This is a genomic window from Echinicola vietnamensis DSM 17526 (assembly GCF_000325705.1).
Classification (GTDB): Bacteria; Bacteroidota; Bacteroidia; order Cytophagales; family Cyclobacteriaceae; genus Echinicola; species Echinicola vietnamensis.
In genome coordinates this window covers 4,069,094-4,299,779 of record NC_019904.1, presented here as the reverse complement: position 1 = coordinate 4,299,779, position 230,686 = coordinate 4,069,094, and the positions used below count along the sequence as shown (strand labels likewise).

Annotated in this window: 173 protein-coding genes, 2 tRNA genes and 1 riboswitch (2 of these 176 cut by a window edge); of the genes, 104 read left to right on the top strand and 71 right to left on the bottom strand. The window is 43.6% G+C overall.

Going from position 1 to position 230,686, the window contains the following annotated elements; translation table 11 throughout:
* From ECHVI_RS17620 to ECHVI_RS17600, 5 genes are all read left to right on the top strand, one after another.
* Positions 1-3,437: the 3' portion of a CusA/CzcA family heavy metal efflux RND transporter gene (locus ECHVI_RS17620; RefSeq protein WP_015267381.1), read on the top strand. The gene continues 919 nt to the left of window position 1, outside the view; 3,437 of the gene's 4,356 nt are visible here — the last part of the coding sequence; its start codon lies off the left edge, out of view; the stop codon is at positions 3,435-3,437.
* Positions 3,427-4,641 carry an efflux RND transporter periplasmic adaptor subunit gene (locus ECHVI_RS17615; RefSeq protein WP_245553361.1) on the top strand — a complete coding sequence of 405 codons (1,215 nt, stop codon included), beginning with the start codon at positions 3,427-3,429 and terminating at the stop codon, positions 4,639-4,641. Before ECHVI_RS17620 ends, ECHVI_RS17615 begins: the two co-directional genes overlap by 11 nt.
* A 92-nt stretch (positions 4,642-4,733) precedes the next feature.
* On the top strand, positions 4,734-6,308 hold the full coding sequence (locus ECHVI_RS17610; RefSeq protein WP_015267379.1) for a DUF4127 family protein: 1,575 nt from the start codon (positions 4,734-4,736) through the stop codon (positions 6,306-6,308).
* Positions 6,309-6,345: 37 nt separating this feature from the next.
* Positions 6,346-7,125: a 3-keto-disaccharide hydrolase gene (locus tag ECHVI_RS17605; RefSeq protein WP_015267378.1), complete on the top strand. Its 780-nt coding sequence runs from the start codon at positions 6,346-6,348 to the stop codon at positions 7,123-7,125.
* A 90-nt stretch (positions 7,126-7,215) separates the two neighbouring features.
* The gene (locus tag ECHVI_RS17600) at positions 7,216-8,373 is read left to right on the top strand and encodes a THUMP domain-containing class I SAM-dependent RNA methyltransferase (protein ID WP_015267377.1); all 1,158 of its coding nucleotides are present in this window, start codon (positions 7,216-7,218) and stop codon (positions 8,371-8,373) included.
* A gap of 371 nt (positions 8,374-8,744) precedes the next feature.
* On the opposite strand, the gene ECHVI_RS17595 is transcribed toward ECHVI_RS17600, so the two are convergent.
* From ECHVI_RS17595 to ECHVI_RS17580, 4 genes are all read right to left on the bottom strand, one after another.
* Positions 8,745-9,920, bottom strand: coding sequence for a C40 family peptidase (locus ECHVI_RS17595; protein ID WP_015267376.1), 1,176 nt, complete (start codon positions 9,918-9,920; stop codon positions 8,745-8,747).
* Between the two features lie 69 nt (positions 9,921-9,989).
* Positions 9,990-11,291: an amidohydrolase family protein gene (locus ECHVI_RS17590; RefSeq protein ID WP_015267375.1), complete on the bottom strand. Its 1,302-nt coding sequence runs from the start codon at positions 11,289-11,291 to the stop codon at positions 9,990-9,992.
* A 35-nt stretch (positions 11,292-11,326) separates the two neighbouring features.
* Complete coding sequence (locus ECHVI_RS17585) at positions 11,327-12,703, bottom strand: amidohydrolase family protein (protein ID WP_015267374.1); 1,377 nt, start codon at positions 12,701-12,703, stop codon at positions 11,327-11,329.
* Between the two features lie 12 nt (positions 12,704-12,715).
* Complete coding sequence (locus ECHVI_RS17580; protein ID WP_041738828.1) at positions 12,716-14,392, bottom strand: amidohydrolase family protein; 1,677 nt, start codon at positions 14,390-14,392, stop codon at positions 12,716-12,718.
* A 287-nt stretch (positions 14,393-14,679) separates the two neighbouring features.
* Between ECHVI_RS17580 and ECHVI_RS17575 the strand changes: the two genes are divergently transcribed.
* The 5 genes from ECHVI_RS17575 (at position 14,680) to ECHVI_RS17555 (ending at position 20,450) form a co-directional block, all read left to right on the top strand.
* Complete coding sequence (locus tag ECHVI_RS17575) at positions 14,680-15,039, top strand: response regulator transcription factor (protein WP_015267372.1); 360 nt, start codon at positions 14,680-14,682, stop codon at positions 15,037-15,039.
* Positions 15,040-15,194: 155 nt separating this feature from the next.
* On the top strand, positions 15,195-16,598 hold the full coding sequence (locus ECHVI_RS17570) for a hypothetical protein (RefSeq protein ID WP_157501497.1): 1,404 nt from the start codon (positions 15,195-15,197) through the stop codon (positions 16,596-16,598).
* Entirely contained in the window at positions 16,591-18,033 is a 1,443-nt protein-coding gene (locus ECHVI_RS17565) for a glycosyltransferase family 2 protein (RefSeq protein ID WP_015267370.1), read from the top strand. Before ECHVI_RS17570 ends, ECHVI_RS17565 begins: the two co-directional genes overlap by 8 nt.
* A 3-nt stretch (positions 18,034-18,036) precedes the next feature.
* Positions 18,037-19,269, top strand: a complete 1,233-nt coding sequence (locus ECHVI_RS17560) for a YaiO family outer membrane beta-barrel protein (protein ID WP_015267369.1) — start codon at positions 18,037-18,039, stop codon at positions 19,267-19,269.
* A complete protein-coding gene (locus tag ECHVI_RS17555) occupies positions 19,269-20,450 on the top strand; it encodes a hypothetical protein (protein ID WP_015267368.1) in 1,182 nt (393 codons plus the stop codon). Before ECHVI_RS17560 ends, ECHVI_RS17555 begins: the two co-directional genes overlap by 1 nt.
* A gap of 17 nt (positions 20,451-20,467) precedes the next feature.
* Here the strand turns inward: ECHVI_RS17555 and ECHVI_RS17550 are convergent, their stop codons facing one another.
* Positions 20,468-22,204: an LTA synthase family protein gene (locus ECHVI_RS17550; protein WP_169316423.1), complete on the bottom strand. Its 1,737-nt coding sequence runs from the start codon at positions 22,202-22,204 to the stop codon at positions 20,468-20,470.
* Positions 22,205-22,559: 355 nt separating this feature from the next.
* On the opposite strand from ECHVI_RS17550, the gene ECHVI_RS17545 reads away from it, so the two are divergent.
* The 26 genes from ECHVI_RS17545 (at position 22,560) to ECHVI_RS17425 (ending at position 58,537) form a co-directional block, all read left to right on the top strand.
* Positions 22,560-23,102, top strand: coding sequence for a class I SAM-dependent methyltransferase (locus tag ECHVI_RS17545; RefSeq protein WP_015267366.1), 543 nt, complete (start codon positions 22,560-22,562; stop codon positions 23,100-23,102).
* Positions 23,103-23,190: 88 nt separating this feature from the next.
* Positions 23,191-24,246: a PA0069 family radical SAM protein gene (locus tag ECHVI_RS17540; RefSeq protein WP_015267365.1), complete on the top strand. Its 1,056-nt coding sequence runs from the start codon at positions 23,191-23,193 to the stop codon at positions 24,244-24,246.
* A 12-nt stretch (positions 24,247-24,258) separates the two neighbouring features.
* Positions 24,259-24,462: a hypothetical protein gene (locus ECHVI_RS17535; RefSeq protein WP_015267364.1), complete on the top strand. Its 204-nt coding sequence runs from the start codon at positions 24,259-24,261 to the stop codon at positions 24,460-24,462.
* A 59-nt stretch (positions 24,463-24,521) separates the two neighbouring features.
* On the top strand, positions 24,522-25,100 hold the full coding sequence (gene msrA / locus ECHVI_RS17530; RefSeq protein ID WP_015267363.1) for a peptide-methionine (S)-S-oxide reductase MsrA: 579 nt from the start codon (positions 24,522-24,524) through the stop codon (positions 25,098-25,100).
* Positions 25,101-25,152: 52 nt separating this feature from the next.
* Positions 25,153-26,817 (top strand): DUF6909 family protein, encoded by a 1,665-nt coding sequence (locus ECHVI_RS17525; RefSeq protein WP_015267362.1) that lies wholly within the window; start codon positions 25,153-25,155, stop codon positions 26,815-26,817.
* A gap of 269 nt (positions 26,818-27,086) precedes the next feature.
* The gene (locus tag ECHVI_RS17520; protein ID WP_015267361.1) at positions 27,087-28,457 is read left to right on the top strand and encodes a DEAD/DEAH box helicase; all 1,371 of its coding nucleotides are present in this window, start codon (positions 27,087-27,089) and stop codon (positions 28,455-28,457) included.
* A gap of 528 nt (positions 28,458-28,985) precedes the next feature.
* Complete coding sequence (locus ECHVI_RS17515) at positions 28,986-29,579, top strand: Pvc16 family protein (protein WP_015267360.1); 594 nt, start codon at positions 28,986-28,988, stop codon at positions 29,577-29,579.
* Positions 29,576-30,436, top strand: a complete 861-nt coding sequence (locus ECHVI_RS17510) for a hypothetical protein (protein WP_015267359.1) — start codon at positions 29,576-29,578, stop codon at positions 30,434-30,436. Before ECHVI_RS17515 ends, ECHVI_RS17510 begins: the two co-directional genes overlap by 4 nt.
* Positions 30,437-30,448: 12 nt before the next feature.
* Entirely contained in the window at positions 30,449-32,530 is a 2,082-nt protein-coding gene (locus ECHVI_RS17505) for a phage tail sheath family protein (protein ID WP_015267358.1), read from the top strand.
* 111 nt (positions 32,531-32,641) lie between these two features.
* Positions 32,642-33,070, top strand: coding sequence for a phage tail protein (locus ECHVI_RS17500; RefSeq protein ID WP_015267357.1), 429 nt, complete (start codon positions 32,642-32,644; stop codon positions 33,068-33,070).
* A 5-nt stretch (positions 33,071-33,075) separates the two neighbouring features.
* Entirely contained in the window at positions 33,076-33,519 is a 444-nt protein-coding gene (locus tag ECHVI_RS17495) for a phage tail protein (protein WP_015267356.1), read from the top strand.
* Positions 33,519-33,674, top strand: a complete 156-nt coding sequence (locus tag ECHVI_RS23885) for a DUF5908 family protein (protein WP_015267355.1) — start codon at positions 33,519-33,521, stop codon at positions 33,672-33,674. The genes ECHVI_RS17495 and ECHVI_RS23885 overlap by 1 nt, the downstream gene beginning before the upstream one ends.
* A 3-nt stretch (positions 33,675-33,677) precedes the next feature.
* Entirely contained in the window at positions 33,678-34,367 is a 690-nt protein-coding gene (locus ECHVI_RS17490; protein ID WP_015267354.1) for a CIS tube protein, read from the top strand.
* Entirely contained in the window at positions 34,364-36,112 is a 1,749-nt protein-coding gene (gene vgrG, locus ECHVI_RS17485; RefSeq protein ID WP_015267353.1) for a type VI secretion system tip protein VgrG, read from the top strand. Before ECHVI_RS17490 ends, vgrG begins: the two co-directional genes overlap by 4 nt.
* A 149-nt stretch (positions 36,113-36,261) precedes the next feature.
* Positions 36,262-36,552 (top strand): PAAR domain-containing protein, encoded by a 291-nt coding sequence (locus ECHVI_RS17480; protein WP_041738823.1) that lies wholly within the window; start codon positions 36,262-36,264, stop codon positions 36,550-36,552.
* 5 nt (positions 36,553-36,557) lie between these two features.
* Positions 36,558-36,974, top strand: coding sequence for a GPW/gp25 family protein (locus ECHVI_RS17475; RefSeq protein ID WP_015267351.1), 417 nt, complete (start codon positions 36,558-36,560; stop codon positions 36,972-36,974).
* Between the two features lie 55 nt (positions 36,975-37,029).
* The gene (locus ECHVI_RS17470; RefSeq protein WP_015267350.1) at positions 37,030-40,332 is read left to right on the top strand and encodes a baseplate J/gp47 family protein; all 3,303 of its coding nucleotides are present in this window, start codon (positions 37,030-37,032) and stop codon (positions 40,330-40,332) included.
* Positions 40,320-43,175, top strand: coding sequence for a hypothetical protein (locus ECHVI_RS17465; protein WP_015267349.1), 2,856 nt, complete (start codon positions 40,320-40,322; stop codon positions 43,173-43,175). The genes ECHVI_RS17470 and ECHVI_RS17465 overlap by 13 nt, the downstream gene beginning before the upstream one ends.
* Positions 43,176-43,186: 11 nt before the next feature.
* Positions 43,187-47,485 (top strand): PKD domain-containing protein, encoded by a 4,299-nt coding sequence (locus ECHVI_RS17460; protein WP_015267348.1) that lies wholly within the window; start codon positions 43,187-43,189, stop codon positions 47,483-47,485.
* Positions 47,482-49,146 (top strand): contractile injection system tape measure protein, encoded by a 1,665-nt coding sequence (locus tag ECHVI_RS23065; RefSeq protein ID WP_015267347.1) that lies wholly within the window; start codon positions 47,482-47,484, stop codon positions 49,144-49,146. The genes ECHVI_RS17460 and ECHVI_RS23065 overlap by 4 nt, the downstream gene beginning before the upstream one ends.
* 192 nt (positions 49,147-49,338) lie before the next feature.
* Entirely contained in the window at positions 49,339-51,183 is a 1,845-nt protein-coding gene (locus ECHVI_RS23060) for an eCIS core domain-containing protein (protein ID WP_015267346.1), read from the top strand.
* Between the two features lie 66 nt (positions 51,184-51,249).
* Complete coding sequence (locus ECHVI_RS17445; protein WP_015267345.1) at positions 51,250-51,813, top strand: hypothetical protein; 564 nt, start codon at positions 51,250-51,252, stop codon at positions 51,811-51,813.
* Between the two features lie 37 nt (positions 51,814-51,850).
* Positions 51,851-55,489 (top strand): eCIS core domain-containing protein, encoded by a 3,639-nt coding sequence (locus ECHVI_RS17440; RefSeq protein ID WP_015267344.1) that lies wholly within the window; start codon positions 51,851-51,853, stop codon positions 55,487-55,489.
* A 9-nt stretch (positions 55,490-55,498) separates the two neighbouring features.
* Positions 55,499-56,368 carry a tetratricopeptide repeat protein gene (locus ECHVI_RS17435; protein WP_015267343.1) on the top strand — a complete coding sequence of 290 codons (870 nt, stop codon included), beginning with the start codon at positions 55,499-55,501 and terminating at the stop codon, positions 56,366-56,368.
* A gap of 3 nt (positions 56,369-56,371) precedes the next feature.
* On the top strand, positions 56,372-57,193 hold the full coding sequence (locus ECHVI_RS17430; RefSeq protein WP_015267342.1) for an N-acetylmuramidase domain-containing protein: 822 nt from the start codon (positions 56,372-56,374) through the stop codon (positions 57,191-57,193).
* Positions 57,194-57,229: 36 nt separating this feature from the next.
* The gene (locus ECHVI_RS17425) at positions 57,230-58,537 is read left to right on the top strand and encodes an ATP-binding protein (RefSeq protein WP_015267341.1); all 1,308 of its coding nucleotides are present in this window, start codon (positions 57,230-57,232) and stop codon (positions 58,535-58,537) included.
* A 52-nt stretch (positions 58,538-58,589) separates the two neighbouring features.
* On the opposite strand, the gene ECHVI_RS17420 is transcribed toward ECHVI_RS17425, so the two are convergent.
* The gene (locus ECHVI_RS17420) at positions 58,590-59,021 is read right to left on the bottom strand and encodes a DM13 domain-containing protein (RefSeq protein ID WP_015267340.1); all 432 of its coding nucleotides are present in this window, start codon (positions 59,019-59,021) and stop codon (positions 58,590-58,592) included.
* A gap of 178 nt (positions 59,022-59,199) precedes the next feature.
* Positions 59,200-59,826, bottom strand: a complete 627-nt coding sequence (gene trpF, locus ECHVI_RS17415) for a phosphoribosylanthranilate isomerase (RefSeq protein ID WP_015267339.1) — start codon at positions 59,824-59,826, stop codon at positions 59,200-59,202.
* Between the two features lie 254 nt (positions 59,827-60,080).
* Between trpF and ECHVI_RS17410 the strand changes: the two genes are divergently transcribed.
* The 15 genes from ECHVI_RS17410 (at position 60,081) to ECHVI_RS17335 (ending at position 78,271) form a co-directional block, all read left to right on the top strand.
* Positions 60,081-60,758 carry a hypothetical protein gene (locus ECHVI_RS17410; RefSeq protein WP_015267338.1) on the top strand — a complete coding sequence of 226 codons (678 nt, stop codon included), beginning with the start codon at positions 60,081-60,083 and terminating at the stop codon, positions 60,756-60,758.
* A complete protein-coding gene (locus tag ECHVI_RS17405; RefSeq protein WP_015267337.1) occupies positions 60,745-62,397 on the top strand; it encodes a S8 family serine peptidase in 1,653 nt (550 codons plus the stop codon). The genes ECHVI_RS17410 and ECHVI_RS17405 overlap by 14 nt, the downstream gene beginning before the upstream one ends.
* A 104-nt stretch (positions 62,398-62,501) precedes the next feature.
* Positions 62,502-63,152 (top strand): ribulose-phosphate 3-epimerase, encoded by a 651-nt coding sequence (gene rpe, locus ECHVI_RS17400; RefSeq protein ID WP_015267336.1) that lies wholly within the window; start codon positions 62,502-62,504, stop codon positions 63,150-63,152.
* Positions 63,153-63,310: 158 nt separating this feature from the next.
* Positions 63,311-63,817: a hypothetical protein gene (locus ECHVI_RS17395; protein ID WP_015267335.1), complete on the top strand. Its 507-nt coding sequence runs from the start codon at positions 63,311-63,313 to the stop codon at positions 63,815-63,817.
* A 591-nt stretch (positions 63,818-64,408) separates the two neighbouring features.
* Positions 64,409-65,368, top strand: coding sequence for a hypothetical protein (locus tag ECHVI_RS17390; RefSeq protein WP_015267334.1), 960 nt, complete (start codon positions 64,409-64,411; stop codon positions 65,366-65,368).
* A 94-nt stretch (positions 65,369-65,462) separates the two neighbouring features.
* Positions 65,463-67,991, top strand: coding sequence for a DNA gyrase subunit A (gyrA, locus tag ECHVI_RS17385; RefSeq protein ID WP_015267333.1), 2,529 nt, complete (start codon positions 65,463-65,465; stop codon positions 67,989-67,991).
* A 10-nt stretch (positions 67,992-68,001) separates the two neighbouring features.
* Positions 68,002-69,213: a tetratricopeptide repeat protein gene (locus tag ECHVI_RS17380; protein ID WP_015267332.1), complete on the top strand. Its 1,212-nt coding sequence runs from the start codon at positions 68,002-68,004 to the stop codon at positions 69,211-69,213.
* Between the two features lie 1,003 nt (positions 69,214-70,216).
* A complete protein-coding gene (locus ECHVI_RS17370; RefSeq protein WP_015267330.1) occupies positions 70,217-71,473 on the top strand; it encodes an alkaline phosphatase family protein in 1,257 nt (418 codons plus the stop codon).
* Positions 71,474-71,673: 200 nt separating this feature from the next.
* Positions 71,674-71,773, top strand: a riboswitch (TPP riboswitch).
* A 53-nt stretch (positions 71,774-71,826) separates the two neighbouring features.
* The gene (gene thiS / locus ECHVI_RS17365; protein ID WP_015267329.1) at positions 71,827-72,033 is read left to right on the top strand and encodes a sulfur carrier protein ThiS; all 207 of its coding nucleotides are present in this window, start codon (positions 71,827-71,829) and stop codon (positions 72,031-72,033) included.
* Between the two features lie 86 nt (positions 72,034-72,119).
* Positions 72,120-73,991: a phosphomethylpyrimidine synthase ThiC gene (gene thiC, locus ECHVI_RS17360; RefSeq protein ID WP_015267328.1), complete on the top strand. Its 1,872-nt coding sequence runs from the start codon at positions 72,120-72,122 to the stop codon at positions 73,989-73,991.
* Positions 73,991-74,584 (top strand): thiamine phosphate synthase, encoded by a 594-nt coding sequence (locus ECHVI_RS17355; protein WP_015267327.1) that lies wholly within the window; start codon positions 73,991-73,993, stop codon positions 74,582-74,584. Before thiC ends, ECHVI_RS17355 begins: the two co-directional genes overlap by 1 nt.
* Entirely contained in the window at positions 74,584-75,231 is a 648-nt protein-coding gene (locus tag ECHVI_RS17350) for a thiamine phosphate synthase (RefSeq protein ID WP_015267326.1), read from the top strand. Before ECHVI_RS17355 ends, ECHVI_RS17350 begins: the two co-directional genes overlap by 1 nt.
* Entirely contained in the window at positions 75,212-75,979 is a 768-nt protein-coding gene (locus ECHVI_RS17345; protein ID WP_015267325.1) for a thiazole synthase, read from the top strand. The genes ECHVI_RS17350 and ECHVI_RS17345 overlap by 20 nt, the downstream gene beginning before the upstream one ends.
* Positions 75,972-77,096, top strand: a complete 1,125-nt coding sequence (gene thiH, locus ECHVI_RS17340) for a 2-iminoacetate synthase ThiH (RefSeq protein ID WP_015267324.1) — start codon at positions 75,972-75,974, stop codon at positions 77,094-77,096. The genes ECHVI_RS17345 and thiH overlap by 8 nt, the downstream gene beginning before the upstream one ends.
* Before the next feature lie 215 nt (positions 77,097-77,311).
* Positions 77,312-78,271: an aldo/keto reductase gene (locus ECHVI_RS17335; RefSeq protein ID WP_015267323.1), complete on the top strand. Its 960-nt coding sequence runs from the start codon at positions 77,312-77,314 to the stop codon at positions 78,269-78,271.
* A 162-nt stretch (positions 78,272-78,433) separates the two neighbouring features.
* Here the strand turns inward: ECHVI_RS17335 and ECHVI_RS17330 are convergent, their stop codons facing one another.
* Positions 78,434-78,850, bottom strand: a complete 417-nt coding sequence (locus tag ECHVI_RS17330) for an OsmC family protein (protein WP_015267322.1) — start codon at positions 78,848-78,850, stop codon at positions 78,434-78,436.
* Between the two features lie 167 nt (positions 78,851-79,017).
* Here ECHVI_RS17330 and ECHVI_RS17325 point away from each other — a divergent pair, with 167 nt between their 5' ends.
* From ECHVI_RS17325 to ECHVI_RS17305, 5 genes are all read left to right on the top strand, one after another.
* Positions 79,018-79,413 (top strand): group III truncated hemoglobin, encoded by a 396-nt coding sequence (locus tag ECHVI_RS17325; RefSeq protein WP_015267321.1) that lies wholly within the window; start codon positions 79,018-79,020, stop codon positions 79,411-79,413.
* Positions 79,414-79,568: 155 nt separating this feature from the next.
* Positions 79,569-80,246 (top strand): response regulator transcription factor, encoded by a 678-nt coding sequence (locus ECHVI_RS17320; RefSeq protein ID WP_041738819.1) that lies wholly within the window; start codon positions 79,569-79,571, stop codon positions 80,244-80,246.
* Between the two features lie 120 nt (positions 80,247-80,366).
* Entirely contained in the window at positions 80,367-81,638 is a 1,272-nt protein-coding gene (locus ECHVI_RS17315) for a sensor histidine kinase (RefSeq protein WP_015267319.1), read from the top strand.
* Positions 81,639-81,885: 247 nt separating this feature from the next.
* On the top strand, positions 81,886-82,332 hold the full coding sequence (locus ECHVI_RS17310; RefSeq protein ID WP_015267318.1) for a PepSY-like domain-containing protein: 447 nt from the start codon (positions 81,886-81,888) through the stop codon (positions 82,330-82,332).
* A gap of 9 nt (positions 82,333-82,341) precedes the next feature.
* A complete protein-coding gene (locus ECHVI_RS17305) occupies positions 82,342-83,526 on the top strand; it encodes a porin (RefSeq protein WP_015267317.1) in 1,185 nt (394 codons plus the stop codon).
* Between the two features lie 214 nt (positions 83,527-83,740).
* Here ECHVI_RS17305 and ECHVI_RS17300 read toward each other — a convergent pair whose 3' ends face one another.
* Together ECHVI_RS17300 and ECHVI_RS17295 are read right to left on the bottom strand one after the other, a co-directional pair.
* A complete protein-coding gene (locus ECHVI_RS17300) occupies positions 83,741-85,198 on the bottom strand; it encodes an SLC13 family permease (RefSeq protein WP_015267316.1) in 1,458 nt (485 codons plus the stop codon).
* Positions 85,199-86,111: 913 nt separating this feature from the next.
* Positions 86,112-86,369, bottom strand: a complete 258-nt coding sequence (locus tag ECHVI_RS17295) for a hypothetical protein (RefSeq protein WP_015267315.1) — start codon at positions 86,367-86,369, stop codon at positions 86,112-86,114.
* Positions 86,370-86,681: 312 nt separating this feature from the next.
* On the opposite strand from ECHVI_RS17295, the gene ECHVI_RS23055 reads away from it, so the two are divergent.
* Positions 86,682-87,926 carry a phytanoyl-CoA dioxygenase family protein gene (locus ECHVI_RS23055; RefSeq protein ID WP_015267314.1) on the top strand — a complete coding sequence of 415 codons (1,245 nt, stop codon included), beginning with the start codon at positions 86,682-86,684 and terminating at the stop codon, positions 87,924-87,926.
* Positions 87,927-88,103: 177 nt separating this feature from the next.
* Here the strand turns inward: ECHVI_RS23055 and ECHVI_RS17280 are convergent, their stop codons facing one another.
* Together ECHVI_RS17280 and ECHVI_RS17275 are read right to left on the bottom strand one after the other, a co-directional pair.
* Entirely contained in the window at positions 88,104-88,703 is a 600-nt protein-coding gene (locus tag ECHVI_RS17280; protein WP_015267313.1) for a tetratricopeptide repeat protein, read from the bottom strand.
* An 87-nt stretch (positions 88,704-88,790) separates the two neighbouring features.
* Complete coding sequence (locus ECHVI_RS17275) at positions 88,791-89,606, bottom strand: 2,3,4,5-tetrahydropyridine-2,6-dicarboxylate N-succinyltransferase (protein WP_015267312.1); 816 nt, start codon at positions 89,604-89,606, stop codon at positions 88,791-88,793.
* A gap of 46 nt (positions 89,607-89,652) precedes the next feature.
* Between ECHVI_RS17275 and ECHVI_RS17270 the strand changes: the two genes are divergently transcribed.
* The 7 genes from ECHVI_RS17270 (at position 89,653) to ECHVI_RS17240 (ending at position 97,755) form a co-directional block, all read left to right on the top strand.
* On the top strand, positions 89,653-90,771 hold the full coding sequence (locus ECHVI_RS17270) for a glycosyltransferase (RefSeq protein ID WP_015267311.1): 1,119 nt from the start codon (positions 89,653-89,655) through the stop codon (positions 90,769-90,771).
* Positions 90,772-91,218: 447 nt separating this feature from the next.
* A complete protein-coding gene (locus tag ECHVI_RS17265) occupies positions 91,219-91,887 on the top strand; it encodes a metal-dependent transcriptional regulator (RefSeq protein WP_015267310.1) in 669 nt (222 codons plus the stop codon).
* Positions 91,884-92,828, top strand: a complete 945-nt coding sequence (locus ECHVI_RS17260) for a metal ABC transporter solute-binding protein, Zn/Mn family (RefSeq protein ID WP_015267309.1) — start codon at positions 91,884-91,886, stop codon at positions 92,826-92,828. Before ECHVI_RS17265 ends, ECHVI_RS17260 begins: the two co-directional genes overlap by 4 nt.
* Positions 92,797-93,585 carry a metal ABC transporter ATP-binding protein gene (locus tag ECHVI_RS17255; protein WP_015267308.1) on the top strand — a complete coding sequence of 263 codons (789 nt, stop codon included), beginning with the start codon at positions 92,797-92,799 and terminating at the stop codon, positions 93,583-93,585. Before ECHVI_RS17260 ends, ECHVI_RS17255 begins: the two co-directional genes overlap by 32 nt.
* 1 nt (position 93,586) lies before the next feature.
* Positions 93,587-94,879, top strand: coding sequence for a metal ABC transporter permease (locus tag ECHVI_RS17250; protein WP_015267307.1), 1,293 nt, complete (start codon positions 93,587-93,589; stop codon positions 94,877-94,879).
* Positions 94,876-95,781, top strand: a complete 906-nt coding sequence (locus ECHVI_RS17245; RefSeq protein WP_015267306.1) for a metal ABC transporter permease — start codon at positions 94,876-94,878, stop codon at positions 95,779-95,781. The genes ECHVI_RS17250 and ECHVI_RS17245 overlap by 4 nt, the downstream gene beginning before the upstream one ends.
* A 288-nt stretch (positions 95,782-96,069) precedes the next feature.
* Positions 96,070-97,755, top strand: coding sequence for a DUF885 family protein (locus ECHVI_RS17240; protein ID WP_015267304.1), 1,686 nt, complete (start codon positions 96,070-96,072; stop codon positions 97,753-97,755).
* A 109-nt stretch (positions 97,756-97,864) separates the two neighbouring features.
* On the opposite strand, the gene ECHVI_RS17235 is transcribed toward ECHVI_RS17240, so the two are convergent.
* The 3 genes from ECHVI_RS17235 to ECHVI_RS17225 all read right to left on the bottom strand — a co-directional run bounded on the left by ECHVI_RS17235 (position 97,865) and on the right by ECHVI_RS17225 (position 105,014).
* The gene (locus ECHVI_RS17235; RefSeq protein WP_015267303.1) at positions 97,865-100,111 is read right to left on the bottom strand and encodes a S9 family peptidase; all 2,247 of its coding nucleotides are present in this window, start codon (positions 100,109-100,111) and stop codon (positions 97,865-97,867) included.
* A 272-nt stretch (positions 100,112-100,383) separates the two neighbouring features.
* Positions 100,384-101,985, bottom strand: coding sequence for a RagB/SusD family nutrient uptake outer membrane protein (locus ECHVI_RS17230; protein WP_015267302.1), 1,602 nt, complete (start codon positions 101,983-101,985; stop codon positions 100,384-100,386).
* An 11-nt stretch (positions 101,986-101,996) separates the two neighbouring features.
* Positions 101,997-105,014, bottom strand: a complete 3,018-nt coding sequence (locus ECHVI_RS17225) for a SusC/RagA family TonB-linked outer membrane protein (protein ID WP_015267301.1) — start codon at positions 105,012-105,014, stop codon at positions 101,997-101,999.
* Positions 105,015-105,596: 582 nt separating this feature from the next.
* On the opposite strand from ECHVI_RS17225, the gene ECHVI_RS17220 reads away from it, so the two are divergent.
* A complete protein-coding gene (locus tag ECHVI_RS17220) occupies positions 105,597-106,481 on the top strand; it encodes an AraC family transcriptional regulator (RefSeq protein WP_015267300.1) in 885 nt (294 codons plus the stop codon).
* Positions 106,482-106,659: 178 nt separating this feature from the next.
* On the opposite strand, the gene ECHVI_RS17215 is transcribed toward ECHVI_RS17220, so the two are convergent.
* Complete coding sequence (locus tag ECHVI_RS17215; protein ID WP_015267299.1) at positions 106,660-107,100, bottom strand: hypothetical protein; 441 nt, start codon at positions 107,098-107,100, stop codon at positions 106,660-106,662.
* A 339-nt stretch (positions 107,101-107,439) separates the two neighbouring features.
* Between ECHVI_RS17215 and ECHVI_RS17210 the strand changes: the two genes are divergently transcribed.
* Positions 107,440-108,000, top strand: coding sequence for a type 1 glutamine amidotransferase domain-containing protein (locus ECHVI_RS17210; RefSeq protein ID WP_015267298.1), 561 nt, complete (start codon positions 107,440-107,442; stop codon positions 107,998-108,000).
* A gap of 134 nt (positions 108,001-108,134) precedes the next feature.
* On the opposite strand, the gene ECHVI_RS17205 is transcribed toward ECHVI_RS17210, so the two are convergent.
* Positions 108,135-109,214, bottom strand: a complete 1,080-nt coding sequence (locus tag ECHVI_RS17205) for an AI-2E family transporter (RefSeq protein ID WP_015267297.1) — start codon at positions 109,212-109,214, stop codon at positions 108,135-108,137.
* 304 nt (positions 109,215-109,518) lie between these two features.
* Here ECHVI_RS17205 and ECHVI_RS17200 point away from each other — a divergent pair, with 304 nt between their 5' ends.
* Positions 109,519-110,847: an ammonium transporter gene (locus ECHVI_RS17200; protein WP_015267296.1), complete on the top strand. Its 1,329-nt coding sequence runs from the start codon at positions 109,519-109,521 to the stop codon at positions 110,845-110,847.
* A 150-nt stretch (positions 110,848-110,997) separates the two neighbouring features.
* Here ECHVI_RS17200 and ECHVI_RS17195 read toward each other — a convergent pair whose 3' ends face one another.
* Complete coding sequence (locus ECHVI_RS17195; RefSeq protein WP_015267295.1) at positions 110,998-111,840, bottom strand: helix-turn-helix domain-containing protein; 843 nt, start codon at positions 111,838-111,840, stop codon at positions 110,998-111,000.
* A 205-nt stretch (positions 111,841-112,045) separates the two neighbouring features.
* Here ECHVI_RS17195 and hxlB point away from each other — a divergent pair, with 205 nt between their 5' ends.
* Positions 112,046-112,633, top strand: coding sequence for a 6-phospho-3-hexuloisomerase (hxlB, locus tag ECHVI_RS17190; RefSeq protein ID WP_015267294.1), 588 nt, complete (start codon positions 112,046-112,048; stop codon positions 112,631-112,633).
* 41 nt (positions 112,634-112,674) lie between these two features.
* Positions 112,675-113,307, top strand: a complete 633-nt coding sequence (gene hxlA, locus ECHVI_RS17185; protein WP_015267293.1) for a 3-hexulose-6-phosphate synthase — start codon at positions 112,675-112,677, stop codon at positions 113,305-113,307.
* A 163-nt stretch (positions 113,308-113,470) separates the two neighbouring features.
* Here hxlA and ECHVI_RS17180 read toward each other — a convergent pair whose 3' ends face one another.
* Both ECHVI_RS17180 and ECHVI_RS17175 read right to left on the bottom strand, forming a co-directional pair.
* On the bottom strand, positions 113,471-113,851 hold the full coding sequence (locus ECHVI_RS17180) for a PH domain-containing protein (protein WP_015267292.1): 381 nt from the start codon (positions 113,849-113,851) through the stop codon (positions 113,471-113,473).
* A 267-nt stretch (positions 113,852-114,118) separates the two neighbouring features.
* Positions 114,119-115,969 carry a TlpA family protein disulfide reductase gene (locus tag ECHVI_RS17175; RefSeq protein WP_041738816.1) on the bottom strand — a complete coding sequence of 617 codons (1,851 nt, stop codon included), beginning with the start codon at positions 115,967-115,969 and terminating at the stop codon, positions 114,119-114,121.
* Between the two features lie 256 nt (positions 115,970-116,225).
* On the opposite strand from ECHVI_RS17175, the gene ECHVI_RS17170 reads away from it, so the two are divergent.
* From ECHVI_RS17170 to ECHVI_RS17135, 8 genes are all read left to right on the top strand, one after another.
* Positions 116,226-116,924, top strand: a complete 699-nt coding sequence (locus tag ECHVI_RS17170) for a hypothetical protein (protein ID WP_015267290.1) — start codon at positions 116,226-116,228, stop codon at positions 116,922-116,924.
* A 261-nt stretch (positions 116,925-117,185) separates the two neighbouring features.
* Positions 117,186-118,442, top strand: coding sequence for an erythromycin esterase family protein (locus tag ECHVI_RS17165; protein ID WP_015267289.1), 1,257 nt, complete (start codon positions 117,186-117,188; stop codon positions 118,440-118,442).
* Positions 118,443-118,869: 427 nt separating this feature from the next.
* The gene (locus tag ECHVI_RS17160) at positions 118,870-119,448 is read left to right on the top strand and encodes an RNA polymerase sigma-70 factor (RefSeq protein WP_015267288.1); all 579 of its coding nucleotides are present in this window, start codon (positions 118,870-118,872) and stop codon (positions 119,446-119,448) included.
* A gap of 217 nt (positions 119,449-119,665) precedes the next feature.
* The gene (locus ECHVI_RS17155) at positions 119,666-120,820 is read left to right on the top strand and encodes a FecR family protein (protein WP_015267287.1); all 1,155 of its coding nucleotides are present in this window, start codon (positions 119,666-119,668) and stop codon (positions 120,818-120,820) included.
* A gap of 162 nt (positions 120,821-120,982) precedes the next feature.
* Positions 120,983-124,435 carry a TonB-dependent receptor gene (locus ECHVI_RS17150; RefSeq protein WP_217189900.1) on the top strand — a complete coding sequence of 1,151 codons (3,453 nt, stop codon included), beginning with the start codon at positions 120,983-120,985 and terminating at the stop codon, positions 124,433-124,435.
* 36 nt (positions 124,436-124,471) lie between these two features.
* A complete protein-coding gene (locus tag ECHVI_RS17145; RefSeq protein ID WP_015267285.1) occupies positions 124,472-126,199 on the top strand; it encodes a RagB/SusD family nutrient uptake outer membrane protein in 1,728 nt (575 codons plus the stop codon).
* A 117-nt stretch (positions 126,200-126,316) separates the two neighbouring features.
* The gene (locus ECHVI_RS17140; RefSeq protein WP_015267284.1) at positions 126,317-127,093 is read left to right on the top strand and encodes an endonuclease/exonuclease/phosphatase family protein; all 777 of its coding nucleotides are present in this window, start codon (positions 126,317-126,319) and stop codon (positions 127,091-127,093) included.
* Positions 127,094-127,167: 74 nt separating this feature from the next.
* A complete protein-coding gene (locus ECHVI_RS17135) occupies positions 127,168-127,941 on the top strand; it encodes an endonuclease/exonuclease/phosphatase family protein (protein ID WP_015267283.1) in 774 nt (257 codons plus the stop codon).
* Between the two features lie 961 nt (positions 127,942-128,902).
* Here ECHVI_RS17135 and ECHVI_RS17125 read toward each other — a convergent pair.
* Positions 128,903-129,835 (bottom strand): class I SAM-dependent methyltransferase, encoded by a 933-nt coding sequence (locus tag ECHVI_RS17125; RefSeq protein WP_015267282.1) that lies wholly within the window; start codon positions 129,833-129,835, stop codon positions 128,903-128,905.
* Positions 129,836-130,009: 174 nt separating this feature from the next.
* Positions 130,010-131,302 carry a M57 family metalloprotease gene (locus ECHVI_RS23050; RefSeq protein ID WP_015267281.1) on the bottom strand — a complete coding sequence of 431 codons (1,293 nt, stop codon included), beginning with the start codon at positions 131,300-131,302 and terminating at the stop codon, positions 130,010-130,012.
* Between the two features lie 336 nt (positions 131,303-131,638).
* On the opposite strand from ECHVI_RS23050, the gene ECHVI_RS17115 reads away from it, so the two are divergent.
* Positions 131,639-132,064, top strand: a complete 426-nt coding sequence (locus tag ECHVI_RS17115) for a helix-turn-helix domain-containing protein (protein WP_015267279.1) — start codon at positions 131,639-131,641, stop codon at positions 132,062-132,064.
* A 565-nt stretch (positions 132,065-132,629) separates the two neighbouring features.
* Positions 132,630-133,049 (top strand): hypothetical protein, encoded by a 420-nt coding sequence (locus ECHVI_RS17110; protein ID WP_015267278.1) that lies wholly within the window; start codon positions 132,630-132,632, stop codon positions 133,047-133,049.
* Positions 133,050-133,056: 7 nt separating this feature from the next.
* Here ECHVI_RS17110 and ECHVI_RS17105 read toward each other — a convergent pair whose 3' ends face one another.
* The 9 genes from ECHVI_RS17105 to ECHVI_RS17065 all read right to left on the bottom strand — a co-directional run bounded on the left by ECHVI_RS17105 (position 133,057) and on the right by ECHVI_RS17065 (position 141,651).
* On the bottom strand, positions 133,057-134,232 hold the full coding sequence (locus ECHVI_RS17105; protein WP_015267277.1) for a relaxase/mobilization nuclease domain-containing protein: 1,176 nt from the start codon (positions 134,230-134,232) through the stop codon (positions 133,057-133,059).
* A complete protein-coding gene (gene mobC / locus ECHVI_RS17100; protein WP_015267276.1) occupies positions 134,222-134,566 on the bottom strand; it encodes a plasmid mobilization relaxosome protein MobC in 345 nt (114 codons plus the stop codon). Before mobC ends, ECHVI_RS17105 begins: the two co-directional genes overlap by 11 nt.
* Before the next feature lie 101 nt (positions 134,567-134,667).
* Complete coding sequence (locus tag ECHVI_RS17095; protein ID WP_015267275.1) at positions 134,668-135,531, bottom strand: toprim domain-containing protein; 864 nt, start codon at positions 135,529-135,531, stop codon at positions 134,668-134,670.
* A 216-nt stretch (positions 135,532-135,747) separates the two neighbouring features.
* Complete coding sequence (locus ECHVI_RS17090; RefSeq protein ID WP_015267274.1) at positions 135,748-136,962, bottom strand: VapE domain-containing protein; 1,215 nt, start codon at positions 136,960-136,962, stop codon at positions 135,748-135,750.
* Between the two features lie 33 nt (positions 136,963-136,995).
* Positions 136,996-137,274 (bottom strand): helix-turn-helix transcriptional regulator, encoded by a 279-nt coding sequence (locus tag ECHVI_RS17085; protein ID WP_015267273.1) that lies wholly within the window; start codon positions 137,272-137,274, stop codon positions 136,996-136,998.
* A gap of 97 nt (positions 137,275-137,371) precedes the next feature.
* Positions 137,372-138,229, bottom strand: coding sequence for a hypothetical protein (locus tag ECHVI_RS17080; RefSeq protein ID WP_015267272.1), 858 nt, complete (start codon positions 138,227-138,229; stop codon positions 137,372-137,374).
* Positions 138,230-138,232: 3 nt separating this feature from the next.
* Positions 138,233-139,375, bottom strand: coding sequence for a tyrosine-type recombinase/integrase (locus tag ECHVI_RS17075; protein ID WP_015267271.1), 1,143 nt, complete (start codon positions 139,373-139,375; stop codon positions 138,233-138,235).
* Positions 139,376-139,542: 167 nt separating this feature from the next.
* Positions 139,543-140,925 carry a tRNA uridine-5-carboxymethylaminomethyl(34) synthesis GTPase MnmE gene (mnmE, locus tag ECHVI_RS17070; RefSeq protein ID WP_015267270.1) on the bottom strand — a complete coding sequence of 461 codons (1,383 nt, stop codon included), beginning with the start codon at positions 140,923-140,925 and terminating at the stop codon, positions 139,543-139,545.
* A 270-nt stretch (positions 140,926-141,195) separates the two neighbouring features.
* Complete coding sequence (locus ECHVI_RS17065) at positions 141,196-141,651, bottom strand: thioredoxin family protein (RefSeq protein ID WP_015267269.1); 456 nt, start codon at positions 141,649-141,651, stop codon at positions 141,196-141,198.
* A 696-nt stretch (positions 141,652-142,347) separates the two neighbouring features.
* Between ECHVI_RS17065 and ECHVI_RS17060 the strand changes: the two genes are divergently transcribed.
* Positions 142,348-143,472, top strand: coding sequence for an OmpA family protein (locus tag ECHVI_RS17060; RefSeq protein WP_041738811.1), 1,125 nt, complete (start codon positions 142,348-142,350; stop codon positions 143,470-143,472).
* A gap of 212 nt (positions 143,473-143,684) precedes the next feature.
* Here the strand turns inward: ECHVI_RS17060 and ECHVI_RS17055 are convergent, their stop codons facing one another.
* The 6 genes from ECHVI_RS17055 to ECHVI_RS17025 form a co-directional block, all read right to left on the bottom strand.
* The gene (locus tag ECHVI_RS17055) at positions 143,685-144,791 is read right to left on the bottom strand and encodes a TlpA family protein disulfide reductase (protein ID WP_015267265.1); all 1,107 of its coding nucleotides are present in this window, start codon (positions 144,789-144,791) and stop codon (positions 143,685-143,687) included.
* Positions 144,792-144,861: 70 nt separating this feature from the next.
* Complete coding sequence (locus ECHVI_RS17050; RefSeq protein ID WP_015267264.1) at positions 144,862-146,160, bottom strand: DUF4861 domain-containing protein; 1,299 nt, start codon at positions 146,158-146,160, stop codon at positions 144,862-144,864.
* Positions 146,157-147,938 carry a hypothetical protein gene (locus ECHVI_RS17045; RefSeq protein WP_041739961.1) on the bottom strand — a complete coding sequence of 594 codons (1,782 nt, stop codon included), beginning with the start codon at positions 147,936-147,938 and terminating at the stop codon, positions 146,157-146,159. The genes ECHVI_RS17050 and ECHVI_RS17045 overlap by 4 nt, the downstream gene beginning before the upstream one ends.
* Positions 147,939-148,244: 306 nt before the next feature.
* Positions 148,245-149,843, bottom strand: coding sequence for a RagB/SusD family nutrient uptake outer membrane protein (locus tag ECHVI_RS17040; protein ID WP_015267262.1), 1,599 nt, complete (start codon positions 149,841-149,843; stop codon positions 148,245-148,247).
* 12 nt (positions 149,844-149,855) lie between these two features.
* Positions 149,856-152,993 (bottom strand): SusC/RagA family TonB-linked outer membrane protein, encoded by a 3,138-nt coding sequence (locus ECHVI_RS17035; protein WP_015267261.1) that lies wholly within the window; start codon positions 152,991-152,993, stop codon positions 149,856-149,858.
* A gap of 507 nt (positions 152,994-153,500) precedes the next feature.
* The gene (locus tag ECHVI_RS17025) at positions 153,501-155,084 is read right to left on the bottom strand and encodes a solute:sodium symporter family transporter (RefSeq protein ID WP_015267258.1); all 1,584 of its coding nucleotides are present in this window, start codon (positions 155,082-155,084) and stop codon (positions 153,501-153,503) included.
* 456 nt (positions 155,085-155,540) lie between these two features.
* Between ECHVI_RS17025 and ECHVI_RS17020 the strand changes: the two genes are divergently transcribed.
* On the top strand, positions 155,541-157,391 hold the full coding sequence (locus tag ECHVI_RS17020) for a metallophosphoesterase family protein (protein WP_015267257.1): 1,851 nt from the start codon (positions 155,541-155,543) through the stop codon (positions 157,389-157,391).
* Positions 157,392-157,506: 115 nt separating this feature from the next.
* On the opposite strand, the gene ECHVI_RS17015 is transcribed toward ECHVI_RS17020, so the two are convergent.
* Complete coding sequence (locus ECHVI_RS17015) at positions 157,507-158,532, bottom strand: LacI family DNA-binding transcriptional regulator (protein ID WP_015267256.1); 1,026 nt, start codon at positions 158,530-158,532, stop codon at positions 157,507-157,509.
* Positions 158,533-158,800: 268 nt separating this feature from the next.
* On the opposite strand from ECHVI_RS17015, the gene ECHVI_RS17010 reads away from it, so the two are divergent.
* The gene (locus tag ECHVI_RS17010; protein ID WP_015267255.1) at positions 158,801-160,222 is read left to right on the top strand and encodes a fibrobacter succinogenes major paralogous domain-containing protein; all 1,422 of its coding nucleotides are present in this window, start codon (positions 158,801-158,803) and stop codon (positions 160,220-160,222) included.
* 28 nt (positions 160,223-160,250) lie between these two features.
* On the top strand, positions 160,251-161,669 hold the full coding sequence (locus ECHVI_RS17005) for a fibrobacter succinogenes major paralogous domain-containing protein (RefSeq protein ID WP_015267254.1): 1,419 nt from the start codon (positions 160,251-160,253) through the stop codon (positions 161,667-161,669).
* Here ECHVI_RS17005 and ECHVI_RS17000 read toward each other — a convergent pair whose 3' ends face one another.
* The 18 genes from ECHVI_RS17000 to holA all read right to left on the bottom strand — a co-directional run bounded on the left by ECHVI_RS17000 (position 161,670) and on the right by holA (position 185,973).
* Positions 161,670-162,692: an inorganic phosphate transporter gene (locus tag ECHVI_RS17000; protein WP_015267253.1), complete on the bottom strand. Its 1,023-nt coding sequence runs from the start codon at positions 162,690-162,692 to the stop codon at positions 161,670-161,672.
* Positions 162,693-163,137: 445 nt separating this feature from the next.
* Entirely contained in the window at positions 163,138-165,105 is a 1,968-nt protein-coding gene (locus ECHVI_RS23045) for a phosphodiester glycosidase family protein (RefSeq protein ID WP_015267252.1), read from the bottom strand.
* A 374-nt stretch (positions 165,106-165,479) separates the two neighbouring features.
* On the bottom strand, positions 165,480-166,820 hold the full coding sequence (locus ECHVI_RS16990) for an IPT/TIG domain-containing protein (RefSeq protein WP_245553359.1): 1,341 nt from the start codon (positions 166,818-166,820) through the stop codon (positions 165,480-165,482).
* 6 nt (positions 166,821-166,826) lie between these two features.
* The gene (locus ECHVI_RS16985; protein ID WP_015267250.1) at positions 166,827-167,750 is read right to left on the bottom strand and encodes a phosphodiester glycosidase family protein; all 924 of its coding nucleotides are present in this window, start codon (positions 167,748-167,750) and stop codon (positions 166,827-166,829) included.
* A 22-nt stretch (positions 167,751-167,772) separates the two neighbouring features.
* Positions 167,773-169,071, bottom strand: coding sequence for a RagB/SusD family nutrient uptake outer membrane protein (locus ECHVI_RS16980; protein WP_015267249.1), 1,299 nt, complete (start codon positions 169,069-169,071; stop codon positions 167,773-167,775).
* 21 nt (positions 169,072-169,092) lie between these two features.
* Positions 169,093-172,374 carry a TonB-dependent receptor gene (locus ECHVI_RS16975; RefSeq protein ID WP_245553357.1) on the bottom strand — a complete coding sequence of 1,094 codons (3,282 nt, stop codon included), beginning with the start codon at positions 172,372-172,374 and terminating at the stop codon, positions 169,093-169,095.
* A 165-nt stretch (positions 172,375-172,539) separates the two neighbouring features.
* Entirely contained in the window at positions 172,540-173,733 is a 1,194-nt protein-coding gene (locus ECHVI_RS16970) for a FecR family protein (protein WP_015267247.1), read from the bottom strand.
* Between the two features lie 101 nt (positions 173,734-173,834).
* The gene (locus ECHVI_RS16965) at positions 173,835-174,404 is read right to left on the bottom strand and encodes an RNA polymerase sigma factor (RefSeq protein ID WP_015267246.1); all 570 of its coding nucleotides are present in this window, start codon (positions 174,402-174,404) and stop codon (positions 173,835-173,837) included.
* A 182-nt stretch (positions 174,405-174,586) separates the two neighbouring features.
* Entirely contained in the window at positions 174,587-175,141 is a 555-nt protein-coding gene (locus ECHVI_RS16960; RefSeq protein ID WP_015267245.1) for a hypothetical protein, read from the bottom strand.
* A gap of 131 nt (positions 175,142-175,272) precedes the next feature.
* Complete coding sequence (gene trmB, locus ECHVI_RS16955; protein WP_015267244.1) at positions 175,273-175,932, bottom strand: tRNA (guanosine(46)-N7)-methyltransferase TrmB; 660 nt, start codon at positions 175,930-175,932, stop codon at positions 175,273-175,275.
* Position 175,933: 1 nt separating this feature from the next.
* Entirely contained in the window at positions 175,934-177,226 is a 1,293-nt protein-coding gene (locus ECHVI_RS16950) for a bifunctional folylpolyglutamate synthase/dihydrofolate synthase (protein ID WP_015267243.1), read from the bottom strand.
* A 7-nt stretch (positions 177,227-177,233) separates the two neighbouring features.
* Positions 177,234-178,184 (bottom strand): hypothetical protein, encoded by a 951-nt coding sequence (locus tag ECHVI_RS16945; protein WP_015267242.1) that lies wholly within the window; start codon positions 178,182-178,184, stop codon positions 177,234-177,236.
* 60 nt (positions 178,185-178,244) lie between these two features.
* Positions 178,245-178,637, bottom strand: coding sequence for an ExbD/TolR family protein (locus ECHVI_RS16940; RefSeq protein ID WP_015267241.1), 393 nt, complete (start codon positions 178,635-178,637; stop codon positions 178,245-178,247).
* A 52-nt stretch (positions 178,638-178,689) separates the two neighbouring features.
* Positions 178,690-179,385 (bottom strand): MotA/TolQ/ExbB proton channel family protein, encoded by a 696-nt coding sequence (locus ECHVI_RS16935; protein ID WP_015267240.1) that lies wholly within the window; start codon positions 179,383-179,385, stop codon positions 178,690-178,692.
* A 1-nt stretch (position 179,386) separates the two neighbouring features.
* On the bottom strand, positions 179,387-180,121 hold the full coding sequence (locus ECHVI_RS23040) for an SPOR domain-containing protein (protein ID WP_015267239.1): 735 nt from the start codon (positions 180,119-180,121) through the stop codon (positions 179,387-179,389).
* A gap of 106 nt (positions 180,122-180,227) precedes the next feature.
* Positions 180,228-181,886, bottom strand: coding sequence for a TonB-dependent receptor (locus ECHVI_RS16925; protein ID WP_245553355.1), 1,659 nt, complete (start codon positions 181,884-181,886; stop codon positions 180,228-180,230).
* A gap of 57 nt (positions 181,887-181,943) precedes the next feature.
* Positions 181,944-184,934 carry a tetratricopeptide repeat protein gene (locus tag ECHVI_RS16920; protein WP_015267237.1) on the bottom strand — a complete coding sequence of 997 codons (2,991 nt, stop codon included), beginning with the start codon at positions 184,932-184,934 and terminating at the stop codon, positions 181,944-181,946.
* Between the two features lie 16 nt (positions 184,935-184,950).
* Positions 184,951-185,973 (bottom strand): DNA polymerase III subunit delta, encoded by a 1,023-nt coding sequence (gene holA / locus ECHVI_RS16915; protein ID WP_015267236.1) that lies wholly within the window; start codon positions 185,971-185,973, stop codon positions 184,951-184,953.
* A gap of 185 nt (positions 185,974-186,158) precedes the next feature.
* Between holA and ECHVI_RS16910 the strand changes: the two genes are divergently transcribed.
* Together ECHVI_RS16910 and ECHVI_RS16905 are read left to right on the top strand one after the other, a co-directional pair.
* Complete coding sequence (locus ECHVI_RS16910; RefSeq protein ID WP_157501488.1) at positions 186,159-186,803, top strand: hypothetical protein; 645 nt, start codon at positions 186,159-186,161, stop codon at positions 186,801-186,803.
* Positions 186,804-187,115: 312 nt separating this feature from the next.
* A complete protein-coding gene (locus tag ECHVI_RS16905) occupies positions 187,116-187,838 on the top strand; it encodes a tetratricopeptide repeat protein (protein WP_015267234.1) in 723 nt (240 codons plus the stop codon).
* Positions 187,839-187,951: 113 nt separating this feature from the next.
* Here the strand turns inward: ECHVI_RS16905 and ECHVI_RS16900 are convergent, their stop codons facing one another.
* The 3 genes from ECHVI_RS16900 to ECHVI_RS16890 are packed head-to-tail and all read right to left on the bottom strand — an operon-like array spanning position 187,952 to position 190,338.
* On the bottom strand, positions 187,952-188,785 hold the full coding sequence (locus ECHVI_RS16900; RefSeq protein ID WP_015267233.1) for a universal stress protein: 834 nt from the start codon (positions 188,783-188,785) through the stop codon (positions 187,952-187,954).
* Positions 188,786-188,802: 17 nt separating this feature from the next.
* Positions 188,803-189,723: a 2-hydroxyacid dehydrogenase gene (locus ECHVI_RS16895; protein ID WP_015267232.1), complete on the bottom strand. Its 921-nt coding sequence runs from the start codon at positions 189,721-189,723 to the stop codon at positions 188,803-188,805.
* Positions 189,724-190,338, bottom strand: coding sequence for a DNA-3-methyladenine glycosylase (locus ECHVI_RS16890; protein ID WP_015267231.1), 615 nt, complete (start codon positions 190,336-190,338; stop codon positions 189,724-189,726).
* Positions 190,339-190,399: 61 nt separating this feature from the next.
* On the opposite strand from ECHVI_RS16890, the gene ECHVI_RS16885 reads away from it, so the two are divergent.
* Positions 190,400-191,251, top strand: a complete 852-nt coding sequence (locus tag ECHVI_RS16885) for a DUF2911 domain-containing protein (RefSeq protein WP_015267230.1) — start codon at positions 190,400-190,402, stop codon at positions 191,249-191,251.
* A 96-nt stretch (positions 191,252-191,347) separates the two neighbouring features.
* On the opposite strand, the gene ECHVI_RS16880 is transcribed toward ECHVI_RS16885, so the two are convergent.
* Together ECHVI_RS16880 and ECHVI_RS16875 are read right to left on the bottom strand one after the other, a co-directional pair.
* Positions 191,348-193,060: a sodium:solute symporter family protein gene (locus ECHVI_RS16880; RefSeq protein ID WP_015267229.1), complete on the bottom strand. Its 1,713-nt coding sequence runs from the start codon at positions 193,058-193,060 to the stop codon at positions 191,348-191,350.
* A gap of 93 nt (positions 193,061-193,153) precedes the next feature.
* Positions 193,154-195,631: a PIG-L family deacetylase gene (locus ECHVI_RS16875; RefSeq protein ID WP_015267227.1), complete on the bottom strand. Its 2,478-nt coding sequence runs from the start codon at positions 195,629-195,631 to the stop codon at positions 193,154-193,156.
* A 269-nt stretch (positions 195,632-195,900) separates the two neighbouring features.
* Here ECHVI_RS16875 and ECHVI_RS16870 point away from each other — a divergent pair, with 269 nt between their 5' ends.
* Genes ECHVI_RS16870 through ECHVI_RS16855 form a run of 4 tightly spaced genes read left to right on the top strand, consistent with a single transcriptional unit; the run spans position 195,901 to position 198,402 of the window.
* Positions 195,901-196,560 carry a DUF4136 domain-containing protein gene (locus tag ECHVI_RS16870; RefSeq protein ID WP_245553353.1) on the top strand — a complete coding sequence of 220 codons (660 nt, stop codon included), beginning with the start codon at positions 195,901-195,903 and terminating at the stop codon, positions 196,558-196,560.
* 2 nt (positions 196,561-196,562) lie between these two features.
* Positions 196,563-197,168 carry an OmpW family outer membrane protein gene (locus ECHVI_RS16865; protein WP_015267225.1) on the top strand — a complete coding sequence of 202 codons (606 nt, stop codon included), beginning with the start codon at positions 196,563-196,565 and terminating at the stop codon, positions 197,166-197,168.
* Between the two features lie 18 nt (positions 197,169-197,186).
* Positions 197,187-197,732, top strand: coding sequence for a DUF4136 domain-containing protein (locus tag ECHVI_RS16860; RefSeq protein WP_015267224.1), 546 nt, complete (start codon positions 197,187-197,189; stop codon positions 197,730-197,732).
* A 55-nt stretch (positions 197,733-197,787) separates the two neighbouring features.
* Positions 197,788-198,402, top strand: coding sequence for a hypothetical protein (locus ECHVI_RS16855; protein ID WP_015267223.1), 615 nt, complete (start codon positions 197,788-197,790; stop codon positions 198,400-198,402).
* 111 nt (positions 198,403-198,513) lie between these two features.
* Here the strand turns inward: ECHVI_RS16855 and ECHVI_RS16850 are convergent, their stop codons facing one another.
* Both ECHVI_RS16850 and ECHVI_RS16845 read right to left on the bottom strand, forming a co-directional pair.
* On the bottom strand, positions 198,514-202,875 hold the full coding sequence (locus ECHVI_RS16850) for a PDC sensor domain-containing protein (protein ID WP_015267222.1): 4,362 nt from the start codon (positions 202,873-202,875) through the stop codon (positions 198,514-198,516).
* A gap of 310 nt (positions 202,876-203,185) precedes the next feature.
* Entirely contained in the window at positions 203,186-203,677 is a 492-nt protein-coding gene (locus ECHVI_RS16845) for a hypothetical protein (RefSeq protein ID WP_015267221.1), read from the bottom strand.
* Positions 203,678-203,962: 285 nt separating this feature from the next.
* Here ECHVI_RS16845 and ECHVI_RS16840 point away from each other — a divergent pair, with 285 nt between their 5' ends.
* The 4 genes from ECHVI_RS16840 (at position 203,963) to ECHVI_RS16825 (ending at position 211,843) form a co-directional block, all read left to right on the top strand.
* Positions 203,963-210,565, top strand: a complete 6,603-nt coding sequence (locus ECHVI_RS16840; RefSeq protein ID WP_041739953.1) for an alpha-2-macroglobulin family protein — start codon at positions 203,963-203,965, stop codon at positions 210,563-210,565.
* Between the two features lie 105 nt (positions 210,566-210,670).
* A complete protein-coding gene (locus ECHVI_RS16835) occupies positions 210,671-211,069 on the top strand; it encodes a hypothetical protein (protein ID WP_015267219.1) in 399 nt (132 codons plus the stop codon).
* A 269-nt stretch (positions 211,070-211,338) separates the two neighbouring features.
* Positions 211,339-211,587: a DUF7218 family protein gene (locus ECHVI_RS16830; RefSeq protein ID WP_015267218.1), complete on the top strand. Its 249-nt coding sequence runs from the start codon at positions 211,339-211,341 to the stop codon at positions 211,585-211,587.
* Between the two features lie 52 nt (positions 211,588-211,639).
* Entirely contained in the window at positions 211,640-211,843 is a 204-nt protein-coding gene (locus ECHVI_RS16825; RefSeq protein WP_015267217.1) for a CsbD family protein, read from the top strand.
* Between the two features lie 68 nt (positions 211,844-211,911).
* Here ECHVI_RS16825 and ECHVI_RS16820 read toward each other — a convergent pair whose 3' ends face one another.
* Complete coding sequence (locus tag ECHVI_RS16820; RefSeq protein WP_015267216.1) at positions 211,912-213,735, bottom strand: hypothetical protein; 1,824 nt, start codon at positions 213,733-213,735, stop codon at positions 211,912-211,914.
* 297 nt (positions 213,736-214,032) lie between these two features.
* Between ECHVI_RS16820 and mnmA the strand changes: the two genes are divergently transcribed.
* From mnmA to ECHVI_RS16795, 5 genes are all read left to right on the top strand, one after another.
* A complete protein-coding gene (mnmA, locus tag ECHVI_RS16815; RefSeq protein WP_015267215.1) occupies positions 214,033-215,244 on the top strand; it encodes a tRNA 2-thiouridine(34) synthase MnmA in 1,212 nt (403 codons plus the stop codon).
* Between the two features lie 106 nt (positions 215,245-215,350).
* Entirely contained in the window at positions 215,351-215,869 is a 519-nt protein-coding gene (locus ECHVI_RS16810) for a DUF2911 domain-containing protein (protein ID WP_015267214.1), read from the top strand.
* Between the two features lie 409 nt (positions 215,870-216,278).
* Positions 216,279-218,759, top strand: a complete 2,481-nt coding sequence (gene hrpB / locus ECHVI_RS16805) for an ATP-dependent helicase HrpB (protein WP_041739951.1) — start codon at positions 216,279-216,281, stop codon at positions 218,757-218,759.
* A 207-nt stretch (positions 218,760-218,966) separates the two neighbouring features.
* Positions 218,967-219,200, top strand: coding sequence for a hypothetical protein (locus tag ECHVI_RS16800; RefSeq protein WP_015267212.1), 234 nt, complete (start codon positions 218,967-218,969; stop codon positions 219,198-219,200).
* Positions 219,201-219,350: 150 nt separating this feature from the next.
* Positions 219,351-220,118: an NIPSNAP family protein gene (locus tag ECHVI_RS16795; protein ID WP_015267211.1), complete on the top strand. Its 768-nt coding sequence runs from the start codon at positions 219,351-219,353 to the stop codon at positions 220,116-220,118.
* Positions 220,119-220,159: 41 nt separating this feature from the next.
* Here ECHVI_RS16795 and ECHVI_RS16790 read toward each other — a convergent pair whose 3' ends face one another.
* Positions 220,160-220,750, bottom strand: a complete 591-nt coding sequence (locus ECHVI_RS16790; protein ID WP_015267210.1) for a hypothetical protein — start codon at positions 220,748-220,750, stop codon at positions 220,160-220,162.
* A 98-nt stretch (positions 220,751-220,848) separates the two neighbouring features.
* Positions 220,849-221,373 (bottom strand): HEAT repeat domain-containing protein, encoded by a 525-nt coding sequence (locus ECHVI_RS16785; RefSeq protein ID WP_015267209.1) that lies wholly within the window; start codon positions 221,371-221,373, stop codon positions 220,849-220,851.
* A gap of 79 nt (positions 221,374-221,452) precedes the next feature.
* Between ECHVI_RS16785 and ECHVI_RS16780 the strand changes: the two genes are divergently transcribed.
* The 4 genes from ECHVI_RS16780 (at position 221,453) to ECHVI_RS16765 (ending at position 224,103) form a co-directional block, all read left to right on the top strand.
* Positions 221,453-222,151 (top strand): hypothetical protein, encoded by a 699-nt coding sequence (locus tag ECHVI_RS16780; protein ID WP_015267208.1) that lies wholly within the window; start codon positions 221,453-221,455, stop codon positions 222,149-222,151.
* A gap of 141 nt (positions 222,152-222,292) precedes the next feature.
* Positions 222,293-223,729, top strand: a complete 1,437-nt coding sequence (locus ECHVI_RS16775; protein WP_015267207.1) for an OmpP1/FadL family transporter — start codon at positions 222,293-222,295, stop codon at positions 223,727-223,729.
* 179 nt (positions 223,730-223,908) lie between these two features.
* Positions 223,909-223,981 (top strand) — tRNA-Thr (locus tag ECHVI_RS16770).
* Between the two features lie 49 nt (positions 223,982-224,030).
* Positions 224,031-224,103: transfer RNA gene (locus tag ECHVI_RS16765), tRNA-Thr, on the top strand.
* Between the two features lie 1,159 nt (positions 224,104-225,262).
* Here ECHVI_RS16765 and ECHVI_RS16755 read toward each other — a convergent pair.
* Both ECHVI_RS16755 and ECHVI_RS16750 read right to left on the bottom strand, forming a co-directional pair.
* A complete protein-coding gene (locus ECHVI_RS16755) occupies positions 225,263-227,140 on the bottom strand; it encodes a DUF349 domain-containing protein (protein ID WP_015267206.1) in 1,878 nt (625 codons plus the stop codon).
* A gap of 55 nt (positions 227,141-227,195) precedes the next feature.
* Positions 227,196-227,765, bottom strand: a complete 570-nt coding sequence (locus tag ECHVI_RS16750) for a YqgE/AlgH family protein (protein WP_015267205.1) — start codon at positions 227,763-227,765, stop codon at positions 227,196-227,198.
* Positions 227,766-227,861: 96 nt separating this feature from the next.
* Here ECHVI_RS16750 and pdxH point away from each other — a divergent pair, with 96 nt between their 5' ends.
* Positions 227,862-228,497 carry a pyridoxamine 5'-phosphate oxidase gene (gene pdxH / locus ECHVI_RS16745; protein WP_015267204.1) on the top strand — a complete coding sequence of 212 codons (636 nt, stop codon included), beginning with the start codon at positions 227,862-227,864 and terminating at the stop codon, positions 228,495-228,497.
* 169 nt (positions 228,498-228,666) lie between these two features.
* On the opposite strand, the gene bshB1 is transcribed toward pdxH, so the two are convergent.
* From bshB1 to trxB, 3 genes are all read right to left on the bottom strand, one after another.
* Positions 228,667-229,383: a bacillithiol biosynthesis deacetylase BshB1 gene (gene bshB1 / locus ECHVI_RS16740; RefSeq protein WP_015267203.1), complete on the bottom strand. Its 717-nt coding sequence runs from the start codon at positions 229,381-229,383 to the stop codon at positions 228,667-228,669.
* A 62-nt stretch (positions 229,384-229,445) separates the two neighbouring features.
* Positions 229,446-230,477, bottom strand: a complete 1,032-nt coding sequence (locus tag ECHVI_RS16735; RefSeq protein ID WP_015267202.1) for a M23 family metallopeptidase — start codon at positions 230,475-230,477, stop codon at positions 229,446-229,448.
* Positions 230,478-230,483: 6 nt separating this feature from the next.
* Positions 230,484-230,686: the final stretch of a thioredoxin-disulfide reductase gene (gene trxB, locus ECHVI_RS16730; RefSeq protein WP_015267201.1), read on the bottom strand. 742 nt of this gene lie beyond the right edge of the window; the window shows 203 of its 945 coding nt (coding positions 743-945); the start codon falls outside the window, past its right edge; the stop codon is at positions 230,484-230,486.

The following is a 230,686-nucleotide window of genomic DNA, read 5'->3' as shown; positions in this document are numbered from 1 at the left end:
TAAAGGAACGGATCAATCAAATCCAACAAAGTCTGCCTGAAGGAGTGCGGATCAAACCATTTTTGGATCGCAGCGACTTGGTCAAAGAAACCACTGCCACCGTCAGCACCAACTTATTGGAAGGAGGATTAATTGTGGTCTTTGTATTGGTTTTGCTGCTGGGAAATTGGAGAGGGGGATTGATTGTGGCTTCTACCATTCCACTGAGCTTGCTGTTTGCCTTTATCATGATGAATGCTTTCGGGGTATGGGCAAACCTTATGAGCCTTGGGGCGATAGATTTTGGGATAATCGTCGATGGTGCCGTCATCATTGTGGAAAGTTCCGTGTATTATTTGCACCAAAAAATACCCACAACGAAGTTGATGACTGCCAAAGACCGGGATAAGCAAGCGGCCTTAGCTTCCAAAAAGATGATGAATGCTGCTTTTTTTGGGCAGCTGATCATTCTCATCGTTTTCTTGCCCATTTTGGCCCTTGAAGGGGTGGAAGGAAAAATGTTCCGGCCCATGGCATTGACGTTTATTTTTGCCATGCTTGGCGCCATGATCCTTTGCCTTACCTATGTGCCCATGATGTCTGCTGCTTTTATTCGAGTGGCCAAGCCGACCCGAAAAAGCTGGGGTGACAAGGTCATCATGTGGCTGGAATCTAAGTACGTTCCACTTTTGGAGCAAGCGTTGAAGAAGGGGAAATGGATTGTGGGAATGGCCATTGTGCTGTTTGGGACAACTTGCTTTCTCTTTAAAAACATGGGAGGAGAATTTATCCCACAACTGGATGAAGGAGACATAGCTTTTCATATTATGCTCGCTCCCGGCAGCTCACTATCGGAGTCGGTAGCTACTTCCACGCGTGTCGAAAAGATCATCCTTGAAAACTTTCCGGAAGTAGAGCAGGTGATGAGCCGTTTCGGGGTGGCAGATGTGCCCACTGATCCCATGCCAATGGATATTGGAGATTGTTTTGTGATCCTAAAACCACAGGATGAATGGGTATCGGCCTCCTCTAAGGAAGAGCTGATCGAAAAGATCAAAGCTAAAATCAGCGTGATTCCCGGTGTCAATTACGAGTTTACACAACCCATAGAAATGCGGTTTAATGAGCTGCTTACAGGTGTGAGAGAAGACATCGCCATTAAGTTGTTTGGGGAAGATTTGGACATTTTAGCGGCCAAAGCCAATAGCATCGGGCAACTGATCCAAGGCATAGACGGGGTAGCAGATTTAAGGGTAGAAGCAACCACGGGCTTGCCACAAATGACTATTCGCTATGATCGGGAAAAGCTGGCGCAATATGATTTGGACGTTTCGGCACTCAATACCATTGTCCAGACGGCATTTGCCGGAAAAAGTGCTGGAGCGGTATTCGAAGGAGAAAAACGATTCGATTTGGTCATCAGGCAGGATGCTTCGAGTAGAAAGAGCATTGAAGACATCAAAAATCTGTATGTGAATATTTCAGAGGATTATCAGATTCCACTAAAGGAAGTGGCTGAAATCAGCTATAAACCTGGCCCTATGCAGATCAGCAGAGACAATACCAACCGTCGTACTTATGTGGGGATCAATGTACGCGGACGGGACGTTGCCTCACTGGTGAAAGAGATACAGGATACACTTGAGGATTCACTGGAACTTCCTCCGGGATATTACATTCGCTATGGAGGAGCCTTTGAGAATTTTGAGAGGGCGTCCAAGCGGCTTCAGTTAGTCGTTCCCGTGGCGTTGGCCAGCATCTTTATCTTGATATTTTTTGCCTTAAATTCCCTCAAACAGACACTGATGATTTATATGGCCATTCCACTGGCTGCCGTAGGAGGTATCGGTGCTTTGTGGCTTAGAGACATGCCTTTCAGCATCTCTGCCGGGGTCGGCTTTATCGTATTGTTTGGTGTGGCGGTCCTAAACGGCTTGGTCCTTATCAATGGCCTTAACGAACTCAAAGAAGCAGGTCACTTATCCCTTTTGGAGCGGATAAAAACGGGTACCAAAAGAAGGATAAGGCCCATTCTGCTGACCGCTGTAACGGATATTTTGGGCTTTTTGCCGATGGCCATTTCCCAATCCGCCGGAGCAGAAGTACAGCGGCCATTGGCCACGGTGGTGATTGGCGGTTTGCTAACAGCTACTTTGCTTACCCTTTTCCTTATCCCTATCCTTTATCAATGGTTAGAATCATCCCAAAACAATATGAAAGCACCAAAAGCAGGATTAATATTGATGGTTTTGTGGGGAGCGTTTTTACTGCCCACAAGAAGTGATGCCCAAAATATGGCCCAGAGCCAACCCATCACCTTGGACGAAGCCATCGCTCGAGCCCATGAGCGCTATCCATTATTGGAGCACGCCCAGCTTGAGATCGAAAAGCAGACGGTCCTAAAGAAGAAGGCCTGGGACTTTGGGAACACGCAGGTTTACACAGGAGGAGAGGAGGTGAAAGACGATTTGGGCGTTTATACCACCATCGGCATCCAACAGCAACAGATGGACATTTTCGGAATATCCGCCAAGAGTACTTACCAACAAGAGAAAGTCTCATGGGCAGAAGCTTCCAAAGAGTTGTCCGCGGCCGCCTTAACGCGGGAAGTAAGCATTGCGTTTGTAGAGGCTTACTTGGCCAAGCAGCAGTATGCCCTACTGGATAAAATGGATTCTTTGTATGGTCACTTTGAACGGGCGGCGCGTATCCGGTATGAGACCCAGACCACTAGTAAATTAGAATGGTTAAGTGCACAGAATAAGGCCAAACAAGTAGCCATTCAGAAGGAGCAAAGCCATAAAGATTACCTGATCAGCCTGAAAAAGTTTAACCTTTGGCTGGTTAGTGACACTCTTTTTACCGTCCAAGCGAATGATCCAAGTAACCTATTGACCCTTGGTCAAGACATAAATGATATGGTGGAGCATCCGCAAGTGTTATTGGCTAAGCGGGATCAAGCAGTAGCAGCACAAGGCGTAAAAGTGGCCAAAACGGGTTACTTGCCTAAATTATATGCCCAATATGGCCTACAGGAAATTCAGGGTATCTCGGGCTTTACCACCTTCCAGCTAGGCATCAGTATACCGTTGGCATTTCACCAAAACCAAGCAGATGTCCGCTCGGCAAAGTTGGAAGTAAAACAAGCGAACCAAAAATTACTGCAAACCAAAATGGAATTGAACGTGGCGATGGATGCGGCAAGGGAACAATTCCTGAAATGGAAAAGTGCTGTTGAGTTTTATGAGTCTGAAGCCCTTCCATTGGCGAAAGAACAAGAACGTGGAGCCTTGTTGGCCTATCAAGAGGGAGCGATCGATTACGTAACCTTTCTCCAAAACATCAATGATGCACTGACGATCGAACAACAAGCACAGGATTCGCTAAAAGCATACCTCCTGAGTAAAATCACCTTACAGTATTACACGCATTCAACCCCAAAACAAGATGAGTACTAAGCGCATAATTCATATAAACGACTACCTAAACAAAGGAAAATGGATTCGAGGGATGGTCTTTTTGGCCATGATGGCCCTGCTTCCCTTATCCGCCTGTAATGATAACAAAAAGGCTGCACCTCATGGGAACGAAGAAGATCCGCACGAAGCAGAAGTACACCTAACGGATCACCAAGTAACGGCATTGGAGCTCACCATGGATACCGTTCAGAAACGTAACATGACACAACTGGTGGAAGTAAACGGGGTCCTGGAAGTTCCCCCGCAAAATGAAGCAGCTGTGACGGCATATATTGGTGCCAATGTAATGGATATACGCATCATTGAAGGGGACAAGGTGCAAAAAGGTCAGGTCTTGGCTTACCTTTCTCACCCTGAATTGATCAAAATCCAATCGGAATATGCCCAAAGCTGGCATCAGGTGGAATACCTTCAAAAGGAATTTGAGCGTCAAAATACCCTTTATGAAGCCGAAGTGGGCGCCGGAAGGGACATGCAAAAAACGGCGACGGAACTTGCCACTTTACGTGCTTCGGTGAGTGGCCAGGAAAGTCAACTAAGGTTACTTGACCTGGATCCCGCCACCATCCGGGAGGGAAAGATCATTGATCGTATTCCGGTCAAAAGTCCCATTTCGGGATATATTAAGGAAGTTCATGTCAAAACGGGACAGTATGTAGGACCGGAATACGAGATGTTTGAGGTGGTCAATATCCATCATATTCATGCAGATCTAATGGTTTTTGAAAAAGATGTGAGCAAGGTAAAAGAAGGTCAAAAAGTGCGTTTTACAGTAGAAACCTTGCCAGATGAGGAGCTGATCGCCAAGGTTTATGCTGTCGGCAAATCCTTTGAATCCAAGCCAAAAGCGGTTCATATTCACGCTGAAATCGAAAATAAAAAGGGGCTTTTGATTCCGGGCATGTATGTAAGAGGCCAAGTAATTACCGATGAAACCAGCCAATATGCCGTTCCAGAGGAGGCTGTTGTAAGCGATAATGAGCGGAATTTTCTCTTTTCTGCCAAGAAACATCAAGATGCTTGGCAATTTGAAAAAACCGAAGTCATAGTTGTTAGTCAAGAAGATGGGTGGGTTTCGCTCAGGTTTATGAACAAAGAGGATTCCAAGAAAATCTTTGTCTTGAATAAAGCCTACTACCTGCAAGCCGAGATGCAAAAAGGGGAAGGTGGACACCACCATTGATTTCCTAAAGCAATTGTACACTTGGAAAAGCCACTGTTTTATAATTAGTGGCTTTTCTTTATTTTGGAGGAAAAACTGTTTCATCAGCCGATATGAAAATCATCCGTGTGTTTGCCTTGCTGTTTTCAGTGCTTATTAGTAATGTTTTGGAGCTTTCAGCCAAAGACAGGGTGCTGCTCATTCCCTTAGACAATCGCCCGCCCTGTTTACAATTTCCGGTGAGAATGGGCCAAATTGCGGACTTGGAGATCATCACGCCACCAGCATCAATGCTCGGCAATCTGGAAACCGCAGGAGATACGGATGCGATCATGGGCTGGATAAATGAACAACCTTTGAAAACCGTAGACGGGGTGATCATTGTGGCAGATATGCTGGCCTATGGAGGCTTGGTTGCGAGCCGAAAATACGCTGTAAGTCCTTCAAAAGCATTGGATCGATTGGCACTGGTGAAACAGTTTAAGGAAAATTACCCAGCCGTACCGGTGTTCATGCAAAGCGTGATTATGCGTTTGGCACCTACAGCAGATGGGACAAACGATGACTACCGGGAGAAACTGGCCGCGTGGGCAGCTACTCAACCTTCCCCTGAAAAGGAGGCGTTACAGCAACAAATACCTGAAAAGGCAATTCAAGATTATAAAGCTGCACGAAGTCGTAATCATTTGATAAACAGTACTATGATCGATTGGGTGAAAGCGGGATATATAGATTTCCTCGTTCTTTCCCAAGATGATGCAAAGCCAGCGGGCCTTCATGTATCAGAGAGGGAGTCCTTGGCCAGAAAAGTGGCTACGTCCGGCCTAAAGGATAAAATAGCCATCCAGGCAGGGACTGATGAAGTCGCTATGCTATTACTCAGTAGGTTGGTCAATAACAAACAGGGCTTAATACCTGTCGTCAGCATTCATTATTCCTCAAAAAAAGCCAAAAATCAAGTAATGCCCTTTGAGGACCAAGTGCTGAGTGAAACCATCCTCCAAATGATCACGTGTGCTGGCGGAACCTTTGTGGAAGAAAGTTCCCCTTTAACACTCGATTGGTTTGTGTACACTTCCAGAAACAATCCAAAAGAAACCGTCCGCTTTCTGCGCAAAATTAACCAAGCCCTTGAAAGGGGACAAAAGGTAATCATATCAGACATTGATCCAGTGGGAAACGTCCAAGGTGGAGCAAAAACTTTCACCGAAGGACTGATCGCACAGGGTCATTTATCCAAGCTCTATGGTTATGCGTCATGGAATACGGCTGGCAATACGCTGGGAACAGCATTGCCCCAAGGCATGCTATACCATGCACGTCAAGCCTCACTCTCCCGTAATGAAGGCTCCAATGGGACATATTTGCCACAGTATTGGTTTACCATTCATCGTGTCATAAATGATTATGTCTACAATAATACGGTGAGAGCCGACTATAAAACCTACTTCGGTGATGGACATACCAATGCAAGCCTATTGTCGGATGAAAAATTGGCCATAGCGAAAAATATGGCCTTGGACAGGTTACATCCCAGTGTGGAGAACATCATCCGGTGTAATTTTGCTGGTAAAGTTGAAGTGCATGATTTGAACATTGAATTGCCCTGGAGAAGGGCCTTTGAGGCGTTGATTGACTTTGATTTGAACAAAAAATCCAGCAAAACAGCAGTTTCCCAAGAATTATGAATACCTTATTCCTACTATCCACTAAAACCGTTTCCTGATGAACCATCGTACGATTTTATCTTTGTTTGTTTGTCTTATACTTCCTTTTTTGTGCCCATTGACTTACGGTCAATCGGTCGGAGTTGGAATAGAAAAACCCGTCGATGCCCAGTGGCTATTTGACGGGAGTAGGGAGATGTTAGACGAAAAATGGGAATATTGGGAGGGCCCAAGGTTATCGGCCGTTCCCCCAATCAAGTGGAAAATCGTTAAGGATCCTGTTTCGGACGGTACCGCGCTTAACACCAATGATTTAGCAGCAGCCAATGGAAAATATGGTGCAGCGGACATTGTCACCAAGGAGAAGTTTAAGGATTTTAGGCTGCACATTGAGTTTCTGATTGAACATGAAGGTGGAAACAGTGGTGTATACCTCCAAAACCGCTATGAAATCCAAGTGCTGGATGGAGACTCGACCAGCCATGGCATGGCGGCCATTATCAATGAAAAAGCAGCTCCGTACCAGCTCTATCAAGGCTTGGGCAAGTGGAATGCATATGATATTGTCTTTCGGGCAGCTCGGTTTAATGAATCTGGAGCACTTGTCGAAAAAGCCTTGATGACCATGTACTTTAACGGTGTAAAAGTACATGCCGATGAATTCATTCAGCAAGTTTGGGGTGGCCCAAATTCGGGTTTGGATGGTGGCAATGACGGTGGGAAGGGCATTACTGACCGGCCTGGCGGGATCAAACTTCAAGCCGAAGGCCATGATGTGCTGTATCGTAACATTTGGATTAAATCACTTGACATTCCTGATGCCTCCACTGACTTTTAATCTTTGGCTATGCCCATAACCCTTACGTGTGACAAGGTGATATCCGTAATTATTGGTTAAAAACTCCATCAAAAAAGTTACTTTTGTGCCATGAATAATTTTGACCAAAAGGGGAGGGTAATTGTTACCTGTAAGGATCGATTTGCACCATATCTAGAGCAAGAGTTGATCGAGCATGGATTTAAACCGGTAAAGGTGGATCGCACCAGTATTGAGGTAAATGCCAGCATGAATGAATGCATATACCTCAATATGCACCTGCGAGTGGCCAGTCATGTGCTTTTTGAAATCAAGTCTTTTTACCTGCACCATGCCCGAGACATCTATCGTCGGGTGAAGAATATCCCTTGGGAAGAATACATAGAAAATGACACTTATTTTTCGGTGGTCAGTCATGTAGAAAATGAAAGTGTCAACAATCCACTTTTCGTAAATGTAAAAGTCAAGGACGCCATAGTGGATCGTTTCCGGGAGCATACCGGCAAAAGACCAGATACCGGTGCGGATTTCAATGGAGCGGTCTTTCAGCTTTATTGGAGAGAAAAGCAGGCCTCCATGTTCATCAATACTTCTGGGGAAACCCTCTCTAAAAGGGGCTATCGGAAACTGCCTTGGATGGCGCCAATGGTAGAAAACCTGGCTGCAGCGACCATTTTGGCCAGTGAATGGGACCGAAAAGGGCCATTTGTCAATCCAATGTGTGGTGCCGGTACATTGGTAATTGAAGCCGCTTTGATGGCGACTAATCGCTTTCCGGGACTGTTTAGGGATCACTATTCCTTTATGCACATCAAAGGCTATCAAGAAGAAAATTATCTCTTGCTTAAGGAGCAATTAAAAGGCAAAATAAATGATAATATTTCAGTAGCATTTGTGGCCTCTGATATCAGTGAAAGGGCGATATATGCTGCCGAGGAAAATGCCAAAGTGGCCAATGTGTCGGATCACATCACCTTTGAAGTGGTGGATTTTGCAGAAACCACCGTTCCTGAACCCGAAAACGGTGTAGTTTTCTTTAACCCGGAGTACGGTGAAAGGCTAGGAGAGGAGGAAGAATTGGTCAACACCTATAAACGAATAGGTGATTTTATGAAGCAACAGTGTCCCGGCTACACGGGGTATATCTTTACCGGAAACCTTAAGCTTGGCAAAAGAATTGGCTTACGGCCCAGCAGAAAAATAGAATTCTTTAATGGAACCATCGATTGCCGCTTATTGAAATTTGAGCTTTACAGTGGCGGAAAGTAATTGAAATAGATAGGCTAGTGCGTAATGCGGGTTTATCCGTGATTTAACATTAAGCAAACTGGCTGTCTCCAACTTTTGGGTCAGTCCATATTAATAGGGCATTCACTCGCCTAGTCCGCATTTCAAATACGGACTAGGCGAGTGAATATCCGTATTATGGAAAGAAATGGTTAGCCATCTAAATGGGCTTGTTCTCAATTTTCCCCTTGACCCATAAAACGGTATTGCATAAAAAGCAAAAGCCCTCTCCCAAAAGATGGAAGAGGGCAAAGCTTATTCAACCTTTTAGTTAAATAAGATAAGCAACGATTTCTTTACCGACCGGTAATAATACTTTAACGTACCCAGCATTTATTTATTGCTAGCGTAACTTAATTCATCGCTTTGGATACTTCTATGATATGTTCACTGGGCACTTGTCGGATGCGTTTAGTTCTCAGGTACCGCCCCAACTCATATTCATCATAATTGGGGCTGTCAGGATCGAAACTACTGATGCGCACCCTTCCTCTGGAATGGATAAACGAATCATTTCCTATCCACATGCCAACATGAACAATCCGCTCTGGCCGATCTCCAGTGGCTTTTCTTCCGAAAAAGAGCAAATCACCCACTTCCAATTTATCCCAGTTTTTCTCCGTATCCACCAACTCACCTTCATGAACTTGCTGCGAAGCATCTCTTGGGATCACTTGGCCATTAAGAAAATAAACGGTCTTGGTAAATCCGCTACAATCCACCCCTTTGATGGATGTTCCTCCCCAGAGGTAAGGGACTCCCATCATATTCTTGGCAGTACTGATCAAGTTCTGGTCACTAAGGGAACGGCTGGTGATCCATTCGTCAAACGGCATGGCCAAATTCTTATCCAAAAAACCTTGTCGACCATCCGGCAAAGCCACTTGATAATGGTTTTGATCTTCTGCCACCTGTCGTAATAAGTTGCCAGCAGTCAAATCAGAAACCATCATGGATTTATCCTCACTTTCATAAACATATCCCAGAAGTCCCGTAAAAACCACCTTCGGACTGTTTTCCCATTGGTCAAATGCCTTTTTGTCCATCACTTCGATTCCTGCAGCATCCACCCAAGAGATATACTGGTCTGGTGTCTGTACCAGGTACCAACTGCCGTCTTTTTTCAGCACATTTAGGGGAGTGCCCATGGTAGCTTGAGTAGCCAATTCAGCAGAATGTTTGGGAGCACTTCTGATATTGGCTACCGAGATGGTTACCACACCGTAGGTCTTGCCTTCAAGTGAAGCTTCAGGAAGGAGTTGGACGGAATTGGTATAAGAAATACCGGCACTGTCCATCTTTTTGGTCAATTCATCCAACGCATCTGGCAAATTGGTTTGCCCTTTCAGGGTGTCTTGCTCATATTCAATATCAAACAGCGCAACGCGCTTGTCTGGTGCAAAACCTTCCTTGATTTGATTGATGAGTGGTGATACATCCGTCGTTTTATCTTCGCCAGGCTGGCAACCTACCATTAGACCGATAAGCAATAGAAACCCGGATATCCTCAATGTATTGATGTATTTCATCCTTGCTAAACGTTGTTGTTTCAATTACTAAATAAAACAAATCCCCGGAAAGTTCACCGGGGATTCTGTTTATTTTTCTAAGCCTGGGTTTCTTTCCAAAAATTCCTGATAAAGCCGTATATGCCTACTTGTCATTGGAATTTTGTATCCATCGATAAAGACATGCTTGATCTGGGTTTTGGTTTCGAAAGGATCTCCGTCCGCTACAAATACCGTCGCACTTTTTCCTTCTTCGATGCTTCCAAGGTGGTCATCTACTCCGAAAATTTCAGCTGGTACTATTGTAATGGCCTTTAAAGCTTCTTCCTTGCCCATGCCATAGGCTGCTGCAAAACCTGCATTGAAGGGCAGATTCCGTACATTTTCGGTGTCAGATGTCCTGATGGCTACTTTTACACCGGCTTTGTGCATTTTACCGGGGTTGCTGTAAGCTGCATCATAGCGGTCAGAAGACCGGGAAGGTAATGCCAATACCGGTCCTGTAATCACCGCGATTCCAGCATCAGCAATCTTTTCGGCCACTCTGAATCCTTCTGATACACCCGTCAACACTGCTTTTTTGACTTCTTTTTCTTTGATCCATTCAAGGGCTTTCAGGATATCTTCTGCTTTATTGACTTCAATCAATAACGGCAAATCTCCTCGCACCGCTTTGGCCAATTGTTCCATTTCTGGATAATAGGTCAAAGAAGCATCCGCATCTTCGAGTTTCATGTAAGTGGTGGCCCTTTCCCAAATCTCGTTGATGTTCTTCAGGGCTTCCCTGGCATCTTTTTCAATTTCTTCGTCGGATCGACGATCCCACCGTCCTCTTCTGGCAGAAGTAGGGAAATTCATCGGAATCCCTTTGAATCCAGTATACATTTGATCGGGCGTATAGCCATTTAGGTTGATCAAGGCGGCCGTCCCAGGAAACAGTCCACCGGAAGGTACAGAAAGGGCGGTGGTGACGCCACTTACCCGCGTAACAGGAATGGCTACTGAATTAGGATTGATGGCCGTTAAGGCTTGCATATTCGGAGTGACATTGCCAATTTCAGCATAATCTTGGGTTTCGGCCAAGGAACCTACTTCTACCAAGCCCAATCGTGTCCCGCTATCAATCATTCCTGGATACACATAGTGATCAGTGCAATCGATAACGGTGGCATCTCCCGCATCTATTCCCGTACCAATGGCTTTGATCTTTCCATCTTCCAGTAAAACACTGGTGTTTTCCATGATACCGTTCGTAACGGTGACCACAGTGCCGCCCTTAAGTAAAAATTTTCCGTTTTGCGGTTTTAATACTTCTCCCTCGATCTGTCCATAGCTGCACACAGGAAATAACAGCAGCAAAAGGAAATATATGGTTAAATTAAATTTCTTCATATGTTATTTAATTTTTTAATAATCAATGAACTATGTTAGTACGAGTGGTGCAAAACCGTCCCTTCGGTAAACAGCTCAACACCGTGCATACAGCTCTCTTCTTCTACCTGGAGGTATACGGGCTCTACCCTTTCAGTAGGGCTTACTTTTAGCCGCTGGTCATCTTTATCTTCATTGATGTCAAATTGCTTGATACCGTCCACAAAAGTCATTTGTGGAACAGCATAAACAGATAAGGGATGATGATCAAAAATCACCAAATCCCCTTGCTTTCCTTCCTCTATAGAGCCTACATATTCATCGATTCCCAGTTGCTTGGCAGGATTAATGGTAATCAGGGCCAATGCTTGCTCATCTGACAATCCCCCGTATCGCTGGGTTTTGGCTGCTTCATGGTACAAGTGCCGGATAAGTTCATCGGAGTCAGAATTTATGGAAGTGATTACCCCATTTTCCGTCAAGATGGCCGCATTGTAAGCTGTGGAATAATAAACTTCAAACTTATAAGCCCACCAATCACTGAAGACTGAAGCTCCCATGGTATATTTGGCGAGCTCAGGAGCTACTTTAAATCCTTCATTCACATGGGTAAAGACCAGCTTGTCCACGCCAAAATCCCTACATACGTTGATCAGCATGTAGATTTCATCGGCACGGTAGGAGTGACAGTGGATGATGATCTCTCCATTGAGAATGTCCGCCAAGGTTTGTAGGCGAAGATTGTACGCTGGAGGAACGGCTTTACTGTTCTTTTGTCCTTTTGCCTGGTTGTAGGCTTCCCATTTTTTCTCATACTGTAAGGCTTCATTGAAACCGTTACGGATAATGGCTTCCACGCCCATTCTGGTGCGTGGCTGGATGTTCTTGCCTTGCCCATGAACCCTTGTCGGATTTTCACCTAAAGCAAACTTGATGGTTCGTGGTGCTTCTTTCATGATCAGGTCAGACGGATTGCGGGTACCATAGCGGTACTTCATCGTGATGCTTTGACCGCCGATAGCATTGGCAGACCCATGAAGGCCGTGGGCAATGGTGGTTCCGCCAGCAAGTGCCCTGTAGATGCCCACATCAAATGGATTGATGACATCGGCGATGGCCACTTCTGCGGTAATCGGTGCGGTGGCTTCATTGACCACATCCAAGGCCAAGTGGGAGTGTGCATCGATAATGCCGGGCATCAAAAATTTACCGGTGGCATCGATGGTTTCTGCGTCTTTGGAAGCAGAGAGGTCTTGGCCCACTTTCTTGATGATGCCGTCTTGCACCCATACGTCTGTATTTTCCAATGTCCCTTGGGTCACCGTCAAGACTGTGGCATTTTTGATCAATACATTGCCCTTTGGTGTTTGGGCTCCCAAGTGCTGCGTCGCTATCAAGCATAGCGAACAAATGATATATGTTAATTTCCTCATTTTCTTCATCAATTAGAATTTGAAATCAGGTGTTTTTTTAGCCGTAAGCGAAAACTCGCCCATGTCTCGGATACTGATGGTTCCATTGAAGTCATCTCCTTCCACTTTCCCTTTGGACTGAACAGTGAGCTTTTGTCCCTGCACTTGGATCGAAAACGTGAAGCTCAGCTTTTTGCCATCAAAACTGATGTTTTCCAAGGGCCTTGTTACGGTACCGCCTCCGTTGGGGTCATCGACATCAATTTCCCCGGCTAGGTTACCTGAACTTTCCTTAAACCTAATTTCACCAGCAGAAGTACCCCCTGGAGTTTCAGCTGTATATTTCCATTCCCCCACCAAATCAGTTGGGTCACCAGCGACTTTATTGGATTTGGAAATATCATATTCATATAAATATCCGTCGGCCATGACGTAATTGATTTTGCTTTCCTCCGAAAAGAGGCTATCGGTAGTCAACACCAAGTTGGCCAACTTCCCTTGCTCAATCGTACCGGCAAAACTGCTAATTCCTAGGATAGCAGCAGGATGGGTGGTCAGCGCCGCCAAGGCACCTTCTTCTGAAAGGCCATTATCGATCATGAGACGAAGGTTCTTTAACACTTCATCCTTTTTCACCTGATTGGTGGAAATGCCAAATTTTACGCCCGCTTCTTCAAATTTTCCGGCCTGGGACAAGGCCACATCGTACTCTTCCACTACACGCTTATGAGCTTCTTTAGCTTCTTCGGTGGCCTCCTCTAAGTCAGCTTCTTTGGCTTTGTCGTCAGGAAGGGACAGGGAAAGCGCCACGTGAGCATTTGCTGCCAACAATTCCGAACTTAGGTTGGAGCCTTCTTCAAGGTCCATCAAGACCAAATCAAAACCTAGTTCTTCCTGTAACTTAAGCACCCTTCGAATTTCCAGTTCCTCATTGGCTTCAAAGACCACAGGAACCTGTTTGTTGATTACCGGATAAAAGGCTTCCAGGCTTTTGTCTTTTTCTGGTCTGCTAATGCCATTACCGTTGCTGGTGAACAATTTGGCATGTTGGTTTTTCAGTTCAGCATTTTTATATAATTCCCTGTACTTGGCCATGAGTCCGAGTGTGGTACCGGGGTAGACACCTCTAACGGTCTCAAATTGGGCAAATAGGCCTGTGGATTCCTGCAATACATTGGTAGATTTTGTATCGCCAAATACCACCAAAGCGGTTTTTCCAGGCAGCATTTCACCTTTTGGAAGCAGTTGGGCAATGGTAAAACCCGCCTTCCGCCATTCAGCAATGCTACCATCAGACACATCCCAATAGTCCAAAACGGAACGTTCAGGAGTAATCCCCGCGACCTCGTTGGGGGGATTTGACGGATCATAGTGTTCTGGCTTTTCGGCTTCTTCTGGTCTTTTTACTCCAGCTTCACTTCCTAAGTCAATAAACCCGGCATAAACAAACAACGAGTCTCCTGAGATGGTCTTCGCCTCAACGGGAATAGTGACATTTTGGCCAATGTCAGTGATCAGACCATCTTTGATCACAATACTGGTTGATGTGAGCCATTTTCCTGGCTGGGTGATTACGGTGGCATTCGTGATGACATAGGTGCCGGTCACTCTTCTTTGTCCTGTCTGGTCGCTCTGGCCAATGGCCAATGGAGTATCCAGAAAACAAATCATCACCACCAATAACATTAAAGTGGTCAATCTTTTAATCATACACATTTGGGATATACGAGTTTGAGTAAAATTTTTACAAGCCGTTAAACTAACAAAAGATTCAAAAAACTGAACGGTTTATTTTTTAAAAGGTAGTATTATTTGACACAATGCAAATTTTGTTTGGAGGGTTGTAATCCGAAAAACATATTTAAGTGCATTACATACAATATTTTATTAACAAAAATATTTGTCGATTATTTATATCTATTCCAGTAGTATTTATAGTTAGAATTGTACCAAAAAGTACATACTTTTAGGAAAAGTATTACCCACGAAACACCAACATGAAGGATATTTTAGTAATAGAAGATGACCAATTGATTCTAAAAATGGTTGAATTTCGACTAAAGAAAGAAGGATTTAACGTATGCATAGCAGAGGATGGTAACAAAGGAGTAGAGGCTTTAGAGGCATCCCAACCTGATTTGATCATAACGGACATTATGGTTCCGTATAAAAGTGGTATCGAAATTATCGAATACGCTAAAAACAAATACCCTGAATGTCCCATCATCGTGCTCAGTGCACTAGGGGATGAAGAGGGAACTGTGATGGAAGCCTTTAACATGGGGGTGGCTGATTTTGTTCCCAAGCCGTTTAATCCAAACGAGCTAGCGATACGTGTCAAAAGATTAATTAACTGAATTCTAATAGTTTAAGTTTTATATTGCTGAAGTTTAAGATACTTTCTTTGTGTATAATGGCCTTTCAGGCCCAAATCTTTCAGGCTGTTGGCCATCAGTCGGAGGACTCCCTTGCTACTATTACCTTTTTGGAAAAAATTGGAAAAGTGGAGTTGATGAGCTTTAGAGTAAGTTACCGAGCAGACAAAGGCCGTGCAAAGGTTTTGTCCAGGGAATTTTCTAATTTCAATGATGCGATGGCGTTTGAAGATTCTCTACATACTGGGGGAGTACTTCCTGTTCAGATGCATTATTATATTTCGGATGAGGAGAAGGACTTTAAGAGTGTAATGAGTTATATTGGCATCATACAAGATAACGATCTGTACATTGCCGATGAATCTCCAAATGCCTCGGACGGGTCAGAGCAGTTGTTTATTGCCGCTAATCAACTGGGATTTAAGCCTTTTTATCGGTTTAGGAGTAGAATATTGACGGATATCAAGTTTGTTATTTTAATTGGTATCCTGACGCTATTTATGATTACGTTTTTGTTCCTGTTGTTTTTTATCTTTTATATTAAGTCACGAAATGCACGTCGGGAACGCCTTACTGAACAGTACATTGAGATCTGTAGGGAGCCCCTTTCTACCTTTTTGTTCACATACAGTCTCGAGGAAGTAAAAGCCCTCAGTTTTGATGAATTAGCGGCCCTGTTTAATACCAAAGATTTCAAGAAATCGGCATTTAAAAACACCCTAATTAATGAAATCATCAACCTTAACAAAAACCTCAAAGGCGACTTTAAGGATAAGTTGAGAATGATTTTTACTACATTGAGGTTAGACGATTATTCCATCAAAAAGTTAAGAAGCCGAAATTGGGAAATGCAAGCTACCGGTACAGTGGAAGTCTATGAAATGAACATAGATAGGGCAGCTCCTTATTTGGATAAGCTATTGCACTCCAAAAACTTTGTGGTAAGGTCCAATGCTGTGAGGGCTTTTCTTCATCTTTCACCCGACAAGGACCTTAGCTTTTTGAGTAAGCAGTCCTATCCGCTATCAAGGTGGCAACAAATGTGGCTATATCGCGTGATCAAAAACACGCCCTCAAAAGGAAAAATTGATATCAATAGCTTGTTGAAAGCTGATAATGAAAGTGTCCGGATCTTTGGAATTAAGTTGGTACGTTTGCTCGGCAGGATGGATATTATCGAGGAATTATCGGAAATGTTTTCCCATGCCTCCAATGAGGAGCAATATGAAATTTTAAGGACATTTAAAGCGCTGGCCGCACACACACGAATTGAATTGGTCCATAAGAGCTTTCAGAGCGATGACCTAAAATTGGCCACCCTTTCAGCAGAGCTGATGGGAGTCATTGGAAATGAGATTTCAGTAGCCTTGATCATAGAAAAGCTAAATGTAGCACATCCTTTTGTCTTGGAAAAGGTGATGCTGAAGAGTTTATCCTATCTGGATCGGGAAATGATGAATTGGGCAGTTAGGCATTTTCAGCGACCCCAGTTGGAATCCATTAAATTACACCTTAATGATGGCTTATTAGAACATGTATAGTTTATTGTTTGATATACTGATCGACTTGTTTGGCATTTTCTTTTTGTTGTACGGATTTGCCGTCATCGTCATCTATATGACCATTACGACTTTGTCCGGGCTGGAATTGCGCGAACAGTTTAAGAAAAACAAATTTGTGGATTATAAAGATGTCATCACGACTCCAATGGCTCCTGGCGTGTCCATATTGGCTCCGGCATATAATGAAGGAAAGAGCCTGGTTCAGAATGTCAGAAGCTTGCTTTCACTTCATTTCAGCAAATATGAAGTAATCATCATCAACGATGGAAGTAAAGACAACTCCATTGAAGTATTGGTCGAAAATTTCGATTTAAAGAAGACAGACTTTGCCTTTGAAAAGACCATCGATACACAGCCCATAAAAGCCGTTTATAAATCGGAGAACCCTTCTTTCAGTAAATTGATCGTAATTGATAAAGTAAATGGAGGCAAGGCCGATGCTTTAAATGCAGGAATCAATGTCGCTAACCAAGAGCTAATCGCCTGTATTGACGTAGACTGCATACTAGCTCCTGATTCGATCATTAGGATGCTTAGGCCATTTTTGGAAGAAACCCATAAGAAGGTCATTGCGGTGGGCGGAGGAATCGGAATAGCCAATAATTGTGATATCAAAGATGGAACGGTGGTAAAATACCGCGTTCCTAGAACCTTGCTAGGCAGGTTTCAGGTGATTGAGTATTTCAGGAGTTTCCTTTTGGGACGAATGGCCTGGTCTCGTGTAAATGGACTTTTGCTGATTTCAGGGGCATTTGGCTTTTTTGACAAGGAACTGGTTAAAAAAGTAGGGGGGTATTTTCCGCCTACGGTCGGTGAAGACATGGAATTGGTCGTGCGGATGCGGAGATACATGGAAGAGCAAAAATTGCCCTATAAAGTAGCATTCATATCCGATCCGCTATGCTGGACGGAAGTGCCTGAGACCGAGGAAGTCTTATCCAAACAACGAAATAGGTGGATGAGGGGAACGATCGAAACCCTCCAACTTCATAGGAAAATGCAATTCAATTGGAATTATGGGTTTACCGGGATGGTGAGTTTTCCCTTTTGGACCATATTTGAAAAAAATGCTCCTATAATTGAGTTTCTAGGAGTCATTTACACCTTTATACTCATCTTTTTGGGGGAATTCAGCGCAGTTTATTTCATTAGCCTCTTTGTGCTGATTTACTTCTTTTCTGTAATGCTATCATCTTTCAGTATTTTGTTTGAAGAGCTTTTTTTCAAGAAGTATGGGCGTAAAGGGGAATTGCGAAAGCTGATTGTAACGGTCCTCAAAGAACCATTTTTCGTCCATCCTAAACTAATGTTTTGGTGCTTAAAAGGGCACTGGAATTTCATTAAAGGCATTGGTGGCTGGGGTGAAATGGTCCGAGCTGGTTTTAAAAATACAAAAGAATCAAGGCAAAATTAGGGTATGAAATATAGCAAGTTATTCATAGTGATTTTCATGGTTTTAGTGACTCATCATGTCGACGCGCAGACATCTTTTAATCCAGATAAAAAATTTCTGGAAGCGAGGGATTTGGCCCTTAATGGCCAAAGGGATGAAGCCATTGAATTAGGGTTACAGATAGTGGAGAAGTATCCAGGATACAGTGATGTTTGGATCCTATTGGGCAGGGTAAATGCTTGGGAGGGAAGGTATGACTCGGCTTCCGTTTATTTCGAAAAGGCCATAGAACAAAGTCCAGATTATGAAGATGCCTACAATGGGTATTTGGATAATCTTTTTTGGGGCGAGCAATATGACAAAGCGGAATCCGTCTTAGAAAGAGCAGAAAAAGAATTTGGCCCGAATACCTCTTCAGCTTTGACCTATCGAAAGTCACGGCTGTATTATTACAGGGAGGAATATGAAGAAGCGCTGGATATCGCCGAGGACCTGTATGCCAAAAAAGCGGATATTGATGGACTGTTATCCTATATCAGCAATTTAAAACGGTATACGAGAAACAGTGCCGTGGGAATGACCGTGGATTATGACAGCTTTCAGGGAGAAATTTCCCCATGGCAGACCTATGCACTTTATGCAAGGACGCGGTTGGGATTTATGGGAAGTGTGATTGCCAGGGCCACCCATTCACACCGCTTTGATTCGAATGGCACCCAGTATGAAATTGATGCGTATCCTAGTTTAGGAAAAAACTCTTATGCCTATGTGAATGTGGGTTTCAGCAATGCCTCTTTCTTTCCCGATTATCGATTTGGGACATCTATTTATTGGAGTTTGCCGAAGGCTTTTGAGTTTGACATTGGCTACAGGCATTTGAAATTTTCTGAAATCACCCATATCCTGACGGCTTCGGTAGGGAAATACACGGGTAACTGGTGGCTTAATTTGAGGGCAAATCATGTCCCTTCCAGCTCAGGTGGCTCAATCAGTGGAAATATCCAAGCCAGGTACTATTTTAAGGGAGCAGAGGATTACCTTATGGTGCAGTTTAGTACAGGGGTGAGCCCAGATGAAGAGGACAGGGATCTCCAATCCCAGCTTTTGGACTCCTATAGGGGCAGAGTAGGCTATCAACAATTATGGACCCCCAGGTGGATGGGCTATGCCTTCCTTGGCTATTCTTACGATGAACTTAGTCCAGGAAATTACCGTCCCAATCTAAACATCTCTGTTGGTACTGAATTTAGATTTTAATGGCAGATCTTAAAGGAGTTTATCAGTTTAGTAAGGATAATCTACTGACCATAATAAGGTCATTACTGATCTTTATGGTACCACTGGTGTTTTTTCCGGGCATCACTTTTTTAATTTGGTATGCTCACCCAAGTACTGAAAAAAACGTTTTGGTAATTGATAAGACCGCTGCTGATGAGGAAAGACTGGAGCATCGCTCGATTTTCTGGGTCTTAAAACACCTAAGGTTCCATCAATCTAATGGCGACTCCTACAATTATAAAGAAGACTATTTTGGGTATTTTCCTGAAGGGCGAAGAAAAGGAAAAATAAGGGGGCTTGAAAATTTGACCGATCATCAAATCGACTCCATTAATCACGCAACCGATATCGTTTATTTAGCCGATAGCTATGGAGTGTATGAAAAGGATGTATCCAAAGGGAATTTAAGCATATCTCCTAAAATCTATGGTGGCTTAGCCCAAAGAGATATTGATGTTTTGAGCCATTCCATCGCATCTGGAAAGCTCGTTTTTGCGGAGTTTAATAGTATGGGAGCTCCTACTTCCAAACACCTGAGAAGTGAATTTGAAGACCTCATGGACCTAAAGTGGTCTGGGTGGATCAGCCGGTATTTTGATGAAATGGATACGGTCATCAATGAAGAAATACCGAAATGGCTGATTGACAATTATAATGATCAGCATGATGAAGGCTGGGATTTTCAGGGTGCGGGGCAGATTTTTGTCAGTGAATTTGGTCAGATAGAAGTCTTCAAGGTAGGAGTGGACATGGCGGTAAAAGTTCCCATGGTCGTGTCCCCCTTGGCCAGTCAAAACACGTACGGTGTTCCGAAGGAGACCAATTATCCCTATTGGTTTGAGGTTTTACGGATAGACCGTTCCTATGAGGTGATCAGCTACTTTGACCTTAGTCCCACTGCCAGAGGACTGGAAAAGCTGAAATCCCTAGGCTTGCCAAGATATTTCCCAGCGTCCATCACCAGAAAAGTAGGTGATGCTCACGTGTATTATTTTACCGGTGATTTTTCAGACAATCCAGTTAACATGGAAACGGCAACATTCTATGGAGTGCCCACACTTTCGAAGCTGGTGAATGAAAAAGATGACTATTCCAATAGAACCTCTTTCTTTTGGAATTATTACCTTCCACTGATGAAAACAGCCCTGACAAATCACTAAGTGTGAATTTGTTCTTGTTAAGGAATAATGGCGTTGTTTTTCATGACATAGCTATCCTCGTTTTTGTACTGCTGAAATTCAGATTCCAGCCTTTTTAGTACCGAAGGATCATTTATGGGGTCTATATTCAGATTGTCAGAAATGATATAGGCAGCATCATCAGAAATGAAATATTCCCCATTAAAATAGTCTCTAAACTGGTATTTGTTACGCATTAGAGCATGCTTGATGTTCGATTGGAATGACTGCGCCGTATCCAAAACATATCCTCTCCAGGCGACATCTTTAGGTGTTTCCAATCCATATTGCTTTTCCAAAAAGGCCACCAAGCTGGTGGGAACTTCAAAATGAGTGGTTAAAGCGGCCATGTTTTTTGCCTTTTTGAGTTTTGGAGAATAGATCATAAGTGGGACATGAAACCGATCTATCAGCGTTGACATAGGGATTTCTGGTAAGCGATGATCTCCCGTAATGATAAAGATCGTATTGTCAAAATCCTCCCGCTTTTTGAAAGCGTTGAAAAAGTCCTTGATGGCATCATCCACATACAGGATACTGGCAAGTTCCTTCTGGTAGTTGCGAAGCTTGATGGTCGGATGGCCATATTCTTTGCTCTCCAGAAATTCCGTTACTTTTTGGTTATAGTAATCTTGTTCGGGAATGACAAAGGGAGAATGCGAAGACATGGTTTGGAAAATGTTTACTTGAGGTTTTTCGGTGGCAGGAATTTTACGCAATCCATTTTGAAAATTCTCTTTGTCTGCGTATCCCCAGGAAAAACCGTTGGCTTCCGCGGGTGACTTTTTGAAGTCTTTATCAAAATCATCTATATCTACAATCAGGTCTACTCCTTGATAGTTCATGAACACATCAGCATTGTCAAAGTGCTTATCAGAGCCAATGAAGTAATTGATTTGATAATCATTGTCCTTCAGTACTGAAAGCATGGTGCGATGTTTTGGGTAAGGGTTTGCCTCCATAAACCCATGTTCACCAAAAGGTAACCCGCCAAATAATCCGGGCAATACACCAAAAGTACGGCCGGTGCTGGAGAGGCTGTTTTTCCAATATAGGCTCTGCTTTCCAAGGGAATCCAAAAACGGTGTCCAGCTTCCCAAATAAGCATCGGGGCCAGAATAAGCTTTTCCAAGCCCCTCAACGATCACAAAAACTAAATTCGGTGCACCATCAAATGGTTCGAAAAAGTCTCCCAGGACATCAGGATAATTGTTCTTATGTAAAAAAGGGTATTGCGTATCTACATATTCTTTTTGGAAAAGGTGACTGTCATTGTTGGTAGTGGCAAGATAAAAATCAAAGTATATGTTTTCGGAAGTGGCAAAATAGTCATAGGATTCTTGGTAAAGAAAATAGGACTTGTTTTCGGCCAGAAACTGGGAAAGCCCCGTTAGTCCTTTTGAGGTGTTAAGGGGCACGATCATTAGCACCACCAAAATAGCGAAAGCGACGCAAGGAATGATAATGGCGTTTTTTTCTTTTATGCTTATAAATTTCCCTAAACTAAACACCCCATAAATAACGGCCAAAGCCACGATTAACCCAATGATGGTGTATAAGTTGAACATGCCCGCAGCCATGACGGTTTCTTTTATATCATCATAGGAATACGTGTAAACATCTGCACCCAAGGGAACCAATGTTTCGGAAAAGTAGAAGACCAGGCCAATGGCCAGTAGGATTAAAACGCTAAAGACAATTTTTAACAGAACATAGGAAAGCTTCGGGAAAACCATTCCCAAAAACACTTGAACAATAAAAAATAATCCTAAGGTGTACAATGTCCATTTTAGGGTTTGTAGGACGTTGGAAATCAATATTATCGGATGGGTGAGTAGGCTGATGTCATGTGCTTTTCCGACCAGAAATACTTCGCAAAAACTTATTGTAATTTGCAAAAACAGGAAAATCACCCCTATTTGCCAGAATTTAATCAGATTGCTTGTAATTTTGGAAACAAAAGTGGATTGAATAGCAGTTTTTTGACTCATTCTTTATCAGTAGACTAGGGTTTAAGACGGTTATCTCAGAACAACCACGAAAATTTAGCGCAAAATAACTATATTGATCAATAAATTCGAAATTTATAAAATGAATAAAAGTTCCTTAATAAAAGAACTATTTTCCAATATAAAAACTACTGGAGCAGTAACTTTTAGTTCCAGGTACTTGGTAAATAAAATGCTCTCCTTTGCGAATTTTAAAGGAGCCAAAGTAATCGTGGAGCTTGGGGGAGGAGATGGGAGCATTACGAGAGGAATCATCGAACGAATGGATGAGGACGCTACACTTTTTGTGTTTGAAATCAGTGAAGCATTTTGTAAAAACCTTCGACGACAATTTCCCCAAAAAAATGTAAATATCATCTGTGACTCTGCAGGAAACATGGACGAATACTTGCATGGGACGGGTGCCGATCTGATCCTTTCTTCCTTACCTTTTAGTTTGATTCCAAAGGAAGCCCGGATGGAGATTTACAAAAAGAGCCGCTCCAATTTGAAAGAAAGTGGTTATTTCATCCAAATCTGTTATAGTTACCTGTTAAAATTCCAGTTTGCCAATTATTTTCAGTGCATTCAGACGGCATTTACACTTAGGAATTTCCCGCCGGCTTTTATCATGATCTGCAACTAGCCGCTTCTATCGAGGAGTATGAATTGTTTCTGGGACAATTCATGACATATATTTTCTGCCATGAAATAGAAGTGTTAACTTCATTTTGATGAGTGATGATATATTTAAAGGCAGGGGATCCAAAATCACACCCGAAAATCCGTACCTAAAGCGGAAAGAGGTGGTCGAGCACGTGGAAGGGCTTGATGCAGAAAAGCATACGGTAAGGCCGGTTACCAAATTTTACAGGGAACATGCCAAGAATGGATTAAGTACAAACAACAGTCCTGATTTGCCGCTAAATTATTCTGTAAATCCCTATCAAGGTTGTGAGCACGGGTGCATTTACTGTTATGCGCGAAATTCACACCAGTATTGGGGATTTGACGCGGGGTTGGGTTTTGAAACCAATATCGTCGTCAAGCACGATATCGATCTGGTATTACGAAAACAGTTTGAAGCCAAAAACTACCGGCCACAGACCATCATGCTTTCGGGTAATACCGACTGTTATCAGCCTGCTGAAAAGCGCTATGAATTGACCAGAAAGGTGCTGGAATTATGCCTTGCCGTAGGCCACCCAGTCAGTGTGATCACCAAAAACAGTTTGATACAGCGAGATGAAGGAGTTTTAAGTGCATTGGCCAAGAAAAATCTAGTGCATGTGTATTTTTCGGTTAATCACTTGAGCCCAAGGTTAAAGGCAAGTCTTGAGCCGCGGACAGCGACTGCCCAGAAGAAATTTGCCCTGATCCGTCGGTTTAGCGAATTGGGGATTCCCTGTGGCGTGATGGTGGCGCCTATCATTCCGGCGCTAAACAATCAAGATATCCCAGAGATCATACGGAAAAGTGCTGAAGCAGGAGCTTTGGCAGCCGGCTATACCGTGGTAAGACTGAATGGACAGGTTAAGGATGTGTTTAAAGCTTGGATCAGAGAGGTATATCCCGACCGAGCCGATAAGGTCCTTCACCAAATCGAACAAGTCCATGGTGGCAAGGTAAACGATACGACATGGGGAAGAAGAATCAAGGGTGACGGACCGTTGGCCAGCATGATTGGGCAAATTTTTTCCAGTGCAAAAGGGAAGTACCTTGCCGGCAGAACCATGCCTGCCTTGGATTTTTCCCACTTTAATGCGAATGGACAGATGAGACTATTTTAAATGTACGAAACAATGGATAATATCTTGGAAATAGCTATTTTGGAAATGGGTAGGCAAAAAGGATCGCAAGGATTTTCGTGCGAAGAAGTAATCCAGTGGATCTATCCAGAAGATTGGGTTCATTTTAGGGAAGAAATCCGACAAACTGCGCGGGCATTGGAGGAAGAAGGTAAAATTAGCCTTATGGAAAATGGGGAGATCAAGCTACGAGGATGAAAACTTACAGGAGACCTAATGCGTAATAAGTGATAAAATAATAACAAACGAATAAGCATATGACAACACTTCCTAAAACACCCCTAAAAGCTATTCCTGAAGGAAAGCAAGTAGCCACCTTTGGTTCGGGATGTTTCTGGTGTATCGAGGCGGTATACCAAAATTTACGTGGAGTGGAAGGTATCATGCCCGGATACGCCGGTGGTTTTGTAGAGGAGCCGTCCTACGAGGCCATCTCCAGGGGCACGACAGGACATGCTGAAGTAATTCAGTTTTTTTATGATCCGCATATCATATCTTTTCAGGATTTATTAGAGGTTTTTTGGGCTACACATGATCCCACTACAGTCAATCAACAGGGAAATGATATTGGTCCTCAATATCGATCAGCCATTTTTTATCACTCTGAAGAACAGCGGAATTTAGCGGAAGAGTTTAAGCAACTCATAGAAAAGGCCGGCGTGTACGATAAGCCTATCGTTACTGAAATCACCGAATTCAGTAACTTTTATCCTGCCGAGCATTACCATGTAAACTATTATGAAAATCATCCTAACCAAGCCTATTGTCAACTCATGATCAAGCCAAAGCTGGAGAAGTTAAAAAAAGTATTTGGCCAACATACCAAACTGATTTAGGGGAAATAAGATATAGTGAAGCTGATATTACACCTTTTTAATAGATAACTTTATGAGAACCAGAGCGCAAGAGTCCAGGGCAGCCATTGAGCGTTTATACATCACCATGCGCCATCTTTTCATGCGAGGAAACTACAAGCCACTAGGAGTTTCTGGGGAGTCCTTGATCAGTGCTTTGCTGGTCTTGCGTCCAGAAATTTATGGGTTGATCACAGAATCCGAGAAAGTGGAGATGGATGGTTTGTTATACGTCATGGAGCGGCTTCCTCGTGGCATAGAAGAATGCCGGTATGTTCGGCTGATCAGCCGTGAAGGCTATGAACATGCCGATTTTGAGATTTTAATCCCCTCAAAGCGTAGAAGAAATTGTTATCGCGTGGACAAGGAACAGATGTTCGTGGAGATGACGAGGGGAAAAAGTGATGTATATGATATTCTTACCCACCTGACCTTTTTATACATTGAGGCCGAAAAAATCCGCTATAACAGTACAGACAGCAAAGGTCGCATCCATCTCAATTGGAGGAGATTGGAAAATATCGTTAAAAAGGAGGAAAACAGTGAGCCGTTTGATAAGGAAGCTGCGTGCTCTTATCTCAGCCACCTTACCGGTAGGACGTTTGATGAAGCCCAGCAAGCCATTCGGAAATTTGAAGCCAGCAATAATTCCAATAGCCTATTTTCGATCGTTTATCATTTGGGTAAATTATCCATGGACGAATCCATGCACAATATTGACCGGGAAATAAGCTTTTCGGCCACCTTACGAGAGCGCATTGGCCATCATTTTTATGGAGAAATGTGGGCTCATAATATCAAAGCCATCCTCGATGAAAACAACTTGTTGCATCGGCCCATACACATTATCAGCGCCAATTTGCACAGTGTCCTGAATACCATTTATGGCCACCAAGCACTGGGATTAAAGGATTTTGACGCCCTTGAAAAAGTGGTACAGGAGATAAGTCTCAACAAGAAAAACAACAAAGCTGAACAAATCATCTCCTATGCCCGCAAGCATGGATATATCGAAGTACCTGATCTATCCGGGACCAATATCGGTGCCCAGATCATCGACACGGCCAAGATGACTTCATCAACTTTAATTCCCGAAGTGGCGCTACCAACAGAAGCTTCCAAAAAGCCGGTGATTGTGGTGATGGATTATGCCTTTGGAGAACAGGCCTACGAGTGTTTTGATGAATTGCTTAAGCCATTTGAAACTGGCAAACAATCCATTCCGCTAGACGTCGTTTCTGCATCCATTATGGGCAAAGCAGGGATTCTTCAAGGGAACAAAGGCGACTTGATGATTCCGAATAGCCATGTCTTTGAGGGAACCGCGGATAATTACCCGTTTAAAAACCAATTGAAAGCAGCTGATTTTGAAGGGTATGGTTTAGGAGTTTACGAGGGGCCGATGATTACCGTCTTGGGCACATCCCTTCAAAATAAAGATGTGCTGAATTATTTCTTGGAGTCTTCCTGGAAGGCGATCGGACTGGAGATGGAAGGTGCCCACTATCAAAAAGCCCTTCAAGCGGCAAGTAAAATACGACGTAGCATTCGGAAAAATGTCAAAGTACTCTATGCCTATTACGCATCTGATAATCCACTGATGACGGGTAGTACCTTAGCATCGGGCAGTTTAGGCATCGAAGGGGTTAGGCCTACGTACTTGATCACTTATAAAATCTTGGAAAAGTTATTTCAATGAGGACCTCTTTGGACAGCACAAAAAAGGATGAAACAAGTAAGGTGGTTAAAAAATTTTATGCTTAATTTTTGAGGAATGTCAATTGATAATGTAATTTATGGTTTATAAGATCGAAAAATAGATATCTTTGTTGCAGTTGTGATAGCAATATTACAAGTTAAATTACCCAACAGCTATAATTAAGGTCCACTCGTACACCGAAATGCTCGTTACGGCATCACTTACTTTAGCCCAAAGCATCAAGGACCGCCAAAAATCCAAGAACATTTATGACATCAAATAATTTCGAAACTTTTAATTTCAATGAATCCCTTCAGGAGGGATTGGATGCAATGGGATTTAATAAGCCCACCCCCATCCAACAAGAGGCGATTCCAGAAATACTTAAAGGAAAGGACTTAATAGCCTGTGCTCAGACGGGTACGGGAAAGACCGCTGCATTTATCCTGCCCATTTTGCATAAGATCGCAGAAAAGGGAGACAATCAGTTCAATACACTCATTATTGCCCCGACTCGGGAATTGGCGATCCAAATCGACCAGCAAATTCAAGGGCTTGCCTATTTTGTGGGTGTCAGCTCTATAGCGATTTATGGCGGTGGAGACGGGTTGGTTTGGGAGCAACAAAAAAAGGCATTGGAGCACGGTACCGAAATCGTCGTGGCCACACCCGGCAGGCTTATTGCGTTGCTGGCAGGGGGAAAGATAAAACTGGATACCTTGGAGCATTTGGTATTGGATGAAGCGGATAGAATGCTAGATATGGGATTTTCAGATGATATCTTAAAAATCATCAACTATCTCCCCAAAAACCGGCAAACAGTATTGTTTTCTGCCACCATGCCACCAAAGATCCGTCAATTCAGCAAAAAAATTGTGACCGACCCCCATGAAATCAATATCGCCATCAGTAAGACGGCTGAAGGGGTAACCCAAAGGATTTACATGGCTCATGACAGCCAAAAGGAAAGTCTTTTGGAGCATATTCTGACACAGAAAAACTATGAAGCGGTCATTGTCTTTGCTTCCACCAAAGATAAAGTGAAGAGTATTTTCAAAACCTTAAAAAAGAAATTCAAAGTAGAGGCATTTCATTCTGACCTTAGCCAAGAGGAACGGGAGACGATCATGTCCAACTTTAAAAACAAAACACTCAAAATACTCATTGGAACGGATATTATCTCCAGAGGAATCGATGTGGAAGGCATAGAGTTAGTGATTAATTACGACACGCCCAGCGATCCTGAAGACTACGTCCACCGTGTGGGCAGAACCGCCAGGGCTGACAAAAAAGGGGAGGCCATCACATTTGTGAATGAAAAGGACCTGTTCAAACTTCATAAAACACAAAATCTTATTGGGCTGGAAATTCCCCGTGTGGATTTACCGGAGGAATTGGGTACAGGACCGGAATATCGAGAACCAAACGCTAGAAAAGGGAATGCACCATCAAAGGGTAATTTTAAAAAGGGAACCCAGAAAAAACAAAAGCCCAGAAATCCGAGAAAGAACGTGCAAAACAAGGCAACCCAAACCAGCAAGGATTCACCTAAACCAAATGCAAAAAAACCAGCTTCCTCCAGCAAAGAAAATGGACAACAATCTGGAAAATTCAGAACAAGGCGTAATGTAACTGACTAGGCATTTTCGCTAAAATGCGATGAAATAAATGATCCTACATTATAAATTAATGTAGGATTTTTATTTATAAACAGGATTCTATCACCGATGATTTGGTGATTTTTTTATTAATAGGTAAAATTTTTGAGTTTTTTTTCTGGCTATAATCATACCTGTTGAATTAGGCTAAATGATAATAGCAATTAGAATTTTTTAGCTTTCAGTTAGAATATAAAGTGTTTAATATTTAATTATACAATATTAAATTTTTGATAATTATATTTTTACAATAATTAAGTTTGATATATAGGTAAAACTCATTAATTTCATCATATCGAATACACACACCTGGGAGAGGAAGCAAAGCCTTCTCTTTAGCAAAAATTTGATCGCAACGAGGCACGATACTGAGCTATTTTTGAACGGTTTATTTTTAACTCGGACCTTTCATCAATCAGGATATCGGAATATTTAACGTTTGACTTTTCTGACTACTCCTCTAGACGTAATGGGTAGTTTGAGATTGTTTTCAATTTACGCTTTTACCATATGATTTTTGAAGTACTAAAAATAGTAGCTGGTGAAATAAACCAGTATTTCAGTGAACTGGAAATGGATGATTCCGAAGTCATTTTGGAGAACGTCTCCATGATTGATTCCCAACAAGACGTGGCTGAGTCCCTTAAAAACAAGTTAATCTTATCCATGATTAACTTAAGGGAGGAAATTACCATGAAAAATTTCCCCAACCATCAGATTCAAGAAGAGATGGTCAACTATAAAAATCCAAAGCTCAACCTGAATCTCTTTTTGATTTTTTGTGCCAATCGGTCGGTTTATAAAAAATCTCTGAGTGATCTATCCAGAATCTTAGAATTTTTTCAGCATAAAAAAGTCTTTACACAATCCAATACCGCTTTTGATCGGGAATTGGATGAAATGAGCGGCATCAGGGATTTTCGATTTACCATGGAACTGTTTACCCCGACTTTTGAGGAGTTGAACTATATATGGGGTACCCTTGGCGGCAGGCAGTTGCCTTCAGTATTTTACAGGTTGAACCTTGTTCAAATTGACAGAGATATGACGCTTTCACAGCAAGGTGTCATTACAGAAATAAGTAGAAACTACCATCAGCAATGACCATGAAAGTTACTTCTATTTACAGGCCAATTTTTAGGCTAAGCATTTACCATAATTACTTTTTGAATGATGGAACAGACCAGTTTATAAGTATGAATGACGAAGCACAGCAACGCCAATTAAAAAAATATCAATGGCAGGATTTTATGGAGATCGTACCTTCTGCAAAAACCAAAGCGATGCTTCAGGGGCAACTGATGGTAGTTAAACCATTTCCAGACCAGCTTTTGATTGCTTTAAAAGTGACTTCTGGCGATGAGAGAGTTCCCTATATTTCGCTCTCAAGTGATCAGGATTTGGTATTTAAACTTCGCTTTAAAGATCCTTTTTTTGATAATTATACCCAGCTGGAAAGGGAAGGGGAGCTCCTTTATTTCTCCAATAAAACCCCAGTACTTCCAGCCGCACACGATTTCAGGACCATCCATTCATTTAATCAGCAAGCAACCGTCACGGACAAGTTCCTTTTTGGAGGAGATAATAAAACCGAACTCTTGCAGCTACTGGGCAAAGAAGAAGCATCCCAAACGGATGGGATCCTGCACCTGTTTATGCAGGGAGACAATTCCAATAAAAGCCTCATCAATAATGATGGAAGAATAAAGAGCAATATTCCCCACTTCAAGATTCAGTTTGATAATCAAAAGACCATATGGAAATATATCCATAAACGGGAAGGTTTTGAAACAGAAACCAAACAGGAATGGCCATTGACCAGGTATGGATACATTCCATTGGACAAGCCATCAGATTTTAAATCTCCTCCTCCTGGTCTGGATAACTATAAGTTTCCAAATCCAAATCCCACACAAATAAAATTCATAGCAAATAAATCGTATTCAGAAATTTTCATTTAACCCTTTTTTATCATGGCAACATCATATAAAACACCAGGTGTTTACATAGAGGAAATTACGAAATTCCCCCCTTCTGTAGCACAAGTAGAAACTGCGATTCCGGCCTTTATAGGGTATACGGAATTCGCCAAGACCAAGCCACAGGTGGAGTCAAATGACCTCACCTTAAAGCCCAAACGCATATCATCGCTATTGGAGTACACCATTTATTTTGGCATGGGCCAAAATGAACAAGGCATTTCGGTCAAACTAACCGACTCTCTGGTAAATGGTGAAGAAACAAGGACCATAAATGTTCCGGAACCCACTATAAAATCTCCCTATCTCATGTACTATTCTCTCCAGATGTATTTTGCGAACGGAGGAGGGCCATGCTACATTGTATCCGTGGGGACCTATGATGAGTGGAGTGATGAAAGTACACCCCCAACCATTGCTTTCAATGAACTGAATGCAGGGCTTTCCGCCGTCAGGAAGGAAGATGAACCTACCTTGTTACTGTTTCCTGATGCAACCAACTTGGCGAGTGATGATGATTTTTATGCGCTCTATAACAACGCATTAATGCAATGTAATGACCTTCAGGACAGGTTTACTATCCTGGACACTTTTAGTGACCAAACCTATAACAATGGTACCGAGGATGTGGAGCCCATTCCGGCCTTAAGGAACGGGATCAATCTCACCAAGGATTACCTGAAGTATGGAGCGGCTTACTACCCCTTTATTCAGACCATTATAAATTACCAATATCGTACGGATGAGATTGTCATCGACCATATTTCTTATAACCCAAATGCCATCGCTACGGCAATGGAAAATTTGAATGCTGTAAATGGGCCTACTGCGCTACCGGCCACCATCACCGCACTTAGGGATATTTCTGGAGCAAATATCGCTGGAAAAATACTAGATACGGTGGCCTTTATGCATGATGGAACAGATGGGTTTGGGATAGGGGGAACCTTCGCCACCAATTCAGTTAAAGTCAATGATTTTGCTGCCCTGGTGGAAAGCTTGCTCGTTTCTTTGAATGAGCTGGTGGAAGCCAAATCGCAGATCAACAAAGACGCCAATGCCGCTATTGCATCAGCAGAAGAAGATAACACCATTAAGACGGCAATCGCCGATGCCTTGACCACGTTTAATGTTGATTTTGAAGGAGATGATAAAATCGAATCGACCACCGATAATCTTCAGGAACTCCTCATCAAGATAAAACAGGCCGATACCAACACCAAAGTAGAAAATATCCTGACAGCCAATACCCTAAATTTCTCGGATGAACTGGAAAAACTATTGACTTATGATGTAGCTGCAGGAACGACGGCCTCCATTACACTTGATCTTTTCGCCAATATTGAAACCAATTTGGCAGCGATCATTACAGCTGTCGATGCTGCAGAACCTATTGATGTCAATAATGGAAGGCTTAATGGCAGGTTGTTAAGTGACATAGAGCCGCTCGATAATGCTACGTTCAATACCATATTGGCCGAAATCAATGCCCATAGGGTCATATTGCCGCCAAGTGCTGCCATGGCGGGAGCATATGCCAGGGTGGACAATGACCGTGGGGTATGGAAATCCCCAGCGAATATCGGACTGAATTACGTCTCCAAACCCACCGTACCCATTTCTCACGAGGACCAAGAATCCATGAACATTCATGGCACCGGCAAATCCATCAACGCCATTCGGACTTTTGTGGGCAAAGGAACGCTCGTTTGGGGCGCCAGGACCCTTGCGGGCAATGATAATGAATGGCGGTATATTTCCGTGAGACGCTTTTTTAATATGGCCGAAGAATCCATCAAAAAAGCCACGGAGCAGTTTGTCTTCGAACCCAATGACGGCAATACCTGGGTAAGGGTACGGGCCATGATCGAAAACTTCCTAACCCTTCAATGGAGAGCCGGAGCCTTGGCCGGAGCCAAGCCTGAACATGCATTCTATGTGCGGGTCGGATTAGGACAAACCATGACCAGCCTTGACATCTTGGAGGGCCGGATGAATGTGGAAATTGGCCTTGCCGTGGTAAGACCAGCGGAATTTATCATTCTTAAGTTTTCTCACAAAATGCAGGAATCCTAAGGGATAAAGACCAGTGCTGGACGTCATGGGCCCATACGCCATGAATGGTCCACAGTGGATGGAATCCCTTAGCTAATAACATCATAACCAAGTAACTAAAACAGAACAATCATGAGCTATCCATTATCAAAGTTCCATTTTTCAGTAGAATGGGGAGGAACAAAAATCGGATTTACGGAAGTATCTGGATTGGATGTCGAAACCGAAATCATCGAATATAGACATGGTGCCAGTCCTGAATATAGTAAAATCAAAATGCCTGGAATGCAAAAGTTTTCCAACATTACCTTAAAACGGGGCACTTTCAAAAGTGATAATGAATTTTACGATTGGTATAACACCATCAACCTCAATAAAGTAGACAGGAGAGACCTTACCATCAGCCTGCTCAATGAAGAGCATGAGCCTGTAGTCACCTGGAAAATAAAAAATGCCTGGCCACTCAAAGTGCAGTCTACCGATTTGAAGGGAGACGGAAATGAAGTGGCTATTGAATCCATGGAGCTGGCGCATGAGGGACTGACCATCCAAAATGAATAATCCCCATGGCTACGTACTATCCACCATTAAGCTTCCATTTTCTGGTAGAGTTTACCGGTATAGACTCCAAGACCCAAGACCATGAATTTCAATCGGTATCGGGGTTGTCGGTAGATATTGAGACAGAAGAAATAGCTGAAGGTGGCGAGAATCGTTTTAAGCACAAATTTCCTGTGAAAACAAAGTATCCTAACCTGGTTTTAAAGCGCGGGGTATTGGTGGATTCCAATGTGATTTCATGGTGTCGTGATGCCATAGAGAATTTTGAATTCAAGCCCATTGACCTCACGGTAAAGCTGCTTAATGAAGAACATGAACCGTTGATGACTTGGAATGTGGTCCATGCTTATCCTGTCAAATGGAGTGTAGAGGATTTCAATGCCCAAGAAAGTAAGATGGCCATAGAATCAGTAGAATTATCTTATAACTATTTCAAATCCATTACCTGATGCCCATTGAAATAAAAGAATTGCACATCAAAATCACCGTGGACGAAGGAAAATCTTCTACTGGTAGCTCCTCGTCGACAGCAGGACAGCAAGCGATCATATCGCAATGTGTAGAACAGGTGATGGAAGTGTTGGAAAGCAAAAAGGAAAGGTAAACCATGAGTGAAGGAAAACTGGAAAAATTGAGAATTGTCGCTTACAAGGATTCCAAGTTCACGGATGAAGTCGATAATGGAGAGTTCACGACGCTGCTCAATCCCGAAAAATACAAATTTCAGTACCGGGTGGAACAGAACGAGGATCAAGCAGCAGGCACCAGTTCTGCTCCCATTCGCTTCAATAAAATCCTTCCGCAGACCCTGGAGCTAGACTTCCTTTTTGACCGTACGGGGGTTATCGCCGGATACGAGGCAACTGAGAACGGCGTCATTGACGATGTGGCACATTTCAAAAAGATTGTCTACGAATACAACGGTGAAAAGCACAAACCCAATTACCTGATGATCACTTGGGGGAGCCTTCTGTTTAAAGGTTACCTCAAGGAAATGGACATTGAGTACAAACTTTTTAGACCCGATGGTACACCTATCCGGGCCATGATTACGGCCAAGGTAGGTGAGTTTGTAGAAGAGGAATTGCGAACGGCACAGGAAAACAATCAATCTCCGGATTTGACCCATTATAGAATGGTCAAGGATGGAGACACCTTGCCGCTCATGACCTACAGGATATATGGTGATAGCAAATACTACCTGGAAGTGGCAAAGGCGAATGGGCTGACCAATTTCAGAAACTTAAAAACAGGTACAGAACTTAGATTTCCACCACTACAAAAGCAGAAACAATGAACAATAGTGGTACCATCTCGACCAGTCAAAGTGTGGACCGTGTGACGCACAAAATTCTGATAGACGGGGAAGAAATTCCCGGTACCTACCAGGTGAAAAGCATTTTTGTGTCCAAAGAAGTGAACAGGATTCCTGTGGCGAAACTCGCGATCCTTGACGGTGATGCGGCTGAAAGGGACTTTAAAGTCAGCAATGCAGAGCATTTTATACCGGGCAAAGAACTAGAAATCACTGCTGGCTACCATTCGGATGAATCGACCATTTTCAAAGGTATTATTGTCAAGCATAACCTGAAAATCAGAAACAACCAGTCTCTTCTCCTGGTGGAAGCCAAAGATAAAGCCGTCAAAATGACCTTGAGGAGAAAGAGCAAATACTTCTATGAAATGTCGGATGGGGATATTTTAGAAGAATTGGCAAGTGCCCATAACTTGGAAACGGATATCGCTACCACCAATACCACCCATGCAGAAGTCGTCCAATATGATGTGACCGATTGGGATTTTATGATGTTGAGGGCACAGGCAAACGGTCTGATAGCGGTGGTGGATGACGGCAAATTGACATTCCAATTGCCCGATCTAGCAGCAGCCGAAGTGGAGACAGTAACTTTTGGTGCTACCGTGTTGGAGTTTGACGCGGAAATGGATGCTCGGACACAAGTGCCAAAGGTATTGGCCAAAGCATGGAATATGGCGGATCAAACCCTGTGGGACATCGAAGGGAATGATCCGGCACTGTCGACGAATGGTAATGTACCTGCCGGCGATCTAAGTGGACTTTTGGATGAAAGTGAGGTAATACTTCGCCACGGCGGAAACAAAAAAGACACGCTTTTACAAGATTGGGCGGATGCCAAATGGAAGTTCCAGCAAATGGCCAAAACCCGTGGAAGGATTAAATTTCAGGGCATCCCCGAGGTGAAACCTGGGGCAAACCTACTACTGGAAGGCGTGGGTGATCGGTTTAACGGCAAAGTATTTGTCTCGGGCATCTGCCACCAAATTTCCGAAGGTAACTGGACGGTAGACGCTCAGTTTGGATTTGATCCCACCTGGTTTGCTGAATCCGAGTCAAACATTCACACGCCTCCAGCATCGGGCCTTACAGCTGCCATCAGTGGTTTGCAGGTAGGGATCGTTACCAAGCTGGAAGAAGACCCAGACGGGGAAGATCGCATCAAGGTAAAGATCCCCATTATCAATAATGAAGAGGAAGGCATCTGGTGCCGTCAGGCGTGTTTGGATGCTGGTGAGGAGCGAGGCGTGACCTTTAGGCCTGAGCTTGATGATGAAGTGGTCGTAGGATTTATCAATGAAGACCCCAATGAAGCGGTGATTTTAGGAATGCTTCACAGCAGTGCCAAACTGAGCCCCATTCCTGGTGCCGATGATAACCATGAAAAGGGCATTCACACCCGCTCAGGCATCAAGTTTATTTTCAATGATGAAAAGTCCAGTGTGCTGCTCGAGACCCCTGGTGGAAATAAAATTTTAGTGGATGATGACGCCGGGAGCATTACGATCGAAGACCAAAACGGCAATACCGCCGTGATGGACAGCAGTGGTATTACCATGGAAGCAGCCAAGGACTTTAACATTAAGGCCACTGGTGATCTCAACTTGGAGGGTACCAATGTCAATGTAAAAGCCAATGCCCAGTTTAAGGCAGAAGGCAGTGCAGGTGCAGAAGTAAGCACTAGCGCCGTGGCGATACTAAAAGGATCCCTTGTGCAGATTAATTGATCTGGAATGTCGGGTGTTCGGTGTAGGGAGACCGAAGCAAAAGGGAAGTAACAGTGTGGCTTTGACTTTCGGGTTGTACAGTAATCAGCAGAAACCCAAGGAAAACGGGCGATTTAACAGCTAATGTCTAACATTTAATATCAATAAAAATGGGAATGCCAGCAGCTAGAGCAAACGATATGCATGTCTGTCCGATGATGACAGGAACCGTTCCTCATGTGGGAGGGCCAATAATGCCACCAGGTGAGCCGACGGTGCTAATAGGAGGCATGCCAGCGGCACGGGTAGGAGATATGGCGACTTGTACCGGACCACCGGACAGTATCGTCATGGGATCTTCCACCGTGATGATCGGGGGAATGCCAGCAGCGAGGCTAGGAGATACTACTGCCCATGGAGGCAGTATCGTGATAGGGGAACCAACAGTTTTAATAGGATAGAAATTATGGCAGATAGCAATGAATTTTTAGGAACCGGATGGAGCTTTCCTCCTGAGTTCAACAGGGACAGTGGCCGCCTAAAAACCGCTCTAGGCGTAGAGGACATTAACCAAAGCTTGGAAATCCTTTTTAGCACCAAACTGGGCGAGCGGGTCATGCAGCCTACCTACGGCTGTAACCTGGACGAACTCCTGTTCAATTCGATCAACAGGACCTTAAAAACCTACGTCACAGCGCTTATCAAAAACGCCATACTTTACCATGAACCCCGAATAGAAACAGAAAAAATAGACATTACACAAGGAGATGAACTGAAAGGAGAATTGCTCATCCATATTCATTACAGGGTGAGGGCAACCAATGCGCGAAATAACGTGGTCTATCCATTCTACATCGAGGAAGGGACGAATATTAATCCATAAGCAAATGAGCGACTTACTGATCATAAATGAATCATTTTAATGTGATCCAAAACCTATGAGCGCAGACTGCAATCATATTGTAGACATACTGAATCGGGATGGTACGGGCCGGCCTGATTTGGGCTTGGGGCATCTCTCCCCTGACAAGGTCAAATTACAGGATTTTGAGCTGGGGGATTGGTATGCTTTTGCCCTTAATTTTTCCAGGCATGTACATTACTATACCAAGGAATCCGAAAAAAAACCGGTAGGGGATTGGAAAAATTTCTTTGGTAAAATTCTGAAAGACACTTCTTGGTTAAATGATGTATCGGACCAAAAAAAACTGGAAATCCTTAAGGCATCATTTGATGACTTTTTAGTCGAAAAAGCACAGACCAAAGACCTTACGCCTCACCTGACCTTATTTGTATGCTTTATAAAGTTGCTACAGATCACCCAGGATCGATTCAATAAGTTAACCAAAAGGCACCTGGATTTTTATTATCAGGAAATCCTTCAAATGGAGAAGGAACCACTAAAGCCCGATCATGTTTATTTGATCTTTGAGCTGGCCAAAAACCTATCCAATATGAAATTGGATAAAGGCACCGCGCTGGATGGAGGAAAAGACACGGAAGGAACTAAGAGGACATATGTGACGGCGGAGGAAACCATCATCAACAAAGCACAAGTCCAGGCCCTAAAGAGTGTATTTAACGATGTGATAATCGATAAGGCAGCTATCCACCAATTGGATACCTCAGATCAAACCGGGACAATGGTCATGGCTCCGATAGCCAATTCCTACGACGGCCAAGGAGCAGATTTTCCAAAAGAATCCCAAAAATGGTGGCCTTTTGGTTATACTAAAAACTGCAATGCTTCCACACAGATGCCCTCGCTTCCCTCGGCACGATTAGGGTTCACCATCGGAAGTGAGCTGCTGTATCTCGCAGAGGGGAATCGATGGATTACCATGATCTTACAGTTTGAAAAAGACATTCTCGATGCTCCCATTTCTATTGACCAATTAAAGCAAGCCATAAAACCGGAGCTTACGGGTGAAAAGGGCTGGATAGGAGCAGAGACCTTCGTGATCGAAAATGAACCCGCTTTTATCGATGATCCTATCGGAAACCATAAAATTATCCTCCAAATTAATCTAGATGAATCCGCTGAGGCAGTCGTAGGTTATGACGCGGAGATTCACGGAGGTAATTATACCGTACAAAGCCCGTTAATCAGGGTACTTTTTAGAATCGAAAATAAGGAAGGCTATAACCTATATCGTTTACTCAATGAAAATCCTTTACAGTTGGTTACAATCCAGACTGACGTGTTTGATGTTCAGCAAATCCGAATTGAAAATGATCTTGGTGCTTTAAATCCTTCAAAGCCCTTTTATCCATTTGGACCTCGTGCTTTAAAAGGGGCAAGTTTTTCCTTGTCTTACGGGGAAGCGATGTCCAAACCACTCAAGGAGATCAATTTCAGCATGGATTATTTGAATACTCCGGATGATTTTGCCGAACACTATGTGGCATATAATGCTGCTCCTGTGCATAAAGAAATAAAGGAATCCCTTAAAAAAGAGCAGGCTAAGGAATCCCCGAAATTCAACAAGACAGTTATAGCGGATTATTATGATTCGAAAATGGAGAAATTGAAGGATTCTGCGCTTCCAAATCAAATGGTATCGCTAGGGCATACGGTTACCGGTGATGATTACTTCAAGGTCAACAAATACCCTGATGACGATGCGGAATCCCTCAGCTTGTTCCAAAAAAATGGAGCAGCATACTCCTCTGCCTTTAGCTTCAATAATCCCAAGTGGTCAGCAGGAGATGAAAAGTCACTTAAAATAAGTTTGGTCAATTCCTTTTTACATGAGAAATACCCTCATTATTTTACCATTGCAGCGATTGAGGGTAAAGATGGCATAAGCGATCCCAGTGAACTTCCCAATGAACCCTATACCCCTCTTTCAGAAAACCTTAGGCTCAATTATTCAGCCAGTGACACGATTGACTTTCGGTCAGAAAGTGCTGATAAAAATATACACTTGATCCATGAAGAACCCTTTGGGCATACGGCCGTCTTTTCTCCTGAACAAACCACGCCCACAAAACAGGTGCTGTTGGTACCGACCTTTTGTCATGGTGGAGAACTTTATATTGGCTTGGATAGTGCCCTCCCATTGCAACAAATCACTTTATTGTTTCAGTTTTTGGAAGGAAGTGAAAATCCAGTGGCGAAGGATATTTTTACGGGCAAACAACAGATAAAGTGGGATTATCTTAAAGAGAACGCTTGGGAAGAAATTAAAAGTAGTGATATCCTGCTGAATCAGTCTCCGCGGTTTTTGAAATCAGGAGTTTTCCGCTTTTCCTTACCTAAAGATGCGACCAAGGAAAACACTAAACTTCCAGCCGGCCTACATTGGATCAGGGCCTCCATGAAAAAGCCGTATGATGTCGTTTGCCAGCTGGTTGACATTAAAGCGCAGGCAGTAGAAGCGGTGTTTGAAGACAAGGGAAACACAGGGGATCATTTGACCAATGGGCTACCTGCCGGAAGCATCAGTAAGTTACAACAACGCATTAGTAGCATTAAATCACTGTCCCAGCCCTATTCTTCTTTTGGAGGAAAGGCACAGGAAGAGGATGATTCCTATTACCGAAGGGTAAGTGAGCGTCTCCGCCATAAAAAGCGGGCGATTACCTTATGGGATTACGAACATTTGATATTGCAGCATTTTCCTAAGGTATATAAGGTAAAATGCCTAAACCATACCTGTGAACAGGCTTTTCAGTCACCAGGAAATGTCACCATTATTTTGGTGCCGGATACGGTAAAGCAAGCGGTATACGATATTTACCAGCCAAGGGTAAGTCAAGCCACCCTGAACGAAGTGTCTTCCTTCATCAATGAATTGAACAGTTTTCATGTGCAGGCCAAGGTGATTAATCCCAATTATGAAGAAGTAAAAGTGGATACCAAGGTGAAGTTCCGGGAAGGATTCGATGTGAGCTTTTATGAAATACAGCTACAAGAAGACCTGAAGCGCTTACTCTCTCCATGGGCATATGATCAAAATGTAACGGTCCAATTTGGTGTAACCTTACACCGTAGCCAGTTGATCCATTATATGGAAGAACTTCCTTATGTAGATTATCTGGAAGATGTGAAACTCAAGAAGCGCAATCCCAGCAGTCCACCGTGTTCCCCTAGTTTTGAAGAAGTTTCCACCAAGGATTATATCCGTCCGCTAAACCCCAAATCGATATTGGTTTCTGCCAAAAGTCATAAAGTTACTCCGATTACGGAGACCTGTTCCAGTGAACCCCAAGAAACTCAGGAAAAATGTCAACATTAAACGAACATATCGCCATTCCGAGGGATCCCCATTCCCAAGATGACCTTGACTTTGATTTTTTAAGAAAAGAGGGCATACGACATATAGAGCAGCTGGGCAGCAAGCTATGGACAGATTATAATGTCCATGATCCGGGCATCACGATGCTGGAAGTATTGAGCTACGCCATTACCGACCTTGGCAACCGCATCAATCTTCCTATTGAAGACCTGATGACGCGCAAAGACGTAGGCCTGGAAGGACAGTTTTATAAGGTCGCTGAAATATTGCCATCGGCACCAACTTCAGCCAGTGACTATCGAAAACTCATGATAGATATCGTCGGGATCAAAAATGCATGGCTTAAAAAAGAAGAGGTCACCCTGTATGCTGACCTCAAAAATCAACAGCTTTCTTATTCCCCGATAACCGCTCCAGATGTGAAAGCTCACCAAAAAACTTCCTTTAACCTCAAAGGCCTGTACCGTTTCTTGGTGGAAACGGAGCATGGTGACAAAGTGCTGGGAGAGGACTTAAGAAAAGCCATATTTAAGGCTTTCCACAAGCATCGGAACCTGTGTGAGGACTTGGTGGAAGTAGAAGTAGTGGAAACGGTTCCGGTTTCTGTCTGTGCCAACATTGAAATAGCGCCTGAGGCTGATGAAGAACTGATCCATGCTCAGATCACCGTGGCTTTAGAAGACTACATGGCGCCATCACCGCGATTCCATTCACTCAAAGAAATGATCGAAAAGGGATATGGCACAGCGGAGATTTTTGAAGGCCCAGTCCTGTCCCATGGATTTTTGGATCCAGCTGAACTGGAGGCTTCTAAACTAAGAAAAGAAGTGAGGCTTTCCGATATTATCAATATCATCATGGGCATCAATGGAGTGAAGGTGGTGAAGGAGATTTCCTTAGGCCACTGTGATGAAAATGACGGCAAAGGTGATACGTCATGGGTTATCTGTATTCCCGAAAACAAAAAGCCCAAACTCTGCTCGAAGACCACTTTGAATTTTTTCAAAGGCATATTACCTGTCAATGTCAACAAATCACAAGCCGTTCAATACAGACAAGATATCTTGAAGTCAAGGCAAGATCAGGATGCCAAAGCCGGAATAGATAAATTCCCTGATATGCCTAAAGGTACCTATGGTGAATGGAGTGCTTACAGCAGTATCCAGCATGATTTCCCGGAGACGTATGGCATCAGTGACAAGGGACTCCCATATCAATTGGGCATGCAGCGCCGAGCGTTAGCCAAGCAGCTGAAAGGATATTTACTGTTTTTTGACCAGATATTGGCGTCTTATTTTAAGCATCTAGGAAAGGTGAGTGATCTCTTGTCGCTAGACCAAAATCCTCAAATGACTTACTTTACCCAAGCGGTAAAGGATATCAAAGGGGTGGAAGGGCTTTTTAAGGATCCGTCCATGTTGGAGGATGAGGAAAGGCTTACCAAAACCTTATTGGGAGCATTGGATGATCCTATTGTTCGACGAAATGAGATCATGGACCATTTGATGGCCCGTTTTGCAGAGAATTTCGGCAATTATGCCTTCTTGATGAAGCTACTCTACGGGAAAAGTACAGATGAAATTGTCCTTCAAAATAAATTGGAATTTCTGAAGGATTACGAAGAAATAAGCAAAAACAGGGGAGATGCGTTTGACTATTATGATCAGCCGAAATCCGAACTTTGGTACGACCATCAGGTAGTGCCGGAACCAGAAGCATTGAAAAAGGCTAATGTATCCGGTGCCCAAAAACGAATTGCCCGGCTAATAGGGATCAAAAACTATCAAAGAAGAAACCTGTCAAACCCTGCAGTAGAAATTTATAAATATGCGCATACCGACGGTGAGGACGTATTCAGATGGAGGATTCGCGATAATGATGGCCATATCTTACTCTCGGCGACCACTTCCTATACCAGCTATAATAAAGCAGGCCAGGAAATGTATTTTGCTATTCTAAAAGTTATAGAAACACAGGAGACAGCCATCCGGTACCTGTTGGATCCAGAGCATAAGCTGTATAGGCTTTTCGATACTGCTATTGAGGTGGGAGCATTTCATTTCCACAAAGCAGCGAGTTCGGATAAATACAGTTTTGACATTGTTAATCCAAACATTGAATCGGAGTCAGATCCTGAATATATCATCGCGAAGCAGTACCACTTTCATCAGGACAAAAAGACTGTGGTGGAAGCGGCGCTTAACCTGATCGATTTTCTAAAACGCAAGTTTACAGAAGAAGGAATTTTCTTGGTAGAGCATATCTTACTTCGTCCTGGCGAAGACGATGGGAAATATGCAGAAAAATGGGCAAGTGAAAGCAAGTCCTTTACCAAAGGTAAATTCCTCCCGTTTTGTACCGATGATTATGATAGCTGCAAGCTAATCGACCCTTATTCCTTCAGGGTTAGTGTTATTCTTCCCGGTTTCACCTATCGATTTGCCAATAAAGATTTTAGGAACTACCTGGAAAATGTCATACGAGAAGAACTACCCGCCCATATCGTGGCAAAAATCTGCTGGATAGGATACCGCGAAGGGGAAGAGCCAGCGCACCCTCAGGAAGATGTGGAAAACCCCGAAGAACCCCTCAAAAAGGAAAATCAATTGGTAAGGTTCGAAAAAGCCTACAAGGAATTTTTATTCGAATTGACAGATATCCATAAAAGAAAGGATAAGATCCCTTCCATGAATAAATACAATGAAACATTAAATGAGATGATTGCATCCTTGAACGGACTGCATACCATTTATCCAACAGGTCGTCTGTATGATTGTACGGACGAAGATGAGGACCTGGATGGAAAATTAATTATAGGAAAAACGAATTTGGGAACGCTTTAATCAATACCGTCATGGCTAATAAACTAAGTACCATTACCACGCAGTACCACACCTACAAGGTGGATCAGGTACTGACCCATACCCAACTGAATGAATCCATTGCTTTTTTTGAGGATCAGGACAGGCTGACCCGTGTATTTTTAAATGGAGTAGGAATCGTTTGTGGATTTAACGTCAGCAAACCCTACACCGGTACGGTTCGGATCACCCAGGGAATTGGCGTAACCACAGATGGAGATATGTTTAAGCTCCTTCAGGAAACGTCAGACCCTGAGCAGCCTGGGCTGGAGATGGTCACGGGAGCCTTGGACTATACCTATTTTCGTGAATTTGAAGACCTGCATGGCAATTATTCGAAGTTTACCGATGCCGACGACAATCAGCTGACCCTATTCGAGATTATTCCTGAAGCTAAGCGTACTGAGACGGATACCCCATTGACCGACTATGGGAACTTGGATGAGTGGATTGTGGTGCTGTATTTGGAAACCTTCTCGAAGGAAGCAGATATGTGTAGCGGAATTGATTGTGACAATCAAGGGGTGGAGCAAGTCGCTCGATTGAGGGTGCTGCTCACCAATGAAGAAGGTGCCCAGCATTTACTCTCTAAAGATAATATTTATCAAAAACTAAATGCCCAAAAAATCTACAGGGAGCTCAATAAAATAAAATTAAAGCGGGTCTTATTGTCTTCCTCCAATACACAGACGCTCCAAAAACTAGAAAACAGCTATTACGATTCCATTACGGATACAGAAATTGAAAAATTAGCCGATGGACTTAAGACCATTGCTGATCTATTTGGTGCTGATCTTCAAGTGGATAGGCTGAACTTCTTTAAGGAAAGACCTAATATCAAGTTCGTCAACCCATTCCAATACCATTACGATTGGCTTCGCGATGTTATCGCTACCTATCATGAGCTTATTGAGACCCTTTTTGCGCTCAATGCTACCTGTTTGCCGGATATTACCGCATTTCCCAAGCATTTATTGCTTGGCTATATAGGGAACATCGATCAATCAGAGCAGTACCGGCACAGCTTTTATAAATCCCCCATTACAGGGGATACATCCATTACGGCTAACATGCAATCTTTATTGACGCGGCTAAACATTACCTTAAGTGCTTTCCAAACCACTGGAAAAACCATTCAGATCACGCCATCACAATTCAGCGGCAAATTAAGTGAAATGGCCATTCCATTTTATTACAAGCCTAGTGGGAGCTTATTGGACAATTGGAGCTTTAAAAAGCAACAACGAAGAGAAACAGCAGAGATTTATCAATATGACCACAAGATACAGCAGCAGGAATCCATCGACCTGCCGGCATTGGAGTACGACTTGACAGGAGTGGACTTTTATCGTATTGAGGGGCATCAAGGGAAAACCGCCGACCAAGCACTCACAAACTTGAATGATATGATCCATCGGTACAATTTAGATTTCGATGTGAAGATCCTGTCGATCAATGAAGTCTTGGAAAACATTCGCATGGAGGATTATAAGTGCCAGTTCGAAGACCTAATGGTGCTGTTGGATGCTTGGAATCAGGAATTGTCCTGCATAGCGGGTAAGATTTCCAAATATTTTACCGAGCTGAACTTGGCCGAGGTGTTGGCAGAATCCGAAGAGGAGAAAAAAGAGGTTATACCAGAAAAAAAGACCAAGGATTACCGAGGACTTTACCAAGATGACACCATTACACTGGAAACGGTCATGGACATGATCTCCCGTGGGAAAATCACCTATGCCCAAGCCATCAAGTACTATCCAGAGCTTTTTAAGGAAGCCAAATCCCGCAAGACCAATAGTAAAGAAGAGTATTTTAAAAGTGTCACGGAAAATGTGGCTACCGAAGAAGGTAAATTCGGATTGGTAGTGGATAAAGTATTAAAAGCACAAAAGGATACGCCTTTTACCATTGATAAATTTAAAGTCGAAGCGCAGAAAGAGGCAGAACTCTTTATTGGTGAAATCGAACTTTCTGAAGAGGTCAGGAAAGCAGTTGTGGACAAACCCATTGACATCATCGGAAGCACGTTGGATATAGGACTAAAGATCCCGGAACGACTCAGTGAATTGGATGAGAATTACCTTAAAGGGTACGGTGAATCCATCGATCGACTATGCAAAGAATTATCCGCATTCAAAAGAGGCGTGAAGAAATTGGCCATAAGGGATCAGGTAAAATCCGAATTTCAGTCTCAAGCCGTATTTTTCTCTTCCATCTGTTGTGCAGATAAAAAACTGGCCGTGCTTCAGAAAGAAATCAAAGCGAGGAAAGAAAACATATTGGCAGAATTACAGCTTCATAACTTCTTGAAACACCATCCCGGACTGGACCACCGGGCAGGAGTGACCAAAGGCGGGACCTTTGTGATGGTCTATTTTTCCAATCAGTCCAATAATCAGGTCAATGCAGTAGAAGCGATAGAAGGCTTGACATTGACTGGAAGGGGAGAAATAGAAATGCGCAATAAGGCTGCGTTGACCAGTAAGATCATTAGTGACCATAAGCTTTTTACGGGAATAGGGGATTTTGCCAGTGATGCAGCACTGTTAGAAGCCAAAATGAAGGAATTGGAAACGGCGAACTTCCTTACGGACTTTACCAAGGCCCGGGCCATCGATATCCGGCCGTATAAACGAACCTTGAAGGACAAAACCATCATAGCCGACTTCATGCTGCCGTATCGCTGTTGTTCGGATTGTAACCCGATCAATTTCATTGTTCCTAGGCCGGTGGTATCGTTAGTGCTGAGGGCAGAGACTTACTGCTTAGGGCTAGAACAAGAGCCTGTTTCGTTCGATGTTATACCAAAAGACGGGACGGTAAGCGTAGCTGAAGAGGTCCCTGGAGTGGTAATCTCCGGGCAGTTTATCAGCATTGACCCGGAAACCTTCCCAACTGAAATGCTCGGTAAGCCAATCGAATTTACCGTAAATGATGAGCCGACCGATGCGCGGTTGGTGGTACACGAAGCCCCTTTATTTACGATAAAACTACCAGAACAGCCCGTCATCAATGGATTGGAAGTAAGCTTCCAGGCATCCCAAACTTTTGATAAGGCAAGTTACGATTGGGATTTTGGAGATGGTAGCAGTGCTGACATTCCAGCCCCCAAACACACATATGATCTCGGCGAAGAAGTCAAAAGCGTGACCATTTCCCTTACCATTACCCCAGAAAATGGGGCTTGTCCGGAGACAGTGAGCGAAGAAATCGAGATTAGCCATATTATCATCGATGACACCATCGACCTGGCACTCGAACCAAATGAATTCTGTCGGGACAGGGACCGTACACCTGTACCTTTTGACGTGGTACCTGAAGATGCTAGAGTGGAAGGAACAGGGGTCACGACCAATCAGGAAGGTAAATTTGTGTTCTCTCCCCAAATGGTACCGCAAAGTCAATTGGGGAAAGATATTGCAGATTTTAAAGTAAATGGGCAGGAGATGGATTTGATCGTCAGGGTTTACCAAAGTCCCCATTTGCTAATCGATACCAAAATAGCCCATCTTGGACCCAATGAAGGAAATACCGTAACCTTTACCGTCACCAATCCACCTACCGCAGGCAAGCAATATCAATGGATCATTGATGGAGAAGAGCAAGAAACCACGGAAGCCACCACCTATTCCCAAACGTTCAAACCGGAAGTGAAATCCATGAAGGTGATGGTAAAAGCACAACTTTCTAACTTATGCGAGGAGGCATCCTCAGATGAGATTACGGTGCAACTTGGTGATAGAAATGAAGGAAACTGTATGGACACCGGGAAAGCCACAGCGGAAGCGATGCTACGCAGTCACCAAGAATTTATGGCTTCTCCATCCTTCAAAGAGATTGGCCAGTGGGGACAAGAGACCATGCAAGAAGCTCTCAGGGTCATGAGTCAAGTTGTTCAGAACATGGACAGCATGCAGTCGGGTGAAGAAAATGAAAAATTACCGACCATTTTCTCAGATCAGCTTGATAAGCTGGTAATGTATATCATAGAGATGGCACCAGGAAATGGGCCAGGTGTGGGCCCCATGCAAACCTTGTATTCGGATTACATCCGCTTATTCTACCTGGTATTAAGATGTCAAAGTGCAGAAATGCTTGAAGCATCGCAAGAGCATGTTCAGCAGGTTATGGATACCATTACTAAGGGCTATAATACGTTGGCGGAAGCAGAAATTACATGGGACAGGGACAAAACCATGCTTGCATTTTATGAGGAAGTGATGCCATTCTTTGAAAAAGTAGAATATATCATGGACACGATAAATTCACAACTCGAAATCCTTAATAAGTGAACGACCTGACGAGCCATATTCTCCATAAAGTACTGGTGGAACTTAATGTTTCGGATCAGAAAACTGGTTTTGCCATCCAGAATAGCATTGCTTCCTTTGTGCAGAAGGAGCTGTTACCGCTATTGGAAGAGCATTTTAATGAGATGGAGCAGCAACTCCACGGAAGTCATTTGCAGATACCGCAATTTAATATTCATCTCCATGGTGGTAAAAAGCTGTTTAATTCCCAAGGCAGCACCTCTCACCAACTGGTCCTTGACCATTTATTGGAACAATTTAGTCAGCAAGTAGAACAACAATTGAGACAGTGGAGCAAAAAGGTGCGCCTCGAACGGTCATCATGGCAAGCGGTGTCTCCTATCACTATCCCATCTGATCTGCATGGGCAGGAAAAAACTGCCAAAAACAGGCAGCTGACCAAAAGTCAAAGGGATGCGGAATCCATCATCTATATCTTAACGCATGGCAGTAACCCTTGGTGGCTTCACGAGGATGAGCGGGTGAAGTTTTTTTCAGATTGGAGTAGGATGGATGCCTCCTTAAAGGAATGCTTCAAACAACCACAAATCCAATCGTTCTTCAAGGAAATAGCCAAAAGTCCTGCTATTCTCAAGCGGTTAATCCAACAGATTTCCAATAACCAATTGGAGAAAATTTACGGTGAATTGAGCCAATTTCACTATGAATTAACTTTTATTCAATCCTTTAAAACGTTGGTCAATACCACCGGAGATAAGCGCTTTAGAACCGTGTTTTGGCAAACCGTGTTCGGTAGCCTTTCAAGGAGCTATTTTGAGCGGAATTTTGTAACCGATGTGAAGCAGCTTTGGCAAGAAGGTTTGGAAGCCTATCCAGAAGGACACCATACCCTCATCAAGATAGTGGATCAGCTTATGCATGCCGCCAGCGATCTTCATCGGGTAAAATCGTGGATGAACAATTATGAGTATATACATTTCAAGGAGAAATATGACAGTTTAATTAAAAAATACAACGACTCAGAAACAAAACCTGTCAAAAACCATGGTAAAAATAATTTACTTCGGGAAATGAAAGCATTATGGGAGGGCAAGCATACAACCCGGACACGGCACACTTCGGCCATTGCCACTCCTGCGGAGATAGCGTCCACTTCTTCCAATGCAGATAAGGAAGAAAGCCAACTTGCAACAGGAATCATTGTAAACCAAGCGGGATTGGTAATGTTACATCCTTTTATCGGCCAACTATTTCGGTCCGTTAAGCTATTGGCGGAAGACAACACCATTCAAAACAAAACGCTGGCAACCCACCTATTACATTACGTAGCGACCAAACAGGAAAATGCCTTTGAACAGGATATGGTATTTGAAAAGTACAGCTGTAATGTAGGATTGGAAACTTCCTTGGAAAGGGAAGTTTCTCTTTCCAAGGATATGAAATCGGCAGCGGAAGAAATGTTAGCTGCAGCCATTGGACATTGGACGGCCCTAAAAAATACCCATGTGGATACCTTGAGGGCAGAATTTCTGTGCAGGCCAGGTAAGTTGATCACAAAAGAAAATCATCACAAATTGATCATCGAGCGCAAGACCCAGGATATCCTCATGGATCAATTGCCGTGGAACATAGGTTTGGTCAAGTTCCCCTGGAAGAAGCAGTTATTGTTTGTGGAATGGTAAAAAGAATCATTTGCTCGGTGTCTGGTGCGACGTCCAAAGACAGCAGCGGAAAGGACAGGTTAGCTGAAAGTCAGAAGGTAGGTACGAACTAGAGCATTCCCCATCAAGGGAGTAAGAAGCGAACGGAATCGGGTGCCCGATCCAGATCATGATCCATCCAACGATCAAAAAAACAATCATTAATGATTAGTTATGAGAGAGTTAAAGAAAAAACATAAACCTGATCAACAAGGTAACCACTCGCTTTTCAAGAAGGCGGATGATCAGCCAAAGGATTTTTTTGGTGTCCAGGCACAACTGGAAGTGGGAAAACCTGGGGATCCTTATGAAAAAGAAGCAGATGCCATGGCTGACAAGGTAGTCAGTAATTCTTCTGCACCTGAGCCTGTACAAGCCAAAGGATCAGAGGAGGAAGAAGTGCAGCAGAAACCCCTTGCTGAATCCATCAGCATGGTTCAAAAGCAAGACTTGAAAGAGCAAGAGGAACCCATACAACCATCTACGGAAGAGGAAGAAATACAAACCAAAGCGGAAGAAGAAGAACCTATCCAAAAGCAGGAGGAAGAAGAAGAGCCTATTCAGGCCAAATGTGATGAATGTGAGCAGGAAGAAGCCATGCAGGCAGCTACAGCAGATTCCGAAGAAAAGTTAAAAGCCAAAGAAGCAGACACTATTCCGGAAAAAGATGAAAAGGAGAATCTTCAGGCCAAGACGAATAGTGGGGTACAGGCAATCGAAAGTCCTTTGAAACAAAGTAAAGGGACGGGAAGTGGGCTTGATCAACCTATCAAGCGCGAGATGGAAGCTGGTTTTGGTGCTGACTTTAGTCAAGTCAACATCCATTCTGATGCAAATGCGGCAAACATGAGTCGGCAAATTGGGGCACAAGCCTTTACCCATGATAATGACATCTATTTTAATGAAGGCAAATACAATCCCAAGTCCCCACAAGGCAAGCACTTATTGGCCCATGAGCTCACGCATACCATCCAGCAAAAAGGAATGGTGCAGAAGAAAATCCAAGGGAGGTTAGGGGATGGACATGATTTCCCTCCCGCTAGCAGGTTTTCCAGAAACGTCATTTTAGAGGCTACCTTTGATAATTTCAATACCGTCCAATCAGGAAGCAACGGTACGCATGTCACCCTGATCCAAAATGCACTGCTCGGCCTGGATTATCCGTTACCGAGATTTGGTGCGGACGGATCATTTGGAGACGAGACTCAGCGGGCGGTCAAAGCCTTTCAAGAAGATGTGGGCATAACGGTTGATGGTATTGTGGGCACCACCACCATTGATTTTCTGGATAAAAGAGACCGGGGACAAGAAGTAGCTCCGGAGCCTTTGCCCGTGGTGGCCAATACACCTATCAATTTGGATAACGTCATTGCGCAGCCAGGCGCTGCTCCTTCGATTGCATTGGGGCCAGGAGAATGGGGCCTTACTTTTCCGGAAAATGTACAGGTAAATATTGAGGTATTTGATAATGCGGGCGTTTGGCAGCCTGTGGTCACAGGGGTAACGGGAAACTATTCCCTGCAGACCCGCTTATTGCCGGGAGTTGCTGAAGTAACTGGACCAGGTGGAAATACGACAGAAGCCAACTATTGTGACCAGATCACTGATATGAATAACCTGTCCCTAGCATCCGGCAACTGGTTTATGGAGGCCGCTATAGTGGCTCATGAGCGCGTTCATGCAGAAAAATTCAGAGATGCCTTAATCGATCCGAGCGTGATTACACCGTTGGAGACAGCCATTGAAGGCATTACCATTCCGGTAAGTCTCCTTGCTTCCAATGAGGGGATTGCAGAACTGCTCATCCGGGTGAGGCCTGAATTTCAAACGGCACTGACCAATGCCCAAACCAACTGGCTCAATCAAATTCTGGTATTGGTCGGAGGAGATCATGGGTCTCCAAGAGGAACAGGCCCCACTTATGATGGCGAGAGGGAAATCTTAGACCCGATGATCAGAAGGATCTGTAACCATGCAAGGGCCAATGGCTGGCCGTCATGTCCCCCTTTATGCACTTGATGCCGCCATTCCGGCTAACGAATGAAATGATACTGATTCGTGATGATATGTTTAAACCAAGACCCAATGAATGCTCTAGTGGAAAATACCATTGCCATATTATTCCGTGAAGTCCCCCTGCAGAAAAATTCAAAAGAAGCGCATAAAGGAGTAGCGTTAACCATGGAAGCTGCCCCCACACTTCACAAAACACCTAAAGGGTCAATTCAGCTGACACTGAGATTTGTCAGTGAAAATGCTGCTGTGATTGCCAATCCGCTTTATTATGTAAAATTTGACCTATTTGATGAGCACCATAAACCTATCCCAATGGCACCAAAGGCGCCTGTTTTACTTCTGCATCTCAACAGACCCCTTGATCCTGCCAAAGACTTTCCTTTTCAGGTAGAAAAAGCAACCACAAGTGAAAAGGACATCAACACAACTGAAGTGGTGAATAAAACTTCACTGGAATTTGCCGCGCAAACCAGCTATGCATTCACATTGGGATTTCCTTCAGCATGGTTTAAAGAAAATTCATGTGGCTACCTGAAGCTATCAGGAAATATCGTTCCGTTTTCCAAAGACGGGAATACCAAAAGCAGTAATTCTTTCCATACCGATTTAATCCCGATTAGACCATCAAGTTAAACACCATGCATTGAACTATTGACTATACACTTAATCCATGAAACACTTCAGTTCCAAAACCAATCAATCCCAAGGCAGTCCCGCCCAAAAGCAACCAGAGAGTTTCTTTCAGGCCAAGCTGAACGTGGGTCAACCAGGGGACAAGTATGAGCTGGAGGCCGATAATATGGCCGACCAGGTGGTTAGTGGCATAAGTGAAATGGAAACTTCACCCTCACCCTCACCCTCACCAGATAACACATTACAGCAACAAGAAGAGGAACACCAAACGTCGGAAGTCGAAACTGCTGAAGTGCAGGAAAAGCCATTGGCCGAGCATATAACCCCCGTGGTGCAAGCGCAGGTGGAAGAAGACCAAGTGCAGGAAAAAGAGGAAGAAGAAGAGCTTCAGATGAAAGAAGAGGAGGAAGTACAGAAAAGTCCTTCCTCCAATGAGGAGGATGATGAAAACACCAATGGCAATCTCCAAACCAAGGCTGATCAGTCTCCATCCGTATCGCCACAACTGGAATCCCAGATCCATTCCGGCAGCGGAGGCCATTCGATGGATGCCGACACCCAATCCAGCATGGAAAGTGGTTTTGGAGCGGATTTCAGTGATGTAAAAGTCCACACGGACCATTCGGCCGTACAGATGAGCCAAGACCTCGGGGCACAGGCTTTCACCCACGGCAATGACATTTATTTCAACGAAGGAAAGTATGATCCCGGAAGCACTTCCGGCCAGCATCTCTTGGCCCATGAGCTGACCCATACCATTCAGCAGGGAAGCAGCTCGGCTGTACAGGGGAAGCTGGTGCAGCGCGAGGGGGAAGAAGGTGAAGAACTAAGTCCACCTGAAGGAATAGAACCTGTTGATGAAAGTCAAAACCTCTTTTCCTTTAGAGACGCTGGAGGAAACTTGTCAATCTTAGAATCAGGAGCTGGTAAAAATCTGAAAATTGGAAAAATAAGTATAAGCACATTTAAAGGAGATAGATATTCTAGTCTATTCAATCCACCCTTTCAATTACCAACAGGTAGGAACACTAACCAAGTTGATAACTGGAAATCTTCATTAAATTCTACAGTTACCCAGCAATTGAATACTAAAATTAGTGACGCTACTAATTTGGGTGGATTTTCGAGAGAAGAGTCAGAAGAAGACAGGAAATATTTTTTTAAAGGAAAAAATGATCCTGAATACATTGTTTTTGGAAACAGGGCGGAATTACTTGACATAAGCTTGATACCAATTTGGGACAAAGACCTTATACCTACTTCATTTCAGGTTGATCATATCGTTGAGCATCAATTAGGTGGACAGGATAACAAGGATAATTATGAATTATTGGAGGCTTCAGCGAATGGTAGTTCAGGTTCTAGCATCGCATGGGAAATGAATAAAAGAATTAAAACTGTTTATGATGTCCTCAAATCTCCGTATTATCAGGATGCTAGCAAACAATATAGACCTAACCTACCCGCACGCCCTGCTAGAGCCAACCAATATGTAAATCTTTTTAGAAACCAAGGGTATAATATTTCTTTTGAGAGCAACGACTTCAATCTTGAAACGAAATCAGGTAACCCTGATCAGCATTGGAAATATAGTGATATTCAAGGGGGGCAACATTTAGCTAAGTTAGAGGCGATGTCTGCAGAAGAAATAGAACAGATGGGGACTGAATCTGATCCGGCATTGTTTATCTCACCCTCTGGAGGTACAAGGCTGTCCATACCAAACGAAAGTCAATATCCAAAAAGTCAATGGTTGCCCAGAATAGATTTGAAATCTCCTCCTGATTTTGAAAACAAAACACTCGCTATTGATGCATATAAAGCTGCCGATATGGGAAGAAGCACCATTAGTGCTTCTTACAGTGGTATGACATGGCACATGGGTAAGATTGAAGGAACTTATATTTTCTATGTAGATAAACAAAAGACGTTGGATGAAGCCTTAAAGGGTACGGGAGGAGTATTCCAGAGCCTACGACTACCTGGCATGAGTCCAATTAGAATTGATCAACTGGATCTTACTGAAAATGGTTTCTATGGTATTGGTAAAGTATTACCTACTGTTCCTTTTATTGCTGATGCAGATATAGACATCGTCATTGATGGAGACGGAATCCGGTTGAGGAAATTATTTACATCAGAAGAATTTTCCATGCCCTCACCTTTTAGTATTTCTGAAACCACCCTAGAGGTTTCCTTTGGTACAGAAGGCCTTGGCATATCGGGTCAAGTAAATTTTGGCATTGATCAAGTAGGAGAAGGACATATTGGTGCATCGGCATCTACTGAAGGTGGTTTTGAGCTAGAGGGTGTATTTAATTTTGATTCAAATCTTTTTGATCCCGCTGAAATAAGTGTTGAATATAAGGACAATATCTGGACCATCGGTGGTGAAATAGGTATCCCCGAAGGTAAAGTTCGCGGGGTGAAAAGTGCTACCATCAATGCCACCTATAGTGAAAATACGTTCAGTGCCTCCGGCGAAGCAGAACTGGACATTCCGGGTATCGAGCGCGGATCCATGTCCATTGAATACGGGGAAGAGGGCTTCTCTATCGGCGGAAATTTTGATCTGAGCAGTGATATCCCTGGCATCACGGGTGGAAATGTGGAAGCTCGCGTTTCAAAAGCTCCCGGGGCAGAAGAATATGAGGTCTTGGTTTCCGGAACGGCCCAGCCGGATATTCCGGGAATTTCCTCTTCCTTGACCGTGACCTATGACAATGGAGCCCTGACCATCGAAGGACGGGCTTCTTATGAGCGTGGAATGCTCAGCGGAACCATTGAAGTAGGCGCTACCAACCGGGCCATTGGTGAGGATGGCACCCCAGCAGGTGAGCCGGATGACACCATGCGGGTATATGGTGGTGGGAGCCTGACCCTGCAGCTGACCCCTTGGCTAGCGGCTACAGCGGGTGTCACTTTTACACCAGAAGGGGAAATTGAAGTAACGGCCAGACTAGCTTCTGATAGCTATGAAGTATTCAGCAGGAGAGAATTCAACCGTAATCTCTTTACCGTCCCCACCATCGAAATCCCTTTGTTTGCCATTCCATTGGGGCCACGAAGCATTGGTTTAGTCGCCCAAATAGGAGGGGGACTTGATTTTACGGCCGGGTTTGGCCCTGGAGAGCTCCGCAATATGTCTGCGGAGATCACCTACAACCCAGAAAGGGAGCAGGAGACCACTGTAGCCGGCCATGGGGAATTTGCCATACCGGCCGATGCAGGCCTGACGTTGCGCGGTGATTTGAGTTTGGGGGTAAGTGCCGGTATCGCCAGCTTGACCGGTGGCATTGAGTTGGCGGGATCCTTGGGCCTGGAAGGGGAAGCTGCTGCGGAGGTCGACGTAAATTGGAGCCCTCAAACCGGCTTGGCCCTGGATGCAGAAGGCCGAATCACGGTCAATCCCAAGTTTACCTTTGACCTGAATGCTTTTGCACGAGCCAGCCTTGGGGTAGGTTTTTTATCAATTTCCGAAACTTGGCGCCATAACCTGGCTTCCTATGAATGGGGACCCGACATTCAATTTGGGATTGTATTTCCGGTACATTACCGTGAAGGAGAGCCTTTTGATATGTCATTTGATGATATTGAAGTGATTTATCCCGATTTGGACGTGGTAAATATGGCAAAAGGCCTGGCCAGGGATGTTAAAAACGATTTATTTGCTTAAATTATGAATATGGAAACCAAAAGAGCTATCGAACTTAACAATCAGGGAGCCAGACATTTTCTGAATGGAGAATTTGAACAGGCCGTTTCCTGCTATGAGGAAGCGTACAAACTCTATCCGGAAAACACTTCCTTGCTGAATAACATGGGATTGTATTACCATCAGCAAAAAGATTTTGAAAAGGCCGTGGCGTATTTTGAGCAAGCCATAGCATTAGAGGATAAAGCAAGCTATAGGATAAACGCGGGCAATGCGATGGCCATGCAAGGCAAATTGGATGAAGCCCGGAAACAGTATCAGGCCACAGCAAAGAAATTCCCCAAGGCGGTAGGAGCTTGGCTCAGTTTGGCACGTCTGGCCACCCACCAAAACCGGTTGGAAGATGCCAAGGCCTATTGGAACGAAGTCGTCCAATTGGCCCCAAAACCTGACCATTATCTGCAATTGGCCAAGGTCATGATCCTTCAGAAAGACATGGAACCTGCCCTGGAGCTGCTGTATGCTATCGTTACCAAAAGTGAAAACCCTGAAACCTGGTTTCACATCGGTCGCTGCGAATTCCATCTGCGCAACCATGGGCTTGCAGAAAATGCATTGAAAAAAGCCTTGGCATCCTCCCCAGACCATGCAGAATTCAGGTACTATTTGGCCATAAACCATTTGGCCAAAGGCGATACCCAAGAAGGATTGGCACAGTTGGATATCCTTTTAAAATACGACTCGGAGAACCCCGAAATCCTCACTGAAAAAGGCGTTATCCTTAGCAGTATTCACCGGTATGAAGAAGCCTTATCGCTATTTGATAAAGCACTGAAGATAAAGCCCGGTTTCTCCAAGGCTCAGCACTATAAAAATCTCGTTGAAAACCAAACCTCTTGATCTATGAAAACGCTCAAATACCGTTCTCGCGGCCCTGAAGTACGCTTTTTAGAGGAAATCCTTTCCGATATGGGCTATCAAGTATATGTATCCAATTATTTTGGAATGGATACCCATAATGCCGTTTGGGATTACCAACAAAAAAATAATCTAGTGGTAGACGGCATCGTGGGACTGAAGACCTGGAGCAAGTTATTGGATCAAAACCGTGAGGTTTTTCAGCAGAACAGTAAATTGCTGAGTGAACAGGATTTGGTGGCTTTTGGACAGGAATATGGCCTGGAACTGGCTACCGTCAAGGCGGTAAATGAAGTAGAAAGTAGCGGTAAAGGTTTTCTGACTGACGGACGGGCAAAAATTCTTTTTGAAGGCCATGTTTTTTGGAGACAGCTAAAGAAAAGAGGCTTAGATCCCAACGAATATTATAATCAACAAACCAGCAATGTCCTTTATCCTGAATGGACGCGTACTCATTATAAGGGTGGTAGTGCAGAATATGATCGTTTGCAAAAAGCCATTGACATAGACCATCGACCAGAAGTAGAGGAGGCTGCCTACTCATCTGCTTCTTGGGGTTCCTTTCAGATCATGGGGTATCATGCCGAACATCTCGGTTATCCTTCGGTGAAGGATTTTGTCCAAAAAATGCAGCAGCATGAACGAGAGCATTTGAAAGCATTTGGGAAATTCTTAGAGGCCAATAACCTTATTCGGTACCTGAAGCATAAAGATTGGGCAAAATTTGCCAGGGGATATAACGGTCCGGCCTACGCCCAAAACCATTATGATGTCAAACTACAGCGTGCTTATGAAAGGTATAGTTAACTAAAAATGCCTCAAACGATAACCTCAACTGATGATATGAACGAACTACTACATTTTTTAAAAACTGCCATATGTGCTCGTATGGATTTTGAAACGGGCAAGGTAAAACAACTCCCTAAACCCAAAATGGAGCTGCATCTTAATAAAGAAGAAGCACTAGGCAAATTCATTTTTGAACATCATATACAGAATTCAGAACTGCTTTTGCTGATTTTAGCCTTGGTGCCCCATATCGATCCAGGCTTTTTCAACCGGATCATTCAAAGCTACTTTCCCCAAGGAGGGGAGTTTCCCGAATTTGGAGGCATTAAAGCCAAAAGTCACCGCGGGATCATCCCCACGGGCGAAACGGCACTTTACATCCTTGCCGGCAATGATGCCAATACACGGAAAAGGTACTTTCCGCTTTTTAGTACCTCACCACTTTTCCAGAAAGGTATCCTTTCATTGGAAGAGAGTAACCGGAATGAACCCCATTGGTCTGGGGCTCTGGTTTTGGACAGTGAATTTGCGGAGCTCTTCACTACTGAGCATATCAGCCAGCCCAAACTCAGCCGTAATTTCCCTGCCCAATTAATCAATACCGCATTGGACTGGGAAGACCTTGTCCTGAATTCAAAAACCTTAAATCAAATTCAGGAAATCGAAGAATGGCTGAAATACGAGCAAGTTCTGATGCATGATTGGGGGATGCACAAAAGAATTAAACCAGGCTATCGCGTAATGTTTTTTGGCCCTCCAGGGACTGGCAAAACGCTCACAGCGGGGCTTTTGGGCAAATATACCCAAAAACAGGTTTACAGGATCGACCTATCACTTGTTACTTCCAAGTATATCGGTGAAACAGAAAAAAACCTATCTTCACTGTTTGACAAAGCAGCTAATAAAGACTGGATCCTGTTCTTTGATGAAGCAGACGCTATTTTCGGTAAACGAACCAATGTCCGAGATGCCCACGACAAATATGCCAACCAAGAAGTTTCCTATTTACTACAGCGCATAGAGCAGCATCCTGGGCTTGTAATTCTAGCTTCTAATTTTAAGAGTAATATTGACATGGCCTTTACCAGGAGGTTTCAAAACATAATAGAATTTCCTCTTCCGGTGGCAGCAGAGAGGCTTATATTATGGGAAAAGAATATCCCACCAAAAGCAAAATTGGCCAAAGACCTTGACCTTTCTGTTTTCGCCAAAAAATATGAGTTGACTGGTGCAAACATTGTCAATGTGATCCAATATGCCAGTTTGAAAGCTTTGAGCAAAAATAAGAAAGAACTCTTTCACGAGGACTTGTTAGCCGGTATAAAAAAAGAACTCGTAAAAGAGGGTAAAATGGTAAATTAAACCATAACACATAAATCATTATCATTCAATGCCTTAAGTGTATTGTTTGATTTTATGGTACAGGCATTTCCAGAACGGCATATCCAAAATTCACCGAAAACTCCACACACCAAATCAGGACATGGTCATATTTAGATAGGTCTACATCTGCCGGTATGGAGTACGAAAAATCTCCTTCCACGCCCTTCAATTCTCCTAGGCTGATAAAATCCGTAGCATTTTTATCCGTTGCGAGGTATACCTCCAATAACGGACCATTATCCGTTTTAAAATCTTTTAGGTTCAGCGATACTTTATTCTCATGAACAGAAGCAAGCCCACTGGTAGGATGAGCGTCGGCCATGAAATCACCCGAATAGGCGACTGCTCCCTGATCCTCTTGAACTTCCATTTTATCTTCTATTGCCGTATCGGGTTCGTTTTCCTCCATGCTGCAGGAAACAACCACTAGACATAATAAGCAATATATCATGCTGTATTTCATAAATCAATTGGTTGATTATGAAGATAAAATACTAAAAATGGGCTTCATAAAAAAATAAAGTTCTTCTGTATAAAGCAAAAAGCTTGGTAAAAAGTATTTACTACCAAAAACTGTCATAATCCGATTGGAGAATCGGACCATGACAGCTTATATTTTATAATGTGAGTGGGCAAATGACTCAGTCTTCTTCTTCTAATGCCTCTAAAATATCTGCTAATTCATCAAAATCCTTAAGTCCAGGTTTGATTTCATCTCCGCCTTTTAGGGCGATTCCTTTCACAGCGGTTTCGTTGACCACATTTTCGACGGTATCCGCTTCAAGGCCGAATCCCAACAACACATCACACTTTTTGGCGATGTCTTTTACAAGGTCACTGACATCTTCATTAAATTCCAAATTTGCTGATTCCAGCAATAGCAATACATTGTTCTCTTGATAGGTGTGGGCTTTGGTTTTCAGGTCCTCCAATTGCCCGAGGGACTGTATTTCCTGCTTTAGGATTAATTTAAAGGATGTATTGACCAGCATTTGGAGCAATGCCTCTTCGTTAACCTGTAGGTAGCTCAGTCCTTTATAGCTTTTCGACGTTTCCAAAATGGTATCAGGATGAGAGGCCTCAAATTCTCCCACATACTCCAATCCAGATAACCAATCGGTTAATTCCTGGTACTTTTCAGGAGCCATATAATCTTTATTGCCTTCCTCTAAATTGAATCCCATGAGGTTTACGTACATCCCGGCACAGTATCGCGCATCACTAAGATTATTTACCGTACTGATTTTTACAAATGTCTTGAGGGCCATTCCTATTTTTTGTTTTCTATTATCGTATTTTTTCGAGCCAAAGATAAGTAGAAAACAGACGAATTCTAAACGTGGCCAGCATCGACCAAAAAAAGTGGTCTAGATCACCTGAACCTACCTACTGGATGGAAAGCTACACACATTTAACCATCAGGATTTTATAAAATTGATTTCTCTTAACATCTTTTTTGGAGCAATCGTCATGAAGATATCACGGGAAATGGTATTTTTGCATCGTGGCGAAAAAGAACTGAATGCGGAAATTTCTACTTTACTTCCTTTTATTCCTGATCACCGGGTGCCAAACAGATGGTACAGCCCCTGCAGATTTAGGGTATGATTACATGCCTTTGGAGGTCTCCCGTTTCTGGATCTATGCAGTGGACGAAACCGTATATTATGGCGAAGGAGATCAGGAGTCGTCGACTTTTTACTATCGTGACATGATCACCGACAGCTATATTGGGGAGGAAGGTTTGCTTATTTATCGCGTGGTAAGAGAAAAATCCCAGGACCAATCCAACTGGCAAAACCATTCCGTTTATACCTTGCAGGTGAAAAAAGGAGCCCTGTTAAGGTCCAGCCAAAACCTTACAATTGTCTCTTTTGTATTTCCTCCAGATCCCCAGAACTCCTGGGATGGCAATGTATATAACTCCCAAATAGAAGACATCTATTCCCTTGAATCCCTGACGGCTTATGAGGTACATGGCAATACCTATCAAGCAGCTGTAAAAGTATTGCAAGAACAAGAAGACGACCAGATTACTATACGGGACAATCGCTATGAAGTTTACGCAAAAGGAGTGGGGCTGGTAGAGCAATTTATAGAAAAATTGTCCTATTGCTCTAGAAATGATTGCTTGGGTGAACAAATAATTGAAAATGGTCGTTTATCTCATTTGAAACTGATCAATAATGGACAATATTAGGAAATTTATCGCTGCTGCCGGCCTTATCATCCTTTCTGCAGCCGCGGTAAAAGGGCAGGACAGGTATGCGGTACATTATAAATATAAACCGCAGGAAACATATCAATTGGATGCACCAAGTGCATTTCTTAGTCAAAAAGCCATCACTAGGCGTGAACATCACGAGGTGGTGGTGGACAGCACAGACCTTCCCGTTTCCCAAAAGTACATCGATGCCGTCAAGGATATCGTTATCAATGTCCAATACAACAGTAAATGGATGAATGCCTCCATTGTGGTGGCGACCGATGAGCAAATAGCCGCTATCAAAAAGCTCCCTTTTATCGAGGAAGATGGGATAGAATTGATAGCGAAGGGATTTTATACAGATGACAGTGAGCAAAGATCTAATATTTTGAGCCAACCCATCAGCATTCGTTTGCTATCCAAAACCAAGGATGAAGAAGACTATGCTTTTCAGAATAACCTGATTGGGATTCCCGATATGCATGCGGAGCAACTCACTGGAAAAGGGGTGACCATTGCTGTTTTTGATGGTGGCTTTTTGAATGCGGATAAAATAGCGGGCATGAAGCACCTCTTTGATAATAATCAGATTATTGCCACCCGTGATTTTGTAATGCCTTGGTCGGCAGGTGTTTTCCGCTCGGAAACCCATGGTACCGCTGCGTTATCATTGATTGCTTCAAACGATCCCAGTACCCTAGTGGCAGGGGCTTATGATGCCAACTATGTTTTATGTATCACAGAGGACGTAGCATCTGAATACCGTATAGAAGAATATAATTGGGTTCGTGCAGCGGAATTTGCTGACAGTCTGGGAGTAGATATTATCAGTAGTTCCCTTGGATATGTGACCTTCAATGAATCGTCCATGAACTATTCCAAATCCGACCTGGATGGAAAGACGGCCATTATTACCCAAGGAGCCGTCATGGCAAGTGACAGGGGGATCTTAGTAGTCAACAGTGCGGGGAATGAAGGAAGCGGTTCGGCCACCACCATCTCCGCTCCAGCCGATGCAGCGGGCATTCTATCGGTAGGAGCGGTATCGAAAGACCTTACCAAAGCCAGTTTCAGCTCTGTAGGTCCTACAGCAGATGGACGGATCAAGCCGGATGTGGTCGCGCTGGGCAGACAAGTGCGGCTTTGGCAAAGCCCCAACGCAACCTCTACCGCAAGCGGTACATCATTTTCTGCGCCACAGATAACGGCATTGGCTGCTGGATTATGGCAAGGACGACCAGAGTGGACCAAAGACCAACTTATCCATTATATTCTCCAAAGCGGCAGTCAGTTTAAGGATCCGGATAGTCAATTGGGATATGGCATTCCTGATTTCGAATTGGCCTATTATGGCGAAATCCTGGACGTAGTCGCTAGGCCAGAAGTAGCGAATACCAAAATCTATCCCAACCCAACCGATGGTAAGGAGCTTTTCATTCAGTTTGGAAGTGAAGAGGCCTGTGAGTTTACGTTGATCAATAAAAATGGCCAGGTGATCAACCAAGATAAACTCGAGAGGGTTTCCAATGATGTTCCCTACGAAGTAGAAATTTCCAAGATAAACAGCGGGTTCTATATTGTGCAGTTGATGGAAGGACTTAACATCGAACGCCATAAAATAATCATCCAGTAAAGGACTGGAGGTGATTTTGAAAAGGTTAGGCAAGTAGTCCCGATTCTGCATTTTTTTTAGTTTCTTTATGCTTCATTTTGTTTGAGCTAAACCCAATAGTTACTATGGATACCCTTATTGCCCCATCGGTGCTGGCTGCTGACTTTGCGAACCTTCAGTCAGAAATAGAACTGATCAACGATTCCACAGCCGACCTCATTCATGTGGATATTATGGATGGTGTTTTTGTGCCCAATATTTCATTTGGTTTTCCCGTGGTGGACGCCATTAAGAAGCATGCCCAAAAGCCACTTGACGTCCACCTTATGATCGTAAATCCCGACCAATATTTAAAAGCTTTTAAAGCAGCAGGAGCCGAGACGATTACTGTACACCTGGAAGCCTGCCAGCACCTGCATAGAACTGTCCAAGCCATTCATGAGCTGGATTGTAAGGCCGGAGTAGCCATTAATCCCCACACCAATGTAGAACTTCTCAGGGACATCATTCGTGAATTGGATACGGTGATCATCATGTCCGTAAATCCAGGTTTTGGAGGACAAGAATTCATAGAGCATACCTACGAGAAAGTTCGGAATTTAAAGGCGATCATTACCGCTTCCGGTTCCTCGGCCAAAATAGAAATCGATGGTGGTGTCAACATGGAAAATGCCTATAAGTTGATCGATGCCGGTGCGGACATCCTCGTGGCGGGAAGTTTTGTGTTCAATGCGGAAGACCCTAAGGCCACCATCGCCAAGTTAAAAGAACTCTAAAACAATCAGGTAGTTAAGACCTGTTTTTTTTCCAATAGAAGTTGTTTTAAGTGAAAAATTTAAGGTTTTTTAATGAAATTTTCTTGCTTAATTAATGCTAATGCCTTTTATTGGAATTTAGTTTATTTTAAGAATATTCACTAAAAAGATTAAAAAAGATGAAGCGTTTATTTGGATGGGCATTGTTAATGATGTGTTTTATGAGTGTAGCTGCACAAGCTCAGCAAGAAAACAGTGAAGCTGAACCGGTTACCGATGAGGAGATTGAAAAGTTTGCAAGCATGAAGGATTCTGTGAATCACTTTATGGAAGTAAAGCAAGCGGACTTGGAAAGCATGATCAAAGATAATGAGGTATTTGATGTAGCTAGATACAACGAGATCAAGGAAGCTTGGGGCGATGATGCCAAACTTGCTGAGATCAACATTACGGATGAAGAGAAGGCCGAGTACGAAGAGATCTTGAACACCAAGAATTCCCTTTCTGATGTGATCAAAGAAAGAATGATCGAATTGATCAAAAACGACGAAGTGCTGGGAGCTGCTACGTATAATAAAGTAAATGCTGCTATGAAAACTGATCCCGAAGTGAAAGCTAAAGTGGATGAATTGATTGCAGAAAAAGCTAGTGCCAGAGCTCCTGAAGAAGAGGAAGACGGCGAATAACATAAACCCTATTAAGGTACTTAAAGCTCTCCTGTTTTGGAGAGCTTTTTTTATAGTGCCTGGCTCATCCAGCACAAGCGGAAATGATAGCGACTGCCAGTTTGCTGAAAGGTAAAGCTACGAAAAATTAAAAATGGGATCAGGCAGAAAAGATGAGGCTAGCCTTTTTTGATGGCTATCCATTTTATTTGGCTACGGATGAACACTGATAAACACAAACAGGATACTTCGGGTATGAAAATTCTGTGTTCTTCCCTTTTGTCCATGGTTTTTATGACTTGCCTCTGGCTATGAAGCGGGCGCTCTGCCAAGGCTTGAGGAATGCTGCTGGGTGTAAATCAGTCCTTGGTGGTCCTTTTAAGATGCATGATGAACCCGTTTCCAAAAATACAATGATATTTCAAACGCCCTTTTCTCAAAATATTGGCCACAGCCGTGAAGATGTAAGTTGAATTATTTAAATTTAGGTACCAACTATCAAGAAACTACGTAGATCCCCAGTTACCCATGACCAACATTATACTTCCCCGTAACGATCGTAAACACACTGTGTTATATTATATCTTAAAGCACTCATTTTCAATAGCTTTAATGGTTTTTGTTTCAAGTACATTTGCGCATGCACAAGAAGAAGATATATTTGGCATTGACACCAAGGCAAGGCCAGACAAAACCCGAAGGAGTGAAAGTGGCGTTGGAAATATCACCCGTGGCATCCTCAGCAAAATCTCCCTGGAGCTGAGCGTAGGATATGGCTTGCACCAAAACAGCATGGATTTTACCAGTGGCATGCCCGCCAATTATCCCATTGTTCCTTTAGGCGGCGACCCCAACGCACAAGACATTGTGGCCGGAGAAACCACTGCTTTTGAATCCAACAGCAGTGCGGTTCCTTTTGATGCGGGTGTTAGAATTGATCTATTCGGCTTGTTCTCCATAGGAGGGGGATATGGAAGGGAAATGGGGAATATGGCTGCCTTGGAAAGCTCTTCCCATCAATTCAACTTTTCCAATGATCGTTATGTATTTGATAAAATGTACGGTACCCTGGGCCTGGTACTCTATGATGCAAACAGGAGGCAGGCCTTTTTAAAGTGGAAATACCGAAAATACAGTAGCAATAACCATTATATGCAAGCGGAACAAAAACTGCGAATGGAGCAGCGTTACCCTTGGCGGTTTACCCTTGAAGGAGAATACGGTTCCATAAAAGTACAAGAGTCCTACGATGATGCCTTGACCGCGACAGAACCGTATTATGCGATTGGGCTCCGGATCGAGCGGGAGTTTTCGGAATACACCAAGATTTTTCTAAAGCCAAATGCGTCTTTCAGAAAGTTTAATTACCAATTGCCGGGCCTAGAAGAAAGTCAAATGATTGAGCAAAGTTTGTTCACCATAAATCTGGGCGTTGCCCTACGCCTTCCCGGGACAAAAAGGTGTAAAATTCCGGGATGTGGGGTGAAAATGAAACACTTACACAATGGCGTAGAATACCGCGGAAGTTCTATCTGGCACATGCAAAACCGGAAGGTAGGGCAATGGTATTAAAAAGCAAGGATAAAACCCTTTTGAAAGCGAAAATAGTATTTTAAAACCTTATTCTTTTTATTATCTTGCAACCTTATATTGAGAAATTCAACATATGGCCGAAGGAGAAAACGAGAACATAATACCGATTAACATCGAGGAAGAAATGCGTGGTGCCTACATCGATTATTCGATGTCCGTTATTGTTTCCAGAGCACTTCCAGATGTACGAGATGGGATGAAGCCGGTTCACCGCAGAATTCTTTTTGGAATGCAGGAACTCGGAGTACTTCATAACAAACCCTATAAAAAATCAGCAAGGATCGTAGGGGAAGTACTCGGTAAGTATCACCCGCATGGGGATAGTGCCGTTTACGAGACCATGGTAAGGATGGCACAAGATTGGTCATTGCGGTATCCTTTGGTGGATCCTCAAGGAAACTTTGGATCCATTGATGGTGACAACGCCGCCGCCATGCGTTATACCGAAGCGAGGCTAAAGCGAATAGCCGAGGAATTATTGACCGATATCAACAAAGAGACGGTTGACTTCCAGTTAAACTTTGACGATTCCCTCAAGGAGCCGGTCGTGCTGCCTGCAAAAATCCCTGCATTATTGTTAAATGGTGCTTCAGGTATTGCAGTAGGTATGGCCACCAATATGGCTCCCCATCAGCTTGGAGAAGTCATTGACGGGACCATTGCCTATATAGAAAACAATGATATTACCGTTGAGGAATTGATGAAGCATGTGATTGCTCCGGATTTTCCAACAGGCGGGATTATCTACGGTTATAATGGAGTAAAGTCCGCTTATGAAACGGGTCGTGGGCGAGTAGTGATGCGCGGAAAGGCTACGATTGAAACCAAGGATACGGGCAAGGAGATGATCATCATCAATGAAATCCCTTATTTGGTCAATAAAGCCAACATGATTGAGAAGACCGCTCAATTGATCCAAGAGAAAAAGCTGGAAGGAATTTCTGCCATTAGGGATGAATCTGACCGTCGTGGAATGCGGATTGTTTATGAACTTAAGCGGGATGCCATTGCCAATGTGGTCCTGAACAACCTCTATAAACAGACCCAATTACAAACATCCTTCAGTATAAACAATGTAGCGCTGGTAAAAGGCCGTCCCTACACCCTTAACCTGAAGGAACTGATTGTCCATTATGTGAATCACCGTCATGAGGTCGTGACCAGAAGGACAGAATATGAACTTAGGGAAGCAGAAAAGCGTGCCCATATCTTACAAGGGTACCTTATAGCCCTGGACAATTTGGATGAGGTCATTAGCTTGATCCGGAACTCCAGGGATCCTGAAACGGCGCGTACCGGATTGATGGAGAAATTTGAGCTGACCGAGATTCAGGCGCGTGCAATTTTGGATATGCGTCTCCAGCGTTTGACTGGAATGGAGCGTGAGAAGATCCAAAAGGAATACGAAGAGTTGATGCTCTTAATTGAGGACCTGAAAGATATCCTTGAGAAAAAGGAACGTAGGATGGAAATCATCAAAACGGAGTTGTCTGAGATCAAGGAACGTTATAACGATGAGCGAAGAACGACCATTGAGCATAACGCCGAAGATTTCAGCTATGAAGATATGATTCCTAATGAGGAAGTGATCATCACGGTTTCTCATCAAGGATATGTCAAAAGGACCGCCCTTAAAGAGTACCGGACACAAGGTAGAGGAGGAGTAGGATCCAGAGGAGTCAGTACAAAGGACGATGATTACACCGAATATTTATTCTCCGCGTCTACACATAATTACCTATTGATCTTTACCGATAAGGGTAAATTATTCTGGTTGAAGACTTATGCTATCCCAGAAGGCAGCAAGACTTCCAAGGGACGCCCGATCCAGAACCTGATCAATATAGAAAGTGACGATAAGATCCGTTCCATTATCCAAGTAACTGATCTCAATGATGAGGATTATATTCAGAACAATTTCTTGGTAATGGTAACCAAAAACGGGGTGATCAAGAAGACCACGCTCGAGCAATACTCAAGACCGCGTTCAAATGGCATCATTGCCCTCAATATCCGCGAAGACGATCAATTACTGAATGTGGAATTTACCCATGGTGATTCCCATATCCTCATAGCAGCTAAATCCGGCAGGGCAATTCATTTCCATGAATCGGCCGTGAGGCCAATGGGAAGGACTGCAACAGGAGTAAAAGCCATCACTTTAAGCGATGATAAAGATGAGGTTGTTGGCATGGTTTGTGTTAATAGAGAGGAAGCCACGTTATTGGTCGTTTCAGAGAAAGGATACGGAAAACGCAGTGCAGTAGAAGAATACCGCATCACCAATAGAGGTGGTAAGGGCGTGAAGGCGATGAACGTAACGGACAAGACAGGTAGTCTTGTGGCCATTAAGTCAGTCATCGATTCAGACGACTTGATGATCATCAACAAATCAGGTATAATCATCCGAACCCCGGTATCAGGACTGCGAATTATGGGCCGCGCCACACAAGGAGTACGGCTTATCAAACTGAATGAAAACGATGAAATTTCTTCCGTTGCCAAAGTAGAGCAGGTGGAAGAGGAGATTGAAGAAATTCAGGACAATGCAGATGAAAATCAAAACGAATCAAACGATAGCGAAAAACCAAAAGAGGAATAATTAGACAAAAATGAAGAAATTAATTTTATCATTGGCTTTGGTCGGTGTGGCTTCAACAGTAGCCTTTGGCCAGAAAAAGGTTGTTAAATCAGCTGAAAAGAACCTGAGAAAAGGTAATATCTCAGAAGCACTTACCGACATCGAAACGGCAACACAAGACCCTGAAACAGGAGCCGATCCGGAAACATTCTTAATCAAAGGTAAGATCCTTACCATCCAATTTGCAGCCGATTCCTCTAATACTGAGGCTACAGTGGATAAAGGAAGAAATGCCCTTGATGCCTTTAGAAAATCATTGGACATGGATGGAAATGATTCCACCAGTAAGATTGGCAAGGAAATTTACAAAGAAGTAGTTCCGGGTCTTCCTGAGAACCTTCAAGGAGAAGGCATCTTCAAATTGAAAACTGCTTCAGTAGACAAAGCCATTAGCAGATATGAAACGGATGACAATGCGTTGGCATCTAAGTTCTTTGCCATCGCAGCGGACATTGATCCGAAAGATACATCTATTGTGTTCAATGCTGGTTATACAGCTAACATGGCAGAAGATTACGATGCAGCAAAAAAATACCTAACGATGTTGCTTGATGTACCAGAGTACAACAAGCTCAACGCTTACTATTTCCTGATCCAAATTGCCAATCAGCAGGAAGATGATCAAGAAGAGGCTTATAGATTGGTAAAACAAGCACGTGAAGAATACCCTAACGACAAAGGGCTTTCTGAATTCGAAATTCAGCTACTGCTTCAACTGGAAAAAATGGATGAGGCCATGGCTTCCATCAAGCAATCCCTTGACCAAGATCCAAACAATGCGCCCATCCGCTTGCGATATGGTTACCTTAAAGAGCAATCTGGTGATCTTGACGGTGCATTGGAAGAGTACTTGAAAACAGTAGAAATTGATCCGGATTTCTTTGAAGGAAATTATTATGCTGGTGCGGTTTACATCGATCAAGCAAGAGGAATCATCAATGAGGTAAATGACCTTCCAGATGAGGAGTGGGAAGCCAAATCTGAAGACATGTTAGCAGAAGCTGACAGCCTTTATGAAAAAGCAATTCCTTTGTTTGAAAAAGCGGTAGAGCTTAAGCCCGACAATACAGAAATTTTGAGAATTCTTCATTCTATCCATACACGTCTAAAAAATGAAGAAAAAGCTGCAGAATATGATCAAAAACTGCAAGAGCTTCTTGGACCAGACTGGTTAGAACAATAATATTTATAAAGAAATATTTCTCTTAGATAAAAGGGTTGCTGGTGTACATTAGCAACCCTTTTTTAATGTTAAGAATAGATGGATTTGGGATCAAGCAGAAAAGGAATCCAGCAATATTTCTGAGGAGATAAATTTTGACATGTTCTTGTGAAAGAAAATTTCACACCGTTTAGTGATGGTTTTCCTCTATACGCACGAATGGGTTTTAGCGGGAAGTCGTTGGGAATAGGCCGATCAATGCGGCTAAAACGGAAAACGTTGAATGGGTTAATTTACCATGGGCTTCACCCATGGCTATGAATGTGCCGCCCCTTTTGAGGCTAACTTTCGGGTTACAACATACACCATACCACGGATCTGCAACGCCCTAAGCATCCTATCTGAGTTTATCAGGGTTCATGCGTGGCCAAATAGCAACCAAAGGTGGCGAAGAACATATTTACCCATCGAAATAGGTGTTCCCCATCTTTTCTGCTTGATCCGGGAAATGCGGCTAAAACAAAAATGTTGGATGGGCAAATTTACCATGGGCTTCACCCATGACTATGAATGTGCCGCCCCTTTTGAGGCTAACTTTCGGGTTACAACATACACCATACCACGGATCTGCAACGCCTTAAGCATCCTATCTGAGTTTATCAGGGTTCATGCGTGGCCAAATAGCAACCAAAGGTGGCGAAGAACATATTTACCCATCGAAATAGGTGTTCCCCATCTTTTCTGCTTGATCCGGGAAATGCGACTAAAACAGAAATGTTGGATGGGCAAATTTACCATCGGTTTCACCCATGACTATGGATGTGCCGCCACTTTGGGGCAAGCTTTCGAGTGTATATCATACATAATGCTAGCCCCAAAACACCTTATATTTAACACATACTTTACGATAAACGTAGGCACCATCCATCAACTAAAAGCTCCAATACTGGATAATTTAACGCTAAATTGATCTAAAATCCTATGGATTGGATTATTTTTGAGCTTTAAAACAATATTACTGCGCATGAGGTTATTTTTCGTCACGGTCTTATCGATGTTAACCATTTTCGAAGGATTTGGTCAAGGGCAACCGGCATCTTACGTGCTATTAATCTCCTTGGATGGCTATCGTCATGATTATACCGAGCGGTTTCATCCACCACATATAGAAGCGTTCATTTCGGAAGGAACAGCTGCCACCTCGATGATTCCTTCCTTTCCAACCAAAACCTTTCCTAATCACTACACCATCGCTACGGGTATGAGACCTGGTAATCATGGATTGGTGGACAATACTTTTTTTAGTCCTGAGAAAGATAAAATGTACCGCATCAGTGATCGCTCGGTCGTACAGGATGGAAGTTGGTATGGCGGTACTCCCATTTGGGTCCAGGCAGAAAAAAATGGCCTCACATCAGCCAGTTATTTCTTTGTCGGCTCTGAAGCTGCCATTCAGGGGATTCGTCCAAGTTATTACTATGACTATGACGGCACCGTTCCCAATGCAGAACGGATAGATCAGGTCCTGAAATGGTTAGAACTTCCTGAAGCGGAGCGGCCAAAGATGATTACCTTGTATTTTTCTGACATGGACGATACAGGACATAAATATGGTCCTGATAACGACGAGAAGTTAGAAGAGGCCCTGCTAAAGTTGGATCGTGAATTGGGAACGTTGTTTGAAGGTGTAAAAAAAACGGGGCTTCCTGTAAATATCATCATTGTTTCCGATCACGGAATGGCCAATGTGACCAAAGACCGGCTGATCGATATAGAAAAGCTCTTGGCACCTTTTCCATTGGAATATTACAATAATGGAGCTTTGGCCCATTTGCATTTGCAGGACCCAAAGGACAAGAAAAGGCTCAAACGATCCCTTCGAGAGTTAGAAGATCACTTTACTGTCGTAGATCCACTGACCAAGGGCCATTATGGATCGTCCATTGAGTACCCGTCAAGGGTTGGGGATCTATTGCTTATTCCGGATCCTGAACATTACCTTGTGGCTACGTCGGGATTCATCAAATACCAAAATCGAGGGGCAATGTATGATACCAAAACCTTTGGCGAGCACGGATTTGATCCGAAGTGGAAGGACATGCATGCCATTTTTTATGCCAATGGTCCCTCCATCAAGTCAGGATTGACCGTTAATTCCTTCGAGAACATCCATGTTTACCCGCTGCTCTGCACCTTACTCCAACTTCCCATTCCAGCGCACATTGATGGGGATAAACGGGTATTGGAGCATATTTTAAAGGAGAATACTACCGAAAAATAATCTGTTATTGGCACCATTTTCGGCGGCTTTATAGTAGGAGCTGGTTCCGTCATGACATGCGGCTAGAAACCCTGATTTGTGGCCTGAAAATTTTTCCCTGGAATATAATTTAGGGCTTAGTCCATGAAAATAGCCTAAAAGAAAGAAATTTTACCAATAGCTTTTGAAATTCCCACATCATGTTACCTTTGTAACCACGTACAAGACTTTAGGGGTGTTCCGATAATCTATCGGGGCTGAGACATACCCTCTGAACCTGATCCCGGTAATGCGGGCGAAGGGAAAAGTGAAGCGTCCTTCCGAGCGATTATCTTCATTCCTGAAGTTTTTTTATCACAAAAAATTAAATTCTTATGAATTTTATCCTTAACGGTGAGCCTTTTGAGCTTACAGAGGGGAATTTGTCATTGTCAGGAATGCTCCAACAACAACAGATTGATGCCACCCGTGGGATGGCCTTGGCAGTCAATGACCAAGTGATTCCCAAATCCGAATGGGACCATTACCAAGTCTCTGAAAACGACAAGATCCTTATTATCAAAGCCACCCAAGGCGGATAAGCTTTTTGGATCTTTGTCGATCGAGACTGGTTCCTCCAGGTTCTCATCTTACCCTTTCCAACTTTCCAACCTTACAAAGAATTACCATGAAAACGCTCAGTCAAGAAAACATTGAATCTTACATTACCACAGATCCTTTTCCTAATTCAAAGAAAGTATATGTATCGGGCACCTTGCATCCCATAAAGGTGGCCATGCGTGAAATCGCGCTGCATGATACCGTATCACACTTGGACCGTCATGAGACGGTAGAAAAAAATCCACCTGTAACGGTTTATGACACCAGTGGTCCCTATACTGATCCAGCGGCAGAGATAGATGTAAAAAAAGGGCTTCCCAGGCTCCGCGAAGAGTGGATCACCAATACGGGAGATGTGGAACAGCTAGATCAACTCACTTCAGCATACGGTCAGCGAAGACTGGCCAATCCCGCATTGGATAAGTTGCGGTTTGACCTGGTGAAAATGCCTTATCGTGCCAAATCAGGAAACAATGTAAGCCAGATGCATTATGCCAAAAAAGGCATCATCACTCCAGAGATGGAATACATTGCCATTCGTGAAAACCAACGCATCGCAGAACAGCAAGAACTCACCAAACAGCATCCTGGCCAAAATTATGGTGCCAATACGCCTAAAGGAATGATTACACCGGAATTTGTTCGGGATGAAGTGGCAATGGGCAGGGCAGTTATTCCGGCCAATATCAACCACCCCGAAGCAGAGCCCATGATTATCGGGCGAAATTTCTTGGTTAAGATCAATGCCAATATCGGAAACTCGGCGATAGGCTCCAGTATTGAAGAAGAAGTAGAAAAGGCCGTTTGGGCGTGCCGATGGGGAGCAGATACGATCATGGACCTTTCCACCGGAAAGAATATTCACGAAACCCGTGAATGGATTCTTCGCAATAGCCCCGTTCCCATTGGGACGGTACCCATTTACCAAGCGTTGGAAAAAGTCAACGGCAAGGCAGAAGACCTGACGTGGGAACTGTTTCGGGACACCCTGATCGAGCAGGCAGAACAAGGCGTGGATTATTTCACCATTCATGCCGGAGTATTGCTCCGTTACGTTCCCATGACCGCCAAAAGGGTGACAGGAATTGTTTCCAGGGGAGGTTCCATTATGGCCAAATGGTGCTTGGCCCACCACAAAGAAAATTTCCTTTACACCCATTTTGAGGAAATCTGTGAAATTATGAAAGCGTATAACGTCACCTTTTCACTCGGGGATGGTTTACGCCCAGGATCCATTGCGGATGCCAATGATCCGGCCCAATTTGCAGAACTTGAAACGTTGGGTGAATTGACGAAAATTGCTTGGAAACATGACGTACAGACCATTATCGAAGGCCCCGGCCATATTCCGATGCATATGATCAAAGAGAACATGGATAAGCAGTTGGTAGCCTGTGGGGAAGCGCCTTTCTATACCTTGGGACCATTGACGACGGATATTGCCCCCGGTTATGACCACATCACTTCAGGAATTGGTGCGGCGATGATCGGATGGTACGGTTGTGCGATGCTGTGTTATGTTACCCCTAAGGAACATTTGGGCTTGCCAGAGAAAAAGGATGTCAAAGACGGCGTCATCACCTATAAAATCGCTGCCCATGCAGCAGATTTGGCAAAGGGACACCCTGGAGCCCAATACCGTGATGATGCCCTCAGCAAGGCCCGTTTTGAATTCCGCTGGGAAGACCAGTTTAACCTTTCCCTAGACCCGGACACCGCAAGGTCATTCCATGATGAGACACTTCCTGCAGATGGTGCCAAAATAGCCCATTTCTGTAGCATGTGTGGCCCCAATTTCTGCAGTATGAAAATCACCCAAGATGTAAGGGATTATGCTGACAAGAATGGACTGAATGATCAAGAAGCCATCGAAGAAGGGATGCAAAAGAAAGCACAGGAGTTCTCCGATAAAGGTGGTGAAATCTATCTAAATCAATAATGGAGCTGGTCGTCATCAGTTCACCGAAAAGCGAAAATGATGAAATCGAAACCATGGTCCAGCTTTTGGACCATGGTCTTTACCGTCTCCATCTACGAAAGCCGGACTGGTCAAAAGACCAAGTAGAAGCGCTCATTGCGCAGATTCCTGTCGCTTACTACCCGAAAATATCCCTTCACGAGCACCACGAGCTCATCGAAGCACTCGGACTAGGAGGGAGGCACTTTAAAAGTGACCAAACAGTGCATGCTGGTTCCGGCGTTGGGAGTAAATCCTTTCATGATCTCGCAGCAATGGAAGACGATATCAACCACTCCTTAGATTATGGATTTATAGGTCCCGTTTTTGACAGTATTTCGAAGCCGGGTTACCGACAGCAATTTACAGTAGAAAAAATCGGCGACTGGATCGCAAACCATAAACGACAGCTATCCTTTCGACTATTTGCGCTGGGCGGGATCATTCCAAAACATCTTCCTGATTTAAAATTGGCCGGTTTTGATGGAGCGGCATTGCTTGGAGGGGTGTGGAATGGTACAGATACCCAAGAACGATTAAACCGGTTTTTAACCTATAAAAATATACCCCTATAATGACCAAAATCAATTCATTACATTACATCACACCTAATCTCGACCATCCAAAGGACTATTTGGATGCCATCCAATCGTATTGCGAAGCAGGAGGAAAATGGGTGCAACTAAGGATGAAGGCATTTCCAAAGGCCGTGATTTTGAGAACTGCCTTTGGTGCCAAAGAGATCTGTCAAAGATATGGCTGTTCATTGATCATTAATGATCATCCTGAGATCGCCCATAAATCGGGAGCAGACGGTGTGCATGTCGGGAAGAAAGACAAATCCGCCAAAGATATCCGAGAATGCTATGGCGACCGGTTGCTCATTGGCGCTACTGCAAATACCCTGGATGATATCTTGGTCGCGGCACCAGTGGCAGATTATATTGGTTTAGGACCGCTGCGCTACACTAGCACGAAAAAAGATTTAAGTCCTATACTGGGAATAGATGGTTATCAGAAGATTATACCAAAATCAAAAAACATATTCCCGCACTTGCCTATCATTGCCATAGGAGGAATAATCCAGGATGACCTTCCTGCTTTAAAAGCAGCTCGGCTTGACGGTGTGGCCATCAGTGGCCTTCTCCAAAAGAGTAGTACCCCTCAAATATTAATTGAAGAAATCAAAAATACATTCGCCTATGTTGACCATTGCCAATAAAACCTTCACCTCAAGGCTATTTACTGGAACAGGAAAGTTTCCTACTTATCCCTCCATGCAAGAAGCCTTGGAAATTTCCGAATCAGAGCTGGTAACCGTGGCCCTAAGAAGAGTGGACATCAAGGACAAAGCGGACGATATGCTGGCCCACTTATCGCATCCAAGGATCAATTTGCTGCCAAACACTTCTGGTGTTCGCACCGCAAAGGAGGCCGTATTTGCTGCACAGCTGGCCCGTGAGGCACTTGAAACCAATTGGGTAAAATTAGAAATCCACCCGGATCCCAAGTATTTATTGCCCGACCCCATCGAGACCTTAAAGGCGACCGAAACCCTTGTCAAAGAAGGGTTTACCGTCTTGCCATACATTCATGCTGATCCGGTGCTCTGCAAGCGGTTAGAAGAAGCCGGAGCCGCAGCGGTGATGCCCCTTGGCGCTCCGATCGGCAGTAATAATGGGCTCAGGACGTTGGATTTTCTAAAGATCATTATTGAACAGAGCAACGTGCCGGTGGTGGTCGATGCAGGCCTTGGGGTTCCTTCCCACGCTGCCCAAGCCATGGAGATCGGAGCTGATGCCGTATTGGTCAATACTGCCATCGCAGTGGCACAACAACCAACAGCCATGGCAAAGGCTTTCAAAATGGCCGTAGAAGCGGGGAGAATGGCCTTTGAATGCGGCCAAGGAGCCATGAGCTCCCATGCAAATGCGAGTAGCCCACTAACAGAATTCTTGTCTTATGAATGAGTTTAGAGACCTATTAGCCCAATATCCACCCGAGGAAGTCGATAAAGCCCTCGCCAGCATAACACCGGAAAGGGTAGAGCAGGCATTGGCCAAAACAGAAAGGGATCTGGAGGATTTTTTGGCCTTGATTTCTTCTGCAGCGGCGCCATACTTGGAAAAGATGGCCCAGAAAAGCCGTCAATTGACCTTGCAGCGGTTTGGGAACAATATGCAGCTTTTTGCACCCTTATACCTCTCCAACGAATGCCAAAACATTTGCACGTATTGCGGATTTAGCCTAGACAATAAAATTCCCCGGAAGACCCTTTCCGACCAGGAAATCATGAAGGAGGTGGAAGTATTGAAAGGTTTGGGCTTTGAGCACATCCTGTTGGTGACGGGTGAAGCAAACCGGACGGTAGGGGTAGACTACCTCGAACACGCCATCCAACTGATCAAACCCCATTTTGCAAACGTCAGCATGGAGGTGCAGCCATTGGACCAGCATGAGTATGAACGGCTGATCAGCAGTGGGCTGCATAGCGTACTGGTTTATCAAGAGACGTATTACCGTGATACCTATAAAATTCACCATCCCAAAGGCAAAAAATCAAACTTCGACTACCGGCTCGAAACGCCAGACCGGTTGGGAAAGGCAGGTATCCACAAAATCGGTATCGGATCATTAATTGGTTTGGAGGATTGGCGAGTGGACAGTTTTTATACCGCAATGCATTTGCGCTATTTAGAGAAGAAGTACTGGCAAACCAAATATGCCATCTCCTTTCCCCGTCTGCGCCCATTTTCCGGGGGACAAGAACCTAAGGTGGCCATGAATGACCGAGAATTAGTGCAGCTCATTTGCGCATATCGTCTACTTGATCCTGACGTGGAATTGTCTTTATCCACAAGGGAATCAGAGCATTTCAGAAACCATGTGATCAAATTGGGCATTACATCCATGAGTGCCGGTTCCAAAACCAATCCCGGAGGCTATGCAGCGGGCGAGGAATCCCTCGAGCAATTTGAGATTTCCGATGAGAGAAGCCCTGCTAACATCGCGGCCCTATTGGAAAGAAACGGCTATCAACCCGTTTGGAAAGATTGGGACCCAGCGTTGCAAAGTACTTTTGGGTAATAAAATCGGTAATATGGCAGTGATTTTGCTCCATTATGCATAAATCGGTTAACCCCACATTTCAAGGAGGAAATGTGGGGCTTAAATGACAAAGGTTTCCTTAATGGGAGTAGACCCAGGGAACTTTTGTTTTACTATTGACCTTTGAAAGGGTATCTTTAGTGTACCAAATCACAGTACCTACTATCAACGATCATTTTAAAACCAAAAATCACATGAAATCACTGACTTTTAGTAATGGGGACACCATGCCTATAATAGGCTTGGGTACTTGGCAGTCCAAACCAGGAGAAGTGTACAATGCCGTTTTAAAAGCCATAGAAATCGGCTATCGTCATTTCGACTGCGCTTATATTTACAAAAACGAAAAAGAAATCGGGGACGCCTTTGCCAAAGCTTTTGCTGATGGGACCATTAAACGTGAAGACATTTGGGTGACATCCAAGCTATGGAACGATAGCCACAAACCGGAACACGTACTTCCTGCCTTGGAAAGCACGTTAAAGGACCTTCAGCTGGATTACTTGGACCTTTATTTGGTTCACTGGCCATTGGCCTTAAAGCACGGAGTGGATTTCCCCGAAGAGAACGGAGACTTTGAGCATTTGGATAACATTCCACTGTCTACCACATGGGCCGCTATGGAAGGGCTGCTGGAAACCGGGAAGGTAAAGCATATTGGCGTTTCCAACTTTAAGATTGAAAAGCTGAAAGAAATTCTGGCTTCAGCCAAGAGCAAACCTGAGGTCAACCAAGTGGAGATGCACCCATTTCTTCCCCAGCAAGGATTGGTAGATTATTGTAAGAAAGAGGGGATTCACCTGACGGCCTACGCACCGCTTGGAGCTGCTTACCGGACCCAAGGCCAAGACGGGGTAGACCTGCCGATTCTGTTGGAAAACGACCAGGTGAAAAACATCGCCAATAAGCTAAACGCCACCACTGCCCAAGTGGTACTCGCTTGGAATATACAACGGGATATCGCCGTGATTCCCAAGTCGGTAACCCCTTCAAGGATTGAGGAAAACTTTAAGTCAAATTTACTGACCCTGAGTCAGGAAGAAATGGATCAGCTCAATCAACTGGAAGGACCGTATCGTTTTACGGACGGCAAGCTATGGACAACACACAACAGTCCATATGAACTATCAGATTTCTGGGAGGAATACTCCTGATTTTCTACAGAAGAAAGTTTTCTGACAGTAGCAGATAAAATTAAAAAACTCACGGATTGTACCTCTAGTACAATCCGTGAGTTTTTGTTTTATGGTCCAGCATCAATAAAATTTAAGCGGTAGATTGCTGGACAATTTGGAATCTCAAATGGGCCCCAGGGTTTATCCCAATTTGGCATCCATGGTAATTTCGGTATTGAAAAGCGCGGAAACCGGACAGTTTTCTTTGGCATCCTTGGCCGCTTTTTGGAAATCGTCCGAGCTGATATCAGGCACTTTAGCATTAAGCTCCAAGTGGATATTCGAGATCTTGCCGTCTTCCATGGTGACTTTAGCTGAGGTATCGATGTTTTCAGCCGTATACCCCATTTCGTTGAGCACAAAACTCAGTTTCATCGAAAAACAGCCTGCATGGGCAGCTCCCAATAGTTCTTCAGGGTTAGTACCTTTACCATCTTCAAAACGTGACTTGAAGGAATAAGGGGTCTTGTCCAAAACCGTGGTTTCGGTGCTGACCGTACCTTTACCTTCTTTTCCACTGCCTTTCCAATTGGCTGATGCATTTCTTGAAAATTTCATGTTATTAGTGATTTTTTGGTTAAAAACTATATTTAATATGGAAGCAATCTTCTTACCAAGATACTTAAAACTAAGCACGAATAATCAACCACACCCAAATTAAATCAACCGAATCAATAAATGATCTGGTATTTTCCACCTTTCCTGCATTACTGTAACTTTGTGGTATGGCAAAGCAGGATATTAGTAACCGGGAAGATGTAGAAAAACTCGTACATACCTTTTATGGACAAGTGAGACAGCATCCCCATTTAGGACCTATATTTAACGGAATTGTGACCAACTGGCCTGAGCATTTGGAAAGGCTGTCTGATTTTTGGGAGATGATATTGCTTCAATCAGGCCCAGGTAAGCAAAAATTCAATCCACTGAAAGCACACAAAGAGGTGGATCAGAAAACAGGACAGGGGCTTACCCAAGTGCATTTTGGTAATTGGCTGGAATTGTGGTTTACCACCTTGGATATGCTGTTTGAAGGAAAAGTAGCTGACCACGCAAAAGAACATGCTAGAAACATGGCCAGTATTCTGTTTTTGAGGATTTATGAAGCGCGGGATCGGTAGTCAATTTTGAGGTTAATCATTTTCTACTACCAGTAGATGCTATGCCAAACCTAGCAATGGGCCAAAAGACTTTAGCGTTACGTTAATCTATAAATTATGGTTCGTTGTTAACATTATTCCCATATCTTTCCAGAATTAAACCAGACTTTTACAATGTGAAAATCTTAGTAATAGAAGACGAAAAGGACCTTTTAAAAGCGATTAAAAATTCGCTTGAAAAGGAACATTATGTCGTGGAAACAGCGGAGGAATATTATGAGGCACTGGATAAGCTTTTTGTTTATGACTATGACTGCATATTATTGGACATTATGCTACCAAACGGAAGTGGTCTGGAAATAATGGAAGAGCTTAAGAGCGCAGGGAAGAGAGAAAATGTCATCATTGTTTCCGCAAAGGATTCCCTTGATGACAAACTGAAGGGCTTGGATCTAGGAGCTGATGACTACCTTACCAAGCCATTCCACCTGGCAGAGCTGAATGCCCGCGTCAAGGCCGTATTGCGCAGAAAGCAGTTGGATGGAAAAAACACCATCGAAATTGGCAATGCGGTGCTGGATTTGGACAACCGAGAGTTGCGGATTGGCGGAGATATGGTGGTACTAAACAGGAAGGAATTTGATATCCTAAATTACTTCATGCTCAATAAAAACCGACTTGTAAGCAAAATGGCCCTTGCTGAACATGTCTGGGGAGATCATACCGACCAGGCGGATAATTTTGATTTCATCTATTACCAGATCAAAAACCTCCGGAAAAGACTGCAAGAGGCTCAGGCCAATTTTGAAATCCAAGCGGTGTATGGAATAGGCTATAAGCTTGGTGAACCATAAAGGATGCTTTGCCCAAAACAATTCTAGAACCAACATTACCAGATACCCACTAACCAAACGTCATTGAATCTGGCTTAAACTTGAAATAAAAGCCATAGAATCCCGGTAAAAGAGCAGTTAATGAAATTACTGAACCAGTCGCTCACCTATCTTTCCATTTCCATTTTGCTGATTGTCAGCGTGTGGTCGGTGTTTTTTTATGTCAATATGCTGGATGAGATCTATGACAGCATTGATGATGGATTGGCCAACTATAAGCTACTGATTATCAATAAGGCCGTGGAAGACAGTACTATATTTTCAAAACATGAATTTGGCGAAAGTAATTATGCCATACGTCCCATTGAAAAAAGCGAAGCCCTACAGGTAAAAGACAGCTATAAAGATACGCTGATGTACATGCTTGATGAAGACGACAAGGAGCCGGTAAGGATGTTGACAACGGCCTTTGAGCATGAGGGGCAATATTATAAGTTAGAGGTGATTTCTTCCATGGTCGAAGAAGATGACCTTATCGAGGACATGTTTTGGGCGATTTTTTGGCTTTACCTATTGCTGATCATTAGTGTTTTGGTCGTCAATAATATCGTCCTTAAGAAAGTATGGAGACCATTTTACGATTTTTTGGAACAAATCAAGAACTTTCGAGTCAATAAGGATTCGCCACTTCCGACGATGAGAACCCGGACCAAGGAATTTATTGAACTAAAGCATTCTTGCGACCAACTGATCAACCATACCTTGAATGCTTATGCCAACCAAAAGCAATTCACCGAAAATGCCGCGCACGAGCTGCAAACACCCCTTGCCATTATCACCAGTAAGCTTGAATTGCTGTTGGAAAAAAACAGTATGAAAAACGTGGATGCGGCAATTGCTGCTGATGTACTTCAAATCACGTCAAGACTGACGCAGTTAAACAAATCACTTTTACTGCTGAGCAAGATCGAAAATAAGCAATTCTTTGACAACCAAGCGATTTCCTTTAACAAGCTGGTCGAGCAAACCATTGTGGACTTTGAGGATTTTGCTTCATTTAAAGAGGTGCAGGTCAAAATGGAAGTAAGTCAAGAAGTAACCGCCACTATGGACAGGATGCTCGCCAATACCTTGATTAATAACCTGATCAAAAATGCCATCATCCATAACCAAGCAGGAGGAGAGGTCATTATTCAGCTACAGCAGGGGAAATTAATCATCCAGAACACTGCCACCAGTGGATCACTGGATGCCAAATGCCTTTTTAAACGCTTCTATAAAAATGGCCAGAGTCAGCAAAATACGGGATTGGGGCTATCCATCGTAGAAGCCATTTGCCAACTTTATAGTTTTGGTATAAACTACCAGTATATTGAAGGGAAGCATAGCTTTTGTGTTGAACTTGAGGTGTAGGAACAGGGCAAACGCGTTTAGTAGTTGGAAGGGGAACAATTTTCGTGTGGGCATAGCTATCATCCGTGCCGCTGACAATCCTTCGGGAGATTGAGGAGGGCTTAAGCTTCTGCGGATGAATCCTCAGGCTACAAAATTTATCTTGCCGCTGGCATTTTGCCCCGATTTTTCTATTCTGTCCAGCGATTCCCAATTCTTTCCATATTCTAATAGTTGATTTGTGGTATAAACAAACAAGATTATACCCATGAAAAAGCACATCTTATTATTCATCGTAGCTGGAGCATTTACCGCTACCGTAGCCAATGCTCAGGACATTGCCCAAAGACAAGTCCCTTCTGTAATCCTAAACAAATTCCACAATGATTTCCCTCATGCCAAGGACATGGAATGGGAAATGAAAGGCACACAATACCAAGTGGAATTTGAAACAGGCTGGTGGACAGAGCATGAGATTTGGTATTCTGCTGAAGGAGAACAAGTGAAGCATGTAGAAGAAATCCCTACCAAAGATCTTCCCAATGCCGTTCAAACCACTGTTTCCAAGGAATTTGAAGGGTATGCTATCGATGATGCCAAAAGGATTACTGAAAATAACAAAAGCAATTACCTGCTAGATTTGGACGGCCGGAGATATGACTGGGAAGTACTGATCGACCCAAGTGGCAAAGTAGTCAGTCAAAGAGTCGATTAAGCAACGCATATGAAACGACTACTTTTTCTGCTGGGAATGTGCTTAACGCTTAGCGCATCCCTAATGGCACAGAAAACTGAGGATGGTCATCAAAAGTGGTATGAAAATATTCACATTGGTGGCTATCTCCAAGTACGGTACAACAAGCTTTATGAGAGCAATTCTGATTTAAATTGCGAACAATGTGATGAAAATTGGGGTGCTGAGGGTGGGGGACTTTCGATTCGAAGGATGCGGTTCAAAATTTATGGCCAAATCAGCCCTCGTGTTTTTTTATATTTCCAACCGGATTTCTCAAAATCTGTCGGTGATAACATCCATGTAGCCCGCATTAAAGATGCGTACATGGATATCGGATTGGATCCGGAAAATGAATACCGACTGCGCATTGGGCAAAGCAAAGTGCCTTTTGGTTATGAAAACATGCAATCTAGCAGTGATCGGCTCCCATTGGACAGAAATGATGCCTTGAACAGTGGCGTTAAGGATGAACGGGACTTGGGGATATATTTTTATTGGGCGCCAAAGGAGATCAGACAACTCATGAAAGCCCTAAAGCCTTATAAGCATTCAGGTGATTTTGGCGTTTTGGCTTTTGGCATCTATAATGGGCAAACGGCCAACTATCCGGATGAGAACAATTCTTTCCATGTGGTATCTCGGTTTTCTTATCCTATCCAACTGGGCTCAGGGCAAATCATAGAACCAGGCATCCAAGCGTATTCGGGCAAGTATGTCATTCCTGAGGTAAGTGATGGCGTAATTACCAAAACCAATCATGAATACATCGATCAGCGAATAGGAGCTTCTTTTGTACTTTATCCAAGGCCATTTGGTATCCAAGCAGAGTACAACCTGGGAAGAGGCCCCGAATATGACCGTTCCTCCCAAACCATAAAAGTAAAAAAACTCCATGGCGGCTACATCACAGCGTCTTATTTTATGGCAGTTGGAAGACAGCAATTGATCCCATTTGTACGTTTTCAGCATTATGATGGGGGCAAAAAACACGAATTGGATGCCAGAAGTTATGTCGTTAATGAGACAGAAATGGGCATCGAATACCACCCTTTTGAGCATTTTGAATTGGTAACGGTGTACACGATGGCGGATCGACAGTATGAAGACCATGAACTATCACATAACCACCAGACAGGTAACTTGATAAGGATTCAGGCCCAAGTGAAGTTTTAGAAAAGGGGTAAATAAAATAAAGATTGGAGCTAGGAGCAAGTGGAGAGAAAGGAGTCTTGAGAAAGCCAGTCGCAAGATATTAACGAGAATGGTGGTACCGAGGGCTGTGCCCCGGTACAACTAAAATTGAGCCTCTGATACAATTACAATACAATAAATTTAAACAATTGAAATACAGTACTTTAAAAATCTTACCTTATAGTAAAACTTAACCCTAGAAAGGATACACCTTCAGGTCAATTCCCCACAGAAACGGCATGATGTAGTAAACAAATAAAGTAATGAAAAAGATAGAAAGAATATTCATCCATAGTCCCGCTTTGGCCATGGCAGGAATGGTCAAGTACCCAGATCCAAAGACCACAGCATTTGGAGGGGTCGCCACAGGGAGCATGAAGGCACAGCTCGCGGCCATGGTGGCTGCGACCATCAGCCCGTAAGGATGAACGCCTAGGGCCAACGCCACGGCTCCTAAAATGGGAAGTAACATGGAGGCTGTGGCTACATTGGAGGTGATTTCTGTAAGAAAGTTTACCGAGGCGACAATAATCAGAATAAACAACAGAAAGTGAACACCTTGTAAAGCCTCAAAATGGCTGCCCAACCAAGCGGCTAGACCTGTTTCCTTAAAACCTGCAGCTAATGCCAGTCCACCTCCAAATAACAAAAGGATTCCCCAAGGGATGTCCTCAGCAGTCTTCCAGTCCAGTAAACGTTTTTTACCACGGGAAGAAGGCAACATAAACAATAGTAAAACACCTACCAAAGCAATAATGGTGTCATTTAAAAAGGGGAGGAGGTCCTGCAAAAATACCCGGGTGATCCAAGAAAAACTTACCAATAGAAATACCAACAATACGCGAATTTCAGGTTTCGAAATCGGGCCAATAGCTGCCAGCTGCCGCTGAATTTCCACTTTGCCACCTGCCAGCGACATGTTCTTTGGAAAGGGATAGGCCACACTTACCAGGTACCACCAACAAATGCCCAAAAGTCCCAAGGATATGGGCAGGCCCACTAACATCCATTCGGCAAATCCAATTTCAATGCCATAGAGTTCTTTAACGATTCCCACCAAAACGATATTGGTAGGAGTGCCAATGATCGTGGCCAATCCACCGATGGAGGCACTATAGGCGATTCCAAGCATCAACGCTTGACCAATCCTGGTAGCGGAGATTTCATCAGATCCGTCTGCAAGCTGGTGAATCACCGCAACGGCAATGGGCAGCATCATCAAACTGGTAGCGGTATTGGATATCCACATGGATAGGAGCGCGGTAGCGAGCATAAATCCCAGCACAATAAACCGCATATCGGTACCTATCAGGCTGATGATAGACAACGCAATGCGTTTGTGCAGGTTCCATTTTTCGATCGTCACTGCGATCATAAAACCTCCCATATACAGCAGCACTTTAGGGTCAGCATACGGTGCTGCACTTTCATCCATGGACAAGGCACCTGTAAGGGGCAGGATCACCAAAGGCAATAAGGCAGTCGCAGCAATTGGAATGGCCTCCAATATCCACCAAATGGCCATCCAGACGGCCAAGGCCAGTACCGCTTGTGCCTCATACGTCAACCCATCAGGGTTAAAAAAAAGGACTATCAATAAAAAAGCTACCGGACCCAGCACTAATCCGGAACGTTTCCACAGCAAATTGTTCATAAAGTAAGCAGTGATGATGTTGGCCAATGCACATGTCGGGCAGCGGATTGGCTAAAGATACTATTATTCAATAATAAGAAATCTTCTGGAGCTTTTAGGGTTATTGGATAAAATTGTAAACCATCGAATGATGTAGCTGCCCAAAGGATCCCGTATGGTAAGCCTAGTTTTTACAAAAGGGTAAAGCTCTAATGAATTTTATGGAAGTTTAAATGCACCAAAAGCTCCCGACAGAGGTGAGGGTTTCAGCAGGATCAAATGACCGATATGTGGAAGGGTCTTTTCTTTATTTAACATAATGTAAATTATATAACATAACTAGCATTTTACGGCCAGGCCGCCAGGCATGGTTAATATAAGATCAGTTATCGCAACTTCAGTTCGATAACGGTACTGATCTTATGTTAAAGTAACTGGCCTGATGCCCAATCCAATACGCCATTCTCAGCGATTAGGATTTTGCTTGTGATACACTTGCAGGCCCATGCTTTGCTAGGCTCACATTACAAGCCATCAAGTAGCACGTCATTGCGAGGAAGCTTTCAGCCAGGCTGATTGGTGACATGGCAATCTCCTTGCTACTGGCAGTGTAGCTCACTGGTAAGTCCTTTTTTATCTGTGTTCGCTGTTTCGCTCAAGCCGCTGGGCTCATACTTTTTCATTGATAAAAAGTATGCAAAAATCTAGACAGAATATAGCTTCCACGCTCTAGGCCAACGCATGGCCTGCTATTCTGTCAGGCCAGCCCGCTTAGGTGGAGAATAACAATTCTGCTTTTAAGGACAAAAAAGGCCAACTCTAAACTATTAATCCCGCCCTCGACCCAAAGCTATATTCACATAACGCATGCCATTATATAACAATTAGCAATAGTCTATTTAACATAAAAAATATTACGCGTCTCTGCGCTGGATTAAGGCAATGTCACCCTAGACTCCGAGTACAAGTTAAACACGGCCACTAGGCCTTCTTGGCCGGTATTGGTTGGGTAACGTTCAAACTCGCTCAATGCATCACGGTCTTGTACGTAAGCCGGTTGATAAACCTCCTCCATAACGTTCCAAATGATTACCATGTATTGATAAGGGATTTTCATGGCTCGGCCTTCTTCAAGCCAAGATTCAAAAAGTGCTTCATCCAATGCCTGTGGATAATCGGAACTGTCAAACATATCAAGTATTAATGCGTGTGAATTATACCGGAAAGTTACGCAAGCCAAGGAACAGCGCAAACATTATCCACATCAATTCTTTCGTTATAAAAGTAATTTCACTTAAGTAATCTCCTGAGTTCGATGCGACATCCTACGAATCCTTCTGGTAACTATCTCCTGTCAAGGTGTTTAAGATAAAAGCTTGGAGCTAGTTATGAACGATGATGTTTTTTTTAATTCCATTATAAATATTATGAATGACATTTTTATTAACGTAAAAACCTTGCGTTAACACATAAATATTCTTTTTTTTATAAAAAACACCATAATATGGCTACTAACACACACGCATTGATCCGTTATAAAACCATCGATAGCTGTCTTAGGAATCGGGATCGTCGCTGGACGCTGAAGGACCTTATTGACGCTTGTTCGGAGGAATTGTACCGATATGAAGGTGTGGATAAAGGGGTCAGTAAAAGAACCGTGCAGATGGATATTCAGCATATGCGGGATGATGTTTCCGGGTACAATGCCCCTATCGTGGTGGCCGAGAAGAAGTACTATAGCTATGAAGATCCGGATTATTCCATTATAAACATGCCAGTTACTGACCAGGATTCAGGTAAGCTGACCGAGGTTTTAGAGGTATTGAATCAATTTAAGGATTTTACTTATTTTAAACAGGTAAATGGAATTGTCCAGCAACTGGAAGAAGCAATTGATGCCCTGAATAATGGTCAAAAGTCCTCTCCAGAGTCAACAGAAGCCGAAAATCACCCAGCCGAAATTTCCCCGATAGCCCAGCCAGACGAGTCGACTGCCCCTAGTATAGACCAGCAGCGATTGAAGGCATTGGATTTGAAATTGTACAAAAGAGGTTCGTATATTTTTCCCTGCATCTATTCCCCAAAATCGCTGCAGAAGATAAAAGCACTTGTCCACAATTACCTAACAGAACAAGCGTATACCGACACTACCCTTCTGCATGCTCTTTTAGAAAAAATCCCTGCTTTACAGCCCTTGATTTTCAATAAGCATCTCGTGGCCATTCTCAATACCATCGATATCGACTTATTTTTGACCAAATCGGCCTTCCTGCATGTCATGGACACTGGAAAAGCTGCAGTGGATGCTTGGCATCAGGACACGACCATTAATGTAAAAAATCAGGTCAATGCTACAGGATTTGAGGCTTGGGAGCATTCCAACGGCCATTTTAAAGTCACCCCACCGGAACGAATACTGCAAAACGCCCTGATCGTAAGGATTCACCTGGAAGAAACCTTTGAAGAAAATGGTGCCTTGCAGGTAATACCCGGATCGCATAAACGAAAGTGGAAGGAGCATGAGCTCACATTGATCCCTATCAACAGGACGCCAGTGGTAGCTGAAGTAGCGGCCGGTGGAATCCACCTTATGAAGCCCTTAGTGGTGCACACTGAACCCACAGCACCACAGCAAAACCGCGGCCCCGTTATCCAATTGGAGTTCAGTTCCGTTGGTCTTCCGGATGGGCTCCTCTGGGCCGAAAGGCATGAAATCGGTATTGACCTTGAGCCCGCTAGTGATTAACATCAAAGTGGCAGCTTGCCGTCACCTTTTTGGTTTGGATCCAAAAAAGAGGCCATCCCATCATTTAATCATCCGTCATCACGATTGGAGCACATTGATCTCGATGTGCTACCATTGCATGACGAAGGCTTATGAGACAGCCTATTTCGATGATTGGCCTATTTCGTACGTTCGCTATTATTGACAGTACTTTTCTACGGCGGCTTCAGCGGCAGCATATCCTAAGCTGGCCGATTTCTTGAAATCGGTACACGCACTGCGTTGTTTTTTGGTGGCATACTTGAGTACTCCACGGTAATAATAGGCTTGCCCGAATTCTTTGTCCTGATCGATGGCTGCGGTATACTCCTTCATCGCTTCTTCGGTATTGCCCAATTGATGCAAGGCCCGTGCCTTCATAAAATAAGCCATGGCCGGTGCTCCGGGCACTGCAGTGGCATACTCTGCATACAGCAGGGAGCGCTCATGATTTCCTTCCTTCTGGTAAAGGTTGGACAATGCCAGCAGGAGTTTTAAGTTTTTATCATCCTGCTTAAAACCTGCTTCAAAATCCTTTTTGGCTTTAGCCAGGTCACCGACTTCCTCATATGCCCTGCCGCGGCTGTATAAGGCTTCCACGTCCTTTGGCTTGGTCTTCAAGCGATCGGAATACACTTCAATGGCCTCCTGATATTGGCCTTGCTTGAACAACGTATCCCCTTTGGAATCTCCTTTTTCGCTACACCCCGAAAAAAGGGCTGCACACAAGCACAGCCCCAAAATTGAATGCTTAATCATATTTACTTTTTTATATTTCTAGTCTCCATCATGATAACTGCAGAACGCTCGATTTACATACTCGATCATATGGATCCTGGAAATGGTCTAGACCGCTACGTTATTATCTCGCAAGGCCTCGTTCAGGGAGGTTTTGCGGTCGGTAGACGCTTTTCGCTGACCAATGATCAAAGCACATGGCACCTGATATTCTCCAGCAGCAAATTTCTTGGTAATGGATCCAGGAATGACCACAGATCTCGGCGGTACATATCCTCTGTATTCTTTTGGCTCATCACCGGTCACATCGATGATTTTAGAACTTGCCGTCAAGGTAACACCTGCACCGATCACCGCTTCTTTTCCTACACGAACACCTTCTACAATAATGGCTCTGGATCCCACAAAGGCTCCATCTTCAATGATCACCGGTGCCGCCTGTACTGGTTCTAACACACCACCGATTCCTACGCCACCGCTTAGGTGTACATCTTTGCCGATCTGGGCACAAGAGCCTACCGTAGCCCATGTATCAACCATCGTGCCACTGTCTACATACGCACCGATGTTTACATAAGATGGCATCATCACTACTCCTTTTGCAAGAAATGCACCATAACGGGCCACTGCATGGGGAACTACCCGCACACCTTGCTTGGCATAATCCGTTTTTAGGCCCATTTTGTCGTGAAATTCAAATGGGCCTACCTCAATGGTTCGCATTTTTTGGATGGGGAAATAAAGGATAACTGCTTTCTTTACCCAATCATTTACCTGCCATTCACCATCTTCCAATGGCTCCGCCACGCGGATATTGCCTTTATCCAAGTCTTCAATGACTGTTTTGACGGCGATTTCAACATCCTTTTCCTTTAACAATTCCCGGTTTTCCCAGGCGTTTTCGATGATAGTCTTTAATTCCATAAATATGTATTAGATTAGTGCTCATCCAAGCACATCAAAGTTTTACATGAAAAAAACCAAAATTGTCATCGCTTCTGTACTCAAGCCTCTTACTGACAGTAGGGCTTTTTACAAGCTGGCAATTTCACTTCGTGAAACAAATAAATACCACATTAACATCATAGGATTTTTGGAAAAAAATCCGCCAAATTCAGAAAATATTGAATTTACTTCAATCTATCGAAAAAGCCGACTGCACCCTGCTCGCGTACTTGTTCCATTTAATTTTTTCTCTAAACTCCTGCGCATTCGTCCGCAATTGGTGATCGTAACCACTTACGAACTATTGGTGCCGGCCATTCTCCTTAAGCCATTTCTGCGGTTTAAGGTCATCTATGATCTACAGGAAAACTACGCCAAAAACATTATCCACAATCAGACCATGCCGTCACTTTTTCGTAAAACAGCGGCAGCCTATGTTCGGTTTGTGGAAAATAGCTGTCATCCGTCCATCGATCATTATTTCATGGCTGAAAGGTCCTATCCGCAGGAATTTCCCCATATCACCAATTACACGATCTTAGAAAACAAGTATAGCGGAGAAGTCCACAGCACCACTCCCTTTTCGTTGTCCAATGACCGTCTCAGGTTGACCATGACAGGGACCCTTACCGAAGTGTATGGCATCGAAGATGGGATCCATTGGTTTAAAGTTATCCACAAGCATTTTCCAAGCTTCCGGTTACACCTAATTGGGCACTTTCCTATTGCTGATTTTAGGAAGAGGATTGAAGCATTAGGGAAAGACTGTCCAGGCATTAAATTGGAGCTACACGACCGGCCCGTGGCCCAATCCACCATTTATGAGGCATTGGCAGCTACTGACATCCTGCTCCTGCCGTATAGACAACTTCCGAGTATTATGCATAAGTTTCCCACAAAAATATACGAAGCGCTGGCCAAGGGTATTCCTGTGATCACCACCGAAAACCCGCAATGGAAGGCCATGTTAGCATCTTATCCCGCAGGCATTACTCTCGACTTTACACAGCCGGAAAACTCCTTGACAACCCTTCGGGACTTTTTGACATGGGGTTTGTTCAGGAATTCTGTAGGTCCTGAAATCAGGTGGGAAAGCGAGCAACCCAAACTGCTAAACATAGTGGAAAAGCTCATGGGTACTTGAAGCCAACCATACCCCTAAACTTTTCTTACGAATACCCTCCCATCAACCCAACAGGTGCGCCTTGATTATTCAAAACATCGATGGCCATTTCTCCTATTTTTATTTCTAATCAGCATTATAGCCTTTGTCCTGTGGTAAGGATATGGAGCGAATAACCCGAAAACTTATCCACATTTTTGGAATGTGTAAACTGAAGCCGTCTTTTTGGAAACCCTGTACAGATGCCCTAACGCGTAAAACAAGCCTATGTGGATAAGGTTTTAAATAATTATTAATCAATAAATTACACTTATTTTTAGATGTAATCAAATATATTTTTTAGACTATACTAAAACCATAATCACATATCAAAATCAGTTATCCACAGCTGTTTTAGTTATGATTGAAATATTTTTTTAGTATAACCTAAAGTTTGTATATTTGTGTCATAAACTTTAGAGAAGACAAATGCCATCATTGACCTACGCAGAAGAGAATTACCTAAAAGCGATCTACCACCTATCGGAGGGTGGTCAGCATAATGTATCGACCAATGACCTGTCGAAAGAGATGAAGACCAAGCCTGCCTCGGTAAGTGACATGCTACGACGTCTGGCGGAAAAAGCGGTGATTAATTACCGGAAGTACTATGGGGTCACCATTACCGAAGAAGGTAAAAAGTCCGCCTTACAGATTATTCGTAAGCACCGCCTTTGGGAAGTCTTTTTGGTGGAGAAACTGATGTTTAGCTGGGACGAGGTCCATGAAGTGGCAGAAGAATTGGAGCATATCAAGTCCAACCTGCTCATCCAGCGCTTGGATGATTTCTTGGGCAATCCCAAATACGATCCGCACGGCGATCCCATCCCTGATGAATATGGTGATGTAAAAGCCCGGCCCAGGATGCCCCTTCATGATCTCCATGTCAATGACGGTGGTCAGATCGTGGCGGTAAAAGATAGTAGTGCAGCCTTCTTGCGCTATTTGGATAAAGTGGGTGCCTATATTGGCGCCCGAATAAAAATTCTCGATAAGGTTGAATTTGATGGATCACTGGAAATCTTGGTCGATAATAAAAAGACGTTGTTTATGTCAAAGGATGTAGCGGCGAACATACTAATCATACAAACTTCATGAGGACACGGATTTGGTATTTAGTGAGCCTTTGTTTGCTCGGTGCTTGTAAAATCGATAAGGAGGAGGACAAGGCTAAATTTCACATCACCGCCACTACCAATATCATGGCCGATGGTGTTCGTGCCTTGGTCGGTGACAGCGCCGTGGTGACGCCCATCATGGCCGTCGGCGTGGATCCCCATCTCTACAAGGCTTCCCAGCGGGATTTGGATTTACTGTTCGAAGCTGATTTGGTAGTATACCACGGACTGCACCTGGAAGGTAAAATGGTGGAAGTACTCCATAAATTTTCCCGCACCCATCCGGCAGTGGATGTGGGTGCCACGCTCCCCCCTACTCTATTGATTGCAAGTCCAGACTATGCCAATACCGTCGATCCGCACATTTGGTTTGACGTACACCTTTGGCGGACGGCCATGCGAAACCTTAAGGACGAAATCATCAAAAGAAAACCTGGGTGGGAGTCCTATATCAATGCCAATTGGGAGGTGTACCAAGCGCAACTGGATGAGTTAGACCAATATACCGCCAAGAAGGTCAAATCCATCACCAATCAGGGGCAAGTGCTCATCACCGCCCACGATGCTTTTTCTTATTTCGGCAAGGCGTATAACATTGAAGTGAAAGGCCTCCAAGGACTGTCCACACTGAGTGAACCTGGACTTAATGACGTCTCCAGTTTGGTGAGCTTTATCATAGAAAAAGACATTAAAGCCATATTTATCGAACAATCAATTTCTCCAAGAGCCATTAAAGCGGTGGTTGAAGGGTGTAGGCGAAAAGGACATCAAGTAACACTTGCAGGTCCGCTGTACACCGACAGCTTAGGAGCTCCTGATGGCCCAGCAGGGACCTACATTGGCATGGTAAAAACCAATGTGGACGAGATTGTAAACAACCTGAAACACCATGATACAACAAATAGAGCATCCGGTAGTTGAAGTCCATGACCTAATGGTCAGTTATGGACAAAACCCTGTCCTTTGGAACATTGACCTTACCCTTCCCGCTGGCGCGTTGATCGGTATTCTGGGTCCTAATGGAGCAGGAAAATCCACGTTGATCAAGGCCATTATGGGCTTGGTGGAAGCCAATAGTGGGTATTCAAAGCTATTTGACCAAGCATTAAACCAAGTCCGAAACAGGGTAAGCTATGTTCCTCAGCGTGAATCAGTGGACTGGGACTTTCCTGCTTCCGCGCTGGATATTGTCATGATGGGCACCTACCATCATTTGGGACTATTTAAAAGGCCCGGCAAAAAAGAAAAGCAATTGGCCATGGATTGCTTGGAAAAAGTAAACATGAAGGCCTTTGCCAAGCGGCAGATCAGTGAACTGTCGGGTGGGCAGCAGCAACGGGTGTTTATTGCCCGGGCATTGGCACAGCAAGCGGACATTTACTTTATGGACGAGCCCTTTGCAGGTGTCGACATGAGTACCGAAAAAGCCTTGGTGGAGCTGTTTCGGGAGATGACTGCCGGTGGCAAAACCGTAATTGTGGTACACCATGACATTTATTCTGCCGGCACCTATTTCGACTGGCTGATCATGCTAAACATGCACTTGGTGGCCTCCGGGCCAACAAAGGACGTCCTCACCGAAGAACTCCTTACCAAGACCTACGGCGGTAAACTTTCCACCCTGACAGACATTGGTGAGGTCATCAAAAAAAGTGATTTCAACCCTTTGAAAAGCTGATATGGAAGAATTTATCTATTTCTTTTCCTTTCAGGATCCAAACGTTCTGATGGTCGTCACGGGAATCGTTTTGCTTTCCATCAGTGCCGCCATGGTCGGGACATTTACCTTTTTGGACAAGAAAGCCCTGGTCGGTGATGCGATATCCCATGCAGTGCTTCCTGGTGTGTGTTTGGCCTTTATGTTTTCGGGCAGCAAAAACCCTTTTTGGATCGTATCAGGAGCCTTTGTGACAGGAGCGCTATCTACTTATACCATTACCTGGGTATCCAATTATACCAAATTAAAAGAGGACACCGTAATTGCCTCGATCTTGTCCATCTTTTTTGGGGTGGGCATCGTGATGATGACCCAGCTGCAGCAGACCGGCAATGCTTCCCTTTCCGGTTTGGATCATTTTATTTTTGGCAATGCCATTTCTATCGTCGGGCAAGACCTCTGGGTATATGGTTTTCTGGCTTTGGCCATCATCATGGTAATATTGGTATTTTACAAGGAATTCCAACTCATGGTCTTCAACCGATCTTTTGCGGAAAGTGTTGGACTGCCGGTCAAACGGCTTGAATTTTTGTTTAACTCCCTCATGGTATTGGCCGTGGTCACCGGTATCCAGGCCATCGGTGTGGTACTCATGGCGGCTTTGCTGATCACTCCAGCTGCTGCGGCCAAGTTCTGGACCAATCGGCTTAGTTTAATGCTTGTGATTGCCGTAATATTTTCGGTGATTTCTGGCATTACAGGTGCCTATATCTCCTTTGTGCTGCCCCATATGCCCACCGGACCTTGGGTGGTGATGGTGCTGTCCTTGATCGCCTTCCTCTCGTTTTTCTTTTCCACCAAGAAAGGCATCATGACCAAATGGATTTCCAAAAGAAATTATCAACGTAAAATACATCGTGACCATATCTTAAAAGCGCTCTTTGCGGCGACAGAACAAGGGAAAGATGGCCTCTCTGCCGGTGACATCTTTACCAATTTCCCCGGCAAAAGCTTTCGAACGCAATACGCCATAAACAAATTAAACAAAGGCGGTTATATAAATGACAGTCAGTCACTTATATCCCTCACCCAAAAAGGGCATCAAGAGGCCGGAAGGATCGTACGGTTGCACAGACTATGGGAATTGTACATGACAGAGTACATGAACATCGCTCCCGACCACGTGCACGACAGTGCTGAAAAACTGGAGCATATTATCACGCCTGAACTGGAAAGACAGTTGGATAAAAACCTGAACTTTCCACAGGAAGATCCACACCAATCCATTATACCACGAGACAAAGACAAATCATGAGTTTTGACCCTAATGCATTTCTGATCATCACCACTGGATCCATGATCGCAATATCCTGTGGGCTGTTGGGAGTTTTTCTGATGCTGCGCAAAATGGCCATGACAGGAGATGCCATCAGTCATGCGGTTTTGCCGGGCATTGTCATAGCCTTTTTGGTTTCAGGCAGCCGTCATGGATTGACCATGGTCATCGGTGCCGGGCTTGTGGGAATCCTTGCTACGGTATTTATCGAATACCTCAGTAACAAGGTGAAATTACAATCAGATGCTTCCATTGGGATTACCTTTACTTCTTTATTTGCCCTTGGGATTATCATGATTACCTTCTTGGCCAATGAAATCGACCTTGACCAAGACTGTGTCCTGTACGGAGAAATTGCCTATGTGCCGATTGACCTGTGGATTACGGGATCCGGCAAGATCATTGGGCCGCGCGTCACTTACCTCTCCCTGATAAACATGGTCTTGGTCATAGGGTTTATCATATTGTTTTTCAAAGAGTTAAAGATCAGCACCTTTGATAAAGAATTTGCGGCGACATTGGGATTAAGCACCGTGGGGGTAAATTACGCTTTGATGGGAATGGTTTCCTACACTACGGTGAGTTCCTTTGAAGCGGTTGGGGCTATTTTGGTGGTTGCCCTCATGGTGGTGCCACCAGCTACGGCCTATCTGTGGACCAAAAACCTCTACCGACTGATCCAGCTCACCGTGGTATTGGGCGTTGTCATTTCTTTCTTGGGCTATTACATGGCTTACTTCCTCAACAGCTCCATTGCTGGGGCCATGGCTTCCGTGGCCGGGTTCTTTTTCTTTACCACCGTGATACTCCAACGAAGGCAAATTCCCCGCATCAAGAAGAAATTGGCCGCTGTAAAGGTCGGCTCATGGTCGACGGAATAGGTTTAGGGATGCGTGCATCTGTATGCTTCCGGAGGCTAGTAGGGAATTACCATCATGACACCATTTTCGCTATCATGGAGAACAACTGGATGGTAACATGATCGCACATGACCATTGCTCCGGGCATGTTAACTTCCCAATACGTTTTCATGTCCCCTTTTCCTTGTACCAAATTATTCATTTCCAATACTATATCAATCAGCGGGAAGTATTTTAGGCGATTTCTTCATAATATAAAGGTGGAAAACAATCCAACTGTACTATTATTCATTTCACCTTACATCATTTATGAAGAACACTTTAGCATTTTTGCTCCTCATGTTCCTGCCTTTCTTGGCGGAGTCTAGTGAGTTATATGAACCCATCAAGACCTTTCAAGCCGATCGTTCTGCCCTCAGTAGAAAGTATTCAAACGCCCTTTCTGAGGAGTATTTTGAAAGGTTTGGGCGGCTTTACGAAGACTGGTTGACTACAGTTCAAGACATGGATTATGGAGCCTTGAGCGAGGACGGTAAGATCGATTATTTGGCCTTTAAAAATTACCTTGAGAAAGCAGTATTTTTCCATGATAAAGCATTCAGCGAATATAAAGAAGTAGCTGACGTAAAGGATTTTGCCGATGAACTGGAAGCCTTTTATATCTTCAGAAGGAGCGCCCAAAAGCCAGACGCCAAGGCCATTGCTGCACAATTTACCGATGCCAAAAAAAACCTTCAAGGCAAAATCGAACAGCTACCTTCCACCACGCCCTATAGCAGTTGGCAAAAGGCAGAATTGGCGGCGGACGTGATTGGATCACTCCAAGAGACGTTGGAGGAAGCCTACTTGTTTTATAATGATTACGATCCCGCATTTACGTGGTGGGTCAAAAAGCCCTGGGAGGAATTGTCTGCATTACTGGAATCCTATGAAAAAGCATTAAAGGCCCACTACGAAAACTTCATCGTGAAAGATGACGGAAGTGGCATCATTGGAAAACCAATTGGAGCGGAAGCGATCAAGAAAGAATTGGAATTTGAATTGATTCCTTATACTGCCCAGGAGCTGATCGATGAAGCAGAGCGGCAATTTGCCTATTGTGAAAAAGAAATGTTGAAAGCCAGTCAAGAACTGGGATATGGCAATGACTGGAAAGCGGCGTTGGAGCATGTAAAAAACTCCTATGCACCACCAGGGGAATGGCCTGGAGACGTGTATGATCTCGCCGTGGAAGCCACCGAATATGTGGAAAAACACGACCTCATTACCATTCCGGAACTGGCCAAGGAAACTTGGCGGACCAAAATGATGAGCCCCGAAGCCCAACGGGTCAATCCATTTTTTCTTGGTGGTGAGGCCATTATCATCTCCTATCCTACCAGCACCATGACCCAAGAGGAAAAGCTGATGAGCATGCGAGGAAATAACCCGCATTTTAGCCGGGCCACTGTCCAGCATGAGATCATCCCCGGTCACCACCTCCAAGGCTTTATGAACCAACGGCACAAACCTTATCGAAGAATGTTCTATACGCCATTCTGGATCGAAGGATGGGCCCTTTACTGGGAGCTGAACCTGTGGGACAAAAGTTTCCCCAGAAATGCATCAGATAAAGTAGGAATGCTATTTTGGCGAATGCACCGCTGTGCTCGGATCATCTTTTCTCTTAATTACCATCTCGGGAACATGACCCCGCAGGAATGCATTGATTTCCTTGTGGATAAAGTAGGCCACGAATACGCCAATGCCGAAGCAGAGGTGCGTAGATCCTTCGAAGGGAATTATGGTCCCCTTTACCAAATCGCCTACATGGTCGGTGGCCTGCAGTTTTATGCCCTCAAGGCGGAGATGGTAGACCAAGGAACCATGAGCGAAAAGGAATTCCATGATTTCATCATGACGCAAAATACCCTTCCCATCGAACTGATTCGTGCACGGATCAAAGGAGAAACCCTATCTAAAGACCATCGCACCAGCTGGAGGTTTTTAGACTAAAATAAGACAAAAATAAAATAGCCAGTGTGGAAATTAATACTCCGCACTGGCTATTTTTTTAGGTTACAACCAATGGGTTTCCGACAGGCTCTCCCTTTGGCTGTACAAATTAATCCCTGATGGATTTATCAAAAGCCGTCCAAGCTGGTGGATCCACTCCCAAGAGGTTTTTCACAAAGAAATCCCTTCGCTTGTGCTCACCGTATTCGCCTCCCGAACTGTGCCCCATACCAGGCACCATCAGGAATTCAAATTCTTTGTTGTTTTTGATCAATTGGTCCACTAATTGGTAAGTGGATGAAGGGTCTACATTGTCATCCACTTCTCCCACAATGAGCATCAACTTCCCTTCCAAACGATGGGCATTGGCCACATTGGAACATGCTTCGTAGTGTTTGCCAATCGGATAGCCCATCCATTGCTCATTCCACCAGATCTTATCCATACGATTGTCATGACATCCGCACGAGGAAACGCCCACTTTATAAAATTCCGGGTGAAACAAGAGTGCTCCTGTGGAGCTTTGGCCTCCCGCAGATGTCCCGAAAATGCCTACTTTATCCACATCCATGTACGGCCTGGTTTGGGCGGCTGCCTGTATCCAACGGATCCGGTCCGGAAATCCAGCATCTTTTAAGTTCTTCCAGCAGACATCGTGAAAGGCCTTGCTGCGATTGGAGGTCCCCATGCCATCAACTTGAACTACGATAAAACCCAGTTCCGCCATTTCCTGGAGTCCACGATAATTGGGCCCAAAGGATTTTGGGACGAAGGAACTGTGCGGTCCTGCATAAATGTATTCCAGTATGGGATAGCTTTTTTGCGGATCAAAGTTGGTGGGCTTGATTATTAATCCCCAAATGTCCGTTTCGCCATCACGGCCTTTTGCTGAAAATATTTCCGGTGCTTGCCAACCTGCTGCTTCGATTTTGTGGATAACTGCCTTTTCCAGCTCCATGATGGTTTTTCCTGTGGATAAGGACTTTACCACACTTACGGGAGCCAAGTCTTGCCTGGAATAGTTATCCACAAAATATTCCTTATCTGCAGCAAGCGTAATGTCATGGTTGGCATTTTCAGTGGTCAGCTGGGTAACGCTCCCGCCATCCAAACTCACTTTACAAAGGTGAAGGTGATAGGGATCTTCGTCTTTTGACCGACCACTGGCCAAAAAATAAACCATGCGCGACTCCTCATCCACATCCAATACCTCCCTGACCACCCATGCTCCTTTGGTCAGTTGCCGTTTGATTTCGCCTGTTTGGCCATCAAACAGGTATAAATGTCTCCATCCGTCTCGTTCTGATGCCCAAATAATCTCTTGACCGTCATTCAGGTCCTTACGGAATTTTTTGCCAGAATAATCAATAAAGGTATCACTTGTCTCCTCGATCACTACGGCTGTATTTCCATCCGTAGCATCTAATGCCAATACCCGATAAACCTGATGCCCTCTTTGGTTGTACTCAAATGTAAATGCACGGCTGTCTTCCCGCCAATTCAGCCCTGAAATCCCAAATTGATCATGGATCAAAGCCTGATCGACCTCAAACTGCTGACCACTGGTCAGATTAAGCAATACAGGGGTCTTTTGGGGCAGAGCATCACCGGGTTTAGGGTAATCCCTTGTTTCCAACTTTGGTTGCAGCTGGTCCTCTGGGGAGGAGCTGATCAGGGTCAACTGCCGCACTTCAACTGGTCTTACCTTTACGGCACCGAGCTTTTCCCCATCTGGGGACCACTGCAGGTGGGCTGCGTAATAAAGTCCTGGTGCACCATCAAACGTCAATTGCTCCGTTTTTCCTGACGAAAGGTGCTTTATCCACACGTTGTGTTCCCTGATAAAGGCCTGTCTACTGCTGTCTGGAGCCAAAACGGGATCGCCTTTACGATCATCCCAACGCGTTCCCCAATACCGGTTTCCATTGTCTTTTATGGGTTCTTTTTTAGCTAGGGTTTCGGATGATAGGTCATATTCCCAATGATATCCTTCTGCCAAAAAGGTCATTACGCTTCCCACTGATTTAAATGAAAGGTTCCTAATGGGCAATTCATAGGCCTTAATCGTATCCTGAAGGACATTGGACAGTTTTTCGGCGATTAACTCCTGGTCAAAGAGAGGTTGCTTTTGCTGGTTATCCACATGGGCTTGGATGAATTCCTGTCCTCTTTCGGTTTTCATCTGGTACCACAGCATATTCGTATCTTCGATCCATTCAAAACGGCTCGGAGCATGATAAACCTGTTCAAAGGCTTTCTTGATGCTGTCAGCCCGTTGATAATCAATCAATGTGCCTTGGGCAAACCCTTTAAATGACAGTCCCACCATCAAGGCCACAAGTAAGGTTTTTCTCATCGTTAGTTATCGTTAGTTTCTATTCTTATTAGTTGGTTAGTATGAGTTTAATACCTTTTGTAAAAGGAGTAATGGATGATTTAAGGCTAACATTCAAACTGCTTCCCTCCTAATCTACTCCATCTGATATTGCCTGAGGATCTGTAAACGATTCATGCCATGACGTCCCGTCATGGCATGAATGAATAGGGCCATTAGGCTTGCTTAATTTGCTGATCTAGAAAAATACTGCCCTTTATCATAGTGGTGGCGCCAAACAATATTTGATGTTTCTAGTTCGCATACCCAGGATTTTGGTTCAAATTCGGATTTTTATTGATTTCGTCATTGGGAATCGGAAAGATGGTCCTCGTCTGGGCTTGGGCATGGGGACTGTGGTTAAACCAGCTTTTGGTTTGGAACACCCCAAAACGGATCAGGTCTTGCCGACGGTGCGCCTCTGCTGCAAACTCCCAACCCAACTCGTCCAAAAACCGACCGTAAGGAATATCTGCTCCCCCGGTTCCAGTCACAGAACCATCCTCATTTTGAATTCCGTACTCATAGCTGCTGCCTTGCATCAATTCAGCACCGGTCACTTGAGCCTTGGAAGGAGCTGCATCCCTAAAGGCCCTTTCCCTTACTTGTGTCACCAGAGTGGCCGCTTCATCTGCCCTACCTGTACGCAACAATGCTTCGGCTTTCATCATCAACACATCGGCATATCGGAACATGGGATAATCATTGTCCAAGGAACCAGTGGCCCCTTGCTTTATGGCATATTTACCGATACGGAAACCATCGTTGGAGGCCGTACCATCCATACTGGGGACTTCCTTTTGATAGTCAATGACCATTTCCCCTGTGGAAGCATTGTATTGCGGCCCCATGATCCACGTGTCCTTAAGCCTTCCATCTTCTGGATCATAAGTGTCGATAAATTGCGGCACAGCACAGTTACCGCCCCATGGTCCTGCTTGCATATTGTAAACAAACCTGCTGAGCGGATCCAAGGTCTTCATATGTACTATATTACCCGTTCCATAGATTTCATCATAAGGAACGGCAAAGATAATCTCTGGAGAGTTATGGTTTTCCCAATTAAAGATATCCGCATAATTATCATCCAGTTCGTAACCTCCATTGCCGTTGATCACCGCATCACAAGCCTGGATGCAGGCTTCCCACTGGGCGGTGCCGGTATAGACTTCTGCATTGAGGTAAATCTTCGCCAAAAGCGTCTGTACCCCCCATTTGTTAAGCTGACCATAGGTAGCCCCGGCATCTTCACTGAGCAAAGGCATGGCCTCCTGCAGTTCACTTACCACAAAATCGTACACTTCTTGACGACTCCGCTGTTCAGGTAGGGACACATCTTTAAAATCGGTAACAATAGGCACATTGCCGTGATTGTCCAACAGCAAGTAATACGCAAAAGCCCTCGTGGCCCGAAGTTCAGCAATTACGGCTTCCCTTCCATCGGTAATGGGGATTTCCCCATCCTCAATTTGGGACATCACCCGGTTGGCAGTCGTGATGCTGCGGTATGCGCTTTGCCAGATATTGGTCGGCTGCCACTGCAAGGAAGTCCAGTTGTGCTGGTGCATGCGGAGGTAGGTTCCACCATCGTACCATCCATTGGGTCTGGCCGGTGTGATGATGCAATCTGCCGATTCCTCTTGGGTATCCAAATAACCTTGCCATCCCATCATCAAGCCCCTAAAAGACCCATAAACAGGTGCAATGATCGAAGGTATGTCCTTTTCCGTCGGTTGGAAATTGCTGGCTACTACTTCGGAATACACTTCTTCGTTCAGGTCCAAACAGGAATATAAGCCTGTGGATAAAATTCCAGCTGTCAGTATATACTGAAATGGTTTATAAGTAAATTTCATAATGATCGCTTTTAGAATGTAACATTTAGTCCCAAGGTATAGGTACGGGTTGTCGGATACTTGTCCCGCTGATCATTGCCCGGATCAAAGCCCGTAATGCTCACTCCTTCAGGATCGATTCCTTTATATTTGGTGATGGTAAAGAGGTTTAACCCGGAAGCATATACCCTGGCATTCCTCAAAAATCCCAACTTTGGAATCGTATAGCCGATGGTCAAATTATCCAGCTTAAAATAGTCTCCATCCTCAATATAATGGCTCACCAAGGCCAAGTCACTGTTCAGACGATTCCCATAAACTGGATCATAAGCTGTTTTCAGCATGTTATAAGCCGGGTTGTACGGGTTTTCATAAAACATCCGTTGGAAATTCAGGATTTCATGCCCAAATGCACCACGGAAGTTGGCCTGCATATCAAAATTCTTAAACCTCAAGCTATTGTTGAATCCCAAAATATGCAGTGGAATGCCGTTTCCATAATACTGTCTGTCTTCTTGGGAGGCTTCGCTAATGGGAATGTTTTCACCCGCTTGGTTTTCAATAAGCCATTCGCCATCTTCTGTGGTTCCCACGGTCTTCCACACGTAAAACCGTCCAATAGCTCCCCCTACTTCCACCCGATGGGTATAATCTTGAATCGGTTCACCGGTATAACCTGCCGTAAAGAAATCATTGGTCGCCTCAAACTGGTCATTGGAAAGGGAAACCAGTTTGTTCCTATTGGTAGAATAGGTAATACTGGTATTCCAGCTAAAGTCTTTCTTCTGGATAGGCACTACATTCACCAACACCTCAATACCATCATTTTGAAGAACACCGGCATTTATGGTCATGGAGTTCGTCAAATAAGGCGGTACGGGAACGGGGAAATTGTACAACAAGTCCTTGATATCCCTTCGGTATACATCAATGGAACCGCTCAATCGGTCATTAAAGAAGCTATAGTCTACACCAAAGTTATATTCCTCCTTACGCTCCCATCTCAAATCTGGATTGAAGTTACGGGCAGGAATAAAGCCTTGAACCCATTGGCCACCGATGTAAGCACCTTGCGCACGTGTAAAATCATAACTGATCTGAGAAAGATATGGGGAGTTGGCAATGGTTCCTGTCACCCCAAATCCTGCTCTTAGCTTAATCTCACCAATATTTTTCGAGTTCTTTAGAAAAGGTTCGTTGCTGATTCTCCACCCCACTGAGACAGCTGGAAAAGTTCCCCACTGACTGTTTTCTCCGAATCGGGAAGAGCCTTCCCTTCTCACACTGGCCATAAACAGGTACTTTTCATGATAGCTGTACGTGGCGCGGCCAAAGAAACCGGCCAGTTGCCACTTATTTTTAGAGCTCCCCATGCCGGCCTGGCCTGCCTGCAAAGCACCGCCAGCTCCTAAGTTGTTCCATTTATACAAATCGGTAGGAAAATCCCAGTTGGAGGCATTGAAATCCTCGTATGTAGCATCTTGCCAACTGTATCCTCCCAGCAAGGTAAAGTAATGATCTCCTACTGCCTTGTTATAGTTAGTGGTGAATTCCAATAAATTTTCATTGTAAGCACTAGTGGAACGGGACGCGGTACCATTTTGATTGTTCAGCCGCGTATTGGTGTGCTGAAAAGAGGTGGCATAACCGGTCAGGTTACTGTTTTGGACATTGGAGACCATTAGCTTGATGTCCAAATTATCGATGGGATTGTAGTTTAAACTTCCATTTACCCGCATTTCCTTGAACTTTGACTCTGAGTCAGCTTCATATATCCTGGAAATGGGGTTTTCATAGAAGTAACCATCTCTTTCCTGCCAACCACCGTCTTCAGTCCGGACTTGATCCGTTGGGTTTCGGATAATAGCCTGTCGGTAAGCATAACCGTCCGCTCCACCTTCTTCACGGGTAAATACCCGGTTGATGATTTGAAAATTGGCACGTAGTTTATCATCAAACATGCTGTGGTTCAGATCAGCCCTGATGTTGAACCGCTCTTGATTGGAGCGAAGGAATATTCCTTGCCAATTACGGTAATTCAGTGATGCCGTAAAATTGGTTTTACGATCTCCACCAGAAAAGCTCAGGTTATGGTTTTGACTAATAGGGTTTCTGGTCATTTCATCTACCCAGTCTGTATTGCCACCATAATCCGTGTAGGCAATGCCCTCTTCATCGATGAGTCTGCGGTAATCGTCTCCCGTAAGCAATTCAGGTTTACGTGCGATCGTCTGAAGACTGACATACGTATTGTAATTAATGGAATTTCGGTTTCCACCGGAATTTTTCTTGGTCGTAATCAGGATCACCCCTCCTGTCGCCCGTGTACCGTAAATGGCGGCAGCAGAGCCGTCTTTCAAGACATCCACAGATTCGATATCCTCTGGTGGCACGGTGTTCAAGTCACCTGGAACACCATCAATCAATATCAAAGGATTGGAAGTACCATTGATACTGTTGATGCCCCGAAGGTTAATTTGCGTACTGGCACCAGGATCTCCACTCGGTGTCGTTACCCGAAGCCCTGCCACTTTGCCCTGCACCAATTGCGCAGCATCTCTAACGGCTCCTTTCACAAAATCCTCTTCTTTCACTCCTCCAATAGAGCTGGTCACATCTCCTTTTCGCATGGTTCCATAACCCACCACCACTACTTCGGTCATTGAAGTCATTTCCGGTTCCAGCGTAATGGAAAGGTCCTTGGCGGTATATACTTCCACTTCCTGTTGGGCAAAGCCAATAAAACTAAACACCAAGGTGGCCCCTTCATCAGGAATATCAATGGAAAACTTACCGTCCATGTCAGTGGTTACGCCCCTTGTGGTACCTTTTATCAAAATGGAAACCCCGGGAAGGGTCAATCCATCCTCTCCGCTTATGACGGTCCCTGTCACCGTAATATCCCGCATATCCGACAGCGATGTCATTTCAGCATGTAATTTGGTGGACGACTTCTCCGTAGGGATAGCCAGTGCCGTCATGGATGATAGCATTGATCCCCCTAAGGTCAAACTTAAAAGCAGTCCAGCCTTTTTTGTAAAGTGTTTCATATAGAATGGGTTAAGGTGAATACTTATGTAAAAAAACAAGTTTAAACAACTGATTTTCAGCTGTTTTTAAACTATACCTAAAATTAGGAGATCCATTTATCCTTTCATTTCACCATAATACCCAATACTTATACAGGATTATCAGAAATAGTAGTTGAACCCAATAATGTCGGGTGAAAAATAAAATGCACCCAATTTTAATAGCAGGACTATCCCAAAGTCCATGGATTGGTGAATAAGTAATGATGGTCTCTTCATCCCCTATTCCTGCTAGCAAGAACAGATTAATAATGTACCACCATCAAAAAGCAACTCAAATCAATTATAAAAATTCAGCTTTATAGGCCAACTTATAATTTATTTATACGAAATAAATTAAAATATAATTTTGTATGTAAAAAATCAATCATACATATTTATTCATTTCTAATACTCTATTGACATCCCAAGTGCATTTATGCGGAATTCTGACTATAATAGTTAGTGTTAAATAAATGTAAATTTTACATTATTTAACCAACAAGGTATTTCCCCCTTAAAATAACCACCACCCATCACTTTCAACATTAACCCAACAAAGCTATGAAACCCCTTTTATTTAAAATTGCTAAGACCGAGGAAGAAGCGGTAAGAATTCTCCAAGAAGATTACCCGTACTTCTATGACAATCTTCATTACCATGTCGAAACACAGATCATGGTTATCCTAGAAGGTAAAGGAACTTATTTTATAGGAGACGCCATTGGGAACTTTAGCGCTGGGGACATTTTTATTCTAGGATCGAACCTACCCCATTTCTTCAGAAGTGATAAGGATTATTATAATGAAGGGTCCGGTTTGCGCTCAAAAAACATTTCTATCCTATTTTCACTAGAAACCATGGGCGAAAAAATTCTGGACTTGCCGGAATTTCATGCGGTCAAAAAGCTCCTGCATTACAGCAAAAAAGGATTGATGGTTCACGGGAAAACGCAGCAAAAATTATTTAAAGCCGCTAAAAAGATCACCCGAAAAGATGGAATGGCTCGGTTAATCTACTTACTTAAGCAGCTGGACCTCATTTCAAAAAGCCAAGAAATCACGGCCCTAAGCCATATAAATTTCGAACCCAGCACCCGACCACATGATACCAAAAAGGTCAATGCCATCATTAACTATATCATGGAGAATTTCGCCAAGGACATCTCGCTGTCGGATGCCGCGAACGTGGCCAACCTGAGTGTCAATGCCTTTTGCCGGTATTTTAAACAACATACCCGCAAAACCTTCTCACAGTTTCTCAATGAAATCCGTATTGGAAACGCTTGTAAACAGCTCATTGAAGAAGGATACAGTGTAAAGGAAGTAGCCTTCGACAGCGGATATTATAACATTTCTTATTTCAATAGACAGTTTAAATTGATAACAGGATATACTCCTTCGGAATATTTAAAAGCCCACACCAATAAGCATAACATGGCCAGCTAATATACTGACTAAAGTTTAACTTAATTAAACATTGTTAAATACCTCATATTTAATTGATTAAGGGGAATTCTTTATCCCATGCATTGAGGCGATCAATGCAAAAGTGATGGCAAGAAAGCTATGGCCATCACAAGGAATAAGGGTCTCCAGCCAAGGGTGTTAGTTAGTTTTAGAAGCGTTAATCCTGTGGATTGACAGGATAGCCTTTATCGATCCAGTCTGTCTTGATGTTATTTAGAATGGCGAGTAGTTTGTGATTCTGAAAACCATGATCATTGAGTGCCTTAAATGCAGGCCGCACATTGGGACACTTCTGTAAGGGACAGCAGCCACAGTAAATGATAATAGCTTGACCTTTGTCCAGTTTCTCCACTCGTTTGATTAGCTTATCGATATTGGCTTCTTCCTGACCAGGCCCAATATCCACTGAGCCTTTGATCACTGCAGCTGGCCCCACACTCAGAAGTAATGGTAAGCTGTCCTTCTGCACAGCCATCTGCTCATTCAAGTCATACGGAGAAACTAATTGGTCAGCAGTCCAAGGTTCTTTGGTCTGAAAACCGTAAATGACCATCAAGATCAGAAAGCATACGAGTACAACGGTTTGATTATTTTTCATCTTACAATTTTTGGTTAATAGTATCATACCTTAATGTTTAGCCAGGTTGAGCTAGTCTGATTGTGATGCAAATCTAGCACAACAAGGTCGTGTTGATTATAATGTTAGTATGTAATCTGTACAATTCACAGGTTTTATGCCCAAAACTTTTAGCCAAGGGATCCCCTCCTTCCCAATGGATTCCTATCTACTATGTAGTAATATAACTTTTAAATGAAATTTTGTATTTAAAATATGTTAAAATGATAAAAATATAACAAAAACTACTACCATTGGAACAGTGATTGTGTTATAAATATCAACAACATAATCGAATTTATAACCAAAACCACGTTAACCATGAAAGATTTAAAAAACAGAAAAGTAGCCATACTTTCCACCGATGGCTTTGAAGAGTCAGAACTTACCAGTCCAAAAAACGCGTTGGAAGAAAGCGGCGCAACCGTACATGTCATTTCCTTGGAAGAAGGAAGAATCAGGGGCTGGAAAGACGGAAACTGGAGTTTGGACATTGGAGTAGACCATACATTGGATGCTGTCTATGAAGATGATTATGATGCCTTGGTTTTACCAGGCGGTGTAATCAATCCTGACAAACTCCGTCGCAGCGAGAAGGCAGTTGCTTTCGTGAGATCCTTTTTCAGGAACCATAAACCTGTTGCTGCCATTTGTCACGGCCCTCAAATCCTGATCGATGCCGATGTGGTAGGTGGAAGGAAATTGACATCCTTTCATTCCATCAAAAAAGATTTGGAAAATGCCGGTGCCAAATGGTTCGACGAAGAAGTGGTTGTAGATCAGGGACTGGTAACTTCCAGAAGTCCTAATGATTTGCCTGCTTTTAACCGTAAACTAGTGGAAGAAGTTTATGAAGGCAGGCATGCCAACCAGACCTTATAATAGTAGTGCACACCAACAAAAGCAGCGTATCCATGAATTGGAAGCGCTGCTTTTTTAACTAAAATTCAATCAAATTAACCAAGATTAAATAACTGATTTTTAACCCATTAAACACACTTTTTATAATCTATTTTTTACTTAGGCTCTTTTTTAGTGAAGATGTTATTTTTTTCTTCTGCTAAAAGAAACGCAAACGGCCTGGTACTGTCATTCAATTCAAAAATCCTCCTAAGAACAGCCAAACTAGGGATAATCAAAATCATGCCTGCAATCCCCCAAATGGCTCCCCCCAGTAGCAATCCCAATAAGGTAATGAAAGCGTTAAGGTTAACGTTGGATCCTACAATTTTAGGGGTGAGGAAATTACTTTCGACCAATTGAATAATGGTGAAAAGGATAATGATAATGAACGGTGAAAAGGACGACTCTGACGTAAGCATAGCATAAGAAAAAGGCAATATCGCCCCTAGAAAAGGGCCCAAATAAGGGATGATATTTAAAATGGCTGCAAATAAGCCGAAAAACAAAGCATGTTTAATACCCAAAATGTACAGGGCACCTGTGTTTAAAACCGCCAATATGGCCATGACCTTAAGCAAGCCGATGATATAGCCTTGTACCATCTTCCGGATATGGAGCACTTCACGCTTCACCTCCCGTTGATTTCTGCTCGCAAACAGTTGAACCAAAAAATTCGTTAGGTGACGACGGTAAATTAACATGAAAAATATAAAAACCGGCGTCAGCACCAGCCCGGTAAGTGAACCAATAGTGTTCAGCAGGAACTGTGCTGTAGATTGATTTCCAGACTGAAGCGCATTGACTATTTGTTCCTTATCGATGCCATTCTCCAGTCCCAGGTGCATCCCCAAATGAGCCGTAAAAAACCGGTCGATATTGGCAAAAAACTCATCTACCCGTTGGCCGACATCCCCCAAGTCTTGGCTAACTCCCTTGATCTGTATCACCACCAATAAAATAATGGCTCCTACGATGATAATCCCACTCAAAAGCGCGAGAAAAGCACTCAGCGTTTCCGGAATTTTCCATTTCTCCAGCTTCTTGCATAATGGGGTCAATAGCATGGAAAGCAAGCCCGCCAACATCAACGGAACCAGCAGTTTTTTCCCTAAAATTAAGATAAAAACGATGGTTATGATCAGAAGCAATACGAAAAGTACGCGGACAAATGTAGGGATATGTATTTTCTGCATATAATAAATGTATCACTTTAAAACTTAAAAGTACAATAACAATGCCTATACTTATTTTATTAATTTTTTACCTAAATAGATTATAAAATAACATGACTGGTTTGAACAGTACTTACATTTTAAACCTCGATGTTTACACATGGGGCTGGTTAAGGGAGGCATCACAAATTTGCTAGAGCGATAGCTTCCTTTTTTACAAAAAAACATCCCTTCCTAATATTAGATATCACTTGGTTAAGTTTAGTGAAAATTCTGAAAAATCAGAAAATTGACTTAGTTTTGTAGCCAAATTTTAAAAAATACAATGAAGAAAAAGTGGAAAGTTGCCTTCGGGACAATTATCGCAGCTTCAATAGCTGGTTTATTTTGGCAGGTAGAAGCTCCTGCAGCTGGTAGTTTTGGTACTGAAGACCAGTTGGTTTTTTCGGACATCGCTTGGCTATTGACTGCCTCTTGCTTGGTGCTATTGATGACGCCTGGCCTCTCGCTATTTTATGGAGGAATGGTCGGAAAAAAGAACCTCATTTCTACGATGCTCCAAAGTTTTATTTCCCTCGGCGTCGTGACCATGGTCTGGACAGTTGTGGGCTTTAGTTTGGCTTTTGGAGACCCTATAGGCATCACCATCGACGGGCAGCTCTATGGATTGATCGGCAATCCTTTTCAGTACATGTTCTTTGATCAGGTAAATAAACTTCCCCATATAAGCATTGCCAGCAGTATTCCATTCATTTTATTTGCGCTATTCCAAATGAAATTTGCTGTCATTACCCCGGCAATCATTACGGGTTCCTTTGCCGAGCGCGTACGATTTATTGGGTACGTGTTTTTCATCGGTATCTTTTGCGTACTTGTCTATGCTCCCCTCTGTCACATGGTATGGCACCCTGATGGCCTGATTGGCGCGTATTTTGGTGTGCTGGATTTCGCAGGCGGTACCGTGGTGCACATCAGTGCAGGCTTAGCTTCTCTGGCAGGCGCTCTTTTTATTGGTAAACGTCGAAACCAGCACCATGCTCCATCTAATATCACCTATATCATGCTGGGAACAGGCATGCTGTGGTTTGGCTGGTTCGGTTTTAACGCCGGTTCCTCACTCGCTGCCAACGGAACAGCCGCTTTGGCCTTTGCAACGACCACGATCAGTTCTGCCACCGCTATGATGACTTGGGTGTTTTTCGACAGGATGCAAGGACGCAAGATTACGGCCATGGGAGCCTGCATCGGGGCGGTAGTAGGCTTAGTGGTCATTACGCCAGCTGCAGGATTCATCACCGTTCCAGAAAGCATGTTTTTCGGGTTTATAGGAGCCATCATCTCTAACTTGGCCTTGTCTGCCAAATTCTTAAAACAAATGGACGACACGTTGGACGTTTTTGCCTGCCACGGAGTCGGTGGAATTGTCGGAATGATTTTGACCGCTATTTTTGCTAATCCTGAAGGATCCAGCTTGCTACACGGCGGATGGGCCATCTTCGGTTCTCATATGGTCGTATTGGTAGGTGTATCGGTCTTTTCATTTGTGGTTTCGTATGCGATATTTTTCGTGCTGAACAAATTTGTGACCTTAAGGGTACGGGATGAATACGAAGAAGTCGGACTGGATATCTCCCAGCACGGAGAGTCCGCATAAATCCTGCGCAGTAAAAAATTCATGACTCAAACCTTTGAAGATCACCCGCGTTTTGGGTGATCTTTTTTTGTCTGAAAACCAAGGATCAAGCAAAAAAGCTGGAGGATATTGTTCACTGGTAAAATACGATTTGATCCATACTTTACACGGTCAATTGATTAAGGTATTGTCATAATTCTGGACATGTGCGGTAACACTGGCTTGGAATTCTTGTGGGGTCTGGCCGGCATGTTGTTTAAAAAAACGGCTAAAGTATGAGCGGTCCTTAAATCCAAGCGCAAAGGCTATTTCCTTGATGGTGTTTTCACTGTGGATAATTTGCCTTTTGGCCTCCAGCACCACCCGGTCATGAATGAGCTGCACGCCAGTTTTTTGCAGCTTTTCCTTCAAAATCTGGTTGAGCCGCTTGGCACTGATGCCCAGTTTATCGGCATAGAAATCAGCCGATCGCTCCTCCAGATAATTCATTTCCAAGAGCAGCATAAATTCATAGACCCGTTTCTCATTAATATCCTGTAACGTAAAATGCTGCTCTTTTAACTGTATCAACTGCAGCAAAAAGACTTTCAGCAAGGCTTTGATCATGATGATGTTTAACGTGGACTGTTGGTATTCTTCTTTGAGCAGCCCAAAGACCGTATTCAGCCCTTTAGAGCTTTCTTCACTCACTTGCAGGCATGAGAATTCTCCTTGAATATTAAACATCCGGAAGACGTCCAAAAGAAACTCCTTGAGGTCCCCTTCCAGCAGTTCCCGCTTAAAAGAGATCAACCAACCTTTTTTTCCGGCTTTGTTCAGCTGATGTACCCTGTATGGTGGGATGAGGTAAATCCAATCTCCTCGCAACGTCTGAAAGTTATGCTGGGGTTCATGCAAGGCATTTTCATTTTCCAACCATACGATTTCAAAAAACTCCCTCCTCTCCGGATCCTCCAAATAAGCCGGTGGACAATTATCCAAATTTCGAATATAGAGGACTTTATTGCTTAGCATAACAGGGGCATTTATCGGTTTTAAAAATGGCTATCCTTCGAGGGATTTCCATATTGTACCACAAAAATAGTCAATACCACCAAGCCCACCATAAGTACGGGCAAAATGTACCACACATCTATCAAATTGTGTACATCCTTCGCCAAAACAGCAGCCTACTTTTGCAGTGTACTTCAAGTCATCCATCAAACAAGCGCAACATACTATGTGGAACGAATCAGAAATGACAACAGAAAACAGCACCATTTCAAATGCCATCACCAGGATATTGAGCGAGCATGAACAGCTCTTCAGCCGTATCCAGTTGGAAAACCTCGACGATGTAGTGCAGTCTTTACACGATGCCAACCGTATTTTCCTCATTGGCGCTGGGCGGACTGGCTTTATGATCAAAGCCGCTGCCATGCGGTTGATGCATTTGGGCTATACGGTTTATGTGGTCGGGGAAACCAACACACCAGCCATAAGTAATGGGGATCTTTTGCTGGCCGCTTCTGGATCAGGCACTACTGGATCGATCGTTAAAGCTGCAGAAACGGCCCGTAAAAGCGGTGCTGCGGTCATCAGTTTCAGCACCAATCAGGATGCTCCCTTAGCCCAGCTTGCTCAACACAGCGTCATTATTCCCGCAGCCGGAAAGCAAGAATTCCATACCTCCATCTCTGCCCAATACGCCGGGAGCCTCTTTGAACAATCCTTTCTCATCCTGTTTGATGGCCTGGTTCATTTCCTTTGGAAAAAGAGTAAAACCAGCCCTGAAGAGCTGTGGACAAGACATGCTAACATGGAATAGCCGATTTATAAAAATAGTTTTACCTTAAATACACAAGAATTATGACCAAATTACAAGTCGCCATTGATCTATTGAAAACAGCGGATGCCATTGCCTTGGCCACCAAGGTTGCTCCCTATATTGACATTATCGAGTTGGGAACTCCGCTGATCAAAAGTGAGGGATTAAGTGTCATTACCGCCATGAAAGAGGCTTTCCCGGACAAAAAGGTCTTTGCTGATTTCAAAACAGCCGATGCCGGTGCACTGGAAGCAGAAATGGCCTTTCAAGCCGGAGCAGACTACATCACCATTTTGGGTGCCACAGGAGATGCCACTATCTCTGGGGCAGTCGAAGCTGCTAAAAAATACAACCGAGCTGTTGTCGTGGATACGATCGGAGTAAAAGATCGTGTAAAAAGAGCCCAAGAGGTAATTAAACTGGGGGTTGAATTCGTGGAGCTTCATGCCGGTTTGGACGAACAGGCAGATCCGGGATACTCCATCCAAGTGCTCATCGACGAAGCATCACGGGCAGGGGTACCGGTTTCTATTGCCGGAGGAGTAAATCTGAAAAGCATCGAAGCCGTTAAAAAATCGGGGGCTACAGTGGCCGTAGCCGGCGCAGCCATCTATGGTGCTGAGGACCCTGCAGCAGCAGCCAAAGCTCTTAAAGAAGCCCTATTGGCCGATTAATATTATTTAACCAAACGGTCTCCCATTGACTTCATTTGACCCAAACAAAAGTCAATGGGAGATAGTTTTTTACGGTTTTAATTCACTTAATAACAATGTATTAAGTAATTTTAACTTTACTTTTACTTTAACAAAAGCATGTTTTACAGAAATATATAAACCATTAGCCTAAGACATGTCGGGCCAGTACTTTCTGCACATCATAGACATTAACAGATTTGTTGAATTTTTTGACCAATGAAGGGTGTTGTTCACCGGATATCCATATTTTCAATTCGGCATCCAAGTCAAATGTCCCAGCAGTCTCAATGCTAAACCTGGTGATACTTTTATAGGTAATGGATTTGTATTCCACTTTTTTTCCAGTTAAGCCTTGCTTGTCCACAAGGATCAGCCGTTTACTAGTAAAAATGAAAGTATCACGGATGAGCTTAAAACCAATCTCAAGGTCCTCGCCATCTATCAGTAGTTGGCCAAAATCGGCCTGTAGCTTTTCCGGTTCTACGACTCCGGCATTGCCCAGCAATGATGAAAATAATCCCATATAATTCTTTTTTTTCTAATGTACAAAATCCCTGAAATGATCCCTACCCTCTAGTATATTCTCTTGCCAACCTCGCCGTAACCATGCAAGGCCTTTCTTATGAGGTACAGCTACCTTCCTTACATGCAAAAGGTTATGCCATTTGGTTATTGGCATACCTAGTGCTGTGTTAAGTTTAATTTGACGTTCCTTATGGGGTTCGACTCCCTGCCCTCCTGCGAAGATCAGAGAGTCGAAAGGTCATTTTACGAATAACACGGCACGAGTTTAATCACCTGTTTTTACTCCTTCTTCAGAAGGATTGGCTGCGAGTATGCGTGGGAGTTCGGCGTTAAAGTTGTGCATCGCAAAATCATCATCATATACTTTGCCCTCCCGATCAATCACCACATAGCGTGGAATACCATTGAATTTAAATAGTTGCCGCAACATGTTGTGTTCATCTACAGATAGCTTATATGAATGCTCTAATTCTTGATCATCGATGAAGACTTGGTATTTCTTTTCAGGAGAGCCTTTTATGTCGGTAATGAAGATAAACGCTATATCTCCCTTGTTTTTATATTGTTCACGGGTACCTTTCATTTTTTTGATGGTATAGACACATGGGCCACATGTGGTTGCCCAAAAATCCACAAAAAGTACCTTGCCTTTAAAAGGAGCTATAATTTCCTTGAAAATTTCGGCACCTTCCCCTTCAATCGCATAGGGTTGGGATTCCCGTTCCAGGACTACTTTATCATAAATTTCCTGTCCTTTACGTTGAAGCTCCTCATAGTTCAGACCGGCTTTCAAGCTTTCCCAGTATTCTCCTGCCTCCTCTGGTCCGATAAAATCAAGAGCAAATTCCAAGTTCCGAATTTTGGTCACTTCATAGGTCCAGCTGTCCTTTAGGCCCAACTGATGAACTAGCACACTGTCCCTATTGCTCCAATATGCTTTATAGTAGGCCAATTTAGACGGTTGTTGATCTTTCATGGATCGCTTGAAAAATTCTTTTAATATGGGACCGTGTTTTTGAGCAAAAAGCTGGAGGCTGTCCTCGTGTGCCTGTAGAAACAAGGAATCCTCCTTGGTTTTCTCATCCTCCAAACTTATAGTGATTAATTTTCTGTCCATCTCGGAGAGCTCTATTCCCTTTTGATCTAAAAAGTCCAATAACAAATCCTTATCAGGTTGTCTCAAGGGGATATGGAACGTAGGATTATTACTAGTAAATGGCTGGCTGAACTCGAATCGATTAACAAACGTACTAAATTCATCAGAAACCATCAGGGCTTTATCGTCCAAGGGCATTTCTTGAAGAAAGTCATAATAATTTTCGGAAACGGGCTTACTTAGCACTTCATTATTTTGAAGGGATGCGGAGGTGTCGCGTTCGGCCAGATACCGACGCCTAGCTTCAAAATCAAATAGGACGATAGCATTTTTAGTTAAGATTTCGTTATTGATGATTGAGGCTGCTTTGGGATCTATATCATTACCATCAATATACGCTTTTGCCCTTTCCATTTGCTTCTGGTGAAGTGTCATTTGGCGCTCCTTAAATTCCACTGGTGTATAGGACTTAACTTGATCCTCCAGCCTGTTATAATTAAACTGCTCAAATTTATATCCTTGTAGCTGGCTGTTTACCTGAGCCAGTGGTCCTTTGAATTGTGTATGTTTAAATTGGTATTGGCTATCCCGTCGTTTGGCTCCCTCCTCAAAATCCTCTTTGTCCAGTATCATCGTCAAAGTTTTTCCAGGCTCCATATAAATTGGAATCCAATGGTTTCCCATTTTCATGGATGTATAGCTGGGAAAAAGCAAGGGCCATTTCCCTTCGAACCTTCCATCCGGAAAAACCTTTACCACCACGGGAAAAGATGCATGTTCCATAACATCCTCTACATAAATGATTCCGGTGGTAAATTCCAGCGAACTGTCATAGCCTTTTATATATCCTTCTAATCGAGCCGTATCTCCGTTAATAATCGGCGCTTTGACGGATGGGGTACTGGATTCCAGGGAAATCTCTTGACTGGATTTGAGATCTTGAAAAGCTTTACAAAAGGTTAGTGAAACGAAGCATAAAAGCAAAAAGGACATAAAGGCCTTTAAAAACAGTGTTTTCATGTTAATAAAATATGTGTTAGGAAATGAATAAAAATCTGATTGTGATGAATACCACAACACGTTACACACCAGGGGGGATTCGGTTGGTCAAAAACCGAATTTTCGCAAGATATCGAATATTCAACACTTAAAAAATACTCAAAATGAGTATTTTTTGATAGCATATTTCCTCCGAAAACTAAAAACAACGGAATATTTGTCTGTTAATTTTTTTTTGCCATTTTTGAAATAATTTTATTCTAAACAGTATTTTATCATGACAAAGAAACATGCTCTGGCATTTTTAGCTGCCGTTTTTATTTTCAAAATCGGGGCCATCAAACAGGCTACCGCCCAAACAACCTCTAAGGACATCATTATCCGTTCTGGTTTTTCTTTTAGCAAGTATTCTGACCGTTTCTCCACGGTATTTCAAGCTACACCAAACCCTGAGGAAACACATCAATCTACATTTAAAAAGTCCTCTTATTATTTTACGCCTGGTGTAGGGAAATTTTTGGGCAAAGGATACTATCTTGGAGCACAGATGGTCATTGGCCAGTCCAAAATAAACCATACCATCCTTAATGAAAACAATGAATCCATTCTGCATGCTGACACGGATCTTGACCGAATCGGAGGAGGGGTACTGTTCAGAAAGTACTTTACCCTATCGGGAAAACTTTCCCCATTTGCAGGACTGAGCGCTAATTTCTATAGGGAAAAAGGAACCACAATGGGGTATTCGGGGCAATCCGTCATGAGAAAAACAAATTACATCGCATCCGAAATCCATGTAGGTGTCAATTATATGATTTTACCTAGACTTGGTATCGAAGCCTATTACTCTCCGGGGAGGTTCTATGGCGAGAAAAATGCCTATGCCGATGAGAATGGTTATGACTATGAAGTTGATTTTGGTAAGACAGGCCAGGAATTTTCATTTGGCATCAATTACCATTTAGTGAAATATTAATGACCAATAGGCCTCCTTTCGCTGTGCGAAAGGAGGTCTAATTTTTAATTGCTATTACAAATCACTGTCGTCCGATTAAATTTCAATTACGCTGGAAACGTAGTTTTATGAAAACAGAAAAGATTTATTTGATTTCGTAAAACTTCCCGTTCTTTGAATGGATAATAAAATAACAAAGTCCCCTTTAGGGGATTTAGGGGCAGATTTGGACGAATTTTTTACAATCCTAAAATCTTTACTCGGACGATAATAATTACAAATATGAAAAACCTACCCAGAACACTCCTTTTTTACTTTCTATTGACCAACTCAATTCCGGTTCTTGCGCAAGAGAACAATTTTCATGCTATTGAAAACCTCGCTCCCAATGCCCCAATAGAAGACTTGAACTTTCTGTCGGAATATTTACAGGAAGCAACGATCGTTGGTGCAGGTGAGGCTACTCATGGGACAAAAGATTTTTTCCAGATGAAACACCGAATCTTTAAATACTTGGTTACCGAACACCAATTTAATGTATTTGCAATAGAAGCTAATTACGGAAATGTCCTGGCCATAAATGATTACATCACGAAAGGTATTGGTGATCCATATAAACTGGTCAGTAATATTGGATTTTGGACTTACTCTACATTTGAGGTATTGGAATTGGTAAAATGGATGAGGGAATACAATGCGAACAAACAACCTGAAGCGCAAATACACATGTACGGATTGGATATCCAAAATCCTATACCTATTGCCAAAAACTTGCGAATTATACTTGAAAGAAACAGCTATGAATTGTCAAATACAGATATATCCACCTTAATGGCCTTTGACGATTTCTTCAAAATGAATAATAAAGAAAGAAAAGCCCTAAAAGTAAAATTTAAGAAATTCAAGGAAAGGTATTCCAAGAAAATCACTGATAATTTCCAAGTTCCGAGTAATACAGAAGGACTTATTTCACATGCTTTTTCATCCATTTCTCAAGCATTTAAATGGCAGAAAAAGAACAAACTTAATATGCATCATAGGGATAAGGAAATGGCACTAAATATTAAATGGATTATCGAACAGGAAAAACAGGGTACTAAAATATTCCTTTGGGGACACAATAGCCATATATCATACAGAAGTTACTTATTCGGAGCCTCCTTGGGAAAACATCTTGGAAGGTTTTATGGAAGTAATTATTATGCCTTGGGTTTTACCTTTAGCAAGGGGGCTTTTACAGCAATGGATACTGAGCGTAATATCCTTACATCCTTTAATATCAGAAGTCAGTCCCTTACAGATATTGGATTGATATTGGACAAATCACCCTCTCCTATCACATTTTTAGATCTTAGTCAACTGAATAGAGAAAGTAGTACATACAAGGAATTAAAACAGAAAGTAACCACCATTTCAATTGGTTCTGTATATCAGAAGAAATACAATTATGAATTTCGGCAAAAACTACTAAAGAAATATGATGGCATTATTCATTTTGAAGCCACCAAACCATCAAAAATACTACAATTGAGTAGATAATAGATTGCCTCATAGGCAAATCGCCGCGATAGTAAAAAATCCTGTCTAATTTTAATCACATCACCTTTAGATCACTTCGCTATACTCGTGGTGACGTAGACCGTCTACCAAAGTGCTATCGGCACGGTATATCCTGAAACCTGTTGATTCCAACTGCAGGAAACTCTAAACTTTCCTCTCCCTGAAAGAATGCCAGCGGCACAGATTACTTCTGTCTTACACGAATATTAGCTCCTTTACTAAATGGCAAATACACTTTATCTTAAGTGTGAGATCAAGGAATTAACAATTAAGTAATTTTTTCTTTATAGCTGGTATTTTTTGATGAGCTGCACTTTTTTCTATTTTTGTTATATCCTCTTGCTGTGAAAACGTGGCTTGGGGATGTCATCTGGCTTTAGCTTTAGTTAAAATCGCCTAACATTCATTGTCTGATCAAAACCCACATATTGATTCCAGTAGATTTATCCATCTTTTACATCAAGATGGAGACAAGGCATTTGAATTACTTTTTAAGTTATATTATGATAAACTCCTTCACTTGGCGAAATACTACCTCAATAGTACAGAAGATGCAGAAGAAATCGTTCAGGATGTATTTATAAAACTATGGGAAAGAAGGAGAAACATCACGGCACTGAACAACAGTTACCTTTTTACCATTACCAAAAATGCCTGTCTGGACCATTTAAAACATCGATCAGTCGTCCAAAAGAAATCCAAAGAACACTATGAACGGCAGCTGGCCGACCCTTTGAGGTTTATTCAAAATGAAACGGCTTCCTTGATCTTGGAAAAGGAACTGGACGAAAAGATCCAAGAAAGCATCGCTGCACTTCCTGACAAACAACGTGAGGTCTTTACAAAAAGCAGGTTAGAAGGCAAAAAGAACATGGAAATAGCCCAAGAACTAAAGATTTCCAAGCGAACCGTCGACACCCACATCACCTTGGCACTCAAAGCTATGCGTCTGCAACTAAAAGAATTTTTGATGTTCATGCTGTAAACGGGCAGGCCGTCGAGGCCCTTCGCCATCCTTCGAGTCCCTGCCTGCAGGGTAGGCAATCGCTCAGGATGACTATCGAGCTAAATTTCCCTCAACTTCTCCGCTTGATCAACCTCAGATTGATTACTTATCTGTATTATTTTCGTTTTTAATGTAGCTTTCCTTACGTACCCCTGCTTCCTGAGTCGTTTATTAATCGGATGACCAAAACACCACCATGGAAGACGGCAAACTAATAAGGTATTTTGAAGGAACTGCTTCAGCAGAAGAGGTAAATGAAATCAGCCGATGGCTCGACGCCGATGAAGCCAATGAAGAATATTTTCAGGCCATAAAAGCCCATTTCATCGCAGCTAAGTTTCATGAAACTTCTCAGGAAGTTGACCTTGATAAAGAGTGGCATTCGTTCCGCAAAGGTTTGGATACCTCCTCTCCTGCTTACTTTCTGCCGACCGTCATGCGCTATGCAGCAGCCATCCTATTGGTCTTTGGTGTTGGTTATGTTTTGTACACATTTCAATTCTCCAAGGAGAATTCTCCGGCAATTATTCCAGAAAATACCATCACCTTAAAACTCGATAACGGTGAATTGGTCGCCATAGATGGATTAAGTGACTTGCCCATCAAAGATGCAGCAGGTAGGATAATTGGAAATAAACGCGGAGGAAAGCTCATTTATTTAGGAAATGATGCCGAGCAATCGTCTGGTGAACCCGGTTATAATACGCTTACAGTCCCCTATGCAAAACGTTTTGAAATCATCCTTCCAGACAGTACCCACGTGACCCTAAACGCAGGCAGTTCCCTAACGTATCCGACCAGTTTTGAGAACATGGCCACCAGGAAAGTTGCCCTGATCGGGGAAGGATACTTTAATGTTAAGAAAGATAAGGCCCATCCCTTCATCGTAAATGCGGGCAAAATGAACGTGCGCGTCTTGGGCACCCAGTTTAACCTATCCACCTATCCAGAAGACAATCTAATCCAAACAGCCTTGGTCGAGGGGAAAGTCAGTATATACGGAGACGATGAGCCATACCGTCCAGAGGCATCACCGGTACTTCATGCCGGTCACTTGGCAATATGGGACAAGACCAGCAAAGACTTGCAAATAAATGAAACATCCTTGGACATGTATACCGCTTGGCTAAGCGGCAAAATTATTTTCAAGAATGTGCCTTTCGAAAATATCATCAAGAAACTGGAAAGGCATTACAATGTCGAAATCATTAACCTGGACGGTGCTTTAGCGCACGAGCATTACACGGCCAGCTTTGATGTGGAGAGCATTGAAGAAGTCATGGAAACCTTTAAGAGGGCCTATGGGCTTCAATACCAAATCGAAGGAAATAGTATTACGATTCATCAATAAAAACCGCCTATGAAACATCGCTAAAAATCGAACACCAAATGCACAATATCCCCATGCCCTCAGCAATAGGGCTGCACAAAAAAATCGGAAAATGCGCGAACATTTTCCGATAAAAGATTTGTGATCAAAAATGAATTTAACCACCAAATGCACATCAAAAGTATGAAAAATCTATGTAAGCCGAAAGGCAAATTATTTTTAAGGTTTAGGCAGGTCGTAATGTCCCCTCCTATCCTGATGGTACTCATCTTTCTGACTACCCTAAACCCCATTCAAGCATATTCTGCTTATGGCCAAAATGAAAAGGTAACCCTAGATGTAAAGGACAAACCACTGGAAGCAGTACTCTATCAAATAGAGTCACAGACGTCCTTTAAATTCATCTACAGCAATGACGAACTCAATGCCGCAGAAACCATTACATTAAGCGTGCAGGACAAACCGCTGGAGGAGGTCCTTAATGTGCTTTTTAACCCTCGGAAAATCGAATATCAAATCATCATGGACACCCAAATCGTCCTTAAGAAAAAGGCCGATAACGATCCCAATGAGTCCCTTGTGCTTCAGGCAGTAACGATCACAGGAACCGTCACCGACAAAAATGGTGCGCCACTGCCCGGTGCTTCCATACTGGAAAAAGGAACCAATAACGGAACCGTAGCGGATATCGATGGTCATTTCACACTAGAGGTCTCTGCCGCAGATGCCGTGCTAAAGATTTCTTACCTAGGATTTATTGCCCAAGAATATCCACTAAACGGAAAAACCACCATTAACATTACCTTGGAAGAGGATGTAACGGGACTCGATGAAGTCATTGTCGTGGGATATGGTAGCCAAAAGAGATCCAATATCACTGGAGCAGTGGCCGAAGTAAAAGGTGATGTGCTGGAAGGGAGAGTCATCTCCTCCGTAGCCGGTGGCCTGCAAGGGCTCATTCCAGGACTTACGGTCACTTCTCCCTCAGGACAACCCGGTGCGGGCGCTTCCAATATGTTGATAAGAGGGGTAAATACCATTAATAGTCAAACCTCTCCATTAATCCTGATTGACGGTGTGGCCGGTGGAGACATTAACCTGCTAAATCCAGATGATATCGAAAGCGTTACAGTGCTGAAAGATGCGGCATCATCTGCCATTTACGGAGCACGAGCTGCCAATGGTGTGATCTTGGTCACCACCAAAAAAGGCGGTGGCGAAGAAAAGGTTTCCCTCAATTACAGCAATTATTTTGGTATTCAAACGCCCATAGCCACGCCAGAGCTCGTAAATGGCCGAGAATACATGACCTTGGAAAACGAGGCCAGAAGGGCACGAGGTGTGGCAGTTCCCTATGCTGATGAAGCCTTTGAAAGGTATGACTCGGGAAACTTCCCGAATGATTACTCCAATACCGATTGGGTTTCAGAAACCTATAAATCACATTCATCACAACAAAACCACAATTTTAATGTCCAGGGACAAACCGATAATTCCAGCTATTACCTTTCTTATGGCTACCTGGAGCAGACGGGTTTGGTCGTGGGAGATCCCTATTTTTCGTCCCGAAATAATGTAAGATTGCGTTTGGGCACCAAAGTGCTTGATCGGTTGACACTAGACGCTAACATCAGTTATGTCGATTTCTATAAGCGAGATGCTGGGGGTGCGGGTACTTCAGGAGTATTCCGGTTGTCACAGCGGATCAGCCCATTACTACCTGTCATGTGGCAACAACCGACTGCAGATGGAGGCTGGGAAGATTCACCATATTGGTCCTATGGATCCGTGACCAACCCGGTCAGAACTGCCCACGAATCCGGTTATACCAAAAGCAAATCAAGAACCCTTAACGGTAACTTTAAGGCCACCCTTGACCTGATTGATGGCATGTACATCAATGCACAATACGCTTATAATTATTATAACCGGGATATTAAAGATTGGACGGCGACGATGCCACGGTTTTTGGCAGATGGGACACCTCATCCTGCCAATGAAAATATCAGAAATGGCATCGCCAATAGCCACTACACCACCTTAACCCAAACATTGCTTTCTACTTTTAATTATGACAAGGTAATCGGAAGGCATGGATTGAAATTTTTGGCTGGTTACTCTCAAGAATGGTCCAGCATGCCTCGATTGTATGCTTCCCGAAGAAATATCTTGATGGATGGCATTACCGAAATAGATGCTGGCACCGAGGACATCGTAAACGGGGGTACTTCGGAAGAATGGGCGCTTCGCTCCTATTTTGGAAGGATAAACTATGACTTTGACCAAAAGTACCTGTTTGAAGCCAATCTTAGGGTGGATGGCACATCGAGGTTTTCAAAGGACAACCGATGGGGCGTTTTCCCTTCCTTCTCTGCCGGATGGAAATTTACGGAAGAAGCCTTTATGGATTTTGCAAAGCCGTTTCTCAATGTCGGAAAAATACGGGCTTCATGGGGCGAACTGGGAAATCAAAACATCAGTGGGAATTACTACCCGTACCTCACGGAAATAGAACGGCAAACCAAAGCCTATCCGATTGGAGCCAAAGAAAATGTGGGCTTCAGGCAATATTCTCTCGCGAATGAAAATATTCAGTGGGAAACCATCCAAATGCTGAATATCGGTGCAGATTTCAGCATGTTAAAGGACCGCATGACCTTATCGGTAGATTGGTTTAAGAAAAAGAATATCAATGCCCTCCTGAAACCGATCTATCCGTCCCTCATTGGCATCACCTCATCCAGCAACCTTCCCTTGGAAAATATCGGAGCCATTGAAAACAAGGGTTGGGAAATTGCATTGGGATGGTCAGACCAAGTGGGTGAATTCCGTTATAGTATCAACGCCAACATTGCGGACGCCAAAAATAAAATCACTGATATGGGATCCAGCGCTGCATCCTTGGGAGATAATATCAGGAGAGTAGGTGATCCTGTCAATGCCTACTATGGTTATCTTACGAATGGCCTTGCTCAAATTGATGATTTTGAAGCTTTTGATGAGTCCACCGGAAGGTATACCAATCCCACATTCCCCGTAATCAGCAGTTATGCAGACATCATACAACCAGGCGACGTCATTTACAGGGATATCAGTGGCGAAGCAGGACAGCCAGATGGCCTAATCGATGAATATGACAAAGTGGTATTTGGGGATCCATATCCCCGATATAGTTATGGCATTAGAGGTTTTGCCGCGTGGAAGGGTTTTGATCTTTCCTTCTTCCTCCAAGGAGTCGGCAAGGTAAACGGCTACTTGCGTGATGAAGCACGACATGCATTCATCAATGACTATTCTGTGCCCAAAAAAGTCCACATGGACCGATGGACCCCGGAAAACACGGACGCTTCCTATCCCCGAATGTACTACCAGCCGGACCACAACATCCTCTTCTCCAATTATTGGCTGGAAGATGCTTCTTACCTGAGGTTAAAGAACCTGCAGATAGGGTATTCCCTACCCCAGCAGTTAATCGAACGGATAAAACTTTCGCGGTGCAGGGTATATTTTACGGGTGAAAACCTCTTTACCATCACGGATTATTTTGGCGGCTTCGATCCTGAGGTCCGCGAAACATCCGGGGATGCTTATCCCCAGGTAAGAACCATGGCATTGGGGGTACAACTTGGATTTTAAATAGCCATACAACTACAACAATTAATTCGACTTGACATGAAAAATATAAAATATTCCTTGATCTTGGCCCTGTTTTTATTCAGTGCCTGTGATGATGAATTTCTCGATAAATACCCACTCGACAGCGTAACCCATGAAACCTATTGGGAAACCGAAAGTCAATTAAGGGCAGCCCTGTATCCTTGTTATGAGGGGCTAGATTATGAACTGCTGATCTATCCTAATGTCTTTGGTGGTGACGTGGTCTGGGGAGATCTCAACAGTGGCTTGGCCAAAATTCCCGGAGGAAGGCATACGGCACTGGATGGATTTCCTTTTACCAGTTTTTGGTCCTGGTTATATGCCCCGATTTTCACCTGTAACAATTTCCTGGACCATTATGACAAAGCCAATGTCGATCAAGACACCAAGGATGTTTATGCCGCAGAGGTCAAAGTCATCCGGGCCCTGCAGTACTTTTGGTTGACGAGCTATTGGGGTGATGTGCCTTTGGTGGACAAAGTCATCAACGCCTCGGAAGCGTACATGCCTCGAACGCCACGTGAAGAAGTTGTCCAGTTTATCATGGACGATTTGGATTGGGCCGCCAGTAAATTGGGCGAAGAAATCCCATCAGGAGATGATGTTGGCCGCATAAATCGCTGGGGTGCATTGGCGGTCAAAGCTCGGGTAGCCCTACAAAATGAGATGTGGGAAGTCGCTGCGAATACCGCTAAGGAGATCATGGACAATAGTCCTTATGCATTATACTCCAACTATGGCGATATGTATAAATTAGCCGGAAACGCAGAAACAAATCCCGCGAATAGAGAAGCCATAATCTACAGCCTCTTCGTGGAAGACCTACGAACCAACAACCTGAGTAACTATACCTGTACACCCGTGGATTATATCCGCTTGAATGCATCCAAAAGGCTAGTGGACGCCTTTTTATGTACTGACGGTAAGCCCGCTAAGGCCGGCTTGGAATATTATGGACAAAGTATTGCCACTTCTGAGCTGTACAATTACCCCGAGGAGCATTATGCCGACTACTTTGAAAACAGGGACCCAAGGCTAAAGATGACCGTCTACAGCCCTGGTGACGAGTGGCCCGGTGGAGATGATGGGGATCCCGACACCGACACAGCCAATGAAATTTATCAGTTGCCGAGATTTGCAGTCTTGCAAAACAACAACCGACTTGGTGCCAATGGCTTGACCGGATTTTACCTTAAAAAATACAATTCCATTGAATTGGCTGGGCTGTACAACCGGGATCATAATAATATCAATGTCATTCGCTATCCTGAAATCCTGTTGATCTACGCTGAAGCACTATTTAACATACAAGGAGGAACACTTACCCAAGCGCAAATTGATATGACGGTCAACCAACTCCGCGAACGTGTCAATATGCACCCCATGAACCTTGACGAGTTAAACGCTTGGGGACTGGACCTAGAGACGGAACTCCATCGGGAACGGCGTGTAGAAATGTCCATGGATGGCATGAGGTATTTCGACGTATTACGTTGGGAAGAGGGAGAAATTCATCTCGGTAAAGCCATGGTGGGACCAAGCTTGGAAGTATGTATGAATGACCTTGGCGCCAACCCTTATCCGGACAATGGTACAGATGAATTTGGGGATATTATTTACGAAAAATCCGTGGCCGAAGGTGGACTGGATCATTTCGACCCGAGTAAGCACTACTTGTGGCCGGTACCTTATGCAGAGCGTATTAAAAACCCTGACCTTGGACAAAACCCCGGTTGGGAATAACCAAATATTGCGCAGGGAGTACCCCAAACGGCTCCCTGCACTAATTTATAACCACACGAGTTACGATTTCATATGAACTTATTCATTTCCATTATACTGCTTTGTTGGAACGCAGTCATGTTACCACTCGGATGGTCATGGGACCAACCCGACGACAATGGAACCACCTTAAAAGTCATGAGCTATAATGTAAAGTATTGTGCCCCTTACAAAAGCTCTTCACCAAACGTGGATTCCATAGCCAATATCATCAGCCACTCGGGAGCAGACATTGTCTTCCTTCAGGAAATTGACCGCAATACCACCCGAAGTGGAAAGGTCAACCAGCTGGCACTAATCTCCGAAAAAACGGGTTTGGGCTACTATTTTTATGGAAAAGCGATTTCTTATCAGGGCGGTGAAACCGGCTTGGGTATCCTCTCCCGCTTTCCCCTATCCCATCAAGAGATCCACCAGCTTCCAAGGGTGGAGCTGGAAGGGAAATATGTCAGCTATCGCATCCTCATGACGGCCGACATAACCGTCCATAAACAGCCATTGACCATTGCCAATACACACCTAGAACTGACCGTGGAAAACCGGGAACTCCAAGTACCTGCTATTGACAGTGTGCTTACCGAGCGTGCTCATCCAGTCATCCTAGGAGGAGATTTTAATGCCAAACCTGACGGCCCTACCATGACCTCCTTTTTTGAAAGAGGCTATATGAGTTCTTGTCAAGAACATGACAGGAGCTGTTTTACCATTCCTTCCCGAAACCCCAATCGTACATTGGATTATGTGCTCTTCAGGCCAAAAGAGTCTTTTCGGGTCCTATCGCATGAAGTACTCCAAACAGAAGCATCCGATCACTTGCCATTGATCGCTACATTTGAACTTAAGTCAAGACCTTGATTATCTTGAAAAAATTTCTTCACTAACAGCATTTAAAAAATAAACAATCAATATTATTCCTTTAATTTAAGCCGATGAAACACTTTTCCATTTCCCTGATATTAATCGCATGCTCGTTTCAGTTACATGCACAAGTCCTATCGGACACCCTAAAAGTCGTCAGTTATAACCTGCGTTTTGGCGAGCGGGCTTCCATGGAGGAGTTTGCAGCCTTTATCCACGCCCAGGATGCTGACTTGGTAGCCTTACAGGAAGTGGACATCAATACCAGCCGTGAACGCGCACCACACCAAAATGGCAAGGATTTTATTGCTGAATTAGCTCATATGACGGGGATGTTCGGCGTATTTGGTAAAACCATCGATTATGCGGGTGGCTACTACGGTATTGGCATCCTCTCCAAATATCCCATCACCAAAACCGATAGAATCCTTTTGCCCTTAACACCAGATGGCAAAGAACAGCGGGCCTTACTTACAGTCCATGTTGAATTGGCGGATGATAAAATCATTGCCTTCGCCAGCACCCACCTGGACTACACCAATAGCGCAGAGCGGCAGCGTCAAGTGGAGAAGATCAATGAAGTGCTTCTCAGCAACACACATCCCTTGCTCCTATGTGGAGATTTCAATGCCCGTCCAGAATCACAGGAAATAAGTGTCGGTATGGCTCCATGGATACTCTTGGATAATCAATCGCCCACCTCTCCTTCTGAAGATCCGCGATACAAGATTGATTACATTTTTGGTTATCCCGCAAAAAAATGGCAACTATTGGCCAGTCCAAACCAATCAAGCCTGCTTTCGGATCACCTTCCAGTTGTGTCAGAAGTGAAGCTGATGTGGTAACATATCAGCTTCACTTTTCCATCCCTCATGGAAAAGCCGCTTTTGCTACTGGAAAAGGGTTTTGTTTGGGGTATCGCCCAAGGTTATTTCCAAATGCCCTCCCTGTCTCAATGCTTCTATCAAAATTCAATCAGAATTGCTATCCAAATCTTAGGCGTAAGATTAACGTCATTTATATTAAAAACCATTGTTACTAAAAAGCCCACCACTTTAGTTAAAAACCCGTAGGACAAAATATTCGTGATGTCCGGTGATTTCTTATCGACTTCTGGATGCAGAATATTATCAAAAGAACGTTATGGTCCTTTTGTAAATAGGATTATAAAAGCCAAAATATCCATATATAAAATGATCCAAGCTATTCAAAAATCAACATGCTATTCTACTGCGTCTTTCAGATAAGTACCTTTTATGCGCTTGAGTTTCGTGAAAAACTAACGATATGTTATACTCCACGCTTGCTTGATACCATTTTCAACTAGTGAAAAATTTATCTTTAACTGAAAAGTTTGTGATAAAAGCGCATAGTGATAAACAGAGATTTGAACCATAAAAAAACTGTAAAAATTATTTTACAGTTTTTTATCTTTTTCTTTTACTTCCCGATACAGTAAATTATAACTAGTTGAAATTCAATATTTAACTTGTTAATTGGTTGTACTGAAGTTGTACAAATGCTATTAGGTTTTTTCTCGTCCTAATCAAAAGTATGATTTCAGTGATTTCCCTTAATTTCTCCAGTATTCTCCCTATAATTTCGCCCTATTGTTTTGGAAAGGTGCAGATTAGTAGACTTAAATTAATATTTGGCATGAACTCAAATTGGGTTCTTTCTCTTATTTTGGTTACAACTTTTGAAAGTTGACCTTAAGTTTGCATGTAAGCAGATTTGTGAAATGGTCTCTGACCACCTTCACAGAAAGTGGATATTTGGGTTCCTCCTAAATCATTATATTAATTTCTACTCAACTTTTTCATAATAAAGACAAACCTGGTCCCCTTTACGGTCAATATTATACTTATCGGCCATTCTATTATATTTTTTCCGTTCTTCTTTTGAAAATTCAGAATTTAAATCTGCATTGATAAAACTTTTACCTTCCTTATATAAGAAAGTGAACATAAATTGAGATTCCGTACTATCAAACTCAGATAAGTATAAGTTAAATCCGTTTTTTCTTCCCATTTCTGCCATTGCATTGACGCTTGGGATAAAAAAATGACGAGGAGCATCTAGTTGAAACCAATCTGTTCTTTCAGTTTTCCATACTTCTCCATCTGTTACAGGTAGTCGAATTAGTAACTTCCCACCGGTTTTTACAATTTCATTTAGATGTTGCCATACTAATTGGGGATACTCCATATGCTCAAAAGAATGATTAAGCATAACAATATCATATTTACCGTGAACTCCAGTTATATCAACTCTGTAAAGTCTTAAACCATTATCATCGACCTCTTCATTTAAATATGGATCAAACCCATATAACTTTTTGAATCCCGAGCATCGCATTTCATAAATTAGTTGCCCATTTCCGCAACCAATATCCGCAATGGTATCATATTCTGAAGCTTTTAGTTTATATAACCACCTCAGATATTCGGGATAAGAAGATTTATATATTCCCCATTTATAAATAAGCCATCTTAACCTTTTGAAAATATTTCGAAGTTTATCGCTACTATTTAATGCTTGAAATGCATAATATTCTGACACATAATATTCTGATAAATCTTCAGGAGGAGTGATAATCTGCAAGGATTTACATTTGCTACATTCTAGATAATCAAATTCATTCCACATCCTAAACATTTTCTCTGAAGCAGTAAATACATTATTATTATTTTCATTACCACATGCAACACAGGTGGTCCTTTTATTTATGTCAGTCATTATTATCCTAATAAAATTTTATCCTACTTTATTTTTTTGTTGGACAAATATATAATCCAAATCAATCCAAAATAAAAAACTAAGCAAGAATCAGTCTATTGCTTAGCTTTTTTATTTAATCAACAATAAATGAACAACCCCGAGGCAGAGCCTCGAGGAATTCTTTTTAATAAATCAATAAAAACTCTCAACATAAAATGCTACTCCTCCGCCAACCCATCCAGCTCCACTAACATAGCCTTCATTAGAATTAGTAGTGAAATAATGCCCTTCATTTGGATGATACCATTCGTAAACGGGGATATTTTCTGAGTTTGAAGAATTATAAACATAACCGATAATTTTATCAAGAGTAAAGGCAGAGTCTATATTCGGAATATTTGAATCAATACTTATATAATCTAATCCAGTTGTGTGATTATACCTGTAAAGAGGTACTGTTCCGCTCTTTTGATATTGGTAAAAAAATCCAGTAAATCCTTGATAAGAGTAATTTTGATATTCATACCAATCACCAGACCAATGGTGAGACATCAAATTTCCCCCATGACTGGTTCTGTAAGTAAATAATGGTACCTCTCCCCAGTCATAATTGTAGATAGTTCTGCAAGTTAAAATATCAAATGGAGAAAATCCGCTCCAAGGCGTATTTGCTGTTCCTCCATTCATTACAGAATTTGGGTCTGTGGTAAAAGTACCAGGGACATAAATTTGCCCTATAGAACCAGGCCCCTCGTTTAAATCTTCGTAATTAGTATGCCTATATCCTATACAATGTCCAATTTCATGAACAATATTTCTTCTTTTCACAGCACTAGGAACTGTCCAATTATAAATATCGTCATACGGATTAGATGGATCATTGATATTTGTATAATCTAAATTAATTAATATTGGACTTCCTGGTAATCCACTGGAAGGCCAATCAGCTCCGGCAATCGCATTGTAAGGAATAGGGTCCCCTACATCAGATTTTATCAAAATATCATAATCTCCAGAGCTAACCAATTCAAATTTTAGCCTAAAATTCTTAACATCATTTAAATCTTCCAATGCTTGTTCAATTTCAGGCCTCCAATTATCAACCCCCGATGAAGGTATTGAATTATCTATTTTGACCTTTATTAGCTTATAATTCCAAGCTGAACTGCTTACTAAAGCAGTAGTTCTGACTTGGGCATTTTCATTTCCTTTTTTATCAGAATTAATATCGTATACACCTGATAATAATTTGTCTTTATTTGCTAAAATACAATTGTCAACAAAATAAAACTCTCCTAAATCTTGGACTTCTGCATTTTTTAATCCATAAAGTTCTAAAAACCTATCCATGTCTTTGTCTCCTCCCAAATATAAATTTGATAATCCTAAATCTTGGTCAGGAATGACTGGATCCAAATCACTTTCCATCTTACAGGAAAATAATAAACAAACACAAATTGCCATTAAATAAAATGTTCTTTTCATTGTTTAAAAAGGTTTAGATTGATAAAAATTTTAAATGAAAATAATGATAATATTTTTTTTCACCAAAAAAAAGTCATGAAACACAACATTATACATAAAAAATATTCTATTATATACATAAGGTGTTACTATGATCTTTTTGGTCATTCATATCTATTTAGTTTAGGAAAGAACCAAGGTTCATTGCAAAAGGATATGTTTAACATACTTCAATTTCTGAATATTCCCTCAAACAATAATTTTTATCGTCGTTATATCAAGCGTTTAATGAAAAATATTTTCTTCATTCTTTCATATTTCTTAACTTGCCTTTTAGTTTTTTAGCAACCAAGCCATATGACAAATTCAACTTCAAGAAATATCCATCAGGGCAGAAATATCAAACGCTTTAGGGAAATGCTTGGCATCAAACAAGATTCTTTGGCGCACGAAATGGGAGAGGAATGGTCCCAAAAGAAAATTTCCTTATTGGAACAAAAAGATACTATCGAAGAGGACATCCTCCAACAAGTTTCTGAAATTCTTCATATCCCCCTGGAAGCCATCCAAAACTTTGATGAGGAGCAGGCGGTGAATATTATTTCGAATACTTTTCATGCTAATGATAGCGCCACAGGCTTCATTTATAATAACTACCCTACTTTTCATCCAGTAGACAAGTTGATCCAGCTACATGAGGAAAAAATAGCATTGTATGAAAGGATGTTAATGGAAAAGGATGAAATGATGTCTAGATTGGAGCGATTGATAAACAATAAATAGGATTTATTCTAGAGGATTTGAATAATCAATTCTTTGCTTGGTTTTCTCCCTTTGACCCTGGTTTAAAATATACGCAACTTTCTCTGCCCTTTCTTCACAAATATTCTTAATAATATCCCCATTTTTGTGTGGTCGTGTTTCTCTCTGATTTAGTTCATTTATTCGGTTTTCAAGCACCTTGCTATTGCTAGGTGGTGTACTTAAATCCTAGACTGGTGCACTTAAATACTGAGGTAGTGTACTTAAATCATGAGCTGGTGCACTTAATTTGAGCCAACAACATAATAAAGTCCTTTACCTTTTTCCTTTGGCTCTAACAATTCATAATTCTTTAAAGACCTAAGTTCGATGCCTGTTTTTGACTGTCGTTCAATTGTAGTTGTTCAAACAGAGCCAACCAATCTACGCCGTGTTGATCAAGAAAATGATGAAGCAACAAATGGGTTAAGTATTACGAGATAAACATCTTTGGATAAATTGGTCCAAAAATTATTAGGATGTATTAACTATTGAGATATTGTAGCGTAGAAGAGCAATTTTTCGTCTTAGCTAAAAGAGGACTAAAATGAACAAATTTTCATTTATACTTTTATTATTCCTGCTCGCTGAATGTAATGCAGAAGCTCCCGAACCAGTCCAAACTTTGGATGGGATCAAAAAAGCAATTATAGGAGAATGGAACTGGGAAGAAACTATTGTTCACTATAGAGGTCAAGAACCAGTCGTCAAAACACCTGAGAGTGAAGGAAAAACCAAAACTTATATCTTCAGCAAAGATGGGAAGCTGAAAATCCTTGAAGATGAAACTACCATACAGGAGACTGATTATGAGATTGTTTTAACGGAAACCTCTGGAATTAAATCAATTACCCTGTTTAGACTGAATTTTTCGGATAATGGTGGATCTATGTTTCTAACTTTTACAAAACACAAATTAAACCTATCTAACGGATTAGGATTAGAAAGTAGTTTTACTAGAAAGTAAAAAACGACTAAATACTCCTACCCTTTTTCCGCTTCTTCTTTTTCTTCCGAGGAATTGGATCTACCTCCTCAGCAGTAGGAACAGGCCTAAGCAACAGGTCAAGAATATCAATGGCACTGCCAATAATTTGATGACCAAGGCCAATTTCTTTTCCGTCTTTTGCTGTAATTCCCGCTGATTTTGAAGGTCCATTTTTATCAGTTCCAAATTGGATTTCATTTTTACTACGCACTGATAATTTGTCTCGATCTGATCGTTCTGTCTGTCCAGCTTTCTGCTGATGTGCAGGAGACTGTCCTGGATCTTGGGAATGTACCCCATGAACTCGAGTTGCTTTTTGACCATTTCCTGATAGCCCTCCTGGGTATTTTGATGTTGTTCTTGTGTTTGCCTGGCCAATTGCTTGGCGATCTCTAGTTTGCTCATAGTTTAAAGTATTTGCGATATTCTTCCATTTGAACTGGTTGCCCAAGGATTGCCCTTTGGCCTTGAAGCCTCCATAGCAGTAGGCCACTCCTGATACCCTGCCGGTACTGGCCTGGTTGAACAGTAGATTGGCCCCTGCTACCTCGACTTTTTGGATAAAGTCTGCCATAGTATTGGTCTGATTCAAGGCCTCTCCAACAATTTGCTGCAGCACCATTTTCTTGGAGGGTTTTCCGGTCCTCATAACCATTTCGATTTCATCCTTATTGGGTGCCTTAATCTTAGCTTCCTTGCTGCTCTTTACTTGTTGAAGCCCATATTTCTTTTCCAGTTTCCGTACGAGGCTTTCACTCCTTCTAAAATTATTGCTGTCAGAAACCACCGATCCATCAAACCGGTTTCTCAGTGCCAGCAAGTGGCAGTGGGAATGGTCGGCATCATGATGCCTGAAAATAACATAGGCATTGTCATCGAAGCCCATGCCTTTCAGGTATTCACCCGCAATGGACAACATTTTTGCATTTGATATTTTTTCCTCCTTGCCAAAGCTTAGGCTGACGTGGTAGGTATTCCGCTTGAGTCCGGGATTCATACTCTTCATCAACTCCACTTCTCTCTGTACCATTTCCCTGTCCAAACTAGTGAAGTTGGTTTCCAGGACTTCAGCACGTTTTCCTTCATCACTGGCCACCATCTTTTTGAGATTGTAATCCAGTGCTCCCATAAAATTTTTTCCGATGGACTGTTTAGCGATCATGGAGCAGCAGTTTGATGATCTGGTCCAGTTTTGCGGAAAGGGCATCAATCGCCCTCATCCTGTCTGCGGACACTTCAAATTTTGAATTGAGTTGCCTTGCGATCTGGTTGATATTGTTGCCGATCCTTTTGAGCTCCACATAGGTCTGCCTGTCCAGTTTGGGCACCTTGGCCTTGGGCAACCTGTTTTTGAACACACAGGCCCTGACCACGTCAGCGGCCGGCATCGCTGCCACTTCGCATAGACTTCCCAGCAGCCTGACCTCTTCTTCGGTCATGCGGAAAGTAAACTTTATATTCCTCTTCTGATCCTCGGGTTTCTTTGGTCTTCCCATGAGTGAAATGAACGGAGTGAATTTCAACCTGAGCGAAGCGAAGCAAGCCGTTTTGGTCTTACCAAAACATGGCTTGCTTCGCTTCGACTTATAAAACGTTGCTACATTCGCATACCAACGCTTTTTGACTTTCGGTGGTAGTCGTTTAGATCCTTATGCCCTAAATATTTACCTGATTGATCAGTGCATTGGCTGAAGTCTTTAAGCAATCTTTTGGTCCACGCCTTGCCCTGTATATCGTTGTCCAGGTAGAGGTTTACCCGTGGAAAATCTGCTATAATCTTTCTTGCCGCATCCATGTTGGACAGGGAATTCAGCACCAGAAAGTCATCGAATTCGGCCTCTTTTTGGTTTCGCTCATAAAAGCTGAGTAGGTCAAAAATCCCTTCGAACATTTGGAGGGTTTTGCCATCACCCGGATAGTAACTAATGCCCTGGGCACTGCTTCCTTTCCAATAGACATTCCGGATGGCCCAACCGTTCTCGTTTTTGTTTCCGATCCCGAAATACTTTTTGTCCCCTATGGAATAATACACTTCCTTGCAAAATTTGGATGCCGTCTCGGTGCTGACCTTCCGATGGAGAAGGTAGTCCATTAAGGCCGGGTTGCTTCCAATGGCTTTGACCGATCGGATTACTATTTTATGCTCATGCTCCTTTTCCATGGATACCTGTGGGTGAAAAGAAAAAGAGTTACCAGTAATATCTTCGATGTAACGAAGGGCATCGGAAACGGACAAGCCTGGTTTCAATTTCATGACCAGGTCAAGGACCTTTCCCCCATAATTGTCGTCTCCAAAATCAATCCATAGGTTCTTGGAGGCACTGACCTTAAAGGAAGGGGTATGCTCTTTTCTGTATGGGGAATGATAGAAATAACTGTCCCCGGAAACCTTGGAGGGCTTGATGCCAAGCTTTTCAAGAAAGGCAATAATGGACAACTCGCTTGCTTGTTTGATGTTCATGGTAAGGTTGTTAAATGGTGAAAATGTAAAATATGCCTACTACGGCTACTACATACTACAAATCGCTCCCTAATGAATATTGAAAGGTGTTTTTAGGAAAGTTTGTAGTGTAGTACCCTTTTATCTGGTGTTACTACAGGCTACTACAAGTAGCTGTGTAGTAAGCTGTAGTAGTTTTCTCTTTCAACTGCCTACTACACTTAAACCACTGTATATCTAATGGTTATAACCTTTGTAGTAGGTAGTACCCTGATTTTCTATTTTGACATAATATCCCTTTCTGGGATAGGCCGATGAATGGCGGCCACGCTTGGAGCACTGCTCAAAGCCCAATCTTTTAAGCGCCTTTCCGACCTCCTGTATGCTGATCCTGACCTTCCCACCTTCAAGACCGGTCAACGTGGTTACAATATCCGATGCGGTCATAAAGGGATCTTCCTTGGTTCCCGGCATAAGGTATTTCTGGACCAGCTCAAACTCCACGGTAAGTGAACTGAAAAAGACATTGGCCCTTTCATTCTCCTCGATCTCCTCCCGGGTCATTTCAAACCGGTAACCAGAATGCAGGAGCTGATAGGCCTGGGACCAGACAATATTGATGTCAATGTCCTTTTTATAATCCCAGTCAATTCCCTTAAGAGGAAAACAGAGCCAACGGACACTCCCTGTCTCATCGGTCAGGAATTCGGCCTTGTTGGTACTGCCCCATATGGATGCCCTTCTTGGCTCCATCTTGGCCTTGCGGTCATAGGGGTGGCGAACTTTCACGGTTGACTTGCTCATCAGGGTTTTCTGGGCATTGATCTCTGCCCGGGAAAGGGTGGAAAGTTCATCCTGAATGATTCCGAAATTCTGGCACAGGGCAATCAGGCTGTCCTTGTCCACTGAGATATTCTCAGCATAATACTCCCTTAGTTCAGGAGGAATTAGAAAACGTGTCAGCGTGGTCTTCCCGGTATTCTGCTTGTCCTGAATAAAGATGAAGGCCTGCTTGTTGTAATAATCGTCCCATATACTGCAGGCCACACAGCGCACCAGCCATTTCTTGAACTGTACATTAAACCGGTCCTGGTCCTCGGCATGGATATAGGAAGCAAAGCGGGCGATATAATCGCCATGCTCTGCCTGGTTCCATAGTTCCTTGTGCTTTTCGAAATAGGCCACAAAGGGATCGGTTGAGGGAATATAGTCCGAACTGAGAAAGGAGGATATTTCACCCACCGAAGTCCGGTAACCTCCTGCCCTGGCTTCTATGTACAGTGTATTGGGATTGACCGGATGGTAACGGTTGGTTTCTTTCTCACTGGCAAACACCTCGTTCAGCACAACGTTATTAATGAAATCGTACTTGGACATCAGATACCTGATCATACGTACCGTGGAAGAATTCGAGTCACCATCAAGGTCTTTGACTTTTCTATGGGTTCTCATAATTCCGTTCAAATAACTTGACCAAAGTTTAATTTACCTGGTTTTCTTGTATCGAAAGGCATCCAATTTGATCTCACTCTCGGGTTTATGGCTGTTTTGCAATAGCCATTCATCAATTTTCTTTTTCTCAAAAAATAGCATCTTCCCATTGGGTTTGGAATATGGAATTTTGGCCTCATGGACTAACTTGTAGATAAATGATTTTTTGAAGCCAGTATATTCAGTTAGCTCCTCTACATTCAGTATATTTTTTAGGCCACAAATATACTTTTCAATTCGGTTGAGTTTTTGTAAGATAATTTCGTTTTCCATTGCTTTTTATTTTGTTTGATAGATGAAGCAAAGGAAATAATTGAAAAACTTAATTTGGATGACAGCTTAAGCCTCCTTAATATTTTTATGGTGATTCTTAAGATAGTTGCTCCATTTCATTAAAGATTTGGTCGATATCATCCTTATATTTTGGAGCAATGCTGTATTTTCTATTATTGGATTTCGAAGCATAAAGTGACCCAGGCTTAAGATGACCATTTTTATTGGTGAAAATTTTTCCAAGATTAGAACTGTTAAGGTTAACAGTGTATTGTTGTAATTTGGTTAATAAATAGGATGTTGAAGGGTTTCTAAATTCCAATTTAAACATAGGGTTTAGGGGAAATTTTCCACCTAAAAATAACATGACAAAATTTTCACGATCTTCGATTCTGACTTGATCATCATCGTACATAAAAATTCCATGTTTTACAAAATTGTCAAAAATATTCTCTAATTGACTTTTGTTCAATTCAATCTCGAAATCCTTGATTTTATTCTCATTTACTATTTTCTTGGCTTTTGGCAAAAACCGTTCTTCAAACTTCATGCTCCAAGTAAAATCCATGAAAATAAGGGAGATGATAAATAGACCAAAGATCAAAGAAAAGAATGCTATATCTTTCAAAAGTAGGCCATAGGAAGAAGAATTAAGGAAAACAAAAATCGATAGGAGCATAATGGGTACAGAGAATGAGTAGAAAAATAGTCTTGGCTTTTCCACTTTTTTCTTCATACCGACCGGTTTCCTATTAAACATATATTCTGAATACCAAATGGGATATCGCCTTACCAGTTTAAAAATATAGTATGCTCCCACAACAATCATGATAGTAACGGTAACATATCTAAATGTATTAAAATCCGAATAGTAAATAAATAGGGTATTGTAAGCCCCAGCCAATAATAGGAGTAAAAATACCATTATGACAATTCGATAAGGAAAATTATCCATAACCTAAAGTTTTATGTTTAGTTCAAGATTTGGTATTATATGGGCAGACTCCCTCATTTTCTCGTCCACGATTTTAGCATAAATGGCCGTTGTTTTAATCTCCTTATGTCCTAATCTCTTCTGGACGGTGTATAGGTCAGCGCCATTTTCCAATAAAAGTACCGCATTGGTGTGCCTGGCACTGTGAAAGGTAATGTGCTTGAATACCCCAGCTCGGTTGCACCACCTCACAATTTCATTATTATAAACAGCACTGTATTTAAGACCGTAGAATACCCTGTCATGTGGGGTTTGCCGTTCACCAAGTAAATCCCTTGCCTGCTTGGAAATATATAGGTACTCCACCCCATCTGTTTTCTTTTGTCGAAAGTTTACCCTGAAAGTGTTATCATCCTCATCCCGGACCTCAGACCAAGTAAGGTTATTGATATCGGACCACCTAAGCCCGGTCAAACATGAAAACAAAAATGCCTTTTTCAGAACCTTGTACTTACACTGGGTATTGGTGAGAGCCTGTAGTTCAGAAAAGGTCAAATACTCCCGTTGACTTTCTGCTTGCTCAAAGGATTTCACCCTGGCAGCGTAGTTGATGTTTAAATAGCCTTCATCAAAGGCACTTCTTAGACAGGCTTTGAATTTATTAAAATAGGAGTACTTGGAATTCATGGAAAGGGGAAGATCACTCTTCGTGCGGGCTTTTTCATCAAAATACCGTCTTACCCTTTTGGTAAAACTATCGTCAACCTCATCAAATAGAAAATTAGAACTGACACAGTTTTTCAAGTGAACAAATGCAGAAGTCCATACACCATAATTCTTTTCTGAATTGGCTTTTTCTTCCATTTTCTCCTTATAGAAATCAAGAAAAGGCCGTTTGGATTTGCTTATATTCTTTACATCAAACTTTCCCTGAATGTAGTCACTTTGTCGGATCGCAAGGATATTTTCTGCCAGATGGAGACTTTCCTTGTTCTCCTTCTTTTCTCTAGCAGAATTTGGATTTTGGTGCAGGTAAATCTTCAAGAACTCAAAATCCCTTAAATGGATTCGCTTGCCTTTCTCATCAGTGGTAGAGCCTTTATAGTATTCTATAAAAAGACTTAGCTTTCCATTCTGTAGTTTCTTCTTCTTTAAAGATATCTTCATAACACAGGTATGATTTAAAAGTTGAACAATTGTACAACCATTTTTTATAAAGATGTACAAATGATGTAACCAATGTACTAATAAAGAACATTATGACAAAATATAAACCAGTCAAATAACTGATTTACAGGGTAAAGTAAAACATTTAGAATTAAAGAAATCTGGGTTTATTTGCCGATACAGAACTTGCTAAAAATATTAGCCAGTAAATCATCGGTAGTGATCTCGCCGGTGATCTCTCCAAGAAAGTGTAAGGATCGCCGGATGTCCATCGCCAAAAAATCGTTTGTGATCTCATTGTCGATGCCGTTCAGCACATCGATGAGTGATTCTCGCGTTTTTACCAACGAATCGTAGTGACGAATATTGGTAACCACCGTGTTACCAGTCTTAAATTTATCCAAGTTGACCAGCTCCAGGACCTTATCCCTCAGGTCATCCAAATGCTCTTTCTTGCCTGCAGAAATAAAAATGGTATCCGGATGCTTTTCTTTGAGTGCAGCAATAAAGCTGTCACTTGCCTTATCGATCTTATTAGCTACTTTCACAAAGGGGACCCCTAGGTTTTCCAACTTATTGATGTCCCGATTGATTTCTACCATGTCGGTATCGCTGAGGTCAAACAGGTACAGGATCAAAGAAGCAGACTTCATCTTCTCTTGCGTCCTAGAGACTCCCATGGCTTCTATCGTATCTGTGGTCTCCCGCAGTCCCGCCGTATCGATAAACCGGAAAATGACACCACCGATATTGATTTCATCCTCGATAAAATCACGGGTGGTTCCGGCAATATCCGAAACAATAGCCTTTTCTTCATTGAGGAGTGCGTTGAGCAACGTAGATTTTCCAGCATTCGGCTTACCGGCTATCACTGTCGGCACGCCATTTTTAATCACATTGCCGAGGTCAAAACTACCAATCAATTGCTCTACTACCCTCAAGAGCTTGTCTACCAACCGCTGCAGGTCGTCGCGACTGGCAAACTCCACATCCTCTTCCACAAAATCCAACTCCAATTCAATCATGGAAGCAAAATGAATCAACTCATCCCTTAGCCGTTTGATCTCTCCACTAAAGCCACCCCGCATTTGGTGAAGGGCCGCTTGATGGGAGGCCTCACTGTCCGAATGGATCAAGTCTGCCACAGCCTCTGCTTGGGCAAGGTCAAATTGCCCATTCAAAAATGCCCGCTGGGTAAATTCACCCGGTTTGGCTGGCCTCGCTCCTTTCCGGATCAACAACTTGATCACTTGATTGATAATATAAGAAGAACCATGCGTAGAAATTTCCACCACATTCTCCTTGGTAAAGGACTTCGGCGCCACAAACAACGAAACCAAGACTTCATCAATGATTTTTTCCCCATCTCTGATGGTACCATAATGTATGGTATGACTGGCTTGTTCTTCCAGGTTTTTACCTGAAAACACTTCATTGGTAAGTTTGATGGCATCCTTACCAGACAAACGGATCACGGCAATGGCCCCTACTCCTTGCGGTGTAGCCAATGCGATGATCGTGTCTGTTTTATCACTGATGGAGAAACTCATTACCTTAGCTTATACATGAAGCCACAAAGATACAAGACATTAGGAGAAATGCAGAATCCCGCCCCGACCTATTTAAGATCACGATGGTCCTTTAGGAACATGCCCCCTCCAGGCCTGGTATTTTATCAGGAGTACAGCTCTTGGCGATTGGGCAAAACCCCAGCAATTGTGCTGATCACGTTTAGCAATTGGGGTTAAGGACTGCATGGTCCCCAACCTGCCTCCTTGATCATACCAGGCAAAATCCATGACCACCTACAAAAAAAGACGCTATTCCTTTCCAAACCGCTCGATGGTTTCCTTAAGATCCTTTATAAACGCATCTGGCTTTCGATACCCGGGAAGTTGGGTAATATTTTCCATGGTCGCGTCGATGATGACAAAATTGGGGTAAGAACTGACCCGCATGGCACGGGCCATACTCGCTTCTGTGTATTCCTGGCCTTTAAACTCAAACTTCTCGCCATTATTTTCGGCATCCAGTTTTACGGCGTAAAAGTTTTCATTCAGGTAATGAATTACCTGATCGTCAGTGAAGGTCTCCCGGTCCATTTTCTTGCACCACCCACACCAGTCGGTATACACATCCACAAGAACCATCTTGGGATCTTCCTGATTCAGTGCTGTGGCCTCTTCAAAAGAATACCACTTAATGGCGGGTTTATCTTGGGCCACACCATAATGAGCCCAAAAAGTCAATACAAGGAGAGGAAGTAATCTTTTCATAGGGTTTTTCATAATATCCAAAGCATAAGCATTTCTAAACCTTCCATTGAATACGAATATGATGATTCAAAGTTGCGATAAATAGTTAATGCTCCATTCCGGGAAATAACCCCTTCAAAACTTAATGATTAATTAATTCCCTCCATTGCGCTTAACTTATTGAAATATAAGAATTTTATGAGTATTCGCCATGTTGCATATAAAGCAATATTCTATGGGTTTTGGATCCTTTCCTACTTTTTCCATTGATGAAAAAGTAGGTAAAAAATCTAGGCCTGTGGGATGCCCTTTAAATTGGGAAGGACATTTGTCCATGCGACAACGGATAATTTCCCAATTTAATTTTAACAGCATGGTTCCTGCCTAAAAGTGAGCGGATCTCGCTGCTCCACGACGCGAGCTAGCTCCCTTTCTTAACGGCCTACACCATACTGTTAAAACCGGACATACCAAGGGTCATCCTTTATCCTGATATGATGTTTTGCCCATAATTGAGTACGTGTAAGATTCCGGATACACATAAAGAATTTTAATAACAAAGTGAATATACAATCTAACCCGAAACTGTTACTTATCAACAATAATCGCATGTTTACTACTATAATCACACAATAAATACTAAATATACCTATTTTTACTAATAATAAATCAATTTTAACTATATTGAATTAGTTTTAAACCAACCCTTATTTTATAATGAAAATTTTTACACTATCTCTATGTTATTTTATGTTTCAGGTAGGTTTTCTTGCTGCTCAGGATCAGCCTCCTGGAAATGAACCTCCCACCGACTCACCCTCCCCCGGAAAGTGCTATGTAAAATGTATTACTCCGGATGAGTTTAAGGAAGAAACGGTTACCGTGGAGGTGGAACCAGCCTACACGGTACTAAAGACTTATCCTGCGACCTTTAAAACCGTTGAAGAACAGGTATTAGTGAAGGAAGCTTCCAAGGAATTAAGGTACGTGCCGGCCGTTTATGAAACGGTGGAGGTGCCTTATATTTCTAAGGAAGAAGCAGAGAACCTCGAAGTAATTCCCGCATCTTTTGGAGATGATCTGGAGGAAATTGAAACATATCCAGAAGTAGGAAGATGGGAATACCGCATATTAGAGGACTGTCCTTCTGCCAATAAGGAAGACTGTATGGTCGCCTGTTATGTAGAATATCCCTCAAAAAGCGAAACTGTCCCCACCAAAACCCTTGAGGCGGATGCCAGTACTTCCCCTATTCCGGTGGCAGAGGAAAATGCTTCTTATACAAAAGAAGTGGTCAAAACACCTGCCCGCATGGAAGAAATTGAAATTCCAGCAGAATATGCGACCATTACCCGTCAGGTAGTGGACCAACCTGCCCGAGTAGAGGAAGAAACCATTCCTGCCGTGACCGAAACAGTCACCAAAACCGTGCTGGTCAAAAAGGGTGGCATGACCGTTTGGGAAGAAGTAGATTGTGAATTGGTGGGAACAGCCAACCTGCTGCCCATTTTATATGAACTGAACAGCGCGCGCATAACACCGGAGTCAGAAGAAATCATTGATGAGCATCTGCTTTCCCTCATGCAAGATAGCCCTGCACTAAGAATCGAAATCATGTCCCATACAGATTCCAGGGGCAGCGATGATTATAACATGTCCCTTTCCCAACAACGTGCCCAATCGGTGGTAAACTATCTGGTAGGAAAAGGAATCAACCGTAACCGGCTAGAAGCCAAAGGATATGGCGAAACCCGCTTGGTAAACAAATGTTCCAATGGCGTGGAATGTACTGAAGCCCAGCATCAAGCCAACAGAAGAACAGAATTCAGGATCATCCAATAAAGCATGGCTTTATATGGACAAGGCATTTGCCTTAAGGCATAAAACCATTCCCAGTGATCACTGGGAATGGTTTTTTTTAGGATTAAGCCATATTTCTGGGAGGCATTACAAATAAGAACCAGATGAGGTAGATGTGCTGATTGCACAAGGGAGCCTCCTTCTTAGCCAGATGAATTCATATCATCGTAGATTCCTGAACGGATATTTCCCTTTTAATTTACCAACACCACAGGAATGGCGGCCCTTCGGTTTCGCACCTCAATACCAAATTGATCCCAGAGTTCATTTTTCATCAGGTCATCATATTTATAATGGAAATCCCAGTCTCTAGGACTTTTATCATCTCCACTGTATTTGAAAAGTGTTTGCTTTTGGAGCGAGAGCAGTACGGCCAGTTCCCTTATACTTAGGTCATCGGCCTCTATCCTGCTGGTGCCGATCAATACCCGGTTATCGACATTTCCCCAGTTGATCTGGGCATTGTCCCAAAGCTTGTCCGGCACGGTAGGAACCAATTCCTGAAAGTCCATCTCCCTGGTAACCTCTGAAACTTCAAATCCAAATTGGGCCGAAATCTGTTTGGCAATACTTTCTGGGTCATTTCGCCAAGGGGAAATAGGAACCTTGGCCTGAATATCCACATCAGGATATTCCATAATCACTTCAAAACTGGAGACACCGTACAGCTTTGCCATCAAAGCAGAAAGCTTTCCCTGAAAGGCGACATACTCCTCATGAATATCCAAGTGAGCAGTACAATCCCCTCCGCAGAGATCCACCTCTAAATTATCTACCACCACTTCTTCTGACAAGAACTCAGGGCTTGATTGAACTTCAATAAGGGAAGCCAAATGTTCCGTTTGCCGTTTTTGCTCCTTGCGGAGCCAATGGTCCAATTTTTCAATGGACAAGTCTCCCGGCTTCCCATCCCATACCAAACGACCTTGGCTGTTCAATACTGCCACATGAGGCCTTGCTTTTACCTGATATTTTTCAAACGTAAAGTTGTCAGCGTCCTGGTACACGGCCAATTTTATCGGATGCCGTTTCAGGTGGTTGGTAATGGTGCCGTAATATTCGTCGGAAAGGGCAATGAAATAAATATCATCCTTATACCGCTCTTGGTAAATTTCCATCTGTCGGGTAGCGGGAATGCAGGGTGCACACCAACTGGCCCAAAAGTCAATCACCAGCAACTTTTGATTTTTTAGAAGGGCCAATTCGTTTTCACTGATTTTTTCAGCTACTTTGACGGCTTGGCCATTCGCCATAGATAAGCCCCAAAAGATCCAAAAAGAAAATGCAGCAAGTCGTTTCATCCATCCATTTTATCACAATACACCCCTATACTGAATAAAAACGCTGATGAAAGCAAGTAAATTATTCAATTCATTTAATGGTCATTTCAATTTCCACTCCCAATTCCCCCGCTAACTCTTCCAGATAATCCCTGAAATAAGCTTCTTGTGCAAAACCGGGGTTGGCCAATTCCCAAGCGGCAATCGCATAATATTTCACTGGCTTAGCTTCTTCGACCTTTACTTTGGCTAAAAAACTATCGGTGAGCTGCCCAGTATGGGGTGCTTCGATCCAGCCCTCATAAACTGCTGTGGGAATGATCAGGGCCAGTCCCAAATACCATTCCTTGTCATAAGTTTGCCTGTCATGGGTATAAAGCACGGTAAATCCTCCCTTTTCAAACTCCTGTACGACCTTATCTGTATGAATATTAACAAGGCCAATCACACCCGTTTCATCACCTTGCAGGTTTTCAAACGTAACCGAGTTAAAATAACCATACATGCCAGGCCAAATCTCCGTGGTCTCTTTTACCTGATAAGTTCTCCCCGTTTCCTCGGGTGTCCAATCCTGATAATCATATTTCATCAATGAAATCAAGGGGCCACTTTCCACCACTTCAAAAGTCGTGGCCGCCACATTATTGGCACTGTCCCGCTGGGTGACGCCCAGCCGTACCAATTGCTCTTCTATCATGAGCGAATAGCCACCAATCCCTACCGATGTGCCCACCGAAAGGATATCGCGCCCCCAATCCTCCATCACATGATAATTATCTTCCGTTACCCCTGAGGCATTGATTCCTACATTTCTCGGTGACATGGTACTGACCTTTTTGCCGAAAACATCCTTGGAATTACGGCCGTCCAAATAATGGCGAAATCCAACTTTGTCGTTTTCCCATGATGGCCCATCGGTTTGATAAGGCTGATAGCCCATGACACCGGGCAATTCCTTTGGGTAAAAGGTGTCCTTTATGGCAGGACGAACCGTATCCGATTCCGATGGCCGAACCCCAAACCTTACATAGGTTCTCTCTGGCCAATTTCTATGGTGCTCCACCCAATTCAAACCAATTGACGTCGAGGAAGATTTTTCCACATCCAGCAAGAAGAACAGCTCGTCCCAATTTCCATCGCCATCCACATCTACCAATTGGCTGGGAACAGTATCGTTTTGACCGGTAGTCAAAACCGGGTATTGCTCGTCTCTATAGCCCGTTTCCAGTTGCGCCTTCGGGATCCGAATGGGCTTTTCGGTCAAGTCGATGTCACTGGTATTACGGATGGTAAGCGTGCTGTCATACGAAACGTTCTCTTGACAAGCTGCCAGCATGACTGCTGAAAGCCCAAGAAAAATTATCCGACATGTCCTGAGGGATGGAATCATTGGAAAGTCAATTTATGGGTAAAGGGTGTTATGCCTGTAATGTAAACATGGTTGCCTGCTGTCCGTAAGGATCCAAAATGAACACTGTACTGCTCTCCATCCAATCGACTGATCCGTTCGTGAGCTTTTGACCCTGGGCCAAAAGTGATTTGATCCCCGTCTTTCTCATAAACTCCTTGACCATCTGCCAGGAAGAAATTGTCTTCACCTTGAGTGGCTTTATCCACTCCCTTTAAGCGGCCACCTTGATCAAAACACATCTCCACCGTAACCTTCACCCCTTCCAGTCCGGATACGTCAATAAGGAGTTCGACCGTTCCGTTGGATTCTTCAATGGTCACGCGGCTTTCCAAGGTTTTCACATTACTTACGGGCCGTTTATCAAAGGCCATTTTGCTCCAAAACCGACCGTCTACACTGGGAGTGAGCTCGTAATCCCCATCTTCTTTTCGCAAGGCTTTGGGCAACGGTTGGTAATAAGGTGCCTCCAATTTTTGATAGAGCATGTATTTGCCATCTTCTTTGGTAAGCCCATGGCTTCTAAAATGGCCCATGCTAAAAAAGCTGGAGGACATCCGCATATACCAAAGAATGGCCTTGCCTTTTCGGTAACTGAAAAAATTTGGGCTGACGGATCTTCCAGAGGCGATGATCAACGGCCAATCCACACCGCCAAAAATGGTTGCCGTGGTGTTTTCACGCCTGATTCTAGCCAAACTGCTGGTCGTAAACAGCTTCTCAAAATTTACGGGAACAGCCTCCCCTACTGGAAGCTCTTTCCGAAGCTGCTCATCTTCCATGAAATGAAACAGGGCTTCTTCCACCACTATCCGATCAAACCCTGGAAAACCTTCAATAAGCTGACAAATTTTGGCAAAGCGGCCGTTTTGATCGTAATTGGCCAAATAGCGGTAATGCAAGTACTGCACCACAATACTACGGTGCGAATATTGGTCCTGGCGTCTGCTGTCCGTAGTAACCAAGTCCCCGTTTGGCTCCATATAATAATAAGTCATTTCCAAACTTTTCCTTGGCGCTGCATACAGCTCCGGACGATCCAAAAGCCTTCCCATGGCGATAAAAGCATTATTCTCGACATCAGAATAATTCATGCTTCGCTCCGGATAATGTCCATCCTGATCCATATAAATACCTTCGCTAAGCCATTCATCTATTCTTTCGACATACTTTGGGTCGGGATAGAGTTGATTGATGCGCGCCAAGGCATGGCACACTACCCATCGGTGGTTAGGCGTATGAATCCCGCCCACGACCAAAGCCTCGCCAGTTTTGAGGACAAACCCTTTGATTTTAGCTTTTACGCCATCCAATTTAGCATCGGACTGTTGGCTTAGGATAAAAACACCGGCACATAGCGGCTCCATGATAAAAGCCGTGTCAGGTGGAGATTCCAAGTTGCCTGCATTGATGGTACCATCAGGACGCTGGTTTTCAATCAGTTTATCCGCGGTATAATCCAGTAATGTGATAACTCTCGGATCTTCGTAAAACCTAGCGTCAGCACAGCAATAGGCAGAAGCCAGCATGGCAAAATTATACCCAAAGCTACGCCCGCCATGCTTATTAGCCTCGTCTCCCTTTTCCAATAGCTGCTGAATATGTTGGTCGTTCGCTTTGACCATGTCCTGCCACAATTGCCCCTGTCCGCTGTACCTGGGTTTTTCTGGTAGGGAAAAACCAAGTGTTGGCATAAGGTACAAAGCTGAGCCGAGTCCAAACGTTTGCTTTAGAAAAGTACTTCGATTGATTTTTTTCATAAATTCCATAAGGTTATTGGGCAGTATAAAACATTTTAGAGGAAAGGCCACCGTTATGAGCTGAATGTGATGTGGCACGCTCAAATTAAAATAAAACTTTTTAATACTACCTGCATGATTCATTTGCCTTGAGGTTCATTTTAAAGGAGGCTGTCTCATAAGTCCTCGTCATTGCGATTCCGATGGATATCGGAAGAAGCAATCTCGTCATACGTGCAATGAAAGCTCATCGAGATCACTTCACTCCGCTCGTGATGACGGATTATTTATTTATGAGACAGCCTCCTACAATTAAACCCCTAACAATTAATATCCGTCATTTTGTGTAATACTGTTTCCGGTTACATCCACTTCGCTTTGCGGGATAGGACGAAGGCTGTGAAAAGGCTTAATGGCATTGTTTAGCGCAGCATGCGGATTATGTGCCAGCACCCTTTCTTGCAATTTACCCGTCCGCTTTAGGTCCATCCATCGGCTGATTTCACCAGCCATTTCGATGGCACTTTCATCCAAAATCACATCAAGATCAATGTTTCCTGCGTCCACCATCCTATCCAGCCCGGCCCGTTGGCGAAGTGCATTGACATGTGCGGCTGCTTTGCCGGCATCTCCAGCCTGAAGGTAGGCTTCTGCAGCAATCAACCTGGTCTCTCCCGACCGGATCAGAACAGCGTCCCGCTCCCCATCAGGATTGATACCTGGGTTGGTATAAGCCACTCCGGGATCATCAAATTTCTTGAACATTGGAAAATGAACTTGGGTCAAACCGTCCGGGGTGAAATATTCGTCCGGATTGAAAACCACATAATCTTTACTGTTGATGACCGATGCTGCCCACGCCGTCTTCGGAAAATAGATACTGGTATCGCCTTGTTGAATGATACCATCTGGACCGTTCACCTCTGCAATCATCAGCCTGCGGATCGTCGCAGATTCCCTTTCATCTCCATCCTCGAACAAACCGAAGAAATAAGGTGTAGGAGCCCTTCCCAGCCCTCTGTGATAAAGGGTCGAACGGGTCTGCCCCGGATATACATCATACACAAACTTGAAAAGCAAATGGCGGAAGTTACCGACTCCCCTCGAAACAGGATTGTCACCATAAAGCAAGGAAAAGATAACCTCTTCATTCCGCTGGTTTTCGATGGATACCAAGGAAGCAAAGTCATCCACCAAAGGATGGTTCTCAATCACCGTTTCTGCCAAAGCCGCCGCTTCCGTAAAGTCGCTGTCGTTACCAAACGCTCTATAGCCCCTTGTCAACAACACCTTGGCCGTTAAATGGCGCACAGCGTCCTTGGACACTTTTCCATAGCGGGCTGGAGTTTCTGCTACCCCATCCAAGGCATCCTCCAAATCGCTTAAAATCTGATCGTAAACTTCAGCTTCGCTTGCCCGAGTAAAATCCGTTTGAGCGGTCTTTACTTCTTCAAGCACCAACGGTACCCCGCCAAAGTTTTCCACCAAGTGAAAATAGGCAAAAGCCCGCAAAAACTTAGCCTCGCCAACTCCTATGGCGCGATCCGCATCACTTAACCCCTGCACTTGGTCGGCCCTGCTGATGGCAATATTGGCTGCAGAAATTACATTGTAATAATTGGTCCAGTAGGTCTGCAGTGATCCGTTTACGGGTCGTAAATTCACGTAATCGTTCAGCTCACTGATTCCCGCTATGATATCCCTTCTCGTAAAAATATCCGTCCCTTGATGGTCTAGGTCGTAAAAGGTAGTGGCCAGTCGAAGTTTATCGTAGGCATTGGCCACCATTTGATCCAAAGCAGTAGGATCACTCAGTAGAATCTCATCGGACAGGTAATTCCTGTTTTCTTCTTCCAAAAAATCGGAGCAAGAAGCCAAGCCCATTATTCCAATGATACTTATGACTATTATGATATGATTTTTCATGATCCTTTCCATTTAAAATTTAACGTTGATTCCTCCCATAAATATCCGGGACATATAAGCCGATCCCCAGCTGTTTCTGGCAGCATTTTCAGGATCCCATCCTTCATAATTGGTGAAGGTAAATGGATTCTGAGCCGTAAAGTAGAGCCTCAAGTTTTGGATTTTGAGGGCATCCAGCACGGGTTGCTTAAAATTATACCCCAAGGTGATGTAGCCCACCTTTACGAAGGATACATCGTGATAAGTAAGCGGTTCCGAAAAAGGTCCATTATTGCTGGGCTGGAACCATTCATTTGACGGATTATCCGGTGTCCAATAGTTGGTTTGAAGGCTATTGAACCGGGCTGGCGTGGAATCAAATCCACCAGAATGTGATATATGGAAATAACTGGCCGATACCGCGCCTTGGTTGGTCCTGACAAAAAAGGTGAAATCCCAATTTTTGTAATTAAAGGTGTTGGCAATGCCCCCACTCCATTTTGGCATATTGGAGCCAATTACGGTACGATCATCTGCATCAATGGATCCATCATCGTTCAGGTCCCTTACCCGCACTTGTCCAGGCTGCTGACCGTAACTTTGGGCTTCATCCGCTTCATCCAACTGCCAAATACCATCAAAAACATAAGAATAGATGGATCCCACAGGCTCACCGACTTTGTGCACATAAGAACCAGCCTGCACCCCAAAAAGAATTTGGTCCAGGTCCCCATAAAGTTTGGTAATCTTATTATTGTTCTTGGCAAAATTTAGGGAAGTGGTCCATTTAAAATCCCCTGTATGGATATTCACGGAGTTTAAACCAAGTTCAATTCCCTTGTTTTCTGCTTCACCCACATTTTGGAACACGCCCGAGAAACCTGAAACGGTCGAGATCGGTCTAAAAAAAATAATACCCGTATTTTTACGATGATAGATATCCAAAGACCCGTACAAACGATTGTTAAAGAAACCAAAGTCCAATCCAAAATTAAATTCCTTGGTTTTTTCCCAAGTCAGGTCTTGGTTGGCCAAGTTGGTGACATAGGCCGTCTGGGTAACTTGATCCCCAATATTGGTGAAATTATTGCCAATCAGCGAGAGGGATCCCAATGGTACCAGGCCTCCTCCCGTGCCATTATTGCCCGTTTCGCCATAGCTCAGACGAAGCTTTAGATCAGCTATGAAGTTTTGGTCCTGCATAAACCCTTCATCAATGATCCGCCAAGCAAAAGCTGCCGAAGGGAAAAAGGCCCATTTATTTTGCTCCGCAAGGATGGATGAACCATCATAGCGGCCAGTAAGGGTCAACAGGTATTTATCCTTAAAAGCATAATTTACCCGTGCAGTATAGGATTCCAAGGTTTGCTTGGAAAAGCCACCATCTGCCGTTCGAAGATCGGAACCCGCATCGATATTGTAAAACAGGAATTCATCTGTGCCATAATTCCGACGTTGCATCAGATAGTTTTCATAGCGATCCATAAACAGGGAATACACAAAGGTGGTATTCAAGCGGTGATCACTACCAAACTCGAGGTTATAATTGACGATGTTATCCCAAGTGTAGGAAATCCGGTTGCGGTTGTTGACCTCAGCACGGGTATTTCCTTGCTGGCCACTGGTGGATTTGGCATACCTTCCACGGTACTCACCATACCTACTGAATTCAATGTTCGGAGAGAAATTGGAACTGATCTTTAGGTTTTCTACTGGCGTAAAAGACAGCGAAAGGTTACTCAAGTAATTGAGGGTCCTGGTCTCCCGGGTGATGTTGTCCGGCTCGAATAGCGGATTGGTAATGAAGGTTTCTCCTTGCAAAGGGAAAAACTGCGGATCACCATTTTCGTCAAAGGGAGTGCCCGTCGGCCTTAACCGGTAGGCACTTCGAAGACCTTCCCTACTGCCTTCATTTCTGATGGCAAAGGACGCGTAATTGTTAAATGCCACAGAAAACAGGTCGGAAAGTTTACTGCTCAAATTGCCCCTGATGGTGTAGCGCTCATAGTCTTCCCCTTCAAAGGTCCCCTCATCTTGGGTATAGGCCACGCCAATCCCATATACCGTCTTGTCATTTCCTCCATTAAGGCTCAGGGTATGGTTTTGTTGCATCCCATTATGCTGGATCAGGTCAATCCAATTGACATAATCTCCATTGGCCACATTTTCCAATTCATTTGGCCGCATGTAGTCGGAAAGATTGACATCACCGGCATTTACACTAAAGTCGCCTGAAGCATAAAAATTACCGACCACCGCATCTCTAAAATACTGGACAAACTCCTCTCCTTGGAGCATATCGGGTAAATTATAAGCCTCCTTTACCCCAATATAGTTGTCGTATTGAACGGTCATTTTACCTTCACTGCCCTTCTTCGTCTCGATGATCACCACACCGTTACTTCCTCTGGACCCATAAATGGCAGTAGCAGAAGCATCCTTGAGGACATCCATTCGCTCAATATCAGCCGGATTCAGAAATGAAATGTCATTGACAAAAATCCCGTCTACAACGAAAAGTGGGTTTTGGCCTGGATTAAATCCGCCTTGTTCCACGGTTTCATTGGCGTTGATGGTGTTTGATCCACGAATTCGGACATTGAATCCTCCTCCCGGTTTATTATCTGCCGCTTGGATATTGACACCGGCTACCTGCCCTTGGAGGGCTTGAAAGGCATTCACCTTATTGGCCTCCTGGATGTTTTTGGAATCCATGGAAACGACCGAACCGGTGAGGTCTTTCCGTTTGGTCTCGCCATATCCTACCACCACTACTTCATCAAGCTGGGACACATCCGGATCCAATTCGACCTGAATAGTGCTTTGATTATTAACGGAAATTTCTTGGGTAACGTAGCCTACAAATGAGATCGATAATACCGCCGTGGCCGGCTCGTTTACCTTGACCGTAAAATTACCGTCCAAATCGGTGACGGTTCCTGTGCCAGAGCCTTTGACGAGTACAGTGGCACCAGGAATTGGCTGCTGGTCTTCGCCAGAAATAACGGTTCCGCTAATTTCAGCAGTTTGTGCAAGTACTGCCTGAGGCACGTGAATGCTTAAAAGAATGATCACTGCATACATGATGGATAAAGGGACCTTCCATTGCATTTGGACCTTGTGGTCCAAAGTGGTCCATTTCCATGGCTTTTTGGGGAAAATGTGTTTCATAGGGTTATTATTTTGGTTTATTGAAAATGATGACTTTTAGTTATGTCACTAAGGTTTATATTACATTGGATACGGGTGAATTAACCATATAATATTTCAGATATGACATTCCTCAAAGTAAAAGTGTTGCTTCAACAGTTCCAAAACATAATATGCAAACGTTTGCACCAAATGGATGTAAAATTTTTATCGAATGAAAATTATAAAAATGCTAACGAATGACGCCAAACAGCTTGCTTATCAGTAGAATAATAGCATTAATAACAACTATAAAAATCAATAGTCAGCTCGTCCAGTATTTTTATTTGCATACCCGAATAGGCAAATGCAGAATGACTGCAAATGGATAGCCGACTTCATTTCTTTCTCAAAAGTCGCTTGCTTCTTGCAAGAGGAGCATTGCAAGAAGCAATACGCTCAGGTATTAATGTTCAATAGGGAAAAATCCTTTCCACAGCATCTGTCCGGTTGGCTCTATACAGTCTTCGAAAACTCAATGATCTTTGATTAAATATTACCCAGCAGCATGTAAATGACCACCGTAATGATCACTAGGATGATTGAAACCAGTGAAGCGTACTTCCATTTATCCGTGTTGATCTTTGCGCTTATCAGCGTTTTTTCAGTCGGCTTTGCCATTGGCCACGCCACGGAAACGACATACATGATCAGTACATTCAACACAAATTCAATGCCCCATATATGAACAAAATGGATCCCAATATCAAACACAAATGTCGTCAGCACATAAAACGTCAACCCAGTCACCAAGGCTACCTTGGCCGCCAATGGGCTCACCCATTTGGTAAAAAACCCGGCCAGCATGATAGAAGCGATCGGAATGAAGAAAATCCCGTTAAGCTGCTGCAAGAGCTGAAAAAGCCCCTCAGGGGCATTGGCCACCATGGGAGCTGCCACCATGGAGGTAATCGCCAAAATGGTAGCCGATAATTTTCCCGCTTTTACCAACTGCCCTGCACTGGCTCCAGGCCTTATCAATCGCTTGTAAATATCAATGCTAAATATGGTCGATGCACTGTTAAGGACGCTGTTGAAAGTACTCAGGACTGCTCCCATGATCACCGCCGCAAACACCCCGGTCAAGCCTACTGGCAGGACCTTTTTGACCAATTCAGGATATACCATATCTTGATTTTCGTACAAGCGATCGCCAAAAAAGTAAAACCCAATGACCCCAGGCAAAACAATGATAAAAGGAACCAACAGCTTCAGTGCTCCCGTATAAAGCAAGCCCTTTTGGGCTTCTTTCAGGTTTTTCGCCCCCAAAGCACGCTGGATAATGGTCTGGTTCATGCACCAAAAATAAAGTTGATTGATGATCAAGCCTGTAAAAAGAGTGCTGAAAGGCAAAACGGAATCTTTCCCTCCTACTACATTGAATTTTTCAGGGCTGTTTTCAAAGACCCTTTCCAATCCCAAAAGGGGATTGTTATCACCAATCATAAACAGCGCAATGACGGGCACCATCAAGCCTGCCAAAAGCAGCCCATAGCCATTGATGGTGTCTGAGACGGCCACTGCTTTCAATCCCCCGAATATGGCATAAATAGAGCCGATCCCTCCCACTGCCAAGACCGTATACCAAAGTCCTTGTTCCTGACTAATGTTCAAAGTATCAGAAATATTAAAAAGGCTTTCCAAATTGATTGCTCCGGTATACAGCACAATAGGCAATAAGGTGACGGCAAAGGAAATCAACAGAAAAAAGGCCACCAATGACCTAGTGCCGGCATCAAACCGATTTTCCAAATATTGGGGAACAGTGGTCAAGCCCATCTTCAGGTAACGCGGCACAAAATACACAGCTGCCACAATCAAAGCCAAGGCAGACGTCACCTCCCAAGCCACGATCACAAAACCATTTTTATAGGAAGAACCGTTCATGCCTACCAAATGCTCGGTGGAAATATTGGTCATGATCATGGAACCGGCAATGACTACACCTGTCAAACTTCTTCCCCCTAAAAAGTATCCATCTTCTGAATCCAAATTCTCCTTTCGTGTCTTCAACCAAGCATATACGGCCACTAAAAGTGTAAAGGCAATAAAAGTTAAAATCGTAATGTTCATAGGTGATTTTGGGTATGTGTGATGGTTAAAGTAAAAGGGGTATTTTGCTGTTGACGTGGCTATCTCACCAGTAGTACGAATGTTCAGCTTTGGGTCAACGCATACGTGAACGGTAAACCGAAGATCACCGCTAAACTGGCCACAGCCCTTGGTAAAATGGTTTTACAAAATGCCCTTTTGGTTGCTTATTCAATTATCCAATTATTTACAAGAATTAAAAAATTTAATCCCCTTTATTCCCATGCAAAGGTTTGCACAGTATCCTTATTTTATCACAAATGTCATGTAAAAATTAGTCAAAAAATCATTAAATTTACTCAACAAAATGTATGAAGCAGCTGCTTTTTAGATGCAGATGTATTTTGAAACCACTGATCCTACTATCCATCATTTATGCATTCTTTCTTATTTTGTAGAAAAGCTGCTTTTCATTCCTATATTTTTTTAACCATTTTAATGTTCGCCCCATTGTGGACGAATCAAGCCTTCGGCCAGAAAGCGGATCGCCATCAGGTAGCTTTTCTGGCCGATGTGCATTTACAAGTTGTATATGCAGACCTTCATGATTCGGATTTTAAAGGGATATGGAACCCAAAGACATCCCAATATGCTACCATCCGGACCATGAAAGCCCAAATCAATTCTACCCGGCTCTTTAATGAAAACTATTTTGCCTTTCACGAAGCCCTTCAAAAAGTAGTAGACCAAGGCATCAAAGTAGTCGTACTCCCAGGTGACTTTACGGATGATGGCCAGCCGATGAACCTTGAGGCCTTGCAGCGCATTTTAGCTCAATTTGCAGCGGCATATGACCTTCGATTTTACCTGACGACTGGAAATCATGATCCCGTCACTGTTACCAGAAGTCCTGGAGGGAAATTTGACTTTATGGGTCCTGAGGGAAGACCTCAGGCATTGGTGAGTGACAGCAGCTTCCTAAAGGCTGACCTCCCTGCGGACTTACCCATAGCCATCTCTGAACAAATCGCCTATGGAGGATATGAGGACATTTTGGAGCAGTTGGGAGATTTTGGGTTTTATCCTTCTGAAAAGGATCTTTTTTGGACACATCCATTTGAACCGCTGGATTATGAAGGATATCGTTTCCAAAAGGCACACGAAAACGCTGCTTTGGCCAAGCGGTATTTTAAAAGCTCCTCGACCGACTCCCTTCCAGATCTCAGCTATCTGGTCGAACCTGTTGAGGGCATTTGGCTCTTGGGAATCGATGCCAATGTCTATTTTCCCGTTAGCGGCACCAAAACCTTTAAAGGGTCCAGTGTAGGTTTCAACCTCGCAAAGGATTATAAAAGCCACCAATTGGAATGGATCAAGAAAATCGCCGAAGAGGCAGAAAGAAGGGGAAAAACCTTGGTATCCTTTAGCCATTATCCGCTAGTGGAATTTAATGCTGGGAGCGATGAACTCCTGAAGCGCACTTTTGGCCCTTCCAAGTTCCAACTTGCCCGCAGTCCCCGGCCGGAAATAGCTGCTGCTTATGCCAATGCAGGCATCAAAGTGCATGTGGCCGGACATATGCACCTGAACGATACGGGAATTTTTACGACGGAAAGTGGAAACACCCTGGTCAATATCCAAGTTCCTTCGCTGGCTGCTTACCCTCCTGCATTTAAGGTTTTGACTTTTGGTCAAGACAAGGCAATAGAAGTGGAAACGCAGCGCCTTAGAGAGGTTGAGCAAATGGGAGAATTCTTCCCGCTGTACTTACAGGAACACGAATATTTGGAAGGTCAGCAAGCCCAAAACATTTGGAAAAAGGGCATTTTGGATGCCTCCAATTACCTGGAATACACCAGTCACCACCTTAGCGAATTGGTACGGTTGAGGTTTATTCCAAGTGATTGGCCAGAGGACCATGCAAAGCAATTATTATCCCTCAATGGCTTGGAATTAGCCTATTGGGCATCCCTTGAGAACAGCAATGTACGCCAGGAGTTTTTGGTCCATAAAGCCATCCCCGTCCCGTTTCTTAAACAATTCAAGCGACAGCTAAAAGGCAAAAGCATCACCCCTGCCACTTTGGCCAATATGGATGGGCTTGACTTGATTACAACATTCTATTTTGTTAAAAATGGAGATCAATTGGCCCAAAAGGACATCGAAAAAGCACAATGGGAAGCCATGTATTTTTTGATGGAATCTGTAGCGAAATTAACGCCAGATCAACAAGAGGATTTTGGTCATTTCATGGTGAATTTTTCCGGTATATTTATGGCCATGACCAATGATATACCCTCTGACCATTTTAGGATTGATTTAAAACAAGGCACGGTCGAAGCCCTTTAACTCCTATCATTTAGCATTAAAAGAGTAGAAAAAAGGTGCACATTAACGGTGTGAAGGATTCTTTCATAGGAACATGTCAACATTCATCCCTTGGAAAAGGGGCTTGATCCTTGATTTATAACGGCCTGGAAGAATTTCGGACGATCAGTTCAGGCTTGAGCAGTTCATAGCGATACTGGTCTATCTCCTGATCAGCAGCCAAATGGTTCATCAATATCCTGGAAGAAAGCATTCCCAACTCATAAACCGGCTGCCATACGGAAGTCAAGGATGGATGGAAGTATTTACTGTAAGGCTCATCATCAAATCCTACCACTGAAATATCTTCGGGCATCCTCAAGCCCCTTTCCCTAATGATGGCCATTGCTCCGATCGCCACCGCATCGTTAATGGCAAATATAGCATCTGGCAGTGGGGATTGGTCCAATAACTTTCTGGTGGCTTCTTCTCCATCTTCCGAAGTAAAACCATCCACCCATTCGATCAAGCTATCTTCCATTGGAATATGGTGCTGCTGCAAGGCCTTGGTATATCCTTCCATCCGGTGTTGGCAGGTCGTAAGGTTTTTAGGGCCTGCAATGTGAGCAATACGTCGGCACCCCGTCTTGATCAAGTATTCTACCGCTTGGAAGGCCCCGTCAAAATCATCCACCAACACCCTGTCAGCATCAAACCCTGGACAATCCCTGTCAAAAACCACGATGGGAATACCCGAAGCCCTCAGCCGTTCAAGATGGGCAAATTTCATGGTTTTGGAAGCTGGAGAAATCAAAAAACCATCCACCCTGTTCAATGCAAGGGTCTCCATCAGCTTCTGCTCCTCTTCAAAGGATTCATTGGACTGACAGATTACCAGCTTATAGCCCGCCTCATTGACCATATCCTGCACGCCACTGATTACGGTCGAAAAAAAGTAACTGGTAATTTCAGGGACGATCACCCCGATGGTCTTGGTCCTTTTACTCAGCAAGCTAACCGCCAACATGTTAGGTTGGTAATCCATTTGCTTGGCCATTTTCATGACCGCTTGTTTGGTCCCTTTACTGATAGACGGACTGTCGTGCAAGGCACGGGATACGGTAGAAGCGGCAATATTTAAGGCTTTGGCAATGTCGGTTATCGTGCTGGGTCTTTTTTTCATATCAGGATCAAGATATCAAAATTGCCGCTGATTCATACCCTTTTCGTTACAAAAATGGTCATTCACAGCCCCAACATACATTTATTACCCACTCATCCCCCCAACACACTGATGAAAAAGCAGTTAACGCAAATCTTTACGATTATAACATAAATAAACATTAATTTAAGTATTTTATATACATTAAAAACCTCTTTAATGATTAAAGATTCTAAAATGAGTAACTTTAACCTAATTATTTTTCAAGAAACTCAAAACCTACTTTGTCATGAATAAAGCCACTTACTCCTACCTGCTGCTTATATATCTTTTCCTATCAGGCTGCGTGCAGGAAAGCATCGAAGAACCCAAAATGGGCACGGTGAGCTTTTCCAAAGTCACTTTTGAGCACTTTGGGAATATGTCCCCAAACGGCCGAACAGCCGCCGAATCAGAATGGAAGCATATCTTCGCCGAATCCGCCACGCTGCTCATTACCAACAAGGCCACCGGACAGGAATACACGCTGGAGTACGATCCCAACGATTTTTCGTATCCATACCAAATCGAATTGCCTTATGGTGATTATACCATTTTCAGTGAAGTGGAAGGCGGGGATTTTGAATATTTTCTTCCTTTCGTAATAGAGGGAGAATTCAGCCTGGATGCCAATAGGATCGACCATACATTGCATGGAACAACTGAATATGGGCTGGTCAGTGTAGAAAAGGAATTTGCGTCCTCCGCCAACCTAAACCAAGTCAATGAACTCATTCCCGGAAGCAATGGCAAGGTATTGTACATTTATGCGAAAAGCGGGCTGAGTCCGCTCCTTACCATCTATGAAGTCTTCAACGGCCAAGCGCTAAAAGCCCAGCTGGACATTGCAGAACATAGCCACTATCACTATCAGCTGAAGCTGACCGAAATTCAAGGCGTGGTAAGTTTTGTCGAACTTATCATTGGCCCATTTGAATATTACGAAAGGTACATTGAAATAGCGGACGGCGGGGACATCCCCAATGTCACTGATGCGGAAGGGAATGTCTATGAAGTAGTCAAAATCGGAGGTCAATATTGGATGGCCGAAAACTTAAGAAACTCCATTTATTGTAATGGTGACACACTGGAAACCTTCCCATATCCAAAAATCCTATCCGAAAATCCGGATGAAGGATATACCACCTTCCCCATGGCTGTCATAAAACAACGGCCGGAAACGGGAAAAGATATTTATTACTACAACTATGAAGCTGTTACATCGGACGAAAACATCTGTCCCTGTGATTGGCACGTCAGTACCGATGCGGATTGGATGACCTTGGAAAGACATCTTGGAATATCAGAAAGATCATTGCTATCGACATCAAGAGGTGCAGATGTATTGGCAGGCGAGCGACTGAAAGACGCCAACTTAAACGAGCACTTTCCCGAATTGGAATTACGGGAAATTTCTAGTCGGACCGGTTTTAATGCCAGCCCTTCCAGTTACATGGAGGTCGACAGTCCAACAGATGATATCCGAACCTTTTACCTTGATGACTTTTTTGCTTATTGGTGGGCCAATAGCCCTGAAAAACCACTGTTTAGAGCCGTAGATTTTAAGGGTTTAAATTATTACGGCTATGGCTATGGGAAATACAAAATTATTCGTTCAATGCATCGTCACACAATTTCCTACTTCCCCGTGCGCTGTGTCAAAAACCAATAACAAATCCCTCAACATAACCAACCTCATCATGAAAAACTACTTATCCCTTTTTACCCTCTGCATATTCCTCTCCACCAGCTGTGTGCAGGAAAGCATGGAAGAACCTAAAATGGGAACGGTGAGCTTCTCCAAGGTCACTTTTGAGCACTTTGGGAATGTCTCGCCATATGGCCGAACAGCCGCCGAATCAGAATGGAAGCATATCTTTGCCGAATCGGCCACGCTGCTCATCACCAACAAGGCCACTGGACAGGAATACACACTGGAATACAATCCCAATGACTTCACCGAAGCCTATCAGATTCAGCTACCCTTTGGGGAATACTCGGTGTTCTCCGAAGTGGAAGGCGGCGATTTTGAGACCTTCTTGCCCTTTACCATTTCGGGGGAATTTACCTTGGACGATACCAGTCTGGACATCAGCCTGCAAGGCAGTACAGAATATGGTCTGGTGACGGTGAAGAAGGAATTTGTCCAATCCGCCAACTTGGATGGAACACACGAGTTAGTTGTTTGTGAACATGACATGATCCTTTACCTGTACGTCAAAGCAGCCCAAGCTCCCACCCTGACCATCTATGAAAACTTCAACGGGCAAGCCCTGCAGAAGGAACTGGCCATATCGCCCTACAACCACTACCACCACTACCTCAAACTGACTGAAAGTCAAGGAACGGTTAACTTTATTGAACTGGCAATCGGGCCATTTGAGTACCATGAGGAATACTTTGAGATCGGTGGAGAAGAAGAAATCACTAGTGTGACCGATGCGGATGGCAATGTCTATGAAGTGGTAAAAATCGGCAATCAGTACTGGATGGCAGAAAATCTCCGTGCAGTTACCTATTGTGACGGCACGCCTTTGGAAACATTTATGCCCCCTGGCATTACCATGCCCTATGGCTTTAACGAACAGCCTGATTATGCTTTCATAAAAGCGGATAGATACACCTCAGAAAACAATTATTACTACAATCAAGAAGTAGCAAGGAATGAGAAGAATATTTGCCCCTGCAATTGGCATGTATCGACCGATGAAGACTGGATGGAACTTGAGCGCTACCTAGGTATACCCGAGTCTGACCTCTATAGCCGCAGAAGAGGCTATGACCAAGAAGCAGCCGACCAACTCATGGCACTGGATTGGCCTGACATCTATGGTGAAGTACCTCCTGAATTGAATATCACCAATTCCACGGGATTTACAGCTTACCCAAATGGCCGCTGGATCTATGACATTGACGAAACAGGCGAAGGACTTCGTTGGAATGCTTTTTCGTTCGCTGCCTGGTGGTGGTCTCCCAAAGAGGATTCTCTCAAAATGAGAAGTATACAATCTGAAGGCTTCTCAGTATCACCGGAAGAAATTTCCTCAATCTACCGAATGGGTAGCGCTGATGGAGCACGAGATGGCCATGTATTGAGTATCCGTTGTGTCAAGGATTAATTAAACCAAAAACACCAAGGTCAACACATAAGCGACCAAAAACGCAAAAACCGGAGCCACCGCCCATACCAGAAAAAACTTCCTGACCGTGGGTTTTTGAAAAGTCGTCTTTGCGCCATCCTTACTAATGCTCAGTGCAATAAACGCCGCACCATTCAGCTGTACGAGTGAAGTGGGAATGCCCTGCATGATGGAAGCATACATCAGCAAACTGGCCACAATCAAGGCAATCACTGTCGCATGGAATGGCGTCGGCTCCACAATGCCTTTTCCCGTGGCCTTGGTGACTTTGTGGCCCATTAATGAACTCCCAATGGCAAAACAAGGGGCCACGATCAACACGGACAGAATGATGATGGGCAAGAAATTTTCGATGGCCTCCTTCCCTATTTCATTGGCTGTCAGGGAAGCGATCGGTGCCGCAGCATTGGCCACGTTATTGGCTCCTATGGAAAAGGCCACATAAAGGGATGAAAAAATCAAAAGCCCTTTCAGTAGCGGATGGGTCGAAAGCTGCTTGTAATCGGACGTGAATATCTTCTTTTGCGCCATGGGCAACACCCACTTGCTCAGCACCAGCATCAGCCCAAAAGCCACCACCGGCAATATCAGCCAAGTGGGCAAAATCACATAAAAGAGTTTATGGCTGTCAAATACCTCCATTGCACTTGCCGCGCCTGCAATGGCCAGTACGGTAGATTGACTGGTAGACTGGGGAACGCCCAATAAATTGGCAATCAAAAGGGAAAGGCTGATCGACAACAATATTAAGGAGGTGGCCTCAGGAGTAAAAAAAGCAGCATCTAGCAACCCCTTTCCCAAAGTCAGGGAAACTTCCTTTCCCGCAAGCAAGGCGCCTGCAAGTACCATAATACCAAACAGCCCTGGAATCAAGCTTCGTCGGATGACACTCGCTCCATACGCTGCAGAAAAGGCCGGCGCAGTACCGCTTCCTCCCATATTGACCGCTAAAAACATGGCCAATAAGAAGGGAATGGTTAGGGAATTAAACAGTTCTGACATGATTTGAATAAGACAGCAGTAATAATGGATAAATTCCCCGCAAAAGTAACAAAAAACACATAAACCCTACTGACTTAGTAGGGTTTTATTTTAGTGCAAGAAACACGTCCCCATTATGCAGTAATCATTTTAGTAAAAAAGATGTTACACCTCGGCCCGCACGGATAGCTTTAGGGGCCAAACTTTGGAGAGTCCCTCTTGGGAAATCAAGGCCTTGTAAATGGTTTCTTTTGATGCTATAATCGGGTTTAGAAGTGCTATCTGTTCATTTTTGAAAACGGGTTAAATATTTAATCTAAAGTAAATCCATTTAATAAACCCACCGGCAATTCGATGGAAATTTTAACGGGACTTCCCAATAAATTATTCTACAAGCTAGCCTAGTTACGCAACAGCAAACAGGTGTTTGGAATGATACACTTCAATGGACCATTACCCCATCAAACTATTCTTCATCCTTTACTACTTTTCTGACGAGGTGATTGCCGTAATCCGCAAAAATTATCTCATCTCCATTTACTAATACATCAGTTGGACTATTCATTTTACTGGCAGTGGATGGACCATCAATATAACCCTCGCCATTGCTTCCTATGATAGTACTAACATAATCTCCATTGATTTCCCTAATTACATTATTGTCCAAATCTGCCACCAATACCTTTCCATTTTGCCCCACTGCAACCCCATAAGGATCATCAAATTTCGCCACAGCAATACCTCCATTTTGAATTCCCTCTCCATTTCCTCCAGCAACTGTGGATACATTATGATAGCTATCTATTTTCCTTATTGCATGGTTTTTTCTATCTGCGACAAATAGGTTACCGTTAGGATCTGTATCTATCCCTGAAGGATAGTAAAATTGCGCTTGAGAACCCGCTCCATCAACATACCCTCCATTTCCGGTACCCGCTATCGTAGAAACCTGTACTGAGGAATCAATCATCCGGATGCAATGATTTCTATTATCTGCTATCACAATATTTCCATTAGGTAATACCGCTACGTCTGTAGGCTGGTCGAATTTTGCCTGATTACCACTTCCATCTTGATATCCGTTCGTTGTTCCTGCCAAGGTACTTACCGTTCCATTAGGCGTTATTTTCCTAATGGAATGATTACCACGATCCGCAACTATTACATTTCCTTGGTTGTCTACAGCTACTTTCCAAGGACTGTTAAATTTTGCAACTCCAGCTACCCCGTCGGTAAAACCAGCTATCCCTGTCCCAGCAAATGTTGAGACATCCCCTGAGGAGCTTATTTTTCTTATCACATTATTGTCGCGATCGGCTACGAAAATATTCCCTTGTTGATCTATAGCTATACCTTCAGGATTATCAAACTTTGCAGTGCTACTGGAGCCGTTTTGAAACCCCGCTATTCCGGTACCTGCAATGGTTTCTGTCTCATAAAGACACCTATACACTAACCAAGAATTGACCAATTCTCGGTGGGAATTATTGGGGTTCCCAGGTAAATTTCTTACTAATAATTCATTGATTCCGTAAGTTTGCGTCACAAAGGTGGAAGAACCTCCTCCATCTAAATTAATGGCATTTTCTGCACCCAAGGCATAAAACACACTGGCCATTTCAGTATATTTCATCCCTGTGGATCCTGTATTATATTTGGAATCGCGTCCATCCACTACAAACATAATCACTGTTCCGTCAGTTCTATATCCTATCCCCGTCCTAGGATGAATGGAGTGTATGGTTTGACTTTGTATCTGGCCATTCTTTACCAAAAACACTCCCCCACCTGTCGCATTGAAAAGCTCACCAGATGCTGCTTGATAATCATCTCTACCTCCTATTATTGGCTCTTTGTTTCTGTCCAATCCAAAAAAGGTAAGTCCTTGTTGTGGCTTTTCAGCGGTATGGGTATAAACATCCTTGATGACTACTCCATTTTTATGGACAATCCCATGCGGAGGTCTCGGTAGTGTTTCATATTGGTTATCAATAAAGTCGCCGTTAATAGCAGCGATGACTTGATGATGTGTCGCATTCACCTCTTCTGCTTGGTTTTTAATGGTTTGAAGGCCGTATCCATGTTGATTAAATGGTGTACCCACTTCCATGTTCAGCCCTGGTATGTTGAGATCAACCTCTAAGAAAAATACACGCATAGGATCTCCTGAAGGATCGACATACCTGATGATAGTTTCCACTACACCTGTAGCTACCATTCTCTGTGACTCATCAACTACAGAATCGATTAGATTCGTGTTTTCCTTGAGTATTTGTGTAATGTTATATTGACAAGTACTTTGAGTTGATAATGAAGGAACTTCTTTTTCAGCGATCAAGCCCTCGGGGTCATCAAATGTGCTACATGATAACATGGATACCAATGGGATCCCAATAAGAAAAATGAGTTTAATGGTACTGTATATTCTTCTCATGATTTAGTATATCTAGATGGATGTTAGTGTTTTCGTGGGGGTAACCCGCAATATGCTTTAGTCTATAAGTTCCTTCCTGAAATGGCATTAAAGCCTGCTACTAAGCTTTGAGGTTGCTTCTTTGTAGCAGCTGGACAGGTCCGTAGCCATGCTACGCCAACACCTCTAAACTCATTGATTTTCTTGCACTTTCAGCCTTCACTACAAAAACATAAAACGAGGTTTTAAAAATATTTAATAAAAAGAAACCGTCATTGCTCATGTAATGAAATCGAAGTGAAACAATCCTGTTATACGGGAAACAAGGTTACCCTATGACTCAACTAGCAATGACGGTTTACCACCAATTTTTATTTTAAAATCGGTTTTTTAGCTTATTCCGATTCAATCTTACGTACCCTGTGGTTCCCCAGATCAGCGACGTAAATCACGCCATCATGATAGGTTACATCAGTCGGATTATAAAATTGGGACGTTACGCCCACACCGTCCAGAAAACCAGCAACAGAACCTGCAATGGTGATCACATTCTCTCCTTGGATCAGGCGGATTTTGTGGTTGGATAGATCGGCTACGACCAACTGGCCATTGTCAGCCACCGAAATCCCATAAGGATTATTGAATTGTGCGGTCATCACTTGTCCGTCTCTGGTCCCTTGGGAACCGTCTCCAGCGACAGTGCTTACTTGACCGGCATTCAAATCAATTTTACGGATCAGGTGATTGATGCGATCGGCTACGTAGATATTGCCCATATCGTCAACGTCCAAGCCAGAAGGATACCTAAACGTCGCTTCCTCCAAAGCACCATCTTGGTTGCCTTGTTCACTTCCGGCTACGGTGCTCACCGTACCATCCACCTCTATTTTACGGATGCGGTGGTTTCGGTTGTCCGTTACGTAAAGCACGCCTTCAGCGGTAACCGCTATATCCAACGGTTGATCAAACTGCGCTTCTTCAGCAGGACCATCTGCAAAACCTGCCTCTCCCGTTCCAGCGACCGTACTGACCATTCCTTGGGGATCAATTTTACGGATCATATGATTGTCTCGGTCAGCCACGTAAATGTTGCCTTCCATATCCACGCAGGATTTCCATGGATAATCCAGCAAAGCACTGGCTACTGGCCCGTTCTGAAAACCGCTGTTTCCCGTGCCCAAAACGGTGCTTACGGCACCATCCGTGGTCACTTTTCGAATACTATTATTCGCTCTGTCAGTGACTATCAGGTAACCATCCGGATGCATTGTAACCCCTTCTGGATTTCGGAAAGCCGCTTGAATTCCGCTACCATCGATCAAGCCATAATCACTACTGCCAGCAAGGGTAGAAACCACATAATTGGACGGTCGCTCCACATGAAGAAACGTTAAGGCAGCGCCATTTGCCGCTTCCCCGTTGACGCTTACTTCCACCTGCTGGACACCTTCACCTTCAGGAACCACCACTTGGATCCTACTTTTGCTGGCTTCCAGTACGGTCCCTTCCACGCCATCAAACGTCACTTGGTTCTGGCTTCTGTCCGTGCTGAAATTATTTCCTTGGATGGTCACCACATCTTTCACATTTCCTTCCATAGGAACCATGGTATATACAAATGGACCTGAATTGCCACTGGGGGTCGTATCATCATTGTCACAGCCAAAGAATGCTATGGCCATCATCATTATTGCTAATAATGGGAATTTATACATGCTTCGTGTTACTAATTTCATGGAAAATCAATTTTCATTTACCAATACAGCCCAACCATTCGCCACGGGACGTGGAGATCCATCGGAAGGCCGATTACGAATGTGAAAAACGTCCTCTAAACTGTGCAGGCTCACGAAAGTAGAGGAACCCCCGCCATCCAAATTGGTCGCATCTCGAACGCCCAGAGCCTGGAAGAACGTAGCCACTTCAGGCAACGTCATGCCATTGGAGTAGTCAAATTGACGCCCATCAATGACCATAAAGTAAACCTCCTCCGCATCTGTGATCCCTACGGCTGTTCTGGGATGAATATCCTCAGTATTTGCTAGAGGGGCCAAGGTATAATCCTTGATTAGCAGGTCCCCTGCTCCCAAAGCATCGTAAAGGTCATCTTTTACGTCAGGATAATCATCGGAATGCTCGATCACCAACCGACCGTTTTTATCCACACCAAAGAATGACCTGCCGACCATCGGCGTGGTCTTGACCTGTTCCCCATGCAGGTGTACTACCCCGCGCGGCTCTCCCGTGTCCATGTTAAAGAAATCAGCATTTACACCGGCCACTACTTTCTTTCCAGGTACATCTACCCAGCCCATCATATCAGGAATAGGCTGCATGCCAAATCCACTGGTGCCAAAAGGGGTCAACGGATGGAGTGATACACCATCTGCTTTAAGGTCAATTTTAAAGACAAACATTCGCATCGAAAGTCCTTTCATGGACAGGTAATGAATGTCGGTTTCTTCCACGCCTGGGGCGACCATAAAGGTCGTATCCCAAAACACTTCACTGACCAACTCGGTACTGTCCACCATGCGTTGGGTGATCGGTGCCAAGTCTTTATCCAGCACGGCTGGTTGGGCATCTTCATTTTTGCAGCTGGCAGCCATTAGCATCAAGGAACCAGCCATCAAGATGGAATAGTAATAATTGATATATTTTTTCATTGTTGTTTTCTCTTTTAGGGGATCAATACCCTGGGTTTTGTTCCAATTTTTCGTTTAAAAGCAACTCGGTCTCTGGGATGGGCATAAGGGTTTCCCGTTGCTGAATACCCAGCTCTTCTATTGCCTTACCTGTACGTACCAGGTCTACCCAGCGAAAACCTTCCGCAAAGAGCTCTCTCCTTCGTTCCTCTAGTACCAAATTAAGGTACGTCGCTTCATTCGATGCCGATACCGGCCCTAGCCCTCTTGCTTCCCGCAATTCATTTAAACGATCTATTCCAGCAAGCCCTTGCGCTTCGGCACTGATAAGGTACATCTCTGCTAACCTGCTCACATTAAGCTGATCGGTGCCTGTTTGGCCGCTGGGATACTTGTTCACTACATCCAGCCCATCGTAAGTGTCCACGGAGACATCTGCTCGCAAATCTGATCCTGTGAACATATCCATGGCCCAAGGGTTTGGTTTGAACACATAGGAGCCACTTTGTGGGTGGGCATAGGTGTAAAACAGGGTGGAAAGATTGATGCTGGATTCAATCGTCAAGTTCACAAAAGCAAAAATCATTTCACTATTGTCTTGTCTTCGGAAGATTTTATCAAAGCTGTCCAAATCAAAATACGGTAAGTTGATCAGCTCCTCTGCCAAGGCTGCTGCCTCGTCCATTTTTCCCTGGCCCAACTTCACGCGGGCCATCAGCGCTTTGGCCGCTTGGCTGGAAACGAAATTAAAATCCCCGCCGAGGCCAGCATTAAAATCAGGCGCATGTTCAATGGCTACCGTCAAGTCCTCTTCGATAAATTGCCAAACTTCCTCAGCTGAATTCCTTGGCAGCTTTTCTTGGGTGTTCTCCCTGATGATGGGCACACCGCCAAATTTGATCAGCAAATTGTAATAAATGTAAGCACGAAAGTAATGTACTGTCCCCATCACTTCGTTGATCCGGTCTGATGGGGTCATCCCTTTTACATTGGAAATAAGGGTATTTACTTGATAAAGGGCTTCATAATACCCCTTCCATGAACTGTTTACATAACCATGTTCCGGACGAAGGATATTGCTGATAAAAGCATTGGTGCCGCCACCATTGGTGGATCCGGCTGAGTTAAGGTCACCACCTACCAAATCCGGTAAAATGTACGACTCCCTTCCTGGATCATTCTGTACAGATTGGTAAACTCCTATCAGAAAGGATTCTACATCATCCTCGGTAAGTTCAGACTCAGATGATACCGCCGACCTTGGGTACAGGTCCAGCTGGTTGCTACAGGCACTGGACAGCATCAGCGTTATCAGGCCTATGGACAATATTTTCAGGTTCATAATTCTCTTCTTTGATTGGTTTTAAAATGAAGCATTCAAGCCCAGTCTGATTGTTCTTGGCTGTGGCAGGTTCATGTTGTCATCTGACATATACCGCGCATCATAGTTCTTGGAAACCTCCGGATCCAGCCCTGTATAATTGCTGAACAGGTAAAGGTTCTCCCCTTGTACAAAAATCCTAAGCTTGCTCATTTGCAATTTTTCCAATAGGGATTGCGGCAAGGAATAGCCCAAGCTCAAGGTCCTCAAGCGTAAGAAGGAGGCATCCTCCAGAAAACGGGAAGAATTATAAGTATTGTACCCCGTGCCGTGGATCGCTCTGGGCACCTCATTGCTGGTACCGGGCCCTGTCCATCGCTCTAGGGCGGGCTCCTCTCTGAATCCTTGTCTTCCACTGCCCAGCCTTTCGGTGGTGATCCTCCAGTTTGCATAGATTTCTGAGCCCTGCGAAAAGGTCAAGAAAGCACTTAGGTCAAAATTCTTGTATTGAAAGGTATTGGACCAGCCACCGTAAAAATCAGGATTGGAAGTACCGATGATCTGACGGTCGTCCACATTGATGATGCCGTCACCGTTCACATCCTCATAATGGACATCCCCTGCACGAACACCTTGTTCGTATAGCGGTTCTGGAACTTCCTCATCGGTCTGGAAGATTCCCAACATTTTGTACATGTAGAAACTTCCCACTTCTTCGCCCACTTGCAGGGTTCTATTGGCTCCGATCAGCAAGGGATCATCTCCCAACAAGGAAGTAAGTTCATTTTGGATAAAGGAAATATTGAAGCTGGACTGCCACTGTAGCTCACCAAAGCGGTGGTTGTAGTCCAACAAAAACTCCAATCCAGTATTTCTCATCGAACCGATATTACTGGTCACACTGCTAAATCCGCTGGTCGCATGAATGGGCATGTTATAAAGCAGATTTTCAGTGTTTTTGATAAAGTAATCCGCTGAAAAGTTTGCTTTACCGCTCCATAAGCCCAAGTCAATGCCTACGTCAAACTGGTTGGCCGTCTCCCAGGTCAGGTTGGGATTACCAAAAGTAGAGATAGACAACCCACTGTTGCCGGCATAATTTGCTCCACCGCTCATCAAGGCCTGATATGCATAACTGCCGATACCGTCTTGGTTACCCGTGGCGCCATAACTGGCACGGAGTTTAAGGTCCGTCTGGGAAAACTTCCAGAAATTCTCGTCAGACAAGTTCCATCCTGCAGAAATGGATGGAAAAGATCCATATCGTTTCTCAGGAGAAAACTTGGATGAACCATCCGCACGAATGGATAGGGATAGCAAATATTTGTCTTCCCAGCTCAAATTGGCCCGGCTATAGTAAGATTCCAGTGCATTTTCTCCAAAACCAGAAGAAGCATTGGCGATCTCACTGGCCACGGAAAGCACGTCAAATGAAGGAGATGGGAATCCTCTTCCATCGATGTAATTGGTGCTGGTCGTCACTTTTTGGTATGAGTGCCCCACCAAAGCATTCACGCTAAGCTTCCCAAAAGTGTGGTCAAAATATAAAGTGTTCTCGATCAGTCCATTGGTCATCATCCTTCGCTCATCAAGCAAACGCCCCTGGCCAGCACCATAAGGATGCTCATCTGTATAATACAGGTAATCTTCTGTATAAATGGCGTCCATGCCAAAGCTGTTCTTCAAGTGAAAAGAGGGGCTAAACTTGATGTCTGCATAAACGTTTCCCAGCATCCGGTAATTATCCAGTTTCGTATTCTGCTCATTGAGGATTTGAAGGTTGTTGTGGTAAACCAACTCCTCTGTGCCACCGACATAATAATCACCATTGGGCTTATAAGGTCGATCAAAGGGACGTTGGCCCATACTTCTCAAAAATATGGACGAACCATACGTGCCGTTTGGAATCCGATGGTTTCGGGAAAAACTCAAGTTGGTATTCGTACCGATTTCCAACCAATTTACCGCTTGGTGGGTAACATTGATCTTCGCATTGTATTTCTTGTAATCATTGGTCTTGATGACACCTTCTTGGTTCAGATAACCACCTGATATGTAAAGTTTGGTTTTGTCGGTTCCTGTAGAAAATGAAACATTGACGTTAGAAACCAGCGCATCCCTTAGCACGAGGTCCAGCCAATTGGTATCTGGCAAACCGGGATAAGGATCTTCCATATAATCCACAAAATTGCCGTCTCCGGGAGAATAACCGTTTTGCTGGTTGTAGTTGTAACGGGCTTCGTTAAGCACTTCCAAATATAGATCAGAATCGGCCATTTTAAGCTTGTCCAGATTTGGCAGGTACTGGATTCCGAAGTTGGTTTCAATATTTAAGCTGGATTGTCCTGCCTTACCGGATTTGGTCGTGATGATCACCACCCCATTGGTGGCCCTAGAGCCATAAATGGCGGCAGACGCTGCGTCTTTCAGCACCTCTATGGATTCGATGTCATTGGGATTCAGTTCTGAAAGTGGATTCATGCCCTCTCCCAAGTTAAATAATGCTGCATTGTGGTTGACCAATGGAATACCATCTACGACATAAAGGGGTTCGTTTTGGCCACTAAGTGAGCCTATTCCCCTAATACTTACGCGGACATTACTTCCGGGAGTCCCTGCTCCTGCACCGACGTGTACCCCGGGCATTCTGCCCTGCATCAGCTGGTCAGGTCCCAATACCTGCCGAAAATTTTTCTCATCTGGGCGAAAGTTGGAAATGGCACTGGTAACTTCCTTTCTGTCCTGCTGCCCATATCCAATCACCACAATCTCTGATAAGTCGTTTTGGGATGGCTTAAGAATCACTTCAATTTTGCTGCGGCTGTTTACGGGAATTTCTTGGGGATCATACCCGATAAAAGAAACGACCAGCACAGCATCCTCTTCCAAACCACTGAAGGCAAATGTTCCATCCAGGTCGGTGACGGTCCCTCTCGAACTGCCTTTCACACGTACCGTAGCCCCGGGGAGCGGTTCTCCGTCTTCACCCAGCACGGTACCGGTGATTTCAATAATAGCTGCCGGTATCCCTGCTTTTGGTTTGATTACAATGTATGTGTCTACCAATTCATAGGTGAACGGTTGATTGGAAAACACTTCAGAAAGGGTCGATTTCAATGATCCGCTCTCTACATCTACAAAAACCGGCTTCGATTGGCTTACCGTTTCGTCGTTAAACACAAACCGATACTTGGATTGCGACTCTATCATTTCCATCACCTCTTTCAAGGGAAGTCCCTTGGCCTTCAAGGTCAACTCCTGCGAGTGGACTTTGGCCGTTACCTGAAATACGAGTGACAAACATAAAATTAAGGTCCATTTCATAACCAAAAGGTAATTGGGCGGGGCAAAAGATACCCCTTGTCCACCTTGTTCTAAGTGGGTTAATTTCATAACTTTACAAATTAGATGTTGATCGATAAAATTTTAATGTGAGGTTAAGTGGCATTGATCAGCCTTGCCGGTGGTTTTGCGAGAACCATCGGCTTTTCATTTGGTGGTGTTTTTTACATAGACAGTTCCGTTTTTTATTTCAAATTCGATTGCTCCTGACAATTCCAACATACCCAAGACTTTGGATAAATGGGTATCCATGGATATGGTGCCGCTAAAATGCTTGTCCGGTATTTCACCATCCTTAGCGACCTTGATGGCGTACCAGCGTTCCAGTTGTCTTAAAATATCATCAAGCCCAGTACTCTTAAACATAAAAAGCCCCTCCTTCCAAGCCACCACCTGACGCGTATCTATTGTCTTGACAGGCAATCCATCAGCTGAAAGCAATTGCTCTCCGGGCGAAATAATCTTTTGTTGTCCTATATATGCTACCTGCACACTTCCTTCCAGTAAGGTGGTTTTGCCTACCGGCTCATTGTCATAAGTGTTGATATTAAAATGGGTCCCCAGCACTTTTACTTCCGTGTCTTCGGCCTGTACGATAAAAGGGTTGTCAGGATTATGCGCCACTTCGAAGTACCCTTCGCCCTTAAGGCTGACCCTTCTGGATGTGCCTGTAAAGTTTGATGGGAATTCGAGAGATGAAGCACTGTTTAGCCAAACCTTGGTTCCATCTGCCAATACCACTTGATACTTCCCTCCTTTGGGCACAAAAACCCTGTTCATTTTAGCGCCTCCTGTGGCTGCAAAATCCTTTTGCACGTTAAATATCACTTGATTGACTTTCTTGGCCACGGTGACACCATCGTCTTCTTTCAAGGTTCCCTCATGCGCTGCGTCCAAAACGATCTGCTCCCCGTCGGGAAGAACCAGTATGGCTTTATCCGTACCCGGCGCAATATCTTCACTCAGCAATGGCTTATGGACAGGATTTTCTGAAATGGACAGCAAGTTCCCAAACATCCCCCAACTCAATAGTAAAATGGCTAATATTGCCGCTGCCGCAACATAAGGCTTCCACCAAACCCTTTGGACTTTATCCTCTTCCTCAGATGGATGCAACTGCTGTTTTAGCCGATCAAAAGCTCGATCGGAATCTATAGAGGAAAAAAACTCCATCTCTGCTTCCAGGTGTTCCTCCTGCTGGAGCTGCTCATAATACACCCTGTTCTCTTCACTTTGGGCCAACCACTCTTCCAATTGCTCATGTTCCGCAATCGTAAGGCCCTCCTTAAGGCTTTTGAGAATAAGCTGAGTATAATATTGTATGTATTGATGATCGTTCATTCATGTGTATTTGCCCTTATTACACACAAACCATCCTATCGGGTGAAAGAAAATGTGGATTTTTATAAAAAAAATTACAATTAATATTGTGATAACACTCCTTAACAATTCATTAATAAAACCAGGGTATAAATTACCTCAGGGTTAAGCCTTGACCGAAGAAGCTTTAGACCTCGCTGTTTTTGGGTTTTGACGGTATTGATGGACACGCCAAGTTGATCAGCAATTTCCTGATTGGATTTTCCCTCTAAAAAACCAAGTGCTGACACTTTCCTACAGCCTTCGGGCAGCGCCTCCATGGCCGCATACAGCTCATCCATCACTTCTGCCTGAATCATCCGCTGGATTATCGTCTGATCCTCATTTGAAATCGACAACACCTCATCAGCAATTCCTAACTTTTGCTTTTGATCACGCAGAGAATTGAGGCTTTTGTTTTTGACCGCTTTGTAAAGATAATTTTGGATATAAGCTTCCCCCTGCTGAAGTGCCTCCTCCTTTTGTGCAAACTGTATGAACACCTCCTGAACAAGGTCTTCTGCCTGACTCTTGTCTTTGACAAATTGAAACGAAAAATAGACTAGCTTTTTATGAAAACGATAAAAGACCTGCTCCAGTGTAAACTGGTTGCTTGATGACGACATGTTGCTTTGGTCTTTCTTGTTTTTCATTAAAACGACTTAATGCGAAAGTATCAGTAAGATGATCGAATAAATCAAAATTAGTAAATAACCAGTCGAAGTTATTTTGATTATGTGTTATCAATTTATTAAAATCCCTCCAGAGGTTCACTATCATTAACAAAAAAGCCCCAGTTTTAGGGGCTTTTTTTTAATAATTCTGACAATAAGCATCAGGATGCTGCTATAAAGGTCCCATATTCCAAATGTATAGGATACTCCTGCCCATCAATCGAGCGGATGAACAAATAGGCATTTCCTGCAGCATCTTCCTTAAATGTATACGGATTACCGGTTTCAGCCAGCCAATAATAGTGTCGTTCGCCCTTCTTTAGTTTTCTCCGCGGAATACCAAGAGACTTTCCCGTAATTGGGAAAGGTATCAGCTGTCCATTTTTATAGATTTGGATAAAAGATTGGTCTTGGTAAAACCAATTTTCAACATAAGTGAAGTACTGACCATCATTGGACAAGGCTCCCATTGGTTTACCAGCATAGCGGTAAGGTGCCTCCCACAGCAACGTTTCTTGGCCATTGGTCTGTTCAAAAACCCGGATCTTCCAGTCTGACCGATGGTTGGCTTTTCCATTCTCCGCATCGTCCGCCTCTACTTTTGCCTTATAGCGTCCATTTTCAGATAAAACCGTAAAGTCACACCAACAAACTTCCTGAGCAGACAGCTGGTGATAACAGCAAACCAAAAGTATAAAAGCAAGGAAGTGTTTCATAAAAATATAGCTTAGATGAGCACTTGATTTTCATGACCCAATGTACCTGTTTTGCGCTTTACACATGCCCAATTTAGGTTATCAAACCATTAAATCGGTGAAAAACAAGCCTCATTTATGAAAGCCATTGCCTACCTAAACCGAAACTTCAAATATTTGATTTTTTCTCCCTTGGCACTGAACATCGCCTCATAACGGGTCTTGATGCCGTGGTGGTCGTCTCTGAATGTAGATGCATAAAAATCGTGAGTGAAAGCCAAGTCCTTGATATCCTCCCTCTCCTGAAGCAATGCTAACGTATACGCAAACAGTCCGGTGTTATCCGTCTTAAAATGAATCCAGCCATCTTCCTGAATCAACGGCTTGTACATTTCCAGAAACCTAGGAGAAGTCAACCGCTTTTTCTCATCCCCATCCCTGGGACGAGGATCTGGAAAAGTAATCCAAAGTTCGCTGATCTCTTTTTCTTCAAAAAAACGTTCCAGCTGTTCGATCTGAGTGCGCAAAAACGCCACATTCTCCAAGCCCTCTTCAATGGCTATGGTGCTGCCCTTCCAGATCCGGGAACCCTTGATGTCCACCCCGATAAAGTTTTGATCAGGATACTCTCTCGCCAGCCCCACAGTAAATTCGCCCCTACCACACGCCAACTCCACTACGATGGAGCGCTCATTCTTAAACTGTTCTTTCCTCCAATTCCCTTTGATGCGTTCGAAGATTTCCTTTCCTTCCTGAACCACATTTCGATTCTCCTCGTTGGCTTTAAATCTCGCCAGCTTATTTCTGCCCATTTTATAAGTTTTCGATTTCAGCGACCACAAAGGTACTGCCTCCGATAAAAATTAGGTCGTTTTTTGATGCTTTTTTTAAGGTTTGTGACAACGCTTCATTCACATCCCTGATAACTACGCCCGCCAAACCATGATCAGTGGCTTTTTGCTGCAGCTCATCCGCCGGAAGTGCCCTTGGAATATTGGCCTGACAAAACACATATTTTGCCGATTTCGGTAAAAGGTCCAGTACCTTGCCAAGGTCTTTGTCGTTGACCATTCCTAAAATGATATGGAAATCATCATAAGGCATGGCTTGGAGCTGCTCCATGAGCTGACCCATACCGTCTTCATTATGACCAGTATCACAGTAGACCAAGGGGGCATCGCCCAGTTTCTGAAACCTGCCTTTCAAACCGGAAATTTCGGCGGCATGGGCTAGTCCTGCCTGAACGATGGATGGTGCTAACTGAAGTCCCTGCTCTTTTAACACTTCTAACACCATCAATACTCCTGGAAGGTTTTTTTCCTGATATTTACCAAAAAGGTCTAAGGAATAGACAGTATCTGTATTATTTTTAATTATCTGATAATCACACTTTTGAGTGCTCGTGTTTAAACCTTTCTGAACAGCTCTATAATAGCGGTCTGCAAAGAAAACAGGGGCTTTGTGCTCCAACGCTTTTGCCTTGAACACTTCCACTGTTTCGGACTGGTACTGGCTAATGACCACGGGAACTTTTGGTTTGATAATCCCTGCCTTTTCTCCTGCTATCTCTGCTAAAGTTGTGCCCAAAAACTGGGTATGGTCCAATCCGATATTGGTAATCAGGCATACCTCAGGCGTAATGACATTGGTACTGTCCAGCCTTCCGCCCATGCCTACTTCCACTACCGCATAATCCACTTTCTCCTCCGCGAAATGGGCAAAGGCCAACCCCACGGTCATCTCAAAAAAGCTCGGCTTTAAGCTATCGAGAAATGTTCGGTTTTGCTCCACAAAAGCCACCACTTTATCTGGTGGAATTTCCTTACCGTTGATCTTGATCCGCTCAGTAAACGATTTTAGGTGTGGGGAAGTATAAAGCCCCACTTTGTAGCCAGCCTCTTGGAGGACCGCAGCAATCATATGGGAAGAACTTCCTTTTCCATTGGTACCGGCCACATGGATGGATTTAAACTGCTGCTGGGGATTTCCCAATTCTTCACACAGTTTAACGGTGTTGCTGAGGTCCTTCTTGAACGCTGCTGCCCCGATCCGCTGAAACATCGGCAATGCATTGAACAGGTAGTCCAACGTCTCCTGATACGTCATCTGTTGATTAATCTACTTTGATGATAAAGGTGATTTTTCCTTCGGAATATTCGGCGGCCGGATTGCCCCCTTTTCGCTTGAAAGTAAGTCCATTCACTATTCCCCGATAATAGGAAAGCACTTCATTGGTCACATTATATTCCAATGGAATTGCCCTGGCCACACGCCCATTGTCATCCACGGTGATCTTAAAAACAATCCGTCCATTTCGGTTGGAAACCCGATCTTGGATGTTGGGCTTACTCGCAAAATCCCATCCGGCCAGATCCAAATTATATCCGGCGCCATTCCCGGCATTTCCCTGTCCGGACTGCATCAACGACCTTCCATCAATGGTGCCTTCAGGGTTGCCCTGATCACCCTTTTGCGTGGAATTGCCTTGGTTGCTTCCTGCTGATGACTGGGAACTCTTGCCCTTATTTCCTCCCGCACCAAAAATAGCACGTTGGTCGATAGTGGGTTTCTCTTCCACTTTTTCTTCCACTTTCTTTTCTTCTTTTTTAGCAGGTTTGGTCACCGGCTTCGCCTCTTCTTTTGGCTGCTCCGGCTCTTTGACAGCTTCTTTACTTTTTTCACTGCCCTTCAAGGGGCTTGCGGTATTGGAACGGGTTTCGTAACTGCTTTTAGATTCAGTAGGCTTTGGCTGTGATTCTGGCTGAGCCACCGGTTGTGCTTCTGGCTGCACGGGATCTGGTGATTCCACTGGCGTTCCAGGTGCTGGAGATTCCGTATTGATTTGTTCACTTTCAGAAGGAGGTGTCTCGGTCTGTTCATTGCCACTACCAGCATCCGTAAAGCCCAGATTAAGCTCAAGGCCAAATTGTGCCATGGGCGGCACAGGCGGTCGCCATACCACAATAAAATAAATGCCCACCAATACCAACACGTTCACAATGATGGTAATGATCGTTGCTTTCTTTTTGCTGTCCAGCTCTGTGTTATGTGCTGTTCCTTCCACGCTTAACTCCTGCTTTATAATTTCTCAAGACTCAATCCTCAAGATGCTTCTTAATTCTGGCTACTTATATGGTTTGGTCGCGATGGAAACATTGGCTTCCAGTTTCGCTGCTATGCCACCAATTTCAACCAAATATTCCACGGGCACTTCCTTATCGATATGAAGCACCACTTGACCATCCTTACCTTTTAGTAACGCAGTCAGCTCCTCTTTGATTCCTTCCCGCTCCACGATCTTATCGTTTACGGAGTATTTCAGGTCTTTGGTCACCGTTACCGTTACCTCTTGCATTACAATATCGGACGTCTCACTACTGGGAAGATTGACGGGTAATCCGGATGGAGTAATGAAGGAAGAAGTCAGCATGAAAAAGATCAACAACAAGAAAATAATATCTGTCATCGATGACATGCTAAACGCTGCTTCTACTTTATGTTTTGATTGAAGCGCCATACATTTTTTATTTGATTATCAGAAATATACGCATACTACTGATTTTCACTTCTTATTTTTTATCCTGTAACAGGTCCATGAACTCCACCGTGGTATACTCCATGTTATGGATGAGCTTAGAAACCCGCGCGACCAAATAATTATACCCAAGGTAAGCAATGATCCCTACCACAAGTCCCGAAGCGGTCGTAATCATCGCCTCATAAATACCGGTGGAAAGCAATTTGGGAGAAACCATTCCTTCTTCCTGGGCCACCCCGATAAAAGCGCGAATCATCCCCGCGACAGTTCCTAAAAAGCCGATCATGGGGGCTGCACCGGAAACGGTAGCCAGTAAGCTCAGGTTCTTCTCCAACTTATAAATTTCTATTTTGCCCACATTTTCAATGGCCACCTCTATGTTCTTCAAGGGACTACCGATTCGCTCCAGCCCTTTTGAAATCATATTGGCCACGGGGGTATCTTCTTCTTGGCAAATCATTTTGGCACCGCCTATATCCCCCGTCTGAACCATCATTTTTACTTGGTCCATCATGCCTTTTGGCGTTTGGGCGGCTTTCTTTAAGGTGATTATCCGCTCCACGAAAATATAAATGGCCAAAATAAACAGCGCATAAAGCGGGATCATCATGTATCCGCCTTTGATCAATAGATCCAAAAGCCCGATGCTCTCGGCGGTATTTTCCATGGTAGATAGTGAATCGGCAACCGCCTGACTGTCGGTTGATAAAGTCTGTAGTAAGATCATATTAGTATTTAAAAACCCATAAAGTTTCTTCGAAATTTTCTTGCTCCCGCTCAATCATGGCCAAAGCATCATCGACATTGTCAAAATCTTCAATGGCCAGTTTATAGAACGAAGAACCATAGCCTGGAAGTACAATGTAGGTGTTATATCCTTGCTTGTTTAATCGGTCTGAAAAGTCCTTTGCCAAGTCCCCGTCGATAAAAGCCCCTACTGTCACAAAATAATGTGGAGCATCCCCTTTCTCACTGATTTCAGTCAGGGAAGGAGTTTGGGAAGTCTCATCTGCTGGAGGAGTAGTCGGTGTTTCCGGGATTTCCGGCTCAGGTTCGACCACTTCTGGCTGTACCGCTACGGGTTCAGGTACTTCAGGCTGCTCGGGGCCCTTTATCACAAAATGGTAGACACCGAAACCAAGTAGCCCTAGCAACAGTAACAATAGAATTATCCAACCAGCTTTATTACTTTTTTCATCCTTTTCCTCATTATCAGGAAATGTTGAACTTGGGGTGGGTTCAGGAATTACTGGCGCCTCCTGCTTTTCTGAAGGGGCATCCTTTTCAGGTTCTTTTTCGGACTTGGTATCCGCACTTTCACCCGTTGGCACAGGAATCACAGAAGGGCGTGATTCAGATTTGGCTTCCTCACTGGAAATGGGCGTAATCTCGATTTCTGGCAAGCCAAAATCTTTATCCTCGTCTTTTCTTTTCGCTTTTTTTCCCTGGTCCTTGTCTGTCATTCTTCTGCTTTCTTGGTGGTTTAAATTGCTAAACTAAGATAAAACCCTCAATTACTCAATATGGCGCCAACGAATAATTCCCCAAAATCATTTCTTCTCACCAAAACTAAAATTTAAAGGTCACCCCACCAATCCCTTGAATTCCACGGGATTGATAATTCCAATAGCGTTCATTTTTTTGATTCAATAAATTATTGCCTTTTGCAAACACCGACAAACGGTCAGTGATCTTATAATCGATTTTAGCATTCAAATCCAGGATAGGATCTAAGGTATCGGTTACACCTGACTCCAGGTTTTGGGCATAGATCCCTCCCATCATGTCCAAACCAGCCTGAATGAGCCATTTTTCATCTGGAGTAAAGGTATTGTGAACATTGATCTCCCATTCTGGACGCTGCCAAGGACTGGCGGCTGCAGATGGCTTGCTGGCATCCACATCATCCAAGGTATAATGATAGTAATTTGCCTCAGCTGTAAGATGGTACCGATCGCTCAAGCTGTACCCCAATGACCCTGTATAATTCAATACAGCGCCGTCATTATACAACAATTCAAACCGTGTGCTGTCGCTGCTCCCATTGGCATAGAAATGCATATTGTCATAATCACCATAGGCTACGCCCAATTTGTAAGTAAAGGCATCGTTTACACTGCCTTTAATTCCTCCTTCTGCTTTAAACTTCTGAACAGTGTTCAACAAGCGGTCACTCGGACCCAAATAAGGGTTTTCCATCGCAAAGCCATAGTAAGTATTTCGCTTTACATCACCGATATACTGCCCATACACCGCAAAAGCTTCATGGATGTAATAGGTTGCATCTACCTTGGGAAATACATGAAAGTCTCCATTTTTGTTATCGTAGACATCATTTTCATTGACCAGGTTTACTCCGGCGTTCACCTCAAACATCGTCGTTTTATACCGTACAAAAGGCGTAAGCTTGGCATAATTTCTATTTATGTCATTATACCCCACATCCGAAGGGGAAGTCACATAAGCTGAAACATCAAGCCCGGCACGAAAGTCATCGTTAACATTATAATAGCCCAATCCTTCAAAACTGAACTGATGCTCCCGGGCATTATAATCATCATTGAACAACCTCAGCCCTATTTTTGCCTCATAATTAAATGGATCATCCTTTGCTATATTTCGAACACCACCCTTTCCATAAATGGTGCTAAACAACTGCTGGATATCCTCCGCCATAACCTCAGTGCCCGGTGTATAACCGTAAAAATGATACCGATCCCGATCATACCCTACCTCTCCAAATACTTCGACAAATTCTGTAAAATAATTGGCATTTAACCGAATATTCGTGTGATCTTCAGCAGAATTCTTTTTGTCTACCGGTCCTTCATAAAACCCTTGATGCCGTAACATAACACCATAATTGAGGTAATCACTCTGCAGGTTATTGACATAGAGTTCAGCCAGCGGTGACTGATAGTTTCCGTACCCAATCCTGGCCAAACTATGGTACAGGGATTCGGTGCCAGTTGGAAATTGCTTTTGGTACGGTTTGATTTCAGATTGACTTGGGGGAAGGGTAAAAAAGAAGTCTCTTGCCCCATAACTAAAGCTGCTTTTACGCTCCGGCTGCGGAAGGGCAGGCACGGTTTCGAAGTTCCTCGTCCGTTTCGGCAAACTCAACACCCGATCCTTACGGATGATAAACTCTGCGTCTGTTACTTCACCCCGTTCATTTCCCTTTTGGTCTTGGGCATAAACGGAAGCCAATGGTAAAAATAACGACAAATATATGATTTTAAGTACTTTATTCATCTTTTCTTTAATCAATACGTCAACAAAAGTTTATGGTAAAGTAGATAGTTCAGCCTTGGCTTCTTTGATGACTTGGTCATTTGCTGAATTTTCGATTACTGATTCAAGCGTTGCCTTCGCCTGGAAATTTTCGTTGAGGGATTTGTAGTTTTTCGCCAGCAACACAAAGCATTTTCCGTACCAATAATCATAAACTGCATACTTCTCGGAGAAACTAAAGATCGTCTCATTCGACTGAGAGAAGTTTTCCGCTTTTCTAAAGGATTCCGCAAGCAAGAAAAGTGCTTCGGCCCCTTGGATACTGCCACTTTCATTTACCAAGGCCATCAACTCATCCTGTGCGTCGGCATTCTTACCGGTCTTCAGTAGTGACTTGGCCTTGATGAGTTGGGCGTTCGACTTGGCATCTGCCGTAACATCCCCGAGTTCGATCACCTTATTGGCATAGAAGTCTGCAGAATCATATTTGCCCGTTTCATAATAGGCCATCATCAATCCTTTATTGGCCTCATATTGCTCTATCCTATCCCTAGCCACCTTGGTACTGGTGATAAAATAAGGAATGGCTTGCTGATAATTCTTGCGGTTAAACTCAATTTCCGCTATCCGCTGGATCGCTTTGGCCCTTTGGCTGGAAGCACCCATTTTCTCAAGTTGGTAGAAGGTCTCCAAGGCTTTTTCCTCTTGCTCAAGGCGCAAATAGGCATCACCGATAAAGTAAGTGGCCTCTTGCTTTTGAGCAGAATTTGGATAATTGCTCAGGTAAGTTTGGAAAGCACGGATGGCTTGCTGATAGGACTGTCCAAAAAACAGGTTCTTGGCCGCTTCATACTCCACTCCCTGCACACTTTCATTGCCCGGATTGGAGTTTTTATAATCGGACAGGTAATTGGAAAATTCACCTGACCTACCTTGTAGTGTCAACGCCTCTTGAAGCCCCACCAATGCTGCATTGGCATTGTCTGCATTCGGATACCGATCCAGTATTTTCTTGTAGTCATTAATGGTCTGATCGTAGTTTTTCAGAGAATAACTAGCGATGGCCCTTCCCTCCAATGCATAGGGAACAAAAGGACTGTTTGGACTCTTATTGATCAGGTTGCTATAGCCTTCCCGGGCTGCAGCATAATTGGACTCTTCCATATTGATTTGGGCTTTTTGGAAGATGATATCATCCCGAAAACGACTGTTAGGATATTGGCTGATAGCCCTGTCCAATTCAGCCACTGCTTCACGGTTTCTGTTTTGGAAATTCAGGACGACCCCGGCCATGTAATGGGCGTAATCCGACGAGGGATTGCGCTCACTGATCGCCAGGTGGAAAGTGCTCAAGGCCGGATCAAATTTTTTCTGGATGTAATAGCAGTCTCCCAAGCGAATCAACGCATCATCGTAATAACTTTGGACATTGGATACTTTCTTGATCTTATCCGTATACGACTTGAATTGACGTTCCGCTTTGGCGTATTCCTGCGTATTAAAATAGGCATAGCCCAAGCCATAATGGCTCTTGATCAATGCCGGATCCAAAGAGGTCAAGCGCATATTCATGACCTGCTCGTAAGCCGTAATGGCACCTTTCAGATCCTCTTTGGCCGCAAAGGCCTCACCTTTTCGGTAAAAGGCTTCATGGACAATCTCCTTATCCACCGGGTAAGTGATGGACTTATCAAAATAGGTAATTGCTTGATTGTATTGCTTGTTTCGATAGTAAGTCAATCCCTGATAATAAGTCACTTTTTGATAAGCCGCCCGGATGGCCGGCGATCTGTTGCTCATTCCTTCGATATGCTGGATTGCACGGAGGTAATTATTGGTGTTGATAAGCGCATCACTCAACAACGTCTCCACCTCGCCCACATGCGGCCCATTGGGATAATTGGCCAGGTAACTGTCAAGCGCATTGATGGCCTCTTGGAAGCCTCCCCTCTCCAAACTCAATTTGGCATAGTTGAACAATGCCTCCTCTTTGATGGCGGGATCATAGTCACTCTTGTATGCGGTACTGAAACTGGTCACGGCATACTGTGGATTGTTCAGCTGCAGGTAAGCATGCCCAAGATAATAACTGGAAACTTGCCCCAGTTTATCTTTCTCCAAGGCCACCTGCTTGAAATAGTCTGTGGCCTTTTCATATTGGTTTACCTTAAATTGGGCCACGCCAGCCTTGTACATTTGCTCACGCGTCATATCTCCCTTCCCTGCTTTGGTGGCGGCATCATAGTAGGTGGCCGCATTGGTAAAGTCACGCTTTTCAAAATAGGCTTCCGCCAATAGCAGGTAAATGCCTTCCTTTCGATCCAAATTTCCCCTGGACTGGGTAATTGGCGTAGCATAAGCAATTAACTCATCGTACTGCTCTTGGCGATAATAAAGCTCAGAAAGCATATAGGGGACTTTGGACTGGTATTCCGGGTAGCGGTCGGCTTGTTTAAAATCGGCAATGGCTTGATCATATTTGTTTTGCTCCAAGGCCACATATCCGCCATAATAATAACCGTCTCCAGTGTAGGAAGTCTGCATCTTTTTGACGGGATCAAAGTAGCGCGCCGCATTGGCATAATCCTTTAGCTGGAAATAGGCATAACCGGTTTTAAAGTAAACTTTTGACCGCTGTTCAAATGTCACCACATCCACATTGACCAGGTTATAGGCTTCGATGGATTTCTTGTAATGCCGCTTATCGAAGTAATAATCCCCCATGAGGAATGCTGCTTCGTTTGCTTTGGGATCGTTGGGATAATCCATGATGATCTTGGCAACCAAGCTAGGGCCATCTGGATTGTCCAACCGCAAAGCCGAAACCGCATGGTAAAAGTCCACATCGATTTGCTGTGAAGGGCTAAGTGAAGCCTCCTTTAGCTTTTCAAATTCCAATTTTGAAGCGCTGTATTGATGCTTGTCAAAAAGCTCATAGGCATCATCTATCTGCCTTTCCAAGCCCGTCTGGTATAAACTGGACTGGCCCTGTGCTTGACAAAAAATGCCTGTTGCTACAAACAGTAATAATAGTTTTCTCATGGTAAAGTTTTGCACCTTAATGCATCAATTTAAATACGAGTTCCTTTAGGATTTCGGCTTCGTTCATGCCATTGGCATCGATACCTTTTGAACGAAGATCAGCTTCCTTTAAGTATCCGATATTATCAATAACCTTGCCTAAAGGATAGTTTTTGGAAGCAATCATATATTCTTTCATAAAATAAGGGTTCACCTTTAATTTTCCGGCCAGTTCCCGCTCCCCAAGACTTTTATTGGCATGCACCATCAGCAATCGCGAAAAATGCAAATAAAGCAATGCAATGATCGGTATCAGCGGATTGGATTTAGGATTTTGGCTGAAATAATGTATGATCTTGTTGGCTTTCAATACATCTCTAAAACTCAATGCCTTGGTGAGCTCGAAGTTATTATAATCCTTGTTGATGCCTATAAATTGCTGGATATGATTGCTGTCGATCTGAACCGGTTCACTGAAGTTGATCAGCATTTTATCGATCTCGTTAGTCAGTACTTCGAGGTTATTCCCGATGGATTCGGCAATGATCTGACAAGCTTTCGGCTCTATGCTAAAGCCTTTTCCCTTTAGATAAGCCTCTATCCAAGGACTTAACTTATATTCTGGAACCTTGGCAGATTTGACGAGCACAGCCTTCTTGTCCAGCTCTTTTGCCAAGGCCTTTCTTCCATCCAATACCTTGTACTTGTGCGCAAAAACCAATATGGTACTGGGAAGAGGATTGGAAAGATAGTTGATGAGCAAATTGTCACCAGCTTCTTTGCCAAGGTCAGGAAGATTCTGGGCCTCTTTGACGATGACCACTTGCCGCTCTGCCATCATGGGAAAGCGGCGGGCATTCGTCAACACCGTGTTCATGGTGGCGTCCTTACCATACATCATGATCTGATTAAAGCCTTTTTCATGCTCGGGAATGGCATGCTCTTCTATATAATCCGTAATCTGATCAATGAAATAAGGCTCCTCTCCCTGCAAAAAATAAACGGGAGCATATTTCCCGCTTTTCAACTCTTTTATAACTGCTTCAGGTTGGTTTGGCATATCTAATTAATTCTATTCAAATATAGAAATAATTGACATCTTGGGAATAATGAAACGAGATATTCCTTTGATAAAAAAACAAGCAGCCCATGTACTATCCATGGCCAAACGGTGTATTCTCCTTGGTTCCTTGCTTTCCGCTTAAACCCTCTTTCCATTATATCCGTAAATCAATTATCCAATTTTTGAAAACCATATTTTTGGGACTGCCTATGCTAATGACCAGGATACTTTCCTCTCTCCAAAAGTTGACACCATTGATACTGATAGTGCTTTTGTCCCTGTTGACTGGATGCGCTTGGTTTATCAAAAACCCTATGGTGGTGGAACATGACGAGGTAAAGGACCAGTCTCGGGTGAGAAGGAATTTCATTTATAAAGATGCAGAGGAAAAAGCATCTCCGTTTTACCATGCCAAACAAACCATTTTAAAGGAAACCCATTCGGCAGGATCCCCGGTTTATTCTTCCTATGATGTGATCAGCATGAGTGCCAATTCCTACCCGATGGAAAAAGAAATTTACCTCTTGATTGATCAAACCATTTATCCCATATCCGTCGAATCGATCACCGCAGAAAACAAAACCCACATCCAGGAGGACACGGATGATATCATGGCCATAGATTCCACAGAAGTAACCATCGTAACGGGATACAACCAATACAATAGCATAAAATACAAACTTCACTATTCCCTCTCCTCAGAGATCATCCATCACATCAGCACTGCAGAGAAGGTACGGTTTAGGTACTATGCAGGACCTGAAATGATCACATTGAAAATGACCAATGGCAATATCCGCAAGCTAAAAAAGCTCATCAACACCTAAAGAACATCCCTTTATATTATCCTTGGCTGGATTAGATATCCCTGCACCAAAAAAGGTAGAATACGGTCCGCGAGGATGAATCAAGGCAGGTAACCACACCCTTTTTCTATGTCACCTCCATTCCAGCAAGGCTATTTGTAGCGATTATGTTATCGTTAATGGGTTTCATTTGGCCAAGAGGTAGCCTTGGCACTGACCATGAATGGTGCTCGTTCCCCTACTTTTTAAACAACTCCTTTTAAACTTATTCGATCGATGGGCTGTTATGAATATTGTTATTAGTTTTGCACAAATTTTAAAACGAATAAAAGGGTGAGTGATATCAATCAAGGCATTTCGCTGTATAAAGAAGGTAAATTCGAAGAGGCATTGGAGGTTTTCAACCAGTTGTTAGCCAACACTCCAAACCAACCCATCATTTTGCTACATCGGGGACGTGTGCTTTCCAGAATGGGAAAACTGGAACTGGCCTTGGAGGATTTTGACCTCTTGCTGAAAACGGATCAGTACAATGCTGACTTTATCAGTGATCGTGCCGTGGTGCTCCACCTGTTGAAGCGGAATGAGGAAGCCTTGTCAGAGCTGGACCGTGCCCTAAACCTCGATCCAAACAATCCCTATCGCTATTCAAGCCGGGCTTTTTTAAAGGATCGCATTGGAGATTTGGAGGGTGCTATCGCCGATTATGAAAAGGCCATCGAAATGGATCCGGAAGATGCAGTTTCCTATAACAACAAGGGAATTGTCGAAGAAAAATTAGGCTATAAAGAGCGGTCAAAAAAGAGTTTTGACAAAGCAGACAAATTGGTAGGCTATCAGCCCAAAGAATATAAAAGCACCAATGCCCCCAAAGAGAATCCTGTCAAAAAAACACCTGACCAAATTCCAGAGCAACTCAAAAACCAACCTACTCCACAAACAAAAAGTTTGTCTTTTACCAATTATTGGAAAACGGTCGGAAAAGTTCTCAGCGATAAAAATACACGGGCAGAATTCTTCTCCTTCATCCAATCCAAACTGGGGAAAAAGAAATAAAGCAGCTATGCGGCATTGGCAGGTAACCACCTGCCAAAACACAAATCACTTCCTTACAAAATATCAAACGGGTTTGTCCAGCTTCGTAACTTGGTCATATACCCATAAGTCCATTACACCCTCTTGATCACCCAGAGCGGTTTATTGATAAAATAGGACATTTTCTTTGATAGGTTTTTGGTAAAAAGCTGATCAAACCAAGTCTTCTTTTTACTAAGGGTAACCAAAATATCTCCTTTGGCGGTCAACAGGTAGTTTTCCAAGCCCAATCCTACTTCATCCCGAAAGGTCTTTAGCACATAGCTGGTTTTTTCATAGCGGATAAAAGGTTTTATCTCCTCGACCATGGTCTGGTGCAAGGCTTTATCGATGGCTTTCATCCGCGTGCCCACATGCACAATGTCAATTTCACTGTCATAGAAACCTGCCATTTCCACTACTTTTTGGACAGCTAGTTTATCTTCTTCCAGATAGTCCGAAGCATAGACAAATTTGCGGGGTGGTTTGAAAAACACCTTTCGAGGCACCATGAGCACATCAGTTTCCGCAAGTTCGATTACATTGCTGGATTTGGTTCCTATGAAGTTGGTTTTGATGTCATTGACGCCTTCCGTGCCCATGACGATGAGGTCCACCTTATGGTTTTTGGCATAGTCCACGATCGTCTTCACCGTCTCCCCTTCTTCCAGCACCGCTACACACTTGCGTAGCCCCTTGTCTTTACTTTCAAACAGTACTTCGTCCACCAAGTTGTTCATTTTTTGCTGGACAAAATCTAACGCACCACTTTTGGGCTGCTGAAACAACTTCTTATAATCCTCCATGCTTGGGACATGAAAAAGGATCAATTCTGCTTTATATTTTTCGCCCAGCTTAGCGGCATATTCCAAGGCGTTCAGTGAACATTCCGAAAAATCGGTTGGGCATAGAATCTTAAAAGTACTCATGACTATTTATTATTTAATTAATATCCTTTCTTTCTATCAATCTGGTTTATAAACGCCAATCCATTCTCCAGATTCCTATAATTTTCAATGATCTGCGGTGCAGCGGCCTCAGGATTGGTAATACTGGCAATATGAGGCGTAATGGAAATCTTCTCTTGCTCCCAAAAAGGATGGTTTTTGGGCAAAGGTTCTTGCTGAAAAACATCCAATAGCGCACCGCTCAAATGGCCTTCTTCCAATGCGGTGATCAAATCCTCTTCCACCAAATGTTTGCCCCGGGCCACATTAATCAAATATGTTCCTTTTGTACATTTTCTGAACAATTCAATATTTAAAATCCCATCAGTTTGTGCTGTCAAAGGCAATAGGCATACCAACACATTGCATTTTGACAAGAACGTTTCAAGCTGCTCCCCATAATAATACGGATGGTCAAAATCAGGCTTAGGACTGTTTCCGTATCCATACACGTTGATTCCTAAAAGAGATAACTTGTCCAAAACATCACCGCCCAGCTCTCCGACGCCCATTACCCCTACATTTACGGGGATTTCAGGATTGCTCATGTCCCACTTTCGGGCCTGTTTATCCGCCTGATACCGTAAAATCTGCCGGTGATGATTCAATACCCCCATCACCACATAATTGGTCATGGAAAAGGTCAACCGGGAATCCACGATCCTGGTGATCGGAATATCCGCTGGAATGGTATCATCGCCAAGGATATGGTCTACCCCCGCTCCCATTGAGCATATAAGCTTTAAGTTGGGAAAAGGCTGTAGGGATCCCTTGGGATGCTGCCATAACATAACGGCCGATACTTCCGCCGGATTTTTGATATTCGGATAAATCTCCAGTGGAATGTCTCCTGCTGTTTTCTTAAAGATCTCCAACCATGGAGTAATGTCCCTGTTAGGTGATATAATGGCTAAACTCATTTATTGCTTGCTTACGTTTGGATTATTCTTTATGTAAAACCTCCAAGGGAGTTTGGCATCTTCCCCTGCATAATCTACACCAATCCTTGTACTAACATTAATTTCAAATTTAAGGTTATTCATTTCACATCCAATGTAGATCATACCATTTTTTTGATATAAGATCACATCATTGTGCAAAGTACTGATTCCCAATGCTTGTGCAGCCTTCCCTGGGCCATTGGTCAATTGGCGATCATGATGGCAATTTCTTCGTCTTTTCATGATTTCCTTTCCTGCAAGGGGTTCTACCGCTCGGATCAGGACGGCTTTGGGAATACCCTCTTCCTGAGTTACGATGTTAAACAGGTGATGGATGCCATAACAAAGATAAACATAACTTCTGCCCCCTTCACTGAACATTACGGCTGTTCTTCTCGTTATCTTGTTCGGAAATGCATGACAAGCCTTGTCAACAGTACCATCATAGGCTTCTGTTTCGACGATCCGGGCAGAGGTGTATTCCCCGTTTATGTATGTTACGATAATTTTTCCCAGAAGATGTCGCGCGATCTCGGTCACGTCCTTATTTAGAAAGAATGCTTTTGGAAGAATTTCTACATCATTTTCAATCATTTTATCACTATTTGGAATAAATCATCATTTCATTACTATTTAAAAATAACGTATTAATCCTATGAAGCTTACCGCAACGCCCATTCTTTTATTGCTAGCGCTATTTTCCTTTGGCATCACCAAGGCACAGCAGATCCAGATGCCTCAAGCGAGCCCTGCAGCTACCATCAGTCAAAAAATAGGCCTGACTGATGTAAAATTGGAATACAGTAGGCCCAGTGTCAAAGACCGGAAAATCTTCGGCACCTTGGTTCCCTATGGAGAAGTATGGAGAACAGGAGCCAATGCAAGCACCAAAATCACCTTCAGCACACCGGTAAAGGTAGAAGGCCATGAGGTATCAGCTGGCACCTATGCCCTGTACGCCATTCCAAACAAAAAGGAATGGACCTTTATCCTTTCAGATAACCTGGAGCTTTGGGGCGCCATAGGTTATACAGATGAAAACGATGTGCTCAGGTTTACGGTTCCTTCCAAAAAAAGCAAGGAAATGTATGAAACCATGGAGCTGAGCTTTAACGACATGACCGATACCGGTGCCACGCTGAACCTCCATTGGGAAAAAACGGCTGCTGGCTTCCGCATTGAAACCGAAGTGGACCCCGTAGTAATGGCACAAATCCAAGAAATGGTCATTGATGCCAAATCGGACAATCCAGGGCTGTTATATCAAGCCGCATCCTACTATTATACCAATGATAAGGACATGGAGCAAGCCCATGAATGGATACAAAAGTCGGTCGCTGCGGATCCGAAATATTGGACCGTTCACCTGAAAGCTAAGATTGAAGACAAGTTAGGCCTGACAGAAGAAGCGATCCAAAGTGCTGAAATGTCCAAACAACTCGCTGATGAAGCCAAAAACATGGATTATGTTAATCTCAATGACCGCTTGATCAAAGCTCTGCAGTAGTGGTCACCTGTTTTATTAAGCCGGCGCTATACAACCCCTTGATTTAAAGGATAAAAAAAACCGTCATCATTCCAGAAATGATGACGGTTTTTTAATTTACCTGGCTGGCTTGCCTTTCACCGTTTGAAATACTGCTGAAAGCCCCATTACCAGCAGACAGCCGATGGCATTGTACCAGAGATAGCCGATGTCAATGGGAATGCCCAATAGCTCACTACCATTCTTCCAGTGGACCAGCAAGATCACCGCCTCGGCCACCAAAGCCGCCAAGAACACTGCATTTCCCTTCACCCATTTCACGTAAAACCCAACCAAAAAAATACCCAAAATGGTCCCATAGAACAGTGACCCTAGTAAGTTTACTGCTTGGATCAAATTTTCAAATAACGTGGCATAGGTAGCAAATAGAATCGCAAAAATCCCCCACAAGGCGGTCAACAGCTTAGAAGAAAGGGTATAATGGCGCTCAGATTTTCCTTTGTTGATGGAGCGTTTGTAGATATCGACAGAGGAAGTTGCGCCAAGTGCATTTAGCTCTGAAGCCGTGCTGGACATGGCCGCACTAAATATCACGGCGAATAAAAGCCCTACCACCCCTTTGGGAAGATAATCCATCACAAACCGCATAAACACGTAGTCGGTATCCCTCGTTTCGGCGTTTGGATCATTTTTGGTGATCAACTCCTTTACTCCTGTGCGGATTTCTTCTTGTTGCTGCTGCTTGGATGAAATTTCCTGTTGTAAGGATGCCACTTCACCAGCATGCCCTTCCTTTTGGGCGGCTATTAAGGACTTGATGGCCACATTCTTCTCCTCAAACACCTCATCATATTGCCCCTGCAGCTGCTGAAATTCCTCGTTATAATCACTCTCGGCCAGTCGCTCGGTTTGTACTTTATTGAAGAAAATGGGTGGTTGGTAAAACTGATAAAACACAAACACCAAAACTCCAATAAAAAGGATCACAAACTGCATGGGCACTTTCAAGAAGCCATTCATAATCAATCCCATGCGGCTTTCGCGCAAGGATCGCCCGTTAAGGTAGCGCTGGACTTGAGACTGATCAGTACCAAAATAAGACAAAAACAAAAACAAGGCCCCAGTAATCCCAGACCAAAAATTATACCGGTCGCCAAGGTCAAAGTCAAAACTGACGATATTGAGCTTCCCCATTTTGCCGGCCACATGCATGGCATCATTTAGGGAAACCGGAAGCATGTTATACACCAAAATCCCTGCGAGGATCATCCCTCCCATCATCACGGTCATTTGCTGCTTTTGGGTGATGGATACGGCCTTGGTTCCCCCTGTCACGGTATACACAATCACAATGAGCCCTATGAAGATATTGGTAAAGGTGAGGTTCCAGTTAAGCAATGTGCTCAAGATGATGGCGGGACCATAAATGGTAATCCCTGCGGCCAAACCACGCTGGATCAAAAATAAGAAAGCGGCCAATGTCCTGGTTTTTAAATCAAATCGCGACTCCAGAAATTCATAAGCCGTATAAACCTTTAATTTATAGTAAATCGGTATAAACGTTACGGACAAAATGATCATGGCAATGGGCAAACCAAAATAAAACTGGATAAAGCGCATCCCATCTTGATAAGCTTGTCCCGGGGTGCTCAAAAAGGTAATTGCTGAAGCTTGGGTGGCCATGATGGACAGCCCAATGGTCCACCATCCCATCTCACTACCTCCTCTGAGGTAGCTGTTCATATCCTTGCTGCCGTAGGTCTTATAAATCCCGAAGCCGATGATCGCCAATAGCGTCCCAAAAAGGACTATCCAATCAAGATAACTCATGAATAATAACGGGTAATGCCATAAAATAAAACGATCAATCCAGCCAATACCAGGATAAGCAAAAGATAAAGTCTATTCCAATTGACGGAAGGTTCACTCATGGTCTTGTTCGATTAGGTTCACAAATAATTTAATGGCTCCGGGAACTCCAGCTGGCAACAACCTGAACCAGGAAATCCCTGAATACGTGTAAGTCCCTTTACCATAGTTCGCCAATAACAAACTTCCCTCACTGGCGGACTCTCCCGGATCATGCATGGACAGTGGGGTCACATAGTGCTCATCCCAATTATCGGTAAAATAAAGTCCCCTTTCTTGGATCCACCCCTCAAAATCCTTCTTGGTAATGGCATTGGGTCCCCTAAGGGCTGGGTGCGCCTCATAATCCACCTCCACAGGAGCATCCTCTACTGCTACCCGCTTACGGGTGATCTCAAAAGGATATGGTCCCAGCTCATCGGTCTTAAGCGAAGCGGTAGTGTTGTATTGGACAATTAGGTTTCCACCATCTTCTACATATTGCATCAATTGATCAAATTGATCGACTACTTGCTGATTGACGTTAAATGCCCTGATGCCAATAATCACCGTGGAATACTGCTTTAACCGCGCAACATCCAGGCTGCCATTCTCCAGCATCGTCACCGCATACCCCAAATTTCTCAGCACCTCCGGCACATCATCACCGGCCCCTGGTATATAACCGATGTTTTGGACAGTGGTCTTCAGATCCAGTTTGATCAAGTCAAAATTAGCCTTCGGAAAATAAGTTAATGCAGGAATATGCTTGTAATTGATATGTTTCACGCCTTCCTCATAAATACTTCCTTCATCGGTAACGTACTGTGCCGTAACCACCGTTTTGCCCACTTCGGTGTCTCCATTGACACTTACAAGGTACGTTTTTTCTTTTTGAGCCTCATGGACGGTGGCTTCCATTACCTTATAGGCCGTTTGAGGGATGCCTTCTAACCTTAAATCACCCGGTAAAATCTGTGTTCCAAAGGACACCTTTACGGTAAACTCAGAGGGGTTGTCCGACAGGACATATACCTGATCATGATCGACCGATACCTGCACGGGTGGCAACAACACGAACGGCTGGACCACCTCCCCGTCCACAGGATCATTATACTTATATACCAAAGGAACCTTAACCGAAAACTCCTCTCCTTCAAGTTGGAATCTAAGGGAGCCACTGACAGTCGGATCATTAAACGGCTTACCGATTTTTTCTTGTTCCTTAACGTCGTAAAGATTGTTTTGGGGAGGATGCTCAATCCAATAAGGCTGAGAAACAGGCATATGGGTATGGAAAGCCAATGGCACACTGTTCCTGAGCACTGCATTTTCCTTCAAGTGCTTTTGGAAAGCATAATCTTTTCCCAAAACGGTAAAATCCAGCACTTGGATGTCAACGGTCGAGGGATTGTTTACCACCAAGGTTCCTTCGACCTTTTCGCCAAGATAGGCTTCCTCTTGCGCAGCTGTAAACGCTATTTTCAGTCCCAGCAATTCTTGGATTAACTGGTCTATACTTTCCTGCTTTTCCTTTATCCATTTGGCAGAGGGATCCAATTCATCAATTAGTTGCTTAACGGCCAAAAACTGGGGTATATTATTGGTTAAATCGACAAAATCAAATTGATTAACCGCCTGATCCAGTGCACTTTTGATGGCCTGCCCGTTAGCTACCTCATTCCATCGGCTGGGAACCCCTTCAAAAGGCGAATCTTCAAACGCCTCTCCGTCGACCAATTCAATAAAATCCACGGCTCCACCATATGGGGCGGTGGAACCAAAGCCTTGTGATTTGTGCATGGTTCTACTGTCTGCTGCGATTTGAGCATAGGTAACTCCCAACAAATCATCATATTCTCCCGTCTCATAAGCATGGTAAAGCTTGCCTTCCTCAGGTTGATAAGGGGCTCTCCAATTGTATGCATTCCAGAAAACACGCTTTGTTTGCCAAGGTTTCACTTTGTCCAGCTGTTCTGGAAACATCTGAGGATCCGCAGCGTCCCTAAAAGCCTCCAATGAAAGAATGGCAGATGTCGTATGATGACCATGTGTGACGCCTGGTGTCGTATTGAAGCGGTTGATGATGATGTCGGGCTGGAATTTTCTAATGACCCAAACCACATCCGCCAATAGCTTATCCTTATCCCAATTGTTAAGGGTTTCATCAGGGTTTTTACTATAGCCAAAATCAATGGCCCTGGAAAAAAACTGTTGTCCTCCATCTATCTCCCGGGCTTTTAACAATTCCTGTGTGCGAATCATACCCAATTCAACCCCAAGTTCCTTTCCGATCAGGTTTTGCCCGCCGTCCCCACGGGTTAGGGACAGGTACCCGACTTCTGCATGGGTGTGATTTCCCAAATAGGCAATCAATCGCGTATTCTCATCATCAGGATGGGCCGCGATATACAGGACGCGCTGCGTTTCCCGAAGCTTCAGTAATTCATGGTAAATGGCAGAAGATGGATTTCGATGCTGGCTTCCACTCCACGAAGGGAACTTAATTATCAAAAAAAACAGGATAAAAAGAGACAGGTATTTAAGCTTCATAAATATGCGTTTAATTATTGAAAACTACAGGAAACATATCAAAGTACAAATCATTTTTATACCAATGGTAGGTCAACGGATTTATTTCATATGGGGTTTCCAAAACCGCACACTAAATGGCTCCTAGTCACCATTGACCAAGAATTAGCACCGGTATATTGGCAATATTTATAAATCTTATCAACCATTTAAGATTTAGTTTGATCGATTACTCTACAATTTGATTAATTGCGCCCACGTAAAATTATAACATGTTTCAAATTAAGCTAATGATGCGAATTAAACCACTACTCTATTTTGGTAGTTTATTGATGATCTCTTCTTGTACACCTCAGGGAGCTGATTATGTGGAAGACTTGGATGTCGCCCTCACCTTTCAGGATCCTGATGTGAATTTTGACAATTATGGCAGCTATCACTTGCCAGACTCGGTAGTATTCATTTCAAACGACAACACAGCTGCCCTTGAGTCGGATATGGAAGATTTTATTCTTTCCGAAGTCGATCAGCATTTTAGAAGCATTGGGTGGGATCGAAATACAGACCCTGTCAGTGATGGTTCAGATGTAGTCCTAATGGTCTCAGCCGTGAATACGTTGGACGTTCAATTCGTTTCCTGGTGGGATTATTGGGGATGGTGGCCTGGATGGGGATGGTATCCTTATCCGGCTGATGGATGGTATCCCTATTATCCTGGAGGTTGCTGCTACTTCGGTGGTGTATACAGCTACAGGGAAGGAACTGTCATCATTGAAATGGTAGATCCCAAGGATATCGAAACGGTCAGCGATGGCGAACCCGACCGGCTTCCCGTCCTGTGGGCAGGCGGTCTGAACGGCGTGCTCCAAGGAGACGAAACCAACATCCAAAACCGAATTGCTCGCGGAATGGATCAGATTTTTACCGATTCACCATATCTTAACAAGTAATTATGAGATTTTATAAAACTTTATTTATACTAACAGTCCTATTATCAAACGTTTATCTTCTAAAGGCACAAGGAACAAGCCAGTTTCAGGTGAATTATGTCCCTAGCCTTCCCATGGGGGATGTAGCGGATTATAGTGGAAACTTCAGTTTTAGAGGCGTAAATATCGCTTATGAATATCACTTAACCGAATACCTTGGATTGGGCATTATGACAGGGGTCAACACCTTTTATGAGGATGTAAAAGGCGTGGAAAGTGTCAAAGTCGACATTGATGGTAAAATCGTCACACTTTCCGGTAAACGGTATAACTATACCAATTCCATTCCCATTATGGCAACAGGTAATTATTACCTATCTCCTGAAGGGCAGATTAGACCCTATATAGGATTGGGAATTGGTGGATACTACGTCATGAAATGGACCGAAATAGGCCAATATCAAGTTCGGGACAATGGATTCCAGTTTGGGCTTGCGCCTCGTGTGGGAATGCTGAAACCACTTGCTTATGGTTTAGACCTTCATCTGGCGGCCCAATACAATGCAGGCTTTGGAGAAGATCCGTTCAGCAGCTTGGACTTTATGATTGGCTTTGCATGGAAATTTTAGTCATTAACCCATAATACCATGAACATCAAAACCTACACCTATACAGTACTTGCGGCAATCTTGACCGTTACCTTTTCATGCACCGCTGGAAAGGTCATTGACACCAATCAAGCAGCAGGATTTTCGCTGGAGAATTATAAAAGCTTTGATTTTTATAAGACCGATTTGGAAATTGATGAAATGCCGGAATATGCGCAGCGCGTGGAATGGATAAAGGAAGCCATAAAAGCAAACCTTTCTGCCAGGGGACTCCAACAGGACAGCGCTAACCCAGAAATGCTGGTCAATATTGGTGTCTTTATTGAAGAGAAAGTCCAAACCCGTGAAACGGACCTGAGGAGCGATCCCCCCATGTACATCGGCCAGCGAAATTATCACTGGGAAGTGCAGGAAATTCCTGTGGGAACGTATAATGAAGGAACGTTTACCTTGGATTTTGTCGACAAAGCCAGCAATGAAATGGTATGGCAGGGCGTAGGAAAAAGTATCATCACCAAAAAAGACGAAGCCGCCAAAAAGAATATCAAAGAAGCGGCCCAAAAATTATTTACCACCATAGAATAACACCCTTCGGGATCATCATCCTGTAAATCAAATACTCACTTAAACTATCAAAACAATGATAAAAAAACTATTCGTTTTCGTAATTGCCATTGCCTGTGGTTGTTCCAGCTCCACTTCCATTGTAAGCTCATGGAAAAGTCCAGATGTACAGCCCCAAGATGTCGAATTGACTAAAATCATGGTTGCTGTTTTGGGCAACTCAGAAGCCAGCAGGAGAATTGCTGAAGATAAAGTAGCCAGCCTAAACCCTAAAATTCATCCTTCCTATCAGGTTTTGATGAATGCCGCTGCAGCTACAGACACCACGCGCAGTAGCGATATCCTTCAAGAACAGGGCTTTGACGGAATCATCGTGATGAAGCTGGTGGACAAGGACAAATCCACCGATTGGGTACCTGGTTCTTATACCGGTTACTGGTCCATGCACCCTTACTATTGGGGTGGATTTGGATATGGTGGATACTATGATCCAGGCTATTACACGGAAGATATCACCTATGTGGTCGAAACAAGCCTTTATTCCCTTAAAGGAAGCACCAGGCTACTTTGGTCAGGCATATCTTCTACCGTAAATCCATCCTCAGTGGAGAAAACTGTACAAGACATCGCGATGAAATCATACGATCAAATGAAGACCGATGGCTTGTTGCCAGCCGAAAGCAAGAAATAAAAAATCTTTGGAAAGATCACATTCATCGAGGCTGCCTCCAATCTTGTGGGGTAGCCTCGCTTTTTTTGGTGAAAGGAACCGTAATATCAGAGACAATCTTTCAAGCCTCCCCTACTTCACCACCTTGCTGATGGCAAACAAGCCTCCCAGCCGTACCAAAAGTGTCATCGCCGCTCCTGCTGAAGCAATAATCGTGTTGATCTCATTGAGTACATGGATCCTGCCAAAGGAGATAAATACCAATAAACTAATCACGATAAGAATTAACACTGCAAAGGTAATGTTCCAGGTCCCCTTCTGCTTGGATTCCAATTCCCGGGCAAGGGCCTCGTCACTGTTGACCTTGGAAAGCACAAAATTCCCAAAACTCTCATTCATCAACCTTAAAGAATGGTCAAAGACCAAAATACCTTTGTGCAGCAAGTCAATGATTCCGTCCACATTGTTGGTGTTGACAAATTTGTCCCGCGCAATGTCATAGACAATGTACCGCTCTTCTTTGGAGAGGTTGTTCCAGATGGCATAATAATAGGTATAAGAAGTCTCTTGGACATGAAGGATCACATCTTCCTCCTGGTCACACTTTTTATAAAGTTTCTTGTTAAAAACGAGCTGGTTGAGGTATTTTCCATGCTCAAACTCCCCTTTCATCACATGATACTGAGGTGACTTTCTATCGTCCTTTGACCAATCTATGTGTGTGGTATCAAAAGGCACATTGATGCGGTAGAAACCGCCCAGTACGTTTAACCAATTTCTATAATCCATTTTGAGCATCATCTTTTTATCGTATGCACCATCTTCTTTGGCACCAGGATCGGTAGAAAAATGATTGATTTGGTCCTCATAATGCTCGTAAATCTTGATGGGACTAATATTACTCGAAATCACCACCCTGATCAGCGGATTGTAAACCAGCTGTTGAAGGATATGGAGTTTGATACGGTTAAATTCCATATCGTCATAGCCCAATTCAAAATGTTCTATATACACCACAAGGGGAAGTTTTAAGGTGGCTTTTTCTTCTTTGGACAGTTCATCGGCCTCAGGTCCTTTTCCTTCCACAGAATTTTGCAGCACCGTTTCCAATGCCTTATAGTTAGAAGTGGGTGATTTCACTATCGCATCCAAGGAGATATCCAACCCTAATTGATCATTCTTAAAATGGTAAACGGAGCCTTTATCCGTTTTTGGTGCCTTATCGCTGTGTGGTTGGTTAATGACATGTGGTAAGGTAATTATGTCCATGGTATATACATTGTCCGGAAATTCCTGCTCCAATTGGTGGTAAATTCTTCTTACACTCGAGGCGTTTACACCTACCAAAAAAGTATTGTTAAAGCTATCCTTGCCAATGCCATTGTCATACTTTATCCGCCACTTGTCGGCTTCTTTGTAGATTTTGTGCAGTTCATGGCTGTGGCTTTTCTCCAGCTCTCCTACTTTGGGAATCAGCCGATCGGCATAGCCCTTAAACGAAAGGCCACAGATCTTTCGTGAAGTCCCCGAAAGCAGCAAAATGATCACAGCTATCAATATCGGTATAAGCACCAACACCAACATCGCCATGTTATTTATAAAAAAGTCGCCAAAACGCTTGGGACTCCCTGCCACGATATACTTTTGGGAAGGGCTATAATAGGTAAAGGTATCTGCTTGGTACCGCCAGCTCTGGTCTGCATCTGTATTTATCAAATACCCCTCTGATGCTATTCCATAGGGGTTGAAAGGAATCCTAATATCCCCGTATAGTCCCCCGATCAGAAAATAATACAAAAAGTCCTGCGATAAACTATCCATACCAAAATGATCCGTGGTGTCATAACTGGCCGTATCAATGGACACATCATCAAAGGTCATATGACGTAAATCATCATTTACCATGGTCGCGACAAACTCATCCAATTCGGGAACCCTGCTCTGTTTTTTGGTGTCCTCATATTCGTAAAACTGCTCGGCTTTTTTGGATAGCCAATTGGCCTGCTGACTCGTCAGGTCATGACTGTAATACTTATGTAAAATTTCTCTTTCCTTATTATAACTGATCGCATAAAAAATAAAGCTTGGTATCACTGTAATACAACAAATCAAAGAGAACGTAAACAACCTATAAGAGGCTATCATGGGACGCTTTTGATACTTTTCCAGCAGTAAAGTGACCTTACCCCTGACAACATTATCGCCCAAGCTGGAACTACTTTTGTCTTTCAGTGGTACGGATACCAACTTTAGCAGCTGATGAACACCAAGGGCCAATAGCCCTAATAAAATCAAACTAAAATACACCTTCAAATCCTTAGCATGGTACATTAAGATGCCTTTCCCTATCAATAGTACGCCTACAATCACCAAAAAACTGATTTTCAAAAACTTAATATGATTGGCTTTTCCAAAGCGCGTGTACATTTTTTTGCTTGGAGGCAATAAAACGGACAGGACATAATAATTTAACCCCACAATACCTATCCCTACCAACACCAGATCATGGATTACAAAATCCTCAAAACCGGCATGAAGGATACTTTCTAAACAGCAGTACAAACCTGATAAAGCATTTATCAGGAACAAGCATAGATAGGCCCTGTTATACTGATGGTCTTCCGAACTGTAAGGCCTCAGCCAGTTGAAAGCAAAAACTTTTTGCTTGAGGTTACTGGGTTTGGTGGATAGCCACGAAACCGTCATGCATAGCATAAAAAGCAAGACCAAATACGCGATCTGCATTTCGATGGTAAGCATAATCGCCATCGAATTGGCCGTGTTGATATATTCTTTGTCCATAAAGGTGGCCAAATAGTAACCATCAATACAGTCCAGCTTGTTCAGGTATACATAATGGGGCTTGCCTAGATAATCTACCGAAGCAAATTGAGGACGATCGCTGGAAACAAAAGGCCTAAACTTATCGCCGGTTTCTTCCAGGAAGTTCTCGTTCAGGTTTCGCTCTTTCTCGGAATGGAAAAGGGTCTTACCGGACTTATCCATCAAGCAAAATCCATAGCCACGTTTTACCAATGGATCAATCAGGCTGGCCGAGGAAAAGCTCACCGCCAAAACCGGCAAATCTTCGATCCCTGATGGAATGCCAACGCCTATTTCATAATTTCCATCACTGACCGATCGGATAGATTCCATAAAAAGCGGCTGTTTTCGCTGAAAGCTTTTGGTTTCGTTATTGGCCACTTTCATGATATACTTTCTGTGCGAAAGGTCAATGACCTTGTCGGGGTCTCCCTCACTGGAGAGATAAACCCGTATCTGACCTTCTCGGTCACACCAAAAGATCGAGTTGAAATATTTGAATTGGTGGCAGCCATCTAAAGGAAGGTCATCATAATGCAGTCCTGCAAAGGCCTTGTATAGATTGTGGTCTGAAGAGGAATCACCATTGTCCGCCGAAACTACCGTATCTTTTACATTTAACTTGTGGAAAAATGATGACTTATCAGGTTGGTCTAAGCCTTTGATCCAATTGGATAATTCGGTTTCGGACCTTACTTTCCATTCTGATGCCGTGATCGTATCAATGTCATTTAGCAAATGAATGACATTGTTCATCTCCAATTCAAAATTCTCATCCACTTGATCGCTCAAGGTCTCCAATTCATTTCTGGCTTCTGCTTTATCGTCTTTGAGCTGGGTGGCCAGGTACATAAAAAGGAGAATAATTCCCATCGGAATCACCGTCACCGATGCCCCCGTAAACAGCACATCCCTCGTGTAGAGCCGCTCCATATTGCTCATCACAAAAAGCTTCAGGATGGGCAAGGCCAATAGGATTATGATCGTAAAGATGACCGCAATGGAAATGGTATGGGCAGAAACTTCCCGCTTTTGATCTTCAAATTTATCCTTATTGACCATGCCGGACAGGTATATCGCCCCCGCATCGGACTTGCACAGCAAGGTATTAAACACCTTGTATTCGGCCAGCCCTAGGTCAAGATCAAATATCTTTTTGGTTTTAAAAACATTGATGATGCTATCATTGGTATAATAAAGCTCTCCAAAGGTAGGGTTATTGCTAAATAGCGTATTGAGTTCCTGTGATTTGTTGTCTTTCTTGGCAATGCAGTTAATGCTAATAAAATCGTAAATATCCTTTCTAACTACCAGTGGATTATCGAATAGCGAGGCATATTTTTCCGGTGCCTTGACTTGTTCTACTAGGGATGTGTCTGTTTCAGGATGTTTTTGAATAGAGTCTTTTTTGATGCGGAAAACTACTTCCTCATTCCCGAAAGTAAATTCATATGATAATGAATCCATGAGCTGTTCATCGCTCAGAAGTATTTTCTTTTGCCCTTCGATGAGGTTTTCGATATTGGTCTTGATATTTCCCAATACGCGCATATTATCTGCATTCATCGTTTTCTCATTCCCTGCCACATGTACAAAGAAGTAATACACAAAAGCCAAGGCAATAATGACCAGCGTGGAAAGTACGACAACCCCTTTCTTAGATATTCGCATAATGCATAAAAATTATAGATGATGAAGAATGACCGACGCATGTGGTGATGTCGGACCATGGTTGGTAAATAAAAGTAAAATAGCTTGGTGAAGGCCACCTTACTTACCGGTAGGAGCAGAAGTGTGTGGTAGTAAAATTCACTAATATTATTGGTTATACTATTAGTGCAAAAAGATGGTGTTTTTACTTGATGTCCTTTTTCAAATAAAGAAAAACGTAAATTAAATAATTAAATTTTACGATTATTCAAGTGCATGTTTTAAAGGTAATACCTTTTTAACAAGAACTCAATACCTATTTTACGGTATTTTATACATGTTTTGAATATTGTTCAATATTGTCGACCAAAGGTTGATAATCGTATTGTAAGTCTGGATGGAGGGACGAAAAAATCTTGCGCACCTTAGCCACTTGCATTTCATACAAATTATGAATCACTTCATTTCCAAAATCAAGGTATTGGTACTCAATAAGCTTCGTACAAAAAAATCCGACCAGCTCCAGTTGGACCGTTTTATCCTTGGTAAACTTCAGGTATTTGTTCAATTTCCGACTGATGGCCTGGGCGGATTTTTTAGCATAATAGGCACGGTCCATATTAGCTGATTCGAAGGCATCCGCTAGCTCCTCCTCCACCATATGCTGAAAAAACTGTGGATTTTCTCTACCAAATACTTTAAAAAACAAGAACTGCTTATTATCCCTTGTGAATTTGGCGGTTTCCAGCAGTAGTCCCACCAGTTCCTCTTGGGGCAGGTATTGAAGTTCTTTCTTGATTGCGGCTAAACTTGGTAGTTCCATAATTATCTACGTTCTTCATATTCCAACAAGCGCTAAATATAGCCCTTAAAATTAAAACGAAGTATACCCCCTTTTACCATATCATCTGTTGCATTCAGAATAGACAAATTATCGCTCCAAGAAAAGTGGATGGTCGACACTTTCCAATGAAAAAATCATCATACCACTTGCAAACTCCTGCTCCATCCATCAACAATCCAACATATTTTTCGTATCATTAACTTATTAGTTTTTATGTTGAAAAATGAGGTTAACTCGTACCAAACACGCTTAAATACCATTTTTATGTCAAAATACTTACTATTCCTTTGTCTAATTCTTCTTCCAAAACTCACATTTTCCCAGGACAGCTACCAGGTGCAATGGGAAAAGGTCGAAAAACTGGAGCTAAAAAATTTGCCAAAATCCGCACTGGCCATAACCGATTCCATTTTTCAGCAGGCCAAATCAGCGCACAATGCGCCGCAATGGTTAAAGGCAATGCTCTATCAATCAAAATTCGCACTAAAGCTGGAAGAAAATGCACAACTGGCGATTATTGATAAGTTCGAGAAGGAAATTGCCACTGCCGAGCCACCTGTCAGCAACCTCCTGCACAGCATGTTGGCGACATTTTATTGGCAATATTTCCAAGAGAACCGCTACCAGTTTTACAACCGAAGCCAAACGACACCAATGGTCGACAGCTTGGATTTCAGGACCTGGGATTTAAACCGGCTCTACCAACACATCCACGCAATGCATGTGCGTGCACTTCAAGATCCGGAAAGGCTACAAGAAATACCGATTGACCAGTTTAAGCCCATTTTAACCGAAGAAGAAAAAACCAAGCACCTCACCCCTAGCCTATTTGACCTCTTGGCACATCGGGCCTTGGCTTTCTACAAAACGGCAGAAACCAGCATCCACCAACCCAAGGATAAATTCCTGATAAACGACCCGAGGTATTTCCAGGAAGAAGAAGAATACTTGAAAAGCCAGCGTTTCACGGGTTTTTCGAGGCTATTCGAAGCACTTAAAATTTACGGAACACTCACCCAATACCATAGAAAAGCACAACATGAGGCGGCTTTGGTAGCGATCCAATTGGAGCGGTTAAAATTCATTGCCGCTAATTACACCGGTGAATCCAAAAATAAGCACTACGAAGCGGCCTTGACCCGGCTATACCGACAGTATTCGTCCAAGCCCATCAGTACCCTCATCACCTACGATCTAGCTGCTTTATACGACAACATGGCGGATGAATATTCCCCGCACGATGCTACCGATCACCAGTTTAAGCGTAAAGAAGCCTTAGCCCTCCTGAATGAATCCATTGCTGATTTTCCAGATGGCCTGGGAATTGAATTTTGTAAGCAGTTGAAGCGATCGATTGTTTCCCCCTTCCTTCATCTCACCAGTGAAAAGTTCCTTCCCGTCCAGCAGGAAGCCCGTATTTTAGCAGAATACAAAAACGTTGACCAATTAGACTTTACCATTTACGCGTTGAATCATGAGCAATCTGAAAAGTTCAATGCCCTTTATGACGAACACGAAAAAACGCATTTTGTCGAACAACTCTCGCCTTACCAATCTTGGCAGAGCCCATTGGTAAATGAAGGGGACTACCAACCTCACCGCATGGACAACCTCCTTCCAAGCTTAGCGGCTGGAAATTACGTGATCATGGCCACCAGTGACCTGGATGGAATACAGGCTACCATCACTGCTTTCCAATTTATCCAAGTCACCGACATGGCATTGATTCACCATAATATTGGAAATGAGGTCACGCTACAGGTCATTGACCGTCAACATGGAACACCGATCAAGGGAGCAAGTGTACGCCTTTCCAATGACCGGTATAACAAAAGGAAATTATTGCCCCAATCTTCCCTTATAACAAATGAGGAAGGGTTTGTGCACTTTTCAGTAGAGGACCGTTTGTACGGTGTCGAGGTTCACGTGCAAAAAGATGGACAAACCGCTATATTCTCCAATTTTTCGAATTACCACCGCTATTCCTATGATAACGAAAACACCATAAGCACACACCTGTTTACGGACAGAAGCATCTACAGGCCCGGCCAAACGGTTTTTTTCAAGGGCATTCTCGTAAAGCGTAGCAATCATCAAAGTGAAACCGTTCCTGAAGCAGGAGTCGAGGTGGTCCTGAAAGATGTGAATGGAGAAAAGGTTTCAGAGCTGCTCCTCGAATCCAATGCATACGGTGCTTTCAGTGGAGAGTTTGTCCTGCCTACCAGTGGATTGACGGGTAATTTTACGTTAGAAGTTAATAAAAACAACAACATCAAAAATGTTGCGCTTCGGGGCACTGATTTTTTGGGCGGTCATCACCGCATAGCAGTAGAAGAATATAAGCGCCCCACTTTTGAAGCCAATTTTCGGCCAATTGAACAGGAATATCAAGTCAATGACAGCGTCTTGGTTTATGGTAAAGCAACGGCCTTTTCCGGTAGTAAAATTTCCGATGCTAACGTATCCTACCGTGTGGTCAGGGAAGTCCACATGCCCATGTGGTATTATAGCTGGAGACGAACTTTTCCCGTTGCCCATGCACAGGAAGTTGCCGTGGGATCGGCAATGACAGATGGGGATGGGCATTTCAACATCCCCTTTAAAGCCATTCCGGATGAAACAGTCCCCAAGGCTGATCACCCCGTATTTCACTATAAAGTGATCGCAGAAGTCACTGATATCAACGGCGAAACCCGAACTGCTCAAACCACGGTAAATGTCGGCTATCATGCCTTGCTATTGGATCTGGAAGCTCCAGAGACATTGAAAAAGCAGCAAGACAGTATTTCACTCAAGATCAATAGCACCAACCTAAATGACTCCTTTGTTCCAGCCCAAGGTACCCTGAAAATCTACAAGCTTCGTTCTCCCGGAAGGGTCTTAAGGAATTCACCTCTTTCCATTCCAGACTACCGGCGTTGGGAGAAGGAGGAGTTTGTGAGGCGCTTTCCCCATGAGCCCTATGGTGAAGAGGGTGAGCCTGAAAACTGGGAAAAAGGGTCGCTGATCAAAAGCAGGTCATTTGATACTGCCAAAGAAAAAGAACTTCAACTCGCAAGAATTGACCAGTGGTCAACAGGGAGATACCTGGTGGAAATAGAAGCCATGGACAAATTTGGTCAAAAAGTGACCGAAAAGGGATTGTTCACACTTATGGACAATGTCCATACGATGGTACCTGACCATCAACTACTGGATATACAGCTGGACAAGGCCTCTTATTCACCCGGAAATACAGCCAAACTTTCCCTGGGTACAGCAGCAAAAAACCTGACCGTAAGTGTCTTTTTGGAAAAAGATGGGGCGATCAAAAACACTTGGCTGCTAAACCTAAAAAACGGTTATGAATCCCTTTCTATCCCAGTGGAGTCCAGTGACCTTGGCGGTTTTGTAATTCATTACACCACAGCCTTTGCGAATGCCAGTGTGGCCGGGGAAATTCAGGTAAACGTCCCCTATCCCAAAAAGGACTTGGAAATCGAAACCCTTACCTTCCGGGACCACATCCAACCAGGTGCCGAACAAACCTGGACATTTAAAGTCAAAGGACCTCAAAAGGACCACGTAGCCGCTGAGCTCTTGGCAAGCATGTACGATGCTTCTCTGGACCAGTTTACACCACATCAATGGCGTTTTGCCCGCGCCGAAAGAAATTACATCAGCCAAACTTCCTTCCAAAGTCACTTTAGCTTTGACACGGATCGGTTTGACATGAACCGGTTCCTCCCTAGCCGTTATTTCACTACACATGAGACGTTGCCCTTGACGCAGCTGAACTGGTTTGGTTTTCATTTTACCAATGAATATTATTTCAATTACCGCTATATCCAGTCCCTTCGGGAAAAATGGATTCCCATCGCTTCCAAGGTCTCTTACAGTTTTGATGCATCCCTGCAAAAAGGCTTTGCCAAGGGAAAAATCACCAACGTGGAAGGAGATCCCTTGCCCGGGGTGACCATTGATCCATCTGGAAACCATCAAAGTGTCGTCTCGGATATCGATGGCGAATTTATCGTAGAAGCATCCCCTGGAGACACCTTAACGTTTCAATTGATCGGATATCTTTCCGCTACCGCGAACTTGGCTCCCAAACGAAATGTCGTCCATGTAGTGCTAACGGAAGACGCTACAGGCCTGGAAGAAGTGGTCGTCACAGGCTATCAAGCTAACAGAAAAGAAAGCAGTGCAGCCCTCGCAATGGAGTCACAGGAAGATGCCAACCACCCGCCAGCGGAAATAGCCTTCAGGGCCAAAGCTTCAGGGATCAGTACTCAGGCACTTTACATCATTGATGGAAAAATATCCACCACCCCACCCCAAGAAAGTGACGTTGCTTCCAGGCAGGTATTAGCTGCTGACGAGGCCATGGCCATCTACGGTAGTCAAGGGCAGAATGGAGCCATCATCATCACCACTCATGCAGGACAAGCTTCCATGGATCAGCAATTGGTTCAAATTCAGGCAAGATCCGATCTTAGGGAAACGGCCTTCTTCTATCCCCACCTCAGCACAGACTCCACGGGCAATATTAGCTTTAGCTTCACCGCGCCCGAAGCCCTGACCAAATGGAAGCTCCAATTATTGGCCCACACCAAAGCCGTGGACATTGGATATAAGCAGCTGCAGGCCATCACCCAAAAAGACTTAATGGTAACGCCAAATGCTCCACGTTTCCTGAGAGAAGGCGACAAATTGGTGTTTTCTGCTAAAATCAGCAATTTATCTGCTGATGCCTTAACCGGCAAAGCCCAATTGGAATTGACCGATCCCTTCACAGGAAAAAGTCTTAACCAGCAACTATCCAATCTCCAACAAGGTCGTTCTTTCCAAGTGGCAGCAAAAGGCAATACAGAAGTGCGTTGGTCATTGGAAATACCGGAGGGCACTCAAGCAGTCCAATACAAAGTGGTAGCTGCAGCAGGCAGTTTTTCCGATGGGGAGCAGCGTATTTTACCAGTGCTTTCCAACCGTATGCTCGTGACGGAAACCATGCCCATGTGGATCAATGACAAAGGCAAAAAGTCTTTTGAAATGGTAAACCTGACCGATCATGCCTCTACTACACTGGCCCATCATCAATTAACACTGGAAGTCACTTCAAACCCCGCTTGGTACGCCGTGCAGGCCCTGCCTTATCTGATGGAGTATCCCTATGAATGTGCAGAGCAGACGTATGCCCGCTTCTTCGCCAATGCCGTGGCGAAGCATATCGTAGACAGCCATCCGCGGATCAAGGCGGTATTTGAACATTGGAAAAACCAAGACACCGAAACCTTGCTCAGCAACCTCGAAAAGAACCAAGAACTAAAATCCTTGGTCATCCAAGAGACTCCTTGGTTACGAGACGCCCAATCTGAAAGCGAGCAGAAACAAAGAATCGCTTTATTGTTCGAAACGAACAAAATAAGTAATGAATTGTCAAAAAACATATCCAAACTGTACTCCATGCAAATGAGTTCAGGAGGCTTTCCATGGTTTAAAGGCAGCCGATACCCTAATCGCTACATAACCCAGCACATTGTGACCGGATTGGCAGAGCTGCAGCGGATGGAGGTGCAAGCTGCCCAGTCAGAAAAGATCACCACCATGATCACCAAGGCGATGAACTACCTGGATGAGCAATTGCTAGAGGATTACAAAAAGCTCCTAGCACAGGCCAAAATTTCAAAAACCGATTCCACCGATACCGATAAATTAAACGCGGTCCTTAGAGGAAATCTAATCTCTTCCGTCCAAGTACATTACCTCTATTTACGTACCTTATTACCGAAAGCTCAACCTTCAGGATCCTTGAAGGAGGCTATTCAGCTTTATCAGCAGCAAGCCTTACGTCAATGGACCAGCCTGGGACTACAGGAGCAGGCCATGATTGCCCTGATGAGCCATCGAACCCTGTCAACCAACACGGCTCAGGAAATTCTCAAGTCCTTGGTCGAGAACAGTATAAACAATCCTGAACTAGGGCGTTACTGGAAAGCCAATAAACCGGGGTGGCTCTGGTATAAAGCTCCTATCGAGACACAAGCCTTCTTGATCAGAACATTTTCTGAAATTCCGATGGAACGTCATACGACTTCCGAGCAGACCAAGCTCGTAAATGAGATGAAAGTATGGCTCCTCAAGCAAAAACAAACCAACCATTGGAGCAATACGAAGGCCAGTGCATCCGCCATACAAGCATTATTGCTAGCGGGATCAGATTGGCTCAGCACCACTGAGACGGTACAAGTTTCCGTAGGTCATCAAAAGGTCTCTCCCAAAACCGATCCCTCTATTCAAGCGGAAGCCGGCACGGGCTATTTCAAAAAGTCTTGGTCAGGAGATCAGGTCGAAAAAACCATGGGAAATGTCACGCTTACCCAAGAAAAAGATGGCATCGCCTGGGGAGCGCTCTATTGGCAGTACTTTGAGGACTTGGATAAAATCCAGGAAAACACCGCAACACCTTTGAAGATCAGCAAGGAGCTGTTGATCAAGGAAAACACCGACCAAGGTGAAATTTTCCACCCCATAGACGGTGACAAGAATATCGTAGTGGGAGACCTCATCAAAGTGCGCCTTAAAATCATGGTGGACAGGGACATGGATTTTGTGCATTTAAAGGATATGCGGGCTGCTGGTTTTGAACCGGTAAATGTGCTTTCCCGCTACAAGTATCAGGATGGCCTGGGCTATTATGAAAGTACTCGAGACGCCAGTACCCATTTCTTCTTTGAGCGACTAGAGAAAGGAGTGTACGTTTTCGAGTATGACGTAAGGGCCAACAATGCCGGTACCTTTTCAAATGGCATCAGCACCATCCAATGCATGTATGCCCCTGAGTTTAGTAGCCATTCTAAAGGAAAGTTGATCCACATCGAACGATAATCCAAGGGCCGGCATAAAAACTGGAAAGGGTTTAGCTGGCCCTGCTTTTGGTGACCTGTAAAAGCCATAAGGCGAAAACTCCTTCCCTACTGCCTACAACTTAACATGATCAACTACGTAACTAAACACATACCTGCTTTACCTTATATTATGCAATACGACTGGACATTCAACCTACCAAAATTTGACGCTGATAACCTGGAGCAATCCATTACGGAAGCCCTTTCCGAGCAGCAAAAGGAACTGGAAATTTTTCTCTCTTATTACACAAGACCAGATGGAGCTGTTGCCGAGAATGCCAGCCTCGAAAAAGTAATCCCAACAAAGTCTCAAGATACGGGCAAAATACTCCTTCGCTTCCATAAAGTGTTTTACAATGCCTGCCTTAACATCCATGAAACCGAAAAAGACCAAATAGAAGTGGACTATAACATCGATCCTAAAAACTCAAAAGTAGAACTCTTGGGTCCCATCATACTAGAAAGAGGTATGGATGATATCTAACGTAGCTTTTTTTTAAGCCCTTCAGGGAAGCTATGGAGTCATGGCAAAATTGGGGATGTAGGGTCCATGTGTAAAGGGATAGCCCGCTTATATGATGTAAGGTCCTCAAACGCACAATGAATTTATCGTGAATACCTTTCGTGGTTAGCATTTCCCCTATCGATACAGACATTAACAAAAAAAAAGTATTTTTTTATGATTTTTTAATATTTATTCCTTCCATTGGTATACCATTTGTACTATAGTAGTCGAACTTAACCACTACAATCATGAACAAAGACCACGGCCCACATATCAAAAACGATGAACAGTATGAAGCCCTGAGAGATCAGGGAATGAGTAAATCCAAAGCGGCGAGAATCGCCAATTCACCAGATGCTGGTGAAAAAGGCGGAAAATCTCAGCCGTATGAAGAATGGACAAAGGAAGCACTTTATGATCAAGCTCAAAAAGTGGACATCCAAGGAAGAAGCAGCATGAACAAAGATGAACTCATTCATGCCCTGCGGAACAACTAACCACCTTGGCATTTATTTCAACAAATTATTTTAACCTAAACTATAAACAACAATGGCTAACAACTTGAAATTAAAGGGAAATTGGAACGAACTTAAAGGTAAATTAAAGTCAAAATATGGAGAGCTGACCGATGACGACCTCGCCTATGCAGAAGGTCAGGAGGATCAATTGCTTGGTAAAATCCAGAAAAAGACGGGGGAATCCATAGATGACCTTAAAGCATTTCTCTTCAGTGAAGAGGAAGAAACCAAATAATGGTTTTAAACGACGATAGAACAATCGTCTAAGATGGAAAGGTGACGTTATGAAAACGTCACCTTTTTTTATGACGTCAGGGAAACGGATGCAAAATACCTTTTAGCTTCTTCCAAAGCATGTTGCATGCTGCTCCTTTCCACCTCCGTAACCTGAATGATTTGGTTAAGCCAGTGTTGATAATAGCCAATTCCACGTTCCAAATTGGTCTTGGATTTCTTTAGCGCCACCACTTTCTTTTGTTCAAAATGTTCTTGGAGTTTCTTCCATTCACTTTTGAAATGATCCATGGTCAGCTGAAGTTCCTTAATAAATACCTGAGGCCGCTGGGGCGTTAGTTGGATGGTGGCTTTCCCGTAAATATGGTCCACCATTTCCTTTAGTGAATAAATCCCCTTAAAATAGGCCAAATTTGGGCCTGGGCAGATGGTAACAGCACTGAGGTTTCGGGCCGGCTTTTCCCCTTCAGCCAAAATTGCCGGTGCACTCAGTCCTTCACACAAGCAATCTTTTTCCAGTAGCTGTGCCTTAGCCTCTTGGTAACCTTTTTCGCCCTTTTGGGATTCAAGGGCCTTTAGCTTAAGATGTTGATACTGGCGAGAAGACGTACAAATGGGTTTTTCGGTAAATTCGGTATTGAAAGACAAGACCTTTTTATAACATGGACTCCCTGGACGGCCCTTTTCGATCCTTGCTTTTCGCTGCACCTCCCCGCTACTGGTTCTTAGGTTATTGAACGGTACGCCCAATGGAGAAGCATGGCTCAGGAAAAAATCAGAGGCTTTTGCTGTTATCAACCGATTCAAGGTTTCCTGATCCACAGCAGTAGCTTCAGGAACCAACAGGAACGGACTTCCCCAACCCACGCTATCCACACCGTAACTTGCCCTTAGAAGTTGGTGCTCTTCATGTGTGCCCACGCCACCTTGGGCGGTCAGCCTAAACCGAAGATGAGCAGCCAGCGCCGGCTTGCCTTTTTCCTGAAGCGCTTGCTGGCAAATGGCCATTAACTCCGCATTCAGCTCTGTCCTATTTTGTCTGAATTCAGCTAAAATTGGTCCCATCAGCATGCCATCCGTTGCAAAGGCATGTCCACCGCAATTCAGGCCGGATTCCAAGCGGAACTCTTCCACCCAGATGCCTTTCTTGGCCAAAAACTTCCCTTGGACATGGGCGGACCTAAAGTCACTTACTTTCAGGATCACGCCTTTGGCCGGAAGACCATCGTCAGCGGGATAAAAATTTTCAAATTCTTCCAAATATCCGTACAATGAAGGATTCATTCCCGCAGAAAACACTACTGATGAACGTAATTTACTGTTGGCAAAACCCCTTAGCGCTGCCAGTCCATCTGAAAACTCCCGGGGCAATTCCTGACCATCCTCATCATAATTTCTCTTATCTACTTTCGTCATGATATTGACATGGATCTTACCGGGAACCACCATATTCCTTAACTTTTCCTGCAGCTCAGATCGCATGGAACAAGTAGCCTGTAGCATGACACGGTAAAGCTTATGTTTTGGATGATCTTCCGGAAGCAAGGCAAAATACCGGTTTATTTCCGAATCCTTCTCCTCGAAAGAGCTCTCCTTAAGTGCTTCTACCTGCTTGTCTACCAAGCCCTTCAATAAGTCCAAGTAGGCCGTGATGCGCTTTGCCCGGGCATCATGATCGGTTTCCTTGATGGGAATATACGGTACAGCATTTTTCCTGCTGTGGATTTTCCGCATGGATTCTACCAAGTGGTCTTCCATGATGGATACCACACTGTCGATTCCATACCTGGCCACTTTTAGCGGTGTATCAATGGTAAATCCCAGCCCCATAACGGGAATATGAAAAGAATGGGGTGAGCAATTTGAAGAATGAATATTGAGGGGGTTGATCATAGTTTTGACAAGTTAGCGATCAACAAATGTATGGTCTCTACACGGGAAAAATCCTTTCAATGCTCAGGATATAAAGTGATAAGAATCATAAAAACTTCAACATGTTTCCTGTGGCTACCCCTCCCCATTTTCATCATAGGCATTATATTAACTTGTGGATTTTAGTTAAATTTGGGAAGCCAAAGGAACTTTACCCGATGATCGCACGGTTTAAGCTACCAAGGCCGTTTTTCCGGGTTTGGAAAAACGCATTTACTACACCTCAAGGGCCTTGAACCCTTGAAAACGTAAAACATCATGAACCAGAAAAAAAGAGTTGTTGTCGGCCTTTCCGGAGGGGTCGACAGTTCTGTTGCCGCTTATCTCCTGCAAGAGCAAGGCTACGAAGTCATCGGTATGTTTATGAAAAACTGGCACGATGAATCGGTCACCATTTCGAATGAATGTCCATGGATGGAAGACAGCACAGATGCCATGCTGGTAGCTGAAAAACTGGGCATCCCCTTTCAGGCCATTGACCTGAGCGAGGAATACCGAGAGCGGATCGTAGACTATATGTTTGCCGAATATAAAGCAGGACGTACCCCAAACCCTGATGTCCTGTGTAACCGGGAAATTAAGTTTGACATTTTCCTCAAGGCTGCCAAAAAGCTTAAAGCTGATTTTGTGGCCACTGGTCATTATTGCCAGAAAGGTGAAACCCAAGTGGAAGGCAAGACAGTTTATCAATTGCTGGCGGGCGCTGACCTAAATAAAGACCAAAGCTATTTCCTGTGCCAACTCAACCAAGATCAATTGGCAAAAGCCCAGTTTCCCATTGGACACCTACAAAAATCCGAGGTACGGAAAATAGCCAAAGAGCAAGACTTGGTAACGGCAGATAAAAAGGATAGCCAGGGGCTTTGCTTTATCGGAAAGGTGAGGTTACCGGATTTTCTCCAGCAGCAACTCAAACCCAAAAAGGGAGATATCATCATCATACCTGAGGATTTGTCCATTTATCAGCAGCAGCAAATTCCAGCGGGAATGGAAGCGGATGACTTGGACGAGGAAACCCTTGATCAAATATGCCTGCCCGTACAGCATCAAGCCCAGCAAGGCAAAAAAGTCGCCGAGCATAACGGTGCCCATTACTTCACCGTAGGACAGCGAAAAGGGCTGAATGTAGGAGGAACAGGCAAGCCGTTGTTTGTCATAGAAACCAACACCAAGGAAAATATCATCTTCACCGGACTGGGGGAAGATCACCCCGGACTGCTCAGAAATGGACTGTTTGTACCGGCAGAAGATGTGCACTGGATCAGGGATGACTTAAGGTTGACTCCCGGTCAATCCAAAAGGTATATGGCCAGAATCCGCTACAGGCAACCGCTAAGCGGGGCCACTTTGGTCATGAAAGCAAATGGGCTGTACGTCCTTTTTGATAAGCCTCAAAAGGGAATAGCAGCTGGACAATTTGTGGCTTGGTACGAGGGCGATGAAAGCATCGGTTCTGGAGTAATCGCATAAAAGGGAGGAAACATCCCTGGGAGCAAAATTCATAGTAGAAAAACTCCTTTTGAGCACCTGTTTTCCGGAGTGTTTTAAGTATATTCATGGATAAAATTTACGAAACATGAAAAAACCTAATTTTACACACTGCAGTTTTTTACTTGCATTGGCATTACTGATCAGTACTGCCACATTTGCCCAAGAAGAAAAGCCCAAAAGTCCACCTGCTACGGCTACAGGTGAGATAAATGGTGCTACCATTACCATTGATTACCACGCTCCCAGTGCAAGAGGCCGGGTAATTTGGGGTGACTTGGTCCCATTCGGAGAAGTATGGAGAGCCGGTGCAAATGATGCCACTACCTTCGAAACGGATAAAGATATCCAAATTGAAGGGGAAACATTGCCAGCTGGAAAATACAGCTTCTTTATCATTCCTGGAGAGACTGAATCGGTATTTATTTTCAACAGTGTTGCCAAGCAATGGGGGGCATATGATTATGAAGAATCCAAAGACGTCCTGCGCGTGACCATTCCGTCCCAGCAAACTTCCACCATGGAAGAGCAATTGGTGTATGAAGTAGTGGACGATGGATTTGAAGTCCGCTGGGAGTATGGAAAGGGCAAAGCCCATATCGAGTAACCCCGATCAGAAAAACCCATCTATGGAAAGGCTGTTTGGTCTGTTTGTTTCTTGCGCCATGTTGGTAAAAGAAGCCTACTTTCCAAGCAGCTTTTTACTTTTATAAGCCTTCCAACAACATTTCTTATGGCCCACTCCTATCATGGCTGCAGATTTCGGATCAAGCCCTATTACGGGGATTGGCTTCTCTAAAAAAGGCTATCTACTATGTCAGAAAAGGATCACACAGCCAAGGACAAGGCCCATGGTAAGCCTTAAAACTATTTAGGCACTGCTAAAGATGGTTTGCCAAAACTTTGCTAAAGCTGATGGTAATGCTCAGTTAAGATCGAAAGACCACCATCAAAGGATTTTTCAGGTTGAATTAACCGTCATTGCCACTTACCTTTGGGGACTAAACGACATAAGTGTGACTTTCGATCCCTCTAACATCAACTTGCCTGTATTGGAAATCATTCCACAGGTAAAGCAACAATTAGAACGTAACCATACCTTGATCCTTCACGCACCTCCCGGTGCTGGGAAAAGTACCGTAGTGCCACTTGCCCTTATGGAAGAAACATGGCTGAAAGGGAAAAAAATCCTCATGCTGGAACCAAGAAGACTTGCGGCCAAATCCATTGCCACAAGAATGGCCAGTCTCTTGAAGCAGCCGGTGGGACATCAAGTAGGATATCGGATCCGGTTCGAAAGCAAAGCGACGGAAGACACGCAAATCGAGGTCTTGACCGAAGGCATCATGACCCGAATGATCCACCATGACAATGCACTCGAAGAAGTAGGCTTGGTCATCTTCGATGAATTTCACGAGCGCAACATCCATGCAGATGTCGCCATGGCCCTTTGTCGTGAAGTCCAGCAAATACTTCGCCCAGATCTTAAAATCATGGTGATGTCCGCTACATTGGACATGCCACAACTCTCGGATCTTCTACAAGCGCCAATAGTGGAAAGCCATGGCCGCCAATACCCTGTGGAAGTGATTCACACGCAGGATGCTAACCCATGGGCACTCCCAGCACAAATGGCGCAGACCATCAAACAGGCTTCCCAGGAAAGAGCTGGAGACATTCTCGCCTTCCTGCCCGGGCAAGGTGAAATCCGCAAAACCTTGGAATTGCTACAGCCCATGCTACCTGAGGTAAAGGTCCTCCCCCTGTACGGTCAACTCAGCCCTCAAAAGCAACAGCAGGCCATTCTGCCACATCCAGAAGGAAAACGTAAGGTTGTTTTGGCCACGTCCATTGCAGAAACCAGTCTCACCATTGAAGGCATTGGCATCGTGGTAGATAGTGGTTTTAGCAGGACGTCACGCTTTGACCCTAAGTCAGGGCTTTCTAAACTGGAAACCGTTAAAATCACCAAAGATGCTGCAGCACAGCGGGCCGGCCGGGCAGGCAGGCTAGGTCCCGGGACCTGTTATAGGCTTTGGACCAAAGCCACGGATGACCGCCTCCTACCTTTTCGCATCCCTGAGATGATGGAAGCGGACTTGGCATCCCTGTGTCTGGACTTGGTACAATGGGGCATTAAGGACATTCCCCACATGACATGGCTCACCCCTCCTCCAGCCGGAGCCCTCTCCCAAGCCCAAGAGTTGCTTGAGCATTTGGGAGCCATTACCGAGGACCAAAAACTCACTCCCCACGGGGAAGCCCTTCGCAATTTACCATGCCATCCCCGCATCGCGCATATGCTGATCAAAGCCGAGGAAGATGGAAACCTGGCCTTGGCCACAGATATAGCGGCTATCTTAGAGGAAAAAGACCCTTTGCCCGCACAAACGGGTGTCGATATAAACTTAAGAGTGGAAAAGCTCCGCAGGCACCGTGGAATCAATAAACAAGGAAAGGGCTTCGACCGATTGGAAAAAGTGGCGGGAAATTACCGCAGGCTGTTTGGTGCTGCTGAAGAAAATGGCCCTTTCGATCCTTATGAGAGTGGATTGATCCTGACATATGCTTATCCGGAGCGCATCGCTCATGCGCGGCCCGGCAATAATGCCCAGTTCAAAATGACCAATGGCAAAATCGCCAGCATGCACCACAAGGATGACTTGGCCCATGAAGCTTGGCTCAGCATTGCCCATGTGGATGCCCGGGATGGGATGGGCAAGATCTTTATGGCTGCACCGTTAAATCCTAAAGACCTGGCATCCCTGGTAAAGGAAATCGAAATGGTCGACTGGGACCTTAAAAATGGGACGTTAGTGGCCGAAAAGCAATGGAAAGTGGGGCATATTGTCCTCCAATCAAAACCACTGACCTCCATAAGCAACAACCTTAAAACCAAAGCCATCATCAAGGCCATCCAACAAGATGGCGATCGTTTGCTGGATTTTAACGAAAACGTCCAACAGTGGCAAAACAGGATCATGAGCCTTAGGAAGTGGAAAGCTCCCGGAGAATGGCCTGACATTTCCACAGCTGCCCTTCTCGCTGATCCCTCTTGGCTAGGACCATACCTTGACTCCATCGCTTCTGCAGATGGGCTCAAAAAACTGAACCTCCTGGAAATCCTCCAATACAGTCTTGACTACGATCAGCAGCATCTACTGGAGAAACTGGCGCCCACACGACTGGAAGTCCCCAGCGGCTCGAACATTAAGCTCCAATATAGCGCAGATGGGGAACCTCCTGTCCTATCCGTCAGGTTGCAAGAGCTTTTTGGGTTATTGGATACCCCTACGATCAACGATGGAAAGCAAGGAGTCCTGATCCACCTGCTCTCCCCGGGATTCAAACCGGTACAGGTCACCAAGGACCTGCGCAGCTTTTGGGAAAACACCTACTTCGAAGTCAAAAAAGAACTAAAACGCCGGTATCCCAAACACTACTGGCCCGAAGATCCCTTTAAAGCCGAAGCGGTAAGGGGTGTGAAACGAAAATAACCGAAACGAAGTTAGTTATACTGGGCTTTTTTAGTGACCTTTGGTAATTAATTAGCAAGTCGTTTCACCTCCTATTTTCAACAAAATTATTTCCAACATTTCTATATTACTGAATAGTAATGGATTAATTCGTTTATCTGTCTTATGATTTTGTGAAGGGTTTGAATATAGGTGTGCACGCTTGTATGTCGGAACTAACTATCATTTATGGCAAGATCGAACAATAGTTTTATTAAAAAGCAGAAAGCAGACCGAAAAGCGAAAAAGAAAAAAGAGAAATTAGAAAATCGCTTGGAGAAAAAGAAACAGGAAAGTAGTGGCAAACTCGAAGACATGATTGCTTATGTGGATGAATTCGGAAACATTTCCGATACACCACCCGAGCCGCCTCAAGAGAAAGACAAGAAAAAGAAAGATTCAGGATCTGCATCAACTGACTAAAAAATTTCCAACCATATCAGGCCCGCACTTACAAGTGATCGGGCTTTATTTTTGACCAGTGGTTCATAAAGAGGCTGAAAAATTTCCTTCGCAATACTATTTCTCCCTATCTTAGAAGGGATACAAATCATTCACCAAAACCACCCAACCATGAAAATTAAAATGACCTGTTTGCTCATATGCTTCTTTTTTGCGGCAGTAAAATGGGGATATGGCCAAAATAGGGATATTTATGAAATCAAAATCTACCATATCAGTTCTGCTGCTCAAGCGGCTGCAATTGATCAATTTCTAGCCGATGCTTACCTCCCTGCCATGCACCAGCAAGGGGTCGAACACATTGGAGTATTCAAACCGATTGATGGAGACAGCTTGGCGGGAAAACGCATCTATGTATTCACTCCCTTCTCATCAGCCAATTCCTATGCCGATATCACCTCAACCCTCCATTTGACCGACTTACCTCATGGTGAAGACTACCAAAAAGCACCACATGACCAAGCTCCCTATGATCGCATGGAAGTGATCCTTTTAAAAGCCTTCAGCGGTATGCCTCACTATGATGTGCCCAAATTGGATGGAGAAAAGCATCAGCATGTTTATGAACTGAGAAGTTATGAAAGTCCTACAGAACAGTTGTTTCACAACAAAGTGGACATGTTTAACAGCGGAGAAATCACGATCTTTGACCGTTTAGGGTTTAATGCTGTTTTTTATGGGGAAGTGATTGCAGGCCCTAAAATGCCCAACTTGATGTATATGACTTCATTTGATAACATGGATGCTGAAAAAGCGGCCTGGAAAGCCTTTGGAAGTGATGAAGCTTGGATCAAGCTCAGAGATGATAAAAAGTATCAAAACAACGTCTCACACATAGATATTACGCTGCTAAAACCTGCCGCGTATTCCGAATTATAAAAACGAAGAACTATCCTCCGAAAGACTGTGAAGCGACTTCCTTATTGAGAAGGTGGAGTGATCATAATATGCGCCCGGTGTGTTCCCGGATCCATGATCCATGGCATTCCGGGTGCTTCTGGTTTTAAGGGAAGGCCGGTAGTTTCTTGGGTTGCATAGGGAATATAGACTACATAGCGGAAATTTCCCTTTTCCACCTTGCCAGTGCTCCAATCTACATCGCTTTCATCCGCAGAAAAAACATATAATGTAGCACCATTATCTGGCATGCTAAGCACGCCTGTTTTCACCTCTTCCTCACGAATATCAAAGATCTCTCGAAACGATTTACCTTCTTTTTTCAATGCTCTCCCACGGGCCATAAACGGCTCCAGGGCCTTTTGGTAACAGGCTACATTCAGGCCTTCTTTATTGGGGTCATCCGCAATACAGATCATTTCATTTTCACCTTGTCGCAGCACCGTAAGCACTCCATCGGCACCATAACCATACACCATGGCCCCTTTCCTACTTTCCTCAGGAGCGGCCAAAACAGCCAATTCCAACTGAATATCCTTTGGAGGAATGATCTGTTGGCCGTAAGCCTGTAAAACACAGGTAAGCGCAAAAAAACTACATATCAAGGTTTTCATAGCAGTAAAGTTTGGACATAGTTAATTTAACCATCTTTTTCTCCAATTCATAAATATTCCTTGAAGACTACCCTACCTTCTCCATGAAACGGGATGGGCTATTGGTCAAACATCTCCTTTAATTCACCCAAGATTTCCTCTACTTCTTGCTTTTTGATATCATACTCCTGATCACTAGCACTATTATTTTGAAAATGCTTCCAGTGCTTTTCCGCCTTTCTAATGACACGAGGAGTAATGTCAAACTCGGTATAGTCCAAGTAATCCTTCGCCAAAAGTGATGCCTTGAAATTTCCAAACAGATAGATCCGAAGAATATCCACGAATTTACCACTGATATCGAATCCTTCGAGCGCTTGAACAAAGGTACCGTTATGCCCCTTGTTCTTTTTATCGTGGATCACCTCCAGCAATGGATCCAGTGCCGCATCGTTATTTTCCATGACTGCCAATCCCCTAGCCGCCAGGTAAGCACTCTCCACGTCCTCTCCTTTAAGTACATGTATTAGCTTTTCCAGCACTTCTTCTCCTCCAATTTCAGCAAGTTTATCTGCGTAGACAAACGCCTCTTCCTCCTGCTTGTCACACATTTTATGGATCAATAAGTCAATATCCTGCGTCATGTTTCTCAAATTTTTCGGTACTTTGACAAAGATAATTGGTTATTCGGTAAGCCTATACAGAAACGAAAATTTCTCCTTCATGAATGAAAAGTTAATCCCTGCGGCAGATTGTCAATCTTTGATCGAAAAGGTAACTCCTCTTGCAGATGAAGTCACCTATGATCCAGGGAAAAACTCCTTATATTTTTTTAAGGAAGGTCAAAAACTTGCCCAAATCCGACTACCAGTGTTTTGGAATTCCCCTTGGGACATGACCAAAAACCAATTGGAAGAAACCAATTATGTTTTGTTAATTATCCGGTCTGGCATTGCATGTCTAGGATACTTTGAAAATGGAGAAAACATTGACCATAAAGTATTCAGGGCCTATATGGTACGCAAAAAACAAGGCAAGAGCCAGATCAAGCACCTTAAAACAAAAGGTAAATCTAGGGCTGGATCCAGGGTAAGGTTAGCCGAAACACTCGAATTTTTTGAGGCCATCAATACACGGTTGCTCCATTATTTTGAGAAATACAGGGTCGATAAAATAGGATTGAGCTTGGCCACCACATTGGTTCCGTACCTATATGGTTCCAAAATAGCTCCCCCCTTTTTCAAGGACGACTCAAGACTATTTAAAATTCCCAAGCACATCGCCAACCCAACCTATGAATCCCTTCTGGAAACCAATTCATTTATGCTAAAAGCTACGATCAACTATGAAGATGAAGTGGCTTCGGCGGTCTCCCCTCATCAAGATAATCGTACTTCCGATGAAGACTTGGAAGACTGGTAGTAGCAATTGACTAGTGAATTTATCGCCATGATTTATAAATCATTACACAATTAAAGCCTGTAAAACGACAAATCTGGTCATTGAGTAGTAATTTTATACTAGTGGCGTATATGCTTTCATTTACATTTTAACCACCAAAACATGAAATCATTCGTATTGGTATCCTTGCTGTTGATCCTTTTTTGTCGGGAATCATCCGGCCAGAGCAACCACTACTGGACAAGGAATTACGGAAGTGAATCGATGCTACTGAACGGGTCGGTCATCGGTGGTGTTACGGATTTGGGTGCAGTATATTATAACCCCGCCAGATTGGCCATTACTGACAATCCAGCCTTTATCATCAGTGCGGATGTCTATGAATTAAACTCATACAAAATAGAAGATGCCATTGGCAACAGGAAGGATTTGACACAATCTTCCTTTGGGGGCGCCCCTTCTTTGGCGGCAGGAACGATCGACATGAAAGAAACATCAAGATCCACCTTTGCCTATGCTATTTTACTTCGATACAATAATAATTTCGGGTTTTCATACAGAGACGAATTCTCTCAGAACATCCTTCCTAACGTCCCGGAAGATGAATTGTTTGAAGGTGAATTAAATGTGACCAATAACCTAAAAGACCACTGGTTTGGCGGAAGCTGGGCATATAAGCTCAAAGAAAATTTCAGCATTGGCGTTTCGTTGTTTGGCTCAAGGGCTGAAGCTTCCAAAGGAAATATGTTTGACATGACCGCTCTGGATGTAAATAATGATATCAGCAAGTATGATTACAACCGCGCATATTCCTTCCAAAGTTATGGGGTACTCGCAAAACTGGGAGCTGCCTATTCCACTGACAAAATGGATTTTGGCATGACCCTCACTACACCAAGGGCACATCTATTCGGAAAAGGAAACTACCAATACCATCTTTACTTTGCTGCTCCGGATGAAAGCGGTATTGCTGATATTTATGCCAATAGCTACCAGAGCGATCTAGAAATCAACCTTAAGTCGCCATTATCCATTGGCCTGGGAGCAAGTTATCATATCGCTGAAAATAAAGTGATCCATTTCAGTGGAGAATACTTCGGAAAAATCAATCCCTATAAAATCCTGGAAGCCTCTCCCCACCAGATGCAGAGCAAATCAGACTCCACGATCTATTTTACCCTCATGGACGGCCGAAAAGCAATTGCCAATGCAGGTATTGGTGTAGAATGGTTCTTAAGTCAAAAGGTGAGTTTCTACGGTGGGTTCAGCACTGACTTTAATGCTGCCGCTACCAATTCAGTCAGTTTCGTCACACAAGAACCCACCGCTACCAACTTATCGTTTGATGCCAACTTTTACCATTTGGCTGGAGGTGTTCTGTTAACTTTCAAAGGCGCTGAATTCACATTGGGGGCTACACACACCAGTGGGAAAACGAACTTTGACAAACCTATTAATTTCCCATCAGGCAATGATCCCTCAGTGGTGGATATTGCCAGTGATGGTCGGATGCTCTGGGACCGCTGGCAATTCATTGTTTCTGTCTCGGTACCCTTTCTTAAGGATTATGTGGACAAGCTGGAAGACAAGCTATTTTAAACCGCTAGCTATTAACCAGATAACCCATTTACCTGAATTTTTTCCTAAAATCGTTTGGGTTGGTAAGCCTATCCATATATATTTGCACTCGCAATACGGGGAAAAGCTTTCGTATTTTCAGCTAAAACGGAGTAGTCAATTGACAATTCGATAATAAAGTACTGGTTTTAGTATATTATGCCTCCTTAGCTCAGCTGGTAGAGCAACTGACTTGTAATCAGTAGGTCGCTGGTTCGATCCCGGCAGGGGGCTCTTGAATTATGGAAATGCCATAATTAAAACAATTCTTTATCATTTAATCGCCTCCTTAGCTCAGCTGGTAGAGCAACTGACTTGTAATCAGTAGGTCGCTGGTTCGATCCCGGCAGGGGGCTCAAAGGCAATCAATTCGTTGGTTGCCTTTTTTATTTTTGAGAAGCCTGGTTTTATCGGATAAAGCAATATTTCTGGAGGATACTTAAATTAATCCCGGAGGATCACTGAACGCACTAGGGCCAACTACATTTCAATTAAATCAACGGTTGATAATGCTTGGGCAAAAAAAGAACCACCCATAAAATAATTCTCTGTGCTCCCTGATGATTTTCAAGTGGGGCAAACGCATTTAATACTTATTTCGTGTAGAGGAGCTATCATCCGTGCCGCTGGCACTCCTTCGGGAGGTTGAGGAGCGCTTAAGTTCCTGCGGATGAATCCGCAGGTTACAAAATTTATCGTGCCGCTGGCACTTTGCCCCGATTTGTACATTGGAAACCGCAGTAGCCTATCTTGCCGAATGGCGGATTAGCCTGAAAGAATGATTTGTTGATTTGGATCGTACAAGCCGTCGCAGCTATCTGCTCATGTATAATGGTTGGCTTGGTTGAAGTTAAACCCTGAATATCCGCTACCAACTGAGCATCTTGCCTAATCCGCCCTTGGCGGAGGGGCATATAGAAGGGGCAGGTGACAACCTGCACCAAAAATGATTACACACAAAAGGGTCAGTTCCGTAAGAACGGCAGATATAAATGTAAATAGGAACTTTTTTTTTATAAGACCATGTCAACATTCATCCCCCCAGAAATATTGCTTGATCCATATTTCTGGGATCAATCGGAAAAATTGGGACTAGCCTTTTCCCATGGCCAATTGTATTCCTAGCCCCTCTGGTTTGATGCTTGGCCACGGATGAACGTTGATAAACAAAGATAGGATGCTTAAGGCATTGCTAATCGGTGGTCATTCCTTTTATCCGTGGCTTAAAATGACTCTAAGTTTACCAGATAAGTCGCAGGAAGTGGCAGCCCGATCAAGAAATACATCCGGGGAGTGGCAAAGTACGAAGTATTGCGGTGAGGCATGTGGTAGGAGATTATGCTATAGGGCAGATATCCATCCGTGCCGCTGGTAGGAGTCAAAATTCATCTCACCAGAAATATTATGGCTTGCCCCATTTACAGGCACCAAAAAAACATCAAATACGTGGACAGCAAAAAAAAGAGTGGCAGAAATAATTCAGCCACTCCCTTTCTATTTGGAGCAATAAACTGCTTAGAATTCTCTCAGAATAGACAGCTTTTTCTTCAGCTTATCGATTTCTTCTTCTGCCTTCTCAATTTTCTCATCAAACTGGTTTTTCAGCTTATCAGCCGTTTTGGAAGAAGCAAAGAACTCCAAGTTATTTTTCCAAAGTGTAATATTGTTTTCTAGATCAGCTATTTGTTTCCTGATTCCATGTTCTTTTTTATTGAACACCCGATCACTGTTGGGATCACCCTGGATTTTGTTCAGATTCAGCCTGAATAAAAATTCCTCCCTGTTCTCACCATCAGTATCCAGCTTTTCTACGCAAGCTTCTACCGCTTGGTTAAATTTACCGGCTATTTCTTTGATGTTTTTTCGGGGAACAAATCCAATGGAATTATACTCTGCCACCAGTTTTTCCAGGTTTTCAACTGTAAACTCTTCTCCTTCAGGTAGCGCTTTTATCTTTTCACAAACTTCCTCCTTAAGCTCCAAGTTCTTATCGAACTCTTTATTAATCTCTTTGTTGGCTTCCCTCCTGTTGTCAAAAAACGTATCACATGCCGTCTTGAACCGCTTGTAAAGATCGTCTCTAACTTTTTCAGGTGTGGGACCTAGCTTTTTCCAGTCTTGCTGAAGCTTGATCAGCGCATTGGAGGTATTTTGCCAGTCTGTACTGTCTTTTAGCTCTTCTGCCACCTTGATAAGCTCTTCTGCCTTTTCTTTATTGATCCTTCTGATTTCATCAAGCTCTTTAAAGAACAGGTTCTTGTTATGGAAAAACTGCTTAAATGCACCCCAAAAGCCTCTGTTGATCTCTCTTCCACATTCTCTAGGTACCGGACCGATGGCTTCCCATTCCTTTTGGATCGCCAGAATCTCTTTGGTCTTGGAGTTCCATTCTTTGATGCGATTGGCCTTGAAATCTTTAAAATCATCTAGTTTTTGGATCAAGGCCTCTTTCTTGGTCTGATTTTCCTTAAAGACTTCTTTCTGGCTTTCATAGTAAGCCTTCCGTTTAGCATAAATGGCATCTGAAGCAGCCTTAAAGCGTTGCCATACGGCCTCTTGCTCCTCTCTGGGTACAGGACCAATATGCTTAAATTCCTCATGAAGCTCGTTCAAGGCTCGAATGGCAGTCCTTAGATCCTCTTCTTTGTCCAAGGCTTCTGCTTTTTCACAAAGCTCCAGCTTGCCCTCTAAGTTCTTCTTGCGGTCAAGTTCCTTAAGTTCAAAGTAAATACTTCTATTGTCATAGAAACGATCCATAAGGGCATTGTAAGAGGCCCATAGATTTTTATTCTGTGCACCGGGCACGGGACCAATATCTTTCCACTCCTGCTGGATTTCTTTGATGGTGCTGATGCTGTGGGTGGTTTCCTCCCCATCTACCAGCTCCCTAAGCCTTTCCAAAATTTGGTTTTTGGCAAAGAGGTTTTTCTCTTTCGTTTCTTCAAGCTCCTTTATTTGTGAGCTTCGTCTATTCTTATACTCTCCATACAGCGCGAAGAACATTTTATCATCCTCACTCTGCTTATAGAAAAAATCATCTTCCGTCCCGCCTTCTTGGACAAAACTCTTCAGCGCCTCTTCCTTTTCTTTATTGAAATGATCTTCCTCATAATGGGTTTTGATATCGTTGGCCACATGATCATCCTGGATATACTTACCCTTTTCCAGCAGCTCTTTTAGCGCTGATAGCAGCTGTTTTTTACTAAAGTTACCGTAATCTACATGATGCTCCTCTTCATGATGCTCTTCTTGATCATGATGTTCCTCATCGTGATGCTCTTCGACACGTTGACTGGATTCATTTTTCGGTTCATGCTGATTACCCGCATCAGTATTTTCTACCTGCTCTTGGGTCACCTTGTTTTCTTCTGATATTTCTTTATCGTTCTCCATGATATGCTATGAGTACATCTTTCCAAATATGCTATAAACAAAAGTAATAAATAATTTAATTTAATCTTGGGTCGATAGGATAATTTGCCAACACTTGAAAATCACCTCCCATATTCCTCAAAGCCACCCGCCAAAGGTCGTCTGGCGAGGAAGTGAAAATGGCCTCGGCATCTATATCTTCACAAATTATCCAAGTCTTTTCAGACAGCTCCTCTTCAAGCTGACCACTGGACCAGCCGGAATATCCAATAAAGAACCGAAAATGATCCAAATTGAGCTGACCTGCCTTATACTTCAAGACAAATTCCTCGAAATTTCCTCCCCAATATAAATCCTTCGCCAATTGCACACTGCCTTCAATCACAGGATCCCCCCAATAAATAAAATGAAGGGTATTTTGCTCCACGGGCCCACCCACAAACACCTCCATATCGAGAAATTCAAGTTCATCCAACAAATCCTTAATCCTCAGGATGGACAATTTGTTCAATACAAGGCCAAACGATCCATTTTCATTGCTCTCACACAGCAATACCACCGACCGTACAAAATTTTCATCCTGCAAAAACGGCTCTGATATGAGTAATTGACCGGACTGGGGACTTATGTGCTTTTTTTCCTCCATCAAAATATTCTTGGTATTCAACTTTTAATATAGGTCAAAATTTCATAAATGCAATTAGTAATAGTACTTTTATGATTATAATATTCTGATTTTATTATGGATTTAGCATCGATTAGAACTGAGTATTTGCTTAAGTCTTTAAATGTCAACCAGCTGGAAGGATCACCATTGGCTCAATTTCAATTATGGTTCGATGAAGCAGTACACGCAAAAGTCAATGAGCCTAACGCCATGAACTTGGCCACGGTGAACGCCGAAAACAGGCCAAGTGCACGGATTGTATTGCTAAAAGGGGTGGATTCAGGCTTTGTGTTTTACACCAATTATGCAAGCAATAAAGGTCATGAGCTGGCGCAAAACCGCTTCGCCGCCCTTACTTTTTTCTGGCCGGAACTTCAGCGACAAATTAGGATCGAGGGAAAAACAGAAAAAGTCAGTGAAGCGATATCGGACACCTATTTCCTCTCCAGGCCAAGGGGAAGTCAAATCGGTGCTTGGGCCTCTCCACAAAGCCAACAGATTCCTAACAGGGATTTTCTGGAACAAGCGGAGAAGAAAATGCTAGTGCGATTTGAGCAAGAACCTTTACGCCGCCCTCCGCATTGGGGAGGATACCGCTTGGTACCCGATCGGGTAGAATTTTGGCAAGGCCGTCAATCCCGTCTTCATGATCGTATCGTTTATTCTCTCGACGATAAAGGGAAGTGGGAAAAAAGCAGATTGGCACCCTAATGCTTTAAGGTGCCAATCTTTTGGTCATACGACCAAGGAGGATATCCCTTCAAAACAACTGTCCGTCTACACCGAAACGGAAAATCCTCCCCATTCTCTTTCGGTATTGCATGAGGAAAAGGCCTCGAACACAGGCTGCTTTTGGCATTGCCCCAAACTGGTCCAATGCTTATTTAAGGTCAAACAGGTTCGTAACGCCGATGGTCTTTTCGACGGTGTACCCTTCCCCGTATTTCACATTGATCATGTGACCAAACTCCCTGGCCCTGGCTTCCACAAAATCAAAATACTCTTTACTACTGATAAAACTTTCCGGCTCGTCGCTATTCGGGTCATAAAACTGCGACTTAAATGCCTTTATACTGGCCAACTTATCTTCCCAAAAATCAGAGATATCAAAAACAAAATCAGGCTTTATATAATTGTTTTGGATGTAATGGTAAACGTACTGGGGACGCCAAGCTTCCTGAGCCTCGCCATCCAGTACAGTCTCCACCCTTCTTAACCCACTGATAAAACATGCATTGGTAGCCAAAGCCCCTCCTTTTCCATGGTCAGGGTGGCGATCGCTGATCGCATTGGCAAGCACGATGTCTGGTTGATATTTACGGATGATTTTCACTACCTCCAAATGATGGGCTTCATCATCCTTGAAGAAAGCATCCCGAAAACCAAGGTTTTCCCTCGCGGACAACTGCAGCAATTCAGCTGCTCTGGCAGATTCTTCCAATCTGATTTCGGGCGTTCCTCGTGTGCCCATCTCCCCTCTTGTGAGATCCAAAACGCCCACTTTATGCCCGGCTTTGATGTGGGCAGCGATCGTTCCAGAACAAGATAGCTCAGCATCATCAGGGTGAGCTGCTATCACCAGTATATCTAATTTCATGCTCAATTAATATGGTTTCTACAATAAAACTGAATTGAAACACCAAAACCTACCCAAAAAGTTTACCTGATCCGCAATCTTTGGCCCACACGGAGGATGGACTTTGAAGAAATATTGTTTAGTCTCGTAATATGCCGAACAGAAGTACCATAGCGGTTGGCGATTACGCTGAGGTTTTCCCCACTCCGCACACGGTGATAAACGGCTTGGCGCATTTTAATAATATGTTCGAAGCTTCCCGCTGTAACGGCATACACGGAGTTTTTCAGCCTTCCCACAGAAAAATCAAATAATTCTGTTGGGTTGATGGACAAACCTTGATAACGCACCTCAAAGTGAAGGTGCGGGCCTGTGCTTCTTCCTGTACTCCCGCCATAACCGATCACTTCGCCGGCCTTAACCTCCTGTCCCACGGCCACATTATACTTGGAAAGGTGGCCATATAGGGTTTCCAGCCCATTTTTATGCCTCACTACCACATAATACCCATAACCGTACCGATCATACGAACGCATCCTTACGATACCATCAAAGACGCTGTAAACAGGATCGCCCCTGTTCAGGTCCAGATCTGTACCGTGATGCCATCGATACCTTCTGAATCCAAACTCTGAATTGATTTTGGTTTCTTTTAGCGGACTGCTCCAATTGGTTCCGTGAAAGGGATCATAGAGCTTGATCATCACGGTATCCTTGAATCCCTTTGGGTCAAAACCATAGCTATCAATTCGCTGACTGTCCCATGAAGAATAATATTCATAGGCCGTGACCCAAATGCTGTCGATTTGTATTTTTTCTGAAACTTGGGCCAGCTGGTGGGTAGGTGCCCATATCAGGGATAAGGTATCCTCACTCACTGTCGATAGCCTCCTGCGAAGGTCTACGCGGTCTTGGTAAATCAGGGAGTCGGTTCCTTTTTGTAAATTATAGAGGTATTCCTCTACATCAAAAGTCTGCAGATTACGGGCATCAGGCACCTTTACTGCTGGGGCCTTGTCCTTTTTTATGATTTTAGGAAAAATCTGTGCGCATGCTTCGGATAAGCCCACGCACAGATTTAGTGTAACAAGTAAAATGATTATTCTGATGCCCATTCTCTCCTATGCCAACTCTTTTTCTGCGAGAAAACGCTCCGCATCCAGAGCTGACATACATCCAGTACCAGCAGCTGTTACCGCCTGCCTGTAAACATGGTCTTGGGCGTCGCCACATGCAAACACCCCTTCGATATTGGTCTTGGTACTACCGGGTTGGGTATTGATATAACCAGCTTCGTTCATATCCAAGAAATCCTTGAAGATAT

What these genes read in the sequence shown, in the direction of transcription:
- ECHVI_RS17615 (WP_245553361.1), top strand. Translation starts at nt 3,427, where the DNA reads ATGAGTACTAAGCGCATAATTCATATAAACGACTACCTAAACAAAGGA.
- ECHVI_RS17610 (WP_015267379.1), top strand. Translation starts at nt 4,734, where the DNA reads ATGAAAATCATCCGTGTGTTTGCCTTGCTGTTTTCAGTGCTTATTAGT.
- ECHVI_RS17605 (WP_015267378.1), top strand. Translation starts at nt 6,346, where the DNA reads ATGAACCATCGTACGATTTTATCTTTGTTTGTTTGTCTTATACTTCCT.
- ECHVI_RS17600 (WP_015267377.1), top strand. Translation starts at nt 7,216, where the DNA reads ATGAATAATTTTGACCAAAAGGGGAGGGTAATTGTTACCTGTAAGGAT.
- ECHVI_RS17595 (WP_015267376.1), bottom strand. Translation starts at nt 9,920, where the DNA reads ATGAAATACATCAATACATTGAGGATATCCGGGTTTCTATTGCTTATC.
- ECHVI_RS17590 (WP_015267375.1), bottom strand. Translation starts at nt 11,291, where the DNA reads ATGAAGAAATTTAATTTAACCATATATTTCCTTTTGCTGCTGTTATTT.
- ECHVI_RS17585 (WP_015267374.1), bottom strand. Translation starts at nt 12,703, where the DNA reads ATGAGGAAATTAACATATATCATTTGTTCGCTATGCTTGATAGCGACG.
- ECHVI_RS17580 (WP_041738828.1), bottom strand. Translation starts at nt 14,392, where the DNA reads ATGATTAAAAGATTGACCACTTTAATGTTATTGGTGGTGATGATTTGT.
- ECHVI_RS17575 (WP_015267372.1), top strand. Translation starts at nt 14,680, where the DNA reads ATGAAGGATATTTTAGTAATAGAAGATGACCAATTGATTCTAAAAATG.
- ECHVI_RS17570 (WP_157501497.1), top strand. Translation starts at nt 15,195, where the DNA reads ATGAGCTTTAGAGTAAGTTACCGAGCAGACAAAGGCCGTGCAAAGGTT.
- ECHVI_RS17565 (WP_015267370.1), top strand. Translation starts at nt 16,591, where the DNA reads ATGTATAGTTTATTGTTTGATATACTGATCGACTTGTTTGGCATTTTC.
- ECHVI_RS17560 (WP_015267369.1), top strand. Translation starts at nt 18,037, where the DNA reads ATGAAATATAGCAAGTTATTCATAGTGATTTTCATGGTTTTAGTGACT.
- ECHVI_RS17555 (WP_015267368.1), top strand. Translation starts at nt 19,269, where the DNA reads ATGGCAGATCTTAAAGGAGTTTATCAGTTTAGTAAGGATAATCTACTG.
- ECHVI_RS17550 (WP_169316423.1), bottom strand. Translation starts at nt 22,204, where the DNA reads ATGGTTTTCCCGAAGCTTTCCTATGTTCTGTTAAAAATTGTCTTTAGC.
- ECHVI_RS17545 (WP_015267366.1), top strand. Translation starts at nt 22,560, where the DNA reads ATGAATAAAAGTTCCTTAATAAAAGAACTATTTTCCAATATAAAAACT.
- ECHVI_RS17540 (WP_015267365.1), top strand. Translation starts at nt 23,191, where the DNA reads ATGAGTGATGATATATTTAAAGGCAGGGGATCCAAAATCACACCCGAA.
- ECHVI_RS17535 (WP_015267364.1), top strand. Translation starts at nt 24,259, where the DNA reads ATGGATAATATCTTGGAAATAGCTATTTTGGAAATGGGTAGGCAAAAA.
- msrA (WP_015267363.1), top strand. Translation starts at nt 24,522, where the DNA reads ATGACAACACTTCCTAAAACACCCCTAAAAGCTATTCCTGAAGGAAAG.
- ECHVI_RS17525 (WP_015267362.1), top strand. Translation starts at nt 25,153, where the DNA reads ATGAGAACCAGAGCGCAAGAGTCCAGGGCAGCCATTGAGCGTTTATAC.
- ECHVI_RS17520 (WP_015267361.1), top strand. Translation starts at nt 27,087, where the DNA reads ATGACATCAAATAATTTCGAAACTTTTAATTTCAATGAATCCCTTCAG.
- ECHVI_RS17515 (WP_015267360.1), top strand. Translation starts at nt 28,986, where the DNA reads ATGATTTTTGAAGTACTAAAAATAGTAGCTGGTGAAATAAACCAGTAT.
- ECHVI_RS17510 (WP_015267359.1), top strand. Translation starts at nt 29,576, where the DNA reads ATGACCATGAAAGTTACTTCTATTTACAGGCCAATTTTTAGGCTAAGC.
- ECHVI_RS17505 (WP_015267358.1), top strand. Translation starts at nt 30,449, where the DNA reads ATGGCAACATCATATAAAACACCAGGTGTTTACATAGAGGAAATTACG.
- ECHVI_RS17500 (WP_015267357.1), top strand. Translation starts at nt 32,642, where the DNA reads ATGAGCTATCCATTATCAAAGTTCCATTTTTCAGTAGAATGGGGAGGA.
- ECHVI_RS17495 (WP_015267356.1), top strand. Translation starts at nt 33,076, where the DNA reads ATGGCTACGTACTATCCACCATTAAGCTTCCATTTTCTGGTAGAGTTT.
- ECHVI_RS23885 (WP_015267355.1), top strand. Translation starts at nt 33,519, where the DNA reads ATGCCCATTGAAATAAAAGAATTGCACATCAAAATCACCGTGGACGAA.
- ECHVI_RS17490 (WP_015267354.1), top strand. Translation starts at nt 33,678, where the DNA reads ATGAGTGAAGGAAAACTGGAAAAATTGAGAATTGTCGCTTACAAGGAT.
- vgrG (WP_015267353.1), top strand. Translation starts at nt 34,364, where the DNA reads ATGAACAATAGTGGTACCATCTCGACCAGTCAAAGTGTGGACCGTGTG.
- ECHVI_RS17480 (WP_041738823.1), top strand. Translation starts at nt 36,262, where the DNA reads ATGGGAATGCCAGCAGCTAGAGCAAACGATATGCATGTCTGTCCGATG.
- ECHVI_RS17475 (WP_015267351.1), top strand. Translation starts at nt 36,558, where the DNA reads ATGGCAGATAGCAATGAATTTTTAGGAACCGGATGGAGCTTTCCTCCT.
- ECHVI_RS17470 (WP_015267350.1), top strand. Translation starts at nt 37,030, where the DNA reads ATGAGCGCAGACTGCAATCATATTGTAGACATACTGAATCGGGATGGT.
- ECHVI_RS17465 (WP_015267349.1), top strand. Translation starts at nt 40,320, where the DNA reads ATGTCAACATTAAACGAACATATCGCCATTCCGAGGGATCCCCATTCC.
- ECHVI_RS17460 (WP_015267348.1), top strand. Translation starts at nt 43,187, where the DNA reads ATGGCTAATAAACTAAGTACCATTACCACGCAGTACCACACCTACAAG.
- ECHVI_RS23060 (WP_015267346.1), top strand. Translation starts at nt 49,339, where the DNA reads ATGAGAGAGTTAAAGAAAAAACATAAACCTGATCAACAAGGTAACCAC.
- ECHVI_RS17445 (WP_015267345.1), top strand. Translation starts at nt 51,250, where the DNA reads ATGAATGCTCTAGTGGAAAATACCATTGCCATATTATTCCGTGAAGTC.
- ECHVI_RS17440 (WP_015267344.1), top strand. Translation starts at nt 51,851, where the DNA reads ATGAAACACTTCAGTTCCAAAACCAATCAATCCCAAGGCAGTCCCGCC.
- ECHVI_RS17435 (WP_015267343.1), top strand. Translation starts at nt 55,499, where the DNA reads ATGGAAACCAAAAGAGCTATCGAACTTAACAATCAGGGAGCCAGACAT.
- ECHVI_RS17430 (WP_015267342.1), top strand. Translation starts at nt 56,372, where the DNA reads ATGAAAACGCTCAAATACCGTTCTCGCGGCCCTGAAGTACGCTTTTTA.
- ECHVI_RS17425 (WP_015267341.1), top strand. Translation starts at nt 57,230, where the DNA reads ATGAACGAACTACTACATTTTTTAAAAACTGCCATATGTGCTCGTATG.
- ECHVI_RS17420 (WP_015267340.1), bottom strand. Translation starts at nt 59,021, where the DNA reads ATGAAATACAGCATGATATATTGCTTATTATGTCTAGTGGTTGTTTCC.
- trpF (WP_015267339.1), bottom strand. Translation starts at nt 59,826, where the DNA reads ATGGCCCTCAAGACATTTGTAAAAATCAGTACGGTAAATAATCTTAGT.
- ECHVI_RS17410 (WP_015267338.1), top strand. Translation starts at nt 60,081, where the DNA reads ATGCGGAAATTTCTACTTTACTTCCTTTTATTCCTGATCACCGGGTGC.
- ECHVI_RS17405 (WP_015267337.1), top strand. Translation starts at nt 60,745, where the DNA reads ATGGACAATATTAGGAAATTTATCGCTGCTGCCGGCCTTATCATCCTT.
- rpe (WP_015267336.1), top strand. Translation starts at nt 62,502, where the DNA reads ATGGATACCCTTATTGCCCCATCGGTGCTGGCTGCTGACTTTGCGAAC.
- ECHVI_RS17395 (WP_015267335.1), top strand. Translation starts at nt 63,311, where the DNA reads ATGAAGCGTTTATTTGGATGGGCATTGTTAATGATGTGTTTTATGAGT.
- ECHVI_RS17390 (WP_015267334.1), top strand. Translation starts at nt 64,409, where the DNA reads ATGGTTTTTGTTTCAAGTACATTTGCGCATGCACAAGAAGAAGATATA.
- gyrA (WP_015267333.1), top strand. Translation starts at nt 65,463, where the DNA reads ATGGCCGAAGGAGAAAACGAGAACATAATACCGATTAACATCGAGGAA.
- ECHVI_RS17380 (WP_015267332.1), top strand. Translation starts at nt 68,002, where the DNA reads ATGAAGAAATTAATTTTATCATTGGCTTTGGTCGGTGTGGCTTCAACA.
- ECHVI_RS17370 (WP_015267330.1), top strand. Translation starts at nt 70,217, where the DNA reads ATGAGGTTATTTTTCGTCACGGTCTTATCGATGTTAACCATTTTCGAA.
- thiS (WP_015267329.1), top strand. Translation starts at nt 71,827, where the DNA reads ATGAATTTTATCCTTAACGGTGAGCCTTTTGAGCTTACAGAGGGGAAT.
- thiC (WP_015267328.1), top strand. Translation starts at nt 72,120, where the DNA reads ATGAAAACGCTCAGTCAAGAAAACATTGAATCTTACATTACCACAGAT.
- ECHVI_RS17355 (WP_015267327.1), top strand. Translation starts at nt 73,991, where the DNA reads ATGGAGCTGGTCGTCATCAGTTCACCGAAAAGCGAAAATGATGAAATC.
- ECHVI_RS17350 (WP_015267326.1), top strand. Translation starts at nt 74,584, where the DNA reads ATGACCAAAATCAATTCATTACATTACATCACACCTAATCTCGACCAT.
- ECHVI_RS17345 (WP_015267325.1), top strand. Translation starts at nt 75,212, where the DNA reads ATGTTGACCATTGCCAATAAAACCTTCACCTCAAGGCTATTTACTGGA.
- thiH (WP_015267324.1), top strand. Translation starts at nt 75,972, where the DNA reads ATGAATGAGTTTAGAGACCTATTAGCCCAATATCCACCCGAGGAAGTC.
- ECHVI_RS17335 (WP_015267323.1), top strand. Translation starts at nt 77,312, where the DNA reads ATGAAATCACTGACTTTTAGTAATGGGGACACCATGCCTATAATAGGC.
- ECHVI_RS17330 (WP_015267322.1), bottom strand. Translation starts at nt 78,850, where the DNA reads ATGAAATTTTCAAGAAATGCATCAGCCAATTGGAAAGGCAGTGGAAAA.
- ECHVI_RS17325 (WP_015267321.1), top strand. Translation starts at nt 79,018, where the DNA reads ATGGCAAAGCAGGATATTAGTAACCGGGAAGATGTAGAAAAACTCGTA.
- ECHVI_RS17315 (WP_015267319.1), top strand. Translation starts at nt 80,367, where the DNA reads ATGAAATTACTGAACCAGTCGCTCACCTATCTTTCCATTTCCATTTTG.
- ECHVI_RS17310 (WP_015267318.1), top strand. Translation starts at nt 81,886, where the DNA reads ATGAAAAAGCACATCTTATTATTCATCGTAGCTGGAGCATTTACCGCT.
- ECHVI_RS17305 (WP_015267317.1), top strand. Translation starts at nt 82,342, where the DNA reads ATGAAACGACTACTTTTTCTGCTGGGAATGTGCTTAACGCTTAGCGCA.
- ECHVI_RS17300 (WP_015267316.1), bottom strand. Translation starts at nt 85,198, where the DNA reads ATGAACAATTTGCTGTGGAAACGTTCCGGATTAGTGCTGGGTCCGGTA.
- ECHVI_RS17295 (WP_015267315.1), bottom strand. Translation starts at nt 86,369, where the DNA reads ATGTTTGACAGTTCCGATTATCCACAGGCATTGGATGAAGCACTTTTT.
- ECHVI_RS23055 (WP_015267314.1), top strand. Translation starts at nt 86,682, where the DNA reads ATGGCTACTAACACACACGCATTGATCCGTTATAAAACCATCGATAGC.
- ECHVI_RS17280 (WP_015267313.1), bottom strand. Translation starts at nt 88,703, where the DNA reads ATGATTAAGCATTCAATTTTGGGGCTGTGCTTGTGTGCAGCCCTTTTT.
- ECHVI_RS17275 (WP_015267312.1), bottom strand. Translation starts at nt 89,606, where the DNA reads ATGGAATTAAAGACTATCATCGAAAACGCCTGGGAAAACCGGGAATTG.
- ECHVI_RS17270 (WP_015267311.1), top strand. Translation starts at nt 89,653, where the DNA reads ATGAAAAAAACCAAAATTGTCATCGCTTCTGTACTCAAGCCTCTTACT.
- ECHVI_RS17265 (WP_015267310.1), top strand. Translation starts at nt 91,219, where the DNA reads ATGCCATCATTGACCTACGCAGAAGAGAATTACCTAAAAGCGATCTAC.
- ECHVI_RS17260 (WP_015267309.1), top strand. Translation starts at nt 91,884, where the DNA reads ATGAGGACACGGATTTGGTATTTAGTGAGCCTTTGTTTGCTCGGTGCT.
- ECHVI_RS17255 (WP_015267308.1), top strand. Translation starts at nt 92,797, where the DNA reads ATGATACAACAAATAGAGCATCCGGTAGTTGAAGTCCATGACCTAATG.
- ECHVI_RS17250 (WP_015267307.1), top strand. Translation starts at nt 93,587, where the DNA reads ATGGAAGAATTTATCTATTTCTTTTCCTTTCAGGATCCAAACGTTCTG.
- ECHVI_RS17245 (WP_015267306.1), top strand. Translation starts at nt 94,876, where the DNA reads ATGAGTTTTGACCCTAATGCATTTCTGATCATCACCACTGGATCCATG.
- ECHVI_RS17240 (WP_015267304.1), top strand. Translation starts at nt 96,070, where the DNA reads ATGAAGAACACTTTAGCATTTTTGCTCCTCATGTTCCTGCCTTTCTTG.
- ECHVI_RS17235 (WP_015267303.1), bottom strand. Translation starts at nt 100,111, where the DNA reads ATGAGAAAAACCTTACTTGTGGCCTTGATGGTGGGACTGTCATTTAAA.
- ECHVI_RS17230 (WP_015267302.1), bottom strand. Translation starts at nt 101,985, where the DNA reads ATGAAATTTACTTATAAACCATTTCAGTATATACTGACAGCTGGAATT.
- ECHVI_RS17225 (WP_015267301.1), bottom strand. Translation starts at nt 105,014, where the DNA reads ATGAAACACTTTACAAAAAAGGCTGGACTGCTTTTAAGTTTGACCTTA.
- ECHVI_RS17220 (WP_015267300.1), top strand. Translation starts at nt 105,597, where the DNA reads ATGAAACCCCTTTTATTTAAAATTGCTAAGACCGAGGAAGAAGCGGTA.
- ECHVI_RS17215 (WP_015267299.1), bottom strand. Translation starts at nt 107,100, where the DNA reads ATGAAAAATAATCAAACCGTTGTACTCGTATGCTTTCTGATCTTGATG.
- ECHVI_RS17210 (WP_015267298.1), top strand. Translation starts at nt 107,440, where the DNA reads ATGAAAGATTTAAAAAACAGAAAAGTAGCCATACTTTCCACCGATGGC.
- ECHVI_RS17205 (WP_015267297.1), bottom strand. Translation starts at nt 109,214, where the DNA reads ATGCAGAAAATACATATCCCTACATTTGTCCGCGTACTTTTCGTATTG.
- ECHVI_RS17200 (WP_015267296.1), top strand. Translation starts at nt 109,519, where the DNA reads ATGAAGAAAAAGTGGAAAGTTGCCTTCGGGACAATTATCGCAGCTTCA.
- ECHVI_RS17195 (WP_015267295.1), bottom strand. Translation starts at nt 111,840, where the DNA reads ATGCTAAGCAATAAAGTCCTCTATATTCGAAATTTGGATAATTGTCCA.
- hxlB (WP_015267294.1), top strand. Translation starts at nt 112,046, where the DNA reads ATGTGGAACGAATCAGAAATGACAACAGAAAACAGCACCATTTCAAAT.
- hxlA (WP_015267293.1), top strand. Translation starts at nt 112,675, where the DNA reads ATGACCAAATTACAAGTCGCCATTGATCTATTGAAAACAGCGGATGCC.
- ECHVI_RS17180 (WP_015267292.1), bottom strand. Translation starts at nt 113,851, where the DNA reads ATGGGATTATTTTCATCATTGCTGGGCAATGCCGGAGTCGTAGAACCG.
- ECHVI_RS17175 (WP_041738816.1), bottom strand. Translation starts at nt 115,969, where the DNA reads ATGAAAACACTGTTTTTAAAGGCCTTTATGTCCTTTTTGCTTTTATGC.
- ECHVI_RS17170 (WP_015267290.1), top strand. Translation starts at nt 116,226, where the DNA reads ATGACAAAGAAACATGCTCTGGCATTTTTAGCTGCCGTTTTTATTTTC.
- ECHVI_RS17165 (WP_015267289.1), top strand. Translation starts at nt 117,186, where the DNA reads ATGAAAAACCTACCCAGAACACTCCTTTTTTACTTTCTATTGACCAAC.
- ECHVI_RS17155 (WP_015267287.1), top strand. Translation starts at nt 119,666, where the DNA reads ATGGAAGACGGCAAACTAATAAGGTATTTTGAAGGAACTGCTTCAGCA.
- ECHVI_RS17150 (WP_217189900.1), top strand. Translation starts at nt 120,983, where the DNA reads ATGAAAAATCTATGTAAGCCGAAAGGCAAATTATTTTTAAGGTTTAGG.
- ECHVI_RS17145 (WP_015267285.1), top strand. Translation starts at nt 124,472, where the DNA reads ATGAAAAATATAAAATATTCCTTGATCTTGGCCCTGTTTTTATTCAGT.
- ECHVI_RS17140 (WP_015267284.1), top strand. Translation starts at nt 126,317, where the DNA reads ATGTTACCACTCGGATGGTCATGGGACCAACCCGACGACAATGGAACC.
- ECHVI_RS17135 (WP_015267283.1), top strand. Translation starts at nt 127,168, where the DNA reads ATGAAACACTTTTCCATTTCCCTGATATTAATCGCATGCTCGTTTCAG.
- ECHVI_RS17125 (WP_015267282.1), bottom strand. Translation starts at nt 129,835, where the DNA reads ATGACTGACATAAATAAAAGGACCACCTGTGTTGCATGTGGTAATGAA.
- ECHVI_RS23050 (WP_015267281.1), bottom strand. Translation starts at nt 131,302, where the DNA reads ATGAAAAGAACATTTTATTTAATGGCAATTTGTGTTTGTTTATTATTT.
- ECHVI_RS17115 (WP_015267279.1), top strand. Translation starts at nt 131,639, where the DNA reads ATGACAAATTCAACTTCAAGAAATATCCATCAGGGCAGAAATATCAAA.
- ECHVI_RS17110 (WP_015267278.1), top strand. Translation starts at nt 132,630, where the DNA reads ATGAACAAATTTTCATTTATACTTTTATTATTCCTGCTCGCTGAATGT.
- ECHVI_RS17105 (WP_015267277.1), bottom strand. Translation starts at nt 134,232, where the DNA reads ATGATCGCTAAACAGTCCATCGGAAAAAATTTTATGGGAGCACTGGAT.
- mobC (WP_015267276.1), bottom strand. Translation starts at nt 134,566, where the DNA reads ATGGGAAGACCAAAGAAACCCGAGGATCAGAAGAGGAATATAAAGTTT.
- ECHVI_RS17095 (WP_015267275.1), bottom strand. Translation starts at nt 135,531, where the DNA reads ATGAACATCAAACAAGCAAGCGAGTTGTCCATTATTGCCTTTCTTGAA.
- ECHVI_RS17090 (WP_015267274.1), bottom strand. Translation starts at nt 136,962, where the DNA reads ATGAGAACCCATAGAAAAGTCAAAGACCTTGATGGTGACTCGAATTCT.
- ECHVI_RS17085 (WP_015267273.1), bottom strand. Translation starts at nt 137,274, where the DNA reads ATGGAAAACGAAATTATCTTACAAAAACTCAACCGAATTGAAAAGTAT.
- ECHVI_RS17080 (WP_015267272.1), bottom strand. Translation starts at nt 138,229, where the DNA reads ATGGATAATTTTCCTTATCGAATTGTCATAATGGTATTTTTACTCCTA.
- ECHVI_RS17075 (WP_015267271.1), bottom strand. Translation starts at nt 139,375, where the DNA reads ATGAAGATATCTTTAAAGAAGAAGAAACTACAGAATGGAAAGCTAAGT.
- mnmE (WP_015267270.1), bottom strand. Translation starts at nt 140,925, where the DNA reads ATGAGTTTCTCCATCAGTGATAAAACAGACACGATCATCGCATTGGCT.
- ECHVI_RS17065 (WP_015267269.1), bottom strand. Translation starts at nt 141,651, where the DNA reads ATGAAAAGATTACTTCCTCTCCTTGTATTGACTTTTTGGGCTCATTAT.
- ECHVI_RS17060 (WP_041738811.1), top strand. Translation starts at nt 142,348, where the DNA reads ATGAAAATTTTTACACTATCTCTATGTTATTTTATGTTTCAGGTAGGT.
- ECHVI_RS17055 (WP_015267265.1), bottom strand. Translation starts at nt 144,791, where the DNA reads ATGAAACGACTTGCTGCATTTTCTTTTTGGATCTTTTGGGGCTTATCT.
- ECHVI_RS17050 (WP_015267264.1), bottom strand. Translation starts at nt 146,160, where the DNA reads ATGATTCCATCCCTCAGGACATGTCGGATAATTTTTCTTGGGCTTTCA.
- ECHVI_RS17045 (WP_041739961.1), bottom strand. Translation starts at nt 147,938, where the DNA reads ATGAAAAAAATCAATCGAAGTACTTTTCTAAAGCAAACGTTTGGACTC.
- ECHVI_RS17040 (WP_015267262.1), bottom strand. Translation starts at nt 149,843, where the DNA reads ATGAAAAATCATATCATAATAGTCATAAGTATCATTGGAATAATGGGC.
- ECHVI_RS17035 (WP_015267261.1), bottom strand. Translation starts at nt 152,993, where the DNA reads ATGAAACACATTTTCCCCAAAAAGCCATGGAAATGGACCACTTTGGAC.
- ECHVI_RS17025 (WP_015267258.1), bottom strand. Translation starts at nt 155,084, where the DNA reads ATGAACATTACGATTTTAACTTTTATTGCCTTTACACTTTTAGTGGCC.
- ECHVI_RS17020 (WP_015267257.1), top strand. Translation starts at nt 155,541, where the DNA reads ATGTTCGCCCCATTGTGGACGAATCAAGCCTTCGGCCAGAAAGCGGAT.
- ECHVI_RS17015 (WP_015267256.1), bottom strand. Translation starts at nt 158,532, where the DNA reads ATGAAAAAAAGACCCAGCACGATAACCGACATTGCCAAAGCCTTAAAT.
- ECHVI_RS17010 (WP_015267255.1), top strand. Translation starts at nt 158,801, where the DNA reads ATGAATAAAGCCACTTACTCCTACCTGCTGCTTATATATCTTTTCCTA.
- ECHVI_RS17005 (WP_015267254.1), top strand. Translation starts at nt 160,251, where the DNA reads ATGAAAAACTACTTATCCCTTTTTACCCTCTGCATATTCCTCTCCACC.
- ECHVI_RS17000 (WP_015267253.1), bottom strand. Translation starts at nt 162,692, where the DNA reads ATGTCAGAACTGTTTAATTCCCTAACCATTCCCTTCTTATTGGCCATG.
- ECHVI_RS23045 (WP_015267252.1), bottom strand. Translation starts at nt 165,105, where the DNA reads ATGAGAAGAATATACAGTACCATTAAACTCATTTTTCTTATTGGGATC.
- ECHVI_RS16990 (WP_245553359.1), bottom strand. Translation starts at nt 166,820, where the DNA reads ATGAAATTAGTAACACGAAGCATGTATAAATTCCCATTATTAGCAATA.
- ECHVI_RS16985 (WP_015267250.1), bottom strand. Translation starts at nt 167,750, where the DNA reads ATGAAAAAATATATCAATTATTACTATTCCATCTTGATGGCTGGTTCC.
- ECHVI_RS16980 (WP_015267249.1), bottom strand. Translation starts at nt 169,071, where the DNA reads ATGAACCTGAAAATATTGTCCATAGGCCTGATAACGCTGATGCTGTCC.
- ECHVI_RS16975 (WP_245553357.1), bottom strand. Translation starts at nt 172,374, where the DNA reads ATGAAATGGACCTTAATTTTATGTTTGTCACTCGTATTTCAGGTAACG.
- ECHVI_RS16970 (WP_015267247.1), bottom strand. Translation starts at nt 173,733, where the DNA reads ATGAACGATCATCAATACATACAATATTATACTCAGCTTATTCTCAAA.
- ECHVI_RS16965 (WP_015267246.1), bottom strand. Translation starts at nt 174,404, where the DNA reads ATGAAAAACAAGAAAGACCAAAGCAACATGTCGTCATCAAGCAACCAG.
- ECHVI_RS16960 (WP_015267245.1), bottom strand. Translation starts at nt 175,141, where the DNA reads ATGAAACACTTCCTTGCTTTTATACTTTTGGTTTGCTGTTATCACCAG.
- trmB (WP_015267244.1), bottom strand. Translation starts at nt 175,932, where the DNA reads ATGGGCAGAAATAAGCTGGCGAGATTTAAAGCCAACGAGGAGAATCGA.
- ECHVI_RS16950 (WP_015267243.1), bottom strand. Translation starts at nt 177,226, where the DNA reads ATGACGTATCAGGAGACGTTGGACTACCTGTTCAATGCATTGCCGATG.
- ECHVI_RS16940 (WP_015267241.1), bottom strand. Translation starts at nt 178,637, where the DNA reads ATGGCGCTTCAATCAAAACATAAAGTAGAAGCAGCGTTTAGCATGTCA.
- ECHVI_RS16935 (WP_015267240.1), bottom strand. Translation starts at nt 179,385, where the DNA reads ATGATCTTACTACAGACTTTATCAACCGACAGTCAGGCGGTTGCCGAT.
- ECHVI_RS23040 (WP_015267239.1), bottom strand. Translation starts at nt 180,121, where the DNA reads ATGACAGACAAGGACCAGGGAAAAAAAGCGAAAAGAAAAGACGAGGAT.
- ECHVI_RS16920 (WP_015267237.1), bottom strand. Translation starts at nt 184,934, where the DNA reads ATGAGAAAACTATTATTACTGTTTGTAGCAACAGGCATTTTTTGTCAA.
- holA (WP_015267236.1), bottom strand. Translation starts at nt 185,973, where the DNA reads ATGCCAAACCAACCTGAAGCAGTTATAAAAGAGTTGAAAAGCGGGAAA.
- ECHVI_RS16900 (WP_015267233.1), bottom strand. Translation starts at nt 188,785, where the DNA reads ATGAGTACTTTTAAGATTCTATGCCCAACCGATTTTTCGGAATGTTCA.
- ECHVI_RS16895 (WP_015267232.1), bottom strand. Translation starts at nt 189,723, where the DNA reads ATGAGTTTAGCCATTATATCACCTAACAGGGACATTACTCCATGGTTG.
- ECHVI_RS16890 (WP_015267231.1), bottom strand. Translation starts at nt 190,338, where the DNA reads ATGATTGAAAATGATGTAGAAATTCTTCCAAAAGCATTCTTTCTAAAT.
- ECHVI_RS16885 (WP_015267230.1), top strand. Translation starts at nt 190,400, where the DNA reads ATGAAGCTTACCGCAACGCCCATTCTTTTATTGCTAGCGCTATTTTCC.
- ECHVI_RS16880 (WP_015267229.1), bottom strand. Translation starts at nt 193,060, where the DNA reads ATGAGTTATCTTGATTGGATAGTCCTTTTTGGGACGCTATTGGCGATC.
- ECHVI_RS16875 (WP_015267227.1), bottom strand. Translation starts at nt 195,631, where the DNA reads ATGAAGCTTAAATACCTGTCTCTTTTTATCCTGTTTTTTTTGATAATT.
- ECHVI_RS16870 (WP_245553353.1), top strand. Translation starts at nt 195,901, where the DNA reads ATGATGCGAATTAAACCACTACTCTATTTTGGTAGTTTATTGATGATC.
- ECHVI_RS16865 (WP_015267225.1), top strand. Translation starts at nt 196,563, where the DNA reads ATGAGATTTTATAAAACTTTATTTATACTAACAGTCCTATTATCAAAC.
- ECHVI_RS16860 (WP_015267224.1), top strand. Translation starts at nt 197,187, where the DNA reads ATGAACATCAAAACCTACACCTATACAGTACTTGCGGCAATCTTGACC.
- ECHVI_RS16855 (WP_015267223.1), top strand. Translation starts at nt 197,788, where the DNA reads ATGATAAAAAAACTATTCGTTTTCGTAATTGCCATTGCCTGTGGTTGT.
- ECHVI_RS16850 (WP_015267222.1), bottom strand. Translation starts at nt 202,875, where the DNA reads ATGCGAATATCTAAGAAAGGGGTTGTCGTACTTTCCACGCTGGTCATT.
- ECHVI_RS16845 (WP_015267221.1), bottom strand. Translation starts at nt 203,677, where the DNA reads ATGGAACTACCAAGTTTAGCCGCAATCAAGAAAGAACTTCAATACCTG.
- ECHVI_RS16840 (WP_041739953.1), top strand. Translation starts at nt 203,963, where the DNA reads ATGTCAAAATACTTACTATTCCTTTGTCTAATTCTTCTTCCAAAACTC.
- ECHVI_RS16835 (WP_015267219.1), top strand. Translation starts at nt 210,671, where the DNA reads ATGATCAACTACGTAACTAAACACATACCTGCTTTACCTTATATTATG.
- ECHVI_RS16830 (WP_015267218.1), top strand. Translation starts at nt 211,339, where the DNA reads ATGAACAAAGACCACGGCCCACATATCAAAAACGATGAACAGTATGAA.
- ECHVI_RS16825 (WP_015267217.1), top strand. Translation starts at nt 211,640, where the DNA reads ATGGCTAACAACTTGAAATTAAAGGGAAATTGGAACGAACTTAAAGGT.
- ECHVI_RS16820 (WP_015267216.1), bottom strand. Translation starts at nt 213,735, where the DNA reads ATGATCAACCCCCTCAATATTCATTCTTCAAATTGCTCACCCCATTCT.
- mnmA (WP_015267215.1), top strand. Translation starts at nt 214,033, where the DNA reads ATGAACCAGAAAAAAAGAGTTGTTGTCGGCCTTTCCGGAGGGGTCGAC.
- ECHVI_RS16810 (WP_015267214.1), top strand. Translation starts at nt 215,351, where the DNA reads ATGAAAAAACCTAATTTTACACACTGCAGTTTTTTACTTGCATTGGCA.
- ECHVI_RS16800 (WP_015267212.1), top strand. Translation starts at nt 218,967, where the DNA reads ATGGCAAGATCGAACAATAGTTTTATTAAAAAGCAGAAAGCAGACCGA.
- ECHVI_RS16795 (WP_015267211.1), top strand. Translation starts at nt 219,351, where the DNA reads ATGAAAATTAAAATGACCTGTTTGCTCATATGCTTCTTTTTTGCGGCA.
- ECHVI_RS16790 (WP_015267210.1), bottom strand. Translation starts at nt 220,750, where the DNA reads ATGAAAACCTTGATATGTAGTTTTTTTGCGCTTACCTGTGTTTTACAG.
- ECHVI_RS16785 (WP_015267209.1), bottom strand. Translation starts at nt 221,373, where the DNA reads ATGACGCAGGATATTGACTTATTGATCCATAAAATGTGTGACAAGCAG.
- ECHVI_RS16780 (WP_015267208.1), top strand. Translation starts at nt 221,453, where the DNA reads ATGAATGAAAAGTTAATCCCTGCGGCAGATTGTCAATCTTTGATCGAA.
- ECHVI_RS16775 (WP_015267207.1), top strand. Translation starts at nt 222,293, where the DNA reads ATGAAATCATTCGTATTGGTATCCTTGCTGTTGATCCTTTTTTGTCGG.
- ECHVI_RS16755 (WP_015267206.1), bottom strand. Translation starts at nt 227,140, where the DNA reads ATGGAGAACGATAAAGAAATATCAGAAGAAAACAAGGTGACCCAAGAG.
- ECHVI_RS16750 (WP_015267205.1), bottom strand. Translation starts at nt 227,765, where the DNA reads ATGGAGGAAAAAAAGCACATAAGTCCCCAGTCCGGTCAATTACTCATA.
- pdxH (WP_015267204.1), top strand. Translation starts at nt 227,862, where the DNA reads ATGGATTTAGCATCGATTAGAACTGAGTATTTGCTTAAGTCTTTAAAT.
- bshB1 (WP_015267203.1), bottom strand. Translation starts at nt 229,383, where the DNA reads ATGAAATTAGATATACTGGTGATAGCAGCTCACCCTGATGATGCTGAG.
- ECHVI_RS16735 (WP_015267202.1), bottom strand. Translation starts at nt 230,477, where the DNA reads ATGGGCATCAGAATAATCATTTTACTTGTTACACTAAATCTGTGCGTG.